General features: G+C 69.1%; 207 protein-coding genes, 1 tRNA gene, 5 pseudogenes and 1 riboswitch. Of the genes and pseudogenes, 104 read left to right on the forward strand and 109 right to left on the reverse strand.

The window, feature by feature from the left end:
* Positions 1 to 183: 183 nt before the first annotated feature.
* Positions 184 to 876, forward strand: a complete 693-nt coding sequence (locus tag P3102_RS24255; RefSeq protein WP_276362012.1) for a helix-turn-helix domain-containing protein — start codon at positions 184 to 186, stop codon at positions 874 to 876.
* Here the strand turns inward: P3102_RS24255 and P3102_RS24260 are convergent.
* A complete protein-coding gene (locus P3102_RS24260; RefSeq protein WP_276362014.1) occupies positions 807 to 2,330 on the reverse strand; it encodes an FGGY-family carbohydrate kinase in 1,524 nt (507 codons plus the stop codon). The genes P3102_RS24255 and P3102_RS24260 overlap by 70 nt on opposite strands.
* Before the next feature lie 114 nt (positions 2,331 to 2,444).
* On the opposite strand from P3102_RS24260, the gene P3102_RS24265 reads away from it, so the two are divergent.
* The 3 genes from P3102_RS24265 to P3102_RS24275 all read left to right on the forward strand — a co-directional run bounded on the left by P3102_RS24265 (position 2,445) and on the right by P3102_RS24275 (position 5,088).
* Entirely contained in the window at positions 2,445 to 3,425 is a 981-nt protein-coding gene (locus tag P3102_RS24265) for a LacI family DNA-binding transcriptional regulator (protein WP_276362015.1), read from the forward strand.
* A gap of 328 nt (positions 3,426 to 3,753) precedes the next feature.
* Positions 3,754 to 4,335, forward strand: coding sequence for a DNA-binding protein (locus P3102_RS24270; RefSeq protein ID WP_276362017.1), 582 nt, complete (start codon positions 3,754 to 3,756; stop codon positions 4,333 to 4,335).
* Between the two features lie 96 nt (positions 4,336 to 4,431).
* Positions 4,432 to 5,088 carry an RES family NAD+ phosphorylase gene (locus P3102_RS24275; RefSeq protein ID WP_276362018.1) on the forward strand — a complete coding sequence of 219 codons (657 nt, stop codon included), beginning with the start codon at positions 4,432 to 4,434 and terminating at the stop codon, positions 5,086 to 5,088.
* A gap of 180 nt (positions 5,089 to 5,268) precedes the next feature.
* Here P3102_RS24275 and P3102_RS24280 read toward each other — a convergent pair whose 3' ends face one another.
* Positions 5,269 to 7,230, reverse strand: coding sequence for a S9 family peptidase (locus tag P3102_RS24280; RefSeq protein WP_276362020.1), 1,962 nt, complete (start codon positions 7,228 to 7,230; stop codon positions 5,269 to 5,271).
* Positions 7,231 to 7,260: 30 nt separating this feature from the next.
* Complete coding sequence (locus P3102_RS24285) at positions 7,261 to 8,235, reverse strand: TerC family protein (RefSeq protein WP_276362021.1); 975 nt, start codon at positions 8,233 to 8,235, stop codon at positions 7,261 to 7,263.
* Between the two features lie 337 nt (positions 8,236 to 8,572).
* Here P3102_RS24285 and P3102_RS24290 point away from each other — a divergent pair, with 337 nt between their 5' ends.
* The 5 genes from P3102_RS24290 (at position 8,573) to P3102_RS24310 (ending at position 15,436) form a co-directional block, all read left to right on the forward strand.
* A complete protein-coding gene (locus P3102_RS24290; RefSeq protein ID WP_276362022.1) occupies positions 8,573 to 11,464 on the forward strand; it encodes an alpha/beta fold hydrolase in 2,892 nt (963 codons plus the stop codon).
* Complete coding sequence (locus P3102_RS24295) at positions 11,457 to 12,416, forward strand: ABC transporter permease (protein WP_276362024.1); 960 nt, start codon at positions 11,457 to 11,459, stop codon at positions 12,414 to 12,416. The genes P3102_RS24290 and P3102_RS24295 overlap by 8 nt, the downstream gene beginning before the upstream one ends.
* Before the next feature lie 256 nt (positions 12,417 to 12,672).
* Positions 12,673 to 13,095, forward strand: coding sequence for a hypothetical protein (locus P3102_RS24300; protein ID WP_276362025.1), 423 nt, complete (start codon positions 12,673 to 12,675; stop codon positions 13,093 to 13,095).
* A gap of 70 nt (positions 13,096 to 13,165) precedes the next feature.
* The gene (locus tag P3102_RS24305; protein ID WP_276362027.1) at positions 13,166 to 13,936 is read left to right on the forward strand and encodes an enoyl-CoA hydratase/isomerase family protein; all 771 of its coding nucleotides are present in this window, start codon (positions 13,166 to 13,168) and stop codon (positions 13,934 to 13,936) included.
* 90 nt (positions 13,937 to 14,026) lie between these two features.
* Positions 14,027 to 15,436 (forward strand): S28 family serine protease, encoded by a 1,410-nt coding sequence (locus tag P3102_RS24310; RefSeq protein ID WP_276362029.1) that lies wholly within the window; start codon positions 14,027 to 14,029, stop codon positions 15,434 to 15,436.
* A 72-nt stretch (positions 15,437 to 15,508) separates the two neighbouring features.
* On the opposite strand, the gene uvrB is transcribed toward P3102_RS24310, so the two are convergent.
* Positions 15,509 to 17,665 (reverse strand): excinuclease ABC subunit UvrB, encoded by a 2,157-nt coding sequence (gene uvrB, locus P3102_RS24315; protein WP_276362030.1) that lies wholly within the window; start codon positions 17,663 to 17,665, stop codon positions 15,509 to 15,511.
* Between the two features lie 52 nt (positions 17,666 to 17,717).
* Positions 17,718 to 19,004: a DUF5685 family protein gene (locus tag P3102_RS24320; protein WP_276362032.1), complete on the reverse strand. Its 1,287-nt coding sequence runs from the start codon at positions 19,002 to 19,004 to the stop codon at positions 17,718 to 17,720.
* A 141-nt stretch (positions 19,005 to 19,145) separates the two neighbouring features.
* Between P3102_RS24320 and P3102_RS24325 the strand changes: the two genes are divergently transcribed.
* Positions 19,146 to 19,661 (forward strand): DUF402 domain-containing protein, encoded by a 516-nt coding sequence (locus P3102_RS24325; RefSeq protein ID WP_276362033.1) that lies wholly within the window; start codon positions 19,146 to 19,148, stop codon positions 19,659 to 19,661.
* A gap of 139 nt (positions 19,662 to 19,800) precedes the next feature.
* Positions 19,801 to 21,333, forward strand: a complete 1,533-nt coding sequence (locus P3102_RS24330) for a glycosyltransferase family 39 protein (protein ID WP_276362035.1) — start codon at positions 19,801 to 19,803, stop codon at positions 21,331 to 21,333.
* 22 nt (positions 21,334 to 21,355) lie between these two features.
* Here P3102_RS24330 and coaE read toward each other — a convergent pair whose 3' ends face one another.
* Positions 21,356 to 22,540, reverse strand: coding sequence for a dephospho-CoA kinase (gene coaE / locus P3102_RS24335; protein ID WP_276362036.1), 1,185 nt, complete (start codon positions 22,538 to 22,540; stop codon positions 21,356 to 21,358).
* Positions 22,541 to 22,737: 197 nt separating this feature from the next.
* Between coaE and P3102_RS24340 the strand changes: the two genes are divergently transcribed.
* A complete protein-coding gene (locus P3102_RS24340; RefSeq protein WP_276362038.1) occupies positions 22,738 to 22,962 on the forward strand; it encodes a hypothetical protein in 225 nt (74 codons plus the stop codon).
* 180 nt (positions 22,963 to 23,142) lie between these two features.
* Here P3102_RS24340 and rpsA read toward each other — a convergent pair whose 3' ends face one another.
* Positions 23,143 to 24,645 carry a 30S ribosomal protein S1 gene (gene rpsA / locus P3102_RS24345; protein WP_276362040.1) on the reverse strand — a complete coding sequence of 501 codons (1,503 nt, stop codon included), beginning with the start codon at positions 24,643 to 24,645 and terminating at the stop codon, positions 23,143 to 23,145.
* Positions 24,646 to 24,949: 304 nt separating this feature from the next.
* Between rpsA and P3102_RS24350 the strand changes: the two genes are divergently transcribed.
* The 6 genes from P3102_RS24350 to P3102_RS24375 all read left to right on the forward strand — a co-directional run bounded on the left by P3102_RS24350 (position 24,950) and on the right by P3102_RS24375 (position 30,971).
* Positions 24,950 to 25,801: a class I SAM-dependent methyltransferase gene (locus P3102_RS24350; RefSeq protein ID WP_276362042.1), complete on the forward strand. Its 852-nt coding sequence runs from the start codon at positions 24,950 to 24,952 to the stop codon at positions 25,799 to 25,801.
* Positions 25,798 to 26,700, forward strand: coding sequence for a GNAT family N-acetyltransferase (locus P3102_RS24355; RefSeq protein ID WP_276362043.1), 903 nt, complete (start codon positions 25,798 to 25,800; stop codon positions 26,698 to 26,700). The genes P3102_RS24350 and P3102_RS24355 overlap by 4 nt, the downstream gene beginning before the upstream one ends.
* Before the next feature lie 32 nt (positions 26,701 to 26,732).
* Complete coding sequence (locus P3102_RS24360; RefSeq protein WP_276362045.1) at positions 26,733 to 27,662, forward strand: GNAT family N-acetyltransferase; 930 nt, start codon at positions 26,733 to 26,735, stop codon at positions 27,660 to 27,662.
* 152 nt (positions 27,663 to 27,814) lie between these two features.
* On the forward strand, positions 27,815 to 28,504 hold the full coding sequence (locus P3102_RS24365) for an ABC transporter ATP-binding protein (protein WP_276362047.1): 690 nt from the start codon (positions 27,815 to 27,817) through the stop codon (positions 28,502 to 28,504).
* Entirely contained in the window at positions 28,501 to 30,396 is a 1,896-nt protein-coding gene (locus tag P3102_RS24370) for a YhgE/Pip domain-containing protein (RefSeq protein WP_276362049.1), read from the forward strand. The genes P3102_RS24365 and P3102_RS24370 overlap by 4 nt, the downstream gene beginning before the upstream one ends.
* Positions 30,393 to 30,971 (forward strand): TetR/AcrR family transcriptional regulator, encoded by a 579-nt coding sequence (locus P3102_RS24375; protein WP_276362051.1) that lies wholly within the window; start codon positions 30,393 to 30,395, stop codon positions 30,969 to 30,971. The genes P3102_RS24370 and P3102_RS24375 overlap by 4 nt, the downstream gene beginning before the upstream one ends.
* On the opposite strand, the gene P3102_RS24380 is transcribed toward P3102_RS24375, so the two are convergent.
* From P3102_RS24380 to polA, 7 genes are all read right to left on the reverse strand, one after another.
* Positions 30,968 to 31,291 (reverse strand): CU044_2847 family protein, encoded by a 324-nt coding sequence (locus P3102_RS24380; protein WP_276362053.1) that lies wholly within the window; start codon positions 31,289 to 31,291, stop codon positions 30,968 to 30,970. The two genes, P3102_RS24375 and P3102_RS24380, sit on opposite strands and share 4 nt — an antisense overlap.
* A 10-nt stretch (positions 31,292 to 31,301) precedes the next feature.
* Positions 31,302 to 32,591 (reverse strand): ABC transporter substrate-binding protein, encoded by a 1,290-nt coding sequence (locus tag P3102_RS24385; protein ID WP_276362055.1) that lies wholly within the window; start codon positions 32,589 to 32,591, stop codon positions 31,302 to 31,304.
* Entirely contained in the window at positions 32,588 to 33,676 is a 1,089-nt protein-coding gene (locus tag P3102_RS24390; protein ID WP_276362057.1) for a hypothetical protein, read from the reverse strand. Before P3102_RS24390 ends, P3102_RS24385 begins: the two co-directional genes overlap by 4 nt.
* Positions 33,673 to 35,088, reverse strand: a complete 1,416-nt coding sequence (locus tag P3102_RS24395; RefSeq protein WP_276362058.1) for a VWA domain-containing protein — start codon at positions 35,086 to 35,088, stop codon at positions 33,673 to 33,675. The genes P3102_RS24390 and P3102_RS24395 overlap by 4 nt, the downstream gene beginning before the upstream one ends.
* Before the next feature lie 12 nt (positions 35,089 to 35,100).
* Positions 35,101 to 37,344 carry a serine/threonine-protein kinase gene (locus P3102_RS24400; protein ID WP_276362060.1) on the reverse strand — a complete coding sequence of 748 codons (2,244 nt, stop codon included), beginning with the start codon at positions 37,342 to 37,344 and terminating at the stop codon, positions 35,101 to 35,103.
* On the reverse strand, positions 37,341 to 38,945 hold the full coding sequence (locus P3102_RS24405) for a serine protease (protein ID WP_276362061.1): 1,605 nt from the start codon (positions 38,943 to 38,945) through the stop codon (positions 37,341 to 37,343). Before P3102_RS24405 ends, P3102_RS24400 begins: the two co-directional genes overlap by 4 nt.
* A 242-nt stretch (positions 38,946 to 39,187) precedes the next feature.
* On the reverse strand, positions 39,188 to 41,929 hold the full coding sequence (polA, locus tag P3102_RS24410; RefSeq protein ID WP_276362063.1) for a DNA polymerase I: 2,742 nt from the start codon (positions 41,927 to 41,929) through the stop codon (positions 39,188 to 39,190).
* A gap of 221 nt (positions 41,930 to 42,150) precedes the next feature.
* On the opposite strand from polA, the gene P3102_RS24415 reads away from it, so the two are divergent.
* Both P3102_RS24415 and P3102_RS24420 read left to right on the forward strand, forming a co-directional pair.
* Positions 42,151 to 42,579, forward strand: a complete 429-nt coding sequence (locus P3102_RS24415) for a hotdog fold thioesterase (protein ID WP_276362065.1) — start codon at positions 42,151 to 42,153, stop codon at positions 42,577 to 42,579.
* A 104-nt stretch (positions 42,580 to 42,683) separates the two neighbouring features.
* Entirely contained in the window at positions 42,684 to 43,652 is a 969-nt protein-coding gene (locus P3102_RS24420) for a LysR family transcriptional regulator (RefSeq protein ID WP_276362066.1), read from the forward strand.
* Here the strand turns inward: P3102_RS24420 and P3102_RS24425 are convergent.
* Positions 43,618 to 44,430, reverse strand: coding sequence for a prolyl oligopeptidase family serine peptidase (locus P3102_RS24425; protein ID WP_276362068.1), 813 nt, complete (start codon positions 44,428 to 44,430; stop codon positions 43,618 to 43,620). The genes P3102_RS24420 and P3102_RS24425 overlap by 35 nt on opposite strands.
* A gap of 465 nt (positions 44,431 to 44,895) precedes the next feature.
* On the opposite strand from P3102_RS24425, the gene P3102_RS24430 reads away from it, so the two are divergent.
* The 5 genes from P3102_RS24430 (at position 44,896) to P3102_RS24450 (ending at position 49,744) form a co-directional block, all read left to right on the forward strand.
* Complete coding sequence (locus P3102_RS24430; RefSeq protein WP_276362070.1) at positions 44,896 to 46,050, forward strand: branched-chain amino acid ABC transporter substrate-binding protein; 1,155 nt, start codon at positions 44,896 to 44,898, stop codon at positions 46,048 to 46,050.
* A 113-nt stretch (positions 46,051 to 46,163) separates the two neighbouring features.
* A complete protein-coding gene (locus P3102_RS24435; RefSeq protein ID WP_276362071.1) occupies positions 46,164 to 47,135 on the forward strand; it encodes a branched-chain amino acid ABC transporter permease in 972 nt (323 codons plus the stop codon).
* Positions 47,132 to 48,271 carry a branched-chain amino acid ABC transporter permease gene (locus P3102_RS24440; protein ID WP_346660144.1) on the forward strand — a complete coding sequence of 380 codons (1,140 nt, stop codon included), beginning with the start codon at positions 47,132 to 47,134 and terminating at the stop codon, positions 48,269 to 48,271. Before P3102_RS24435 ends, P3102_RS24440 begins: the two co-directional genes overlap by 4 nt.
* Complete coding sequence (locus P3102_RS24445; protein ID WP_276362074.1) at positions 48,268 to 49,041, forward strand: ABC transporter ATP-binding protein; 774 nt, start codon at positions 48,268 to 48,270, stop codon at positions 49,039 to 49,041. Before P3102_RS24440 ends, P3102_RS24445 begins: the two co-directional genes overlap by 4 nt.
* Entirely contained in the window at positions 49,031 to 49,744 is a 714-nt protein-coding gene (locus P3102_RS24450; protein ID WP_276362075.1) for an ABC transporter ATP-binding protein, read from the forward strand. The genes P3102_RS24445 and P3102_RS24450 overlap by 11 nt, the downstream gene beginning before the upstream one ends.
* A gap of 93 nt (positions 49,745 to 49,837) precedes the next feature.
* On the opposite strand, the gene P3102_RS24455 is transcribed toward P3102_RS24450, so the two are convergent.
* From P3102_RS24455 to P3102_RS24505, 11 genes are all read right to left on the reverse strand, one after another.
* Complete coding sequence (locus P3102_RS24455) at positions 49,838 to 50,377, reverse strand: hypothetical protein (protein WP_276362077.1); 540 nt, start codon at positions 50,375 to 50,377, stop codon at positions 49,838 to 49,840.
* A 116-nt stretch (positions 50,378 to 50,493) separates the two neighbouring features.
* Complete coding sequence (locus P3102_RS24460; protein WP_276362078.1) at positions 50,494 to 53,628, reverse strand: TIM-barrel domain-containing protein; 3,135 nt, start codon at positions 53,626 to 53,628, stop codon at positions 50,494 to 50,496.
* Positions 53,629 to 53,831: 203 nt separating this feature from the next.
* Positions 53,832 to 54,617 (reverse strand): DeoR/GlpR family DNA-binding transcription regulator, encoded by a 786-nt coding sequence (locus tag P3102_RS24465; protein ID WP_276362080.1) that lies wholly within the window; start codon positions 54,615 to 54,617, stop codon positions 53,832 to 53,834.
* Between the two features lie 126 nt (positions 54,618 to 54,743).
* Positions 54,744 to 56,600: a DUF5107 domain-containing protein gene (locus P3102_RS24470; protein WP_276362082.1), complete on the reverse strand. Its 1,857-nt coding sequence runs from the start codon at positions 56,598 to 56,600 to the stop codon at positions 54,744 to 54,746.
* The gene (gene ugpC, locus P3102_RS24475; protein WP_276362083.1) at positions 56,597 to 57,664 is read right to left on the reverse strand and encodes a sn-glycerol-3-phosphate ABC transporter ATP-binding protein UgpC; all 1,068 of its coding nucleotides are present in this window, start codon (positions 57,662 to 57,664) and stop codon (positions 56,597 to 56,599) included. Before ugpC ends, P3102_RS24470 begins: the two co-directional genes overlap by 4 nt.
* Positions 57,665 to 57,670: 6 nt before the next feature.
* On the reverse strand, positions 57,671 to 58,600 hold the full coding sequence (locus P3102_RS24480; protein WP_276362085.1) for a carbohydrate ABC transporter permease: 930 nt from the start codon (positions 58,598 to 58,600) through the stop codon (positions 57,671 to 57,673).
* Between the two features lie 187 nt (positions 58,601 to 58,787).
* Positions 58,788 to 59,738 (reverse strand): sugar ABC transporter permease, encoded by a 951-nt coding sequence (locus P3102_RS24485; protein ID WP_276362086.1) that lies wholly within the window; start codon positions 59,736 to 59,738, stop codon positions 58,788 to 58,790.
* Entirely contained in the window at positions 59,738 to 61,138 is a 1,401-nt protein-coding gene (locus P3102_RS24490; RefSeq protein ID WP_346660145.1) for an ABC transporter substrate-binding protein, read from the reverse strand. Before P3102_RS24490 ends, P3102_RS24485 begins: the two co-directional genes overlap by 1 nt.
* 107 nt (positions 61,139 to 61,245) lie before the next feature.
* Entirely contained in the window at positions 61,246 to 62,100 is an 855-nt protein-coding gene (locus tag P3102_RS24495; protein ID WP_276362089.1) for a class II fructose-bisphosphate aldolase, read from the reverse strand.
* Positions 62,101 to 62,108: 8 nt separating this feature from the next.
* Entirely contained in the window at positions 62,109 to 62,999 is an 891-nt protein-coding gene (locus P3102_RS24500) for a 1-phosphofructokinase family hexose kinase (protein WP_276362091.1), read from the reverse strand.
* A gap of 7 nt (positions 63,000 to 63,006) precedes the next feature.
* The gene (locus P3102_RS24505; RefSeq protein ID WP_276362092.1) at positions 63,007 to 63,888 is read right to left on the reverse strand and encodes a sugar isomerase; all 882 of its coding nucleotides are present in this window, start codon (positions 63,886 to 63,888) and stop codon (positions 63,007 to 63,009) included.
* Between the two features lie 141 nt (positions 63,889 to 64,029).
* Here P3102_RS24505 and P3102_RS24510 point away from each other — a divergent pair, with 141 nt between their 5' ends.
* From P3102_RS24510 to P3102_RS24520, 3 genes are all read left to right on the forward strand, one after another.
* Positions 64,030 to 64,878, forward strand: a complete 849-nt coding sequence (locus tag P3102_RS24510; protein ID WP_276362094.1) for a cobalamin-binding protein — start codon at positions 64,030 to 64,032, stop codon at positions 64,876 to 64,878.
* 77 nt (positions 64,879 to 64,955) lie between these two features.
* The gene (locus tag P3102_RS24515) at positions 64,956 to 65,429 is read left to right on the forward strand and encodes a carboxymuconolactone decarboxylase family protein (RefSeq protein WP_276362095.1); all 474 of its coding nucleotides are present in this window, start codon (positions 64,956 to 64,958) and stop codon (positions 65,427 to 65,429) included.
* A 158-nt stretch (positions 65,430 to 65,587) separates the two neighbouring features.
* Positions 65,588 to 66,040 carry a MoaF C-terminal domain-containing protein gene (locus P3102_RS24520; RefSeq protein ID WP_276362097.1) on the forward strand — a complete coding sequence of 151 codons (453 nt, stop codon included), beginning with the start codon at positions 65,588 to 65,590 and terminating at the stop codon, positions 66,038 to 66,040.
* Positions 66,041 to 66,300: 260 nt separating this feature from the next.
* On the opposite strand, the gene P3102_RS24525 is transcribed toward P3102_RS24520, so the two are convergent.
* From P3102_RS24525 to P3102_RS24535, 3 genes and pseudogenes are all read right to left on the reverse strand, one after another.
* Positions 66,301 to 66,756: an HNH endonuclease signature motif containing protein gene (locus P3102_RS24525; RefSeq protein ID WP_276371332.1), complete on the reverse strand. Its 456-nt coding sequence runs from the start codon at positions 66,754 to 66,756 to the stop codon at positions 66,301 to 66,303.
* Entirely contained in the window at positions 66,738 to 67,217 is a 480-nt protein-coding gene (locus P3102_RS24530) for a DUF222 domain-containing protein (RefSeq protein WP_276371333.1), read from the reverse strand. The genes P3102_RS24525 and P3102_RS24530 overlap by 19 nt, the downstream gene beginning before the upstream one ends.
* Positions 67,189 to 67,572, reverse strand: a pseudogene (locus P3102_RS24535) (DUF222 domain-containing protein); the annotation flags it as partial. The pseudogene P3102_RS24535 and the gene P3102_RS24530, both read right to left, overlap by 29 nt.
* Before the next feature lie 320 nt (positions 67,573 to 67,892).
* Between P3102_RS24535 and P3102_RS24540 the strand changes: the two are divergent.
* Entirely contained in the window at positions 67,893 to 69,353 is a 1,461-nt protein-coding gene (locus P3102_RS24540) for an APC family permease (RefSeq protein WP_276362099.1), read from the forward strand.
* 160 nt (positions 69,354 to 69,513) lie between these two features.
* Here the strand turns inward: P3102_RS24540 and P3102_RS24545 are convergent, their stop codons facing one another.
* Entirely contained in the window at positions 69,514 to 70,902 is a 1,389-nt protein-coding gene (locus tag P3102_RS24545; RefSeq protein ID WP_276362101.1) for an amino acid permease, read from the reverse strand.
* A 170-nt stretch (positions 70,903 to 71,072) separates the two neighbouring features.
* Here P3102_RS24545 and P3102_RS24550 point away from each other — a divergent pair, with 170 nt between their 5' ends.
* Genes P3102_RS24550 through P3102_RS24565 form a run of 4 tightly spaced genes read left to right on the forward strand, consistent with a single transcriptional unit; the run spans position 71,073 to position 73,026 of the window.
* The gene (locus P3102_RS24550; RefSeq protein ID WP_276362102.1) at positions 71,073 to 71,978 is read left to right on the forward strand and encodes a glutaminase; all 906 of its coding nucleotides are present in this window, start codon (positions 71,073 to 71,075) and stop codon (positions 71,976 to 71,978) included.
* A gap of 36 nt (positions 71,979 to 72,014) precedes the next feature.
* Positions 72,015 to 72,497, forward strand: coding sequence for an MSMEG_6728 family protein (locus P3102_RS24555; RefSeq protein WP_276362104.1), 483 nt, complete (start codon positions 72,015 to 72,017; stop codon positions 72,495 to 72,497).
* Positions 72,494 to 72,703 carry a DUF2945 domain-containing protein gene (locus P3102_RS24560; protein ID WP_276362105.1) on the forward strand — a complete coding sequence of 70 codons (210 nt, stop codon included), beginning with the start codon at positions 72,494 to 72,496 and terminating at the stop codon, positions 72,701 to 72,703. The genes P3102_RS24555 and P3102_RS24560 overlap by 4 nt, the downstream gene beginning before the upstream one ends.
* On the forward strand, positions 72,700 to 73,026 hold the full coding sequence (locus tag P3102_RS24565) for a DUF3140 domain-containing protein (RefSeq protein ID WP_276362107.1): 327 nt from the start codon (positions 72,700 to 72,702) through the stop codon (positions 73,024 to 73,026). The genes P3102_RS24560 and P3102_RS24565 overlap by 4 nt, the downstream gene beginning before the upstream one ends.
* A gap of 1 nt (position 73,027) precedes the next feature.
* On the opposite strand, the gene P3102_RS24570 is transcribed toward P3102_RS24565, so the two are convergent.
* From P3102_RS24570 to P3102_RS24590, 5 genes are all read right to left on the reverse strand, one after another.
* Positions 73,028 to 73,444 (reverse strand): hypothetical protein, encoded by a 417-nt coding sequence (locus P3102_RS24570; protein ID WP_276362109.1) that lies wholly within the window; start codon positions 73,442 to 73,444, stop codon positions 73,028 to 73,030.
* Positions 73,445 to 73,776: 332 nt separating this feature from the next.
* Positions 73,777 to 73,953: a hypothetical protein gene (locus P3102_RS24575; RefSeq protein ID WP_276362110.1), complete on the reverse strand. Its 177-nt coding sequence runs from the start codon at positions 73,951 to 73,953 to the stop codon at positions 73,777 to 73,779.
* A gap of 157 nt (positions 73,954 to 74,110) precedes the next feature.
* Entirely contained in the window at positions 74,111 to 74,884 is a 774-nt protein-coding gene (locus P3102_RS24580; RefSeq protein ID WP_276362112.1) for a hypothetical protein, read from the reverse strand.
* Positions 74,871 to 76,406, reverse strand: coding sequence for a substrate-binding domain-containing protein (locus P3102_RS24585; RefSeq protein WP_276362113.1), 1,536 nt, complete (start codon positions 76,404 to 76,406; stop codon positions 74,871 to 74,873). Before P3102_RS24585 ends, P3102_RS24580 begins: the two co-directional genes overlap by 14 nt.
* The gene (locus P3102_RS24590; RefSeq protein ID WP_276362115.1) at positions 76,403 to 77,641 is read right to left on the reverse strand and encodes a hypothetical protein; all 1,239 of its coding nucleotides are present in this window, start codon (positions 77,639 to 77,641) and stop codon (positions 76,403 to 76,405) included. The genes P3102_RS24585 and P3102_RS24590 overlap by 4 nt, the downstream gene beginning before the upstream one ends.
* Positions 77,642 to 77,812: 171 nt before the next feature.
* Here P3102_RS24590 and P3102_RS24595 point away from each other — a divergent pair, with 171 nt between their 5' ends.
* Positions 77,813 to 79,468 (forward strand): glutamate--tRNA ligase family protein, encoded by a 1,656-nt coding sequence (locus tag P3102_RS24595; RefSeq protein WP_276362117.1) that lies wholly within the window; start codon positions 77,813 to 77,815, stop codon positions 79,466 to 79,468.
* 202 nt (positions 79,469 to 79,670) lie between these two features.
* Here the strand turns inward: P3102_RS24595 and P3102_RS24600 are convergent, their stop codons facing one another.
* Complete coding sequence (locus P3102_RS24600) at positions 79,671 to 80,372, reverse strand: hypothetical protein (RefSeq protein ID WP_276362118.1); 702 nt, start codon at positions 80,370 to 80,372, stop codon at positions 79,671 to 79,673.
* Positions 80,373 to 80,387: 15 nt separating this feature from the next.
* Entirely contained in the window at positions 80,388 to 81,209 is an 822-nt protein-coding gene (locus tag P3102_RS24605) for a hypothetical protein (RefSeq protein ID WP_276362120.1), read from the reverse strand.
* A 243-nt stretch (positions 81,210 to 81,452) separates the two neighbouring features.
* On the opposite strand from P3102_RS24605, the gene P3102_RS24610 reads away from it, so the two are divergent.
* Complete coding sequence (locus tag P3102_RS24610; protein WP_276362122.1) at positions 81,453 to 81,677, forward strand: hypothetical protein; 225 nt, start codon at positions 81,453 to 81,455, stop codon at positions 81,675 to 81,677.
* Positions 81,678 to 81,681: 4 nt separating this feature from the next.
* Here P3102_RS24610 and P3102_RS24615 read toward each other — a convergent pair whose 3' ends face one another.
* The 9 genes from P3102_RS24615 to P3102_RS24655 all read right to left on the reverse strand — a co-directional run bounded on the left by P3102_RS24615 (position 81,682) and on the right by P3102_RS24655 (position 91,087).
* On the reverse strand, positions 81,682 to 81,915 hold the full coding sequence (locus P3102_RS24615; RefSeq protein WP_276362123.1) for a hypothetical protein: 234 nt from the start codon (positions 81,913 to 81,915) through the stop codon (positions 81,682 to 81,684).
* A 142-nt stretch (positions 81,916 to 82,057) separates the two neighbouring features.
* Positions 82,058 to 82,420, reverse strand: coding sequence for a hypothetical protein (locus tag P3102_RS24620; RefSeq protein WP_276362125.1), 363 nt, complete (start codon positions 82,418 to 82,420; stop codon positions 82,058 to 82,060).
* A 114-nt stretch (positions 82,421 to 82,534) separates the two neighbouring features.
* Positions 82,535 to 83,125: a hypothetical protein gene (locus tag P3102_RS24625; protein WP_276371335.1), complete on the reverse strand. Its 591-nt coding sequence runs from the start codon at positions 83,123 to 83,125 to the stop codon at positions 82,535 to 82,537.
* Between the two features lie 197 nt (positions 83,126 to 83,322).
* Complete coding sequence (locus tag P3102_RS24630; protein WP_276362127.1) at positions 83,323 to 84,156, reverse strand: ECF transporter S component; 834 nt, start codon at positions 84,154 to 84,156, stop codon at positions 83,323 to 83,325.
* Positions 84,153 to 85,748, reverse strand: coding sequence for an ABC transporter ATP-binding protein (locus P3102_RS24635; RefSeq protein ID WP_276362128.1), 1,596 nt, complete (start codon positions 85,746 to 85,748; stop codon positions 84,153 to 84,155). Before P3102_RS24635 ends, P3102_RS24630 begins: the two co-directional genes overlap by 4 nt.
* A complete protein-coding gene (locus P3102_RS24640) occupies positions 85,745 to 86,872 on the reverse strand; it encodes a CbiQ family ECF transporter T component (protein ID WP_276362130.1) in 1,128 nt (375 codons plus the stop codon). The genes P3102_RS24635 and P3102_RS24640 overlap by 4 nt, the downstream gene beginning before the upstream one ends.
* The gene (locus tag P3102_RS24645; protein WP_276362132.1) at positions 86,869 to 87,786 is read right to left on the reverse strand and encodes an ABC transporter substrate-binding protein; all 918 of its coding nucleotides are present in this window, start codon (positions 87,784 to 87,786) and stop codon (positions 86,869 to 86,871) included. Before P3102_RS24645 ends, P3102_RS24640 begins: the two co-directional genes overlap by 4 nt.
* A 17-nt stretch (positions 87,787 to 87,803) precedes the next feature.
* Entirely contained in the window at positions 87,804 to 88,373 is a 570-nt protein-coding gene (locus tag P3102_RS24650; RefSeq protein ID WP_276362133.1) for a flagellar hook-length control protein FliK, read from the reverse strand.
* Positions 88,370 to 91,087 (reverse strand): hypothetical protein, encoded by a 2,718-nt coding sequence (locus tag P3102_RS24655; RefSeq protein ID WP_276362135.1) that lies wholly within the window; start codon positions 91,085 to 91,087, stop codon positions 88,370 to 88,372. The genes P3102_RS24650 and P3102_RS24655 overlap by 4 nt, the downstream gene beginning before the upstream one ends.
* Before the next feature lie 98 nt (positions 91,088 to 91,185).
* A riboswitch (cobalamin riboswitch) is annotated at positions 91,186 to 91,253 on the reverse strand.
* Positions 91,254 to 91,438: 185 nt separating this feature from the next.
* Here P3102_RS24655 and P3102_RS24660 point away from each other — a divergent pair.
* On the forward strand, positions 91,439 to 92,446 hold the full coding sequence (locus P3102_RS24660) for a prenyltransferase/squalene oxidase repeat-containing protein (RefSeq protein WP_276362137.1): 1,008 nt from the start codon (positions 91,439 to 91,441) through the stop codon (positions 92,444 to 92,446).
* Positions 92,447 to 92,517: 71 nt separating this feature from the next.
* Here P3102_RS24660 and P3102_RS24665 read toward each other — a convergent pair whose 3' ends face one another.
* Together P3102_RS24665 and P3102_RS24670 are read right to left on the reverse strand one after the other, a co-directional pair.
* On the reverse strand, positions 92,518 to 94,884 hold the full coding sequence (locus P3102_RS24665; RefSeq protein ID WP_276362138.1) for a LuxR family transcriptional regulator: 2,367 nt from the start codon (positions 94,882 to 94,884) through the stop codon (positions 92,518 to 92,520).
* 48 nt (positions 94,885 to 94,932) lie between these two features.
* Complete coding sequence (locus P3102_RS24670; RefSeq protein WP_276362140.1) at positions 94,933 to 95,529, reverse strand: QsdR family transcriptional regulator; 597 nt, start codon at positions 95,527 to 95,529, stop codon at positions 94,933 to 94,935.
* A 140-nt stretch (positions 95,530 to 95,669) separates the two neighbouring features.
* Between P3102_RS24670 and P3102_RS24675 the strand changes: the two genes are divergently transcribed.
* From P3102_RS24675 to P3102_RS24700, 6 genes are all read left to right on the forward strand, one after another.
* Complete coding sequence (locus P3102_RS24675; protein WP_276362142.1) at positions 95,670 to 96,527, forward strand: alpha/beta hydrolase; 858 nt, start codon at positions 95,670 to 95,672, stop codon at positions 96,525 to 96,527.
* Between the two features lie 80 nt (positions 96,528 to 96,607).
* Entirely contained in the window at positions 96,608 to 97,357 is a 750-nt protein-coding gene (locus tag P3102_RS24680) for an ABC transporter ATP-binding protein (protein ID WP_276371337.1), read from the forward strand.
* Positions 97,344 to 98,048 (forward strand): ABC transporter ATP-binding protein, encoded by a 705-nt coding sequence (locus P3102_RS24685; RefSeq protein ID WP_276362143.1) that lies wholly within the window; start codon positions 97,344 to 97,346, stop codon positions 98,046 to 98,048. The genes P3102_RS24680 and P3102_RS24685 overlap by 14 nt, the downstream gene beginning before the upstream one ends.
* An 11-nt stretch (positions 98,049 to 98,059) precedes the next feature.
* The gene (locus P3102_RS24690) at positions 98,060 to 98,938 is read left to right on the forward strand and encodes a branched-chain amino acid ABC transporter permease (protein ID WP_276362145.1); all 879 of its coding nucleotides are present in this window, start codon (positions 98,060 to 98,062) and stop codon (positions 98,936 to 98,938) included.
* A 1-nt stretch (position 98,939) separates the two neighbouring features.
* Complete coding sequence (locus P3102_RS24695; protein WP_276362147.1) at positions 98,940 to 99,941, forward strand: branched-chain amino acid ABC transporter permease; 1,002 nt, start codon at positions 98,940 to 98,942, stop codon at positions 99,939 to 99,941.
* Positions 99,938 to 101,245 (forward strand): ABC transporter substrate-binding protein, encoded by a 1,308-nt coding sequence (locus tag P3102_RS24700; protein ID WP_276362148.1) that lies wholly within the window; start codon positions 99,938 to 99,940, stop codon positions 101,243 to 101,245. Before P3102_RS24695 ends, P3102_RS24700 begins: the two co-directional genes overlap by 4 nt.
* Positions 101,246 to 101,526: 281 nt before the next feature.
* Here P3102_RS24700 and fahA read toward each other — a convergent pair whose 3' ends face one another.
* The 3 genes from fahA to P3102_RS24715 all read right to left on the reverse strand — a co-directional run bounded on the left by fahA (position 101,527) and on the right by P3102_RS24715 (position 104,155).
* Complete coding sequence (fahA, locus tag P3102_RS24705; RefSeq protein WP_276362150.1) at positions 101,527 to 102,702, reverse strand: fumarylacetoacetase; 1,176 nt, start codon at positions 102,700 to 102,702, stop codon at positions 101,527 to 101,529.
* Positions 102,699 to 103,538 (reverse strand): hypothetical protein, encoded by an 840-nt coding sequence (locus tag P3102_RS24710; RefSeq protein WP_276362152.1) that lies wholly within the window; start codon positions 103,536 to 103,538, stop codon positions 102,699 to 102,701. Before P3102_RS24710 ends, fahA begins: the two co-directional genes overlap by 4 nt.
* Before the next feature lie 83 nt (positions 103,539 to 103,621).
* The gene (locus P3102_RS24715; protein WP_276362154.1) at positions 103,622 to 104,155 is read right to left on the reverse strand and encodes a MarR family transcriptional regulator; all 534 of its coding nucleotides are present in this window, start codon (positions 104,153 to 104,155) and stop codon (positions 103,622 to 103,624) included.
* A gap of 215 nt (positions 104,156 to 104,370) precedes the next feature.
* On the opposite strand from P3102_RS24715, the gene P3102_RS24720 reads away from it, so the two are divergent.
* The 3 genes from P3102_RS24720 to P3102_RS24730 are packed head-to-tail and all read left to right on the forward strand — an operon-like array spanning position 104,371 to position 106,975.
* Positions 104,371 to 104,985 carry an urea carboxylase-associated family protein gene (locus tag P3102_RS24720; RefSeq protein WP_276362156.1) on the forward strand — a complete coding sequence of 205 codons (615 nt, stop codon included), beginning with the start codon at positions 104,371 to 104,373 and terminating at the stop codon, positions 104,983 to 104,985.
* The gene (locus P3102_RS24725) at positions 104,982 to 106,109 is read left to right on the forward strand and encodes a tRNA-dihydrouridine synthase (RefSeq protein ID WP_276362157.1); all 1,128 of its coding nucleotides are present in this window, start codon (positions 104,982 to 104,984) and stop codon (positions 106,107 to 106,109) included. Before P3102_RS24720 ends, P3102_RS24725 begins: the two co-directional genes overlap by 4 nt.
* On the forward strand, positions 106,106 to 106,975 hold the full coding sequence (locus tag P3102_RS24730) for a polysaccharide deacetylase (protein ID WP_276362159.1): 870 nt from the start codon (positions 106,106 to 106,108) through the stop codon (positions 106,973 to 106,975). The genes P3102_RS24725 and P3102_RS24730 overlap by 4 nt, the downstream gene beginning before the upstream one ends.
* Here P3102_RS24730 and P3102_RS24735 read toward each other — a convergent pair.
* On the reverse strand, positions 106,963 to 108,519 hold the full coding sequence (locus P3102_RS24735) for a helix-turn-helix domain-containing protein (protein ID WP_276362161.1): 1,557 nt from the start codon (positions 108,517 to 108,519) through the stop codon (positions 106,963 to 106,965). The genes P3102_RS24730 and P3102_RS24735 overlap by 13 nt on opposite strands.
* Positions 108,520 to 108,680: 161 nt before the next feature.
* Between P3102_RS24735 and P3102_RS24740 the strand changes: the two genes are divergently transcribed.
* Positions 108,681 to 109,307 (forward strand): ATP-dependent Clp protease proteolytic subunit, encoded by a 627-nt coding sequence (locus P3102_RS24740; RefSeq protein WP_276362172.1) that lies wholly within the window; start codon positions 108,681 to 108,683, stop codon positions 109,305 to 109,307.
* Positions 109,304 to 109,894 (forward strand): ATP-dependent Clp protease proteolytic subunit, encoded by a 591-nt coding sequence (locus P3102_RS24745; protein ID WP_016335566.1) that lies wholly within the window; start codon positions 109,304 to 109,306, stop codon positions 109,892 to 109,894. Before P3102_RS24740 ends, P3102_RS24745 begins: the two co-directional genes overlap by 4 nt.
* A gap of 161 nt (positions 109,895 to 110,055) precedes the next feature.
* Here the strand turns inward: P3102_RS24745 and P3102_RS24750 are convergent, their stop codons facing one another.
* From P3102_RS24750 to P3102_RS24760, 3 genes are all read right to left on the reverse strand, one after another.
* Positions 110,056 to 110,388 (reverse strand): helix-turn-helix transcriptional regulator, encoded by a 333-nt coding sequence (locus P3102_RS24750; RefSeq protein WP_276362178.1) that lies wholly within the window; start codon positions 110,386 to 110,388, stop codon positions 110,056 to 110,058.
* A 201-nt stretch (positions 110,389 to 110,589) separates the two neighbouring features.
* Positions 110,590 to 110,766: a CsbD family protein gene (locus P3102_RS24755; RefSeq protein WP_276362180.1), complete on the reverse strand. Its 177-nt coding sequence runs from the start codon at positions 110,764 to 110,766 to the stop codon at positions 110,590 to 110,592.
* Positions 110,767 to 110,843: 77 nt separating this feature from the next.
* Positions 110,844 to 111,050 carry a hypothetical protein gene (locus P3102_RS24760; RefSeq protein ID WP_276362181.1) on the reverse strand — a complete coding sequence of 69 codons (207 nt, stop codon included), beginning with the start codon at positions 111,048 to 111,050 and terminating at the stop codon, positions 110,844 to 110,846.
* A 149-nt stretch (positions 111,051 to 111,199) separates the two neighbouring features.
* On the opposite strand from P3102_RS24760, the gene P3102_RS24765 reads away from it, so the two are divergent.
* The 3 genes from P3102_RS24765 (at position 111,200) to P3102_RS24775 (ending at position 113,590) form a co-directional block, all read left to right on the forward strand.
* Positions 111,200 to 111,724 (forward strand): EF-hand domain-containing protein, encoded by a 525-nt coding sequence (locus tag P3102_RS24765; protein WP_276362182.1) that lies wholly within the window; start codon positions 111,200 to 111,202, stop codon positions 111,722 to 111,724.
* 88 nt (positions 111,725 to 111,812) lie between these two features.
* Entirely contained in the window at positions 111,813 to 112,505 is a 693-nt protein-coding gene (locus P3102_RS24770) for a hypothetical protein (RefSeq protein WP_276362184.1), read from the forward strand.
* Positions 112,502 to 113,590: a hypothetical protein gene (locus tag P3102_RS24775; RefSeq protein ID WP_276362185.1), complete on the forward strand. Its 1,089-nt coding sequence runs from the start codon at positions 112,502 to 112,504 to the stop codon at positions 113,588 to 113,590. Before P3102_RS24770 ends, P3102_RS24775 begins: the two co-directional genes overlap by 4 nt.
* A gap of 113 nt (positions 113,591 to 113,703) precedes the next feature.
* Here the strand turns inward: P3102_RS24775 and P3102_RS24780 are convergent, their stop codons facing one another.
* The 7 genes from P3102_RS24780 to P3102_RS24810 all read right to left on the reverse strand — a co-directional run bounded on the left by P3102_RS24780 (position 113,704) and on the right by P3102_RS24810 (position 124,730).
* A complete protein-coding gene (locus P3102_RS24780; protein ID WP_276362187.1) occupies positions 113,704 to 114,957 on the reverse strand; it encodes a CHAT domain-containing protein in 1,254 nt (417 codons plus the stop codon).
* Positions 114,954 to 115,202: a hypothetical protein gene (locus P3102_RS24785; RefSeq protein ID WP_276362188.1), complete on the reverse strand. Its 249-nt coding sequence runs from the start codon at positions 115,200 to 115,202 to the stop codon at positions 114,954 to 114,956. Before P3102_RS24785 ends, P3102_RS24780 begins: the two co-directional genes overlap by 4 nt.
* A 1-nt stretch (position 115,203) precedes the next feature.
* On the reverse strand, positions 115,204 to 117,132 hold the full coding sequence (locus tag P3102_RS24790) for a hypothetical protein (protein ID WP_276362190.1): 1,929 nt from the start codon (positions 117,130 to 117,132) through the stop codon (positions 115,204 to 115,206).
* A 25-nt stretch (positions 117,133 to 117,157) separates the two neighbouring features.
* The gene (locus P3102_RS24795) at positions 117,158 to 118,669 is read right to left on the reverse strand and encodes a hypothetical protein (RefSeq protein ID WP_276362191.1); all 1,512 of its coding nucleotides are present in this window, start codon (positions 118,667 to 118,669) and stop codon (positions 117,158 to 117,160) included.
* Positions 118,670 to 118,808: 139 nt separating this feature from the next.
* Positions 118,809 to 119,507 carry a Crp/Fnr family transcriptional regulator gene (locus P3102_RS24800; protein WP_276362193.1) on the reverse strand — a complete coding sequence of 233 codons (699 nt, stop codon included), beginning with the start codon at positions 119,505 to 119,507 and terminating at the stop codon, positions 118,809 to 118,811.
* 85 nt (positions 119,508 to 119,592) lie between these two features.
* Entirely contained in the window at positions 119,593 to 120,285 is a 693-nt protein-coding gene (locus P3102_RS24805) for a Crp/Fnr family transcriptional regulator (protein ID WP_276362194.1), read from the reverse strand.
* A gap of 92 nt (positions 120,286 to 120,377) precedes the next feature.
* A complete protein-coding gene (locus P3102_RS24810) occupies positions 120,378 to 124,730 on the reverse strand; it encodes a hypothetical protein (RefSeq protein WP_276362196.1) in 4,353 nt (1,450 codons plus the stop codon).
* A 78-nt stretch (positions 124,731 to 124,808) separates the two neighbouring features.
* On the opposite strand from P3102_RS24810, the gene P3102_RS24815 reads away from it, so the two are divergent.
* Positions 124,809 to 125,168 carry a hypothetical protein gene (locus P3102_RS24815; RefSeq protein WP_276362198.1) on the forward strand — a complete coding sequence of 120 codons (360 nt, stop codon included), beginning with the start codon at positions 124,809 to 124,811 and terminating at the stop codon, positions 125,166 to 125,168.
* A 222-nt stretch (positions 125,169 to 125,390) separates the two neighbouring features.
* Here P3102_RS24815 and P3102_RS24820 read toward each other — a convergent pair whose 3' ends face one another.
* On the reverse strand, positions 125,391 to 126,026 hold the full coding sequence (locus P3102_RS24820; RefSeq protein ID WP_276362199.1) for a response regulator transcription factor: 636 nt from the start codon (positions 126,024 to 126,026) through the stop codon (positions 125,391 to 125,393).
* An 82-nt stretch (positions 126,027 to 126,108) separates the two neighbouring features.
* On the reverse strand, positions 126,109 to 126,360 hold the full coding sequence (locus P3102_RS24825; RefSeq protein WP_276362201.1) for a hypothetical protein: 252 nt from the start codon (positions 126,358 to 126,360) through the stop codon (positions 126,109 to 126,111).
* 284 nt (positions 126,361 to 126,644) lie between these two features.
* On the opposite strand from P3102_RS24825, the gene P3102_RS24830 reads away from it, so the two are divergent.
* From P3102_RS24830 to P3102_RS24850, 5 genes and pseudogenes are all read left to right on the forward strand, one after another.
* A complete protein-coding gene (locus P3102_RS24830; protein WP_276362203.1) occupies positions 126,645 to 128,708 on the forward strand; it encodes a BTAD domain-containing putative transcriptional regulator in 2,064 nt (687 codons plus the stop codon).
* A gap of 60 nt (positions 128,709 to 128,768) precedes the next feature.
* Complete coding sequence (locus P3102_RS24835; protein WP_276371338.1) at positions 128,769 to 132,422, forward strand: BTAD domain-containing putative transcriptional regulator; 3,654 nt, start codon at positions 128,769 to 128,771, stop codon at positions 132,420 to 132,422.
* Between the two features lie 113 nt (positions 132,423 to 132,535).
* Positions 132,536 to 133,795, forward strand: coding sequence for an ABC transporter substrate-binding protein (locus P3102_RS24840; protein ID WP_276362204.1), 1,260 nt, complete (start codon positions 132,536 to 132,538; stop codon positions 133,793 to 133,795).
* 11 nt (positions 133,796 to 133,806) lie between these two features.
* The gene (locus P3102_RS24845; protein WP_276362206.1) at positions 133,807 to 135,168 is read left to right on the forward strand and encodes a GH1 family beta-glucosidase; all 1,362 of its coding nucleotides are present in this window, start codon (positions 133,807 to 133,809) and stop codon (positions 135,166 to 135,168) included.
* Between the two features lie 858 nt (positions 135,169 to 136,026).
* A pseudogene (locus P3102_RS24850) lies at positions 136,027 to 137,242 on the forward strand (DUF222 domain-containing protein).
* 159 nt (positions 137,243 to 137,401) lie between these two features.
* Here P3102_RS24850 and P3102_RS24855 read toward each other — a convergent pair.
* From P3102_RS24855 to P3102_RS24890, 8 genes and pseudogenes are all read right to left on the reverse strand, one after another.
* Positions 137,402 to 138,229: a carbohydrate ABC transporter permease gene (locus P3102_RS24855; RefSeq protein ID WP_276362207.1), complete on the reverse strand. Its 828-nt coding sequence runs from the start codon at positions 138,227 to 138,229 to the stop codon at positions 137,402 to 137,404.
* A 2-nt stretch (positions 138,230 to 138,231) separates the two neighbouring features.
* The gene (locus tag P3102_RS24860) at positions 138,232 to 139,125 is read right to left on the reverse strand and encodes a sugar ABC transporter permease (RefSeq protein WP_276362209.1); all 894 of its coding nucleotides are present in this window, start codon (positions 139,123 to 139,125) and stop codon (positions 138,232 to 138,234) included.
* Between the two features lie 26 nt (positions 139,126 to 139,151).
* Positions 139,152 to 139,247 (reverse strand): annotated as a pseudogene (locus tag P3102_RS24865) (D-beta-D-heptose 1-phosphate adenosyltransferase); the annotation flags it as partial.
* Between the two features lie 60 nt (positions 139,248 to 139,307).
* Positions 139,308 to 140,504 carry an RNA polymerase sigma factor gene (locus P3102_RS24870; RefSeq protein WP_276362211.1) on the reverse strand — a complete coding sequence of 399 codons (1,197 nt, stop codon included), beginning with the start codon at positions 140,502 to 140,504 and terminating at the stop codon, positions 139,308 to 139,310.
* Positions 140,501 to 140,854 (reverse strand): YciI family protein, encoded by a 354-nt coding sequence (locus P3102_RS24875; protein ID WP_276362212.1) that lies wholly within the window; start codon positions 140,852 to 140,854, stop codon positions 140,501 to 140,503. Before P3102_RS24875 ends, P3102_RS24870 begins: the two co-directional genes overlap by 4 nt.
* A 27-nt stretch (positions 140,855 to 140,881) precedes the next feature.
* Positions 140,882 to 142,702, reverse strand: coding sequence for a glutamine--fructose-6-phosphate transaminase (isomerizing) (glmS, locus tag P3102_RS24880; protein ID WP_276362213.1), 1,821 nt, complete (start codon positions 142,700 to 142,702; stop codon positions 140,882 to 140,884).
* A gap of 58 nt (positions 142,703 to 142,760) precedes the next feature.
* A complete protein-coding gene (locus tag P3102_RS24885; protein WP_125795218.1) occupies positions 142,761 to 143,033 on the reverse strand; it encodes a hypothetical protein in 273 nt (90 codons plus the stop codon).
* A 335-nt stretch (positions 143,034 to 143,368) separates the two neighbouring features.
* Positions 143,369 to 144,931: an adenylate/guanylate cyclase domain-containing protein gene (locus tag P3102_RS24890; RefSeq protein WP_276362214.1), complete on the reverse strand. Its 1,563-nt coding sequence runs from the start codon at positions 144,929 to 144,931 to the stop codon at positions 143,369 to 143,371.
* 287 nt (positions 144,932 to 145,218) lie between these two features.
* Here P3102_RS24890 and P3102_RS24895 point away from each other — a divergent pair, with 287 nt between their 5' ends.
* Positions 145,219 to 145,473, forward strand: a complete 255-nt coding sequence (locus P3102_RS24895; RefSeq protein ID WP_276362215.1) for a hypothetical protein — start codon at positions 145,219 to 145,221, stop codon at positions 145,471 to 145,473.
* A gap of 34 nt (positions 145,474 to 145,507) precedes the next feature.
* Here P3102_RS24895 and P3102_RS24900 read toward each other — a convergent pair whose 3' ends face one another.
* Positions 145,508 to 146,230 (reverse strand): MerR family transcriptional regulator, encoded by a 723-nt coding sequence (locus P3102_RS24900; RefSeq protein WP_276362216.1) that lies wholly within the window; start codon positions 146,228 to 146,230, stop codon positions 145,508 to 145,510.
* Between the two features lie 62 nt (positions 146,231 to 146,292).
* Here P3102_RS24900 and P3102_RS24905 point away from each other — a divergent pair, with 62 nt between their 5' ends.
* The 3 genes from P3102_RS24905 (at position 146,293) to P3102_RS24915 (ending at position 148,874) form a co-directional block, all read left to right on the forward strand.
* Positions 146,293 to 146,769 (forward strand): DUF6194 family protein, encoded by a 477-nt coding sequence (locus P3102_RS24905; RefSeq protein ID WP_276362217.1) that lies wholly within the window; start codon positions 146,293 to 146,295, stop codon positions 146,767 to 146,769.
* 21 nt (positions 146,770 to 146,790) lie between these two features.
* On the forward strand, positions 146,791 to 147,495 hold the full coding sequence (locus P3102_RS24910) for a TioE family transcriptional regulator (protein WP_276362218.1): 705 nt from the start codon (positions 146,791 to 146,793) through the stop codon (positions 147,493 to 147,495).
* Between the two features lie 218 nt (positions 147,496 to 147,713).
* Positions 147,714 to 148,874 carry a S1 family peptidase gene (locus P3102_RS24915; protein WP_276362219.1) on the forward strand — a complete coding sequence of 387 codons (1,161 nt, stop codon included), beginning with the start codon at positions 147,714 to 147,716 and terminating at the stop codon, positions 148,872 to 148,874.
* A gap of 50 nt (positions 148,875 to 148,924) precedes the next feature.
* On the opposite strand, the gene P3102_RS24920 is transcribed toward P3102_RS24915, so the two are convergent.
* The 4 genes from P3102_RS24920 to P3102_RS24935 form a co-directional block, all read right to left on the reverse strand.
* The gene (locus P3102_RS24920) at positions 148,925 to 149,404 is read right to left on the reverse strand and encodes a DinB family protein (protein WP_276371340.1); all 480 of its coding nucleotides are present in this window, start codon (positions 149,402 to 149,404) and stop codon (positions 148,925 to 148,927) included.
* A 61-nt stretch (positions 149,405 to 149,465) separates the two neighbouring features.
* A complete protein-coding gene (locus tag P3102_RS24925; RefSeq protein ID WP_276362220.1) occupies positions 149,466 to 150,437 on the reverse strand; it encodes an alpha/beta hydrolase in 972 nt (323 codons plus the stop codon).
* 13 nt (positions 150,438 to 150,450) lie between these two features.
* Positions 150,451 to 150,915 carry a DinB family protein gene (locus P3102_RS24930; RefSeq protein ID WP_276362221.1) on the reverse strand — a complete coding sequence of 155 codons (465 nt, stop codon included), beginning with the start codon at positions 150,913 to 150,915 and terminating at the stop codon, positions 150,451 to 150,453.
* Positions 150,912 to 151,505, reverse strand: coding sequence for a class I SAM-dependent methyltransferase (locus P3102_RS24935; RefSeq protein WP_276362222.1), 594 nt, complete (start codon positions 151,503 to 151,505; stop codon positions 150,912 to 150,914). The genes P3102_RS24930 and P3102_RS24935 overlap by 4 nt, the downstream gene beginning before the upstream one ends.
* A gap of 68 nt (positions 151,506 to 151,573) precedes the next feature.
* On the opposite strand from P3102_RS24935, the gene P3102_RS24940 reads away from it, so the two are divergent.
* Positions 151,574 to 152,146: an XRE family transcriptional regulator gene (locus P3102_RS24940; protein WP_276362223.1), complete on the forward strand. Its 573-nt coding sequence runs from the start codon at positions 151,574 to 151,576 to the stop codon at positions 152,144 to 152,146.
* On the opposite strand, the gene P3102_RS24945 is transcribed toward P3102_RS24940, so the two are convergent.
* Together P3102_RS24945 and P3102_RS24950 are read right to left on the reverse strand one after the other, a co-directional pair.
* Entirely contained in the window at positions 152,147 to 152,749 is a 603-nt protein-coding gene (locus tag P3102_RS24945; protein WP_276362224.1) for a response regulator transcription factor, read from the reverse strand.
* The gene (locus P3102_RS24950) at positions 152,746 to 153,849 is read right to left on the reverse strand and encodes a histidine kinase (protein WP_276371341.1); all 1,104 of its coding nucleotides are present in this window, start codon (positions 153,847 to 153,849) and stop codon (positions 152,746 to 152,748) included. Before P3102_RS24950 ends, P3102_RS24945 begins: the two co-directional genes overlap by 4 nt.
* A 120-nt stretch (positions 153,850 to 153,969) precedes the next feature.
* Between P3102_RS24950 and P3102_RS24955 the strand changes: the two genes are divergently transcribed.
* From P3102_RS24955 to P3102_RS24970, 4 genes are all read left to right on the forward strand, one after another.
* Complete coding sequence (locus tag P3102_RS24955; protein WP_276362225.1) at positions 153,970 to 154,854, forward strand: ABC transporter ATP-binding protein; 885 nt, start codon at positions 153,970 to 153,972, stop codon at positions 154,852 to 154,854.
* 23 nt (positions 154,855 to 154,877) lie between these two features.
* Positions 154,878 to 155,597 (forward strand): ABC transporter permease, encoded by a 720-nt coding sequence (locus P3102_RS24960; RefSeq protein ID WP_276362226.1) that lies wholly within the window; start codon positions 154,878 to 154,880, stop codon positions 155,595 to 155,597.
* A gap of 23 nt (positions 155,598 to 155,620) precedes the next feature.
* A complete protein-coding gene (locus tag P3102_RS24965) occupies positions 155,621 to 157,114 on the forward strand; it encodes an alpha/beta hydrolase (protein WP_276362227.1) in 1,494 nt (497 codons plus the stop codon).
* 476 nt (positions 157,115 to 157,590) lie between these two features.
* A complete protein-coding gene (locus tag P3102_RS24970; RefSeq protein WP_276362228.1) occupies positions 157,591 to 158,214 on the forward strand; it encodes a LuxR C-terminal-related transcriptional regulator in 624 nt (207 codons plus the stop codon).
* Between the two features lie 9 nt (positions 158,215 to 158,223).
* On the opposite strand, the gene P3102_RS24975 is transcribed toward P3102_RS24970, so the two are convergent.
* Complete coding sequence (locus tag P3102_RS24975) at positions 158,224 to 158,868, reverse strand: response regulator transcription factor (RefSeq protein WP_276362229.1); 645 nt, start codon at positions 158,866 to 158,868, stop codon at positions 158,224 to 158,226.
* A gap of 93 nt (positions 158,869 to 158,961) precedes the next feature.
* Here P3102_RS24975 and P3102_RS24980 point away from each other — a divergent pair, with 93 nt between their 5' ends.
* The 4 genes and pseudogenes from P3102_RS24980 to P3102_RS24995 all read left to right on the forward strand — a co-directional run.
* On the forward strand, positions 158,962 to 161,202 hold the full coding sequence (locus tag P3102_RS24980) for a helix-turn-helix domain-containing protein (RefSeq protein WP_276362230.1): 2,241 nt from the start codon (positions 158,962 to 158,964) through the stop codon (positions 161,200 to 161,202).
* Positions 161,203 to 161,255: 53 nt separating this feature from the next.
* The gene (locus P3102_RS24985; protein WP_276362231.1) at positions 161,256 to 161,903 is read left to right on the forward strand and encodes a TetR/AcrR family transcriptional regulator; all 648 of its coding nucleotides are present in this window, start codon (positions 161,256 to 161,258) and stop codon (positions 161,901 to 161,903) included.
* A 242-nt stretch (positions 161,904 to 162,145) separates the two neighbouring features.
* Positions 162,146 to 162,811 carry a response regulator transcription factor gene (locus P3102_RS24990; protein ID WP_276362232.1) on the forward strand — a complete coding sequence of 222 codons (666 nt, stop codon included), beginning with the start codon at positions 162,146 to 162,148 and terminating at the stop codon, positions 162,809 to 162,811.
* 131 nt (positions 162,812 to 162,942) lie between these two features.
* Positions 162,943 to 163,124: pseudogene (locus tag P3102_RS24995) on the forward strand (glycosyltransferase); the annotation flags it as partial.
* A gap of 172 nt (positions 163,125 to 163,296) precedes the next feature.
* Here the strand turns inward: P3102_RS24995 and P3102_RS25000 are convergent.
* Positions 163,297 to 163,932: a TetR/AcrR family transcriptional regulator gene (locus P3102_RS25000; RefSeq protein ID WP_276362234.1), complete on the reverse strand. Its 636-nt coding sequence runs from the start codon at positions 163,930 to 163,932 to the stop codon at positions 163,297 to 163,299.
* 76 nt (positions 163,933 to 164,008) lie between these two features.
* Here P3102_RS25000 and P3102_RS25005 point away from each other — a divergent pair, with 76 nt between their 5' ends.
* Together P3102_RS25005 and P3102_RS25010 are read left to right on the forward strand one after the other, a co-directional pair.
* Positions 164,009 to 164,965, forward strand: coding sequence for a zinc-binding dehydrogenase (locus tag P3102_RS25005; RefSeq protein ID WP_276371343.1), 957 nt, complete (start codon positions 164,009 to 164,011; stop codon positions 164,963 to 164,965).
* Positions 164,966 to 165,055: 90 nt separating this feature from the next.
* Entirely contained in the window at positions 165,056 to 166,135 is a 1,080-nt protein-coding gene (locus tag P3102_RS25010) for a hypothetical protein (RefSeq protein WP_276362236.1), read from the forward strand.
* A 182-nt stretch (positions 166,136 to 166,317) separates the two neighbouring features.
* Here the strand turns inward: P3102_RS25010 and P3102_RS25015 are convergent, their stop codons facing one another.
* From P3102_RS25015 to P3102_RS25035, 5 genes are read right to left on the reverse strand one after another with little or no spacing between them, the layout of a single operon-like run.
* The gene (locus P3102_RS25015) at positions 166,318 to 166,719 is read right to left on the reverse strand and encodes a hypothetical protein (RefSeq protein ID WP_276362237.1); all 402 of its coding nucleotides are present in this window, start codon (positions 166,717 to 166,719) and stop codon (positions 166,318 to 166,320) included.
* 20 nt (positions 166,720 to 166,739) lie between these two features.
* Positions 166,740 to 169,904 carry a WXG100 family type VII secretion target gene (locus tag P3102_RS25020; RefSeq protein ID WP_276362239.1) on the reverse strand — a complete coding sequence of 1,055 codons (3,165 nt, stop codon included), beginning with the start codon at positions 169,902 to 169,904 and terminating at the stop codon, positions 166,740 to 166,742.
* Positions 169,904 to 170,215 (reverse strand): hypothetical protein, encoded by a 312-nt coding sequence (locus P3102_RS25025; RefSeq protein WP_276362240.1) that lies wholly within the window; start codon positions 170,213 to 170,215, stop codon positions 169,904 to 169,906. The genes P3102_RS25020 and P3102_RS25025 overlap by 1 nt, the downstream gene beginning before the upstream one ends.
* Positions 170,216 to 170,220: 5 nt before the next feature.
* Entirely contained in the window at positions 170,221 to 170,484 is a 264-nt protein-coding gene (locus P3102_RS25030) for an acyl carrier protein (protein ID WP_276362242.1), read from the reverse strand.
* A complete protein-coding gene (locus P3102_RS25035; RefSeq protein WP_276362243.1) occupies positions 170,477 to 172,135 on the reverse strand; it encodes a fatty acyl-AMP ligase in 1,659 nt (552 codons plus the stop codon). The genes P3102_RS25030 and P3102_RS25035 overlap by 8 nt, the downstream gene beginning before the upstream one ends.
* Before the next feature lie 134 nt (positions 172,136 to 172,269).
* Between P3102_RS25035 and P3102_RS25040 the strand changes: the two are divergent.
* The 5 genes and pseudogenes from P3102_RS25040 to P3102_RS25060 form a co-directional block, all read left to right on the forward strand.
* A pseudogene (locus tag P3102_RS25040) lies at positions 172,270 to 172,464 on the forward strand (S1 family peptidase); the annotation flags it as partial.
* Between the two features lie 336 nt (positions 172,465 to 172,800).
* Positions 172,801 to 174,060 carry an MFS transporter gene (locus tag P3102_RS25045; protein ID WP_276362245.1) on the forward strand — a complete coding sequence of 420 codons (1,260 nt, stop codon included), beginning with the start codon at positions 172,801 to 172,803 and terminating at the stop codon, positions 174,058 to 174,060.
* Positions 174,057 to 175,373, forward strand: a complete 1,317-nt coding sequence (locus P3102_RS25050) for an ATP-grasp domain-containing protein (protein ID WP_276362246.1) — start codon at positions 174,057 to 174,059, stop codon at positions 175,371 to 175,373. The genes P3102_RS25045 and P3102_RS25050 overlap by 4 nt, the downstream gene beginning before the upstream one ends.
* Positions 175,370 to 176,629 (forward strand): acyl-CoA dehydrogenase family protein, encoded by a 1,260-nt coding sequence (locus P3102_RS25055; protein WP_276362248.1) that lies wholly within the window; start codon positions 175,370 to 175,372, stop codon positions 176,627 to 176,629. The genes P3102_RS25050 and P3102_RS25055 overlap by 4 nt, the downstream gene beginning before the upstream one ends.
* A complete protein-coding gene (locus P3102_RS25060) occupies positions 176,622 to 177,878 on the forward strand; it encodes an ATP-grasp domain-containing protein (protein WP_276362249.1) in 1,257 nt (418 codons plus the stop codon). The genes P3102_RS25055 and P3102_RS25060 overlap by 8 nt, the downstream gene beginning before the upstream one ends.
* Positions 177,879 to 178,037: 159 nt before the next feature.
* Here the strand turns inward: P3102_RS25060 and P3102_RS25065 are convergent, their stop codons facing one another.
* Genes P3102_RS25065 through P3102_RS25080 form a run of 4 tightly spaced genes read right to left on the reverse strand, consistent with a single transcriptional unit; the run spans position 178,038 to position 183,202 of the window.
* Entirely contained in the window at positions 178,038 to 179,348 is a 1,311-nt protein-coding gene (locus P3102_RS25065; RefSeq protein ID WP_276362251.1) for an NAD(P)/FAD-dependent oxidoreductase, read from the reverse strand.
* Between the two features lie 16 nt (positions 179,349 to 179,364).
* A complete protein-coding gene (locus tag P3102_RS25070; RefSeq protein ID WP_276362252.1) occupies positions 179,365 to 180,399 on the reverse strand; it encodes an FAD-dependent oxidoreductase in 1,035 nt (344 codons plus the stop codon).
* Entirely contained in the window at positions 180,399 to 181,925 is a 1,527-nt protein-coding gene (locus P3102_RS25075) for a class I tRNA ligase family protein (RefSeq protein WP_276362253.1), read from the reverse strand. The genes P3102_RS25070 and P3102_RS25075 overlap by 1 nt, the downstream gene beginning before the upstream one ends.
* Positions 181,925 to 183,202, reverse strand: a complete 1,278-nt coding sequence (locus tag P3102_RS25080; RefSeq protein ID WP_276362255.1) for a SidA/IucD/PvdA family monooxygenase — start codon at positions 183,200 to 183,202, stop codon at positions 181,925 to 181,927. Before P3102_RS25080 ends, P3102_RS25075 begins: the two co-directional genes overlap by 1 nt.
* Before the next feature lie 477 nt (positions 183,203 to 183,679).
* Here P3102_RS25080 and P3102_RS25085 point away from each other — a divergent pair, with 477 nt between their 5' ends.
* The 8 genes from P3102_RS25085 (at position 183,680) to P3102_RS25120 (ending at position 190,385) form a co-directional block, all read left to right on the forward strand.
* Positions 183,680 to 184,444 carry a response regulator transcription factor gene (locus P3102_RS25085; RefSeq protein WP_276362256.1) on the forward strand — a complete coding sequence of 255 codons (765 nt, stop codon included), beginning with the start codon at positions 183,680 to 183,682 and terminating at the stop codon, positions 184,442 to 184,444.
* 108 nt (positions 184,445 to 184,552) lie between these two features.
* Positions 184,553 to 184,954, forward strand: coding sequence for a cupin domain-containing protein (locus P3102_RS25090; RefSeq protein ID WP_276362258.1), 402 nt, complete (start codon positions 184,553 to 184,555; stop codon positions 184,952 to 184,954).
* Positions 184,947 to 185,270 (forward strand): hypothetical protein, encoded by a 324-nt coding sequence (locus P3102_RS25095; RefSeq protein ID WP_276362259.1) that lies wholly within the window; start codon positions 184,947 to 184,949, stop codon positions 185,268 to 185,270. The genes P3102_RS25090 and P3102_RS25095 overlap by 8 nt, the downstream gene beginning before the upstream one ends.
* On the forward strand, positions 185,270 to 186,649 hold the full coding sequence (locus P3102_RS25100) for an FAD-binding oxidoreductase (protein WP_276362261.1): 1,380 nt from the start codon (positions 185,270 to 185,272) through the stop codon (positions 186,647 to 186,649). The genes P3102_RS25095 and P3102_RS25100 overlap by 1 nt, the downstream gene beginning before the upstream one ends.
* A complete protein-coding gene (locus tag P3102_RS25105; RefSeq protein ID WP_276362262.1) occupies positions 186,646 to 187,308 on the forward strand; it encodes a DUF6875 domain-containing protein in 663 nt (220 codons plus the stop codon). Before P3102_RS25100 ends, P3102_RS25105 begins: the two co-directional genes overlap by 4 nt.
* A 20-nt stretch (positions 187,309 to 187,328) precedes the next feature.
* Positions 187,329 to 188,126: a dimethylargininase gene (gene ddaH, locus P3102_RS25110; RefSeq protein WP_276362264.1), complete on the forward strand. Its 798-nt coding sequence runs from the start codon at positions 187,329 to 187,331 to the stop codon at positions 188,124 to 188,126.
* Positions 188,127 to 188,409: 283 nt separating this feature from the next.
* Positions 188,410 to 189,228, forward strand: a complete 819-nt coding sequence (locus P3102_RS25115) for a hypothetical protein (protein ID WP_276362265.1) — start codon at positions 188,410 to 188,412, stop codon at positions 189,226 to 189,228.
* 299 nt (positions 189,229 to 189,527) lie between these two features.
* On the forward strand, positions 189,528 to 190,385 hold the full coding sequence (locus P3102_RS25120; protein WP_276362267.1) for a dienelactone hydrolase family protein: 858 nt from the start codon (positions 189,528 to 189,530) through the stop codon (positions 190,383 to 190,385).
* Positions 190,386 to 190,420: 35 nt separating this feature from the next.
* Here the strand turns inward: P3102_RS25120 and P3102_RS25125 are convergent, their stop codons facing one another.
* Positions 190,421 to 192,706, reverse strand: coding sequence for a LuxR C-terminal-related transcriptional regulator (locus P3102_RS25125; protein ID WP_276362268.1), 2,286 nt, complete (start codon positions 192,704 to 192,706; stop codon positions 190,421 to 190,423).
* Between the two features lie 53 nt (positions 192,707 to 192,759).
* Positions 192,760 to 193,230: a cupin domain-containing protein gene (locus P3102_RS25130; protein ID WP_276362270.1), complete on the reverse strand. Its 471-nt coding sequence runs from the start codon at positions 193,228 to 193,230 to the stop codon at positions 192,760 to 192,762.
* Between the two features lie 83 nt (positions 193,231 to 193,313).
* On the opposite strand from P3102_RS25130, the gene P3102_RS25135 reads away from it, so the two are divergent.
* The gene (locus tag P3102_RS25135) at positions 193,314 to 193,763 is read left to right on the forward strand and encodes a MarR family transcriptional regulator (protein WP_276362271.1); all 450 of its coding nucleotides are present in this window, start codon (positions 193,314 to 193,316) and stop codon (positions 193,761 to 193,763) included.
* Positions 193,764 to 193,979: 216 nt separating this feature from the next.
* Entirely contained in the window at positions 193,980 to 194,624 is a 645-nt protein-coding gene (locus P3102_RS25140) for a carbonic anhydrase (RefSeq protein ID WP_276362272.1), read from the forward strand.
* Between the two features lie 480 nt (positions 194,625 to 195,104).
* On the opposite strand, the gene P3102_RS25145 is transcribed toward P3102_RS25140, so the two are convergent.
* Complete coding sequence (locus tag P3102_RS25145; protein ID WP_276362274.1) at positions 195,105 to 195,716, reverse strand: response regulator; 612 nt, start codon at positions 195,714 to 195,716, stop codon at positions 195,105 to 195,107.
* 174 nt (positions 195,717 to 195,890) lie between these two features.
* Here P3102_RS25145 and P3102_RS25150 point away from each other — a divergent pair.
* Positions 195,891 to 195,967: transfer RNA gene (locus P3102_RS25150), tRNA-Leu, on the forward strand.
* A 141-nt stretch (positions 195,968 to 196,108) separates the two neighbouring features.
* Here P3102_RS25150 and P3102_RS25155 read toward each other — a convergent pair.
* Positions 196,109 to 197,353 (reverse strand): DUF2399 domain-containing protein, encoded by a 1,245-nt coding sequence (locus tag P3102_RS25155; RefSeq protein ID WP_276362275.1) that lies wholly within the window; start codon positions 197,351 to 197,353, stop codon positions 196,109 to 196,111.
* Positions 197,350 to 197,565 carry a hypothetical protein gene (locus P3102_RS25160; RefSeq protein WP_276371651.1) on the reverse strand — a complete coding sequence of 72 codons (216 nt, stop codon included), beginning with the start codon at positions 197,563 to 197,565 and terminating at the stop codon, positions 197,350 to 197,352. The genes P3102_RS25155 and P3102_RS25160 overlap by 4 nt, the downstream gene beginning before the upstream one ends.
* On the opposite strand from P3102_RS25160, the gene P3102_RS25165 reads away from it, so the two are divergent.
* The 4 genes from P3102_RS25165 to P3102_RS25180 all read left to right on the forward strand — a co-directional run bounded on the left by P3102_RS25165 (position 197,497) and on the right by P3102_RS25180 (position 201,175).
* The gene (locus P3102_RS25165) at positions 197,497 to 197,808 is read left to right on the forward strand and encodes a YciI family protein (protein ID WP_276362277.1); all 312 of its coding nucleotides are present in this window, start codon (positions 197,497 to 197,499) and stop codon (positions 197,806 to 197,808) included. The two genes, P3102_RS25160 and P3102_RS25165, sit on opposite strands and share 69 nt — an antisense overlap.
* Before the next feature lie 20 nt (positions 197,809 to 197,828).
* Positions 197,829 to 199,019 carry a DUF6596 domain-containing protein gene (locus P3102_RS25170; RefSeq protein ID WP_276362278.1) on the forward strand — a complete coding sequence of 397 codons (1,191 nt, stop codon included), beginning with the start codon at positions 197,829 to 197,831 and terminating at the stop codon, positions 199,017 to 199,019.
* A 409-nt stretch (positions 199,020 to 199,428) separates the two neighbouring features.
* Complete coding sequence (locus P3102_RS25175; protein ID WP_276371344.1) at positions 199,429 to 200,568, forward strand: zinc-dependent alcohol dehydrogenase; 1,140 nt, start codon at positions 199,429 to 199,431, stop codon at positions 200,566 to 200,568.
* A gap of 13 nt (positions 200,569 to 200,581) precedes the next feature.
* The gene (locus tag P3102_RS25180) at positions 200,582 to 201,175 is read left to right on the forward strand and encodes a hypothetical protein (RefSeq protein WP_276362280.1); all 594 of its coding nucleotides are present in this window, start codon (positions 200,582 to 200,584) and stop codon (positions 201,173 to 201,175) included.
* A 92-nt stretch (positions 201,176 to 201,267) separates the two neighbouring features.
* Here the strand turns inward: P3102_RS25180 and P3102_RS25185 are convergent, their stop codons facing one another.
* The 5 genes from P3102_RS25185 to P3102_RS25205 all read right to left on the reverse strand — a co-directional run bounded on the left by P3102_RS25185 (position 201,268) and on the right by P3102_RS25205 (position 204,170).
* The gene (locus P3102_RS25185) at positions 201,268 to 201,624 is read right to left on the reverse strand and encodes a methyltransferase (RefSeq protein ID WP_346660200.1); all 357 of its coding nucleotides are present in this window, start codon (positions 201,622 to 201,624) and stop codon (positions 201,268 to 201,270) included.
* A 14-nt stretch (positions 201,625 to 201,638) separates the two neighbouring features.
* A complete protein-coding gene (locus P3102_RS25190; protein WP_276362281.1) occupies positions 201,639 to 202,286 on the reverse strand; it encodes a methyltransferase in 648 nt (215 codons plus the stop codon).
* A 32-nt stretch (positions 202,287 to 202,318) separates the two neighbouring features.
* Positions 202,319 to 203,221 (reverse strand): cytochrome P450, encoded by a 903-nt coding sequence (locus tag P3102_RS25195; protein ID WP_276362283.1) that lies wholly within the window; start codon positions 203,219 to 203,221, stop codon positions 202,319 to 202,321.
* Positions 203,222 to 203,554: 333 nt separating this feature from the next.
* Positions 203,555 to 203,698, reverse strand: a complete 144-nt coding sequence (locus P3102_RS25200; protein WP_276362284.1) for a hypothetical protein — start codon at positions 203,696 to 203,698, stop codon at positions 203,555 to 203,557.
* Between the two features lie 151 nt (positions 203,699 to 203,849).
* Positions 203,850 to 204,170, reverse strand: coding sequence for a hypothetical protein (locus P3102_RS25205; RefSeq protein ID WP_276362286.1), 321 nt, complete (start codon positions 204,168 to 204,170; stop codon positions 203,850 to 203,852).
* Between the two features lie 152 nt (positions 204,171 to 204,322).
* On the opposite strand from P3102_RS25205, the gene P3102_RS25210 reads away from it, so the two are divergent.
* A complete protein-coding gene (locus P3102_RS25210) occupies positions 204,323 to 204,751 on the forward strand; it encodes a DUF6545 domain-containing protein (protein WP_276362287.1) in 429 nt (142 codons plus the stop codon).
* 56 nt (positions 204,752 to 204,807) lie between these two features.
* On the opposite strand, the gene P3102_RS25215 is transcribed toward P3102_RS25210, so the two are convergent.
* Positions 204,808 to 205,332: an ABATE domain-containing protein gene (locus P3102_RS25215; RefSeq protein WP_276362289.1), complete on the reverse strand. Its 525-nt coding sequence runs from the start codon at positions 205,330 to 205,332 to the stop codon at positions 204,808 to 204,810.
* A gap of 72 nt (positions 205,333 to 205,404) precedes the next feature.
* On the opposite strand from P3102_RS25215, the gene P3102_RS25220 reads away from it, so the two are divergent.
* Entirely contained in the window at positions 205,405 to 206,601 is a 1,197-nt protein-coding gene (locus tag P3102_RS25220) for an MFS transporter (RefSeq protein ID WP_276362290.1), read from the forward strand.
* A 27-nt stretch (positions 206,602 to 206,628) separates the two neighbouring features.
* Here the strand turns inward: P3102_RS25220 and P3102_RS25225 are convergent, their stop codons facing one another.
* Entirely contained in the window at positions 206,629 to 207,030 is a 402-nt protein-coding gene (locus P3102_RS25225; RefSeq protein WP_276362292.1) for an HPF/RaiA family ribosome-associated protein, read from the reverse strand.
* A gap of 529 nt (positions 207,031 to 207,559) precedes the next feature.
* Between P3102_RS25225 and P3102_RS25230 the strand changes: the two genes are divergently transcribed.
* The 4 genes from P3102_RS25230 (at position 207,560) to P3102_RS25245 (ending at position 210,672) form a co-directional block, all read left to right on the forward strand.
* Entirely contained in the window at positions 207,560 to 207,715 is a 156-nt protein-coding gene (locus P3102_RS25230) for a hypothetical protein (RefSeq protein WP_103746191.1), read from the forward strand.
* Positions 207,716 to 207,822: 107 nt separating this feature from the next.
* Positions 207,823 to 208,332 carry a hypothetical protein gene (locus tag P3102_RS25235; protein ID WP_276362295.1) on the forward strand — a complete coding sequence of 170 codons (510 nt, stop codon included), beginning with the start codon at positions 207,823 to 207,825 and terminating at the stop codon, positions 208,330 to 208,332.
* Between the two features lie 601 nt (positions 208,333 to 208,933).
* Positions 208,934 to 210,121 carry a hypothetical protein gene (locus tag P3102_RS25240; protein WP_276362296.1) on the forward strand — a complete coding sequence of 396 codons (1,188 nt, stop codon included), beginning with the start codon at positions 208,934 to 208,936 and terminating at the stop codon, positions 210,119 to 210,121.
* A 131-nt stretch (positions 210,122 to 210,252) separates the two neighbouring features.
* A complete protein-coding gene (locus P3102_RS25245; protein WP_276362298.1) occupies positions 210,253 to 210,672 on the forward strand; it encodes an Lsr2 family protein in 420 nt (139 codons plus the stop codon).
* Between the two features lie 98 nt (positions 210,673 to 210,770).
* On the opposite strand, the gene P3102_RS25250 is transcribed toward P3102_RS25245, so the two are convergent.
* Positions 210,771 to 212,396, reverse strand: a complete 1,626-nt coding sequence (locus P3102_RS25250) for a carboxylesterase family protein (protein ID WP_276362299.1) — start codon at positions 212,394 to 212,396, stop codon at positions 210,771 to 210,773.
* A gap of 280 nt (positions 212,397 to 212,676) precedes the next feature.
* A complete protein-coding gene (locus tag P3102_RS25255; protein ID WP_276362301.1) occupies positions 212,677 to 215,673 on the reverse strand; it encodes an RICIN domain-containing protein in 2,997 nt (998 codons plus the stop codon).
* 398 nt (positions 215,674 to 216,071) lie between these two features.
* Between P3102_RS25255 and P3102_RS25260 the strand changes: the two genes are divergently transcribed.
* From P3102_RS25260 to P3102_RS25270, 3 genes are all read left to right on the forward strand, one after another.
* The gene (locus P3102_RS25260; RefSeq protein WP_276362302.1) at positions 216,072 to 216,998 is read left to right on the forward strand and encodes a hypothetical protein; all 927 of its coding nucleotides are present in this window, start codon (positions 216,072 to 216,074) and stop codon (positions 216,996 to 216,998) included.
* A 297-nt stretch (positions 216,999 to 217,295) separates the two neighbouring features.
* Positions 217,296 to 221,600, forward strand: coding sequence for a DNA/RNA non-specific endonuclease (locus P3102_RS25265; protein ID WP_276362304.1), 4,305 nt, complete (start codon positions 217,296 to 217,298; stop codon positions 221,598 to 221,600).
* Between the two features lie 15 nt (positions 221,601 to 221,615).
* The gene (locus tag P3102_RS25270) at positions 221,616 to 222,194 is read left to right on the forward strand and encodes an SMI1/KNR4 family protein (protein WP_276362306.1); all 579 of its coding nucleotides are present in this window, start codon (positions 221,616 to 221,618) and stop codon (positions 222,192 to 222,194) included.
* 130 nt (positions 222,195 to 222,324) lie between these two features.
* On the opposite strand, the gene P3102_RS25275 is transcribed toward P3102_RS25270, so the two are convergent.
* On the reverse strand, positions 222,325 to 223,059 hold the full coding sequence (locus tag P3102_RS25275) for an aminoglycoside phosphotransferase family protein (protein ID WP_276362307.1): 735 nt from the start codon (positions 223,057 to 223,059) through the stop codon (positions 222,325 to 222,327).
* Positions 223,060 to 223,678: 619 nt separating this feature from the next.
* On the opposite strand from P3102_RS25275, the gene P3102_RS25280 reads away from it, so the two are divergent.
* The 3 genes from P3102_RS25280 (at position 223,679) to P3102_RS25290 (ending at position 226,128) form a co-directional block, all read left to right on the forward strand.
* Entirely contained in the window at positions 223,679 to 223,891 is a 213-nt protein-coding gene (locus tag P3102_RS25280) for a DUF3072 domain-containing protein (protein ID WP_044853409.1), read from the forward strand.
* Between the two features lie 168 nt (positions 223,892 to 224,059).
* Complete coding sequence (locus P3102_RS25285) at positions 224,060 to 224,863, forward strand: alpha/beta hydrolase (RefSeq protein ID WP_276362311.1); 804 nt, start codon at positions 224,060 to 224,062, stop codon at positions 224,861 to 224,863.
* Complete coding sequence (locus P3102_RS25290) at positions 224,863 to 226,128, forward strand: SpoIIE family protein phosphatase (protein ID WP_276362312.1); 1,266 nt, start codon at positions 224,863 to 224,865, stop codon at positions 226,126 to 226,128. The genes P3102_RS25285 and P3102_RS25290 overlap by 1 nt, the downstream gene beginning before the upstream one ends.
* Positions 226,129 to 226,269: 141 nt before the next feature.
* Here the strand turns inward: P3102_RS25290 and P3102_RS25295 are convergent, their stop codons facing one another.
* The 3 genes from P3102_RS25295 to P3102_RS25305 are packed head-to-tail and all read right to left on the reverse strand — an operon-like array spanning position 226,270 to position 228,220.
* Positions 226,270 to 226,548 carry a hypothetical protein gene (locus P3102_RS25295; RefSeq protein WP_276362314.1) on the reverse strand — a complete coding sequence of 93 codons (279 nt, stop codon included), beginning with the start codon at positions 226,546 to 226,548 and terminating at the stop codon, positions 226,270 to 226,272.
* Positions 226,549 to 226,556: 8 nt separating this feature from the next.
* Positions 226,557 to 227,297 carry a 5'/3'-nucleotidase SurE gene (locus P3102_RS25300; RefSeq protein ID WP_276362315.1) on the reverse strand — a complete coding sequence of 247 codons (741 nt, stop codon included), beginning with the start codon at positions 227,295 to 227,297 and terminating at the stop codon, positions 226,557 to 226,559.
* Positions 227,297 to 228,220, reverse strand: a complete 924-nt coding sequence (locus P3102_RS25305; protein WP_276362317.1) for a PfkB family carbohydrate kinase — start codon at positions 228,218 to 228,220, stop codon at positions 227,297 to 227,299. Before P3102_RS25305 ends, P3102_RS25300 begins: the two co-directional genes overlap by 1 nt.
* Before the next feature lie 123 nt (positions 228,221 to 228,343).
* Between P3102_RS25305 and P3102_RS25310 the strand changes: the two genes are divergently transcribed.
* A complete protein-coding gene (locus P3102_RS25310) occupies positions 228,344 to 228,583 on the forward strand; it encodes a hypothetical protein (RefSeq protein ID WP_276362319.1) in 240 nt (79 codons plus the stop codon).
* Here P3102_RS25310 and P3102_RS25315 read toward each other — a convergent pair.
* Entirely contained in the window at positions 228,567 to 229,337 is a 771-nt protein-coding gene (locus tag P3102_RS25315; RefSeq protein ID WP_276362320.1) for a class I SAM-dependent methyltransferase, read from the reverse strand. The two genes, P3102_RS25310 and P3102_RS25315, sit on opposite strands and share 17 nt — an antisense overlap.
* Between the last annotated feature and the right edge of the window lie 4 nt (positions 229,338 to 229,341).

Raw genomic sequence — 229,341 nt, forward strand, 5'->3', positions numbered from 1 at the left:
TTCACCCTATTGGGTGTCCCAGTGAGTGGACAGTGCCTGGTCCTGGAGCAATCAGCGTAAGCGCAGTGAGCCGAACAGCTCACTTTGCGTGACACGCGCCGACAACAGGCTGCCGTTCCGGACGTGGATCCAGACCACCTCTCCTTCGGACACGGCCCGATTCTGTCGGGCCCCACGTGCATCATGGCGACCGTGTATCGGGAGACGACGGCGCCCGCCGAGCTGCGCGGCGTGGCGCGCTGTGTATGGGAGGACACGGGCCACGCGCCGAAGCGGATCGTGCCCGACGGCTGCGTCGACCTGGTGGAGAGCGGCGGTGCGGTCTTCGTCGCCGGGCCGGACACCGCGGCTTGGACCTGGGAGACACCACCCGGCGCCCGGGCTCGCGGCGTGCGGTTCGCGCCCGGCAGGGCGGGTGACGTCCTGGGGCTGGGCGCCGACGAACTGCGCGACCAGCGTGTCCCCCTCGGCGAACTGTGGGGCAGCGAGGGTGAACTGCAAGCCGAGCGAGTGCTCTCCGGCGCCGCTTCGCTGACCGACGTCGTCATCGAACGCCGGGCCGGGCGAGCCGACCGGGAGCTCTCGGCGTTGATCGCCAGGCTGGACAGCGGCGTTCACCGCGTCTCGGCCGCGCTGGAGCGCTTCGCCACCGGGGAACGGCAGTTGCGGCGCCGATTCACCCTCGCGGTGGGCTACGGCCCGGCGACGTACCTGCGCGTGAGCCGGTTCCAGCGCGCCGTCGGGCTCGCGGACACGGCGCCGGATCTCGCCTCACTGGCGTTCTCGGCGGGCTACGCCGATCAGGCTCATCTGAGCCGGGATTGCCGGGAGTTCTCCGGGGTGAAGGCGAGCGAGTTCTTCCGCGCCAGGAAGTGAGCGGTGTCCACTGTAGACTGATAGAGGGCTCGGTAGTGCGGGTAGAACTCATCGTAGACATCGGCGTCCGCGCCGGGCCGGACGACCTCGGTGACCGGGTTCCAGGCTTCGATGTCCGGTTCGCGCCCGAGAGCGCAGGACGCGAGGACGGCGTCGCCGAACGCGGCGCCGATGGTCTCCGCGGGGATCTCCTGTTCGATTCGCGCGACGTCGCTGACGATCCGCGTCCACACACCACCCCGCGTTCCACCGCCGACGGCGACGAACCGGCGGGTGCCGCCACCGGCTTCCCGCATGGCTTCGAGGTTGTGCCGCACCCCGTAGGCCGTGCCTTCCAGCGCCGCGCGATACAGCTCGGCACGGCCGTGGGAAGTGGTGAGCCCGGCGATGATGCCTCTCGCGTCCGGATCGGGCACGGGCGTCCGTTCTCCCGCGAAGTACGGCAGCAACAGCAACCCGCGGCTGCCCGCCGGGACCTCGTCCGCCGCCGCGGCCAGTTCACCGAACTCGCCGCCGACGAGGTCCCGCAGCCAGTCGGTGATCGCACCGGACGTGGCCATCCCCGCCGCGAGCGAATAGGTGCCGGGGAAAGCGCCTCGGGTCGCCCACAGTCCCGGTCCGGGCCGGGGGTCGGCGAGCGTCTGGATCAGGAACATCGTGGTGCCGTACATGAGCATCGTGTCCCCGGGCGCGGTGACCCCGACGCTGGTCGCCTCGGCCCAGGCGTCCACCGTGCCCGCCGTCACCGGGATCCCTTGGGGCAGGCCGGTTTCCGCGGCCGCTTCGGCGGTGACCGAGCCGACCACCTCGGTCGGCCACGCGAGCCTGGGCAGCTCGACGCCGGGAGCGATCGCGGCGACCCGGTCCGGCGCCCAGCGGCCCTCGCGCAAGTCGTACATCGGGTCGCATTGGCTCGCGGAATGGTGGTCGAGGACGTACTCACCGGTCAGCCGCAGCACGAGGAACGAACTCGCCATCAGGAAGAGTTCCGCTCGTGCGAACACCTCCGGCTCGTGCTTGGCGAGCCAGCGCCATTTCGGCCCGACGGCCTGTGCGCCGAGTGCGCTCCCACCGCGTTCCACAATGGATTCTTCACCGAATTCCCGAGTCAATTCGCGGATTTCGTCGAATGCGCGGGTGTCGACGCCGTAAAGGATCGCCGGGCGCAACGGTTTTCCGGAAGCGTCGGCGGGCAGCAGCACCGGCCCGATCCCACTGGCCGACACTCCGATGATGGGATGATCCCCGGCACCGGCGGAAAGTTCTCTCGTCAGCGCCAGGAAATCCTGCCACCACACGGTTTCGGCGTCGTGTTCGTACCAGCCGGGACGGGGCCGGGAAGTGTCGTGCGGCCGGGCAGCCCGCGCCACGACGGCACCCCGGGAATCGACGAGGACGCCTTTGGAGCCGGAAGTGCCGATGTCGATGCCGAGCACCAGGCCCGGATCGCCCACGGCACGTCCTCACTCCTCCGCGCGAATAGCGCGATCAGCGGATGGTAACGATTGTCGGTCAAGCTATTCTTCCCGTGCGAAGGTGTCAAGACACCTGCAGAAGGGGAGGTCACGGTGGCCACCATCAACGACGTGGCGGCGAAGGCCGGGGTCTCGACGGCGACCGTGTCGAGGACATTGAACGGGAAGTCCACTGTGGACCCGGTACTCGCGGCACGGGTGCAGGCGGCCGCCGCGGAGTTGGGTTACCACCCGAACGGGCTCGCGAGGAATCTGCGTCGCCAGGAGACGGCGGTGCTCGCCCTCATCATCTCCGACGTGGAGAACCCGTTCTTCACCGCGATCGCCCGCGGCGTGGAGGACATCGCGCAGACCGCGGGCTATTCGGTGGTGCTGTGCAACGCCGACGACAACGAGGAGAAGGAGCGGCGCTACCTCGACGTCGCCCTCCAAGAGCGGGTCGCCGGCGTGGTGCTCTCCCCCACCGGCCGGGCCACCAACGTCGACCGGCTGACCGAGCGCGGCACGCCCGTGGTCGCCGTCGACCGGCCGCTGCTGAAGAACAGCGGCGACCAGGTGCTGGTCGACACCCGGCTCGCCGCCCGCGACGCGACGCGGCACCTGCTCGACGGCGGCTACCGGCGCGTCGCGTGCGTCAGCGGGCCTGCCGGCGTGCGCACGGCCGAAGACCGGCTGGCGGGTTACACCGACGCCGTCGGCGAGGAGAACGCGCTCACCCGGCGGGCCGAGTTCCGCGCCGACGGCGGCAGGCGCGCCGCGCTCGGCCTGCTCGACGAACCCGAGCCGCCGGACGCGCTGCTGGTCGGCAACAGCACGATGGCGATCGGTGTTCTCGAAGCCCTGGCCGCACGCGGCCTGCGCTCGGGGCAGGACGTGGGGATCGTGTCGTTCGACGACGCGCCGTGGACGACGCTGATCGACCCGCCGCTGACGGTGGTCGCCCAGCCCGCGAACGAGGTGGGCAAGGTCGCCGCCGAACTGCTGCTCGCGCGGATCGGCGACAGCACGCGCACGGCCACGACGACCACGTTGCAGGCGAAGCTGATCGTGCGCCGGAGTTCACGGCGCGACTGACCCGGAGATCCCGCACGACGTGCCTGGGCGACCGGTGCGCACCGGCCGCCCAGGAACGCCCCACCCCCTTGATCCCCCAAGCCGGCCCACACCAGCCAGGTTCTCCGAAGCGGTGGGAAGAAATCGTTTACCTTTCGGACGGTAAATTCCTACTTACGACCTGTCAAGCGGGAGCCCTGGACACGGTCGCCCGATCCGGGCAGACTGGAGCGATATTGCCTACTGCGCGTGTTTGATTCCGTGCACTCTGTGTTCATCTCTGGTGAATTCTCCCACGAAATCGAGCTGAGACCGCACGAACCCGCACAGACGCGTTACCCTAGGCGCTATGTCGATAGCGCTCGAGAACGTTCTCGCCAAGGCCGGCCTCAAGGTCGACGCCAACGAGTTCCTGAACCTCGTCGAGGACGCTGCGCGGCGGCTGACCCCACCGAACCCCGATCCATCGCATTACTTCTCGACGGATCAGCGCGCCGCGCTCACCGACGTCGGCCTGGATCTCTCCCCCCACGGCGAGGACGAACCGGACTTCCGTGCCCGCACGGTCGCCGCGCACGCCGTGCTCGCCGATTCCGCGCTGAGCGTGCTGGAGGCGGCGAAGACACTGGGCGTGGACGACAGCCGCATCAGACACCGCCTGAAGGAGGGCAGGCTCACCGGCTGGAAGGATCAGGGCTGGCGGCTGCCCGCCTGGCAGTTCGCCGGCTCCGGGGTGCTGCCCGGCCTGGAGGTCGTGCTGCGCGCGGTCCCCGAGGACCAGCCCGCGCTCGTCGTCGCCGCGTTCATGAGCACTCCACAGGCCGATCTGGTGATCAACGACCATCCCGCCACACCGCGCCAATGGCTTCTCTCCGGCGGCGACCCCGAGCACGTCGCGAGACTGGTGTCCACGCTGGGTTCGCCGTTCTGAGATCCTTGCCCGACGACGAAAATTCCAGTCGGGGGCAGGCCGTAGGCTGACCCCACCGAGCAAGATCACCCGACAAGGACGGACGACTCCCGAGGTATGGCCCGGCTCCCCCTGCCGCCCGCACGCTCTGTCCTGGTCAAGGAGCTGCACCGCACCAACGACGTGGTGACGGTGCACCCCGGCACCAGGCTGGTCAGGATCTTCACCGCGCACGGCAATCACCCCCAGCAGTGGAACTCGTTCCGCTACAGCGGCCCGCTCCCGCACGGCCGTTTCGACCCGCAGACCCCCGGTCGCGGCGGTCGCCCGGTCACCGACCCCGGAAACGGCGTCCTGTACTTCGGCCTCACCGTGCGCACGAGCATCGCGGAGGTCTTCCAGACCACCTCGACGGTCGACCGCAAATCCCGCGGCCCGCGCCTGGTCGTCGTCCGGCCGACCCGCACGCTGCGACTGCTCGACCTCGCCGGCCTGTGGCCGACCCGCGTCGGCGCCTCGCAGGAGATCTCCAGCGGTCCGAAGAAGATCACCCAAGCGTGGGCGCGTGCCATCCGCGCCGCCTTCGGCGACCTCGACGGTGTCTGGTATCGATCGTCCATGGACTCCGGCGGCCCCGCGCTCGCGCTGTGGGATCCGCCGGCCGGGTCCTCACTGCCGGTCGCGCCGGACGTGCTGCTCCCGTTGGACCACCCCGGGCTCGACGTCCCGCTGGGCCGGGTGTGCGAAGAGCTGAACTACACGCTGCTCAGCTGAGCTCTCATACCGACGAGGGACAGGCGAAGGTGGCGTGGTGGAGCCGGCAGCGGGAGCGGACACCCGAGATCTTCGAAACTGTCCACAAGGGACATCATGACCCAGTGCCCGCTGTGCCGCCGCCGTGGTTCTCCCTCCTGAGGTACAGCCGACGAAAACCGGCCTCACCACTCACGAAGCTCAGAGGTGGCGCCCCCACCACTCCAGCACCGCGTCGAACCGTTGCACGCGGTGCCGCGGCAGCCCCGAACGCGTCAGTTCGTGCCCCTCACCGGGGAACAGCAGCAACTCGGCCGGGACGCCGTTCTGCCGCAGCGCCACGTACATCCGCTGCGCCTGCTCCAGTGGGCATCGCCAGTCCTGCTCGGAATGCGCGACCATGAACGGGATGTCGATCTTCCCGGCGTAGGTCAGCGGGCTGCGCTTGCGCTGCTCTTCGGGATCGTCGCCGACGTAACCCCCGGCGAAGAACCAGCCGATGTCGGAACTGCCGACGAACGAGTCCCAGGCGTTGACCGCGCGCTCGCTCCACGCGGCACGGAACCGGCCGCCGTGGTGCGCGGCGAGCCAGCTGGTCATGAAACCGCCGTACGAACCACCCATGACACCGACGCGCTCACTGTCCAAATCGGACATCTTCAGCGCTTCGTCCAGCAGTGCCAGCAGATCGTCCGCGTCCACGGTGCCGAAGCCGTGGACGATGCTCCGGCCGTGGCTTTCGCCGTAGCCCGCGGAACCGCGCGGGTTCCCCAGAACGACGGCGTAGCCCGCTGCCGCGAGCACTTGGGCCTCGTCGAAGACCTTCCATTCGTACGGCGCGAACGGACCACCGTGGATCATCAGGACCACGGGATGCGGCCCCGCCCCCTCAGGCCGGACGACCCAGCCGTGCACCGGGTAGCCGTCGGGAGCGGTCGTGTCCAGTTCCTCCAGCGGCAGGATCCCGATGTCCCGCAACGCCTTCGAGTAGTCGGTGAGCACACGGGGACCTTCGTCCGACAGCAGCACGACGTCACCGGAACTCTCGGGTGTTTCGATCACCGCGACGATCCGCGTGCCGTCGACGGCGAACGACTTCACCGCGGCGCGCTCGCCCGCGAGGTAGCGCAACGACTTCAGCTCGGCGAGCTCGGCGTCGAGGGGAACGGCGTGCAGTTCGGCGGCGCCGCGGGTGCGGACCACGACGAGGACCTCGTCGCCGAGGACGACAGGAGGGCTTGCCGCACTCTCGCAGTCCACCGTTTCGACGTCGGTCAGCCGCCGTGCGGGCGAGGGTTCGGCACCGTACGGCCATGGCGCGTGCCAGAGCCCGGTGTTCCGGGCGACGTCCTCCAGGCCCGGGAATTCGGTGCCGTAGAACAGGATCGAACCGTCCGGGGCGGCGACCGGCCGATCGGCGGTGCCCGGGGTCCGGACCAGGAGCCGGGGTTCGCCACCGCCGGCGGGCACGGCGTAGACGTCCGTCCGAACGGTGTCTTCGGCGGCCCAGCCACGCGGCGCGGTGATCAGGACGTGCTCGCCGTCGACCGTCCACGAGGGATGGTCGACGTCGGCGCGGTCGTCGGTCAGCGGGGTGAGCTCGGCGGGCGCGTCCTCGTCCGACGCGGTGACGGCGTCCATGACGAACAGACGCTGTGGACGGTCGTCGAGGAAACCGGCGCCGTCGACCCGGTAGAAGAGTTTCGTGATGTGCCGAGGGGCTTCTTCAGCGGGCTCCGGCGTTTCGCCATCCGCGTTCTCCGTGCCGTAGCGGCCCGGCTCGGGCACGCGGGCGACGAAGGCCATCCGGCGGGAATCGGGTGCCCAGACCGGGGCCCCCACGCCGAGGGGAAGGTCGGTGATCCGCTTCGCGTCACCCCCGGCCGCGGGGATCAAGTGCACCTGCGGCTTGGCCGCTCGCCCGGCCCCCTCCCCCGCCCGGAGGAAGGCGACCCACCGGCCGTCCGGGGAGATGGCGGGGGCGGAGTCCTTGGTCCCGTGGGTCCACGGCCCTTCCCCGCCGCCGCCCTGGTCGACCCTGCGCAGGCCGACGCGGTAGCTGTTCGTCTTCAGATCAGGCCTGCTCACCGCGGTGAGCAGCAGGTCGCCACGCAACGCGGGGATGCCGGGGACCGTCAGGGCTTCGATGTCAACGGGACGCACGGCCCCGACGGTACCCGATCCTTAGCAATTCTAACTACTGATTGAAGAGTCCTGGTCAGCGGCTTCCAGCTTCTTCGCCTTGGCGAGGCTGGCCACCGTCGTCACCGTCAGGACCACGACGATGACGCTCAGGGAGACCCAGTTGTTGATGTCCAGCCAGTCCGGCACCACGTGGTACTCGTGCAGTGCGTGCAGGAACAGCTTGGCGCCGATGAAGGCGAGGATCACCGCGAGGCCGTAGGACAGGTACACCAGTTTGGTGACCAGGCCACCGAGCAGGAAGTACAGCTGGCGCAGGCCCATCAGCGCGAACGCGTTGGCGGTGAAGACCAGGAAGGCCTCCTGCGTGATGCCGAAGATGGCCGGGATCGAGTCGACGGCGAACAGCAGGTCCGCGCTGCCGATCGCGACGATCACCAGGAACATCGGGGTGATCCAGCGCTTGCCGTCCTTCTTCACGAAGGACTTGTGCCCGTGCCACTCGTTGGTGACCGGGAAGAGCTTGCGCACCCAGCGGGTGAGCGCGTTCTCCTCGTATTCCTCTTCTTCGTCCTTGTTGCGGACCATGCTGATCGCGGTCCAGATGAGGACGGCGCCGAAGAGGAAGAAGACCCAGACGAACTGCGCGATCAGCGCGGCGCCCACGGCGATGAACACGCTGCGCATGGCGAGCGCAAGCAGGATGCCGATCAGCAGTACCCGGTGCTGATGGATCGCGGGCACCTTGAACGAGGTCATGATGATCATGAAGATGAACAGGTTGTCGACGCTCAGCGAGTACTCGGTGATGTACCCGGTGAAGAACTCGACACCCGGGTCGTGTCCCCCGAAGATCCAAACGCCGATGCCGAACGCGACGGCCACGGCGACGTAGAAGATGACCCACCGGGCGGCTTCGCCGGTGGTGACCTCATGCGGCTTGCGATCGACGATGACCAGGTCGAGTGCGATCAGCGCGAGCAGACCGCCGACCGTGGCGATCCATAGCCACAGGGGAACAGACATGTAACCAACCCTCCGGATAGTGCACAGCAGCAACTAACCGGAGGTCTCTTCCGCCGGTGCGAGACCGGCCGACGGTGCCGGGGGGCCCGCGAAGACCACCGTGCTGACGACACCGCCGCGAAGGAATACTCCCCTCACAGCCGGTCCAGTTTGACCTGTCTGTACGCGTGACGCCAGTTAAGGTTGCCCTTGTCACCAAGATGATGGCGTAACTCCCGTCACATCCACCTCTTCTCCTCCGACGGATACCCGTTTTGGTGACGACCTGACGTCACACTTGTGTGATCCGCGTGTGCCGGGGAGGCGACTCTCAGGTTCGGTGAAATACGGTCGTCCCGTGCCCCGAATCCCGCTCCCTCGTACGCGAGGTGCGAAGCTCATCGCGCTCGCCGCGGTCGTGGTGGTCCTGGCCGCCGCGGCCGTCGTGTGGACGAACAGCGAACCGGCCCCGTCCGCGGTCAAGACCCAGGAAGCGACCTTCGACCTGCCCGAGACCCCGGGTTCGCCCGAAGTCGTCAAGATCGACACGACCACGTACCTCCCCGAGCGGACGCCCGCTCCCGCCGTCCTGCTCGCCCACGGTTTCGGCGGTGACAAGAACAGTGTCGCCACCGAGGCGCGCGAACTCGCCGAAAAGGGCTTCGTCGTGCTCGCCTGGTCCGCGCGCGGTTTCGGCCGCAGCACCGGGAAGATCGCGCTGAACGATCCCGACCGTGAGGTGGCCGACGCCAGGAAGCTGGTCGACAGCCTCGCCGCGCGGCCCGAAGTCCTCAGCGAGAACGGCGACCCGAAGTTGGCCGTGTCCGGTGCTTCCTACGGCGGCGCGCTTTCGCTGCTGCTCGCCGGGACCGACAAGCGGGTCGACGCGATCGCGCCGGTGATCACCTACAACGATCTCGCGCAGGGGCTTTTCCCGAACGCCGCTTCCGCCTCGCCGACGGCCGCCACCACTCCCGCCGCCGGCACGTTCACCGCGGACGGCGTCTTCAAGAAGTCGTGGGCGGGCATCTTCTTCTCCGCCGGTTCCGGCGCCGCGCAGGGTGGCTCCCCCGCGAACGACGCTCCGGAAGCCGGTGACGAGACGCGCGAGTCCGGCACGGCGCAGGCTGCGGGCGTGGCGGGTGCCGCGGCGCAGTCCCCGTCGCCCGGCGGCCCGGCCGGACAGCGGCCGCCGTCCGGCCCGGCCGACCCTTGTGGACGGTTCACCGCCGACGTCTGCCAGGCCTACACCGAACTCGCCACCACGGGCGAAGCGAGCCAGAAGACCGTCGACCTGCTCCGCCGTGTCTCCCCCGCGTCCGTGACGGACAAGATCACCGTGCCGACCCTGCTGGTGCAGGGGGAAAGCGACACCCTGTTCGGGTTGGACCAGTCCGACGCGACCGCCCGGCAGATCAGCGCGGCGGGTGGCGAGGTCCGCACGATCTGGTACACCGGCGGCCACGACGGCGGGAAGCCGGGACAGAAGCTGCGGGCACGGATCGCCGACTTCCTCGAGTTCTCGCTCACCGGCCAGGGCACCGATCCCGGGACCGGGTTCAGCTACGACATCCAGGGCACCTTGCGGGCCAACGGTGCTCCCTCGGTCCGGACCGTCACCGCGCCGGCGTACCCGGGAGCCACCGGGGCCGCCACCGAACGGCGGCGATTCACCTTGGCTGGTCCTGCCCAGCCCGTCGTCCGGCCCGCCGGTGGCAATCCCGCCGCGGTGAGCGGCATCCCCGGATTGAACGGGGCGGTGGCGGGTTCGTCCCGGCTGTCCGGACTGTTCAGTCTGGATCCACCGGGGCAGGCCGCGCAGTTCGCGACGCCGCCGCTCGACGCGCAGACGATCGTGGCCGGTTCGTCCACGGTCCGGCTGCGGATCTCCGCGGATCCGTCGGCCACGGCACCGCAGAAGGAAGCCGTCCTGTTCGCGAAGCTCTACGACGTCACCTCGGAAGGCGTCCGCACGCTTCCGGCCAACGCCGTCGCACCCTTCCGCGTTTCCGGGCTGCCCGCCGACGGTAGCCCGGTCGAGGTGACGGTGACCCTGCCGGGCATCGTGCGGCCCCTGGAGGCCGGGCACACCCTCCGATTGGTCGTCGGCACGACCGACCAGGCGTTCTCGACCCCGGTCGAGCCCGCCGTGTTCCGGATCGAGCTGGCGGATGGCGGGCAGCTCGGTGTCCCGGTCGTCCCCGGCAACTCGGTCGGCGCACCGGCTCCCCTCGCACAGCTGCTCGGGATCGGCGGCGCGCTGCTCGCGGGTATCGCGATCACGGTGCTCGCCGCGTTCCGCCGCCGCCGTGCCCACGACGTCGACGAGAGCCTGGCGAAGACGCCGCTGGTGATCGAAGGGTTGCGCAAGGCCTACGCGGGCGGTTTCGTCGCGGTGAAGGATCTGTCGTTCCGGGTCGAACCCGGTCAGGTGCTCGGTCTGCTCGGGCCGAACGGCGCGGGAAAGACGACGACGCTGCGCATGCTGATGGGGCTCATCACACCGACCGCGGGCACCATCCGCGTCTTCGGCCACCTCATCGCGCCCGGCGCGCCGGTGCTGTCCCGCATCGGGTCCTTTGTGGAGGGTTCGGGCTTCCTGCCGCATCTGTCCGGCAAGGAGAACCTGGAGCTGTACTGGGCGAGCACGGGCAGGCCGAGGGAGAAGGCGCACTTCGCCGAGGCCTTGGAGATCGCCGGGCTCGGCGACGCGGTGAACCGGCGGGTCCGCACCTACAGCCAGGGTATGCGGCAACGGCTCGCGATCGCGCAGGCGATGCTCGGCCTGCCGGAGCTCATGGTGCTCGACGAACCGACCAACGGACTGGACCCGCCACAGATCCACCAGATGCGTGAGGTGCTCCAGCGCTACGCGGCGACCGGACGCACCGTGGTGGTCTCGAGCCACCTGCTGGCCGAGGTCGAGCAGACCTGTACGCACGTGGTCGTGATGCATCGCGGCATGCTGGTCGCCTCGGGCGAGGTCGGCGAACTGGCCGCGTCCAGCGGTGAAGCGACGTTCCGCGTCGACAAGCCCGCCGAAGCGGCCGAAGCGCTGCGGAAGGTCGGCGGTGTTTCCGACGTCGACGTCGACGGCGAACTGGTGCACGCGGATCTCGACGGTCTCGCCCGCGCGGAGGCGGTCGCCGCCCTGGTGCGGGCCGGGGTCGCGGTCGAGCAGGCCGGGCCGCGGCGCCGTCTGGAAGACGCGTTCCTGCAGCTGGTCGGAGAGGACTCGAAGGGTGAGTAAGACCAATGGTTCCGGCCCGGCGACCCGGGCGGAGCACGGCGTGCACACCGATCCGGCGGCCCTGTTGGAGCTGACCGAGGTCGCGTCGCACGAACCGACCGAGGTCGGCCCGGACGGGGCGGTGGCGGGTTACCGCGCCGACCGGACGCTGCGGCTCGGCGTCGAACTGAAACGTCAGCTCAAACGCCGTCGGACCCAGCTCATGCTCGGGTTCGTCGCGCTGCTGCCGTTCGTCCTGGTGATCGCGTTCGAGATCGGGCAGGCCAATCCGAATCGCCGCAGCGGCGGGTTCGTCGACCTCGCGACCGCGAGCGCGCCGAACTTCGTGGTGCTCGCGCTGTTCGTCTCCGGGACGTTCCTGCTCCCGATGATCGTGGCGCTGTTCTACGGCGACACGATCGCGAGCGAGGCGTCGTGGTCCAGCCTGAAGTACCTGCTCGCGATACCGATCCCCCGGCATCGGGTGCTGCGGCAGAAGGCGATCGTCTCCGGCATCCTCTCCGCGGTCGCGCTGATCCTGCTGCCGCTGGTGTCGCTGGTGGTCGGCGTCGTCTGGTACGGCGCGGGCGACGCGATCAGCCCCACCGGGGACGCGGTGTCGTTCGGCGACAGCCTGGTGGCGATGGGGCTGGCGACGATCTACATCATCCTGCAGCTGGCGTGGGTGGCCGGGCTGGCGATGCTGCTCTCGGTCGCCACCGACGCCCCGCTGGGCGCCGTCGGCGGGGCGGTGATCGTCGCGATCGTTTCGCAGATCCTCGACCAGATCACCGCACTCGAAGGATTGCGGGACTATCTGCCGACGCATTTCGCGTTCTCGTGGATGGATCTGATCTCGACCGACATCGACTGGACGAACATGGCCAACGGCATGGTGTCGGCGGCGTTGTACGGCACGGTGTTCTTCCTCCTCGCCGGTCGCCGGTTCGCGACGAAGGACATCACCAGCTGAGAGCGTTTCCGCACCCGAAAAGCACCGGGCCCACCGGGAAGACGAAAACCTCTTCCCAGGTGGGCCCCGGTTTTCACGGACCGTGGCTACCTTCACCCGTTAGTGCCGGTAATCGGTGTTTCATGCGCATGAGAACATCGATTTCCCGGTCATCGACTCATTGGGTGAAAACCTCGCTTTCAGCTTCGGCGACCTCCGGGAAATCCTTATCTTCAGTGAAAGGTGCCAACGCGAGAAGAAAGCGGGGACTCACGCCATGACCCAGTCGATCGAGATCCCGGTCCAGGAATTCTCTCTTGATTGGACGATGAGTTCCGGCAAGGGCGGCCGGGTCGGCTTCGCCGTCTCGGGTCAGGTGACACTCCTCGACAACAAGCGGTTCTACAAGATCGACGGCGTCCTCTACATCTCCGAGGGCGGCGCCTACTGCCGCGACATCGGCAACCCGTATCTGTTCGTGCGCCGCAACGGTGTCGAGGAGAGCGGCAGGCAGTGGGGCTGGGAGACCATCTGCGGCCGCAAGTCCAGCAGCAGGCTCTGCGCGATGGACGCGTACTTCGTCCGCACCGGCTACTGGGCCCCCGCCGACCGGGCCATCCAGCTGAGCATCGGCGCCGAGACCGGCTGGAACCGCAAGCGGTCCTACAGCCCGACGATCACCGTGCGCCTCGCGGACTAGGCGGTCGGCTGGGTCGGCTGGGTCGGCTGGGTCCACGGTAGATCTCCGCCGGCTCCGGTACGGTCGGTTCATGGCCACCTCTTCGATCCGAGTGGAGGACGAAGGCGGGATCGCCGTCGTCACCCTGCGGCACGGCAAGGCGAACACCCTCGACACCGAGTTCTGCCGGGAACTGACCCTCCGGCTCGAAGACGTGCAACTCGGCGGCTATCGGGGGGTCGTGCTGACCGGCACCGGCGGCATCTTCTCGGCGGGGGTCGACCTGCGGCGGGTGCACGACGGCGGCGCGGACTATCTCGAAGACTTCCTGCCCGCACTGTCCGACGCGTTCCTCTCGGTGTTCGGCTTCCCCGGCCCGGTGGTCGCGGCCGTCAACGGCCACGCGATCGCCGGTGGGGCGGTGCTCGCCGCCGCCTGCGACCGCCGGATCCTCGCCGACGGCCCGAGTCGGATCGGGATCACCGAACTGCTCGTCGGTGTGCCGTTCCCGTTGGCGGCGCTGGAGGTCCTGCGCTCCGGGTTCGGCGCGGACGTCCTCGCCGAACTCGCGTTCCTCGGCGAGACCCACCTTCCCGAGGACGCGCTCCGGCTCGGCCTGGTGAACGAGGTGACCGCGCCCGAGACCGTACTGTCGCGAGCGGTGGAGGTGGCCAGGAAGCTCGCCGAGATCCCCACGGCCGCGTACGCGCACACGAAGGCGCAGCTGCACCGGCCCTTCCACGAGCGGATCGCCGAACACCGCACCGGCGACGACGCCCACGTCCTCGAACTGTGGAGCTCCCCCGAGGCACTCGCGGCCATCAAGGCCTACGTCGACCGGGTGCTCCGCGGCCGCGCCTGATCTTCGGGCTCGGCCGGATAGGCGATTGCCCACCGGCGGCGACTCTGTGAGTATCCGACCGCTCAACAGGTCCCGATGGGGAGGGCACGGATGCGGAAGCTCACGGCCGCGTGGTCGGTTCTGGCGATCACCGTTCTCGCACTGGCCGGGCTCACCCCGGCCGCGCAGGCGGCACCCGAGGACGTCGAAGACGCGCTGGGCCGGATCCCCGGCCTGACCGTCGTCTCGGAGGATCCGGCCCCGGCCGGGTACCGGTTCTTCAAGCTCACCTACACCCAGCCGATCGACCACCGCAGGCCCGGCCGCGGCACCTTCGAGCAGCGCTTCACGTTGCTGCACAAGGAATTCCGGTCACCGACCGTGGTGTACACGAGCGGATACAACGTCTCGCAGTCGCCCAACCGCTCGGAGCCGACGCAGCTCGTCGACGGCAACCAGCTGTCGATGGAATACCGGTTCTTCACTCCCTCGCGACCGGAGCGGCCGGACTGGGGCAAACAGCTCACGATCTGGCAGGCCGCCGCCGATCAGCACCGCGCCGTCGAGGCGTTCAAGCGGATCTATCCGGGCAAGTGGCTCGCGACCGGCGGCAGCAAGGGCGGCATGACGGCGACCTACTTCCGTAGGTTTTTCCCGGACGACGTCGACGCGACGATCCCGTACGTCGCGCCCAACGACGTCATCGACCCGCACGATCGCTACAACCGGTTCCTGGCGGACGTCGGCGACGATCCGGCCTGCCGTTCGGCGCTGAAGACGATCCAGCGTGACGTGCTGACCCGGCGCCCGGAGTTCGCGGCGCTCGCCGCCGCCGACGCGGCCAAGAACGGCTACACGTTCAAGACCGTCGGCTCGGCCGACGTGTCGCTGGAGATCTCGGTGATCGACTCGTACTTCGCCTTCTGGCAGTACCAGAAGCAGGCGGACTGCGCGACGATCCCGAAGGCCGGTTCCCCGGCGGCCGAGGTCTACGCCTGGTTCGAACGCGTGGAGAGCCTCAACACCTACTCCGACCAGAACCTCGAAATCTACGTCCCCTACTACTTCCAGGCTTCCTACCAGCTCGGCGCCCCGGAGTCCGATGAGGGCCACCTCCGGGACCTGCTGCGCTACCCGGGCGCCAACGTGTCGCGGACATTCGTGCCGAAATCCGTCGACATCCCGCGGTTCGACCACCTGGCGATGCCGGACATCGACTTCTGGGTGAAGTCGCGGGGGAAGCGGCTGATGTTCGTCTACGGCGAGAACGACCCGTGGAGTGCCGAACCCTTCCGGCTCGGCTTCGGCACGAAGGACTCCTACAGCTACACGGTGGAAGGCGGGAACCACGGCGCCCGGATCTCGCAGCTTCCCGCGGCTCAAGCCACCGAAGCGACGAACACCGTACGGCGCTGGGCCGGGCTGCCTCCGGTCACGCCCGGGGTGACCACCCGTTCGGCGCCCGCCGGGTTCCCGGACTTCGACGCCGACTTGACCATGCTGGAACGCCGTCGCCTCTGACACCCCCCGCGTTTCGTCCTCTGATCGCGCTACTTGCCCGCGCGGGGATCGCGATCAGAGGACGAACTGCGGCTACTTGATGCCGGCCGCGTCCATGCCGCGCAGCTCCTTCTTGAGGTCGGAGACCTCGTCGCGCAGCCGAGCGGCCAGTTCGAACTGCAGGTCGCGCGCGGCCTGCATCATCTGGTCGGTCATCTGCTGGATGAGGTCGGCCAACTGGGCGCGCGGCATCCCCGCGACGTCCTTGTCCACGAGCATCCCGGAGCTGCGCACGCGATCGCCCTGCTCGGGCTTCTTGCCGCGGGAGGAGTTCCGGCCCGAGCCGCCGACGGCGACGGACTCCGTGTCTTCGGCCTCGCTGTAGACGCGGTCCAGGATGTCGGCGATCTTCTTCCGCAGCGGCTGCGGATCGACACCGCGCTCCTCGTTGTAGGCGACCTGCTTGGCGCGGCGGCGATCGGTCTCGTCGATGGCGTGCCGCATCGAGTCGGTGATCTTGTCCGCGTACATGTGCACCTCGCCCGACACGTTTCGCGCCGCGCGGCCGATCGTCTGGATCAGCGACGTGCCACTGCGGAGGAAGCCCTCCTTGTCCGCGTCGAGGATCGCGACCAGCGAGACCTCGGGCAGGTCGAGCCCCTCCCGGAGCAGGTTGATGCCGACCAGCACGTCGTAATCGCCCGCACGCAGCTGCCGCAGCAGCTCGACCCGGCGCAGCGTGTCCACCTCGGAGTGCAGGTACCGCACCCGGATGCCCAGCTCCAGCAGGTAGTCGGTGAGGTCCTCGGACATCTTCTTGGTGAGCGTGGTGACCAGGACACGCTCGTCCTTCTCGGCCCGTTCGCGGATTTCGTGCACCAGGTCGTCGATCTGGCCCTCGGTGGGCTTCACGACCACCTTCGGGTCGATCAGGCCGGTGGGCCGGATGACCTGCTCGACGAACTCGCCGCCGGCCTGCCCCATCTCGTACGGCCCCGGCGTCGCCGACAGGTACACCGTCTGCCCGATCCGGTCGCTGAACTCCTCCCAGGTCAGCGGACGGTTGTCGACCGCGCTGGGCAGCCGGAACCCGAACTCGACCAGGTTCCGTTTCCGCGACATGTCGCCTTCGTACATACCGCCGATCTGCGGGACCGTCTGGTGTGACTCGTCGATGACCAGCAGGAAGTCGTCCGGGAAGTAGTCGATCAGGGTCGCGGGCGCGGTGCCGGCTTCACGGCCGTCGATATGCCGCGAGTAGTTTTCGATACCGGAGCAGAACCCGACCTGGCGCATCATCTCGATGTCGTACGCGGTGCGCATCCGCAGCCGCTGCGCTTCGAGCAGTTTGCCCTGCTTCTCCAGCTCCGCGAGCCGCTGCTCCAGCTCCGCCTCGATGCCGTGGATGGCCTTCTCCATCCGCTCCGGGCCGGCGACGTAGTGCGTGGCCGGGAAGATGCGGACCTCGTCGACCTCTTTCACGATGTCGCCGGTGAGCGGATGCAGGTAGTACAGCTTCTCGATCTCGTCGCCGAAGAACTCGACGCGGATCGCCAGCTCTTCGTACGCCGGGATGATCTCGACCGTGTCGCCGCGGGCACGGAAGGTGCCGCGTGCGAAGGCGATGTCGTTGCGGGTGTACTGCACGTCCACCAGGGCGCGGAGGAAGACGTCCCGGTCGAGCTGTTCGCCGACCTTCAGCTTCGAGGACCGGTCCAGGTACGACTGAGGCGTACCGAGGCCGTAGATGCAGGAGACACTCGCGACCACGATGACGTCGCGCCGGGACAGCAGGTTCATCGTCGCCGAGTGCCGCAGCCGCTCGACGTCGTCGTTGATCGACGAGTCCTTCTCGATGTAGGTGTCCGTCTGCGCGATGTACGCCTCGGGCTGGTAGTAGTCGTAGTAACTGACGAAGTACTCGACCGCGTTGTGCGGGAACAATTCCTTCAGCTCGTTCGCCAGCTGCGCGGCGAGCGTCTTGTTCGGCGCCATCACCAGCGTGGGACGCTGCACGCGCTCGATCAGCCAAGCCGTCGTCGCGGACTTGCCGGTACCCGTGGCGCCGAGCAGCACGATGTCCTTCTCGCCCCCGTTGACCCGGCGTTCGAGCTCGTCGATGGCCGCCGGCTGGTCACCGGCGGGCTTGTACTCGCTGACCACCTCGAACCGGCCACCGGTCCGGGGGATGTCGGTGACGGGGCGGAAGTCCGACTGGGCGAGCACGGGGTGTTCGGTTGCGAAAGCCACGTCCTCCAGAGTAGGCGCTGGGTCCGACAGTTTCCGTTTCGCCTGGTCGGGATCAGCAGGAGCAGTCACAACAGTTGCAGCAGTCACAACCGTCACAGTTGTTGCACCAGGCCTCGTGCGGCTTCCCGCTCCAGGCCCCGGGAAACGGGTCCCGGCAGCAGAACTGGCACGAACAGCACATGTAGCTCGCCACCGCGCAACCGAAGAAGAACCCCCTCGGCTGAGCGGGCACCCGGAACTTCGGCGTCCAGCAGCAACCGCCCTGACCGTTGGTCGGCGCGCCGCCGTGTTTCCGCTTCTCCTTCGGCGGCTCCTGCGGCGGACCGCCGCCGGGAGCGCCCGGCGGCGGAGGCGGCGGTTGGTGACCGCCCTGCGGATACCGCTGGGAAGGATAGGGCTGGTGGGGGTGCTGATGGGGATGCCGCTGCGGCTGGGGGCCGGGCCCGATCCAGCCCGGCGGCGGCTGCCGCGGACCGTGACCGGTGAGGTTGTGCCCGAAAGCGCGTCGCACCGCTTGCCGCAGTTCGTGGACCAGGAGGGCGTGCACCAGCTTGGGCTGATCGAAGGCCACCTCGCGGAGGGCGAGTTCGACGCCGAGCACGGCGTCCTCGCACAGCCGACGAGCCTCGGTCAGCCCGGTTCCGGTGGCCGCCAGCGGATTCCACGCGCCGGCGGCCTCGTCCTCGGCGAGATCCTCGACGGCGTCCAGCAGATGCGCGGCCCGGCCGAACAGGCGTCCGGCCTCGGCCAGCGGCGCGGCGTTCTCCGGACGCCCCGCCAGCACGGCGGTGTGGGCGAACGCGGCGGCTGTCGCCAGCTCGGCGGGTTCAGTGGCGAGGACGGCCGAATCACCGAGCCGGACGGCGTTTTCGAGCTCGGCCTGCCGGTCGACGGCCTCGGTCAGGACCGCCGTGTCGAAGCCGACCCGGATGCCCGTGCGGCTCCCCTGATCCGCCCACCGCGTCGCGACCCGCCTCGCGGCGAGAGCGACTGAGCGCCGCGCGAAGGCGCCGTCACGGTCCTCGACGTGGTCACTGATCTTGGCCGAGGCCAGCACCAGGGAGACCGCCGCCGCGAGCTGGGCTCCGCCTCCCTTCGCGACCGACGTCCCCTTCATCGCCCGAAGCGGGCAAGGGCCGGCGTCGCGCCGTCCCTCCGCACGGGGCGACTGGGCTTCGACGAGTGCCGAGATGAGCAAGCCGTCGTAGTTCGTCACCATGCGGGCGAGCTGTCCGTGTTCGTCGCGCAGTGCCAGGCAAAGGCCGCACAGATGGGCGAGCCAGTCCGCGTGCAGGCCCGCGGAGAGCCGGTGACGGCACGGCCTGATGATCCCGAACATACTTGACTCCCACTCACCCTGATGGCGGAACCAGCGCACCTTATCCGCCGATGTGGCACTACTCCCGTGCGACGGCGAAACCGTGATCATCCACCCGGTTGGGTGGTGTTCGCGGACGTCGCCGCCTCCCAAGATGGGCGCATGACCGCGCTGCACCCGCCCAAGGTCGAGTACTTCGACCCCGCCGCGAAGACCAACACCGATCCGAAGGGCTTCGTGAGGGACGTCGACGAGTACCGCGAAGAGCCCTTCGGCCTCTACATGGCACGGCCGGCCCCAGGGCGGCGACAGTTCCACTACATCGAGTCCTGGCTGCTGCCGGGGCTCGGTCTCCGGATCACCGATTTCTGGTTCAACCCCGGCCACGAACGCGATCAGGACTTCTACCTCGACGTCGTCGACATCCGCCGCGAGAACGGCGTCTGGATCGCCACCGACCTTTATCTGGACCTCGTCCTGCGGGACAGGAAATCCGTCCGGGTGATCGACACCGACGAACTGCTCGCCGCGGTCACCGGCGGGCTGATCTCCCCCGCCGACGGCGAACGCGCGCTGGGCGTCAGTCACACGACCGTCGACGGGCTGGCCACCCACGGCCACGATCTGCGCGGCTGGCTGTCCACGAAGGACATCGCACTCGGCTGGCGACGGCACTGACCGGCTGTCATCCGTCCTTCGGTTGATTCCGCCTCAGTCCTTCGGCGAGCGAACGCCGACCGGCCGACGGATTCCAGAACGGGCACTTCCGCGGGACTCTCGATCACAGGTGAAACCGATCGAGAGGAGGCGGATACCCGTGGTCGTCGAGACCGAGGGACTCCGGGAACGATCCGGTGAGCGAGAGCGCGCGGAGGTCGCGCCCTTCGCCAGGACACCGGTGCTGGCGATCGCCGGAGCGATGGGGGCGGTACTCGCGGCGACGGCCGGCCGTTACGGCTACTTCGGCGACGAACTGTACTTCCTGGCGGCCGGTCGGCATCTGGACTGGGGGTATGCCGACCAGCCGCCGTTGTTGCCACTCCTGGCGCGGCTGATGGACACGTTCGGCGCCGATTCGCCGTTCGTCCTGCGGATTCCGGCGATGCTGGCGATGGTCGCCGGTGTCGTGCTCACCGCGTTGATCGCCAGGGAGCTGGGCGGTGGCCGCAAGGCGCAGATGATCGCGGCGGCGGCCTTCGCGGTGTCGCTCCAGATGCTCGGCAGCGGGCACTACCTGGCGACCAGCACGATCGACCCGTTCCTGTGGACGCTGCTGCTCTGGCTGCTCGTCCGGTGGGTACGGATCCGCGCGGACGGGCTCCTGCTCTTCAGCGGCGTGGTGACCGGATTCGCGCTGAACACGAAGTTCCTCATCGGGGCGTTCTGGGTCGTCGCGCTGGTCGCCGCGGTGGCGTCCGGTCCCCGCGATCTCCTCCGTCGTCCGGCGCTCTGGCTCGGCGCGCTGATCGCCGCCGCGATGATCGCGCCCACCCTCGGCTGGCAAGCGGCCAACGGATGGCCACAGTTGACGATGGGCGCGGCGATCTCCCAAGAGGTCTCGGCGGACTGGGGCGGGCGGGCCACCTTCGTCCCGACCCTGGTGACGAGCGCGGGCGTGCCGATCGGGATGGTCCTGGTCTGCTACGGACTGTGGCGGCTGCTGCGCTCGGAACGCCTGCGGCCGTACCGGTTCCTGGGGTGGACCGCGCTCGGGTTACTCGCCGTGTTCCTGCTGGCGAACGGCCGTTACTACTACGCGGCGGGGATGTTCGCCCCGCTGTTCGCCGCCGCGTCGGTGGAGATCGAAGCGGGTCGGGCGTCGAAGTACTGGCGCTGGATCGCCACTTGGCCGGTGTACCTGGTGGCCGCCGTGATCGCGATCCCGCAGGCGCTTCCGATCCTCCCGCGGTCCGCCCTGGCGACCGCCCCGGACTGGGCGCGGCCGGTCTTCGCCGGCGAAGAGATCGGCTGGCGGGAGATCACGGAGTCGGTGGCACAGGCGTACCGGGCCGTTCCCGAACCATCGCATACCGGCATCATCGCGGCGAAGTACTGGCAGGCCAGCGCGATCGACCACTATGGCCCGGAGCTCGGGCTTCCGTCGCCGTCGAGTCCCAACCGCGGCTATGTGACGCTGCCGAGGCCGCCGGAATCGGCACGCGACATCCTGTTCGTCGGGAACGACCCTTCGGGACTCGTGCCGTACTTCACGCGAGTGCGTGAGGTCGGCGCGCTCGACAACCGGGCCGGGGTGCAGAACGTGAGTCAGGGCATGAAGATCTGGCTGGCCACCGGCCGGAACGGGCCCTGGGACACGGTATGGCCGAAACTCGCGGACTGGGGCTTCTGAGCCTCGCCGGGTCGGACCCGGCTCACGGGGTCCAGCCGGTCGACTCCGCCCAGGCTTCGGCGCGCGTGAAGGCAGCGTCGACCCAGACCTGTTTCTCGTCGGTGTATCCCTCGACCGTCCCGTCGCCGGCGTGCTTCGCGGCCATGTCGTTCTTGACCGCGGCGTAGGCGGCACGTTCGTCCGGGTTCTGCCGCAGCCATTCCGGGAACAGCAGCGCGAGCCGCCAGGCCGGCGTCTCCTGGGAGCGGACGTGCAGGTTGACCGGGCGGCGCGGATCGCCACCGAAGTGGAACCGCTTGGGCCAGGTGCCCTCTTCGCCGTGCGCGTCGTCGAACCATTCGCCTTCCGCACGCGGGAACCCGGCGTCGGAAAGCCGTTCGGCCAGCTCGTCGGCCTTGTCCAAAGTGGACACCGTCAGCTGCAGGTCGAGGATGTCCTTGGCCGGCAGCCCCGGTACGGAGGTCGAACCGAGATGATCGACCCGTACGGCGTCGTCACCCGCCACCACGCGGATCCGCGCGAGTGCCCGCTCGGCCTGCACGGGCCAGGTCTCGTCGTACGGCGCGATCTTCGGCGACATCGGCGCCCGCGGTTTGCGGAGCCGCACGTTCGCCTCGAACGGGGTCAGCCGGTCGGCCCACAACGCGTCGACGTCCGCGAGCACGATGTCGGGCGCCCCGCTGTTGTCGAACCAGACGTCGGCCACGGCCCGGCGCTGATCGGTCGTGGCCTGCGCCTTGATCCGGGCCCGCGCGTCGGCCTCGGCCATGCCCCGTGCTTCGACAAGACGGCGGACGCGGACCTCCTCCGGCGCGTCGACCACGAGGACGAGGTGGTACATCGGCGCGAGCCCGCCCTCGACCAGCAACGGGATGTCGTGGACGACGATCGCGTCCGGCGCCGCGGCCGCCATCAACTCCGCGGTCCGGGCGCCGACCCTCGGATGGACGATCGCATTCAGCCGATTGCGCGACTCTTCGTCGGCGAACGCCTTGGCGGCGAGCGCGGCGCGGTCGAGCGAACCGTCGGAGGCGAGGATGCCTTCCCCGAACGCCTCGACGAGCTCGGCGAGCCCCGGTGTCCCCGGCTCGACGACCTCCCTGGCGATCTTGTCGGAATCGACGATGACGGCACCGTGCTCGGAAAGCCGGTTCGCCACCGTCGATTTTCCGGCGCCGATCCCGCCGGTCAGGCCCACACGCAGCATGCCGCTCAGCCTAATGGCGCGACGCGGCTCGACCGCTCAGGGCCACCGAACAGCCACGCCGGACACAACCGGGTGCAAAACGCAAGTTCATCGTGACGCGTTACACGACCTTTAGGGGTGACACGCCGGGCGGTTACGCGGCTTCGAGAGCTTGATTGCGTACCGTGCGCGGCGAAGATAGCCCACACGGAGGAAAGATGGCAGACGGCAAGCACGTCGGACGGCACCGGCTCGGAACGCCGGGGCTGGTGCACTGTGTCCTGCATCGTCCCGTGGCCGAGGCCCTCGCCGAATACCGGCGCACGTGGTTCAGCGCGCTGCTGATCCCCGCCCGGCACAGCTTCGCCGGGCTCCGCCGCCGAGCCCGCGCCGCCGCGCTCGAACACGTCTGGGTGCCGGCCGTCCGGCCCGCCACCTCCTGACCCCCGCGACTAGGCACCTACTTGCGCTGATCTTTCGCGCAATTCGGCACCTGGTTGCGATCCTTGCGCGCGCAAGGATCGCAACCAGGTGCCGAATTGCGGAAGTCAGGGGCAAGACAGCGGCCCCGGTCCGTGTCGGACCGGGGCCGCTGTCTGTCAGCTAACGGCTGAGCGCCTGGATCACGCGCCGCCCGACAGCTTCTCGCGGAGAGCCGCGAGCTGCTCGTCGCTGGCGAGCGTGCCGCCGCTCTTGGCCTCGGCCGGAGCGGAGGTGTAGCTCTGCTCGCCCGAGTCGCTCGAGGAGGTGACACCGGTCGCTGCGTCCGCGGCGGCCTCGGCGTCGGCCTCGGCGGCCTTGACGACCTGCTTCATGTGAGCCTCGTAGCGGGTGTGAGCCTCGGCGTACTGACGCTCCCACTCCTCACGCTGCTTGTCGAAGCCTTCCTGCCACTCCTGGGTGTCCGGGTCGAAGCCTTCGGGGTAGATGTAGTTGCCCTCGGCGTCGTACTCGGCGGCCATGCCGTACTGGGTGGGGTCGAACTCGGTCTCCGGCGTGACGCCCTCGTTCGCCTGCTTCAGCGACAGCGAGATGCGACGACGCTCGAGGTCGATGTCGATGACCTTGACCATCACGTCGCCGTTGACCTGGACGACCTGCTCCGGGATCTCCACGTGGCGCTCGGCCAGCTCGGAGATGTGCACCAGGCCCTCGATGCCCTCTTCGACGCGCACGAACGCACCGAACGGGACGAGCTTGGTGACCTTGCCCGGCACGATCTGGCCGATCGCGTGGGTGCGGGCGAACTGACGCCACGGGTCTTCCTGGGTCGCCTTCAGCGACAGCGAGACGCGCTCGCGGTCCATGTCGACGTCCAGGACCTCGACCGTGACCTCCTGGCCGACCTCGACGACCTCGGAGGGGTGGTCGATGTGCTTCCAGGACAGCTCGGAGACGTGCACCAGGCCGTCGACGCCACCCAGGTCCACGAAGGCACCGAAGTTGACGATGGACGACACGACACCCTTGCGGACCTGGCCCTTGGCGAGCGCGTTGAGGAACTCGCTGCGCACCTCGGACTGGGTCTGCTCCAGGTAGGCGCGGCGGGACAGGACCACGTTGTTGCGGTTCTTGTCCAGCTCGATGATCTTCGCCTCGAGCTCGCGGCCGACGTAGGGCTGCAGGTCGCGCACGCGGCGCATCTCGACCAGCGACGCGGGCAGGAAGCCGCGCAGGCCGATGTCCAGGATGAGGCCGCCCTTGACGACCTCGATGACGGTGCCCTTGACGGGCTCGTCCTTCTCCTTGAGCTCCTCGATCGTGCCCCAGGCGCGCTCGTACTGCGCACGCTTCTTGGACAGGATCAGGCGGCCTTCCTTGTCCTCCTTCTGGAGAACCAGGGCTTCGACCTCATCGCCGACGGTGACAACCTCAGCCGGGTCGACATCGTGCTTGATGGAGAGCTCGCGCGAGGGGATGACACCCTCGGTCTTGTAGCCGATGTCGAGCAGGACCTCGTCACGGTCGACCTTGACGATGGTTCCTTCGACGATGTCGCCATCGTTGAAGTATTTGATCGTCTTGTCGATCGCTGCGAGGAAGTCTTCCTCCGACCCGATGTCGTTGATGGCGACTTGCGGGGCCCCGACGGGGGCGGTCGGGGCGGTGGCGGTGTCGGTCGTCATTAGGCGGGTTGCTCCGGTGGATGGGAAGTAGTGGGTTTGCGGTTAGGGCACCGTGGGCTCGTCCGACATGAGGCGACCACATTTGCAAACGTCCACAGGGAACGACCGCGAGCATCACCGCATACGGTGCGCGACCCCCTGACCCGGACGCTGAGCGAACCGGGGGAAAGAGCAGCGCGAACCCACTGCGCTAACAGATATCCTACGCGGCCCCCTGTACACGGCACAATCAGGGTCTCCCCCACGAACACGGCGGGCGGATAAGCTGTGCCGCGAAGCCCTGACCTGGGGAAAGGATACCGGTTTGAGTCAGCAGTCCGCCACGGAGCCCGAACGGCACGCAGCGGCCGAGGAGCGGCTCGGCACCGCGGGGGTCGCCTACCGGGCGGTTTCCGCTCCCGAGGCGACGGCCGCGAACCTGGCGTGGTGGGACGCCGACGCCGACGACTACCAGGCGACCCACGGCGCCTTCCTCGGCGACAGGGATTTCGTCTGGTGCCCGGAAGGCGTCCGCGAGGCCGACGTGGCACTCCTGGGCGAAGTGGGCGGCAAGCGGATCCTCGAGGTCGGCTGCGGGCAGGCGGCGTGTGCGCGCTGGCTCGCCGCGCAGGGCGCCGAGGCGGTGGCGACCGACCTGTCGGCGGGCATGCTGCGGCACGCGAGGGAGGGCAACGAGCGCACCGGCACCCCCGTCCCGCTCGTACAGGCGACGGCGGAGTCGCTCCCCTTCGCCGACGCGAGCTTCGACGCGGCCTGCTCGGCCTTCGGCGCGGTGCCGTTCGTGGCGTCGGTGGACGTCGTGTTCGCCGAAGTCCACCGGGTGCTCCGGCCGGGTGCCCGCTGGGTGTTCTCGGTGACCCATCCGATGCGCTGGATCTTCCCCGACGACCCCGGTCCGCAGGGCCTCACGGTCACCCAGCCGTATTTCGACCGCACGCCGTACGTCGAGGTCGACGAAGAGGGCGTCGCGACCTACGTCGAGTACCACCGCACGATCGGCGACTACGTCCGCGCGCTCGCCGACGCCGGTTTCGCGCTGACCGACCTCATCGAGCCCGCCTGGCCGGAGGGCCACTCCCGCACCTGGGGTCAGTGGAGCCCGTTGCGCGGCAAGCTCTTTCCCGGCACCGCGATCTTCTGCACCCGGCGGGGATGACGTCGGCGGCGGAGCGGCAACGGGCGCGGTTCGCCGCGCTCGACCCGCTGCTTCCGTCGCCGCCCCCGCTCCCGCCCGGTGAACCTTTGGAAGCGGGCGGCGCCATCGGGACGGTCGCGCACGTACGGTTCGCGGCGGGTTCCTGGCAGCGGCTCTGGAGTCCCGCGCGTCTCCGGATCCTGTCGGCGGTCCTCCCGGCCGACGCCGGCGCGGGAATGAGCGCACTGCTGTCCGCCTGGCGCGAGCGGATCGCGCCAGGCGACGCCGAACCCGACTCGGCGTGCACGGTCACCTGGCCCAGCCGGGACCTGGCGGTCCTGCGGGCCCTGCTCGACCACGGGCTCGCGCCGCAGCTGGCGCTGGCCGTCCGCGCGCCCGCCGGGGGCGACGCGCATACCGTGCCGGGCGTGACCGTCCGGGAGTCCTCGGGCGGCGACCTGGAGGAGATCGTCGATCTCCGCTTCGAGGAGCTTCGCTACACCTCGTTCGTCGGTCACGGCGTCGTCCGGCCAGGGGCCAAGGCCCTGCTCGCGGAGGAGGTCCGGCGTGGCCTGCAGTTCGGCGGCCGCGTCTGGATCGCCGAGGAGGAAGGCGTCACGGTGGGCATGGTGACCAGCGGAAGACGCTCCCCGATCCCCGGCGACGCGCTCGCCGGGCGGCTGCCGCCGGGTGAGTGGGGCCATGTCGGGACGCTCGCGGTCACCGCCGCCGCACGGGGCCGCGGTATCGGGCGCGCGCTGACCGCCGTCGCGCACGACGAGCTGTTCTCGCCTTCGCTGCGCGGTACCTTCGTCTCGTACAATCCGGCCAATCCGCTTTCCCCGGTGTTCTGGCACCGGCAGGGTTATCGTCCACTGTGGACGACGTGGGCGGTCCGCCCCGCGGCGGCCCTGCGCTAGCGGTGCCCGGCGCGGTCGACCCTGGGGGCGGGATGGAAATCGAGAAGACGTTGCTCGACGCGCACCGCACCCGGTTCGCGGAGATCGACGGGCTCCTGCCCGAAGCGCCCCCGCCCCCGGTCGTCGGCGAGCGCGTGGACGCCGCCACGGCGTCGGGCGTCCAGGTCACCGGTGTGGTGCAGCGGCAGTTGCACGGTCCGGACGACATCCCCCTGCTGTGGTCGGCCGCCGACGTGCGGCAGCTGTTCCCGTTCATCGGCGGCACCGGCACCGAGGGCATGGACGTGCTGTTGCGCGCGTGGCGGATGTGGATGGACGCCGAATCCCCCGGCGAGGACTCGTCGTGCGTGGTCAACTGGCCGAGCCGGGACGCCGAGGCGATCCGGGCCTTCCTCGACCACGGCCTCGTGCCGATGTCCGCGCTCGCCGTGCGCACCGGAGGCCGCCGCGACGACCCGGCCGTCGACGGGGTGGCCGTGCGCCGGGCCCGGCAAGAAGACTTCGACGACGTGCTCGCGATGGCCGTGTCGACCCACGACTACATCGGCCAGGTCGCCACCCGGCACCGCTCCAACGCCGCCGAGCTGCTGGCCCCGGCACTGGAACGCGCGCTCGACAAGGACGCCCCGCTGCTGTGGCTGGCCGAACGGGACGGCATGGTCGCCGCGTTCGCGCACGCCGCCTGGGTCCTCTCGGCACCGGGGTCGGCCGAGGCCGAACTGCTCCCCCACGGCCGCTGGGGGTACGTCAACAACGTCGTCACCGTGGCGGGCCTGCGCGGGAGCGGGCTCGGCCGCGCGCTGATGTCCGTGGTCCACCGGGAGTTCACCGGCGACGGAGCGGACGGCACGTACCTCTACTACAACCCGACCAACCCGCTTTCTTCGGTGTTCTGGCACCGGCAGGGTTATCGTCCACTGTGGACCTCCTGGGAGGTCCACCCGGCTTCGGCGCTGCGTTAGCCGTAAGGCTGCGCCAGTCGTCCGGTTTGCGGCGGTTTCGTCACTCATGCGTGTGACATAGGCCCCCTGCGGTTGTATCCCTCCCAGGTCGGGGCTAACTTTTGAACTGACCAGTCAGTTCAGTTCGCGAGTCACCGACCTGGGAGTTCTTCGTGCGGGTTCAAGCCGACAGGGTGTCCGTGACCGGACCCCACGGCACGTTGCTGTCGCCTACCTCGCTCACGGTTTCGGGCGGTGAGCTGGCGATCGTGCACGGCGAGCCAGGGGTCGGCGTCACCGCCTTCGGGCTGGCGCTGGCGGGCAGGCTGAAGCCCGCCACCGGGACGGTGACCGTCGAGGGCGGTGCCCCGCGGAAGGTCGTCGCGGTCGTCGACTCCCCCGGCGTCAGCGAGCCCGACGACGCGCTCACGCTGCAGGTCGTCGTCGGAGAGGAACTCGAACTGGCGAAACGTCCGGCGAACAAGGCCGCGGTCACGAGCTGGCTGGCCGAGCACGACGCGGCCGCCTTCGCCACCACCCGTTTCGAAAACATCGAAGCGACGACGCGCACGAGGCTGCTGACGACTCTCGCGGCGCAGCGCGAGGGCATCGGCGTACTCGTCCTCGACACTCCGGACAGGCACACCAGCGACGTCGGCGGCTGGGCGCGACTCGCCCGCGAGCACGCCGAACGCGGTCTCGCCGTCATCGTGCTGACCGCCACCACCCCGGTTTCGGCCCTGCCGCAGCGGCCCGCCCTTCTCGGCGGCCTCGAGCAGCCCGACCCCGTGCGCCACGCGCCGGTCGAGGCCCTGCCGGCTGACACCGAAGAGACCGAGAAGACACCAGGAGACCAGGAATGAACCCCGTCCGGATCGCCGCCAACGAGCTGCGCCGGCTGTCCGCCGGCACGCTGCCGAAACTCGCCATGGTCGCGCTCGTCCTGGTGCCGCTGTTGTACGCGTCTCTCTACCTCTACGCGAACTACGACCCCTACTCGCGGCTGGACAAGCTCCCCGCGGCGATGTTCACCGTCGACGCCGGCTCGAAGGATTCCGCCGGCGCCGAACGCAACATCGGCCGCGAGGTGACCGACGAACTGGTCAATTCCGGCACCTTCCAGTGGCACGAAACCTCCCCCGGCGAAGCCGCCAAGGGCGTCCGCGACGACACCTACTCGTTCGCGATCGGCATCCCGCGCGACTTCTCCGCGGCGCTGCTGTCCTCGGGCAACCTTCAGCCGCAGCAGGCGACGATCACGTTGACCACCAACGACGCCAACAACTATCTGTCCGGCACCATCGCGAAACAGGTCGCCGAGCAGGTGCGCAAGACGATCGCGGAGAAGGTCGGCAGCGAGGCGGCGGACAAGTTCCTCATCGGCTTCTCCACCATCTACGGCAAGACCCAGGAGGCCGCGACGGGCGCCTCACAACTCGCCGACGGCGCGGGCGAACTCCAATCCGGTCAGCGGCAACTGGCGGACGGCGCCACCCAGCTCGCCTCCGGCAGCGCACAGCTGGCCACCGGGCTCGGCACCCTGAAATCCAGCACCGCCCAGCTTCCCGCCCAAACGAAGAAGCTCGCCGACGGTGCCGGCCAAGTCGCCGACGGAAACCAGAAGGTCGCCGTCGCGGCCTCACTCGCCGCGACAGCGTCCGGCGACATCCAGGCCAAGCTCGACGGCTACCGCACCCAGCTGACGAAGGATCTGCGCGACGCCGGTGTCCCCGAGACCGGTGTCCAGGAGATCCTGGGCCGCCTGGACCAGCTCCGGTCGCCGGTGGACGAGGCGAACACGAAGATCCAGGGTGCGAACACCCAGCTCACCCAGCTCGCCTCCGGCGCACGCCAGGTGTCCGACGGCGCACACGCGCTGGCCTCGGCCACACCCCAGCTCACCAGCGGCATCTCACAGGCCGCCGACGCTTCGGCGCGGATCCGTGACGGCGCCGCGAAGCTGAACGACGGGGAGAAGACCGCGGTGACCGGCACGAACCAGCTCGCCGACGGCGCGGTGAAACTGCGTGACGGACTCGCCGCCGGGCTCAAGGACATCCCGAACCCGGACGACCCCACCCGCGCGGCCACCGCGAACACCATCGCCGATCCGGTGGCGGTCAACTCCTCCGGTGTCGCTTCGGCCGGGACCTACGGCGCGGGCCTCGCCCCGTTCTTCATCTCGCTCGCCACCTGGATCGGCGCGTTCGTGTTGTTCCTGTTGCTGCGCCCGCTGTCGACGCGCGCGCTGACGGCGGGCGCGTCACCGTTCAAGGTCGCGCTCGGCGGCTGGCTTCCCGCCGCCCTGCTGGGGATCGCGCAGGTGCTCGTGCTGTTCGGCGCGGTGACGTGGCTGGTCGGCATCGACGTCGCGCATCCACTCGGCGCGATCGGGTTCGCCGTGCTGGTGTCGCTCACCTTCACCTCCGTGGTGCACGCGCTGAACGCCTGCTTCGGCGCGGTCGGGAAGTTCCTCGGCCTGGTGCTCCTGGTGCTGCAACTGGTCAGCGGGGGCGGGACGTTCCCGTGGCAGACCATCCCGGACGCGCTCTATCCCCTGCACATCGTGCTGCCGATGGGTTACGCGATCGACGGGTTCCGGAATCTGCTCTACAGTGGCGCCTCGATGGAGATCCTCGGTGACATCGGCGTCCTGCTCGCCTATCTCGTCGGCGGCATCCTGCTGTCGACCCTGGCCGCGCGGAAACGGCGCACCTGGACGGTGTCGGCGCTGAAACCCGAGCTGGCGTTGTGAGCCCCCGGGGTGCGGCGACGAAGCAGAAGTTGTTCGAGGCGACGCTGAGGCTGTCGGCCAGCCGCGGCCTCGTGGGGCTGACGGTGGACGACATCGCGGCCGAGGCGAAGGTCGCCAAAGGCACCGTCTACTACAACTTCGGCAGCAAGGACGGTCTCGTCGACGCACTGCTGCGCTACGGCGTCGGCGTGCTCGCGGACCGGCTGCGCGCGGCCACCGGCGACGGCGACCCGATGGACGTGATCGAGTCGCAAGTGGACGGTGCGCTCGAGTTCATCGCCGAATACCCCGGTTTCTCCCAGATCCTGGTGAGCGAGATGTGGCGCACGCCGGGGACCTGGCACGAGACGCTGACCTTGCTGCGCGAGGAGATCATCTCGATCGTGCGCGAACAGCTCCACCGGCTGGACGCCGCCGGGCGGCTGCCCGACGGCGTCCAGATCCCGACGGCCGCGGCCGGCTTGTTCGGCACGATGCTGGTGGTCGCCCTCGACTGGCAGGTGTTCCAGCCGAAGCGGACGCGGGCGGACGTGCGGGAATCGGTGATGGTGCTGGTCCGGGGCCTCGGGCGCTAGGCCTCCGTGTCCCGGGTCCACTTCAGCTTGACCTCGAAGTTGCCTTCCAGCCCGGTTTTCGCGATCACGGCACCCGCTTGCGCGGTCAGCTTGACGCCGAACTTGAGCTCGACCTCGTCCGGCCCCCTGGTCATCGACCGGAAGGTGTCCAGTGCCGCCGTGGCCGCCTCCTTCACGTTCGCCAGCGCCACCTCGAACGACACCTTGGCGTCCTCGACCAGGTCGTCGCGCCGGGAGACGCGGGAGGTGCCGGGGACGGGGTCGATCTCGACGACCACCGAACCGCCGCCTTCGAGCGGGAACCGAGCCAGATCGTTCACCGGTACTCCTTCACTGTCCACAGGGGATTTTCAACCATTCGCCCGGCTGGATGCTCTTCCGGACGTCTTCGAGTTGCTTCAGCAGGGTGCCCAGCCGGTCCCGGTTGCTCAGGTACTCCAGGACGGCGCGGTGGAAGGCGCCGGTCATCGTCGCGGGCATCAGGTCCGAGGCGTCGAAGCACAGGGCGGCCGCCGAGGTGATCGTGTCCGCGACCCGCCTGCTCACCTGATCCGGATAGACGTCGAGACCGAGTTTCCGGTTGGCGGAGAACGCGTTCGCGCGGGGGATCGACGGCCAGATCCGCTGTGCCTTCTCCGAGGCCAGGAACTCGATCAGCTTCCGGGCCTGTGGCGTGTCCTGGAACATCCCGGCGAGGTCGGCGGCGACCTCGGAGACGTCGCGTCCCGGAAAGGACAGGAAGTCGAAGTCGGTGCCGGGCTCGGGGAGCGTCCCGTCCGGTCGCTGGAAGTTCTGGTAGCGGCTCATGACGAACGACGCCTGGTGTTCGAGCGCGCATCCCGGCGGCTCGGTGAACATCGCCTTGCCCGCGTCGCCGAAGTCGGTCAGCAGCGCGGCCGCGGTGCCGCCGCGGATCGCGGCGGGCTCGAGCACGGAACCCCAGTCTTGCCAAGCCTTTTCGACTTCCGGCGAGGTCCACGGCAAACCGCCGGACGCCCATTGCCGGTACTTGTCCGGTCCCGCCGAGTGCAGCAGGATGTCCTCGATCCAGTCGGTTCCCGGCCAGCCCGAGGTGGGCGGGGCGCCCATCCCGACGCACCAGGGGGTGCCGCCGGCCGCGGTCAGTCCGGCGGCATACGCGCGAAGCCCTTCGAACGTCGTCGGGCGGATCCCGGTCAGCCGCGCCGGGTCGTACCAGATCAGGCTCTTGAGATCGGCCTTCACCGCGACCGCGTACAACTTCTGGGTGCCGATCTGCTGCAGGGTGACCCACTGCGCGCTGAACGACCGGGTCACCGCGGCGGAGAGGGCGTCGTCGAGCGGCAGCAGAGCACCCGACTTCTGGTACTTCGCCAGCACCCCGGCGTTGGGCAGGACGGCCACGTCCGGCGGTGTGCCGCGTTGGACGTCCGACGCGAGCACCTGGTCGACGGCACGGGTGCCCTCGTAGAGGTAGCGGATCCCGGTCTCGGCCTCGAACGCGTCCAGTACCTGCCGAAAAGCCGTTTCCTCGTTCCCGGTCCAAGACGCGAGGACGACGACCGGCCCGGCTTCCGCCGACGCCGAACAGCCGCCCGCGACCAGCGAGAGCGCCGTCACCACGGCCAGCAGGCGGTTCACGGGCGATACCGGTATTCGTCGATCCGGGCGTGCAGCCCGAGCAGGACCAGTGCGCCCGCGAGCAGGGTGCCCGCCGGGATCAGGAACTCCCGCCCGCCGGATTCGGCCGCGGCGGAGGCCTCGGCCGCCACCGCCTTCGCCCCCGCCGTGGCCACCCGGGTGTTGTCCGTCTCCACCGAGGTGGTCTGCCGTGCCCGCTCCCGGAACTCGTCGACGGTCACTCCGCATCCCTGCTCCTCGTCGCAGTAGTCGGCCAGCAGGTCGGCGAGCCGTCGCTGGCCGTCGTCGTCGGCCGCCTCGATCTGCGCGGACCGCGCGGCGACGACGCCGTCGAGCCGTTTTCCGACCGAGTCCAGCCGGTCCCGGCTGACCAGGGTGAACACCAGGGCGACCCCGATGGCGGCGATCAGCGCGGTCGCCACCAGCAGCGGGACGTTCACCACGCGGCGGAATCGTTTCCTCAGGTAGAGCTGGGTGAGGACCAGCAGCACCAAGAGGGCCAGCACCGGCAGCAGCCACAGCGGGAGCATCGCGGGGCTCATCCCGGTGGACGACAGTTGCCGGTTCAGCGCGTCGCGTTGCTTGCCCTGCAACGCTTCCAGCTCCTCCAGGACACCGCCCGAAGCGTGCAGAAGCCGTGAGGCGTGCCAGAGGTCGACCGCGCCCAGCACGGCCGCGTCCGGCTGACGGAAGTGCACGTCGGCCTGCCCGATGGAGCCCGAGTAGGCCGCGACCTGGCTTTCCACCACTTGCAGCGCGTTACCGCCCGCCGCACCCGCCTGGTTGAACTCCGCGACCCGCGCGAGGCTCTGGCTCGCCAGCGCCAGCTGATTCGAGTACTCCTGTCCCGGCCCGGCGAGTCTCGCCTCGCCGGAGGCGAAACTCTTGATCGCGGCGGCGTCGGCGGCCACCAGCGCGGCGCGCGCGGCGGTCACTTCGAGCACCGCCTGCGCGGTCCGGTCGCGGACGGTTTCGGCCGTCTTGTGGACGTTCTGGAACGCCCACAGCGAGACCACCAGGACCGCGAGGGTGAGCGCCAGCAGGGCGGTGCGGAGCCGGACCAGCCGGACGCGGGTCGCCGTCACGAAACCCCCTCGCCGAACGGTCTTCCGCAGCCGACGCAGAAGTTCGCCCCGGCGGGGGAAAGAGCGGGGCAGCCGGCACAGGCGACCGGTGACGCGTCGGGCATCGGCCGATCTTCCTGCGGAAGGGCTATTTCCGAAACCTTCGACGGGATGACGACGTGCAGCACGTGGCTGCGGGTCGCGTCCGGCCGCAGGCGCACGCGCCCTTTCCCGGCGTCCAAGATCTCCACGACGCCCGCGAGACGGGTGAGCGTCTCTTCATCGCCCGCGGCGGTGGCCATCGCGACCGCCCGGCCCCACTCCCGCTCGGCTCCGGCCCGGTCCCCCGCCGCGTAGGCGTCGCCGCCCGCGGTCAGCGCCTCGCCGAGATCGGCCTGCGCGGCGTACTTCGAGACCATCGGGTGAATCAGCGTCGGCGGGATCGGATCGTGGGTCCATCGCCCCGCGATGGCCAGCGCGTCTTCCTCGATCGTGGCGCCGGAAACGGGGACGAGTTCCGCCCACGCCAGCTGACGGTCCTGACCGTGGGTGGGTTCGAGATCCGGATCGAGGTCGAGGATCAGCTGGTAGTCCCGCGTCTCGTCGCTCGCGAACGAGCCGAGCGAGAGCTCCAGTTCGCGGACGGCGACCTCGTGGCAGCGGTCGGTGAGGTCGTACTCGTCGGGGAACACCTGCTTGATCGACCGCAGCCTGCTGAACGGCATGGTGCCGACGCGCAGCCGGACCTCGGGCAGCACCTTGGTCATCGCGCTCTCGACGAGCCGCCGGAAGTCCTCCGCGAGCTCGTCGTCCTCGACGATGGAATCGACGTTCCCGCGCAGCACCCGGCCGATCTGGGTGAGTTCGGCGGGTTCCCAGCCGTCGCCGATCCCTCTGGCGTCGCAGACGAACCGGCCCTCGCAGCTGTCCAGCACGCTCATCAGATCGGCCCTGGTCTGCGAATCGTTGCGGCCGTCGGTGAGGAGGATCGCGTGGCGGACGGCGTCGGGTACGCCTTCGAAGAGGTCGCGTGCCTTCGCGAGCCAGGTGCCCATCGCGGTGCCGCCGACGGCCGCCAGGTGCTCGACCGCGGCGCGTGCCTCCGCCCGGGTCGCCGCGGAGGCGGTCACCAGGCCGTCTTCGGCCGGGTAGATCATCTTCGCGCGGTCAGTGCCCTGGACGACGGCGAACCGCACACCGTCCGGGAGGACGTCGATGGCCGCCGCCGCCGCCCGCCGGGCTTCGCCGATCTTGGTGCTGGGAAAGCGCATCGAACTGGAGCAGTCGATCAGCAGGACCTCGGCGGCCGTCCTGGCCACGGCCGCCTCTCCGCCGCGGGAGACCACCCGGACGATCGCCGTCATCGCCCGGTCCCCCACCGCCAGGAACTTGTTCTGGTGCACCTCGATGCCGAGGCTCGGCTCCCCGCTCATCGCTCCCCTTTCTCACACCAGCGTGACCGGTCGTACGGAGTTGGCGAGGTCGATCAGCACGTCGTGCGCCTCCGGCGCGGGCGCGTGGTGCGCGAGCCGCCGATACGACTTGTCCAGCACGGTGCGGGCACCCGTCTCGTCCGCCCGCAGGATCTCACCATCGGTGATCCCGTCCTGTCCGAGCAGCACGGCCGCCAGTCCCGTCTCGCGCACGGCCGTCACCAGCCGGTCGAGGGAGTCGCCATCGAGGTCCAGTGCGGTCAGCCGGACCACGGCGTCGTCGAGTTCGGCCGACGCCGGGAGATCCCCCGTGCCCGGCATCGGCGCGGACAGCACCCGCACCCCGGCGATCCGCGCGGCCTCGTCGTAGCGCGAGAACTCCGGGACCTGGTCGAGGATCTCCACGGCGGCGGTCCGATTTCCCCGCTGCAATCGGACTCGCGCGAGCCCGAACGCGGCGCTGACCTGAGACCGGTCCCGCACCCACAGCGCGTCGTAATACCGCTCGGCGGCGGCCGCGCCGTTGAGGTGCTCCTCGCAGAGACCCAGCGCGAGTTTCGGAGGCTCCTCGCCGGGGATGTCTCGGTACACGGCGGTGAACTTCTCCTTGGCGGCGGCGAAATCACCCGCGCCGAGCGCGAGCAGCCCCCGATGCCACGCCACCCGCCAGTCATGGGCGGCGCGCTCGCCGAGCAGCCGTTCGGCCTCCGCCACCGCCAGCGCGCCCTCGACGGTCGCGCCGAGTTCCAGCTGTGCCCGGCACCGGCGGAAGCCGACCTCGACCGAACCCGGCACCTTGTCGAGCTTCTTCAGCAGCCGCGCCGCGTCGGGAGCCCGGACGGCACGGAGGAAGTTCGCCTGCGGATCGTCCGGATCCTCGCGCGGCACCGGCAGGCCGAGGGCGATCTCCGCGGCGGCCGGGCGGGCGCCGAGCGAGACGGGGGTCCCCCGCGTCCAGTGCTCCAGCGGCGGAGCCTGGCCGAGTCCCGCGTCGAGCAGTACCGCCCCTTCAGCGAACAGCGTCGAACCGGCCGGCCGGGATTGCTTGTCCCGCAAGGAAAGGATTTCACTGAGTACGCCGTCGAGCTGGGCCAGCATCTCGCGCGCGGTCGCGAACCGCTGCTCGAACGGGGCGGTCGCCCGGTCGAGAACGCGGATGAACGATTCGATGCCGAACCGGACCCCGCGCGCGTCGGTGGTGACCGACCAGCCGTCGCTGGCTTGGAACAGCTCCCGCAACGTCACGCCGACGGTGTGGATGTCGGACCGGACGGTGAGGCCGTGTCTCGTTCGTTCCCGCGGGGTCACCTGGTAGTGCTCGGTCCCGACGATCGGGCTCTCGTCGTCGGAGATCTTGCGGATGGCGCCGAAATCGATGAGCTTGATCCGCTTCTCGCCGTGGATCACGTTGTCCGGCTTCATGTCGCAGTACAGCAGGCCCTCGCCGTGCAGGTAGTCGAGCGCGGTCAGGATCTCGCGCCCGTACGCCACGACGTGCTCGACCAGCAGCCGTCCCTCGCTGGAATCCAGCCCGGCCCGGCCGCGGTTCTTGATCTCCCGCAAGGAAAGCCCGTCGACGAACTCCATGACGATGTAGCGGAAGTCCTCGTGCTCGACCACGTCGAGGATCCGGACGATGTTCGGATGATCCAGCGCGGTGAGCACCTGGCTCTCGGTCTCCGCGATCCGCACCGCGGCGGTGTTGTTCGTGTTGATCAGGCCCTTGAGCGCGACGTACCGATCGCCGAGTCCGGAATCCGTCGCCAGGTAAACGAAACCGAGTCCGCCGCGCGCGACACAGCCGAGCACGTGGTAGCGGCCGTCGACCACGTCACCCGCCGCGAGCTTGGGCGAGAAGGAGAACGGCGTCCGGCAGACCGGGCAGAACCCCTCGGCGGGCGCGGGACCGCCGCCGATCGAGCGGCCGACCGGGGTGGCCGTGCACCCGTGCTTGCCGCAGAACCGTTCCTCCTCCGGGACATGCGGCCGGGTCAGCAGGCGGCCCGCCACGTCGGGGAGTTCGACGATCGGGAGGGGGACGCGGTCGTCCGCGGTCGCGTGGCCCGCGATCTGCGGGGAGCGGGTGACCACCGTGCTGGTGATCCTGGTCGGCGCCTCACCGGGGCCGGGGATCGCCAGGGTCGGTTTCTCCCGCAGCGCGGGCTCTTCCGGCGTTCCGGGCGGCAGCCCGCAGAGCCGGCAGAAACCGGTCTTGCCGAGCAGGCCAGGGCAGCCGTCCCGTCCGCAGACCGTCACCGGTCGATCCGTTTCCGTACGGCGTCCGCGTATCGCTCGACGGAGGCCGCCGCGGCCGCGAGATCGCACGGTCCTTCGAAGAGCGTCCGCCACGCGGGGGCGTAGGCGGCATCCAGTTCGACGTCTTCGACGAAGCCGCTGTTACGGGCCATCTCCCCGTAGGCATCGAGCCGGGCGCGTAGTTCCGCCCGCCGGGCGAGGTTCTCGTCGAGCAGGCGACGGAAGTCGCGGGCGCGATCGACGGTCTTGGCGACGGCTCGCTCGCAGACCGGAAGCTGCCGTTTCACCCACTCGGTGTCGCCATCCTGCTCCGCCGACCGCAGTTGCGTCAGCGCGCCTTTCAGCCGTCGTGCCTTGGCATGGACTTGCGGGACGCCGGTGAAGCGGGGCGCGTCGCCCAGATTGTCCTTCTCCAGCCCGGCGAGTTCACCCAACCGGATTTCCAGCCGGGCGAGACGGCCTTCGATGTCGTCCTCGCCGACAGGCAGGACGTCGGTGTTCGACCGGACCACGCTCACCCCCGGCGAGGTCTCCTCGCGGAAGGCCAGCGCGAGCCGCAGCCCGAGTTCGTGCGCACGCTGGGCCAGCGGGACGAGCACGTCACCGACGAGCTCGTCGGGTTCTGCCGCTTCGTCGATCCCGTAGACGACGACGGTGCGGCCGGACCGGTGACGGCCGGCGGGTGAATCCGCGGCGACGTCGAGCCGGTCGGAGATCCGGCGGCGGACCTCGTCGGCGGTCTTGCCGACCGCGTCGACGGCGAGTACGACACTGCCCACGGGCGGCACCGTCGGCCCGGTCGCGCTCCGGCCCGCTCCGTGTTCGCGATCGGCGAGCACGACCGCGCGCCGCAACGAGGCGGCGACGGCGGAATCGTCCTCGCCCATGATGATCACCCGGACGTCCGCCTGGCCGTGCCCGCCGAGCCAGCGGGCGAACTCGCGCGCGAACAGCACGTCCATCGCGGGCGGCTCCGGGTACCGCACGAAGCCGGGGTCGATCGCGGGGCTGCCCTCGGCCCAGCGGCGCAGCTCCGGCAGGTAACCGAGCATGGTCTCGACCGGGATCATCCAGGAGACGCGGGCGGCCTCGGTCGCGTACCGGGTCGCGACCATGCCGACGACGTGCCCGGTCTTGTCGGCGATCACCGCCGAACCACTGAAACCGTGTGTGATCGGCTCGGTGTCGGGAGTGCGGTGCAGCTGGACCCGTTCGAGACCGTGCCCGCCGTCGCCGACGACCGTCGCCAGCGACCACATGCCGTCCGAACCGGAGGGGAAGCCGTACGCGCGGACGCGCTGGCCGTCCTCGAGTGCCGTCCGGTGGAGCGGGGCGCCGGTGATCTGCTCCTCGGGGTCACGCACTCGGAGCAGCGCGACGTCCCCGCCGTCGTCGCCGATGGGCGCCGCCTGCGCGACGATCGTGGCGCTTCCCGGCTCCACCCCGGGAAGCGCCACGAAATCCACCGCCACGCCGTCGTGGCCTTCGATCACATGAGCGCAGGTGAGAAGGTGTTCACCGTCGAGCATGGTCCCGGCGCCCAGGATCCGCCCACGATGATCGCGCAGCCGCACCCGCCAGCGTCTGCGCTCGGAAGTCACGCGGACGACCTTACCGATCGTGAGCGGTGATGACGGTTCTGAACGGTATTACCACTCACGAGGCCTAATTGTCTGGTGGTGAACCCGCGTCCGCGATCGACGTCGGCAAGGCGCTACCTGGTCATCCACGTCCCGGCGGCAGGGGAAGGCGCCCTGTCACCGCGATAGCGGGACCTTCGGCCAGGGCGGGTTCACGCGTTCGGTCCCGTTTCACCGTCCGTCTTCAGCTCCGCCAACAGGCTCTAATGCGCGGCGTCGTTCCAGGACCGCCCGTACCCGACCGAGACCTCCAGCGGCACGGCCAGTTCGTAGGCCGAGCCCATTCCCTGGCGCACCAACGCTTCCAGCTGCTCGCGCTCGCCATCGGCGACTTCGAGGACGAGTTCGTCGTGGACCTGCAGCAGCACGCGGCTCTTCAGCTTCGCCTCGGTCAGCGCCTTGTACACGTTGAGCATGGCGACCTTGATGATGTCCGCCGCGCTGCCCTGGATGGGGGCGTTGAGCGCCATCCGCTCGGCCATCTCGCGGCGCTGCCGGTTGTCGCTGTTGAGATCCGGCAGATAACGACGGCGGCCGAAGATCGTCTCGGTGTAACCGACCTTCGCCGCGTCATCCACGACAGAGTGAAGATAGTCGCGTACGCCGCCGAAGCGGGAGAAGTACGCCTCCATCTGCTCCTTGGCCTCTTCGGTCGAGATCCGCAGCTGCTGCGAGAGCCCGTACGCCGAAAGCCCGTACACCAGGCCGTACGACATCGCCTTGACCCGGAACCGCAGTTCCGGCGTGATCTCCTCCGGCGGCAGCGAGAACGCGCGCGACGCCACGAAAGTGTGCAGATCCTCGCCGCTGTTGAAGGCCTGGATCAGGCCCTCGTCCTGCGAGAGGTGCGCCATGATCCGCATTTCGATCTGGCTGTAGTCCGCCGTCATCAGTTCGGCGTACCCGTCCCCGACGACGAAGGCGTCACGGATGCGGCGGCCTTCCTCGGTGCGGATCGGGATGTTCTGCAGGTTCGGGTCGATCGAGGAGAGCCGCCCGGTGGCGGCGATCGTCTGCAAAAGCGTGGTGTGGATGCGGCCGTCGTCGGCGACCGACTTGATCAGGCCCTCCACCGTGGTGCGCAGCCGGGTCGCGTCCCGGTGCTCCAGCAGATGCTGCAGGAACGGGTGCTCGGTCTTCTCGAACAGGCTCTGCAGCGCCTCCGCGTCGGTGGTGTAACCGGTTTTGGTGCGCTTGGTCTTCGGCATACCGAGCTCGTCGAACAGGATGACCTGGAGCTGCTTCGGCGAACCGAGGTTGACCTGCTTGCCGATGACCGCGTACGCCTCCTCCGCGGCCTGGGTGACCCGGTTGAGGTAGTGCGCCTCCAGCTCGGTGAGATGCTCGATGTCGACCGCGATCCCCGCCGCTTCGAGCCCGGTGATCACCTGCAGGAGCGGCAGTTCGAGCTCGGCGAGCAGCTGCGCGCCGCCGAGTTCTTCGAGCTCCCCGGTCAGCGCGCCCGCGAGCTCGGCGACCGCGCGGGCCTTGACCAGCTCGGCCTGGATCTCCTTCTGCTCCATGTCCTCGGCGCCACCGTCGAGCAGCGAAAGCTGCCCGTCCCCGGTGTCGGCCTCGGACCGCAGCTCGCGGTGCAGGTACCGCAGGACGAGGTCGTCGAGCTCGAAGGTGCGCTGACCGGGGCGGACCAGGTACGCCGCGAGCGCGGTGTCCATGACGAGCCCGGCGAACGCCCAGCCCCGTGCCCGGACGGCGTGCAGCGGGACCTTGAGCTCGTGCCCGATCTTCTGGATCTTCTCGTCGGCGAGCCAGGCCGTGAGCGCCTTGTCGTCCTCGGCGTCCATCGCGGTGACGTCGACATAGGCGCCTTCGCCGTCCGCGGCCGCGAAGGTGATGGCCTTCAGATCGGCGCGGACCGAGGCGCCGGTGGTGCGGAACGCCAGGCCGACCGGCTGGTCCTGGCCGGTGTGCGCGGACAGCCATGCCGTGAGCGCGCCAGGGGCGAGCTTCGATCCGCTGACCTCGAAGCCCTCTTCGGCCTCGGGCTCGGCGCTCTGCAGAGTGGCGAAGAGGCGGTCGCGCAGGACGCGGAACTCGAGCTCGTCGAACAGCGCGTGCACGGCCTCGCGGTCCCACGGACGCAGCTCGAGCATGGTCGGGCCGAGCTCCAGCTCGACGTCGCGGATCAGCTCGGTGAGCTGGCGGTTCAGCATGACGGCGCCGAGGTGCTCGCGCAGCGCGTCGCCGACCTTGCCCTTGACCTCGTCGACCCGGTCGATCAGCTCGTTGAAGGAACCGAACTGCCTGATCCACTTCGCGGCCGTCTTCTCGCCGACGCCCGGGATGCTGGGCAGGTTGTCCGAAGGGTCGCCACGCAACGCGGCGAAGTCCGGGTACTGCGCCGGGGTGAGGCCGTACTTCTCCTCCACCGCTTCCGGGGTGAACCGGGTCATCTCCGACACGCCGCGCTTCGGGTACAGCACGGTGACCCGATCGGTCACCAGCTGGAGCGCGTCACGGTCACCCGTACAGATGAGCACGTCGAAGCCTTCGGCGGTCGCCTGTGTCGTGAGCGTGGCGATGATGTCGTCGGCTTCGTAGTTCTCCTTGGTCAGCGCCGGGATGCCGAGGACCTTGAGCACGTCCTCGACCAGCCCGACCTGGCCCTTGAACTCGTCCGGGGTGCTGCTGCGGTTGGCCTTGTACTCCGCGAACGTCTCCGAGCGGAACGTCTTGCGGGAGAGGTCGAACGCCACGGCGAGGTGGGTCGGCGCCTCGTCGCGCAGCAGGTTGATGAGCATCGAGGTGAACCCGAACACCGCGTTCGTGGTCTGCCCGGTCTTGGTCTTGAAGTTCTCCGCGGGCAGCGCGAAGAACGCGCGATACGCCATCGAATGGCCGTCGATCAGCAGCAGTTTGGGCCGCTCGGCCTGTGCGGTGGCGGGTGTGGCGTCGGCAACGGTCGTGTTCTCACTCGGGCTCACGAGAGCGAGTCTAGGGTGAGGGTCTGACAGTTCTCCCTGTCGTGTCGGTTGCGGACTGTCGGCGAAGGTGCTCGGCCCCCTCGGCGCGGGAACCCGCCAGGCCGGAGGCCCCGCGGCCGGGGCGGCAGGGCGTCCTCTGGGCAGGACGTGAGAAAAACTCGATAACGTGCCCCCTGGCGACGCGGTCGTGGTCGCGGGTTCACGAAGGTAAGGAGCTCCGCGTGACCGAACAAGCCCTCGAATCCTTCGCCGGGATCGACCCGGCCTTCGCCGGACAGCAGCTCAACGACAAGCTCGGGCTCGAAATCAGCGAATTCGGTCCCGAACGCGTGGTGGGCAGCATCCCGGTCGAGGGCAACCTGCAGCCGTACGGCCTCCTCCACGGCGGTGCGAACGCCGTGGTCGCCGAGGCGCTCGGCTCGATGGTCTGCGCGCTCAACGCCGGCGCCGACAAGGCGACGATGGGCCTCGAACTCTCCTGCACCCACCACCGGGCGGTCCGGTCCGGGCGGGTGACCGGGGTCGCGACCCCGGTGCACGTCGGACGCGGGACCGTCACCGCCGAGATCGTGCTGACCGACGACCAGGGACGCCGGTCCTGCACGGCGCGGCTGACGTGCGTGGTGCGGGAACGGCCGCCGGGCGCCTGAGCGGTCGCCGACGTGCGATGAAGGACGCTTTCTGGCAAATTGCGCCAGGAAAGCGTCCTCCATCGCACGTCACGGGCACGACACGGGCAGGAGCAGGAGCAGGCGTGGATCTCGACACGGCTCAGGTGCGGGCGTTCGCCGCGGCCGCCGACCACGGCCATTTCGGTCGGGCGGCAGAATCCCTCTTCCTCACCCAGCAAGCGCTGTCGAAGCGGATACGGAAGCTCGAGGACGCCCTGTCGGTCCAGCTCTTCCGGCGTACCAACCGGTCCGTCGAACTGACCTCCGGCGGTGACCGCTTCCTTCCGCACGCGCGCGAGCTGATCCGGGCCGCGGACGCCGCGGTCGCCGCGATGGGCCGGCAAGACCGCCCGCCACGCCTCGACGTCATCGACCCGCGCCTGTCCCCCTTGTTCATGCTGCGGCGCATCGCCGAACGCGACCCGGCCCTTTCGGTCGAACGCGTCACCGGACGAGGTCTGGCCAACGCCCTCGACCCGCTGGTCCGCGGCGAGATCGACCTCGCGTTCGGCCGGGTCGCGGACCTCGGCCGCGAGGTGCCCCCGGAGCTCGAGCACCGGCTCGTCCGGCTCGAACCGCTGGTCGCCCTTCTCGCCCCGGAGCATCCGCTGGCGAGCAACGAAACGCTGAAACTGTCGGATCTGCGGACCGACGGCATCTGGATTCCGCAATTGGGCGGGCCGATCGAATGGCTTTCTTATTTGCAACGCCTATGCAAAGAATTCGGCGTCCCGATCGACGACTCCGGGGTCAGTTACGACCTCCGGCACACTCTGGAGCAGACCCGTTACGGGAAGCAGCGGGTGACCCTCGCCGGCGCCGACATGGATCTGGCCTCCGACCTCAACCTGCGAGTCCTGCCCTTCGAACCGTCACCCTTGTTCCCGTGGTCGGTGGTGTGGCGGCGCGGCGAAGGACCGACCCTGCGGCGCCTGCTGGCGCTCGCGGGCCGGACCAGCCACGAAGAAGGTTGGTGTGCCTACGATCCCGCGCGGTCCTGGCTGCCGGACGACGACCTCAGACAGCTAGGTGCCGGGCGAACCACCGCGTGAGCTCGGAGTCGACCAGCTTCGCGTGCTTCGTCTGTGGAGCGGGTTCGAAGCCGGGCGCCTCGGCGAACCCATGCGCCATCCCCGGGATGGTGACGAGTTCGGATCGCCGCTCCCCCAACGCCTTGTGCAGGGCTTCGGCCGGTTCGGTGATCGAGACGTCGTCCTCCTCACCGATGACGAGCAGCACCGGCGCGGTCAGTTCCCCGGCCCGTCGCACGTAGTCGTACTCGTCCGCGACCGCGCGGGAGCGGTCCGACCAGTGGTAGGTGATGTCGTAGACCCGCTCGTTCGCCGCGATCACCGGCGTCAGCCGGGTCACCGGGTTCACCAGCGCGGCCGCCGCCACCTCGATCTCGGGATGGGTCAGCAGCTGCAGCGCGACCGCGCCACCCTGCGAACCGCCGGCCAGCCCGACCGGACCGTCCTCAATGGACAAGCGCGAGCGCAACTCCGCCACCGCCGCCGGGAACTCCGCCTCGACCTGCTTGGTGAGCGGTTCGACGACGTTGAGCACGTTGTCCTCGCTCGCGAGGCGGAAGAACCCCTCGAAACCACCCTCGGGGAACCGTTTTCCGGTCAGTGGCAACCCCAGATGCACCCGCCACGCGTGCAGTCCCCGCATCGGCAGCGCCGCCGCCATGGCCGCCTCACTGAACGGCGCGCCCAGCAGATGCCAGGTCAGCACCAACGGCGCCGGGCGTTCCCGGTCCGAAGGTGGCAACGCCACGAACGGGACTCCCGCGGCCGCGCCTTCGATCGCTTCGACACTCATCGTCATGTTCTCCCCGCTCTTCGTTTCCGGCTCTGGAGACAGCCAATCGCAGGGTCAGGGCCGAGATCCAACAGCCGTTCGGACCACGACGACAACCATCGGTTGTCATGACACAAGAGAAGAGAGGGCACGCTTGACGCCCTTTGGGGCAGCCTTGCTACGACGAACGGATGCCCACGAAGGAGGGGAAAAAGCGCCAGATACGCGACCGAAACCTGATCCTTACCCACGAGCATGATCGATGGGGTAACGGTGAATCCCCAGCGTGACCAGCGAAGACCTGCCAACCGGCAACATTCACCTTTTCGTGCAATTCGTTCCGGTTTCGACCGTCACGATGTGGACACAGAGTGATGGGCGTCTGGGCAGATCATGGCGGAGGGGGATATCTTCCTGCCCTAACCTAGCCCCTGTGTCGGGGGCGACGCCTACCGGCGGCTGGTTGGTCATGGGAGGTAGTCGGTGTCAGGAGTGCGTTTTGGACGGGTATTCGCCGTCGCGGCGGCTGCGTCGCTGGCGCTGGCGGGCTGTGCAGGCGGCAGCAGCTCGTCCGGCAGCGGTGACAGCAGCACGCTGAAGATCGGGTTCATGGGTGACCTCACCGGTGAGAACTCCGGGATCGTGATCCCGCCCCGCAACGGCGCCAAGCTCGCTATCGACGAGTACAACAAGACGAACCCGGCGACGAAGCTGGAGCTCAAGGAATACGACAGCCAGGGCAAGCCCGAACAGGCGACGTCGCTGATCGCGACCGCCGTCGGCCAGGACAAGATCACCGCGCTGATCGGCCCGGCGTTCTCCGGTGAGTCGAAGGCCATCGGCGGTCAGCTGGAGCAGAACAAGATCCCGAGCGTCTCGCCGTCGGCGACGAACGCGGGCCTGGCCTCGAACGGCTGGAAGTACTGGCACCGCGTCGTCGCGAGCGACGCCAGCCAGGGCCCGGCCATCGCGAACTTCCTCGTCACCGCGAAGTCGCCCAAGAAGGCCTTCGTCATCTCGGACGACCAGGAATACAGTGTCGGCCTGGCTGACAACTTCGAGAAGACCTTGAAGGAAAAGAACGTCCCGACCGAGCGCGACAAGTTCGCCAAGGACGCGTCGGACTACTCCTCGACCGTGCAGAAGGTCAAGGCCGCGAACCCGGACATCATCCTCTTCGGTGGCTACTACGCCCAGGGTGGCCGTCTGCTCAAGCAGCTGCGGGACAGCCAGGTGACCGCCACCTTCGCCACCGGCGACGGTTCGCTCGACGCCCAGCTGATCAGCGGTGCGGGTGCCGCGGCCGCCGAGAAGGCCGTCGTCGGCTGCCCGTGCAACATCCCGGACGCCGGCTCCACCGACGAGTTCAGCACCAAGTACAAGGCCGCGTTCAGCGTCGACCCGGCGATCTATTCGAGCGAGGGCTACGACGCCGCGACCGCCATCATCAACGCGGTCAAGGCGGGCGCCACCACCTCGGAGAAGATCAACGAGGCCCTCAAGACGATCGACTTCAAGGGTGCCTCGAAGCAGGTCAAGTTCAAGGAGAACGGCGAGCCGTCGACGGATGCGATCAACGTCTACCAGGTCACCGGTGGCGTTCTCAAGAACCTCGGCGTCTCGACCGAAGCCAAGCTCAACGGCTGACGGAGCAGATAGGAACACCTAACGGAAGCGGGGGCGCTGTGCGAACACAGCACCCCCGCTTCCCGCAAATGTGGCGAAAGAAATCTCGCCCCGTCCCGTAAGGCATCCACGTCATGCTTCAAGATCTGCAAGCCCAGTTCCTCGGTAGCACCATCGGCGGACTGGTCGCCGGAAGCATCTACGCCCTCATCGCCCTCGGCTACACAATGGTCTACGGCGTGCTCCGGCTCATCAACTTCGCCCATTCCGAGATCTTCATGATCGGGACGATCACGTCCCTGTTCGTCCTGATCACCATCGCGGGCGGCACCGCCCCGATCACGCTCGGCGTGTTCGGGATGATCGCCGTACTGCTGCTGATCATCATCGCTTCGGCCGCCGTGTCCGGCGGCGCGGCGGTGCTGCTGGAGCAGGTGGCGTACCGGCCACTCCGCAAGAAGGGCGCGACCCGGCTGGCCGCCCTGATCTCCGCCATCGGTGCCTCGCTGTTCCTGCAGGAACTGTTCGGCCTCGAAATCATCGAATGGATCACCGACAAGTCCGGTCGTGTGCAACAGAACGCGCCGCGGTTCATCCCGCACGAGGAGCTTTTCCACATCGGCAACGGTGTCGTGCGCACGGACCACGTGTTCGTGGTCGTCGGTGCCGTGATCATGATGGTCGTCCTCGACCAGCTGGTGAGCCGCACCCGCATCGGCCGTGGTATCCGTGCCACCGCACAGGATCCCGAAGCCGCCGTGCTGATGGGCGTCAGCATCGACAAGATCGTGCGCCTCACGTTCCTGCTCGGTGGCGCGATGGCCGGTGTCGCCGCCGCGCTGTACGTCATGGAGTACGAGAACACCGATTACCGCATCGGGTTCCTCCTCGGCATCAAGGCGTTCACCGCGGCCGTGCTGGGAGGTATCGGCAACCTGCGCGGCGCGCTGCTCGGTGGCATCGTGCTCGGCCTGGTGGAGAACTGGAGTTCCATCTTCTTCGGTTCGGCTTGGAAGGACGTCACCGCCTTCGTGGTATTGGTGCTGGTCCTGATGTTCCGGCCCACCGGCATCCTCGGTGAATCGCTGCAGCGGGCACGCGCATGAAGGGCAACGAAGAAGTGGCTGAAAAGTCCCCAGAGAACGGCACGGCCGGACGCGCCGGCTTTCACCCCGTGGACGGCATGCGGGATTGGTGGGCACGCGCTCCGCATTGGCAACGTTATGGCGTGTACCTCGCCCTGATCATCGGCGCGCTGATCCTGCCCGCGCCCGCGATCGGCTCGATCATGTCCCCGGAATCGGACTGGACCACGGTTCTGATCTTCCCGGTCGGCGTGTACATCCTGCTGGCGATCGGCCTGAACATCGTCGTCGGTCACGCGGGCATGCTCGACCTCGGTTTCGTCGCGTTCTTCGCGATCGGCGCGTACACGCTCGCCGTGATGGGCACCCAGCACGGCTGGGGGTTCTGGGGCACGCTCGTGCTCGGTGTCTTCCTGGCGGCGATGTCGGGCGTGATCCTCGGCGCTCCGACGCTCCGGTTGCGCGGTGACTACCTGGCCATCGTGACCCTCGGCTTCGGTGAGATCGTCCGGATCACCGCGACGAACACCGACTCCATCGGCGGCGCCCGCGGTATCACCAACATCCCGCACCCGGAACCCATGTTCGGGACCGAGTTCCTGCTCGACCCCGCGCCGTACTACTACCTCATCGTGGCCGCGATCGTCGTCGCGATCGTCTTCTCGGTGCGGCTGCACAAGAGCCGCGTCGGCCGGGCGTGGGCGGCCATCCGTGAGGACGAGGACGCCGCCGAGCTGATGGGTGTCCCGACGTTCAAGTTCAAACTGCTGGCGTTCGCCATCGGCGCCATGCTCGGCGGTATGGCCGGTGTGGTCTACGCCAGCAAGGCCGTCTTCATCGAGCCGAACAACTTCCCGTTCATCCTGTCCGCGACCATCCTCGCGGCCGTGGTGCTCGGGGGAGCGGGCAACCTGCCCGGCGTCGTTCTCGGCGCTTTCCTGGTCGCCTGGCTTCCGGAACGGTTCCGGTTCCTGTCCGAGTACCGCATCCTGATCTTCGGTGGCGTGCTGGTGCTGATGATGGCGCTGCGGCCGGAGGGTCTGCTGCCTTCGCGGCAGCGCAAAGCGGAACTACACGAAGGAACGGGCGGGATGGGTGCCCTGGGCGCCGAGGTCGCGGGTCCGGATTCCGAGGCTTCGGCGGAGGTGACGAAATGAGCGCACTGCTCGAGTTCGACAACGTGACGATGCGCTTCGGCGGTGTCACGGCCCTGAAGGAAGTCGACCTCACCATCAACCAGGGTGAGATCTTCGCCTTGATCGGCCCGAACGGCGCGGGGAAGACCACGGTCTTCAACGTGATCACCGGCGTCTACCGGCCGTCCGAAGGCCAGGTGCGCTTCGGCGACACCCGGATCGACGGGATGAAGCGGTTCAAGATCAACCAGAACGGAATCGCCAGGACGTTCCAGAACATCCGGCTGTTCCACAACATGTCGGCGCTGGAGAACGTGATGGTCGGTGCGGACTCGCACCACAGGACCGGCGCGATCTCGGCGACGCTGGGTCTGCCCGTGCACCGCAAGGAAGAGAAGCGGGGTCGTGAGCTGGCAAGGGAACTGCTGGACTTCGTCGGGATCGGCCGGGTCGAGCACAACACCGCGAAGAACCTCTCCTACGGCGACCAGCGCCGTCTGGAGATCGCGCGTGCGCTGGCGACCGACCCGAAACTGCTGCTGCTCGACGAGCCCGCCGCCGGGATGAACCCGGCGGAGAAGAACTCGCTGCAGCAGCTGATCCGGAAAATCCGTGACGACGGCCGGACCGTGCTGCTCATCGAGCACGACATGAGCCTGGTCATGCACATCAGCGACCGGCTGGCCGTGCTCGACTTCGGCCAGAAGATCGCAGAAGGGCTCCCCCACGAGGTGCAGAACAACCAGAAGGTGATCGAGGCTTACCTGGGGGTGGCGGAAGATGCTTCTTGAGGTTCAGGACATCAACGTCCATTACGGGAAGATCGCCGCGCTCAAGGGTATGACCATCGAGGTCGGCGAGGGCGAGATCGTTTCGCTCATCGGGGCCAACGGCGCCGGCAAGACCACGACGCTGAAGACGATCTCGGGTCTGCGCCCGCTGACCAGCGGCCGGATCCTCTTCGACGGCAAGGACATCTCGAAGACGCCCGGACACAAACGGGTCGAACTCGGAATCGGCCAGTCACCGGAAGGCCGGGGCGTGTTCCCCGGCATGACGGTGCAGGAGAACCTCCTGATGGGTGCCTACACCCGCAAGGACGACCTGAAGGCCGACCTCGAGGAGGTCTACGAGCTGTTCCCGCGGCTGAACGAGCGCAAGACCCAGTTCGGCGGCACGATGTCCGGTGGCGAGCAGCAGATGATCGCCATCGGCCGCGCGCTGATGACCAAGCCCAAGGTGTTGCTGCTCGACGAGCCGTCCATGGGCCTGGCGCCGATGCTGATCGCGCAGATCTTCGACATCGTCCGCGAGATCAACAAGCGCGGGACCACGGTCCTGCTGGTGGAGCAGAACGCGCAGCAGGCGCTGAAGCTCTCCGACCGCGCGTACGTGCTGGAGACCGGTCAAGTGGTCAAGAGCGCTCGCGGCGCCGAGCTGCTGGACGATCCGCAGGTGCGGGCCGCCTACCTCGGTGGGGATCTGGGCGTCTGACGCCTTTCGAAAAAGGGCCCCGTCGCCTCCGTGCGGCGGGGCCCTTCTCCTACGTGCCGAATCAGCGGCAGGAGCGCTGACCATCCGCACAGCTCAGGTCAGCTTGACGTCGGTGCCGGTGAGGTTCTTCATGTCGGTGAGCGTCGGGCCACCGAAAGCCCGGAGCGCCACCGGCTTCGCCTCTTCGGGAAGGTCGAAGTAAAGGTCGAACTCGACCCGCACCCCGCGGCCCAGCTCGAACTTGCCGGGCTGGCGCTTGATGGTCATCGCCTGGTCGTCGACCGCGATCACCGCACCGGAATCGGTGACGAGCTGCTGGCGGCGAGTGTCGAAGAGGATGCCGGACAGGCCCTTCCCCGTCACCACCAGCCGGAGCCGGACGAACCGTCCTTTCGCTTCGAACTCGGTGTGGCTGCCGGTGAGGCTGGGCAGCCCGGCGGCCAGTCCGATGACGGCGAACTCGGTCTCCCCGTTGAGCACCGGCGGCAGGTGCAACGCGGTCTCGTCCGGCCGGACCTCCCGTGCGGGCAGATCGTAGACGGGTTTGGGTGGCGTCCGTGGTGATTGTTCTCCGGAGCAGCCGGCGAGCAGGAGTGCGGCCGCCGCGAGAGCCCGAAAGATTCCGATGCGCACTCCCTCGATTCTGCCTGCCGCGGGGGTATCCGGGCGTCCCGTCGTGTCCCGGGCGTGCCGTGAAGGCCTCCTCAAGGACCCTGGGGCCCTCAAGGAGGCCTTCACGGACCGCTACCTCAGCCGATGCCCGCGGCGAAGACGTGCATCGCGGTGTTCGACGGAAGCGTCACCGCGACGACCTCCTTCCCCGCGGTCAACGGGACGGAGTTCGCGAACACCCGGTACGGCGTGGTCGGGTAAGCCGCTCCCGCGCGGGTGTTCTTGCCCATCACGGTCGCCACCGTGGTGGCGCCGTACTGAGCCGGATCGGCACAGCACCAGTTCGGGAAGCCGAGTTCGGCTTGGCTCGTGCTGCCGTCGGCGTACCGGACGACGACAGTGCCTTTCGCCGTACCGGTACCGGTTCCGGTCAGCACGAGTTTCGCCCCGGTGCCCCGCACCGCGACGGTCTGGCCGGCCGCGAGGACGTTGTCCTTCTGCCCCGCCCCGGTCACCGGCCAGGTCGACCGAGCTCCGAGCGCGGAGAAGCCCACACCGGGTTTCAGACCGGCTTCGGCGAGGCCTTCCGCACGGAGGCTGCTGCCACCGCCGTCGATGTCCCCGGCCGCGGCATGGGCCGCGTCGGTGACGCCGACGTTGCCGTAGGCCGCGGCCAGTGAAGCGTGCGGCACGGTGACCGTCACCGAGTCGCCGACCCGGTTCTCCCCGAGCCGCGCCTGGTACGACGCCGACGCGGTGAGCTGGTAGTCGTCCGGTTCGATCCCCGCGTCCGGCGTCACCTTCACCGGCACCCGCACGGTCTCGCCGGGCATCACCAGCCGCGGACCGGCCGGTACCTCGGCGCGGAACCCGTCGGCGGGCAAAGAGAACTTGACGTTCCGAACCGGCAAGGGCGTGCCGTTGGTGAAGCTCAGCGTGCCCGTCGCGGTCTGCCCTGGCCCGGCGACCGCCGGCACGGAGAGGGTGACGGAGCCGTTGCGATCCTCGGGGAAGATGCCCCCGACCGCACTCGTGCCGAACAGCCGGACGTCCTGACGGTCACCGGCACCGACCTTGCCGGTCTTGACCCGCGCGACCCCGCCGACGGCGGGGTCGAACCACCAGCCCGACGGCGCCGCGTCCAGTGCGGCCTTGCTGCCGTACTGCCGCAGGATCGAGGTCCCGGCCAGGACGATCGCGGGCTTGCTTCCCGTGTGGACGGTCAGCTGATAGTTCCGTGCGGAGGGTTTTCCGGCGTAGGAACCGGAACTCGCGCCGATCCCGACCGTCACCGTGCCCAGGCCGGACGTCGGCGCGTCGACGGTGAACGTCTGCTTCGCCTGGTCGCCGTTCTTGTAGGCGCGAGTCACGCCGTCGTCCTCCGTGAGCGTGAACGAACCCTTGCCCCGCGGATACACGTCGAGGTCGAGCACGCCCTTGTCCCTGGTCTGCCACGACTTCGTGCCCTCGGCCCACATCGGCACCACGGCCCCGGCGCGGACGAACAGCGGCAGCGTGTCGAGCGGCGCGTCGTAACCGTCCACAGTGGTCGGCCCGGTGTAGGTCTTGCCGCTCCAGTAGTCGACCCAGGTGCCCTTCGGCAGGTAGATGCCGTTGCGCACGGTGGAGTTCTCGTACACCGGTGCGACCAGGAAGTCCTTGCCCGACAGGAACTCGTACTTCGCCTTCTCGCCCCAGACGTTCGGGTCGTCCGGGTATTCGAGCGCCAGCGGGCGGACCTGGCCGACGCCGGTCTTGTGCGCCTCCACCGAATGGCTGTAGGTGTAGGGCAACAGCCGCTCCTTGAGCAGCAGGTACTTGCGGTTGATCGAGGTGTACGGCTCGCCGTACCGCCACGGCTGCTTGTCCGACGCGGCCCAGCCGTCCATCGTCATCGAGACCGGCAGGAACGCCTTCCACTGCAGGTCGCGGACGTAGGTCTGCGGGCTGCCGCCGAAGATGCCGTCGATGTCGCCGGTGTTGTACGCGATCCCCGACGTCGTGGCACCGGCGTAGGTCGGGATCTGCCACTTGATGTAGTCGTAGGAACCGGCCTGGTCGCCGCTCCACAGCACGCCGCAGCGCTGCGCGCCCGCCCAGCTGACCGGTGTCCAGACGAAACCACGCGCGTCGCTGTTGTCCTCGATGCCCTTGTGCGCGGTGTCGCAGGCGTCCAGCGCGAACTGGTATCCCGGACCGACCCACGCGACATCGAGTTTGCGGACCCGGACCCCGGCCTTGACCTCTTCGACCTGGTTCGGTACGCCGTTTTCCGTCCACAGCCCCAGCTGCATACCGTTCTTGCGCAGGCCTTCGCCCGTTTGCTGGAGATTCTCGTACCCGCAGCCGTAGCCGTCGTTGACGAGCATCCAGCCGTTGGGCATCCCGTGCTCGGTGTACCCCTCCGCGACCTTCACCGCGTCCAGCGTATGGCGCTCGCCGCGGTTGGCGTTGTGCAGGTAGCAGTCGGCGTCGCCGTGCTCGAGACCGTAGAGCGGTGGCAGGAACGGCTTCCCGACGAGATCGGTGTAGCCGGTGATGACGTCCTTGAGCCCGTCGCCGACGACGTACGTCGCGTCGAAGCGGCGCTCGTCGTGTGTGGTGCGCACCGGCTCGGTGAAGGCGTAGGTGCCTTGCGTGAAAGTGTTGCGCAGCACGCCGTATCCCGCCGTGGAGGCGTAGAACGGCTGCGAATTCGGGGCCCCGCCGTCATTCCAGTTGTAATCGGCGAAGATCCGGATCGTCTGGTCGCGGTGGCTGAACCGGCCGTTCTGCTCACCGCCGCCGACGAACTGCTCGGCCGCCGTCCGCGCCAGGGTCTGCGTGGTCTGCTTGCCGGTCCAGGACAGCGGCGCCGATTCCTCCCAGAGCCGCTTGCGGTCCGCGCCGTCGTACAACGCGAGCCGCAACGGGTGTTTGTACGCCCGCAGCGTGACCTTGGCCGTGGAAACCGCCCAGTAGTCCCCCTTGTCGGTCCTCTTCGGCGTCACCGGGTCGCCGGTGCGGGGCAGCACGATCTTGCTCCCGGCCGGATCGGTGAACGTGCCGTCCGGCGCCAGCCAGACCCGGACGGCACCTTCGGCCGGGAAGCTGACGCGCACCGCGGCACTTCCCGAATTCAGGGTGACCGTGGCGCCGTCGCCGGAAATGCCGGTCAGCTCGCCCAGTTCGCCGGACGACGCCGTGGCCGGATCGGCGTGGGCGGCGACCGGGGAAAGCCCGAGTAAGGCCACCGCGGCCAAACAACTCAGGGAGTGCGCAACTCTGCTCATTTAAGACACCTTTCGCGCATGAATACGCAAGATGGTCTCTGTATAGCGCACGGTTCGCGCAAAGTCATCCGCCGAAACGGTGCTGCCGACTTTCGTCGGGTCGCTTGAAGATCCTTGTGCGGCAACAAGTGCCCAGGTACAGGAAGACCCCCTTCCTGTACCTGGGCGCAAGGAAGGGGGCCGTCCTGTACCTGACCGGAAGGTCAGACGGCTTGAACCTCGACTCCGGCGGCTTCGAACGCCCGCAGCACCTTCGGGTCGGCGTTGGCATCGGTGACCAGGGCGTGCACCTGCGGGGTCGCGCAGATCCGCGCGAACGCGCGGCGGCCCAGCTTCGAGCCGTCGGCGACCGCGACGACGCGTTCGGCACGCTCGACCATCAGCCGGTTGATACTCGCCTCGCCCTCGTGGTGTGCGAAGGCGCCGGCGTCCGCGTCGAACGCGTCGACGCCGAGGAACAGCAGGTCGATCGTCAGTTCGCTGAGCACGCGGGTGGCCAGCGGACCGCTGAGCTCGAACGACTGCGGACGCGCCACACCGCCGGTGACCACGATCTTCACATGCGGCCGCACCGCCAGTTCGTGCGCGATGTTCAGCGCGTTGGTGACCACCGTCAGCCCCGGCGAATCACGGAGGCCGGCCAGGTCGGACCGCGTGGCCAGCGATCGCGCGACCCCGGCCGTGGTCGTCCCGCCGTTGAGGCCGACCACCATGCCCTGCGTCACGAGCGCCGCCGCGGCGACACTGATCCGCTGCTTCTCGGGCACGTGGCGGGCGGTCTTGTAGCGCAACGGCAGGTCGTAGGCGAGATCGTTGGCCACCGCCCCGCCCCGGGTGCGGGTGAGCAACTGCTGCTCCGCCAGGTGATCGAGGTCGCGCCGGATCGTGGCCGCGGACACGTGCAACTCCTCGGCCACGTCCTCGACGTCGATCTTCTCCCGCTGCCCCAGCAGGTCCAGCAGGGTGCTCAGCCGTTCGTGCCGGGCCATCGGCGCCACTCCTAGCTCGCTGCGGCCTATCGCGCATGACGTTGCGCTGTTGGCCACTGTTTCGAGCAGTATGCTGCATCGCGGCTGTCCGTCGCGAGCGGCACGCCGGTCGAGTGGCCCGGCCGCTCACTTCATCCGGAAGTCGTGGTGTTCCGGCAGCGGTTCGTCCGAAACCGCCGCCCAAGTGTCCGACAACGACGTTTCCCCTTCCCGGAGGTTCGCGACCTCGAAACCCGTGTCGTAGACGGCTTTGGCCCCGGCGAGGTCACCTTGGGCGAGCAGGGTCCGGGCGGTCAGCAAGGCGATCCGCCCGGCACGGGGAAGCCCGTGCAGGAGCGCGCTCGCTTCGTCCGCGAGCCCCGCCGCGAGTTGCTCCGCGATCGCCTCGACGACCAGAGCACGCGGTGACGGTGCGAGGGCGACCGCACGCCGGTACAGCCAGGCGGCCTCGTGTCCCGCCGTGGCGACCGCGAGATTGCGCAACGCCCAGGGGTTCTCGGCCGCCGCGACGGATTCACGCCAGGCGCGGACCGCGTCCGAATGCCGTCCGGCCGCCCAGTACGCGACCCCGCGGTGATACCAGGTCAGCCAGTTCTTCGGGGCGTACTCCAGAAGTTCCGCCCAGTACCGGTTCACCAGTGTCGGCGGGGGCACGGTGAGCGGATCCCCGTCCGGCGGCGTGCCGTCGAGCAGCGCGAGCCAGGGCTCCTGGTCCGGCCCGAGCGCTTCGTCCGGGAACGGCGTGCCGGGCAGGCACATCGGCGCGCGCCGGTTCTCCAGCGCGCCCCAGCCGGAACCGGTGGCCAGAAAGGATTCCGGGGTGACGTCGGCGATCTTCCGCCAGTCATCGAGATATTCGTCCATGGTTTCGACCGACGGCAGACCGGCGGCGACGGCCTCGCACGCCATCGCCCAGTCTTCGCCGTGCACGGCCGCGGAATCCGCGGTGACCGGACCATAGGCCTCCAGCCAGTCCCAGCTCTCCCCCGGCGGCAAGCGCAGATGCTCCAGCTGGGTGCGGGCCAGCCCGGCTTGGATCTCCAGATAGCCGCCGGCGCCGGGAGCCAGCCATTCCTGCCAGCGGCGCCCCCCGGTGGATTCGCCCCACAGGAACAGTTTCCGGCCGCGCAACCGGCCGGTGGACAGCTGGGCCAGCCCCGTCCCGTCTGCCTCGACCGCCGCGACCCACGGCCTTCCGGTCACTTCGAAGAAGTAGTCCGCCGCGGCCTCGGCGCGAGCCGGATAGGTCAGCTCGCCGGGCACGTCGACCAGGTCGAGTCGCTCCGAATAGCCGTAATGCCAAGCTCGGGTCGCGGGCGCCACTACGCGGGTGCCTTCGTTCCGCGGCACCGCGATGTTCGACCACCAGTACACCGGGACGTCGGAGGGATGGGGGTTCCGCACCCGCACGGCCACGAGCAGCTGATCCGAGTCGTCCGGCAGCCAGAAGTCGAGCTGGAACGGCAGGTCGCGGGTGCGTTCCCACTCCCACAACCGCAGCACCGGTGTCCTGTCCGGGCCCTCGATCTCCGCGGCGAACACCGGCTCGCAGGTCGACGTCGTATGCCCGGTGCTCCCGAGGTTCCATTCGACACCGCCGGCGAACCACGCGTCCCGCAACGCGAGGTTCGCGGGCTGGAACACCGGATTGCGGTAGAGCAGTTCGCGGCCGGAGGGCTTGTGGACCAGCGAGTACAGCCGTCCGCCCAGCGACGGCAGGACCGTGGCCCGCAGCTTCTCGTTCTCCAGCACCAACGCCGGAAGTTCGCGTTCCGTGCGCTCCCGGGTGTAGCCGTCCTGAAGCAGGCACGGCAACGGGGTGTCCAGGCGGCCGTAGCCGATGTTCTCCGCCAGATCCGGCGGCAATTCGTCGACGTTGGACACCTTGGCCACCGCTTCGGGTTTCCGGAGCGGTGGCAACGGGTTCTCCGGCCCCAGCTCGGCGGCCGGGAGCACCAGCCCGGAGCGGTACAGGCGGGTCATGCGTCCGGGAGCCGATCGCCGGTGGCGGCGTCGAACAGGTGCACCGCGCCCGGCTGGGGCGTCAGGGAGATCGGCTCGCCACGCTGCCACGGGGCCATCCCCGGGGTGCGGACGGTCAGCACGCGATCGCCGTCCCGGCAGTAGAGGTACTGGTCGCTGCCCAGTTCCTCGACGACCTCGACGACGGCTTCAAAACCCCCGTCCCCGATCGTCCAGCCCTCCGGCCGGACGCCGACGACGACGCCGGGACCGGTCAGCGCCGAACGCTGCGCCGGGGTCAGCGGTAGCCGCGTGCCGCCCGCGACGGCGCCGTCGCTGTCCACAGTGGTCTCCAACAGGTTCATCGCGGGCGAGCCGATGAACCCGGCGACGAACACGTTGACCGGCTTCGCGAACAGTCCGACGGGCGTGTCGCACTGCTGCAGGATCCCGTCCTTCAGCACGGCGACCCGGTCCCCCATGGTCATCGCCTCGACCTGGTCGTGCGTGACGTAGAGCGTCGTGATGCCCAGCCGCCGTTGCAGGGAAGCGATCTGCGTCCGCGTCTGCACCCGCAGTTTGGCGTCCAGATTGGACAGTGGCTCGTCCATCAGGAACACACTCGGCTCGCGCACGATCGCGCGTCCCATCGCGACGCGCTGCCGCTGGCCACCGGACAGTTTCGCGGGCTTGCGGTCCAGGTACTCGGTCAGGTCGAGCACGGCCGCGGCCTCGCGCACCTTGCGTTCGCGTTCGGCTTTGCCCATCTTGGCCAGCTTCAGGTGGAAGCCGATGTTCTCCCCCACCGTCATGTGCGGGTAGAGCGCGTAGTTCTGGAACACCATCGCGATGTCCCGGTCCTTCGGCGGCAGTTCGGTGACGTCGCGGTCACCGATGTGGATGGAGCCGTCGTCGACGCCTTCCAGCCCGGCGAGCATCCGCAGCGTGGTCGACTTCCCGCAGCCGGACGGGCCGACCAGCACCAGGAACTCGCCGTCGGCGACCTCGAGGTCGAGTCCGTCGACCGCGGGGCGTTCCACCCCGGCGTAGAACCGGGTGGTGTCGGAAAAGGTCACGGTGGCCATCAGGTCCTACTTTCCGGCGCCGAGGGTCAGGCCGGTGATGATCCGGCGGGCGAGTACGAGGTAGAGCACGAGCATCGGGAGCACGACGATCGCCACACCGGCGATCAGTCCGCCGTACTCCGACTGGTAACTCGCGGCCCCGTAGAAGGTGAACAACGCGCGGGACAGCGTGAAATGCGCCTGGTCCTTGAGGAACACGATCGCCAGCAGCGTCTCGTTCCACAGGCCGATGGCGTTCAGCGTCAACGCGGTGATCATGCCGCCGCGGGTCAGCGGCAGCATCACCGAGAAGAACGTGCGCGTCGGCGAGGCGCCGTCGAGCGCGGCCGCCTCCTCCAGTTCGTCCGGCAGCGACCGGAAGAACCCGGTCATCAGGAACACCGTGAACGGGATGGACAAGGCCACGTACAGCACGAACAGGCCGTACTCGTTGTCCATGTGCACCTTGCTGAGCACCACGAACAGCGGGATGATCACGGTCTGGAACGGCACGCCCATGCCGATCGCGACGACGTTCGTCATCGGACCGGCGCCGCGGACGCCGAGCCTGGTCAGGGCGTACGCGCAGGGTGCCGAGACGACGACGGTCACGACCGTCGCCAGCCCGACCAGGACCACGGTGGTCAGCACCGCGTCGCCGAAACCGGCGTTGTTCCAGGCGTAGACGAAGTTCCGGAACGGCTTGCCGACGATGAACCACTGGTTCGGCAGGTCGAACGGCTTGGTGAAGATCTCCACCGGCGTCTTGAACGACGCCGTGAGCAGCCAGTACAGCACCAGGATGTTGCCGGCGGTGAACAGCCACACGATCGTGGTGCCCAGTACCCGCAACGGGCTGAACCGTTTGGTGCCGGGCGCCGGACGCGGTTTACGTGGCGGCTTGCGCACCGGTTTCGCCGGTCGCCGCGCGGGCGCCTCGACGTCGGTGACGGACATTTCGTCTCCCTACGTGCCTGTTGGCGAAGCTGAAGGCGTACTTGGAAAACCGGCCGAACGCGTGAACCCGCCCTGGCCGAGGGCCCCGCTATCGCGGTGGCAGGGCGCCTTGTCCACCACCGTGACGTGCATGACCAGGCAGCGTCCTGCCGACGTCGATCGCGGTCGCGGGTTCACCACAGACACCTCAGAACTGGATCGCGTCACGGCGCATCAGGCGGCGGAGCAGGACGACGAGCACGGACACCAGCGCGATCATCGCCACCGCGCAGGCACAGGCGGCACCGAAGTCCGGGGTGCCGTTCGAGCCGAAGGTCCGGTCGAACACGTAGATCCCGAGCGTCCACGCCTCGTTGGGCGGGGCGTAGGTGCCGGGACCGGCCAGCACGAACACCAGCTCGAAGATCTTGAGCGCGTTGATCGTCCACAGCACCCCGGCGACGCCGACGACGTCCCAGGTCATCGGCAAGGTGATGTTCCTGAACTTCTGCCACGGCGACGCGCCGCCCAATTCGGCGTCCTCGTAGAGATACGGCGGGATGCGGTCGACCGCGGCCATCAGGATGGTGATGTAGAAGCCCGAACTGGCCCAGATCAGCGAAGCCGTCACCACACCGGTCACATTGGCCGGTGCGAGGAACTTCGCCGCGTCGGCGCCGAGGCTTTCCAGCACGTGGTTCGCCAGCCCCTGCTTCCCCGGCTGGTATTTGAAGACGAAGCCGAGGAACATGCCGAGCGCCACCGGCGCCACGATGTTCGGGAAGAACAGGATGGCGCGGACGATCTTGCCACCCTTCATGTCCCGCAGCACCATCGTGAACAGGAAGGCGAGCGCGAACGTGCCGATCCCGCCGAGGAAGACGTAGATGAGCGTGTTGCGGAAGGCGTACTGGAACGAGTCGCTCGCCCACATCTGCGTGTAGTTGGTGACCCCGTTGGGTTCCGGGGTGTCGCCCGCGCCCGCCCAGCTGGTGAAGCTCAGCACCACGGTCGCGATCGTCGGCAGCACCAGGAAGGCCAGGTACAGCACCAGCGCCGGCGCGGCGAACGGCCAGAACAGCCGTTTCTTGCGGCGAAGATGGGCCCCGGTCTTCAAGTCCCGCGCCTGCGGTGCCGCCGGAGTCGTGACCGTCGCCATCAGCCCTGGTTCTTCCAGAACTCGGCGCTCTTGACGGCGAGCTGGTCCACGAACTGCTGCGGAGTCAGCCGGCCTTTCAGCAGCGCGATGTCGGCGGGGTCGAAGACGTCGGTCTGCCATTTTCCGCCCGCGACGCCGTCGATCCCGTCGTACTGCAGGACGTGTTCCTTCTTCGGGTCGTCCAGCGCGGCCTTGACCTGCTTGAGGTCGTCCGGCACGGCGAGGTCGGCGCGCGGCACGAGGTTGTCGGCCACGATCGGGATCCCGGCGAGCAGGTCCTTGTTGAGGAAGTAGGCGATGAACGCCTTGGCCGCCTCGGCGTGCTTGGCCTTCTTGGTCACCGAGAACCCGATCGACATCTGCTCGACGGTGTCGTGCGTGGCGCCTGCGGGCATCGGGAACTGGAAGGAGCCGTAGTTGATCTTCGTTCCGGCGCCCTGCTTGTCCAGGTATTCACGGGTCTCGCTCGGCGCCCAGCTGCCGACGTAGAGGAAGCGGGAGTCCCCGTCGGCCCAGCGCTGCTGCACCTGCGGGAACTTCGCCGCGTCCCAGCCGTCGATGAAGTACTGGGGCAGCTTCGCGGTTTCGGCGGCGGCCTTGAGGAAACCGGGCTCGGTCTTCCACGCCTGGCCGGTCTTGTCGGTCGCCGCCTTGTACAGCCCGCCCGCGCCGACGAACCGCTCGGCGAGCTGGGTGTAGAAGTACATGTTGTAGAACGGGATGTCGCCGTCGAGGCTGATCGCGGCCTTGCCGTCGGCCTTCGCCTTGTCGAACAGGCCGATCAGCTCGTCCATCGTCTTCGGCTGCTGAATGTCGCCCGCGGTGTCCTTGTCGAACCACCAGGCGCTCGACTGGATCGTGTACGGGACCATGAAGTTGTGGCCCTCGCGGTCCTTGTTCTGCGGGAAGTCGTACGAGCTGGGCGAAAGCACGTCCTTGACGGTCTTGTCACCCTCGCCGACCTTCATCGCGAACACGTCGTCGACACTCTGTGTGCCCCCCGGCGTCATCACCGCCGCGCCGACCTTGCTGACGTCCTGGTCGAACAGATCCGGCACGGCGTCGGTGTTCAGGGCGGGCACCAGGTTCTGCGTGTAGGCCTTACGGCCCAGCCACTGCACGTCGACCTTGACGCCGGTCTTCTCCGTGAAGCAGGTGAAGGCCTTCTGGAGGACCTTGCCCTGCGGCTCGTCGGCCGTCCACATGGACCAGTACGTGAACTCCTTGTCCGACGCGGGTTTCGTCCCCGCCTCCGGACAGGGCGCGTTGAGGAACTGGTCGACGCCCGGGAGCGCGTTCTCGCCGGTGCCCCCGGCCGCGTCACCGCCGCCGCATCCCGCGAGCAGGAGCGCCACCCCTGCCGTCGCTGACATCACTGCCGTGAGCCTGCCTACCCGCATCCGCCACCACCTGGATCGAAGATCACACCAATTCTGCTTGTTATTGCGCAGTTTTGTGAGGTTTCGCGCACATGTCAACAGTCAATTGCGCAAAGTCTGCTCAATCGTCACCTTGACGGTTCGACCTGCTCAAGCTTGAGCACCCCCAGCAACCGCCGCACCTCGACGGCGACCGCGGCCCTTCCCGCACCGAGATACTTTCGCGGGTCGACGCGCTCCGGATGCGTGTGCCAGTCTTCCGCCGCGGCCGCGGTGAACACCTTGTTGAGCTGGGTGGCGATATTGATCTTCGTCATCCCCGCCCGCACGGCCTCGGCCAGCCCCTCGTCCGGCACACCCGACGAACCGTGCAGCACCAACGGCACCGGCACGCGCTCCCGCAACCTCGCGATCAGCTCGAAGTCCAAGGCGGCGTCCCGGGTGAGCATGGCGTGCGAACTGCCCACCGCCACCGCGAGGGCGTCGATGCCGGTGGCCGCGACGAACTGTGCCGCCTCGTCCGGATCGGTACGCGCGCCGGGCGCGTGGACGCCGTCCTTGCCCCCGACCTCGCCGAGTTCGGCCTCGACCCAGACCCCGTGGTCATGGCAGTACGCGGCGACTTCCCTGGTCGCGCGCACGTTGTCGGTGTAGTGCAGTCCGGACGCGTCGAACATGACGGAGCCGAAGCCGAGCGAGACCGCTTCGCGGACGAGATCGGCCGATTCCGCGTGGTCGAGATGCACCGCGACCGGCGTGACGGCACCCCGCGCCGCGGCCAGCGCCGCCGCGCCCACCGGCGCCAGTGAACCGTGGTACTTCACGGCGTTCTGGCTCAGTTGCAGGATCACCGGCGCTTCCGCCGCGGCCGCGCCGTCGACGATGGCGGTGATGTGTTCGAGCTGGATCGCGTTGAACGCGCCGCAGCCGTGCCGGGCCGCCGCGGCGGCCCCGACGATCTCCCCGGTTCCCACCAAAGGCATGACGTCTCCTAATCCGGGCGGGCGCGCACGGCGACCAGCCCCTGTTCGGCTTCGTAGTGCGCGAGGTCGACGTCCCCGGCGAGCGGGCCCAGCACGGCCGCCCCGGACAAGGCGACGGCCCGGCGCAGGATGTCCGGCCACGGTTCGGCGCGGCTCAGTCCCAGCGCCAGCGCCGCGACGACGGCGTCCCCCGCGCCGGTGGTGTTGCCACTGAGCGCAGTGGACGGTGCCGCGTGCCAGTCGCCGGAGCCGGTCACCGCGAGCAGGCCCCCCGGCCCCAGCGAGACGACGACGGCGCCCGCCCCCGCCTTGCGCAGTTCATTCGCGGCGGTGACCGGGTCACTCAGGCCGGTGACCTCGCGCAGTTCGTCGGCGTTCGGTTTGACCACGGACGGCCGTCCGGCCAGCCCGGCGAGCAGTGCCTCGCCGGAAGTGTCCAGGATGGAGGGTGCGTCGCCGAGGAGTTCGGCGTATCCGCCGGCCCCCGGCGGCAGGCTGCCCGAGCAGACGAGCACGTCCGGTCTCCGGGCCCGGACGGCCGCCGCAAGCGCTTGCCATTCGTCTTCGGTGAGCCGCGGCCCGGGCTCGTTCAGCAGCGTGACCGAGCCGTCGTCCGCCAGGACCGTGGTGGTGCGCCGGGTTTCCCCGCCGATCGGGACGGCGGCGGCCGGAACGCGTGCCGCCGCGAGGTCGCTCACGACGGCGGTTCCCGTCGCGCCGCCGGCCGTGAGGATCGCGCGGACGTCGGCACCGAGGGTGTGCAGCACGCGGGCGACGTTGACGCCCTTGCCGCCCGCCCGGTGCCGCACGTCCCGCACCCGGTGCACCCCACCCGGTCGCAGACCGTCCACCGTGTACGTGACGTCCAGCGCGGTGTTCGGCGTGACGGTCAGGATCACGGCCGCCTCAGGTCAGCACGACGGAACGGGTGAGACTGCGGGGGTTGTCCGGGTCGAGTCCCTTGCGGGCGGCGATGGCCCCGGCGACCCGCTGCGCGCGGACCAGGTCCGCGAGCGGATCCAAGCCGCTTTCGACGAACAGGCCGCCCGCGCGGGCGACGTCGTCGGCCAGCCCCTCCGGCGCCTGCCCGAACATCCATGTCACGCGGCCGGGTTCGCTGATGCTGATCGGCCCGTGCCGGTAGTCCCAGGCCGGGTACGACTCCGTCCACAGCAGACACGCCTCGCGGAACTTGAGCGCGGCTTCGTTCGCGATGCCCACCGACCAGCCGGTGCCGAGGAAGCTGAACTGCTCCGCGGCGACCAGTTCGCCGGGCAGGGGTTCGGCGAGCACGCGTTCGGCCTGGTCGGCGACCGCCGCCAGATCCTCGCCGAGGTGCGCGCGCAGCATCGCCAGCGCCGTCGTGGCGAAGCGGGTCTGCACGACCGAACGTTCGTCCACGACGGACAGGTCGACGATCGTGTCCGCGGCGGTGTCGATCTCCCGTGGCACGCCGGTGATCGCGATGGTCGGCGTTTTGCCCCGCAGTTTCGCCAGCAGGGCGTGGACCTCCGTCGTCGTACCCGACCGGGTCAGCGCCACCACGTGGTCGTAACGACGGCTCACCGGGAACTCGGACGCGGCGAAGGCGTCGGTCTCGCCGAGCCCGGCGGACTCGCGAAGAACGGCGTACGCCTGGCCGATGAACCACGACGTGCCGCAGCCGACGATCGCGACCCGCGCGCCCGGCGGCGGCAGCAGCTCGCTGTTCGCCGAGGCCAGCGCCGCCGCTTCCCGCCAGCAGCCGGGCTGGCTCGCTATCTCCGCCGTCATGAAGGTCCCGCTCATGAACTCCCCATCCGTGCCGATTGTGCGCAATAGCTGTCACGTTAGGTGCAATTTTATGCAACGTCAATGCTCTATTAGCGCACTTTCACGCATTTGCTCCGCGCAGACGTGCAGGCTGGACCGGTCGCTTACCGTGAACGGATGCGGATCGTCTCGCTGCTCCCCGCCGCGACCGACTTCGTCGCGACCCTCGGGCTCCTGCCGTCGCTGACCGGCCGGACCCACGAATGCGACTGGCCACCCGGCGCGCTCGACGACGTCCCGGTGGTCACGAGCAGCGCGATCGACCACGACGTGCTGTCGAGCCGGGAGATCTCGGTGGCCGTCGGCGGCGGGCATCGCGGTTCGGGCCTGTACTTCCTCGACGCCGACCTGCTCGCGGCGGCCGAACCGGACGTCGTGCTCACGCAGGATCTCTGCGACGTCTGCGCGGTCTCCTACCGTCAGGTCTCGGAGGCGGTGCGCACGCTGGACGGCGACACCCGGGTGGTCAGCCTCGAACCGCGAACGCTCGACGGCGTCTTCACCTGCTTGACCACGCTCGGCGAGGTGCTGGACGTCCCGGAACGCGCGGCCGCCGAGGCCCGTCTTCTCCGGGAGCGAGTGGAGGCGGTCCGCGCCCGGGTCGCGGGGCGGCCTCGCCCGCGGGTCGCCGCCATCGAATGGCTGGACCCGCTCTGGCCCGCCGGACACTGGGTCCCGGAGCAGATCGAAGCCGCCGGCGGCGTCCCGTTGCTCGCGGCCGCGGGCGAACACACCCGGCCGATCACGTGGGACACCGTTGTCGAGGCACGACCCGACGTGCTGCTGCTCATCCCCTGCGGCTTCCCGCCGGACCGGACCGAGGCGGAACTGCCTTCGCTGACGGGTTTGCCGGGCTGGGACGACATCCCGGCCGTGCACGTCCTGGACGGACCGGCCTACTTCAACCGGCCCGGATCTCGCGTCGTCGACGGCGCGGAAATCCTCGCCGGCCTCTTCCATCCGTGACCGGCGTCACGGTCGAGGCTGTCACAACCTCGCGAGCCCACTCGTCAGGTGTACGGAACCGACGGAGAGGAAAGACCATGGAACCGCGAGTCAATCTGTTCGAGAACGACGTCATCCTCAAGTACGTCAAGCGGCTCGGCGCCGCGAACCGGCCGATCGAAGAGTCCTCGCTACCGCACGCCACCCAGGAGCTGGTGAAGCTGCGCGCCAGCCAGATCAACGGCTGCGGCTTCTGCACCGACATGCACGGCAAGGACGCCGCGCACGCCGGCGAAACCCCGGTGCGGCTCAACCTGGTCGCCGCCTGGCGGGAGGCGAAGGTGTTCACCGAGCCCGAGCGCGCCGCGCTGGCGCTCACCGAAGAGGGCACCCGGATCGCCGACGCGCACCACGGCGTCAGCGACGAGACCTGGGCGCAGGTGCGCGAGCACTACGACGACGAGCAGATCGGCGCGTTGATCGCGCTGATCGCCGCGATCAACGCCTACAACCGGCTCAACGTCATCGCCAGAACCCCGGCGGGCGACTACCAGCCCGGCATGTTCGACTGATCGTCGTGTCTTCGACCGATCCTCGCGTCCAGCGAGAGATTCTCGCGTCCGGCGACAGATCCTCGCGTCCAGCGACAAGAGGATCGCTTCGCCGGACAACGATCGGGCTGCCACGGGCTGATAAACCTGCGGAAACACGCGATCCGGAGGTTCAGCCCGTGCAACTCGACGTCCGCTTCTTCCCCGTGACCGGGACCCATCCGCTCAGCACCGACCTCGTCGGCCTGCGCGCGAACTTCCACTACGGCTCCGGGAACGTGCTGGAGCAGCACTACGCGGATCGTACGACGATGATCTGGACGGGCGTGTCCGGCGACTTCACCGGTGTCCGGCAGAAAGAGGCGACACTACGCGTCTTCGAAACCGGCCCGGCGCAGTACTTCGTCACCTGGTACGAAACCGGGACCGTCGCGACGGCGGCACACGGCGAGATCTTCGACGGCGGTTACCCCATCGCGGTGATGGCCGACTTCGATCGCCTGGTCGCGACGGCGGCGTATACCAACCCGCGCGAGGACGGCGGGCAGTATTTTCTGGTCGACCAGGCGACCATCGAGATCCTGGAGCGGCCGCACGGGTGGCCGTCCTTCCCGGCGCCGCGAGGGTCTTGAGGGACTGAGAACACGGCCTGGCGAAGCCGGGGCGTGACGTCCAGGCGAGCAGCGCGATGGCGATCCTGGCGCTCCAGGCCACGTGGCGCGGCAGATCCCACCTCGCGGTCCACAAGGGAGGCGGGCATGGTCTCGTCTGACCACGTCGCCAATCGATGATCGTCGCCGGCCCGGAAAGCAGCCACTCGGAGCCCGAACATTCATCTGTGGCACGAGGTCGCGAACTCGTCACCTGAGGAAAACGACTCATCGGCATCGGCCTAGATCCGTAGGTGCATGGTGTTTCGTCTGGGTGTTGTGGTGGGGTCGAGGTAGGCGGGGGCGGTGAACTCAGGCAAGCCGTCCTGGGTGATCCGGGCTTTCCATTCGCTGTGGTGGATGAGCCGGTGATGTTTGGTGCACAGCAGCACGAGGTTGTCGATTTTCGTTTCGCCGTGGTGTTGCCAGAAGACGATGTGGTGTGCGGTGCAGCGGGGTACGGGCATGTCACAACCCGGGAACGCACAACCACCGTCGCGGAGGGTCAGCGCGTACTTCTGGGCCAGGGACACGGTCCGTTTGGATCGGCCGATGTCGAGGGGTTCCCCGCCAGTTCCGAGCACACCGGGTCGGACACGGGCGTCGCAGGCGAGGATGCGGGCGTCGGTGGCGCTGATCGGCCCCACCAGGTCCAGGCAGGCTTCGCCGATATCCCGGATCAGGTCGTCGTAGGACATGGTGACCAGGATGTGGTGACCAGGATGTGTGTGGCTTCGCCCGCTTGTCCGGGGAGGTCGCGGCTGGTGGTCTTCAACCGCACGTAGTCGGTGAACGCATCCCCGTAGCGCTCGTCCTGGGTGCGGGAGTCCCGCACCCCGTCGGTGGCTTTGTGCGGTTTGGCCATCGGATCCAGGTCCGATTTCAGGCGGGCGTAGGTTTCCAGATCCAGGGTGGCCTTCAAGCCGAGGGTTGCCGTCGCGGTGCTGGGTAAACCGCATCTCCGGCCGGGTGTCCTTCGGATCCTCGCTACGGGGCTCTTCCCATCCGGATCCAGTTTGTCCAGCAGGCGGCGTCCGGCGCGGGCGATCTGCCGCGGCCCCGCGTGGCGAGCCAAGTCGACGAGGATCTTCTCCCCGGCCCGGATGTCTATCTTCCGGGACGGTGGAGGGGATGCGAGCGAGGGTGCGGATGATCGCATCGATCTGCGCACCCCCGATCACACCCTCCGCCGCTGCCTGAGCGGTCAACGGCGCCAGCGGCGGCCCGGGATCTCCCCCGATCGACGGACCCGCATGCAGGGCCAGGACACGATCAGCGCGGACACCGGCCTCCCTGTCCGTCACCCGGAAATCCTCGAAAATCAACGCCGCCAACGTCGAATGACCCGAGCACCCACGCACCCCACGGGCATTGATTTCCGCCAGGATCGCGTTCTGCTCCGCCTCCAACCGACGCTTCCGCATTTCCAATTCCTGCTTACGGGCATGCAGCGTCGCGGTGTCGACACGCCACCACTCGATGGACGTCTCCGGGGATGCGTTGTCGCTGGCCACGACTTCACGCTACTCCATATAGAACAGATGTGCTAGCCCTAATGGCATAGCGGGAAGAATTCGAATGCACGTGCAGAGAAAGCTCTGAAGCCTCTTAAAGGCGCGAAGAAGCACATAAGCAGCGAAGTGCCTTAAAGACATGAAAGAGCGCGAGAGAAGTGTCGCGACAGATCACAAGTAAAGCGTCGCACTGAAATACGAACACCCACCACCATCACCAAGGACCAGGCACTGGCGAACAACCACCGCGCACGCAAAGGCAAAGCCCTCACCCCCGGTCGCTCCCATACTGGCCGTCCGACCGAGACGAGGAGCAGCGAATGAGCCGAGACGACACGTCGCTCGCGAAGAACGTCTTGGGCGTGCCGGGCATCGTCTTCCTCGTGCTCGCCGCGGTCGCGCCGTTGACCGGGATGATCGTGATCGCGGCGATCGGGATCGCGGTCGGGAACGGCGGCGGGATGGTCGCGGCCTTCCTGCTGGCCACGGTCGTCCTGTTGCTGTTCGCGGTCGGCTACGCGCAGATGTCGCGCGTGCTCACCAGCGCGGGCGGCTTTTACGCCTTCGTGGTCAAGGGGTTGGGCAGGACGCCGGGCCTCGTCGCCGGTTTCGTCGCGATGCTGGGCTACAACTGTTTCGTCGCGGGGGCCATCGGCACGAGCGGGTTCTTCACCTCCACCGCGATCGACGACGTCTTCGGCCTGAAACTCGATTGGCTCTTCTGGAGCGCGGTTTCGGTGGTACTGGTCCTCTTGCTCAGCCGCCGGGGCATCGCGGTGAGCGCGAAGGTGCTGGGGGTCTCGCTGATCCTGGAGGTGTCGATCCTGCTGGTCATGGACTTCAGCGTGCTGTTCCGGCACGGCTTCTCGTTCGCCGCCTTCAGTCCCTCCGTGCTGTTTCAAGGTGCCGGCGGTCTGGCCTTGCTGTTCGCCGCCAACGCTTTCATCGGATTCGAGGCGACGGCGCTGTTCGGCGAGGAGGCCAGGGATCCCAAGCGGACGATTCCGCGGGCGACCTACATCGCCATCGGGTTCATCGGGGTGTTCGCCGCGTTCACGACCTGGGCCGTGGTCAGCGCGATCGGCGCGGAACAGGCGCAGGACGTGGCCGTCGCGCACCTTTCGAGCGGGGATCTCGTGCTCTCGGTCGCCCAGGAGTATCTCGGCGGCCCGCTGACCAAGGCGATGTTGCTGCTTCTGGTGGTCAGTCTGTTCGCGGCGTTGCTGGCCCTGCACAATTCGGCGACCCGGTATCTCTACGCGCTGGGCCGGGTCGGCGTGCTGCCGCGGCTGCTGGGCAAGACCAGCCCGCGCAACGGCGCGCCGCGCTACGCCTCGATCGTCCAGGTGGTCTTCGGCTCGGTGGTGGCGCTGGCGTTCCGGCTCGCCGGGCTCGACCCGGTCGCCGATCTCACCGCGAGTATGACCGGCTTCGGCACCTTGGGCATTCTCACCCTGCAACTGTTCGCGGCGGTGGCGATTCTGGTCTATTTCCGCCGGACACGGGACCGCCGCGTGATGAAGACGCTGATCGCCCCCGGGCTGGGCGCGGTGGGGCTCGGGATCATCGTGACGCTGGCGATCCTCAACTTCCCGACGCTCGCCGGGTCGAGCAACGGCGTCGTCCCGCATCTGCCGTGGCTGCTCCTGGTCGTCGCGCTGGCCGGGCTGGCGCTCGCCGGCTGGCTGCGCCGGTTCCGGCCTTCGGTGTACGCGGCGCTGGAGACCGATCTGGAACGCGAACCGTCAGCGGCTGCTGGTCAGCGAGAGGTGAACGAGTAGCGCGAGGCGCGGTAGACGTGCCACCCGTATTCCACGACCTTGCCACGCGGCCGTCGGACTGCTGTGAACACCCGTGCAGGACAACGCGTGCCCCCCTCCGCAATTGGTCACCTACTTGCGAGGAGAGTGAGCGCAAGTAGGCGACCGATTGCGGAGTGGGTCAGCCCACGTCTTGGCGTTGCCGCTTCCCGACGATTCGCCAGCCGACGGCCAGCACCACGACCAGCACCGGGATCGAGTAGAACGCGATCTTCTCGGCACCGTCGGAGAAGCCCATCAGGACGACCACCAGCGCGAGGAATCCGAGCGTCGCCCAGCCGCTGTAGGGCGCCCACGGCATCCGGTAGGACGGCCGCTCCACTTCCCCGCGCAGTGCCGCCTGACGCAACCGCAACTGGCAGAAGATCAGCGTCGCCCAGGTGGTGATCACACCGAGCGAGGCGATCGCGATCGCGATGTCGAAGGCGTCCTTCGGCACCAGGTAGTTGAGCACCACGCCGAGCACGTACGCGCCCGAGGTGAACAGGATCCCGCCGTAGGGCACGTGACGGCCGCTCATCTTGCCGACGAACTTCGGCGCCTCGCCCTTGTCCGCGAGCGCCCGCAGGATGCGGCCGGTCGAATAGAGCCCGGAGTTGCAGCTCGACAGCGCGGCGGTGAGCACGACCGCGTTCATCACGTCGCCGATCCCCGGGATCCCGAGCCGGCTGAACACGGTGACGAACGGGCTCTCGCCGCCGTTGTAGAACGGCCACGGCAGCAGCATCGCCAGCAGCAGCACGGATCCCACGTAGAACACGCCGATCCGCCAGACCACCCCGTTGATGGCCTTCGGCAGTACCTTGCGGGCGTCCTTGGTCTCACCCGCGGCGATGCCGACGACCTCGATCGCCGAGTACGCGAAGATGACCGCCTGCAGCGTCATCAGCGCGATGCCGACGCCTGCCGGGAAGAAGCCGTCGTGGGCGGTCAGGTTGTGCACGCCGGCCGTGGTGCCGCCGATGTCGGCACCGGTGAGCACCAGTCCGGCCGCGGTGACCAGGAAGACCACGATGGCCAGGACCTTGACCACCGAGAACCAGAACTCCAGCTCGCCGAACAGTTTCACCGACAGCAGGTTCACCAGGATCAGCACGCCGAGGGCGACCAGCGCGGTGATCCACTGCGGCACGTCGGGCAGCCACTTGTGCACGTAGATCGCCACCGCGGTGATCTCCGCGATACCGGTCATCGCCCAGTTCACCCAGTACATCCAGCCGGAGACGAAACCCGCCCACGGCCCGATGAACCTGCGGGCGTAGGTGACGAAGCTGCCGGAGGTCGGCTCGTGCAGCACGAGCTCGCCGAGGGCACGCATCACGAAGTAGGCGGCGATACCGCAGAGCGCGTACGACAGGACCAGCGAAGGCCCGACCTGGTGGAGCTTGCCACCGGCACCGAGGAACAGCCCGACGCCGATCGCGCCGCCGATGGCGATCATCTGCACTTGGCGGTTGCCCAGTGCTTTCGAATAGCTTTCACCCTTTTCGGTGAGCAGCGAGGGATCCATGGTTGCCAGACGCTAGAGCGTGTGCGGCACGTCACCAACAGTGCTAAGGAAGACTTAAGGTGTGCGTGACGTCACTCCGGCGGTTCAACCGGATTTTCCCGTTTCGATTTGACAAGTTCGCCCGTCAACCCCGATCTTCGCGCGCGAAGAGGCACTTCTACGCTACGGCCGTGGACCTCGCAGCGCTGCTGGACCGGATCGCCGACGACGTCGCGCCGGAGATCGGCCGCGGCTCCGTGGCGGACTACATCCCCGCACTGGCCAGGGTCGATCCCCGGCAGTTCGGCATGGCGGTGGCCGAAGTGGACGGTCGGGTGCACGGCGTCGGCGACTGGGAGGTGCCGTTCTCCATTCAGAGCATGTCGAAGGTCTTCACCTTGGCGCTCGCGCTCTCCCACGGCGACGGGGTGTGGGAGCGGGTCGGCCGCGAGCCGTCCGGCAACCCGTTCAACTCGCTGGTGCAGTTGGAGAACGAGGACGGCATCCCCCGCAATCCCTTCATCAACGCCGGCGCGCTGGTGGTGACCGACGAATTGGCGCACCACGGCGACGCGGCGGTAACGCTGCTTCGGTTCCTGCGCGAGGAAAGCGGCCGCGTGGACATCGGGATCGACGACGAGGTCGCCGCTTCGGAGGCCGCGCACGCCGACCGCAACCGCGCGCTCGCCTATTTCATGGCGTCGTACCGGAACATGCGTCATCCGGTGCCCGCCGTCCTCGATCAGTACGTGCGCCACTGCTCGATCGCGATGAACTGCGGCGACGTCGCGCGCGCGGCGGTGTTCCTCGCCCGCCACGGCGTGCGCAACGACGGCATCAGGCTGCTCGAGCGGAGTGCGGCCAAGCGGGTCAACGCCGTGATGCTGACCTGCGGCACCTACGACGCGGCAGGCGAGTTCGCCTACCGGGTCGGGCTTCCCGGCAAGAGCGGGGTCGGCGGTGGCATCGTCGCGATCGTCCCCGGCCGGTGCGCGATCTGCGTGTGGAGCCCCGGGCTGGACCCGCGCGGCAACTCCGTGGCGGGCGTCGCGGCGCTCGACCGGTTCACCACCCTGACCGGCTGGTCGATCTTCTGATCGGTTTGAACCCGCGACGACGGGGAAGCCGCCAGTGTGCAGACGTTTCTCCCATGCGCTGATTTCCGGGCCGCCGCTTCCGTCCTCGACCAGCGGAGGCTCGGAAAGCAGCGCGTGGAGACGATCCAGGTCCTGCGCGCGCTGACGGTGCCGGGGTACGGCTGGCGCCATCACCCGGCCGCGGCGATGTGGGCGGGCTACGAGGAGGCCCTGGTCCGGTACGGCTTCGACGTCTGCGAGGTGTGGTGCGAGACCGGCCGCCAGGACACCTGCCACGAAACCCTCCGGCTCGACCTGCTCACCGCCACCGGCCTGGACGAGGTCCGCACCCAAGCCCGGCTCGCGGACGCGAAAGAGCTCCCGCCCTGGCTCGGCGACACGGACTTCCACCGCAGCCACCAGTCCGCGCTCGTCCGCAAACAACCCGAGCACTACCGCCCGAGGTTCCCGGACGTCCCCGACGATTTGCCCTACGTCTGGCCGGGGTCGGACCGTCCACGACGAGAAGGAGTGCGATGACCCAGCGTTTTCACCAAGGCGACAAGGTCCGCTGGAACAGCCACGGCGGGCATGCCGAAGGCGAGGTCCTGAAGGAGATCACTTCCGACACCGAAGCGGGCGGCCGCACCGTGCGCGCGTCCGAAGAGGAGCCGCAGTACCTCGTGCGCAGCGACAAGAGCGGCGGCGAAGCGGTACACAAGCCCGAGGCACTGGAGAAGCTGTGAGCGAAGACAAGGACGTCCGGACCGAGTTCGGCGAGGCGGTCAACATGACCGCGGGAGAACTCGAGAAGTGGCTGAAGACCGACGAGTCCCGCCGAGCGGGCCAGCACAAGAACGGCGGCGAGTCCGTCGGCCACGAGTCAGGCCGCCGGATCGTCGGGATCCTGCGCACGAACAAGGCGGAGCTGACCGAAGAGGACGAAAAGCACATGCGCAAGGTGGTCGGCTACGTGCACCGGCATCTCGCGCAGCGTCCGTCGGGCGACATCGAGGACACGACCTGGCGGCATTCGCTGATGAACTGGGGACACGACCCCGCCAAGTAGCTCAGGCGCTGGGCCGCCCCATTTCGTGTCCCGGCCGTCCCTCGGTCCGCCGTTGCCGCTTGATCCGCTCTTCGTGCAGGTGACGGCGTCCTCCGGTCAGGTCTTCGGCGACGTCCTTCGTCAGGTCGCGGTAGGCCCGGTAGAAGCCGTCGTCGTACTCCTCGATCACCTGGAAGGTCCACCGGTCGGGCAGCACGTTGAGCCCGATCAGCTCGGTTTCGATCCGCTCGGCCCAGTCCGCGTGTCCGGCCTTCCGGAGTCCTTCGGCGGCCTCACTGAGCGCGAAGTCGGCGGTTCCCGTGAGGTGGTGGAAGGCGTACAGGTGGCCACGCGCCTGTTCGACCGTTTCGAGCGCGAAGACCAGCTTGCCCACCGCGTCGACGGTCGTTTCGTCGGGTTCTGGAGAGGATTCCGGCATGGCCGGTGACTTCCCCGGCGCCGGTGTTTCTACACCCCGATGACGGCGATCCGGCCGAACGAGCGGACTCGGCGGCATATCGGCCGCGGCACCCCCCGCCGTACGGCACCGAAGTCTCGGGAGTGCGCTGGATCGAAGTGCCGCGACGGCCGGCCGCCGCCGGCCGGACATCGTCGTCCCGGGCCACGGCGACGTCTCCGGACGCCGGATCCTGCCCGACGTCCGCGAGTACCTCGAACTGCTGCGTGACGAGACCTGGACGCGGAGTGACTCGTCTCTCCCCGAAGAGACGATCGCCGCGAAGGGCATCGGCTGCTTTTGTGCCGACCCATTCAGGCCATGAGGCAACAGGCGCCGGTGAAGCAGCCGAAGGTGCCTCCGCTCGACGTGTTCTTCCAGTTGTCGAAGTGATCGATCACGATCTCGACGTCGGCCTGCCCCGCGGCGGTGACATCGACACCCGAGTCGGCGAAAAAACTGCGGATATCGTCGGAAACGGTGCTCTTCATGAAAGATCTCCCTCAAACCTGCGGTGTTGGACACTGAAATCGTGCAGGTTCACCTCCATCGGCCGACAGTGCGAAGCACCACGGACGACTTGTGGCTTTCGACTGGTCCACTCGCGTCAACGGGGTGGCGCGAGTGGAGCAGCCGAGCGTGGGAGGGTTACTTGAAGATGGCGATGGGATGAACGACGAGTTCCCCCGTTTCGGGCTCCCAATCCTCGACCTTGCCGAGGCACCGCGCCCGGAACGCGCCGGACGGGGCGGAGTCCCGCAGGTCACTGGTCACACAGGTGAAGCGGACACTCCTGCTCTTCGACGGATCGTCCGGGTCGCCGTACGGCGCGACGAACACCGTCTCGGTGTCACTCTGGGAGCGTTCACGGAACAGGCCCTTCATGGAGACGAACGCCTCGACACCACGGAGCCGCGCCTGGAGCTGCCGGGTGCTCTCGGGACCGTCGGACCAGCCGAGTTCCTTCACCAGCGCGCGGTTGTGCACGAGTTCCTGCTTCGCCAGATCGACATGGATGACGTCGTGGTGCTTCTCCAGTACCTTCGTCACGATGCCGATCACCGTGATCGGTTCGGCGCGGCGGATGTACCGCCGGAACTCCTCGTCGGTGTCCGTGCGCTCCGACTCCCCTCTGAGCGGACCGAAGCCACCCGATCCCCAGAACCGCCAGCCCCGGCTCTTCCGTTTCTCCACCTCCTGCTCCAGCGCCTCGTTGTAGCGATGCAGCTGGTACAGGCCCATCACGGATTTCGTGTGCAGGTAGAAGGCGATGCCGCGGATCCTTCCCTGATCGCCGTCGGAGCGCGCGCGGCGCCAGTGCCGCCCGACAACGACGATCGCGACGACGAAGGCGACCACGGTCAGCACCCAGACCGCGAGCCACAGTCCCCAGACTTCCCACCACAGATCATCGGCAGCCACGGATCTCCTTGAAGGCGTCGAGCAGGGAGGTCGTGTTCGCGTCGACCATCCGGCCACCGGTGGCCACGGCCGCGCGCTCCAGTTCGGCGGGATTCGCCTCGCCGAACCGGATGGTGTACGTGTGCACGCCGGGCTCCCTCGGCGCACGCAGGAATTCCTCGATGCCCTGGCCGGAGTTGCTCTCTCCGTCGGTCATCAGCACGATCGAAACGCCGCTGGCGGGTTCGGCACGGCGATGGGCACCGGCCTTCGCGTACGCCGCACCGAGCGCCGACCAGACCGCCGTGGTGCCGTCGAACTCGTCGGCGGCGACGAAGGTCCGCAGCGCGTCGAGATCCTGGGGGCCGTTGACGATGAATTCCTTGTCCCCCAGTATCTTCCCGCCGAAGCGGAGGACCGTGAGCCGCTCGCCGCGGTAGAAGCGGTCGAATCCCCCGTCCGGGCCGCCGCTCAGCCCGGCGAAGGTCGCCCGGAGCGCGGCGATCCGCGGCCCCTTCATCGAACCGGAGAAGTCGAGCACGAAGATCACGCGCCCGGGTGTCCGGCCGGCGGGGGCCGCGTAGTCGTCGAGCAATTTGTCCACGACGGCCTGCTCGTCGGGGAAGTACAGCGAGTTCCCGATCGAGGCGGGCAACCTCGGATCGAGCGCCACCTCCCCGGCGATCGGCCGCCGGAGCGTCCGCTCCATCAGCTTCTTCTGCGTCGCCGGGCTTCTCAACCAGGAGACGATCTTGTCGTACACCGCCCGTTCGGCCGGGTCGAGCAGGAGGAGCGGGTAGTCGGACTGGACGATGCCGTCCCTCGGATACACCAGCTCCAACGGCGTCTTGAGCCTGCCGCTCGCGTTGAGGGTGAGCAGAGTGGACTCGTACCCGATGATCGCGTCCACGTCCTGGCGCTCGGCGAAGCGGTCGGTCACCGCGGCCGACGTGTCCGCCGTGAGCGTGTGGCCGGTGCGGAAGCCCTGCAGCTTGTCGCATTTCACGTCTTGGAGCCGCAATGCCGCTCCGGTGCCCGAGGCCGCCGTCGCCACCCCGACGAGTGAGGTGAGCCCGCTGGTCGACTTGGCCGGATCCGCCATCGCGAACCGGAACCCGCCGCCGGCCGCCGCGTCCGCCAGATCGGCCCACGAAAGCCTGCCGTCCGGTTTGCCTCGGCGCAGCTCCGCGGCCTTCGCCGGGGTGATCCCGACGATGACCGGCGACACCATGGTCTTGGTCACGAGCGGCCGTTCCCCTTTGTCCGCGGACTGCCGGTACCTGAGCTGGAAATACCGGTCGGTGGAAAGCCAGGCGAGGTCGTGTGTGGCCTTCCCCGGCGTGAGGGAAGTGGTCGCGTCGACGGTGCCCCGGAAATCCATTTCCAGTTCGATTCCCGTTTCACCGCGCAAGTCGTCGAGAATCGGCCCGAGGTCCGCGAGTTCGGAACTGGCCAGTACGCGCAGTTTCACCTGCTGCCCGCCGCTCGTACAGGCGGCGGCCACCAGGAGCAGGCAGCACAGGACCGCGAGGAGCCGCTTCACGGGCAGTCCCCGACGGTCTTGATCATCTCTTCCAGCACCGGATTGTCGGGAAGCGGCGTGGTGCTGTCGTCGTCCGCGATTTCCGGCGCCGTCAACCCCTGTTCGCGCAGGAAGTCGTACAGCCGCGCGCTCTTCGTGGTGCCGGCGGGAGTCGCGACGCCGAAGCCGAGCTCCATCGCGCGGCGTTGCAGCTCGGGATCGAAGGTGATCAGTTCGCCCAGGCGTTCCGCTTCCGGCTTCAGGGCCAGGAACTGCGGTTTCGTCAGGATGTTGTCCTTCGGGTACAGCAGGACCCGGTCGAGATCCGGCCGCCCGCTCTGCGCCTTGGCGCGCAACTGCATCGCGAGGTATTGGTGCTCGTAGATGACGACGATCGGCTTGTCCCCCTCGGCGAGATTCGCGTAGGACTCGGACAGATCCGCCGACGGGAAACCTTGCGCCGCCACGAGCGGTTTGACCCGGCCGGCCAGCGCCTTCGCGCTCGACAGGAGCGGCGGACCGGCGGGCTCGCCCGCCGGTCGCGGGTCGACGACCGGGACCTTGCGGCCGTTCTCCAGGAACGCCAACAGGATCAGATACGTCGCACCCGAGTTGGAGTCGCAGATGTTCGACGTCTGCGCCAGCACCCTGTTCCCGTTCTCGGCGCCGAACCTGCCGACGCCGAGGGAGTCCCAGGTGCGCTCCTGCCGCATCGCCTCGATGAATTTCTCGGTGTCCAGCGTGTAGTACAGCGGATCCCGCTGCCCCGGCGGTTTCGTGGCGATCTTGTTGCTCGCCAGCGTTTCCGCGTAGCGGCGATAGGTGGCGAGGACGATCGGGCTGGTGAACGGCTGTCGCGCGCTGCCCGTCCACTCGTTCGCCCTCGACCGCCGGACGAGACCGGCGGCCGGCTCGCCGGACATGAACACGAAGTCGTACCGGCTGAGGTCGTGGGTGGCGACGTCCCGCGATCCCGCCCTGGTCACGTGCACACGGATGTGGTGGCGCATCAGGATTTCCCGGATCTTCGCGTCCTCGAAGAGATCCGATTTGGAGCCCATCTTGCCGCGCAGCACCAGGGTCTGCTGGAACGGCACCACGATCGTCCCGCTCAGGAGGAGGGCGATCAGGCCGCTCACGGCGAGCACGAGCGCGGGCCCGAATGCGCGGAGAAAACGACGGCGGAGAAAGAACGCCGAGGGTTTTGGTCGGATGGTGAGCTGGGGTTCTTCACGAAGCGAGCTATCGGTGGTCACCGATTTCCTCCCCGAATGTCCGGCAAGCCCATTTTACCGCGACGCACCGACGGGAAAGCACGTCTCGATCCGGCTTCGGTACCCACCCTCACCAGGCCGGGAGGCCGGACGGTTAGGCTCTTCGGTGGCGAAAACCGCCATGCACCACGACGCCGGGAGATCTGAACCGCCATGCTGGACCGAGCAGTCATCGACGCCCTCTTCCCCGCCGACCTGCCCGAGCCCGAGCACTGGGAAGAGCGTTACCCCGCCCGCGAGCTCCCCGAGGGCGCCCTGGTCACCCGGTTCGGCCCCTCGCCGACCGGATTCGTCCACATCGGCGGCGTCTACGTCGCCACCATCGACCAGGACCTCGCCCGCCGCACCGGCGGCCGCTACCTCGTCCGGGTCGAGGACACCGACCGCTCCCGCGAGGTCGAAGGCGCCATCGAACAGTTCGAGCGCGGCTTCGCCTACTTCGGCCTCGCCGCCGACGAGGACATCCACCGCGGCGGCGACTACGGCCCGTACCAGCAGTCCGAGCGTGAGCGGATCTACCTGACCTACGTCCGTCAGCTGCTCCGCACCGGCCGCGCGTACCTCGACTTCGCCACCAAGGACGAGCTGGCGGCGATCACCGCCCGGCAGCAGGCGACGAAGCTGCCGACCGGGTACTACGGCTCGTGGGCCATCTGGCGCGACGCCGACCCCGCCGACGTCCAGGCCAGACTCGACGCCGGAGACCCGTACGTCGTCCGGTTCCGCGCGCCGGACGACACCGGCGCCCGCGCCCGGTTCACCGACGCCATCCGCGGCCCGCTGGAGGCCGAGGCCAACCGCAACGACGTCGTCGTCCTCAAGAGCTCCGACCAGAGCCCGCGGCTGCCGACCTACCACTTCGCGCACGCCGTCGACGACCACCTCATGCGGGTCGACCTGGTCATCCGCGGCGACGAGTGGATCTCGTCGGTGCCCGTGCACCAGCAGCTGTTCGACGCGCTCGGCTTCGACCCGATCACCTACGCGCACATCGCCCCGCTGATGAAGCAGGAGGGTGGCAGCAAGCGCAAGCTGTCGAAGCGCAAGGACCCGGAAGCGAGCGTCGACTTCTACATCGAATCCGGCTACCCCACCAAGGCCGTCCTCTACTACCTGCGCGGACTCGCCAACGGCCGCCTCGCCGAACTGCCGCTCGACCAGGCCCTGGCCGAGCCGATCAACCTGGAGGAATGCGGCGTCGCCGGCCCGCTGGTCGACCTGGTCAAACTCGACGACATCTCGGCCGACCACATCGCCACGCTGTCCGGCGCCGAGATCCTCGAAGCGGTCCGTGCCTGGGCGGAGCGGTTCGACCCCGAGCTCAAGACCGTGCTCGACGCCGAGCCGGAGCTCGCGCTCCGTGCCCTCGCCGTCGAGCGTGACGGCGCCGAGAACCCACGCAAGGACCTGAAGAAGTGGAGCGAGTTCCGCGCCGTCTACGGCTTCTTCTTCCCGCAGTTGCACGCCGCCGTCGCCGGCCCCGACGACGAGCGGATCACCGCCCTGGGCGTCGACCGGGAGGTCGTCCAGGCCGTGGCGCGGGACTTCGTCGGGAACTACCAGCAGCTCGACGACGGCCAGGAATGGTTCCAGCAGATCCGCGAGGTCGCGGCGAAGCACGGCTTCGCGAAGAACGCGAAGGAGTTCAAGAAGAACCCCGAAGGCTTCCCCGGCTCCATTCGCGAGGCTTCGCAGATCATCCGCATCGCGATCACGGGCTCGACCCGGAGCCCGGACCTGCACTCGATCACCCAGGCGCTGGGCCGCGAGGAGACGCTGAGCCGGTTCGCCGGCCTCGTGGGCGAGTGACACGTGAGCGAGGCGCGGGACCGAGCCGGTTCAGGTGCGTAGTGCCGGTGCGCGGTGGCCGTTTCGCGTGCGTGGTTGGACGGCACGCGTGATGGGGCGGCCGACACGCGGCGGAATCCTGGCCGTACCTGAAGGACCCCCTCCTTGCGCCTGAGTACAGGAAGGGGTCCTTCAAGTACTTCGCAGCGCTACTTGCGAGGCGTCAGAACTGGTCGTAGAAAGCGGTCTTGATCGCGACGACCGCCTGCTCCGTCTCCCGGAACCGCTCTCGCGCCTCGCTGGAGTCGATCAGCTGCACCAGCCGCAGCCCGAGCTGATCGGAATGCGTGAGCGAGAGCGGGGACGCGGCGGCGAGCGGACGGGACTTCGCGTCGTGCACGTGATGCGGGTAGTAGAAGACGGACCGGTCGCCGAGCACCGGGCCGATCCGGCGCCACAGTTCGCCGTACTCCACGGAGACCAGCACCTCGCCCCAGAAGCGCAGAATGGTCAGCAGTTCGACATCGGCGTACTTCGAGTCACCCGCCGAGGCGATCAGCTCCATCGTGGAGTCGACGCAGGCCGTGGTGGCCAGTGACTTCCGCGAGCGCACCAGCGCCTCTCGCGGGACACCCAGCGCGAGGATGTCCGCCATCATGTCCTCGCGGTGTGAAGGCGTGTTGCCGGGCGAACCGGTGTCCGGGTACTCCTCACGGATGATGACGCGGGCGATCCGCTTGGACTGCTCGTCGGTGAGCAGGTCGATCGCCAGGTCGTAGGCCGTGGTGAAGGCCAGCGACAGGAAACGCCGCTGCAGCAGGACCGTTCGCAGATCTTCCCGGGAAAGCTCGGTGACGCCACGCAGCGTCGGGTGGTTCCGGAACCGTTCGATCAAATCGTCTTCGAACTCGTCGAGTTCGCGCATCACTACCCCTCTTGGTCAGAAACGGATCATGTCGATGCTTCGGTTCCAGTCACGGAGGTCCACGTCGCGGCCGATGTCCCACAACGTGTCGAGCTCGCGCTGGATCTGTTCGCCGAGCACGGTGTCGTGCGTGCCCTCGATCTCGAACTGCGGTGAATCGATCGCCAGTTGGCCGTGCAGGAACATGCTGACCAGGTAGCGCCCGTCGGCCCGGTACACCGAGACCGAGGCCTGCGAGTTGAACACTCGCACCTTCAGGTTGGCCTGGCGCTTCGCCAGCCGCCGGTGCAGGCGGGAGAGGGTCTCCAGGCACTCCCCGATCCCCGTGCTCACGAAGGTCTTGCCCGCGCCGTCGCTCCGGTCCAGTGCCGCTTCCCGCAGCCCCACCAGCATCGAGTTCGGGTGCAGCAGCATGATCCGCACCTGGGCGCGCCGGTCGACGATCGCGGCTTCCAGTTCCTTTTCCAGGCGTTGCAGGTTCGGGATCCAGGTGTTCAGGATCGTCACCTGCTTGGCCTTCGCGATATGCGCGGCGAACTCCTCGTCCGGAAAGCGTTTGTGCACCTCGACCACGCCGCCGTAGTGCGAACGGCGGCGGCTCGCGGCGATGGTGTCGATGTCGAGGCCGTCGAGGCGATCGCGGATGTCCTCCAGCGCGCGCAACGGGGTCAGCTCGATGAGCAGCACCACGACCACACCGCTGACCATGATCAGCGTCAAGGTGCCGACGCCCTTCGGGGCCACTTTGTCCAGGAGACCGAGCTGTTCCGAGATCCCGACCGCGAAGCCGGCCACCGCCAACCCGCCGAGACTGAGCAGTTCGAGCCAGCGACGCATTCTGCGGAGCATTCATCCTCCGGGATCTCGCAGCCTTGGCCCTTATGTTCCCACCCGCTTCGGCAGTGACTGTGATCGGGGCCACGGCGGGGGAGTTCCGGCATTCCTTCCACGGAATCCACGAAAAGAATCGAATCCGTCGCGGAATCCGCGGTGCGCGGGGCGCACGGCACGATCCGCCGTGAAACACCCGGGGCCCGACAGGCGACTTACCAGGTACGCAAGTACGGAAAGTTGTGGTCGATGAGTGCTGATCGCGTTGTCCAGCTGCGCTGGGAGTTCCGCCACGTGGCCGAAGACGGCCGCACGGCGCTGTCCTACCCCGGTATCGCCGTGATCCGGCGCAGGCTGGGTGAGATCGTCGACCGTACCTGGGTGCCTGTCGGGGAAGAACCCACCTTCGCCGACGACGAGGCCCTGATCGCCGCGCTGCACGCCGCGTGGCGTTGGACCGGGCCCGCCGCGTAGCTCCTCACTCGTCGGCCGATTTGTACCGGCGCTGGAGCTCCTCGTCCCGCTCACGCGGCGACTTCTCCACCCACCGCCCGTGGACGAGGTCGTTCTCCGTGTAGTCGGCACGCCGGGACACCCAGTCCGGCAACAGGAACTCGCGGGTCCCGCCGCGACCGCGATCCCGCAGATCGGTGCACACGGCGATGCCGATCACCAGAACGAGTACCCCGAGCGCTATCCAGATTCCGACCATGTCCGCTCCCCCGCAGATGAAGTCGTTTACGTCAGGTTAGCGCCGAACGACTCGTGAGCGGGCACCTTATTCGGGAAGCACCGGAATCGGGCATGACGATCTTCCCCGGTATCCGCGGGATACCGGGGAAGACCGGGGGCGGTCAGCCCCGGGCGTTCGGGTCGATCACGTCGCCGGCGAATCCGGTGGCGGCGTCACCGAGGGGACCGGTGGAGTCGACGACACCCTGACCGGCCGCGGTGGCCGAGTCGACGGCGCCCTGCCCCGCGGTGGTGGCCGAGTCGACGGCGCCTTGGCCGGCGGTGGTGGCCGAGTCGACGGCGCCCTGCCCCGCGGTGGTGGCGTTCTCGGCGAGGCCCTGGCCGGTCTCGCCCAGTCCGCCGGCGGACTGGGTGACCTGGTCGGCGGCGCCGGAAAGGTCGACGCCGGTCAGCTCGCTGACCTTGTCTCCCGCACCGCCCAGGAGTTCGGCGGCCTTTTCCTTCAGCGAGTCGAACAGGCTCATCTCGGGTACTCCTCGGATCGATCGTGCGGAGGCGGCTGAAAGTTCACCGTACAGGACAAATCGGTCACGGTGCGCCGTCCCTGCCGCTCCGGACAGGTGAATACCGAGGGGATTTCAGCGACAGGGCGGCCGGTAGCGGTCGATCGAGAGACCGCGGAAGTCGAGCTTGTTCGGGGTCTTGCCGACGAACACCAGCCCCCGCGCTTCGGTCAGCGCCGAGGCGAAGGAGTAGCCGGGCGTGCCGAGCTCGGGCAGGGTCGTCCACGCGTCGGCCCTGAAACTGAAGAACTTCTTCACGATCTTCCCGCCGGTCGACGGCACCTTCGTGAGCCACTTGTCGCCGCCGCTCCAGTGTGAGGCCGGGCGCAGCTGGACGTAGAGGTCGTCGGTCGCGCTGTAGGTCATCCAGAAACCGGCGGATTTCGAGAGATCCGCTTGCGCTTCGAACTGATTTCCCAGCCAGACCACGACCACGTGCCATTCGGCGTCGAGGAAGGCCACCTTGGCCGCGTACCCGCCGCGTTCGCGGACGAGCAGGCTGCCGGTCGGCGGAACCGTGGTGCCCTCACCGGAAGCGAGCCAGTGCTGCAATCGGTCGATCGAAGGGGTGGCGCATTCGCAGCCGTGCCGCGGCGGATGCCCGCCGGCGGCGTTCGCGACGGCACCAGGGCCGATCAGCGAAGCCAGGAACACCGACGCGATCATGGCGAGCGTACGACCGAAAGGAACCCTGGATCCTTTGCGCATCCCCGGAAGTTAGCACAACGATCACGAGAATCGGGGCACTCCGGCGAGCAGGTCGTCGAACACGGCCCGGCCCGTCCGCCGTCCGGACGAGCGGCGTGGGCCTCGATCAGCGCGGGAGCGCGAAGTCCCGCGCCGGGAATCCCGCAAGCAGGTGACTAAATGCGGGGTGGGACGTCGGTGAACGAAGGAATCACCCCGAAGGACGCCTTCCGCGAAGCCCGGCGCAGCGTCGCGAGTACGGCGGGTCCCAGCACCAGGATCGCCACCGCGTTGGTGATCGCGCGCCCCGTGTCCCACCCCGCCGTCGACGTCAGCAGCGTGAACACGGCGAACCGGTGCAGGTTCTCCAGCACCGGAGCGCCGGGGACGTACGAGATGTGCCCGTCGTGGTACGGCACTTCGGCGTCGGTGATGAACGGCCAGAACCACAGGTTCATCAGGAATCCGAACACGTACGCGACGAAGATCCCGAAGGCGACCAGCATCGCGATCTCGGCCTTGCCGGTGACACGGCGCGGCAGCAGTCCCGCCCCCATCCCGATCCACGCCGAGCACAGCATCTGGAACGGCAGCCACGGTCCCACCCCGGCGGTCAGCAGCGCCGAGGCGAACATCGACGTACAGCCCAGCACGAAACCGAAACCGGGCCCGAACACCCGCCCGGCCAGCACCAGCAGGAAGAACACGGTCTCGATACCCGCGGTCCCCGCGCCGAGGGGCCGCAGGGCCGCGTTCACCGCCGAAAGCACGCCGAGCATCGCGAGGGCCTTGGAATCCATACCCCCTTCGGACAGTTCGGCCAGCACGATGACGATCAGGATCGGGAGGATCCCGAGGAACACGAACGGCGCGTCCGGGCCGTGCTGCATCGACTGCGGTTCGACGCGGACCAGAAGCGGCCAGAGGAACATCATCAGTCCCGCGAGCGACGCGAGCCCGAGCACCGTCGCCGAACGCGGCCCGAGCCGGATCGCGGGCGACGTCTTCACGGGACCTCCTGCGGCAGCGCCGATCGGACCTCTTCGACGGTGAGCCAGGGTTCGCCGAGGATCTTGGCGATCTGCGTGGCGAACGCCGGCGAACCGCCGAGCACCTCGCCGGTCGGGCCGTCGGAGACGACCTCCCCTTCCGCCATCACGAGCACGCGGTGCGCGATCGTCGCGACGAACTCGACGTCGTGGGTGGCCACGACGACCGCCTTGCCCTCGGCGGTCAGCGACGCGATCATCCGCGCCAGCGCCGACTTCGCGGTGTAGTCGAGGCCGCGGGTCGGTTCGTCCAGCAGCATGATCCGCGGCGCGGCGGACAACTGCACCGCGAGCACGAGCGCGAGCCGCTGGCCCTCCGAGAGGTCGCGGGGATGCGACGCGGGATCGATGCCGGGAGCGAGCCTGTCGAGCAGCTCCCGGCAATCCCCCGGTTCGGCACCCGATTCCGCGTCGGCGGCCTCGCATTCGGCGGCGACGGTCTGCAGGTACAGCAGGTCACTGGCGGTCTGCGGCACCATGCCGACGAGCGCGCGGGCCGCGGCACTGCCCAGCGTCTTCGGATCCTTGCCCTCGACGGTCACCTCGCCACCCTGCCGGGGGCCGGAGCCCTGCACCGCCCACAGCAGCGACGACTTGCCGGAACCGTTGCGCCCCATCATCGCCAGCACCTCGCCGGCGCGCAGGGTCAGGTCGACCTCCCGCACCGCGACCTTCGGCCCGTACCGCACGACGACCCCCGACGCGGTCAGCAACTCTTCGCCGTCGGTCGTGCTTCGCGCGGGTGGGGTGCCGAGAGCCAGCGACGACGCGCGCCGCCGGGCGTCACGCACCGACATCGGCAGCGGATCCCAGCCCGCCAACCGTCCCAAGTGGACGATCGGCGGTGCGATGGGCATGTCCCGCAACACCTCCGGCGGCGTCCCGTCGAGCACCTTCCCGGTGCCCGGGACGTGGATCATCCGGTCCGCGAAGGGGATCACGCGTTCCATCCGGTGTTCGGCCATCAGCACCGTGGTGCCGAGGTCCTCCACCAGTCTGGCCAGCGTCGCCAGCACCTCCTCGGCCGCGGTCGGGTCCAGCGCCGACGTCGGCTCGTCCAGCACCAGCACCTTGGGGTGCGTGGTCAGCACCGAACCGATCGCCACCCGTTGCTGCTGCCCACCGGACAACGTCCGCAGCGCGCGTCTGCGCAGTTCGGCGATGCCGAGGAGATCGAGGGTCTCTTCCACCCGGCGACGCATCACCTGCGGGCTCAGGCCGAGTTGTTCCATGCCGTACGCGAGTTCGTCCTCGACGGTGTCGGTGACGAAACCCGCGAGCGGGTCCTGGCCGACGACACCGACCAGGTGCGCGAACTCGCGCGGCGGCCGGGATCGCGTCGTGACACCGTCGACGGAGACCGTCCCTTCGAGGTGGCCGCCGGTGAAATGCGGGACGAGACCGTTGATCGTGCCGAGCAGCGTCGACTTGCCCGCTCCCGTCCGGCCCGCGAACAGCACGAGTTCGCCTTCACCGATGGACAGTGTCACGTCGGCGAGCACCGGTTCGGTACGGCCGTGATAGGTGAAGGAAACGTGGTCGAGTTCGATCATGCGTGCACTTCTTTTTCGAGCACTGTCTCTTCGAGTGCGGCGTAGGGAGGTTCGGGTACCGGGGTCAGGAACGCGGGCAGCACGCCGATCAGGACGCCGAGCAGCGGCCCCCACGACAGCGACGGCCAGGACAGGCCGAGCAACGACGGGTTCAGGTTCATCGGATTCACCTCGGACGTCGCGAACAGGATCGCCGCGACGCCGATCCCGCTGACGGCGACGACGATTTCCGGCGGGCGCCAGCGATCCGGCCGGTAGCGGGTGCGCCGCACCCGCTTGCCCGCCGACCAGAACCCGATCAGCCCGATCACCACTCCCGCCGAAAGCACCGGCGCGGCGAGGTACCGGGGCGTAGAACCGTCCAAAGTGGCATAAACGCCGACGCAGACACCGAGCAGGCCGGTGATCATCAGCGTGCCCGTGAGCAGCCTCGTTCGCGCCGCGACCAGTCCCGCGCGGCCGTAGCCGCGTGAGTCCATCGACGCGGCGAGCTGCAGTGAACGGGAAAGCGCGTCCTCCAGCACCGGGATGAGGACGGTGTGCAGGACCTTCATCTTCTTCTTGCCCGAGCCGCCGCGCAGTCTGCGTGCCCGCCGGACCCGCAGCACGCTTTCGGCGAGCTGCGGGAACACCGACAGCGCGACGATCACCGCCGTGCCCACCTCGTACAACGCCGGCGGCATCGCCTTGAGCAGGCGTTTCGGGTTCGCGAGCGCGTTGGCCGCGCCGAGGCAGATCACCATCGCCGCCAGCCGCATCCCGTCGTAGAGCCCGCCAAGCAACGATTCCGCGGACACGTCGCCGAAGAGCCGGATACCCGCCGCCCATTCCGGCAACGGGATCTCGGGCAGCCGCAGGAGGATCGTGGCCCCCTCGGCGCCGCCGAACACGACACGGAAGAACACGCGGATCGCGACGATGAACACGCCGAGGTACAGGTAGAGCCGGAAGGCCAGGGCCCACGGCGCTTCACTACGCCGGGCCACGACGACGTACCCCGCGACGGCCACGATGGTCAGCAGCAGCCACGGGTTCGTCGTGCGGGTCGCCGCGACGGCGAGCCCCAGCGCCCACACCCACCAGGCGGCCGGATGCAGGTCGCGCGGCAGGAAGTAGGACGTCATCGAACTCCTTGCGCGCGTTTGCGTCTGCGTGCCATCAGGAACCCCGCCACGCACAATGCCAGTACGGCACCGCCGGCGGCCCAGGGCGCCCAGTCGCCGGCCCCGGACTCGCGTTCGATCAGCGCGTGGACATCCTCGGCGTTCTCACCGCCGGTGAACGCGACGTTCGACGACGGGTCCTTCGCCTTCGGCCGGGCCGACGCGCTCGGACGCGGCTTGGGCGGCGGCAGCGCGCCGGAGCTGGGCCCCGCCGCCAGGACCTCTCCCGCACCGGTTTCCGGGCCGGTCGTCGGTTGCGGACCGTCGGCCGGTCGACCGTTCCCGGGCGGCGGTGGCTGCTGTCGTTCGCCGGGGTCTCCGGTGACCGGCTCGGCCTCCTCGCGCGGCACGCACGGCCGGCTTTCGGTGCCCGGCCGCACCGCGGCGATCCGCGGCACCGGGTTGTCGTCGGTCGTGGCGTTCAAGGAGAACGACCAGCCTTCGAAACCACCAGGGATGAAGTCACGGTTCTTGACGCCCCACTGGCTGTAGTCCCACGCGCAGTTGTTCGAGGCGTTCCAGTAGGACCAGTAGGCCTGCGCCGGGGGCGTCTCGACACACCGCTCCCGGTACTTCTCGCGGCCGGTGATCGGGACGTTCTCGGTCACCGAAGGGCGGTTCTCGATCCGGCAGATGAACGACTCACCCCAGCGCTGCACCCCGGCGATCTGGAAACCGGCGCCCTTGAGCGCGTCCAGCCCGGTGCCCCGGGTGGTCTGCGGATTGCAGCGCACGATGGTCGTGCCGCCGAGTCGCTGGAAGTCCACCACCACGGTGACCCCGTTGCCGTCCCTGCAGAACCCGGGATACCCCTTGCCCTGGTCGACGGCGTGCGCGGACGGCGCCGTGGCGGCGATCAGAAAGATCACCGCCACCACGCCGAGAACCCTCCTCACGGGGCGGTCGGCGTGACACCGGGCGGCGGATTGGTCGCCGCCGACTTGTTCAGCGAGAACGACCAGCCCTCGAAGCCACCGGGGGTCACGGTGCGGTTGAGCGCCCCGGTGCTGCTGTAGGTCCAAGCGGAACCGGAACCGTCGGCGTGCCAGTAACCCCAGTACGCGCCCGCGGGCGGGGTGGTGACGCACGCCTCCTTGTAGTTCGGCTTGGTCGACAGCGGGAGGGTCTCCGTCGCGGCCGGGCGGCCTTCCAGGCGGCAGACGAAACCGAGCCCCCAGCGGGCGGTTCCGGCGACCGCGATTCCCGCGTCCTGCAAGGCCTTGATCCCCGTGCGAGCGGTGCCCGGAGCCGCGTTGGGCGAGCAGCGGGTGATCGTCGGCGCGGCGGTCCCGCCATTGCCGTCCAGCTCCTGGAAATCGACCACGACGGTGACCCCGGTGGTCGCGTCGGCGCCGGTGCAGACGCCGTCGTACCCCTTGGTGGTGTCGACCGCGTTCGCGGGTGCGGCGGAAAGCCCGATCAGTCCGATGAGGACGGACGTCACGGCGAACAGTCTCTTCATGGTGTTGCCCCCTTTTTCTCGATGAAGCGGCGTAGGACGAAGACGAGTGCGATGGCGGTGAGCAGCAGCAGTACGGCCAGTCCGGCGAGCCCCCAGAGCAGCCATCGCGGCTGGGCGTCGGACTGGGCCGCGGCCAGCACCTGCGTGCCGGACGTGGCGGCGTCGGCGGACCGCGCCTCGGACAGCGGGAGCCGGATCGCGGGTGACAACGGCGAATCGGCGGCGGCGAGCCACGATCGGCCCGCGACCCCTTGCGCGGCGGCCAGACCGGTCGGGAAATCGGTCTTGCCGTCGCTCGCCGCGACGGATCCCTTGGCGAATCCGCCGTCAGCCTGGATCAGTCTGCCCAGTGACCGCGCGGTTCCGGTCGCGTCGAGGCCGGCGACCTGCCGCGCGGCGGCGACGGCGGCACTCAGCGCGACATCCGGCTCGCCGCCTTCGCCGGTCACCATGCCCTCGCCGGTCGGCCGGACGCCGAGCGCGCCCACCGCGGAGACGAACGCCGACACACGTCGCTCGCTCCAGCCGTCCGGGCGCCGGGTCGAAGGCGCGGCGTCGGTGTGCGGGCGGGCGGCCAGCGCGGTGACCGCGGCGGCGGTCGCCCTCAGGTCGCCGGAACCGCACTCCGCGGTGTCGAGGTGCTTCGGAAAGGTTCCGTCGGCGCACTGGCGCGAAAGGAGCAGTTCGACCGCGGGACCGGGGTCGGCGGCGGTGGCGAGCACCGCCCACGCGTGCCGCTCCACGGTCTCGTCGGCGTCGGCGAACGAGCCGGTGTCGGTGAACTCGCCGTCGGCGCCGCGCAGCTTCACCAGATCGGCGCGCAACTGCCCGGCGACCTCCGCCTTGGCGAATTCGGCGACGAGCACGAGCTTCGCGAGCGGTTCGGCGTAGGACGCACCGCTCTGTTCGTACGGCGCGCCGTGGGCGTAAGCCCGCACGGCTTCCGGTGTCAGCAGGAACCGCGACGCTCGGGCGACCGCGTCCGGGCGCTGGTCCAGTGCCCGCAAGGCCAGTACCAGATCGGCGGTGGCGCCGTAGTCGACGTAGGTCTTGCCGTCCTCGGTGACCTCGACGTGGTCGCCGCCGGCGAGCCGGTTCGCCAGGTAGGTACCGAGACGGGAAGCCGGTGTCCCCGTGACCGGGGTGGCGATCGCGGTCCGTGGCGAGACCCTGGCACCGGTGGAAATCCTTGGCGTGGCGGCCTTCTTGGGCTTCGGTGTCGTGGGTGTCGTGGCTGTCGTGGGTGTCGTAATTTTCGGAGCGGGTCTGTTCTCCCGCGGCGCGGCCCCGGGCAAGGTGCTCGTGACGGTGACCGTGCTCGGCGCGGGGCCGCTGGTCGACGAGGACGTTGCGGGCGTCGGCGTCACCGACGTCGTGGTCGTGGTGGTGGTCGTCGTGGTCGTGGTCATCGTGGTCGTCGTGGTGCCGGTCGGCGCCGGATCACTCGTGGTCGAAGTCGGGGTGCTGGTGGGCGACCCCGTTTCCGACGGCGTTTCCGAGGCGCTGCTGGTCGGCGGCTGTCCGCCGTCCTTGGCGAGCGAGTAGAAGCCGACCTGCGCCAAGCCGAGCGAGGCCTGGGCGCCCGCGCGGATCCAGGTGTCGAGCCCGCTGATCCCCGAGGTGCGCGCGGCCTCGTAGGCGGCGGGGTGGTAGGCGATCGCCCCGAGGTCGCCCGCGAGCCGGTTGCCCGCGTCGGCCGCGGCGTTCGCCTGCGCGGATTTGAGGTACCGCACGCCCTTGTCCACCGCCGCGGTCGCGCCGCCGACGTCGGCGAGCGCCTGGACGATCAATCCGGTGCTGTTGCTGTTCGGGGCTTCGGTGCCGACACCGCCACCCCAGCCGCCACCGGCGGCCTGATTCGCGGTGAGCCACGAGACCGTTTTGGCGATCGGGGCGTCGAGGCCGGTCGCGCCCGCCTTCCGGGCGGCCACCAGCGCCGAGAGCGCGAGACCGGTGGCGTCACCGTCGGTCGGGGACAGGCCGAGCGGCTTGCCTTCGTCGCACGACGAGATCTTGTGGCCGTCCGGGGTGACGTGATCGCCCGTCTCGGTCGTCTCGATGAGTTGGAAGAAAACGCGGAAGTAGCCCTCGGAACACTGCTGGGTCAACAGCTTGTCGACGGCGAGGCGATCGTTCACGCCGGCCGCGGCGAGCCCGATCACGCCGAGCGCCTGGCCGAACATGTTCGCGTTGTTGAGCACATCGCCGGTGACCTCGGGGTTCTTCGAATAATCGCTGACCCGGCCCTTGTCCGGCCCCGTGCGCATGATCGCGGCCTGGGTCTCGGCGACCAGGTCGTGGCCGTCGAAGTCCCGCGGGTTCCGGCCGGAGACCTGGGCGGCGACCAGTGTCTTGGCCAGCGAGCCGCCGACGACGATCTGGTCGTAACCGGCGCCGGGGACGAGCCCGTCCCAGGTGAAGTAGTCGGTGGCGTGGCCCTGCTCGTCGAGGAACTTCATGATCGGCTCGGCGCGCCGGCCTTCGCCCGCGGCGTACATCGCGAAGAGCGCGTCGAGCATCAGGCCGTGGTCGGGCAGTGTGCCGCCGGCGGGGTTCTCGAAGGTGCCGTCCGGCTTCAGCTTCGTCGCGAGCCAGCGGGAGTTCGCCTTCGCCGCGTCGGGGTCGTTCGCGGCGGTGGCCGTTCCGGTGAGCAGTGCGGCGACCACGCCCACGCTGACGGCGAACGCCACTGCGGCCAGGTATCCGCGGCGCATGAGTCCTCCTTGCGGCATGACGGAGGACAGGCGCGGGACGCCGCAGTCACCCCTGTTGATCGCGACAGTGGTTCGGTGATTCGTTCATCCGCCCGTGCGGTACCCCGGCTCGCCCTGGTACAGGGCCCACGGTTGCGCGACAGCGCCGGATTTCGACCGGCTTCCCCGTCACGGGCGGCGGTGTTCAGTTGTCGAGCCAGCCGAGGTTAACACCCGATCACCTCCGGGAGACACCGCTGACCAGGTCGGTCGCCAGGATCACATCGGCCCTTCGCGCCCGGCGGTACCCGGGGAACCGACCGGGATGAGAGTCTTCGGGCGTTCATCGCGCTTTCAGGGGGAAGGGTTTTCATGAGACGTTTGGTTTTCGCTGTCGCCATGCTGTGCGGCATCGGACTGCTCGCCGCTCCGGCGGCGACCGCGGCCACCCGGAACAAGGCGGACGCCGCGGCGGGCTGGCTCGCCAGGCAGATGGTCGACGGGGAAAGGTTCGAGGCCGACTTCGGCGGCCAGAAGTTCCCCGACCAGGGTTTGACGATCGACGCGATCTTCGCGTTCGCCGCGGCCGGGGTGTCGGACACGAACGCGGGCAAGGCGATCGCGTGGCTGGCGAAACCGGAGATCACCGCCGGCTACGTCGGCAGTGGCTCCGAGGCCTACGCGGGCGCACACGCGAAACTGCTGCTCGCCGCGCAGATCCGGGGCAAGGATCCGGCTTCGTTCGGCGGTGTCGACCTGAAAGCGGGCCTGCTCTCGCTGCTCACGCCGTCCGGCCGGTTCTCCGACCGCTCCGAATACGGCGACTACTCCAACACCCTCACGCAGTCGCTCGCCCTGCTGGCGCTGGACCGCGCCCCCGGCGGCGCCCCCGCGCCGGCCGCGGCGTTCCTGGCGGGCAGCCAGTGCCCGGACGGCGGTTTCCCGCAGAATTTCGGCGAAGCGACGTGCACGAGCGACGTCGACGCGACCGCGACGGTCGTGCAGGCTCTGCGCGCCACCGGTGACGCGGTGAACGCCCACGAGGGCACCGCGTGGCTGGTCACCGCACAGCACGCGAACGGCGGCTTCGGTTTCGGCACGAACGCGCCGAACGCCAACAGCACCGGCCTCGCCGCCGAAGCGCTGGCCGGTCACCGTCCCGCCGCCGCGGTCAAGGCGCGGGAATTCCTGCGGTCACTGCACACCGGCTGCGCCGGCGCCGAGGCGGACCGCGGCGCGATCGCCTACGACGCCACCGGCCTGAACCCGGCGACCGCCCCGCGCGCGACCGCGCAGGCGATCCTCGGCCTGACCAGGGTTCCGCTGAGCGACCTGCACGGCGGTGGCCGTCCGCAGGCCCCGGTCCTCGCCTGCCCGTGACGTGACGCCGCGCGCGATTCGCGTGCTCAGAGGCGTAACTCACGTGTTACGGCTCTGAGCACGCGAGTTCGTCATTCGCCGGTGGCGACGCGGCGCGCGAGTTCCACCCGGGACCGGACGCCCAGTGCGGTGAAGATGTTCCGCAGGTGGTGATCCACCGTCCGGTGGCTGATCACCAGCCGCCGCGCGATCTCCTTGTTCGTCTCCCCCACCGCCACCAGCCGGGTGATGGCGTCCTGCTGCGGCGTGAGCCCGGCGAGCGAGCGGTACGGCGCGTCGACGGTCTCGCCGGTGGCGCGCAGGCCGGCGCGGGTCCGTTCGGCGAAGCGCTTGGCGCCGACGTTTTCGAAGCCGCGCAAGGCATCGCGGAACTGGTCGCGCGCGTCCCTGGTCCGCCGGTGACGGCGCAGCAGGGTGGCGTAGGCGAACCGGGTCCTGGCGAGTTCCACCGCACCACCCGCCCGCCGGTGCGCGTCGATGGCCAGCCGGAAACGCCGTTCCGCGGTCTCCGGATCCGGCGCGGTCAGCGCATGACAGCGGTGGCTCAGCGCGAGCCAGCACGGTTCCGCTCCGGCCAGGGTCCAGCGGTCGAACACCTTCAGCGCGGCCAATGCCCGCTCGGAACGCCCCGAACCGACAGCGGCCTCGACGAGTTGCGGAGTGGCCAGCACCCGGATCACCGGCTGGTCGCCGGAGACGCCGGAAGCGAGATCTTCGAGCCTGCTCAGCGCGTCGTCGGGCCGGTCTTCGGCCAGGTCCAGACAGGCGTTCGCCCACGCGGCGACGGCGGCGGGCCTGCCGAGACCGCGTTCGGCGATGCCTTCGGTGGCCTCGCCCAGCTCCGGTACGCGGTCGCCGAGGAGCGCGGCGGCCAGCCCCAGCAACGTCAGATGCTCCATCCGCAGGTTGTGGGGCGCGTGCAGACCGTCGCGGGACGCCGCTCGCGCGCACGGGAGCCGGTCGAGCGCGATGGCCGAAAGCGACAGGTAGATCAACGCCCACGGCAGTTCCGCGTGCCGTTCGCCGAGCCGCGCGCGGCTCACGGCGGCGGCCGCGTATTCGTGCGCTCGTTCGGCATGCCCGCGGGCGAAGGCCGCTTCGGCGGCCCAGACGGCTCCGGCGACGTCCGCCCCGGCCATCCCTCGGCCGACGGCGTCGTTCAGGGGGATGACGGCGTCCTCGTGCCGTCCGGCGTAGACCGACGTCAGTCCGCGGAAATGCGAGAAGGCCAGTCCCCGGCCGGCGGGGACCGTCCGCGCGAGCGCGCGGTAGCCGCTCAGATCACCGCCGAGCCGCCGCGCCTCACCCGCCAGCAGGAGCGCGGCGGCCGGATCGGGCAGCAGTTCCGCCGCCGTGCCGAGTTCGTGCGTGGCGACGGCGGGATCCCCGTCGCGCAGCTCGATCTCCCCGTGCAGCAACGCCACCGCGCCCGGTTCGAAGTCCACTTTGGACAGCAGGAGCCGCGCCCATCCCGGTCTGCCCGCCTGCCAGGCCGCGTCCGCCGCGGCCAGCAACCGGTCCGCCCGCGTGGCCGGATCGGCGGTCAGTGCGGCGGCGCGTTCGAGCTGCCGCGCCGCGGCCGCGTGATCCACCGCCGGTGCGGTGGCGAGCGCGTCGGCGAGTGGCGCGGACGGCGTGACGGCCGCCATCGCGCGATGCCAGAGCGCGTCCGGCCCTTCCTCGGCGGAGACCAGCCGCGCGTGCGCCGCCCTGCGGTCGGCCGGTGCCGCCGCCGCGTACCACGTCGCCTTCCTCGCGGACGAGTCCATGCAGGTGGCGAGAAACCGCAGTCGTTCGTCGAACGCCATCGCGGCGAGCTCGGCCGCGTGACGAGACAACCGCTCCCGCAGGATCGGCGACACCGGCTCCCGCCCCGCCGCCTGCGCGGGAGTCAGCGAAGCCGCCAGCGCGACGAGATCGGCGGGGTTCCCGTTGCCCAGTTCGATCAGCTGCGGGCGCACCCCGGCCGGTACGCCGTGATCGCGCAGCACCAGGTCGGCGGCGGATTCGGGCAACGGCGGCAACTCGACGGTGTCGAACTCGTCGGACCCCGATCGCGAGGCGAGCACCATGCCGACCGGGGCACCGGCCAGCCGCCTGCCCGCGAAACCCAGGGCCGCCAAGGATTCCGGATCGACCCACTGCGCGTCGTCCACCCAGCAGATCGTCGGCGCCGAGACGGCGCCGAGCCGGTCCCTGGCCTCCGCGCCGCTGGAGACGGGCGCGCCGAACATCCGATGCAGGGCGCCATACGGCAGCGTGCTTTCGGCCCGCAGGCCCCGCACCCCGACGAGACGGACGCCGAGGGTGGCGCGCAGCGTGGCGAGCAGGGCCGATTTGCCGAGCCCTTCCGTGCCGTGGACCAGCACGGCACGGCCGGCGGCCGACCGCAGCCCGCCGAAGAGGTCGTCCCTGCCCCGCAGCGGGTACACCGGCATCGGCGCCTCCTCGAACTCCCTCTCGATGAAACACCAGGCGCAAGTGTTTCACAAGGTTCTGCTCGGCACCCGTCCTTCCACGAGGGCTCCGAGCAGTGTCGACGCCGCTTCGAGATCGGGGGTCCGGGAGGCGAGGACGTCGGAGTACAGGAACGCCTCTCCCAGCCGCACGATGGCGTAACAGAGGCTGTCCAGGCCGACCGCGGGCAGAAAGCCGCCATCCTCGACGTCGCGGCGAAGCAGCTCGACGTGGGCCGCGATCACCCTCGGCTGGACGCGTCCGTCCGGGTCGGTGAGCAGCCGGATCGCCAGCACCGGCTCGTCGTCGAGAAAGCGCCGGAAGCCGGCGCTCGCCGCCAGAGCGGACCGGTACTCGCGCATGATCGACAGACAGCGCAGTTCACCGGCCGCGTTGCGCACCACGTCGCCCTCTTCGCGCTCCCAGGTGCGCACGGCGGCCGTCAGGGTGCGCTCGGACAGGTAGTAGAGGGCATCACCGAGCAGGTCTTCCCGGTTGCCGACGCGGCGGAACAGGGTACTGCGCGAGATGCCGAGGTCCTGGGCGAAAGCGGAGGTGTCGACGCGGAGGCCGCGATCGATCCACCGGGCCGCTGTGCGGACTATGTCCTCGGCTGCGGGATTCACGATCGCCGATCGTACGGGCGACCCGCCCGGCGGGGACGGTCGCGGAGCAAGACTGGCGATTTCACCGATGCAGCCCGCTCCGGCCGTTTGCCACAGTCCCTCACCACGGACCGTGTTCACCGGCGAACGGAGAGGGCAACATGCGTAGTACGACCCGGATCCTTTGTGGACTGGCCACCGTCGCGGCACTCACTATCGCTCCCACGGCCTACGCCGCCGAGAATCCCTACGAACGGGGCCCGGACCCGACGGAGAGCAGCATCGAAGCCTCCCGTGGCTCGTTCGCGGTGTCGCAGACCTCCGTTTCGAGCCTGGCCGTCACCGGATTTGGCGGCGGCACCATCCACTACCCCACCAGCACCGCCCAGGGCACGTTCGGCGCGGTCGCCATCTCGCCGGGATTCACCGCGACCCAGTCGAGTATCGCGTGGATCGGCCCGCGGCTGGCGTCGCAGGGCTTCGTGGTGTTCACGATCGACACCACCACGATCTACGACCAGCCCGACAGCCGCGGTGACCAGCTGCTGGCCGCGCTCGACTACCTGACCCAGCGCAGCACGGTCCGCTCCCGCGTCGACACCACCCGGCTCGCGGTGGCGGGCCACTCGATGGGCGGCGGCGGTTCGCTCGAAGCGGCACAGGACCGGCCTTCGCTGCAGGCGGCGGTGCCGCTCGCGGCATGGAACACCCAGAAGTCGTGGTCCTCACTGCGGGTGCCGACGTTCGTCATCGGCGGCGAATCCGATTCGGTCGCGCCGGTCGCGTCGCATTCGATCCCGTTCTACACCAGCATTCCCGCTTCGTCGGAGAAGGCGTACATGGAACTGGACAACGCGAGCCACTTCTTCCCGAACACCGCGAACACGACCATGGCCAAGTACACGATCTCGTGGCTGAAGCGGTTCGTGGACAACGACACCCGCTACGAGCGGTTCCTCTGCCCCGCCCCGGACGACCGCACGATCAGCGACTACCGGGACACGTGTCCGCACGCCTGAGCGTCTTGGTTCCCGGCGCGCCCGCGCCGGGACCTCCTCTCTCCGTTGGGAGTTCTTGCGTGACCCTGTCGACCTTCGAGATGTCCGGCGTGTCGGTGACCTTCGGTGGTCTCGTCGCGCTGTCGGACGTCTCCCTGAGCGTCGCACCCGGCCGGGTGCTCGGCGTGATCGGCCCGAACGGGGCGGGCAAGACCACGCTGTTCAACGTCGCGTGCGGTTTCGTCCGCCCGGACGCCGGCACGCTGGCCTGGCGCGGCACGGAACTGCGGCGGTTGCGTCCGCATCACCTCGCCGGCCTCGGCATCGCCCGCAGCCTGCAGGAGCTCGGCCTGTTCGACCGGATGACCGTGCTGGAGAACGTGCTCGTGGGCGCGGGAAGGCATGCGAAATCCGGCTTCTGGACTTCGTTGCTGGGCATGACGAAGACCGAGAAGGCACTGACCGAGCGGGCGATGGCGCGGTTGACCGAGTTCGGCATCGCCGACCTGGCGCAGCGTTCTCCCGTCGGTCTCCCCTATCCGGTACGGAAAAGGATCGCGCTGGCGCGAGCGCTGGCGGCCGAACCGGATCTGCTGCTGCTGGACGAACCGGCGGGCGGCCTGTCGTCGGCGGAGATCGACGAGGTCGGCGCACTGGTTCGCGGGTCGACCGAACGCATGTCGGTGCTGCTCGTGGAGCACCACATGGATCTGGTGATGGGCGTCTGCGACGAGATCGTGGTGCTGGACTTCGGCAGGGTCATCGCTCACGGGACACCGGACCAGATCCGCGCGGATCCGGCGGTCCAGGCCGCCTACCTCGGCGAGGAGGTGGCCGATGCTGACCGTTGAGCACCTTTCGGCGAGCTACGGCCCGGTGCGCGCGCTCGATTCCGTGAGTCTTTCGGCCGCGGAAGGCGAGATCACCGCGGTGCTCGGCGCGAACGGCGCGGGCAAGACCACCTTGCTGCGGACCATCTCCGGGCTCGTCCGGCCGACAGGTGGCAAGGTGTCGCTCGCGGGACGGGATCTGCGAAGACTGTCCACAGAGGACCTTCCGGCGCTCGGGCTCGCGCATGTGCCCGAAGGCCGCGGTGTACTGGCCCAACTGACCGTCGAAGAGAACCTGCGCCTCGGCGCGCTCGGGGCCCGCGGCCGCGCGAAGGCGGCCGATCTCCGCCGGATCTACGACCTCTTCCCGGCGCTCGCCGACCGCAAGAACGGTCTCGCGCACGTCCTTTCCGGCGGGGAACGGCAGATGCTGGTCATCGGCCGCGCACTGCTTTCCCGGCCGAAGGTGCTGCTGCTCGACGAGCCGTCACTGGGGCTCGCGCCCCGCATCGTGGCGCGGATCTTCGGCCTGCTGCGCGGCCTCGTCCACGACGAAGGACTGGCCGTCGTCCTGGTCGAACAGAACGCGCGCAGCGCGTTGTCCATCGCCGACCACGGCGTCGTGCTCAACCTCGGCGAGGTCGTCGTCCGGCGCGACGCGGCCGCGCTCGTCGCGGACGACGGCCTCCGGCACGCCTACCTCGGATTCTGAAAGGAAGCCCTGTGCAGCAACTGCTCACCACCGCGCTCACCGGCCTGACACTGGGCGCGGTGTACGCCGCGTTCGCGCTGGCGCTGGTGCTGATCTGGCGGGCGACGCGGATCGTGAACTTCGCGCAGGCGCCGATGGCGGTGATCACCACCTACCTGGCGCTGGTCCTGATCGACGCGGGCTGGTCGTACTGGGCCGGTTTCGCCGTGGCCCTGGTCTCGGGCCTCGTGCTCGGCGCGCTGGTGGAACGGTTCGTCGTCCGGTTCGTCGACGGCAAGGCCGAGCTCAACGCCGTGATCCTCACCCTGGGGTTGTTCATCGTGCTGCACGCGCTGGCGGCACTGGTGTTCGGCTCACGGTACCGGTCGTTCCCGGCGCCGTTCGGGCTCACCGGGTTCCGGGTCGGCGACACGACGATCGCGCTGACCGGGTTCGGGGTGTTCACCATCGCCGCCGTCGGCGTGGTGCTGATCGGGCTCGTGGTGCTGTTCCGCGGTACCGATCTGGGCCTGCGGATGCGGGCGGCGGCGTTCGACCGGGAAGTGGCCCGCCTGCTCGGTGTGCGGGTCGGGCGGATGCTCACCCTCGGCTGGGCGCTGGCCGCGCTCACCGGTTCGCTGTCGGGCTTGCTGATCGCCGGCGGCGGGCTCGTCCATCCGTCCTATCTGGACGGCGTGGTGGTGTACGGCTTCGTCGCCGCGGTGCTCGGCGGGCTGGACAGCCCGGCCGGCGCGGTCGTCGGCGGCGTCGTCCTCGGCCTGTCGTTGAGCCTGGTGAGCGGCTACGTCGGCGCGGAACTGGTACCGCTCGCCGCGCTGGTGCTGCTCATGGTGGTGCTGCTGCTCAAACCCGGCGGCCTGTTCGCCGGCGTCCGTGAACGGAGGGTCTGACTTGCTGCGCGGTCATCTGCTGGGCGCGCTCGCCGCGCTGGTCGTCGTCGTCCTCGTCCTGGAGAATTCCGGGCCGTTCCTCACCGCGCAATTCACCACGATGGCGTACCTCGCCATCGCGGCGGGCGGTCTGACCGTCCTCACCGGACTCAACGGGCAGCTCTCGCTCGGGCATGGCGCGTTGATGGCCGTCGGCGCGTACTCGACGGCGCTCCTGCTGAAGTCGGCGGTCTTGCCGCTGCCGGTGATCCTGCTGCTGGCGATGGTGATCACGCTCGCCGTCGGGGCGCTGGTGGGGGTCGCCGCGGCCAGGCTGCACGGACCGTATCTCGCCGGGGCGACACTGGCGCTCGCCGTCGCCGTGCCCGGCATCCCGTTGTTCTTCGGCGAGGCGCTCGGCGGCGAGCAGGGCTTGCCCGTGCGCATGCCGGACATACCCGGCCCGCTGGCCGACGCCGCGTACTTCGTCACCGGCCAGGATCTCACGTCGATTCGTTATCTCGCTTACCTTTCGTGGCTCACGGTGGTCCTCGTGTTCGTCCTGCTGGCGAACCTCTCCCGCGGCCGCGTCGGACGTGATTGGCGAGCGGTGCGCGACCAGGACGTGGCCGCCGAACTGGCCGGGATCGACCTCGGCCGCACGCGGGTGCGGGCGTTCGTCGTCAGCGCGGGATGCGCGGGCCTGGCCGGAGCGTTGATGGCGTTGTCGGCGCGGCTGGCGGCGCCGAGCGGGTTCGCGCTGACGTTGTCGCTGCTGCTCGTGTCCGCGGTGGTGCTCGGCGGTCTCGGGAGCCTCACCGGGGCACTCGCCGGTGCCGCGCTGCTGACCTTCCTGCCGCCGCTGGTGACCGGCGCGGGCACGGATCTCGGCCTCTCCGACGTGCGGGCCGCGCAGCTGGCGCCGTTGAGCTACGGCCTGGTCACCGTCCTGATCGTGCTGCTCGCCCCCGCCGGCCTCGCCGGGGGGCTGCGGAAACTCATCCACCGGAGGAGAACTTCATGAAACGCTGGACCAAGGCCGTGGCCGTCCTCGTGGCCGTCACGGTCACCGCGGCCTGCGGCGCGGGCGGCAGACCCGAGGGCGAGCAGCGGGGTTCGACGGTCGGTGTCACCGACACGACCATCAAGATCGGCGCGCATTTCCCGCTGACCGGGGTCGCCGCGCCGGGCTACAGCGAGATTCCGAGCGGGCATCAGGCCTACTACGACTACGTGAACGCGAACGGCGGCGTCAACGGCCGCGAGATCGAGTTCGTGGTGAAGGACGACGGCTACAACCCCACCAACACCGGCGCCGTCACCAACGAACTGGTGCTCAAGGACGAGATCTTCGCCATGGTCGGTGGCCTCGGCACACCGACGCACAGCGCCGTCGTCGACTTCCTGAACACCTCGAAGGTGCCGGACCTGTTCGTGTCGTCGGGTTCGCTGCGCTGGGGCGACGATCCCCAGAAGGCGCCAGTCACCTTCGGCTGGCAGCCGGACTACGAGATCGAAGGCAAGATCGTCGGCGACTGGGTGCGGAAGAACCTGCCGAACGCCAAGGTCGGCCTGTTCCTCCAGGACGACGACTTCGGCCGCGACGGCGAGAAGGGCGCCCGGCGGTACCTCGGCGACCAGATCGTGGAGGTCGCGAAGTACTCCCCTGGCAACACCGACATCGCTCCGCAGATCGCTAAACTCAAGGCCGCGGGCGTGGATCTGGTGCTGGGCTTCACCGTCCCGTCGTACACCGCGCTGTCACAGCTCGCATCGCTGAAGATCGGGTTCAAGCCGAAGTGGTTCTACAGCAACGTCGGCTCCGATCCGGCACTCGTCGGTTCGCTGCTCGCGCGGTTCTCCGAAGGCAAGGTGGCCAACGGCGCGTCACTCATCGACGGCGTCGTCACCACCGAGTACCTGCCGGGTGTCGACGCGCCGGACAACGCGTGGACGAAGCTGTGGCAGAACGTCTGGAAGGCGCACGGCAAGGACGGCGACCTGACGAACTACCGCATCTACGGGATGGCGCAGGCGTACACGTTCGTCCAAACGTTGCAGGCGGCCGGAAAAGACCTGACGCGGGAACGTGTCGTCGAGGTGATCCAGCAGTCCGGGAAGGGGTTCGAAGGCCCGGGGCTGGCGCCGTTCCGCTACTCCGCCGACAGCCACCTCGGCATCTCCGGTATGTCGGTGGTCGAGCTCAAGGGAGGCGTCGCCAAGGACCTGACGCCGGTACTGGTGACCGACCTCGGCGAGGCACCCATCAAGGCGGACAACTCCGCGGCGAACGACGCGCCGCCGCCCAACGGGATCCCCGGCGGCTGATGCCTCACGTACTTCGGGCAGGGTGAAAGTCGGGTCTCAGCGGCTGCGCCGGTGCGCCTGAGGCGATTGGGGTACATGAAGGCCCCCTTCCTTGCGTCTAGCGCAAGGAAGGGGGCCTTCATGTACCCCTGCGAGAGAGAACCACGGCGGCGGCCTAGCGGGCACTGGGGTTGTGATGTCCCTTGTGGACTGTCAGAGCCACGCCAGGCCCTTCGGCGATTTCGCGCCTGCCTCCGACTTCAGTACGCCAAGTTTGCCTTACCCCGCAAGCTTCCGTCGGCTCACTTCGCCGGCAACACGCGTCCCCGCACCTCGCCGAACCCGATCCGCGAGCCGTTCGCGCCGGGGGCGGTCCCGGTGATCACGACCTCGTCGCCGTCCAGCAGGAAGGTGCGCTCCTCCCCCTTGACCGTGAGCGGTTCCTTGCCGCCCCAGGACAATTCGAGGAACGCGCCACGCTGGCGTTTCTCCGGCCCGGAGATGGTGCCGGAGCCGTAGAGGTCGCCCGTGCGCGAGGAGGCGCCGTTGACCGTCAAGTGGGCGAGCATCTGCGCGGGCGACCAGTACATCTCGCGGAAGGGCGGGCGGCTGACCTCCTCGCCGTTCCATTCGACGACCAGGTCGATGTCGAGGCCCCACGAGTCACTCTCCCTCAGGTAGGGCAGCGGCTCCGGATCCGTCTGGCCGGGCAGCGGGACCCGCGCGGCCTCCAGCGCCAGGATCGGCACCACCCAAGGAGAGATCGACGTCGCGAAGCTCTTGCCGAGGTGCGGGCCCAGCGGGACGTATTCCCACGCCTGGATGTCGCGGGCCGACCAGTCGTTCAGCAGGACGGCGCCGAAAACGTGGCGGGGGAAGGCATCCGGTGTGATCGGAGCGTTCAGCGGGGTTCCGGTGCCGACGATGAACCCCATCTCGGCCTCGATGTCCAGCCGCGTGCTCGGCCCGAACACCGGCGCCCGGTCGGCGGGGGCCTTGCGCTGGCCGCTCGGGCGCACGATGTCCGTACCGGAGGCCAAAACGGTGCCGGACCGTCCGTGGTAGCCGACCGGGAGGTGTTTCCAGTTGGGCAGCAACGGTTCGGCGTCGGGACGGAACAACCGGCCGACGTTGGAGGCGTGGTGCTCGGAGGCGTAGAAGTCGACGTAGTCCGCGACCTCGATCGGCAAGTGGAGGGTCACCCGTTCGATCGCGTGGACCGCGTCGCCGGGGACCTCGCCGTCGACCAGGTCGCGGATCCGCTCCCGGACCGCCACCCAGCGGTCGTGTCCCTGCGCCATGAACGGGTTCAGCGTCGGCGCGGCGAAGACGTCGTCACCGAGCGCCACGGCCAGGTCGAGGACGGAGTCACCGACGCGCACGCCGACGCGCGGGGACGCACCGTCGACGGAAAACATGCCGTACGGCAGGTTGTCGATCCCGAACAGCGAGCCTGCGGGGATGTCGATCGTGGTCATGCCTCTCCTCGGGGCGCCTCGAGCAGGCCGAGTCCGGCCAGTTCGGTCAGGGGGTCGGTGATGCTGCAGGTGCCGAACGACGTGAACGCCGCGCGGACGGCGGCGACGCGATCCGCGTCCAGTGCCCGAAGCCGTCCGGCGATGACAGCGCCGTCTCGTTCGGCGAGAACGGCTTCGGTGTCACCGCCGGTGAGGGCGGCGTCGGTGGCGAGCATCAGGTTGAGGAAACCGTGCTGTTCGAAGCCGGTCTCCTGGTCGGTGTTGCGGAGGGCGTGGTGCAGTCCGGCGGTGGCCTTGAACGGAACGCCCGCTCCGACGGCCGCCCGGACCGCGGCGGCGAGTTCGGCTTCGCCGGGATACAGGTCCGCCCGGACGCCCCCGGTGCGGAACTTCGCGCGGTGGCCGGTGCCGGAAAGGGCGGTCAGCAGCGGGAGACGCCGGTCGTCTCGGGGGATCTCGACGAAAACCGGTGCGGTGACGCCGGAAATCGCGGCGAGCACCTCGTCCGGGCCCATCCCCTCCGGGACGGCGATCTCGAGCGCGTCGAGGCGCACCGGCAGCGAGGCGACGGCTTCGCGCGCACCGTCGAGTTGCGCGGGCCCGCCGGGCAAGGTCACCGAGACCGGCAGTGGCGTCTCCCGGTCACCCAGTACGCCTGCGAGGTCGCCGAGCGCGGGGGCGGCGACGACGAGCGGGCCGACGAGGTCGGCGTACCAGGCGGAGACGTGCTCGTCGTGTGCCGCGACGGCGTCCGGCAGCGGGGCCAGGCCCGGCGGGAACACCGCGGCGTCGTCGCACAGCCCGGCGAAGAGCGCGGGAATTCGTCCGCCGTCCACCGTGGTCTCCTCCTCGCCGATTTAGTTCACACTTTGACTACTCTTCGGGCAGCGTAGTCCGGTCTTCGTCATGTCGGGAAGGCCTACTTGCGGCTCCGGGCGCCGAATTCGGCGCGGCTCGTGATCAGCTTGCCCAGCAGCAGGACGAGGATGCGCTGTTCGGTCTCGGTCAGCGCGTTCGTCCAGCCGAATTCGCGCTCGTTGTGCTCGCGGAAGACCGAGACCATCTCCTCGTGCCCGGCCTCGGTCAGCGACAGTTGCACCGAACGGCCGTCGCGCTCGTCCGGGACCCGGTGGAGCATCCCGTCCGCGACCAGCGTCTTGACCAGATTCGACACCGCCGCCCGGCTCATCCCGGTCAGCCGGGCCGCGCCGGTCGGTTCGAGCGGTCCGGCCAGCCAGACCACGAACAGCAGCCGGAACGCCGACCACGACCGGCCACGTGGCCGGTGCACCGCGGCTTCGAGATCGTAGGTCACCAGGTCGGAGGCGCGATTGAGGGTCAGCAGCACCTCGGTCGCGAGCTGGTGCCGGAAGCCGTACTCCTGCGCGAGCCGCCGGTTCGCCAGCGCCACGAACGACCAGAAGTCGAGCCCGGCCGCATCCACAGCGTCCATCGCCGAACCCTAACCCGGCTCCACGAAAATGGTCAAAATCGAAACTATCGCGGAGCAAGAAGGTGTGACAGTGCGTCTCGGGTGCCGCTCCGGCCCAGCTCGAGTCCGCCGCTTAGGCGACCTTGCCACCTGCCTGGAAGTTCCTCCACTGCAAACCCATGATCTTGGATGTTTCTCCATAGCGAATTGCCTGTCTCTGCCGGTTTGCTGAAGCCATGAACAGAACGCAAGTGCCCTCGGGCACCGCCAGGGCCGTCCGGGTGGCCGCCGGAGATCTCGTCCGGGTGGTCGACGTCGAAGGAGGCCAGGTCGGCGACGTGTTCGCGTTCACCGACACCGGGGCCGAACTGGCCGAACAGCACAGCGCGGCGCACACCCGCGCCGGGATCGACCGGCTGTTCCCCGTGGTCGGCGAGTCCTTCCTGACCGACCTGCGCCGCCCGATCCTGACCTTGGTCGAAGACACCTCACCCGGCGAGCACGACATGCTCGTCCCGGCCTGCGACCCGGCCCGGTACGCCGCGCTGGGCGCGCCGGGCCACCGGTCCTGCGCCGGGAACCTGCGGGAGGCGCTGGGCGAAGCCGGCCTGGGTTTCCCGGGTCCGACGCCGCAGCCGATCAACGTCTTCATGCGCGTCCCGGTCGGCGAAGGGGGACACCTGAGCTGGTTGACCGCGTCTTCGCGGCCGGGCGACGCGGTGACCCTGCGTGCCGAACTCGACTGCGTCGTCGTGGTCTCCGCCTGCCCACAGGATCTCGTGCGCATCAGCGACGCCGGACTCACCCCGCTCGCCATCGAAACCATCCCCTTTGGAGGAACCCCGTCATGACCACGACCGTCGGACACGCCCACCCCGCGCTGGCCCCAATCACGCTCGGCGGCCTCGCGCTGCGCAACCGGTACGCCGTCGCCCCGATGACCCGCGTCTCCGCGAGCCCGGACGGCACCCCGACCGGCGAGATGGCCGACTACTACGCCGAATTCGCCCGCGGTGGCTTCGGGTTGGTGTTCAGCGAGGGCACCTACCCTGACACCGCGGCCAGCCAGGGCTACCTCGACCAGCCGGGACTCGCGCGGGACGAACACGTCGCGGGCTGGCGCGTGGTCACCGCCGGTGTACGCGCGGCGGGTGGGCGGATGATCGCCCAGCTCATGCACGCCGGGGCGATCTCCCAGGGAAATCCACACGGAGTCCCCGCCGTCGCTCCTTCGGCCGTCCAGCCGCGCGGGAAGATGATGCGCGCGTACGGCGGCTCCGGTCCTTGGCCGGTCCCCCGCGAGCTGACCACCGCCGGGATCGACGACGTCGTCGACGGTTTCGCGGCCGCGGCCGTGCGTGCCCGCCAGGCCGGGTTCGACGGCGTCGAGGTGCACGCGGCCAACGGTTATCTGCTCGACCAGTTCCTCACCGACTACACCAACCACCGCACGGACTCCTACGGCGGGCCGGTCGCGAACCGGATCCGGCTGACCGCGCGCGTCGTGACCGCGGTCGCCGAGGCCGTGCCGGAGCTGGTCACCGGCGTGCGGCTGTCGCAGACGAAGGTCAACGACTTCACCTATCGCTGGCCCGGCGGCCGCGACGACGCCGAGGTGATCTTCGCCGCGATCGCCGAGGCCGGCGCGCAGTACCTCCACATCGCCAGCGAGGGCCGGAACTGGCTCGAAACGGCGAAACTGGCCGACGGTGGCACCATCACCGCCCTCGCCCGGCAGGTCACCGGGCTGCCGGTGATCGCCAACGGCGGGATGCACGACCTCACCCAGGCGCACGAGGTCCTCGCCGTCGGGCACGCCGACCTGCTCTCACTCGGGCACGGCGCGCTGGCGAACCCCGATCTGCCCGCCCGCGTCGCCGCGGCGCAACCGCTGGCCGAGTTCGACCGGGCGATGGTCTCCCCGACGGTCACGGTGGCGAACGCGCGCCGCTGGCGGGAAAGTCGGCAAGCGTGACGGAACCAAGCTGGCACGGCGGCGCGGCCGCGGTGGCGACCCTGACCTTCGACGTGGACGCGGAAACCCCGATCCTCGCGCGAGGACGGGGTTACGCCGACCACCTGTCGACCATGTCCCATCAGGCGTACGGGCCCCGGGTCGGGGTGCCGCGCATCCTCGGCCTGCTCGACGAACTGGCCGTGCCCGCGACGTTCTTCGTGCCGGGCTGGGTCGCCGAACAGCGGCCCGGCCTCGCCGCCGCGATCGTGGAACGCGGGCACGAGGTGGCCCACCACTCCTACAGCCACCGGCCGCCGACCGCGATGACCGCGGCCGAACAGCGTGCCGATTTCGAGCGCGGCATGGCGGTCTTCGCCGAACAGGGCATCGAAATCAGCGGGCATCGCGCGGCGGGCTGGGAGTCCACTTGGGACACTCCGGCGCTGGTGGCGGAGCACGGGTTGAGCTACGACTCCTCGCTGATGGCCGACGACCGGCCGTATCTGCTCGAGACCGGGGCGGGCCGGATCGCGGAGCTGCCGGTGCACTGGTCGCTCGACGACTGGGAGCAGTACGCGTTCCTTCCCGCGCCGGAGATCGGCTCGGTGATCACCTCCCCGGTGCGGGTGCTGGAGCTGTGGCGCGCGGAACTCGACGCGATGCGCCGCTATCGCTGCCTGTTCAACCTGTGCCTGCACCCGTTCCTGTCGGGCAGGCCCGGACGGCTCGCCGCGGTGCGCGCGCTCGTCGAGTTCGGGCTCGGCCTCGGCGACGTCCGGTTCGCCCGGTGCCGGGACGTGGCGGCCGCGGCGCTGGCCGATCCCGGTCTGCCCACGGAATCGTTGCGGCGCCTGGAAATCGACCCGGCGGTCTATCCGGATTGAGCCGCCTCCAGCGCCAGGAACAGGTCGACCCGGTCCGCGGTCCGGCCGACGTCACGACCGGTCAGCTCGGTGACCTTGGCCAGCCGGTTGCGCAGGGTGTTGACGTGCACGTACAGCGCCGCGGCGGTGGCCGCCCACTGGCCGTCGTGGTCGAGAAACGCCCGCAGGGTCGTCTCCAGGTCGCCGTCGCGGACGCGATCGTGCTCGCGCAGCGGGCCGAGCAAGGCGTCGGCGAAGGTGTGCTGCCACTGCTCGTCGTGCGATTCCAGCAGCAGCCGATAGCTGCCCAGTTCCGCGAAACTCGCCGCCACCGGGCCGCCACGCCTGCCGCGAAGCACGCGGCAGGCTTCGCGGCTGCGCGACAACGGCACGCGCAGTCCCGCCGCGCCGGACACGGGATCGGCGAGCCCGACGACCACGCGCCCGCCGTCGACCCGGTGTGACACCGCCGCCGCCAGCCGGGGCGCGAACGCCGCGGGCGACTGCCTCCCCGGCCGGAACGGCAGCACCGCGACGACGTCTTGGCTGCCCGCCGCCACGACCGCGGGCAGCCCGTCCGCCAGCAGGAAATCCGTCACGGCCTCCGCCATCCCGTGCGGCGTCGCGGCGTCACCCGCGCACGCCAGCGCGATCACCGCCAGCGGCCCGTCCGGATCGACCCCGAACGCCCGCAACCTGCCGGGCACCTCCGCGACGCGTTGCGCGCCGGAGAGCACCATGTCCAGCAGTTCGACGGCGAACCGCATCTCGATGGCCTGCACCGCCTGATGCCGGGCCACCTCCAGGCTGAGGTAGCGAGCGGTCTGCTCCAGCGCGTCCCGCTCCTCGCGCGTCAGGTCGGCCGCGGGACGCAGGCACAGCAGGGCGGCGTCCGCGTCACCGATCGCGCCCACCGGGAACAACGCCGCCCGGGTCCCCGCGCCGAGATCCGCCTCCAGTGGCGGCGGACGCCCGGCCAAGGCCTCCGCCGCGGCGCGCGACTGCCCGGCGTCCAGTTCGGCACCGGCGGACGCGAGTTCCCGTCCCATCCGGTCCACCACCGCCAACGGCAGTTCGTGCTCACGGCGGAGCACCGCGAGCACCCCGGCCGCGCCCGCACCCCTCGACAGCGCCGAGGTGAGTTCGTCTCCTCGGCGTACCAGCGACATCAACGCGTTCTGCCGATCCGTGGCCTGGATCGCCGCCGCCGCGCGGGTGACCGCCGTGAACGGCACCGCCACCGAGATCTCCAGCAGCGGCAACCCGGCTTCCCGGCACGCCTCGGCGAGCGCCGGCGGGGTGTCGCGTTGCTCCACACGCAGCCCGAAGATGATCCCCGCCGCTCCGGCGCCGACCACCCGCGCGACGAACTCCGCGGGGGCGACGCGGTCCAGCCACAGGCCGTTGGTCAGCACGACCTCGTGCTCGCGCACGTACGGTCCGGGATCGGGCAGTTCGGTGTTGTGCACCCACAACACCTGCCCGGTCAGCGCCCCGTCGCGGCCGGGGACGACCACCCGCAGTCCGAGACCCGCGTCTTCGACCAGCGCCGCCAAGGTCAGCATGATGGTGAATATAGGTGTCCGCTGACCTTCTCCGCCGTCCTGGCGGGCGCCGTCCTGGCGGGCGCCGTCTGGTTCGCCCCGGCCGAACATCCTGCTGTGGGCTGATCCGCTCACAGCAGAGAAACCGGCGGACGCCCGCGCCCCGGCGGCATGGTCGGGACATGACCGACTACGAGAAACAGCCACTCTTCGACCAACGGCTCCGGGAACGGTTCTTCAGCCAGCGTGTGCTGGTCCTCGACGGCGCGCTCGACGACGACAACGGCACGGTCCTCACCACCCAGTTGCTGTCCTTGGCGAGCGAGGATCCCCGCAAGGACATCGCGTTGTGGATCCACTCGCCGGGCGGTTCGGTCCCCTCGATGCTGGCCATCCGCGACGTGATGCGGCTCGTGCCGTGCGACGTCGCCACCCTCGCGCTGGGGCTGGCGTGCAGTGCCGGGCAGTTCCTGCTTTCCGCGGGCACCCCTGGCAAACGGTTCGCCCTGCCGCACGCGCGGATCCTGATGCACCAGGGTTCGGCGGGCATCGGCGGTTCGGCCGTCGAGGTGGAAGTGCAGGCGGACGATCTGCGCTACACGCGGGACACGGTGCTCGGCCTCATCGCCGACGACACCGGGCAGCCCATCGACCGGATCTTCGCCGATTCGCTCCACGATCGCTGGTTCACCACCGGGCAGGCACGCGAATACGGCTTCATCGACCACATCGTCGAGAGCCTCGACCAAGTCGTCCCCGTCCGCACGCACAAACTCGGCCTCGGCACGGAAAGGGGTGCGGGCGTATGAGCACCTACACCATCCCCAACGTCATCTCCCGCAGTCCCGCCGGCGAGCGGATCATGGACGTCTACTCGCATCTGCTGTCGGAGCGGATCATCTATCTCGGCACCGCGATCGACTCCGGCGTGGCGAACGCCCTGATCACGCAACTGCTGTATCTGGAGGCGGACAACCCGGAGCAGGAGATCAACCTCTACATCAACACCGAGGGCGGCGACCCGTCGGCGATGCTCGCGCTGTACGACACGATGCGCTTCATCAAGGCACCGGTGGCGACGACCTGCGTCGGCCAGGCCGTGGCGGCGGGCGCGATCCTGCTGGCGGCGGGCGAGGCGGGGCACCGGTTCGTGCTGCCCCACACCCGGGTGGTGCTGCACCAGCCCGCCGCGCAGGGCCGCGGCACCATCCCGGACCTCATCCTGCAGGCCGACGAGGTCGTGCGGGTGCGGACGCAGTTGGAGGAGATCCTTTCCGCGCACACCGGCCGGGCCGTCTCGGATCTCCGGCACGACACCGACCGGGACCGCGTGTTCGACGCGGCCGGTGCCGTCGCCTACGGACTCGCGGACCGCGTGCTCGACGAACGCGCATAGGCGCTTGTCCGGTGAGTCCCTTCGGCGGGCTTCGTGTTCCAGGGAGTTCCCGGCGGTGCGGGCGGCTCGGCCTCCGACCGGGTCCGTACTCGACAGACCCGTCCGTGCCGTCAGGGAACCCCTGGGCGCGAAGACCGCCGACAAGACTTACCGGAAAGCGCCTACGCGGCCATGAGTACCGGCCCTCGCGGGCGGCGGCCGACCGCGAGGCCCGTGCTGCCGCCCCGGCTGATCGTGCCCGCGATACCGAAGAGGAGGTCCGCCAGGTCGATCCCGAGCGCGCCGGTGACCGCGGCGATCATCTCGCTGGACGGTTCCTTGCGGCCGCGCTCGATCTCGGAGAGGTACTGCGGGGAGATCCCGGCGCGTTCCGCGACGTCGACGAGGCGGCCGCCCTGTTCCTCACGCGCGGCGCGCAGGTTCTTGCCCAGTACGTCACGCCACAACGGCTCCGGTTCGGAACGCTTCGGCTGGAAAGGGAGGATGTCCGCCATACGGTCATCGTGACAGCGCGCCGGCGCCCACGGGCGCCGTTCCGCTCAAGGCGAAACCGGGCCCCGGAACAGGGCGCCGCGCCTCGATGCCGAAGCCCCGGCAGTCCATGAGCCGGACCTCACCCGCGAATTCGCGCGTGAAAGCCCTCTTCCCCGGTTCAATCGGGGAAGAGGGCTTTCACACGCTGGAAGCGCGGGAGATCAGTCGCGGACGCCCTTGATGGCGTCCTTGATCTTCTCGCCGGCCTGCTTGACGTTGGCCTTGCCCTGCTCGGCCTTGCCTTCGGTCTGCCACTGCTCGTTGTCCGTGGCGTTCCCCACGGCCTCCTTGGCCTTGCCCTTGAGCTCTTCCGCCTTGTTCTCGGCCTTGTCGTTCATCAGGGCCTCCCTTCGTTGTCCGCTATTTGCGGGGTACCCAGCCTCCGCGTCCGAAAACGGGGTATCCGCTGTGGCCCTCATCTCTCGCTCCCCGTATGGCCGCACGGGTACACCGTCTTCGCGGTGAGCGCTTCGCACGCCGGGCAGTTGTTCACCGGCCGTTCGCGGCGGCCCCAGTACGGATGGACGGCCCCGCAGAGCGCGGTGACCCGCGCACCGAGGCCGGGATCCGGGTTGCAGACGGGGCAGTAGGCGTGCGCCGCCCGCTCGATTTCGGCTGTCATGCTTCTCCTCCGGGTGAGTCCGAGGTCCGGCCGTACCGGTCGTTATGGACGTACCGATGACGAGTGAACCGCCGTCCCCCGATCGTGGCTCGCCGGGCCCCTGAATGGCCGATGTGCCGTTACTGCGTCCGGTTCTATCGTTCGGACGCATGGCTAGCGACTTGCAACGGCGCAAGATCTCGGGCGTCTTCGCCGCGATGGACGCCGACGGCGACGGATTCCTTCGGGAGCAGGACTTCCAGGCGCTGGCCGAGCGCTGGGCGCGCCGACGCGGGCCGGGTGACGAGCGCAGGCTGACCGGAATCATGCTGAGCTGGTGGACGACGTTGCTGGCAGCCTCGGATGCCGGCCACGACAAGGTGACCCTCGACGAGGTCCTGCTGGTGGTGGACAAGCTGCCGGACACGCCCGAAGCCGTGACCGCGACCGCCGACGCGATGTTCGAAGCGATCGACGAGAACCGCGACGACCTCATCTCCGCGGCGGAGTACCACCAATTGATCGAGGTGTGGAACGGCCGCCCGACCGACACCGACACCACCTTCCCGCTGCTGGATTCCGACGGCGACGGGATGCTGTCCCGTGACGAGTTCGCCGCGCTGTGGCTGGAGTTCTGGGCGGGTGACGACGCCGAGGCGCCGGGCACCCTGGTCTTCGGACCACTCGCGGCCTGACGCTTCTCCTCGGCTTCTCTTGTTCCGGCCGCTGTGTGTTCCCGCGCTCTGTGACATCGTGGAGACGACAGCGTGGGAGGAGCTGATCGTGGCGTTTCGAGCGGTCTTCGGAGCCAGGAAGCGACATCATCCGATCCGGGTTTCCTTCAGTGCCTTGCTGCGGGTGACCGACGACGACCGGTACGTGCTGTTCGATTCACCGGCCCGGCCCAGTTCCTACGGGCCACCCGGCGGTGTGGTCAAGATCCATCCTCCCGCCGGGCGGATCCTCGAATCCTGGGGATTCCGGCCCGATCGTACGGCCGAAGGCGCCGATCGGATGAAAGGCGACCTCCGGGGACTGCTCCCGGCCGATTCCCTGCGCCCGTTCCGGGAATGGTTCGACACCGGCGCGTACCGGGAAACCGCCGCCGAATGCCTGCGCCGGGAGTTGCGGGAAGAAATGTCGGAAGTGGGCCTCGGCGCACCGGGATCGGCACTCGGGTCGCTGACCTTCGATCCGATCCGCACGGTGCGGGAAGGGCCCGGCGCGGTACCCGGGAAGCCGTACCTGCAGTTGCGTAATTTCGAGGTGTACGAACTGGCGACACGGTCGCCCGAAGCCGTCCGGTTACGCCGGGAACTGGTCGAGGCGGGACACGACGACGGGTGCCCGGGAGTGATCTGCGCGGGCTTCGCCGACATCACCCACGGCCGCCTCGGCCGTGCGCTCATCGCGCCGCAGAGCGCGTTCCTGGCCGGATCGACGCGCATCGCCGCCGACCTTCCCTCGCTGCGATGATCGGCATCGTCAGTGGCGACGCGCGGCTCGGCGGGGTCCGCTTCGAACTGCCGCACACGCGTCCGGCGTCCGCACCCGCCGGTCCGGGGTACTTCGAGGTGCATGGGCGGTTCACGCTCGAGCAGGCACGGAGTGAGATGCCGTTCGTGGCGGCACACCTCGTCATGGGATTCGACGACCCGCGGATCGAAGTGCCGGAAGCGGCGGGGCAGGCCGTCGAGCCGGGCAGTCCGATGGCGGTCGGCGAACCACCCGGAGGGTGTGGCTGGCTGCTCGGCGATCCTTTGGGAGACACCCCGATACCGGCCGCCGGAGCGGTGCGAGCCCTGCTCCGCGCGCCGGCGGAGCTGAGGATGTTGTCGGGTTTCGTCCGGCTGGACGCCACCGTCCTGACCGGTCGCGGCCGTCCGCGCCGCGCGCACGGCGGTTGCCCACCGGTCCGGTTCGAGACACCGCCACCGGAAGGCTGGGCACCGGCCGTGGTCCCCTCCACGCCCGCTACCGATCTCGCGACGCCGGCCGTGCGGTTGTGCGTCGCCGTGGACACCGAGTCCTACAGCCGGTTCACCACGAGCGAAGCCGCCCGTTCCCAGCAACGGCTTCTCGACGTGCTCGTCCACGCCCGGGAGCAGGCCGGGCTCCGCGAGGCGAACGTCGACCTCCAGCATTCCGGCGACGGGCAGTTCGCGATCTTCCCCGCCGGGATCGACGAATCGGTGGTCATTCCCCGGTTCGTGGCCGGGCTGCGGACCGCGCTCGCCGTGACCAACGCGGACCTCAGCCCGCATGCCCGGCTTCGGCTGCGTGTCGCGCTTCATCGCGGGCACGTGGCGGCGGGGGTCAACGGCTGGATCGGCCACGCGCCCATAGCCGTGCACCGGTTGCTGGACAGCGCTCAGGTCCGCGCCGCGCTCCTGCGTGCGAGCGACGCGGACTTCGCGTTGATCGTTCCGGAAGTGCTGTTCACCGACGTCATCGCGGACGGATCGGCCTCGCTGGACCCGGCGAGCTTCGAGCCGGTCGAGGTACGGATACCGGAGAAGAACTTCGCCGAACGGGCGAGGGTGCACGTGCCGGGACGCTGAGCCGGCGTCACCCGCGCCATCGCTGCCACCGAGCCTGCCGGTGGGCTTCCGGCATCCGTGAAGGTCTCCTTGAGGGACCCAGAGTCCCTCAAGGAGACCTTCACGGAACTCCCTCAGTGTTCCTTGCGGAACAGCACCGGGACCTCCCCGCCCCGCCCGTGACCGTCGCCGGTCATCATCGACGCCCTCGCCAGCCGGTACGCCGGTTCGATCGCCAAGCCGGCCGCCAGCGCCTGATAGAAGCCCACACTGAAGTCCATCGCGGATCGATCCCCGATCCAGCTGCGCATCCCGATCACGTAGTCGATGTGTTCGGACAGCGCCTTCGCCATCGTCTCGCTGTAGCAAGCGTTGACGAGGACGCACTCGACCGTGCCCGCCATCTCCGCGAACAACGCGGCGACCCCGGTCACCGGAAGCGGTTGTTGCCCGCCACCGGCGTTCTCGGCGATGAACCGGCCGTCTTCGTCGCCGTGCCCGGAGAAGTGCACGATCCGCGGCTTGTGATCGAGCAACGCCTGAGTGAGGTCCCGTGGTCGCAAAGCTCCGTGATCGTCCAGTTCGAAGCGCTCGCGATGGGCGCTCTTGCGCAAGGTCTCCTTGATGTCGCGGACTTCTCTCGCCAGCCTGAGCCGCTGTTCGCTGTCCGGGTTCGCGGAGAGGTAGAGAATCCGGATCTGCCCGGAGTCCGCTTTCCCCGCCTGGCTGACCTGCACCGTGAATCTCCTGGAGATCTGGACCCGCTGCGCGGTCCTGTCGGCACAGACCGCCATCACGTGCACCGGCACCTCCCGGCCGGCTTCGCTTGCCCGCAAGGGAAACTCGAACGACGCTTGCCCACCGGGCGGCAAACTCCCGAACTCGGCGAAAGTCCCGCCGGGGTCCACTGTGAACGGTCCCCGCAGGCTCACCTTCCCCCACTCGATCGGCGTCGGGCCGATGTTGGTCAGCGACCCGCGCAGGATGTCCCACTCGCCGTGGGTCAGGACCGGCGTGGCCAGCGCGACCTCGAACCGCGGCGGCGGCGCCTTGATCTCCTCGACCGGCGGGGCGACCACCAGCGGTGCGCTGAAGTCCGGGACCCGGCAGGCGGCTCCGCGGGGGTCACGGAACGAGAAGTTCGCACCCGCCGTCCAGGACCCGGCCCGCAACGGGCGGACCCGGACGACGGCGCTGCGGCTTTCCCCGGGTGCCAACCTGCCCACTTCGAGCTCTTTGCTGCCGCGCACGGCCGAAACCTGCGGCGGCAACCGCAGTGTGAACACGACGTTGGTGCAGACCCCGGCCCCGTGGTTGGTCAGCCGGACGGTGAGGTCGGTGGCCCGGCCGACGTTCAACCCGTCGGTGAGCACCTCTGCCGTGATCATCCGTGGATCCCTTCGAGCAAGGTCGCCCGTACGTGATGCGTCCGGTTGCAGGTGTCGCAGTGCACGGCGGAGCGGTTACCCGGGACCGGCAGGACCTCCGGAGGCGCGGCGAAGGCTTCGTCGATTCCCACGATCACCTGGTGTTCACGGCACAACGGTTTGCCGCAGTGGTGGCAGACCGCGTCGACGGCCACGCCTTTCTCTTCGTCCTCGCGGGCGTTGCAGTCGCCGCATTCCCAAACCATCTCAGTCCTCCTCTTCCCACGAGCCGCCTCGCCGGTCGGCCACGGCCTGCTCGTTCTCGAGTTCGGCGTCCAGTTGCCGGAAGAGCTGTTCCGAGATGCGTCCCTCCAGCACGGCGTCCCTCAAGTCCCTCCGGCGCCGGTGTACTTCGTGCGATCGGGTGGACGCCTCACCACTGTCCCGTCCGGCGTGCCGAGGCCGGTACGAATCGTCCGCGGCCCGGCCGTTCGCTTCGGGGCGCTTGCGTTCCTGGAGGGTTTCGCTGACTATGTCGCTCAGGCCGTACCAGACGGACTTGATCCGTTCTTCCATCTCTTCGCTCGCGTAAGCGCCTTTGACCGAGAGCCGGACCTTGCTGTTCCCCGCGATCGCGTGGATGTCTCCGCCGTAGATCTCGTCACCCGCGAGCCCGACGTAGAAATCGACCGGGTACACCCCTTCGTAAAGCCGGCCACCGATGTCCCAGGCACGGGTGAGGGCGTTCGCCCGATCCCCGCTGCGCGGGGAGTGGCCGATGACCCACTTGACGTAGTAGCCGCTTTCGCTCATCGCGTCCGTCAGCGCGATCAGCGTTTCGTGGTCGGGGATCACGCCGGGGAATTCCCGGCTTTCCGGGCACTGCACGAGGTCGTCGCGTTTCTGGTCCGGTACGACTCGCACGTCCTGATAACGCACCCCGCTCAGACTCAGCGAAATGCCGGCGGTGACCTCGGTCTTGACCTCCATGTCCCGGTGGTCACCGTTCCGGGGGCCGCCCATCGGATGATGGAAGTCGACGCCCTCGAGGCCGGAGAGCGCCCCTTTGAACGAGACGACCATGGAACCGGTGATGACGTCGCTGAGCTGGATCCGGTCCTCGAACCGCACCGACAGGGTGAGCCGGTGATCGGCCTTGGCCCCGAGTGGCAGCTGCTTCCACTCGATCAGCCGTCCGCCGGTCTCCGGGTCCGCCTGGCTGCTCACCGTCGGCCCTTCGGAAGCGAACTCGATGTTCCCCCAGGAAACGGGCACGTACAAGGTCAGCCGCTCCACGCGGTCCGCCTCGAGGGTCGCCTCGTCCGAGGGCCAGTTGCCCAGCCACTGCAGATCAAGCTGGAGCGCGCGCTGATCCGATTCGGGGACCAGTGCGGGGGTCAGCCACAACGGGATCTTGTCGACGTCCAGCCCGCCGGACAGCCGGTGAGCGAGCCTGAACCGCCATTTCGCGCCCGCTCGGCTGTCCCGCCCGGCCAGGAAAGGATGTTCGCTCGTGAACCCGGACAGCGGCAGCACCGGGGGCCGGAACCCGGGGTCGACGAACTCGAGCCCGGCCCTGCCGGTCAGGACCGCGTACCCGGCCGAGAACTCGATGTCCTCCCCCTCGTCGAGCCGGAACTTGTGGCGATAGGCGCCGAGACGGTCCTGGTCAGGACGGCCGAAAGTCATGTCCAGGGCGATTTCGCCTTCGACCGGGGTCATCGAACTGTGGTAGGTACCGTGCTCGTCGAGGGTCAGACTGCCCTGCACGACCTCGCGGACCCGGATGGAATCGATACTCGGCACCACCGGCAACGGCGGCCGGTTCGCCAGCGCCGTGGCGATCCGGCGGTGGTTTTCGTACCAGGCCAGCCCGCCGCCCGCCAGCCCGGCGAGAAGCAGCGCCAGCCCGAGCGGCATCCAGACGAACATGAGCAGGAGACCGAGTCCCGCCACCGCCCCACCGAGCCAGACGTACTTGTCGATCGGTGGTTTGACCACGTGTTCGTGGTCCGCGCAGTGCTGGGGTTCGGCCTTCTGGAAGCCCAGGTCGCCGAACTCGCTGGTGAGGACGGAGCCCGAACGGTGCTCAGGGCAGAGCGGGCGTCCACAGTGGTGGCACAGCGCCGCGATCTTCGGTGAACCGCAACGATGACACCGGGGCCGGGGCGCGCGAGCCCGGATCGTGATCGACATTTCTCGGCATTCCTCTCGTGACGGGTCAGTGCGTGGCGCGAATGCTGGCGAAACGGTCCCGGAGGATGGCGTGCAGTGCGTTCATCTCCCGGGTGATCACCCGGCTCGTCCTCGGCAGCGCACCGGACATGAACAACCGGAGTTCGCCACTCGGGAAGGTCGTCTTGTAGGTCTTCCCACCGCGTTGGACCCGTCGTTCGGTTTCGTGCCGGGTGCCGTCGACGTACAAGGTCAACTTCATCTTCTCCGGCCCTTCGGACCGCTCCGCCTCCCCCGTCCACTGACGATTCGTCCCGTTGTCCGAAACACTGTCGAACCGGACGGTGAAACCACGGGTCCGAAGGGCGTTTTCGATATCGGCGATCCGCGCGTCCTCCGGGATCACCTCGTCGAAATACAGATGCTGATGTGGTTTCAGCTGGCGACGAGCGAACGCGTCATCGAGGATCAAATGAACCCGTGAACCGATCCAGCTGACCTCTTCGTGGCCGTCGCAGTCGGCCTTGCGCCCGGCACCGTCGAACACCCTGCTTCTCATCCCCGAGAGCAGGCAGTCCGGGATCTTCACCTCGACCCGGCCGTCCAGGCTCGGTTGCTGATACAACTCGCCGGGCTGCTCGATCGACAGGAACATCTTCTCGGTGACGAACTCGAGTTCCCCTTCACGCCCCTCCGGTCGCCGCCGCCGCCTCATCGGGATGTTCCGCCATTCGATGCTGCGGCCGACCGGGTTGTAGGTGATCGGCACCGATTCCCGTCCGCTTTCCGGGAGACTGAGCGTGAGCGCGTGCAGCGAGGTGATCGACGGCCAATCGAGAGCGATCCGATCGATGACCGGCCTTGGCGGCTCCCGATCGTTCTTCCACGGCAGGACCACCCTGACCTGGAGCACGAGCAGGAGAAACGACTCGAAGTTCGGCTGCTGGCTCAGTTTCGCGAAATCCACGCCGCCCTCACCGCTCATCGGCAGGCCCCGGAAGTCGCTGATCGTGTCCGGATCGATCAGTTCGATCTGGACGTCGATCGGGATCAGATCGAGCCGGCCCGGCGCGTAGTCGTGCCTGATCGTGCAGGCATGCCGGTCACTGCTCAGCTCGTCCACCTCACCCGGGCCGTCTTTCCCGGCCACCGGCACGCGGATCGGGAGCGAACCGTAGGTGTCGTCGAGACCCAGTCGCTCCCCCAGGTCGGTCTGCTGATGCCGGGCGAAGACCACGTGCCCGATCAACGCGCTGACCGCCTCGCCGGAGGGCTGCCGGAGAAGAGCGGCCGCGACGTCCTCGCAGGCCTCACGCGTGAAGTGATCGGCACCGTCGTAGGGCACGACGATTTCGATCTCCCCGTCGGGAGCCTGGCTGTACCCCGTCGACGAATTCCGGGAGATCTCCTGTTTGCAGTAGTACCTCTCGGTCACCCTGACGGTCTCGGGATGGGCGCGGGCGAAGACCTCCGTCCCGGGCCCCGGCCCCGCCCGCCGCGGATCGAACTTGCTGACCACCTTGCGCACGATCTGGAAGCTGTCGCGGGGAGCCGGCATCGAGAACCCTTTCGGCGCGGTCTGCGCGTAACGCCTTCGCCCGGACGGACGCGCCCGGACGCGGGCGAAGTCCATCGTTTGGCGGTGGCGGAACGATGACGGCCCCACTGTGTGACAGAACGCGCCGGGTGACCCCGTACTAGTACGGGATCTCGTCAGAAAGTTCGCCGAATCGCCGCAGCCGGTCCACGTCGGTGATCAGGACACGGCGATAGTGCCGGTCGAGGGCACCACCTTCCTCCAGTTGACGGAAGGCCTTCTCCACCGAGCTCAGCCCGGTTCCCGCCAAGGAGGCGATGTCCCGCTGGGACAACGGAATCGCGAGCCCTTGACCGGCGGCCGGGGTTTCACCCCATCTCCCCGTGACCTCGAGCAGCGTCCTGGCGATCCGGATCGGGGCCGGGTAGGCGATCAGGTCGACACCCCGGCGGTCGGAACCGCGCAAACGTCCGCTCAGCACCTTCGCCAGGGCAAGGGAAGTCTCCGGGCTGCGTTCGAGGAACTCCACCAGATCCCTGCTGTGGATCACTTTCGCCTGGACCGGGACGCACGCGATCACATGCGCCGACCGCGGTCGGCGTTCGAGCGCCGCCATTTCCCCGATCAGGTCGCCCGGGCCACGGACGGCTATCACCACGTCCTTGCCGCGCTCGGTGCCGACGACGATCTTGACCAGACCGGCGAGGACGAGAACGGTGTACCGCGCCGATTCGCCCTGGCGGACGATGCGCTGATGGGCCGGGTAGGTGATCGGTGTACCGAGACCGAGCAGTGTTTCCTTGCTCCGGCGACCGAGCACGCCCAGCAGGGAGCGCGGTGGCCATTCCTCGACGTTCACCGGCTGCACTTTGCCGGGTGCCTTCCCACCGAACCCCGTGCTGGCACGGGATTCGCCCGGTTCACCGCCGCCGGGCGTACTCGCCTCAAGCCGGCAGGACGGCGGCCGCCCGCAGCGCGGGAAGATCCACGATCGTCATGCGCCGGTAGCCGGTGTCGAGGATTTCCCGCCGCCGCAGCTCGGTGAGCGACTTGTGCACCGTCGGTTCGGCGGCGCCGATCAACGCGGCGAGTTCGGGCTGGGTGAGCGGGAACCCGATCTCCCACCCCCGCGCGGTGTGGGTGCCGTGGGTCGCGACGAGGGCGACGAGGACCCGTGCCAGGCGTACCGCGACGTCGTAACCGCTGAAGTCGACCCGCCGTTCCGTCGACCATCTCAGCTTGGCGGCCATCAGCCTGCTGACCGCGACCGCCGCGTCCGGATGCTCCGCGAGGAACCGGTGGAACTCGGCGCGCGGCGCCACCCGGGCGCGCAGCCGCCCGACCGCCGTCACGGTGGCCGAACGCGGTTCACCGTCGAATCCGGCCAGTTCGCCGATCAGGTCACCGGCCCCCCGGATCGCCAGCAGCGCCCGGCCACCGTCGGCGGTGGTCGCGGTCACCTTGGCACACCCCTCCAGCAGGAGCACGACGAACGTCGTCGATTCCCCTTCGCGCACCAGCACGTCCCCGGACCGGAATAAGCGTCCCGTGCCGATCCGCAGAAGGCCCGCGGCGGTCCCGGGATTCACCGCGGCGCACAGCCCTCGGTCCGGCGGGAGCGGAGCGCGGACGGTCATCGCTGATCCCGGCCCTTCCCGAACATCCGATTTCACGCCAGTAAGCTCGCAGGAAATGACGTAGGCGTTACGGTCCACCCCGTTCGGCCCAATCAGCAAGGGCGGGACAGCAGTTTTCCGTGTTTTCGTTCTGCTTCGTGAGCCAGTTCTTCGAGCAGGGACCGTCGCTCCGGTGACGTTCCCGGTTCGGCCGCCCACCGCAGCAGTCTCGCCGCGATTTCTCCGGGATCACGCGCATCGGCCGGCGTGCACGGTCCCGGCACCCAGTGCGGGATCGTCTGGCGCGCGGCGGTGTCCAGTGGTCCGCCGTCCCCCTTCGCCGCGCGGAGCAACGGTTCCCAGTCGCCCAGGAACGCCAGTCCCGTCGATCGTCCCGCTTCGACGGTGGGATGCAGTCCGGTGGTGTCGAACCCGGCGAGAACACGGTGCGCGTCGGCGTATTCTCCCGTTTCCCTGGCGAAACCTCCCAGCGCCGCCAAAACCCGCGCGTGCGGCGCGATCTCGACGATTCCGTGACGCCCTGTCGAAAACGTCTCCGCCGTGGTCGCGAGCTTACGATTTCCGGCGATTTCGATGACCTCGGGAAGCGCTTTCGTCAGCTTCGCCGCCGCGACCGCCAATGCCCACTCCACGGCGTCTTCGCGCTGCTTGAACACTGCCTCGCGAGCGGCCACGCTCAACGGCGGGCCAGGATGGCGAGTGCCGTCCCACGATGGCGCGTACGACGCCAGTTCCTCGATGGCACCCTCGACACCGTCGGCGAGAAGCCGGTCCAACTCGTCCGGCGCCGGACTGGTGTGCGCCATCATCGTGCTCCACGGCCAATACAGCCGAGCCGCCAGCCCGCGGTCGCGGAGAATTCGCGCCGAACCCCTGGTCAGGGCGAAGCCTCGTCGCGGGTCGGCCCGCACCACGGCGTGGCACAGGGCGGCCAGCCCTTCGATCCGGTCCGCCTCGACGACCGGCGCGAGTGCGATGACCAGCCGCTCCACCCGAGCGACGGCGGCGGGCGAAGTCGCCGCGCCGGCGGCGATCAGCAGGAGATGAAGCGGCGAAGTGGCCAGGACGGGAAGGACCAGTGCGTCGCGAGCCGGCCGATTGCCGGAAAGCAGTTGGTGAGCCAGCAAAACGGCCTCGGACTCGGGCAGTTCCGTCAACCGGGAAAGCGCGCCGGGAGGCATCGGCTCGAAGGAGAAGCCGGACAGCAGATCACCGACGTCGTAGGCGATCCCGTAGGAGAATCGTCTGGTGATCAGTTCCGCCGGCGAGCTCGTCCGCTCCAGGAGGCGCACCCGCGTTTCGTTCGCCTCCCGGATCTCTCGGCTGCGGGACAGGGTCGGAAGCCGGGCTTCGACATCACGAAGACCGTTCGCCGTCAGCTCTTCCCGCACTTCGTGCAGACGCGATGGCACCACCACGTCGAACCGGCGCAAGAGGCCGTCGGCCGCGAGAGCGACACGCGGATCACCTGCCTGGAGCAACTCCCCCTGCAGCAGCTCGAGGCCCCTGATCCGCGCCGCGCCGATCACCGCGAGGGCAGCGAGCACCGTTTCGGCCGGATGTTCGCCACGGGCCAGGACTTCGCCGAGGACATGGCGGGCCCAGACGGCGTACGGCCAGTCGGGGCCGGCCCGTGTCGCGGAGAGTGCGAGTACCGCCAGGATCTCGAGCTGAGCCGTGGCGGGGGTTCCGGGGTCGAGGAGCACGTCGGAGATGGCTTGCCGTGCGGGCGGAATTCCGGTCAGCAGCAGGGATTCCGCCACCGAGCGACGAGTATGGGCACCCGCGCCGGCATCGGCCAGCAAGGTCTTCCATCCCCGCACCGGGCCGAGTGCCAGTACCGGCCTGAACGCCAGCATCCGTGCCGCGAACCGCGGATCGGCGGAGAGCACGCTTCGCACCATGAGTTCGACGACGGAGTCCGGTGTACTCGGCAGCCTCGCCGCGAGAACGCAGATGTCGCGCCACGCGAAGGCTCGCGCCCGGTCCTCGGCGAAATCACCGGACAACGCCCGCGCGGCGAAGTAGTCGCGCTCGGCGAGCCTGAGGAAGCGCACACCTCGCGGCCCCGCTTCCAGGATTCCGCGCCCGAGAAGGCCGCCCAGCTCGAAACCCGGCCGGACGGGCTCGGCGGTGTCGACGGCCATGGCCGCCACGGACGCCAGCGTCTTGATCTCCTCTTCGGTCAGGTCACCCGCGAAGTACCGCTCGTACCGGGCACCGATCGACGCGGACGACTGTTCTTCCACCGCGGCCTCGGCGAGCATCGCGACCAGGCCCTGGGGCACTCCTCCATCGGCGCGGTGCGTCTCGACGAGCGTGGAGACCAGCTCCCGCCGCACGGTCAGCGGGATCGGCCGCCTGCTCAGGAACCAGGTGATGTCCTCTTCGTCCCAGAGGGCCAGCCTGTGCACCGGAAGCCCGAACGCCTCCGCCGCCCGGCCACCGTCGCGAACGGCGACCGTCAGGCGGATCCGGGGAAAGTGGGCGCGCAGCGAACGAGCCCACTCCGCGATTCGCGCGAAACCCGTGCCGGGCACCTCGTCGAGGCCGTCGAGGAGCAGGTGCACGGCGCCGAGCACGAGCGCTTCACGGGGGACGTCCAGGCGCGGCCCCTCCGGACCCGCCAGCAGTTCGGCCGCCGTGAGGAGCAGGGGGAACCGCAGCGAACCGGAGCCGGGCCCGGGATCGGCGATGTCGAGGGCACGCCGGTAGGCCAGCTCCAGCAGCAGCCGCGACTTCCCCGCCCCCGGCCCGCCGGTCACCACCGCCGACTCCTCGTGCTCGGCCACGAGAGGGAATTCGTCGTGCTCGCGGGAAAGGCGGACGATCAGTTCCCGTGCCCGGTCGAGGTAGCACGTCCGAGTGAACCGATCACGCAGTTCGTCGATCTCCGGAGCAGCCAACCCCGGATGCCGCGCCTCCACGGCGGCGAGCAGACCCGCCAGCAACGACGCGGCTCCCGGCCGGGTCAGGTCGATCACCGGGGCGACCCGGCTGAAGAGTTCGGAAAGCCGCTCGCCGTGGGCGAAGGGGTTTTCGTCGGCCAACCACTCCGCGGCGACCGCGGCGATCGCGTGCGTGGCGCGCAACGCGTGCTCGGGGTGCGCGGACCACTTCACCGTGCGGTAGGCCGACAAATGCAGCACCGCCGCGTAGTCGAGCCAGACGGTGTCACCCGGGTGAAGACGCTGGGACGCCACCCTCACCTCGTGGAGGATCCGAAAGGCCACGAGTGCCTGGTCTTCGAAGAACCCCTCGACGATCCGGTCGAATTCGGCGGCGTCCATCGCCACTGTCCTCGCCCTGGTGGCGAACGCGAGCAGGCGCTGGATCCGGACGAGGTCCGCGTACGGGAGCCCGGCGAAGACGTCGCGCATCAGGCTGACCTCCAGCCAGGCCGCGTCCGACAGCACCGGCCGGTCCTCGGCCGTCCGCGCGAAATCGATCAGCACCGGACGGCCGTCGACGCACATCACGTTGCGGGCGTTGAGATCGCCGTGCACCACACCGCGCACCCGCCCGAATCGCGGATCGGTCAGCGCGGGCCGGAGCCCGGCCGCGGGATCGGCCGTCCGGACACCGTCCGCGACGACCACGCCCTCTTCCCGCTCAAGGGAACCGAAAGCACCATCGAGGGTACGACGCTGTTCGGAGAACCTGCTCCGGATCACCCGTCCGGAGAGCACCGTGTCCGTGTCCTGCCCCGATGTTTCGATCCGGACTTCGGAATCTCCGGAATCCGCTATCCGGAGCTCTTGCCCGGAATGGAATTCACCCTGCCCGAGAGAAACTTCGAGAACGTCTTCCGCATAGATCGGTTCTCCGGTGACCGTCCCGGCACTGAGCACGAGATCAGGCCCCAAAGTGGGGTTGAGATCCCGCAAACTCCGCGAAGAAAAAATTTTCCTGCGGTTGTGGAACGGAGTGGCCATCTGCGCGAAGAGATCGCCGATCAACCGCCGGGCGGCCGTGGCCGAGGCGGGATCCGCGAGGGCGGTCCGGACGAGATCCTCCAACGTCGACACCGCCGCCTGCGGCCTGCCCGCGTAATCGGCGACGTGGGTGTACACCACGGCCTCGATCTCACCGTCATGTCCGCTTCCGCTGTCCAGGGCACCTCGCGTCGCCTCCTGAATGGGCGCGCACACCGCGGCCGGATACGGAACGAGCAACCGCCGGTAATTCCCGTACTCGGCGGCCATTTCCTCGGCAGCGCCGATCTTCACCACACGCTGCCGGTGTTCCGCGCCCGCGCGCAGCGCGACTTCGAGGACGAATGCCCCACTCCGGCCGCCGTCGATCACCCGGGTGATCTCGATGCTCTCGACCGATCCTTGCCAGCCCGGCCCGGATCGGCCGATCCGGTGCAGCGCGTGCCGGAACATGCCCTTCCGGTCCGGCGGTAGTTCGACGTTTTCCGAGAGGATCTCGACGTTGGCCACCTGAACCTCCCCGGCGAGGCGCCATGCGTAGGGTGACACCCTAGCGAGATCCTGGTGCCCGGCAACACCGGAGGTGGCATGTCGCGAGACCCTCGTCGGGAGGAGTGGGCGGCCCTGTGCGCGCGCCTGCGGCGGCTCGCCGGTGACGCGAACTGGTTCGCGCTCCGTCCGGATTTCGACGACTTGGCGGCGGCGACACGGGCCGGAGAAGACACCCTCGACGGCTGGCGGGCACTCGAGGCGAAACTCGCTCGCCTCGCCGAAGCGGAGGTGAACCAAGTCTTCCGCCACAGCGAAGGCGGCGACGCGCGTCAGGACACCGGCTCGGAGGCGAGGCACGGCTGCCCGCGCGAGGTCTGTGATCGCGTCGCGGTGGCGCCCGCCGGCGCACCGCCGAAGTGCGCTCTGTTCGGTGTTTCGATGCACGAGCTGCCCTGACGGCCGCATCGCCGGCTGATCCGGGCCTGCCTCGCCCAGGATTCGCCGGCGAACGCCTGGCCCGGCACAACGCGCGACACGCGTGATCGAAGCCGTGACTCGCGTGTTTGAAGCCGTAACACGCAATGCGGCCTCCAAGCACGCGAGTTACGGCTCTGATCACGCGAGTTACGGCTCTGATCACGCGAGTTCGGGCTCTGATCACGCGAGTTCGGACTTCGGTCAGATGACCCCGGCCCGCACGGCGTACGCGACGGCGTGGGGCCGGTTGCGCAGCTTCAGCCGTCCGGTGATGCCCTGGATGATGTGCTTCACGCTGCGTTCCGAGTAGCTGAGCTCGCCGGCGATCTCGACGGTGTCCTTGCCCTCGGCCATCAGCCGCAGGACGTCGATCTCCCGCGTGGTGAGCCCGGCGGTGTTGACGCCCATCGGGTCGAGCACCTCGCGCTGGAGTCGTTCGACGTGCTTGAGCAGTTCGCCGAGCAGGCTCGGCGGGAGTACGCCGCCGCCGGTGGCCGCGGCGCGGACGGCGTGCGCCAGGCGTTCGCCGGTCGTCGCCGAACGCGGCAGCACCGCCACCACCCGGCATTCGATGGCGGGTACGAGTTCCGCCTCGCTGATCTGACTCACCACGAGCACCACCGGCTTGCCGTCCTCGGCGGCGAGCCGCCGCAGCCAGAGCACCGTCTCGGGCGTCAGCCGTTCCGTGGCGAACACCAGTACGTCGGTCTCGGCGCGCCGCTCCCAGACCCGGATGCCGATCCCCTGCTGCGTGCTCAGCTGGCTGGCCAGGCCCGCCGTGGTGATCGGGTCGGGCGCGTGCACCGCCACGGTGATCTGTCGGGTTTCCGTGTCCACTTCGTCCCCTCCGCTTGTCCGCGGCCCCAGTCGGATGGGACACAGTCTGCGAAGGAGCTCTTCACGAAGTCTCCACGAGTCCTCAACGAGGCGTGAAGGACTTCGTGGCCAGCTGAAACGCCTCCACGTACTTCGGCAGCTCGCCGAGGATTTCGCGGAGCCTGGCCTCGGGGCCGCTGTAGTGCGGGTCGGCGAGCAGGGCGTGCCCGAAGGCCAGCGTGCGCCGAAGCTCGGTGATGCGTGCTTCGGCCTCGTCGGCGTCGAGCACCAGCCCGCCGTTCTGGGCGAGACCGAGCAGGACGTCTCCGGCGAACAGCTCCTGATCCTCACTCACCGGCACAGCATGCACAGCCGCGCATGCCCACCACCAGCGCCGGACGACACTTTGCCCCTGCGAACGTCCGGGTTGCCCACTCGCCCGTGGCCTGTCCCGGCCGTGAAACCACAGGAACGGACCTCCGATGGTCCACCGATCGGCGAACTCCGGGAACGGCCCCTTCCGCCCGGCCGAAACCCACACGGCGGCTGCCCGCTTGATTGCGAAGCCCACAGCGGCGCCATTAGGCTTTCCGCCGAGCAGGGCTCTTTCTCGGCGGTCGAAAGCACAGGCGGCAGGTCATGGACGAGGTTTCCTCGCTGACGGTGCGGCTGCTGGGCGGTCCTTCCGCCCGGTCCGACGCAGGCGAGATCGCCCTCGGGCCGGCGCAGCGGCAGGCGGTGTTCGCCGCGCTCGCGCTGCACGCCGGCCAGTTCGTCTCCCGTAAGGAGCTCATCGACGCCGTCTGGGGCGAGCGGCCTCCGGACAGCGCCACCGGCATCGTGTATACCTACGTCTCCGCCTTGCGCCGCGCGCTGGAGCCGGTGGGCGGACCGCTCGTCGCCACCCGTGCCGGTTACCGCCTCGACCTGCCGAGGGAGCGGGTCGACGTCCACGTCTTCGAGGCCGAACTGGAACACGCCCGCGCGCATCGGCGCACCGGCGCGCACCGGCGGGAGCTGGAGTCGCTGCGGTCCGCGCTCGGGCAGTGGCGAGGGTCCGCGCTGGACGGGATCCCCGGCCCGTTCGCCGAGACCCAGCGCGCCCGGCTGGACGAACTGCGGATGAGCGCGCTCGAGCGCCAGGCCGAGGTCGCGCTGCGCCTGGGCGGCCACCGCGAACTCGTGGGCGAGCTCACGGTGCTGGTCGGGCGCCATCCGCTGCGTGAAGGCCTGCACCGCCTGCTGATCACCGCGTTGTTCCGGGCGGGCGGGCGGGCCGAGGCGCTGGCCGCGTTCGACCGCGCCCGCGAGACGATCATCGAGCAGTCCGGTCTCGAACCCGGCCCGGAACTGCTGTCCCTGCGGCAGCGCGTCCTGGACGACGATCCCTCACTGCACCACCGCGACCAGCCGGAACGGCACCGGCCGACGACGGCCGTGCCCGATCGGCCCTCCCTCTTCGTCGGCCGCGAGTTCGAACTCGCCCGGCTGCGCCGCCACCTGTCCGCGCTGCTGACCGAAGGCCGCGGCGGGACGGTCTGGGTGGACGGCGAGGCGGGCAGCGGCAAGAGCACGCTCCTGGCGGAGGTACTCGCCTCGGCGACCAGCCGCACGCGCTGGGTCACCGCCGACGAGCTGACCAGCGCGGTCCCGCTGAACCTCATCGCCGACAGCCTCGGCGGCGAAGCACTCGACGATCTCGGCGGAACGGTCACCGAACTGTGCGCCGACGGACCGCGGGTGCTCGTCTTCGAGGATCTGCACTGGGCCGACGAAGGAAGCCTGCTCGCCTGGCAGCGGCTTCACCGGCTCACCGCGCGGCTGCCGCTGCTGCTGATCGGCTCGGCGCGCCCGCTCCCCCGGCGGCGCCTGCTCGACGTCCTCCGCTCGGAGCTCGACGGGGAGATCGTCTCGCTGCCGCCGTTCGACGCCCCGGCCGTCGCCGCGCTCGCCGAGGAGACGCTGGCCAGGGATCCCGGCCGGGACTTCCTCGGTTTCGCCGCCGAGTACACCGCCGGGAACGCCGGCTACCTGCGCGAGCTGTTCGCCGAGTTCGCCGAAGGCCGGGAGACGACCACCGCGCCGCACAGCCGGCTCGCCTCCATGGTGGACGCCCAGCTCGCCACGCTTTCGCCGGCGTGCAAGCGAACGTTGACCTCGGCCGCGCTGCTCGGCTCGTCGTTCGCGGTCGCCGAACTGGCGGACGTCACCGGCCGCGAACCGGCGGCGCTCGTCGAAGCGGTCGACGAGGCACTCGCCGCACGCGTGCTGGAATCCGAGGAAGACCGCCTGCGGTTCCGCGTCCCGCTGGTGGCCTCGGTCTTCGCCGCGAACACGCCACCCGCCATCCGCGCCGTGCTGCACCAGGAGATCGCCGCGACGATGGCGGAGTCCGGCGCGCCCGCCGACCGGGTCGCCGAGCACCTGCTCCAGGCAGGCGACGAACTGACGGGGCCCTGGATTCCGCGATGGGTGCTCGACAATGTCCGCGCGCTGCCCGCCGGACCCGCCGTCGAACTGCTCCATCTGCTTTCGCGCCAACGAAATCTCACCGAGGAACAGCATCGGGACCTGGCGGGTGAACTCGCCGCGCTGCTGTTGCCCGAACCGGACACCGCCTCCTCCGGACCCGCCCAGCCCTGGTGCACCCCGCTGCACGCGCTCGGCCGGGTGCCCGACCGAACCGCGCCGAGGACGTCTTAAACTGCGGAGACACAGTAGTGAACCGGCCACTTTCGGTGCATGACGAGAAGGGGAGCCGGCGTGACGAACGGGTTGCGCGTCGAGCTGCTCGGGCCGCCTCGTGCCTGGCTCGGAGACGTCGAGCTGAAGCTCGGGCCCGCCCGTCAGCGTGCGGTCTTCGCCACCCTGGCGGCGCGCCGCGGCCAGGGGATCTCGCTCGGTGAGCTGATTTCGCGCGTCTGGGGCGAGTCGGCGCCCGCCAGCGCCACCGGAAGTGTCCACACCTACGTCTCCGGTCTGCGCGGGGCGATCCGCAAGGCGGGCGGGGACGCGCACGAGGTGCTGCGTTCGTCGGGATCGCGTTACGTGCTGCGGCTGGACAGCGAGTCGCTCGACGTCCACCGGTTCGAACAGGACGCCGCGGCGGCCAGAAGGCTGCTCGCCCACGCCGACCAGCGCGGCGCGGCCGCGCGGCTCACCGCCGCGCTCGGGCGCTGGCGGGGCGAGGCCTATTCCGGTGTACCGGGCCCGTTCGCGGAAACGGAACGCGTCCGGCTGACCGAACTCCAGCTGACCGCCACCGAGCTGCGCGCCACCGCGCTGCTCGGCCTCGGTGACCACCGTGAGCTGGTGGCCGAGCTGACCGCGCTGGTGCGGCGGTATCCGTTGCGCGAGTCGCTGCACGAGACGCTGATGCGTGCCCTGCACGCCGGCGGCCGCCCCATCGAGGCACTCACCGCCTACCGCGAGGCGAGGCGGACACTCCGGGTCGAACTCGGGGTCGAACCCGGCGCCCTGCTGCGTGACCTGCACCAGCGCATCCTCAGCGGCACCGAGAAGCCGGTCGCCGACGCGAAACCGGCTCCGCTCCGGATCGTGCCGCCGCCGGTGGCCAAGGCGATCGAACGCGGCGGCCAGAGCCCTCTGCCCGGCCGGGCCCGGCAGGTCGACCGGCTGGCCGGGTTCGTCACCGACGTGCTCGCCGGCCGCGGCCGCCCCGTCTGGCTCGAAGGCGAACCGGGTATCGGCAAATCGGAGCTGCTGATCGCCGGGCTGGCGGGCGCCGCGGCGCGCGGTTGCCAGCTCGCCTGGACCGCGGCCGACGAACTCCAGCGACGGTTCCCGCTGCAGGTGATCATGGAATGCCTCGGCGTGCACCACGGCGCGGCGGACCCGGTCAAGGCCAAGCTGGCCGGTGAGCTGCACGCCGAGCCCGCGCACGGGAACTGGGGCCCCGCCGACCCGATCTCGTCCACCGTGGACAAACTGCTGGCGTTGGTCGACGAGACCTGCGCGGCGGGCCCGCTGGTGCTGGTGATCGACGACCTCCATTGGGCCGACGAGGCCAGTGTGCTGCTGTGGCAGCGACTGGCCGCCGCCACCCGCCAGCTGCCGTTGCTGCTGGTCGCCGCCACCCGCACCGGGCACGGCCGCCGGGACCTCGCCCGGTTGCGTCGCGGGGTCGAGGCGAGGGACGGCGAGATCATGCCGGTCGAGGTGCTGTCCGACGAGGAGACCGCCGCCGTGTTCGAGGTGGTGCTCGGGGCCGAGCTGGGGCCGAGCCTGCGGCCACTGGTCCGGCGTGCGGCCGGGAACCCGCTCTACGCCAGGGAAATAGCGCAGGACCTGGTGCGCACCGGTGCTCTGCTGAACAAGGCGGGCGTGGCCGAGGTGACGCTGGACGGCACCGAGAACGCGCCCAGGTCCCTGCTCGCGGCGGTGGCCCGCACCCTGGGATGCCTCGAGCCTGCCACGACCGAGATCCTGCGCACCGCCTCGCTGCTGGGCGCGGAATTCGCCGTCGAAGACCTCTCCACGCTGGCGGGCAAGAGCCCGCTGGAGGTTGTGCGGGAGCTGGAACCGGCCACCACCGCGGGCGTGATCGAGTACGCCGGCGACAAACTCGCCTTCCATCATCCGTTCCAGCGCCAGGCACTCTACGGCGGCATCGCCGAACCGGTCCGCGCCGCGCTGCACCGGCGCGCCGCCGAGTCGCTCGCGCGGGCGGGCGCGCCGGTCAAACGGGTCGCCGAGCAGCTGGCGGCCGGGCCGGTGCCGTTCGACCCGTGGCTGGTGGGCTGGCTCACCGCCAACCACGTCGCGGTGTCCAACCGCGCCCCGCACATCGCGGCCGATCTCCTCCGTGGCGCGCTCGACAGCACGGTGCCCACCCACGAGCAGCGCGGGACGCTGATCGCCGCGCTGGTGCGGGTGCTGTTCCGCCTCGAACAGGCGCCGGAGGCCGAAGCCGAACAAGCGGTGAAGACGGTCGAAGACAAGGCGGATCTGGCGCAGATGCGGCATTTCCTGGCCGCGCTGCGGTACCGCCGGGGTGACACGCCCGGCGCGATCGAGGCGCTCGGCGACACCGCGGACGATCCGTCGATACCGGAATTGTGGCGCATCAGCACCCGGACCCTGCTCGCCAACTTCCGGCGCGGCACCCTCGACGATCTCGACGAGACCGAACGGCTCGCGCGGCGTTTGCACGCCGAAGCCGTCGAGGCGGGCGAACGCTATCCCGCCGCGCACGCGCAGCAGACGTTGTGGCTCGTGCACTCGATCCGCCGCGAGCACGACCGGGCGCTGACCGCGATCGACGCCGCGCTCGGCACCACCGGCGACCACGCCGGACTGGCGACCCTGCGCTTCGACCTGCTCGACAACCGCCTCTTCACCCTGCAGAACCTCGACCGGCTCGACGAGGCCGACGCCACGCTGCACGCCGGATACGAGACGGCGGCCCGGCACGGCTTGCCGACCGGTCCGCAGGTCTCGGCGGCCGTGCACCACTACTGGACCGGCCGCTGGGACGAGGCGCTGGCCGAGCTGGACTCGGTCACCGAGGACGGCCCGGCGATCACCTTCTACGGAGTGCGCGAACCGGGTGCCGCCGCGTTGTTGCTGCACGGGGTCGCCGCCCTCATCGCGGGACACCGGGGCGAACGCGTCTCCGTCCGCGCCCATCTGGAAGCCGCCGAGGCGCATTCGCCGTCGAACTCGTCCGAGCGCGAAAGCTGCGACTTCTACCTCGCGGCCCTGGCGATGGCCGCCGAACAGCGCGGCGGGCTCGACGACGCGCTACGGCTGATCGCGCCGGTGCTGCGCCCCGACTACGCCCGGATGATGCTGCGCCACCAATGGCTTCCCGACGTCGTCCGCGTCGCGCTCGCGGCCGGGAACGAGGCCGTCGCGCGGGAAGCGCTCGCCGTCTGCGCCGAGGAGGCGAGCCAGGAGACCGTGCCCGCCAGGGCGACCGCGGCCGCCGCCCGATGCCGGGCGCTGATCGACGGGGATCCCGAAGGCATGCTGTCCGCGGCCGATCACTACCGCGAGGTCGGCCGCCCGATCGAACTCGCGGCGGCACTGGAGGACGCCGCCGAGCTGCTCGGCCGTGCCGGTTACCTCGAAGCGGCCACCCGCTCGCTCACCGAGGCGTGCGAGGTGCTCGGGCCGGTCGGCGCCACCTGGAGCATCCGCCGGGCGGAGAACCGGCTGCGCCGCTACGGAGTGCTGAGCCGCGCCGAACGCGGACCCCGCCACAGCGGCGCGCTGTCACCGCTGGAACTGCGGGTCGCCCGGCTGGTGGCGGCGAAACTGTCCAACCCCGAGATCGCCGCGGAGCTGAGCCTGCCCAGGAGGACGGTGCAGTCGCTGGTGTCGAGGGTGCTGACCAAACTGCACGCGGATTCCCGGCTGACCGTCGGCGATCAGTTGCCCAGACGGCTCGCGTGAAGGCGATGACACAGACGGCTCGCGTGAAAGCGATGACACAGACGGCTCGCGTGAAGGCGATAACACAGACGGCTCGCGTGAAAGCGATCATCACCGTACGACCGAGGAGAACCATGACCCGCGTGCTGGCCGGATTGACGGCCCTCGTGCTGCTGCTCACCGGTTGCTCGGGCAAGCCGGAAGCCGGTGGCCCGATCAAGCTCACCGTCGCCACCTTCGGCGAGTTCGGGTACGAGAAACTCTTCGACGACTACGAGAAGGCTCATCCGGGCATCACCGTCGAGGGCCGGGTCGCCGACTTCGAGACACATCACCGGCAGCTCGCCACCGGCCTCGGTGCCGGACGCGGCAGCGCGGACGTCGTCGCGATCGAGGAACAGTACCTTCCCAAGTTCCGCCAGTCGACGGACAAGTTCACCGATCTGTCCGAATTCGGGGCGCAGGGCCTCCGGGCGCAGTGGCCCGCCTGGAAATGGGACCAGGGCACCGCGGACGGCGGGAAGTTCGTGCTGGGCCTCGGTACCGACATGGGCAGCCTCGCCCTCTGCTACCGCCGCGACCTGTTCGCGAACGCCGGTCTGCCGACCGACCGCGATCAGGTGGCCGCGCTGTGGCCGACCTGGGAGAAGTTCGCCGAGACCGGGGAGCGGTTCAGCGCCAAGGCGCCGGACGACGTCAGATTCGCCGACTCGGCGGGCACGATCTACACGGCGATGCTCAACCAGGCGGAGGAGAACTACTTCGCCAAGGACGACACGTTCGTCGCGGACAAGAACCCCAACGTGCGCAAGGCCTTCGAGCTGGCGGGCGGGATGGCGCTGAAGAAGGAGACGGCGGCGGTCACCACGTTCACGCAGCCGTGGACGGTGGCGATCAAGCAGAGCCGGTTCGCCGCCATCACCTGCCCCGCTTGGATGCTCACCCAGATCGAAGAGGCGGGCGGCCCGGAACTGGCGGGCAAATGGGACGTCACCGCGGTTCCGGGCAAGGCGGGCAACTGGGGCGGCTCGTTCCTGACCGTGCCGAAGCAGGGCGCGCACCGCAAGGAGGCCTACGACCTCGCCGTCTGGCTCACCGCGCCCGAACAGCAGAAGCGGATCTTCCTGGAAAGCGGTCTGCTGCCGAGCGCGCTCGGCGCCTACCAGGACAGCGCCGTGCTTTCCCACACCAGCAAGTACTTCGGGGACGCGCCGGTCGGCAAGATCTTCGCCGCCTCCGCCGAAGCGCAGCGGCCGAACTACCGAGGGCTGCGCGACGGCGAGGTACGGCCCGTGTACGGGCACGCGCTCGGCCGCGTCGAAGAGGGCAAGCAATCGCTCGACGAGGCCTGGAACCAGGCTTCGGCGGAGGGCCGCGCCGCGGCCGCCAAATGAACGAGGACGGTGTGGCACGCGGGTTTCCGGCCGGGTTCCGCTGGGGAACGGCGACGGCGGCGTACCAGATCGAGGGTTCGACGACGGCCGACGGCCGCGGACCGTCCATTTGGGACACCTTCACCGCGCGGCCCGGCCGGGTGCTCGGCGGTGCCACCGGTGAGCCGGCCTGCGACCACTACCGGCGCTATCGTGAGGACATCGGCCTGCTGAGCGAACTCGGCGTGCCGTATTACCGCTTCTCCGTCGCGTGGCCGCGGGTCATGCCGGACGGCCGCACGAGCGAACCCCGCGGCCTGGCCTTCTACGATCGCCTTGTCGACACGGTCCTGGAGCACGGGATCACCCCGATGGTGACGCTCTACCACTGGGATCTGCCGGAGGCGCTGCAAGCGGAGGGAGGCTGGCCCAACCGCGACCTCGCGGAGCTTTTCGCCGACTACGCGTTGACCGTCCACAAAGTACTCGGTGACCGTGTCCGGCAATGGACCACGATCAACGAGCCGTTCTGTGCCGCTTTCATCGGCTACGGCAACGGCGACCACGCGCCGGGCCTCCGAGACGAGGGCGCAGCTTTGGTCGCCGGGCACAACCTCCTGCTCGCGCACGGCCGGGCCGCGCAGGCGTTGCGGGCCGGTGGCGGTGAGCAGGAAGTGTCCATCGTGCTGAACTTCGCCCCGGTGCTGACCGACGTGGACGACGCCGCGCACCGCGAGGGCGCGCGACGATTCGACTTCCTGCACAACAGGTTCTTCCTCGATCCCCTGCTCGGTCGCGGCTATCCGCCCGGACTGCTGGCGGATCTGGCGCATCTCGGCACGCTCGAACCGGCGATCGCCGACGGCGACCTGGAGGTCATCGCGCAGCCGCTGGACGTCCTGGGGGTCAACTACTACGCGCCCGCCCGCGCCGTGCCGCTCGACGACCCCGAAACCGACAGCAACTGCCCACTGCCGGGCCTGCGCGGGATGGACGTCCAGCGACCCCGCGGCGAGCTGACCTCGCTCGGCTGGGAGCAGCGGCCGTCGTCGTTCACCGATCTGTTGTCGTGGTTGCACGAACACTGTCCCGGCTTGCCGCTCGTGATCGCCGAGAACGGTGCCGCGTTCGAGGACGAGGTCGTCGACGGGCGCGTGCACGACGGGAAACGCGTGCGGTACTTCGCCGAGCACCTCGCCGCCGTGCACGACGCGATCGAACGCGGCGCCGACGTCCGCGGCTACATGGCCTGGTCGCTGCTGGACAATTTCGAGTGGGCCATGGGGTACACGCAGCGGTTCGGGCTCGTGCACGTCGACTTCGAGACGCAGGAACGGGTGCTCAAGGACAGCGCCCGGTTCTACGCGGACGTGGTGGCACGTAACGGGCTCTAGTTCGCTTTTGAAGGCTGACCTGTTGCTTGGGGCACGGAAGGCTCTGGCCGCGATCAGGCTGATCACGTTACCGTTACGTTCTTCGCCACCGAGGTGGCGTGATTAGGCGTTACCGAAAATTGGCGACGCTCTGGCATCCGGAAACCACCGGTGGCCGGTAGCACATCTTCGGAACACAGGAACGAGCACTCAAAGACAGCACCCGATGCTACACGACCATGACGGCACGCAACGGACTCTAACCCGAATCTGAGGCACTGACCTCGACGCGAGTCATTCTCGTCCTGAGCGATGGACCAGGCCGATCACGTTGCCATGACGAAACTCCTCACCACCGAGACGACGCGATCGACCGTTACCGGAATACGGCGACGCTCTGGCATGCGGACGTGATGGCACGCAACGCGCTCTAGCTGATCTGAAGGGCTGACCCGTTCCTCCTGGGCACGGAAGTTCCTGAACGGTGGATCAAGTCGATTACGTTGCCGTGACGGAACTCCTCACCACCGAGACGACGAGATCGATCATTGCCGAAAACTGGCGACGCTCTGACATCCGAAAACCACCGGTGGCCGGTAGCACATCCGCGAAACGCAGGAACGAGCACTCAAAGACAGCACCCGATGCTACACGACCATGACGGCACGCAACGGACTCTAACCCGAATCTGAAGCACTGACCTCGCCGTGAGTCATTCTCGTCCTGAGCGGTGGACCAGGCCGATCACGTTGCCATGACGGAACTCCTCACCACCGAGACGACGCGATCGGCCGTTACCGGAAAACGGTGACGCTCTGGCGTTCGGAAACTGTCGGTGGCCGGTTGTACCTTCTGAGCGTGGACACTCTCAACGCCACTGTGGCGCTATTGAAGGAAATCACCAAGTCGGAGGTTCTGAAGGAGGTCAACGCTTCACTGGATTCGCTGGGAGACAACGATGCTGTCGCCGCCGCGGTCGCGGCGTCGGAGGGGATCGCGCGGTTGGAGGCGGTCCGGTTCCGCGCGTTGGGGCAGCTGAACCGTCATCGTGACGGCGCGTCGAGCGTGGTTCAGGAGGTCGCGCTCGCTCTGTCCGTTGTGGACGGTCACGCGGCAGGGCTGGTGTCGACGGCGACGGCGTTGACGAGCCGCTTGCCACGCACACTGGGACTCCTCGATCGCGGGCAAGTAGGCGGCTACGGGGCGATGAAAGTCGCCACGGCCACCGCGTGGCTGTCGGACGACGACGCGCGTGCGGTGGACGAAATACTGGAGGACCGGTTATCGGGCAAGAATGCCGAACAGATCCGGAAAGCGGCGAATCACGCGGCGATGACGGCCGACCGCGACGGCGCCTCCCGGCGCGTGGAGCGACACCGCGCCGGGCGCCGGTTGTCGATCCGGCAGGGCGAGACCGGGGTGGCGTCGATCGAGGTCGAAGACGGCCCCGTCGAGAAAGTCGCCGCCGCCTACACCCGGATCGACCGCGAAGCACGCGCGCTCAAAACCGGCGAGGAGACCCGCACCCTCGATCAGCTCCGCGCCGACGTCGCCCTCGATCTCCTGCTCGGTGGTCAAGGCGGCAAGAGCGAACGGTCCGAGGTGTTCCTCTACCTGGACCTGCACACCTACCTCGGGATGAACGACAATCCCGCCGAGTTGGCCGGACACGGCCACATCCCGGCCTCGCTGGCCCGACACATCGCCTCCGGCCCCAACACCGTGCTGCGGCGGCTCGTCACCGACCCACTCTCCGGGCAGGTCCTCGACCTCGGCCGCGACCGCTACCGGCCGACCGCGGGTCTCGACGAGTTCGTGCGGGTACGCGACCGGGAATGCCGAAGACCCGGCTGCCACCGCGTCGCCCAGGCCTGCGACCTCGACCACTCGCTGCCGTGGCAACACGGCGGCCACACCACCGACACCGAACTGGTCGATGTGCCGCCGCGACCACCGGTTGAAAGACGAACCCGGCTGGGTCTACCGGCTGACGTCCGATGGAACCCTCACCATCACCACGCCAACGGGACGGAGCTACGACAGCACGCCATCGCCCCTGCACGAACCCCGCGCCGAGGAACCGCCACCGTGCTGAGCCGTCGCCGGAAAACGACCACGGCGCCGCGTCCTCGATCGTGCGATCGGCGCCGGCCTGGTTGCCTGGCGCAATGACCGCGGAACCGCTTGCCGCCTCTCCGCATCACCGAAATACGGCAACGTCCTGCCCGCCGAACCGAAAACGCGACCGCGATCGTCAGGCCCGCGGCGCGCCCCGCATCACGCCGTCGACGACCTTCCTGGCCAGCAGGATGAACAGCACGATCACGGGCAACACACCGATCGTGGCCGCGGTGAGCATCAGCGAGTAGTCGGTGAAGTAGCCGCTGGCCAGCCGCGACAACGCCACCTGGACGGTCGGATGCGCGTTGGGGTCGAGCACGATCAACGGCCAGAAGAAGTCGTTCCACGCCGTCATGAACGTCAGCATCCCGAGCACGGCGGCCTGGGGGCGGACGGCGGGCAGGGCGACGCTCCAGAACAGCCGCGCCGTCGAACAGCCGTCCACGCGTCCGGCGTCGAGCAGTTCACCCGGGATCACCTCCTCGCACGCCTGCCGCATCCAGAACACGCTGAAGGCGCCGACCAGTCCCGGCACGATCACCGCCTCCAGCCGCCCGTACCAGCCGAGTTCGCCGACCACCAGGTAGAGCGGGACGACCCCGAGCTGGGCGGGCACCAGGGCGGTGCCGATGACGACCAGGAAGAGCGAGTCCCGGCCGGGAAAACGCAGGCGTGCGAAGGCGAATCCGGCCATGCTGGAGAGGAGCACGTTCGACGCGGTCACCGTGCCGGCGACGATCAGCGAGTTCTGCATCGCGAGCCAGAAATCGACGGTGTCGAAGACCTTGCCCACGTTCTCGGGCAGGTTGCCGCCGGGCAGCAGCGGCGGAGTCGTCTCACCGAGCGCGGAATCGTCCTTGGACGACACCACGAACGACCAGTACAGCGGGAAGATCGACGCGACGGCGACGGCGAGCAACAGCCCGTAGGCGACGAATCCGGTCCGTTCCCTCGCCGCCATCGTCACTCACCGCCCCGCATGCGGCGCACGAGCGAGAAGTTGACCAGCGCGAAACCCGCCGAGAACAGGAAGAGCAGCCACGCGATGGCCGCCGCGTATCCGGCGTCGAACTCGCCGAACCCCTTCTCGTACAGGTACATCGCGAGCGTCTGGAACTGGCGGTCGGCGCCGCCGGTGCCGTTGGTCCCGGTGTCGTCGAACAACTGCGGCTCGGCGAACAACTGGACCCCGCCGATGGTCGAGACGACGACGGTGAAGGCGATGGTCGGGCGGATCGCGGGCACGGTGATCGACCAGAAGGTCCGCCAGCGCGAGGCGCCGTCGAGCATGGCGGCGTCGTAGCGTTCCTGCGGCACGGACTGCATGGCCGCGAGGTAGAGCAGCGCGTTGTAGCCGGTCCAGCGCCACATCACCAGCACGCTGATCGCGACGTGCGAGGCGAACCGGTCCGTCCGCCAGTCCACCGGGTCGAGCCCCACCAGGCCCAGCACCCAGTTGACGACGCCGTAGTCCTCGGCGAAGAGCTGGCCGAACACCAGCGCGACCGCGACCACCGAGACGACGTTGGGCAACAGCACACTGGCCCGCCACAGGGTCCGCGCACGCAGCGGGCGATCGAGGAGCGCGGCGAGCCCGAGCGCGGCCAGCAGTTGCGGGACGGTCGAAAGGACGAAGATGCTGACCGTGTTGAAGAGCGCGTTGTAGAAGTTCGGGTCCTGGAACAGGACGGCGAAGTTGCCGAGACCGGCGAACCCGGTGTCACCGTTGACCAGATGCCAGTGGTGCAGCGCCACCCAGGCCGTGTAGAGCAACGGAAAGAGACCGAACACGCCGAACAGGACGTAGAACGGCGCGGTCAGCAGATATCCGGCGAGTCGCTCGCCCGTGTGCTTCAAACGGTGATCACCCTGACGCCTGCCCGGGTGATCTCGAAGGCCGCCGCGAGCGTCGCCACGTCCACGCGGCCGTTTTGCCGTGCCTGCTCGAGGATGGCGCGCTGCCGCTCTCCGGCGTACAACGCCTCACCTCCTGTCCTGGCGGATGCGCGGTCCCCGCGACAATAGTTCGGCCGAGATCGTCACAGGGACCCGAGGCGTGTCCGGCAGGTCTCCAGGAAGGCCCGTTCCGTGTCGTTGGTGGCCGAGGCGATCGCCTCGTCGTAGGCGGCGATGGCTTCCGAAGTCCGGCCGAGACGGGCGAGCAGGTTCGCGCGGGTGGCGGGCAGATGGTGGTAGCCCGGCAGCTCCAGCTCCGCGATCCCGTCCAGTGCCGCCGCCGGGCCGTGCACCTCGGCGACGGCGACCGCGCGGTTGAGCGCGACGACCGGCGTCGGGGTGAGCCGCCACAGCCGGTCGTAGAGCGCCAGCACCTGCGTCCAGTCCGTCGACGATCCGTCCGTGTGCACGGCGTTGATGGCGGCCTGCACCTGGTACGGGCCGGGGCGGTCGACCCGCAGGCATCGCCGCACCAGTTCGTGCCCCTCGGCGACCAGGTCCCGGTTCCACAGGGACCGGTCCTGGTCCGCGAGCACCACCAGCTCACCCGAAGGCCCCACCCGCGCCGGCCGCCGGGCTTCGGTGAGCAGGAGCAGCGCCAGCAGCCCGAGCACCTCCGGCTCGTCGGGCATCAGCTCGGTGAGCGCCCTCGCCAGGCGAATCGCCTCCAGGCAGAGATCCGTCCGCAGCAGTTCTCCCGACGTGGACGTGTACCCCTCGTTGAAGACCAGGTACAGCACGGTGAGCACGGAGGCCAGCCGATCCGGGAGTTCGTCCTCCCGCGGCACCCGGTACGGGATGCCCGCGTCGCGGATCTTCTTTTTCGCGCGGACGATCCGCTGGGAGACGGTCGCTTCCGGGACGAGGTACGCCCGCGCGATCTCCCCCACTTCCAGCCCGCCGGGCAACCGCAGGGTGAGCGCGGTCCGCGCGAGCGGCGAAAGCGCCGGATGACAACAGGTGAAGATCATGCGGAGCTGGTCGTCACGTACCGGTCCTGCTTCCGCCGGCTCGTCCGGCCGGTGCAGCAGCAGTGCCTGCGCGTGCCGGGCCTCGCGGGTGGATTCCCGGCGCAGGCGGTCGATCGCCCGGTTGCGGGCGGTCGTGACGATCCACCCGCCCGGGTTGGGCGGTGGCTCGGCCCATTTCTCGACCGCGGTCGCGAAGGCGTCCTGAACCGCCTCCTCGGCGAGCGAGATGTCGCCGAGGAGACGGGTCAGGGTGGCCACGCACCGGCCGTACTCCGCCCGGTAGATCCCGTCGAAATCCGTCGGCGTCACCGTGCGGGGTCACCGAACGGCCGCACTTCGATCGGCTGCCCGCAGGCGAGCGCGCACTTCTCGGCCCAGGCCAGCGCTTGGTCGAGATCGTCGACCTGGATCACCCAGAATCCGCCGAGCTGTTCCTTCGTCTCGGCGAACGGACCGTCGGTGATCGTGGTCGTGCCGCCTTCGGGACGGACGACGGTGGAGACGTCCGAGTGCTCCAGGCCGCCCACGAAGACCCAGGACCCGGTGGCCTTCATCTCGTCGGTGACCTTGCCCGTCCTGGTCAGCATCGCCCGGACCTCGTCTTCGGGCGCGTCCCGTGCGCTCTCGTCGAGCTGGACGGCGAGCAGGTACTGTCTCATGACTGACCCCTTCGACGGCTCAGGAGATCATTCCACGGTGACGGACTTCGCGAGGTTCCGCGGCTTGTCGATGTCGTGGCCGAGGATCAGCGCGGCGTGATAAGCCAGCAGCTGCAACGGGATCGTGAGCAGGATCGGGTCGAGTTCCGGCTCCGAACGCGGGACCACGAACCGCGGCACGTCGAGCTCGCCGAAATCCACGTCGCCGTGGGTGATCGCCAGCACCTGCCCCTTGCGTGCCCTGATCTGCTGCATCGCGGCCAGGTTGCGGTCGGCGAGGTCGTCGGACGGCACGATCGCCACCGTCGGCAGCTCCTCGTCGATCAGCGCCAGCGGACCGTGCTTGAGTTCCGAGGTCTGGTAGGCCTCCGCGTGCCGGTACGAGATCTCCTTGAACTTCTGCGCACCCTCGCGCGCCACCGGGAAACCGCGGACCCGGCCGATGAAGAACAGGCTCCGCGCGTCCGCGCAGATCTTGGCGTGCTCGGCGATCCGAGCCTCCGCCTCGACGATTTTCGCGACCTGCTCCGGCAACGCGCGCAGTGCCGCGACGATCCGCTGTCCGTCCGCGTTGGACAGATCGCGGACGCGGCCCAGCGCCAGCGCGATCATCGCGAAACCGACGGCCATGTTGGTGAGCGCCTTGGTCGAAGCGACGGCGATCTCCGGGCCCGCGTGCAGGTACAGGCCGCCGTCGCAGGCCCGCGCGATCGTCGAGCCGACGACGTTCACGAGGCCGACCACCCGGCCGCCCTTGCGTTTGACCTCTTCGACGGCGAACGCGGTGTCCGCCGTCTCGCCGGACTGGCTGACCGCGATGTAGAGCGTGTCCGCTTCGATGATGGGGTTGCGGTAGCGGAACTCCGACGCGGCCTCCGCGTCGGCCGGGACCCGCGCCAGATCCTCGATCATGGTCGCGCCGATCTGGCCCGCGTAGTACGCCGAGCCACAGCCGAGGATCTTCACCCTCGCGAAGCCGCGCAGATCACGGGGAGTCAGGTTCAGACCGTCCAAACGGGACACTCCGAACCGGTCGTCGAGACGGCCCCGGATCATGCGCTCCAGGCATTCCGGCTGTTCCTGGATCTCCTTGTACATGTAATGCCGGTGCCCGCCGAGGTCGAGGTCGTCGGCCTGGATGTCGATCGCCGTGGCGGCCTTGCCGGTGTCGCTCTCGTCGACGGTGAAGGTCCGGTAGCCGGTGGCCGAGACACTGGCGAACTCGCCGTCGTCGAGGTGCACCACCTGCGAGGTGTGCCGGACCAGTGCGGACAGGTCGCTGGCCACGAACATCTCGCGGTCGCCGACGCCGATGATCAGCGGCGAGCCGTTCCGCGCGACCACGACCCGGTCGGGGTGTCCGGTGTCGGTCACGGCGATCGCGTAGGTGCCGGTGACACGCGAAACGGCCTCGACGACCGCTTCTTCGAGGGTCTTCGCGGCCGACCTCGCGATGAGGTGGGCGAGCACCTCGGTGTCGGTCTCCGACGTCAGCGTCACCCCGGCCTGTGTGAGCTGTTCCCGCAGCGCGTCGGCGTTGTCGATGATCCCGTTGTGCACCACCGAGATCCGGCCGTCCTCGGAAACGTGCGGATGGGCGTTCGCCTCGGTCGCCGGACCGTGCGTCGCCCACCTCGTGTGCCCGATGCCGACCTTGCCCGCGAGCCGTTTGGGCAGGGCCGCCGTCAGATTCCGCACCCGCCCCACGATCCGGTGCACCTGGGCGCCTTTTCCGCCCAGGACGGAGATCCCGGCCGAGTCGTAGCCGCGGTATTCCAGCCGCGTCAGTCCCTCGATCAGGATCGGGGCGGCGTTCTGCCCGCCGATGTAGCCGACGATTCCGCACATGACGAGTCAACCTCACAAAGAACAACGGACAGGACACGCGACGACGGGGCGTGCTCCGTCAGCCGTAGACGATGCGGCGCAATTGCCGCTCGGACAGGTCGGGAGGCGCGACGAGACGACGGCTCAGTTCGACGGCGATCCGGGGGAAGATCTCGGGGTTCTTCCTGCCCTCTGCCTGCAACCTGGCATGCCGCTCTCGGACGTACTGCTCGACCGGCTGCCGGTAGAACGCCAGGACGTCCTCGACGACGCGGGCGGCGATGGCCGTCGACAGACCTGTCGACAAGGCCACCTGCTCGACGATGTCCGCGTCCTCCACGGAGCCCATCATGCACATCGAGGCGACGAAGCGCCAGTTCTTGCCCGAAATCGGGCAAGACTCACTGACTCAGTCGTTCTCCCGCCGTTAGTCGCCCAACTGCGGGCTTGCGTGCTCGGGCTCGGGTTCTTCACAGATGTCTCCTTCGACACGGGGATGGGGAGATCACCGTGCGCCGCCCCGGCTTCCGGAACAACGCCCTCACCAGGCGCGAAGAAACCGCTGTGATCGTTCACAGGACTCGGGCGCGCTCGCGTGCCAGGAACCGCCGGGTCCGCGGGCGGCGGAGCTAGGTCCACCGCGCAAGATTCACGACCCCTTCACAACGACTGTGAATCCACCACAGGTCAGGACTTGGGGATCGCGAGCGTGGTGGCCCGGGTGCGGCCCCGCAGGATGACGTCCTCCGTCGCCTTCCACTGCGCGGCCTCGTCCTCGGCCGCCGACTCGATCGCCGTCCAGGAAGCGAGCAACCGGGCTTCGACGTTCTTCGCCAGTTCGGTCAGCCGGGCGGCTTCGTTGACCGGGTCGCCGATCACCGTGTACTCGAAGCGCCGCGGATCGCCGACGTTCCCGGCGACCACCTCACCCGTCGCCACGCCGATCCCGGCCGGGCAGTCGGGCACCTCGGCCGCCAGCCTGCGCGAAATCGCCCGGCCCGCGGACAGCGCGAGGGTCGCGTGGTCCTCCAGCCGCACCGGCGCGCCGAAGATCGCCAGCGCGGCGTCCCCGACGAACTTGTTGACCAGCCCGTGGTTGCGGTCGACCTCGTCGACCACCACCGCGAAGAACCGGTTGAGCAGGCCGACGACCTCCTCGGGCGGACGGCTCGCGGCCAGCGTGGTCGAGCCGATCAGGTCGACGAACAACACCGACACCGTCCGCACCGTGCCGCCGAGTTCGGCGGAGGTGCGCATCGCCTCGATCGCGACGTCCTCGCCGACGTGCCTGCCGAACAGGTCGCGCAAACGTTCGCGTTCGGCGAGACCGGCGGCCATGCCGTTGAAGCCCGCCTGCAGCAGACCGAGTTCGGTGCCGTCGTAGACCGGGATCTCCACGGCGAAGTCGCCGGCCCGCACCCGGCCCAGCGCGTGCTGCACCGACCGGATCGGGTTCACCACGGCGCGGGCGGTGAACACGGTCACCAGCAGACCGAAGACCAGTACCACCAGGCCGAGCACGATGACCGAGACGGCGAGCTTCGTGGTCGACACGTCGCCGCGCGCCCACGCCAGCACCCCCGTGACCACCAGTCCCGCCACCGGTACGCCGGTGCCGAGGCACCAGAACAGCAGCATCCGCAGGTTGACCCCGCCGCTGAGCCGCCGGGCAGGCGAGGTGCCCGTCAGCGCCAAGGCCGCGTACGGCCGCAGGATGAACTCGCCCGCCAGGTAGGCGATCGCGCAGACGACCACCCCCGCGAACGCGACGACGAGCAGTTCGGTGAGCACGACCCGCGGCTGCACCAGCGCGGCCAGCACGCCGAAGACCACGGTCGCGACACCCCACAGCACCGCCTGGACCAACGTCAGGCGCAACGGGACACGAAGACTCGCCGCGCGCTCCGCTTCGGTCGGCGTCCGGCCGTCGGCCGCCCAGCGCAACGTCCGCAACGCGCCGCGGGTGCCCCACAGCGCACCCACCACCACGGCGGACACGACGTAGACGGGGACCGCGATCGCGGTGACCCGCACGAGTTCACCCGACATGCCGGGAGCGGGCATGAGCAGGGCCGCCAGCCCGACCACGACCAGCGCGCCGATGACGTTGGTCGCGATCAGCGTCCCGGTGAGCAGCCCTTGGACGCGACGCCGCAGCACGGCCGGGTCCTGATCGAGCGGACCGAGCAGCCAGGAGCCGAACGGTCCTTGCCCGCGGCCCCGAACAGTGGAGTCGTTGTCTGATCGCACCCGTGTCCCACCCGTTCACCCCGGTTCGAGTGAACGACTGTACACCGAAGCGGCGCCGTCGTCAGCGGACGGTGCCGGAGCCGATCAGTGTCGTCGCGTCGGGTTCGGTCACGCCGTAGGCAGCGCGGTGAAATCAGCGGCCACGGTGCCGAAAGCGCGCTTCGGGAGACAGGTCGCGGCGACATCCGGTTCGCGCCCCGTGGGAACACGCCTGCGACGGACGGAGGCAGCGGGAACCTCCATCCAGTGGGCGAATCGCGCACCGTTCCGGCCCTAACGTGGTCGACATGAGGAAAACCTTGCTCGGCCTGCTCGGCGCGGCCGCCGTCATGGGCGCGATCGCCACCCCGGCTTCCGCGACTTCACTCGAAACCAGGGAATTCGTCGGCCACGGATCGAGCGATTTCGGCCTCGCGTTGTTCCACGCCCGCCACGACGCCAGGACCCAGGCGGAACAGGCCGGCTTCACCGACTGCGAGGAGTACTTCAAGCTGGTCATCTCACCCTACGACGCGACGGTCTTCTGGCGCTGCACCCGCTGACCCGCGGCTCCGAGCACGCGAGTTACGCCTTCGATCACGCGAGTTCCGTGCCTGGACACGCGGCCACCACGCGGGACAACTCGGCGGTGCCGTCGAAGAGCGCCCGCGAGCGGGCCGTGATCCCGGCGTCCCGCACGGAGAGCGCCGCCGCGACGTCCTCCAGCCGCCGGGATCGCCGCAGCTCCGGCATCAACGCCCGCAGGGGCGCGACGCGATACCCGGCCAGCCGCAGCTGCTGCACGATCCGCGCGTCCCGCACCTGGGCCGGCGTGTACCGCCGGGTCCCCCGCTCATCGCGGCCGGGGACGACGAGCCGTTCCGCGTCCCAATGGCGCAACGTCGAAGGGCGCACGCCGAGCGCCGACGCGAGTTCGGAGACGCTCATCGAGTCCGAACCGCGGACGTCTTCGATCGGTTCGCGGGAGATCACCCGGACGGCTTCCCTGGCCTCTTCGAGGTCCGCCCGTTCGGCGGCGAGCCCGGCGTGGGCGGCGTCGAGGAGCGCGAGGACGCCGGGGAGCGGATCCCGATGCAGAGCGCGGACGATCCTCTTCGCCTCGACCGGCCCCACTCCGGCGGCGAGCGCGCGATAAGCCAGCGCGGACCGGAGGTGGATCTCCTCGTAGCTGCGGTAGCCCGAGGCGGTCCGTGTCGCCGCCGGGAGCACGCCGTCACGTTCGAGATCACGCACCTGCTGCACCGAGCAACCCGCCCGGCGAGCGATCTCCGCGGTGCGCAGCGATTTGAGACTTGACACCTTCAGCCCCTCGAAACCGTACCCGGACCCTCCACAAGCACTTTAATGTGACGCTTGAGCACGTGAACATCGACGACATCATCGGCCTCGTGGCCGACCTCGACGGCGTCCTGACCCTCACGCCGGGACCAGGCGACGAGTGGCCGGAGCTCAGCTGGGGCGACGCGTTCTTCTACTACTCCCCCGACGGCGTCGTCCCGGCGAACGTCCAGCCCTTCGCGACGGTCGTGACCAAGAACTATCCCGGCGACGAGACCTCGCGGCTGGACCGGCCGGGCACCTTCCGGGTGAACATCCACGCGGGCAAGGAGGAGTTCACCCGCCTGCTCGGCCGCGCTCCCCGGGACGCGGCGGACACCGACGTCGACCCCGCCGCCGCGGACACCGTGCTCGCCCATCCCCTCTACGGGGCCGCGGGCTGGCTGGCGGTGGTGAACCCGGCGTCGAAGACCGAAGCCACCGTCCGCGCACTGCTCGGCACGGCTTACCGGCTCGCCCGCACGCGGTACGAACGCCGCGCGGATTCCTCACGCGGTTAACGGAACGAATATCGTGAGGCGGTGGGCCGAACCCTTCACCCCCGCGAACGGCTCAGGCCAATCGACCTGGCCCGTGAGCACGGCCTGTCCACGCAGGCCGTCCGCAACTACGAGGCGGACGGCATTCTGCCCGCCGCCGAACGCGGTCCGCAGGGCTATCGCACCTACACGCCCCGGCACGCCCAGGCCCTGCGGACGTTCTTGGCCCTCGTGCCAGGGCACGGCCACGCGACGGCGGCGTCGATCATGGAGGCGGTCAATCGAGACGCGGCCGAGGAGGCCCTCCGGCTCGTCGACGAGAGCCACGCGCAGCTGCTCGAGGACCGCCGCACCCTCCAGACCGTCGCGGACGCGCTCCGCGAGCTCGAACCCGTGCCGCAGGAGCGGGGCGAGCTGTTCGTCGGTCCGCTGGCCCGGAAACTCGGCGTCCGGCCCGCCACGCTGCGCGAGTGGGAGCGGGCGGGCCTTCTGCGGCCCGGACGCGATCCGCGGACCGGTTACCGCGTCTACGGCCCGGCCGACGTGCGCGACGCCAAGCTGACCCGTCAGCTCCGGCGGGGCGGCTACCGGCTGGAGCGGATAGCGCCGCTGATCGACCAGGTTCGCTCGGCCGGAGGTGTCGTTCCACTCGAGTCGACGCTGAGCGACTGGCACGCGCGGCTCTCGGCGCGAGGCCGCGCCCTGCTCTCCGGCGCAGCGGCACTGAACACCTACCTCGATTGCTGACACTTTCAAGACAATGACACTTCCACGCAATTGAATTCGCGACGATTCACGCCTTTACGCCTACGAAAGTAGGACCGTGATCACGGAACCTACTTTCGGCGCTACGGCGGCGAAGACGGGCGCTCGTACTGTGCGTCACGTCGAGATGAACCGCCCGGTCCCTGCCTTTCCACCTATTCCGGCGGTTCGTCGTTCCCTCTTTGTCGAAGGAAATTCGCATGCGAATTCGCGGACCCGTCATGTTCACCCTGCTGAGCGTCTGCGCCGGAATCGGCGCGTTCGCCGTCCCGGCGACCGCCGCGCCGGTGACCGCCTACGACCAGACGATGTTGGAGACCCTCGCCGCCCAGCTGCGCGTCAGCCCGCTTCAGGCCGCGCAGAAACTGGACCACGAGAAGAACCTGATCGCCTCGCTCGAGAGCGTCAGAACACGCGGTCTCCACACCGACGGCGCGTACTTCGACGACGCCGGCGCCCTCGTGGTGAACGCCGCCGACGCCGGCTCCGCCGAAGCACTCCGGTCGGCCGGGCTGACCCCGCGCACCGGCGCCCGCGGCGAGAACGCGCTGAACGCCCTGTCCGCCACCGTCGGCAAGGTGATCGGCGAGGACGTCGGCCAGGTGCAGGCGTGGGGTCCGGAACTCGCGGCCGACAAGGTCGTCGTCACCGTGCAGCCGGGTGCCGACAGCACCCTCGTGCGCCGCCTCACCGCACTGCCCGGCGTGGCGGTCCAGACCGGTGTCGCCAACGGCAACACCACGCAGGCCGACGTCATCCCCGGCCAGATCATGGACCTCGACCCCGGCACCAACTGCTCGCTCGGCTTCCCCGGCACCACGAGCAACGGCAACAACGTGCTGCTCACCGCCGGGCACTGCGTCGAAGGCAACCCGGACATCCTGAACCGCAACGGCGTCCACATCGGACGGGGCGTCGCCACCCAGTTCCCGTCGGCCGACATGGGTCTGATGGACATCGACGCCGAGGACACCGGCCGCGGCTACGTGGACACCCGCAAGGGCACCACGGTGCGGATCACCGGCAGCTCGAAGGCGCCGGTCGGCACCACGCTGTGCAAGGCGGGCAACACCACCGGCTGGACCTGCGGCAAGATCACCGCCTACAACCAGACCGTCCGCTACAGCGGCGAAAGCGTCGCCACCTCCGGGCTGGCGAAGTCGACCGTCTGCACCGAGGGCGGTGACAGCGGCGGCGCCTACATCGCGGGCAACACCGCGCAGGGCATGACCTCCGGCGGCCCCGCCGACGGGCACGACTGCGGCTACAACCAGGGCGCCAACGCCACCGGTTCGTACTCGTACTACCAGCCCGTCGTGGACGCGGCGAACAAGTACGGGGTCACGCTGACCCGTTCCTGACGAAGAACGCCCGATGGCGGGGAGCGCCTGCTCCCCGCCATCGGGCTTTGTCACGCGTTCAGGATCTGCTCCCGCAGGATGTCGGCGTGGCCGCCGTGCTGGGCGAGTTCACGCAGCATGTGCAGGTACACCCAGCGCAGCGGAAGCGGACCCCGCCGGTTGCCGTGGAGCAGGTCGTCCAGGTCGAGGGCCGACGCCGCCTTGCGCGACGCCTCGCAGGCTTCGCGATACGCCTGCCGCACGGTGGCGATCGTGTCCTCCTCGTCGAGGACGAACGATTCGTCAGGGGTGGCGGGGAGACCGATCTCGGTACGCGGGCGGCAGGTGACGGCTTCGTCGAACCACACCTTCTCCACGAAGGTCGCGTGCTTCACGAGACCGAGCAGGGTCGTGCGGGAGGGGACGAGCGAGCGGCGCGCCTGCTCCTCGGTCAGTCCCTCCAGGCAGTCGTCGAGCACCTGGCGATGCTCGTCGAGGAACACCTCGAACTGTTCGCGGAAGCGATGGTTGAGGACGTCCAACGAAGGCATCGGGGAAGAGGACACGGCCGAAGCATGGCAAAAGTCTTCGAGCACGGGCAACCGAGATGTCCTACTTCAGGAACTCGACCAGTTCGGCGCGCACGAACTCCGGATTCTCCTCGGCGAGCCAGTGTCCCGCCCGCGGCACGTCGACCGCGCGGACCAGGTTCGCGACACGGGGTGCCAGAGTGGCCTTCTGTGGTTCGAGCAGACCTTCGGCGGTCATCAGCAGGGTGGGCGTGGTGATGGGTTTCGCGCCGGCGTTCGCGGTCGCGTCCCGGCCGAGCGTGCGGTAGAGCTCGAAGCCGCCGTGCAGGACCTCCGGCCGGGTGTAGGTGCGGGCGTACTCGTCGACCTCGGCGTCGTCGAAGGGTGCCGGTGCTCCAGGACCGCCGAACGCGGTCCCCGAGTAGGCGACCTGGGGATAGAACAGGGACAGGTACTCGCGGACGTCGTCGCCGACGACCGCCTCGGGCACCGTCTTCTGCGAGTGGAAGGCGATGTGCCAGCTCAGGTTCCGGTAAGCCGTCGCGTCGAGCGCGGGACCCGGCAACGGCAGGTCGAGATAGGCGAGTTTGGTGAGGTCACCGGGGAACTGCGCGGCGTACTGGAACGCCACCGCGGCGCCGAGGTCGTGGCCGGCGATCCGGGCGTCCCGCAGGCCGAGCCGTCCGGCGACCAGGCCGTGGACGTAGCGGGCCAAGGTGGCTTTGTCGTAGCCGGGTGGTGAGCCGGTGCTGTCGCCGAGACCGGGCAGGTCGAGGGCGTACACCGTGAAGTGCTCGGCCAGCGCGGGCATGACGCGGTGCCAGCCGTACCAGGTCTGTGGCCAGCCGTGCAGCAGGACGAGCGGAGCCCCCTTCCCGCCGGTGACGTAGTGCATCTTCACCCCGTCGACGTCGGCGAACTCGTGGCGGAACTGCCGAGAGAAAGCCGCGTCGCCGCGGGTGATGCGCTCGTAGGGCGGAGCGGTGGCCGAGGGCGAACCGCAGGCGGTCGACAGGACGAGGGCCGCGACGAACGCGGCGGCTCGGTGAAGCATGGAAGTCTCCGTTTCAGCGCCCGGTGGCGCCGTCGATCAGTTCACGCAGGATGTCGGCGTGCCCCGCGTGCCGTGCGGTTTCCTCGATCAGATGAGTCAGCGTCCAGCGCCGTGATCCCCGGCGGGGCCCCGCCGCGTCGAGGCCGTTCCAGGACGCGATTTCGGCGTTCGCCTCGGCGATGGTTCCCCGGTAGGCGGCGAGAATCGACACCGTCGTGTCGTCAGGGCCCGGCTGGAACGTCGCTTTCCAGTCGGTGACCCGGTGGCCGAGCAGCCAGTACCGTTCCACCTGGGTCAAATGCCCGACCAGGCCCAGCAGGTTCGTCCCCGACGGCACGCCGGGTGCCCGGGCCTGCTCTTCCGGTATTCCTTCGGCCTTCGCCGCGATGGCGGAACGCAGGTGGTCGAGGAACCCGGTGAGCACGTCTTTCTCACCAGGGCCCGTCGAAGGCGGCCCGGCGTCGCGTGCACGGCTCATCGCCCCGCCCTCCGCAGGATCAGGACGTGGTCGATGACGGTCGCTGTCCGGCCCGCCGGGCCGGTGGCCAGGCGTTCTGCCGCCTCCGCACGGTCGATCGACCATTCCGCCGGGTCGAGATCCAGTTCGGCCGCCACGTCGTCGGGAGTGGGGTACTCGGCGTCCTGGTCCCACGACCAGGGCGCGGCGGAGCCGTGATCGACGACGACCAGCCGCCCGCCGGGGTTCACCGCACCCGCGGCGGTGCGCAGCACGCGGGCTCGATCCAGCTCGAACGGAGTATGGAAGTACTGTGCTGACACCAGGTCGAAGGTGCCGTCGGGGAAGCCTTCGGCGAGATCGACCCGGAGCGCCGTGATCGGTCCACCGCGTGCCCGGAGCGCGCGCACGGCCGCTCCGGAGAGGTCGACCGCGGTCACCCGCCAGCCTCGGGCGGCCAGCCACAACGCGTCGCCCCCGCTCCCGCAGCCCAGGTCGAGCGCGGTGCCCGGGGACATTCTCCCGACGATCTCGACCAGCCTCGCGTTCACCTTCGGCGTTCCGGCGCCACGCCGTTCGTGGAGTTCGTCCCAGAAATCCGTCGCGTTCATGACCCCCACCTTCACCTCGGAGCAGCCGGATTGGCACGAAAACTTGCCGACCTGGCAAGATCGACGGCATGGCGGACGAGACGGACGAGGTACTGGACTCGGTGGGCCCCCGGTTGCGCGCCCTGCGCAAACACCGTGGCCTGACCCTGGCCGCGTTGTCGGCGGCGACCGGGATCTCGGAGAGCACCTTGTCGCGCCTGGAAAGCGGCGGACGGCGGCCCACCCTGGAGCTGCTGCTCCCGCTGGCCCGCGTGCACGGCGTGCCGCTCGACGACCTCGTCGGCGCTCCCCGTACCGGCGACCCGCGGATCCATGTGCGGCCGATTCATCGGCACGGCATGACGTTCCTGCCGCTCACCCGGCGCGCCGGCGGGGTGCAGGCGTTCAAGATGCTCATCCCCGGCCGTGACGGACCGGCGGAACCCAGCCCGAAGACCCACGGCGGCTACGAATGGGTGTATGTCCTCAATGGACGACTGCGGCTGGTGGTCGGCGACCGCGACCTGGTGCTGCCGCCCGGGGAGGCCGCCGAGTTCGACACCGCGCTGCCGCATTGGCTCGGCTCGGCCGACGGTCACGCCGTCGAAACGCTCGTCCTGTTCGGACCGCAGGGCGAACGCGCCCACGTCCGGCCACGCTGACTACAGCCAATCGTGCTCGCGGGCGTACCTGGCCGCTTCGTGCCGGGTCTGCGTCTGGGTCTTCTGCATGGCGTTCGAAAGGTAGTTCCGCACCGTGCCCTGCGCGAGGTAGAGACGGGCGGCGATCTCGGCGACGGAATAGCCTTCGCCGGTCACCCGCAGGACTTCGAGTTCCCGCTCGGTCAGTGGGCAGTCGTCGACCACGGCCAGCGCGGAGACGTCCGGGTCGATCCAGCGTTTGCCCTCGTGGAGGGCGGCGATGACGAAGGTGATGTGCGACGGTTCGGCCGCCTTGCCGACGAAGCCCTGCACCCCGAGTTTGAGCGCTTTGCGGAGCACGCCGGGTTTCGCGTGCCGGGTCAGCATGAGGATGACCTGGTTCGGCCGGGTGCGGCGGATCTCCGCGACCGCGCCGAGGCCGTCCACGCCGGGCATTTCGAGGTCGATGACGAGGACGTCGGGCTCGTGCCGCAGAGTGGCCTCGACGGCCTCCTCGCCGTTCTCCGCTTCGGCCAGGACGGTGATCTCGCCTTCGAGCGGGAGCAACGCGGCCATCGCCTTGCGGAGCAGGGCTTCGTCGTCGGCGAGCACCACCGTGGTCATGCTTCCTCCCCGGCCGGGAAGGACGCGGCCGTCACGAACTGCCCGTCTTCCTGTTCCACCGTCAGTTCGCCGCCGTCCGCGGCGACGCGTTGCCGGAGCGCGGCCAGCCCCCGGAGTTCGGGCAGCGGCCCCCGCTGGGCGCCGTCGTTGACGATAGCGATGCTCCATTCCGACAGGGTGATCCGCACGCGGGTCGCCTGGGCGTGGCGGAGGATGTTGGTCGTGGTCTCCCGCAGCACCTGGCCGAGCAGCCTTCCCGCCTCCGGGTCGACGTCCGCCTCCCGGTCGACGCGCACGCGGATCCCCGCGGCCTCGAACAGGTTCCTCGCGTTCTCCAGTTCGGCGGACAGGTTGAGCCGGCGCTGGGCATAGGCGAGTTCCTTCGTCTGGGTGATCGTGTCGGCCACGAGCGCGTGGATCTCCCCCAGCTCCTGTTTGGCCCGTTCGGCGTCGATGTCCACCAGCCTCCTGGCGAGCGCGGTCTTCAGCTTCACCACGTGCAGCGTATGGCCCTGGATGTCGTGCAGATCGCCGGCGAACCGGACACGTTCGCGGATCACGGCCAACTCCGCCTCTCGTTCGCGCGACTCCTCGAGTTCCTGCACGACGTCGTAGAACCGCTTGTTGGGGAACATGAGGCCGAGCACCACGGCGGTGATCGCCGCCGGGACGAGGACGAAACCGGTCAGCTCGCCGGTCACGTCCTCGTGGGAGACCAGGAGCCTCGTGGCGCCCACCCCCGCGATGTAGGCGATGAGCGCGACAGCCGCCGCGACCCGGTGGCGGGGAAGCTGGGGGACGACGAGCGAGCCCACGAGGAAGACGCCGAAGAACGCCGAACCGCCGCCCGCCACCAGCACCGAGAACGGCCACACGGCCGCCGTGACCACCAGGCACGGGATCGCGACCCGCAGGACCTCCCCCGCCGCCCACCGCACGAACGCGACCATGGCCGCCAGCACGCCCGCGCCCAGGACGACCGCCTGCCACCAGGTCCGCGCGTCCGACGCCACCACGATCACCCCGCTGACGAAGAGCAGCGGGAAGAACATGGTGAGGTTGAGCCTGCGCAGCTTTCCCTGCGCCGGTTCGGTGTCCACGGCAGACATGGGACCAGTATCGGCCCTGCTCGACGGTGGGCACCAGTGACACCACGTCATGGGTCGGTGGTGACGTGACGGCACTGCCCTGGCGGGGCCCCGGCGGGTGAAATCCGGGGTATGACTTCGACACCAGTGATCGACGTTGAGCGGCTGAACCTGAAGTACGGCGACTTCCACGCCGTGAGGGATCTGTCCTTCCAGGTCCGGCGAGGCGAGTTCTATGCCCTGCTGGGCACGAACGGGGCTGGGAAGACCTCGACGCTGGAAACCCTGGAAGGGCACCGGACACCGACCTCCGGCACGGTCCGGGTGCTGGGCAAGAGCCCGCGTGACCGCGCCGCGGTGCGTCCCGAGATGGGGATCATGTTGCAGGAGAGCGGATTCTCCCCGGACCTGACGGTCAAGGAATCGGTCCGCCTGATCGGCACGCTGACCCGGCGCACGGACCGGCTCGAACGGGTACTCGGCGTCGTGGACCTCACCCGCAAGGCCGACACGAAGGTGGCACAGCTTTCCGGTGGCGAGAAGCGGCGGCTCGATTTCGCGACCGCGGTGTACGGCTCGCCGCGGCTGGTGTTCCTGGACGAGCCGACGACCGGTCTGGACATCCAGTCGCGGGACGCGCTGTGGGACGCCGTCGACAAATTGCGCGAGGACGGTTCGACGATCGTGCTCACCACGCATTACCTGGAGGAGGCGCAGCAGCGCGCCGACCGCGTCGGGCTGATGCACCGCGGGACCTTCCGCGAGGAGGGCACGGTCTCCGAACTGACGCGGACGCTGCCCGCCGTGATCCGGTTCTCACTGCCACCCTCGGCGCCACCGCTGCCGCTGCGAGGCAGGCGTACGGCCGACGGGAAGTTCGTCATCGAGACCCACGGTCTGCAAAAGGACCTGCACGTGCTTTTGCGGTGGGCGCAGGACCACGCGATCGACCTGCAGGACCTCGAAGCGGGCCCCACCCGGCTCGACGACGTGTTCCGCGCCATCGACAACGACTAGCCGACTCTCCACAAAGGACCAACATGCTTTCGATAGCCCTTGGCGAGCTGATCCAGATCTTCCGGAATCGCTCCGTCCTGATCACCAGCTTCGTGATGCCCCTCGCCGTCTCCGCGTTCTTCATCCACCAGCACGAAACCTTCGCCGAGATCGGCAGTCTCGGGTACATCGCGGCGATCGTGATGTTCACCGTCTGCGCGTTCGGCCTCTACGCCAGCTCGGTGACCACGCTGGCCTCGCGACGGCAGAACCTGTTCCTCAAGCGGTTGCGCTCCACCGCGGCCGGTGACGGCTCGATCCTGGCCGGGCTGGTCCTGCCGGTCACCGTCATCGCGCTCGTGCAGGTGGCCGTGATCATGACCGTGCTGGGCGTGGTCGCCGGAAAACCCGCGAACATCGCCCTGCTGGCGGTGGCGGTGCTCGCCACCGTCGCCATGATGATCGGGCTCGGCCTCGCCACCGCGGGCCTGACCAACTCTCCCGAGCACGCCCAGGTCACCACCCTGCCGGTCAGTCTCGGCGTCCTCGCCGTGGCGACCTGGGTGGGCATCTCCGGCACCGACGAGCTGCCCCTGCTCAAGCGGCTGCTACCGGGCGGCTCGGCCACCGAACTCGCCGTCGACGCCTGGAACGGCGGCGTCGCGGTCACCGATTCGCTGCTCCTGCTCGCCCCGACGCTGGCCTGGGTCGTCGTCGCCGTCGTCCTGGCTTCCCGGCTCTTCCGCTGGGAACCGCGCCGATGACCGTCCGAAGTGGAGGAACACTCATGCGCAAGGCCCTCATCCCCGTTCTCGCGGCCGCCTTGGTGACCGCGGCGACCCCCGCTACCGCGTCCGCGGCTCCCCCGCCGAAATGGGGACCGTGCCCGCGAGAGGCGGCGGGGCTCGGGCTGGACTGCGGCACCATCGAGGTGCCGCTGGACTACCGCGACCCTGGCGGGAGGACCATCGAAATCGCGATCTCGCGCCTGGCGAGCACCAAGCCGGAGAAGCGCCGCGGTGTGCTGCTGACCAACACCGGCGGCCCCGGCGGTGAAGGCCTGGCCTATCCGGCCACTCTCAAGAAGCTCGCCATCCCGCAGGAAGTGCTCGACAGCTACGACGTGATCGGGATGGACCCGCGAGGCGTCCACAACAGCACGCCGGTGACCTGCGGACTGTCGCCCGCGGAGCATCCGACCAACATCCCGAGGTACGCCCGCGACTCCGCCGACGTCACGACCGAGGCACAGCGGGTCGCCGCCGTCGCCGCGAAGTGCGGTTCCTCGGCCACCGCGCCACTGCTGCCGTACATGACCACCGCCAACACCGCCCGTGACCTGGACCGGGTCCGCGAGGCGCTCGGTGAGCGGAAGGTGAGCTATTTCGGCATCTCGTACGGCACCTACCTCGGATCGGTGTACACCTCGTTGTTCCCGGAGCGCAGCGATCGGTTCCTGATCGACAGCGCGACCGGCCCCGGCGGCTGGGACGCCTCCTTTTCGCGACTGCTCGGGCGCGGTGTCGAAGACCGGTTCCCCGACTTCGCGAAGTTCGCCGCCTCGAAGCCCGAATACGGCCTGGGCCGGACGCCGGCACAGGTGACGGCGAAGTATTTCGAGCTCGCCGCACGGCTGGACAGGACACCGAGCCCGGACGGCTACAACGGCCAGGTGTTCCGCCACGTCACGTTCGCCGAGCTCTACTACGACAAGAGCCTGCCGCGTCTGGCCGAGACCTGGCGCGCGCTCGACACCGGGAAACCCGTGCCGCCACCCGCGTCCACGTCCATGTCCGCCGGTGCGGGATACCCGCCGGACAACTACATCGCGAGCCAGCTGCACGTGATCTGCAACGACTCCGACTGGCCGGAGGACGTCGGGACCTACCGGCGCAACGTCGCGATCGACCGGTTCCGCCACCCGATGTTCGGCGCGGCGGCCGCCGACGTCACGCCGTGCGCGTTCTGGCCGTCCGAGCCGATCGAACCGCCGGTGAAGATCACCGGCCGCGGTCCGTCGAACGTGCTGATCGTGCAGAACCTCCGCGACCCGGCGACGCCGCTGGCGGGAGCACGGAAACTGCGTGCGGCCTTCGGCGACCGTGCCAGGATGGTCACCGTCGACCAGGGCGGACATCTGGCGTACCTGTTCAAGGACAACGAGTGCGCCAACGACCTCGCGACCGCTTTCCTGGTCACCGGCGCGCGGCCGCGGCACGATCTCGCCTGCGGGAGTCAGCGGCAGGTCCGGGCCGAAGGCAGCACCCCGTCCGGCAAATAGTCCCGCGTCGCCGGCGAGGGGTACATGAAGGCCCCCTTCCTGTACCCAGGCGCAAGGAAGGGGGCCTTCATGTACCGCACAGTCGCGGCGCAGCGTGGTCGCCGAGTCGCGTCGAAAGGGACAGGGCGGTCATCGGGCCATCTCCTTGCTCGCTTCGGTCAGCGGCAAGATTTCCGATCGGCGGCCATGATCACGGCACGCGGTGCCCCTTCGGCCATTCTCGGCTGGCGCGGGAAGCACGACGCGGCCGATCGCGTTGCCGGAGGCCGTCTCGGCGGACGAGAATGGCCGCGAGCCACGCGGAAAAGGGAGCGACCCACCATCAGGTGTGGGGGTCACCGAGGCGGGCCGCCACCCGATTTCCACCGTACAAGAGGTGTGCTCGCTCGTGCGGGCAACGCTTTCTGTACCGGTGGCCCTTGACAAATCGAGGATCCACAGTGGACTGCGGACCGTCCACGACGGAAGAGGAACACATGCGAGCAGTTCGGGTGAGCGTCTGCGCCCTGGACCCCATCACGAAGGCCGGAACGGCCGACCTCCTCGGCACCCGCGCGTCGGTGGCGGTGGTCGACGGCCGGACACGGGACGAAACCGAGGTCGTCGTCGCGGCCTTCGACCGGCTCGCGGCCGACGCGGTCGCCGCGTTGCGCGAGGTCGCCGTCGCACTCGGCAAGCCGATCGTGCTGGTGACCGACCGGATCGAGGAGGGCGGGCTCGCGGCCGCGGTGGCGTGCCGGGTGGTCGCCATCCTGCCCAGGTCGGCGATGACCGATTCCCGGGTGGCGGACAGCGTCCGTGTCGCCGCGTCGGGCACCGTGTGCCCGCCGTCGGCGCTGCTCGGCAGGCTGACCGAACACGCCGAGCGGCTCCACCGGGAGATGCTCGCGCCGAGCGGCCCCGCCGGATCCGCTCTCTCGTCGCGGGAGATCGACGTCCTCCGGCTGATGGCCGACGGATTCGACACCCAGGAGATCGCCACCGAACTGTCCTATTCGGAACGGACGGTGAAGAACGTCATCTACGCCGTCACCGACCGGCTGCGCCTGCGGAACCGATCGCACGCGGTGGCGTACGCGATCCGCGAAGGGGTCATCTGAAACCGGTCGTCAGATGAGGCCTTCTCGGAGCGCGTACGCCACGACGTGGGTGCGGTTGCGCAAGCCGAACCGGCTGAGCAGGCCGTGCAGGATGTTCTTGACGGTGCGGTCGGAATAGGCCACCCGCCGGGCGATCTCACCGGTGTCGAACCCGTCCGCGAGCAGCCGGAGCACTTCGGTCTCGCGGGGCGAAAGGCCACTGAGGGTGAGCTCACGCGGCTCCAAGACTTCCTTGTGCAGCCGCGAAATCCCCCGCAGCAGGCTGCCGAGCTGGTCTGCGGGCAGATCACCCCGGCCGGCGTGGGCGTCGGCGACCGCGCGCAGCAACCGCGCGGGCGTCGCCTCGGCGCGCGCGACGACGACGGCGAGCCCGCGTTCCACCGCGGCCCACAGTTCGGCCTGGTTGGGCTGATCGGCCACCAGCACCAGCCGGGCGGACCCGGTGGGGATCCGGCGCGGCTCGTCCCCCGCGACCGCGACGAGGACGTCCGCGTCCGCCGGGTCGTCCCGCACCGTGATGCCGGGACCGTCACCGAGCGCGCTGCGCAGTCCCGCCCGCACGAGCGGGTCGTCGGCGTGCACGGCGACCAGGATCTCCCGGCGCCCTTCGGTCCGGGCGACCCGGCGGACGGGCGTCGTCATGATCGTCGACATGGGTTCCAGGTAACCGGCCACGCCGAAGCCGGGACAAGCGGAAGCGGGGGGCAGCTTTTCGACGGCGGAAGCCTGCCGGTTGAATGGACCGCGGTGGAACCGGTGGAGGCGAGCGAGACGCGGTCGGTGTTCGGCAAGCTGCTGCTCGAACACCGGCGGGCCGCGGGCTGGACACAGGGGCGGCTGGCCGCGGCCTCCGGCATCAGCGTCCGTGCCCTGCGCGAGCTGGAACGCGGCCGCGCGCGAGCAGCCCAGCAGCGCTCCGCCGAGGTGCTGGCCGACGCGCTCGGCCTGACCAGGGGTGACCGGGAGTTCTTCCTGACCGTCGCCAAACAGGGACGCCGCCGGAAACCGGCGCTGGCCGCCCAGGCCGCGGCGACCTGCGCGCTCCCCACGCCGCCGCCGGATCTGTCCGGCCGCGAAAAGGAACTGGAGCAGTTGTCCGCGAAGGCCGCCGAGGGTGGTGGCGTGGTCGCGATCGTCGGACAGGCCGGGGTCGGGAAGACCGCGCTCGCGGTGACCGCGGCGGATCTGTGGCGTGCGGAGTTCCCGGACGGGGTCTTCGCGATGGATCTGCGCGGGATGGACGAAGAACCACTGAGCGCCCGCGCCGCGCTCGACCGGCTGCTGCGCGCGCTGGACGTCGCGCCGGGACAGGTACCCGCCGCCGAGAACGACCGGTCGGCGTTGCTGCGGATGCTGCTCGAAGGCCGCAAAGTCCTGCTGCTGCTCGACAACGCCGCCGACGAGGTCCAGATCCGGCCGCTGCTGGTCGCCGAGCCGGGCTCCCTCACCCTGATCACCTGCCGCCGCACGCTCGCCGGCCTCGAAGGCGCCCGGTGGCTGGGGCTCGAACCACTTTCGGATGGTGGCGCGACCGGCCTGCTCGCCAGGATCATCGGCGCCGACCGGGTCGACGCGGAGCCGGCGGCGGCGCGGGAACTCGTCGCACTGTGCGGATTCCTTCCGCTCGCCGTCCGGATCGCGGGCAACCGGCTCGCGACCCGGCCGCAGTGGTCACTGGCTCACCTGGCCGACCGGTTGCGTGACGAAGGCACCCGGCTGCGCGCGCTCGCGGCGGGCGACCTGCAACTGCGCTCGGCGTTCGACCTGTCCTATCGCGCGGTCTCGGCCGGGGCGCGGCGCCTGTTCCGGCGGCTGGCGACCGTGCCGGGCGCCGACTTCGGCCTCGAACTCGCGGGCGTCGTGTCCGGTGCGGCCCCCGCCGACGTCCGCGATCAGCTCGACGAGCTCGTCGACGCCAGCCTCCTGCAGGCCACGGCGGATCCGGAACGGCACCAGTTCCACGACCTGATCCGCCTGTTCGCCGAGGAGCGGTTCGAGACGGAGGAGGACCCGGCCGCGCGGGACGTCGTGCTCACCCACCTGCTCGGCAAGGCGGCCGAGGCGGCCAGGCTTTTCTACCCCGAAGCTCGGGAGACCGGCCGGTTCGCTTCGCGGGAAGAAAGCGCGCGCTGGCTGGAGATCGAGGCCGGGAACTGGATCGCCGCGCATCGGGTGGCGGCGCGGCAGGGCCGGCGCCGGGAGGTCTGCGATCTCGCCATCGCGCTGCACTGGTACTCCGACGGGAGGAGCTCCCAGCGGCCGTGGTGGGAGATCTTCTCCCTCGGCGCGACCGCGGCGAGGGAGCTCGGCAACGCCGGAGACGAGGCGAAACTGCTCAACTTCGTCGGCTGGGCGTGCAGTGTCTGCCTCGACGACGCCGAAGGGGCCGTCGAGGCACACCGCCGCGCGCTGGACATCGCCGTCCGGATCGGCGACCGCACCGAACAGACCTGGGCGTCGATCTACCTCGGCCAGGTGCTGCGATCCGTCGGGGAGGACGCCGAGGCGTTCGAATTCGCGAAGCGCGGCTATGAGCTGGCGGACGAATTACCGTTCTGGGACGGGCAAAGCTCGGCACGGAACGTCTACGGGTACGCGTTGCTCGCGGCGGGCGAGCACGCCGAAGCACTCGCCGTCCACCGTGGCGTGCTCGCCGACGCCGAACGGCTGGCGGCCGACACCTACCCCGGCCTCCGCCGGATGTTGAAGGCCCTGTCCCTGCGCGCCATCGGTGACGTGCTCGGCGACCTCGCCGAATGGCGGGAGGCGGCGGGCTATTACCGCACCAGCCGGTGGCTCTCGTGGGAAGGCGGTTTCGACGCGATGGAGGCGATCTGCGCGTTCCGCGAAGGGCGGGCCTGGCGGAAAGCGGGTGCTTTCGAGGAGGCCAGGGAATGTCTCACCCTGGCCGTCGAGCTCTCCCCCGCGCCGTCCTTCACCGCCCGGCGGGAACAGGCTTTGGCCGAACTGACGCTGTTGCCCGAGTGACCGCTCACGGAGAAGCGCCGACTAGGCTGCGGGCCGACGGAGCGGGAGGGCCGATGACGGACGCGGACGGGCAGAGCCCGCGGGAGCGCTACCGCGACCAGGTGCGCGCGGAGATCAAACAGCACGCGTGGGAGCAGATCGCCGCCGCCGGGGTGCCCGCGCTGTCGCTCAACGCGATCGCCAAGCGGGTGGGAATGAGCGGCCCTGCCCTGTATCGGTACTTCGCGAGCCGCGACGACCTCGTCACCGCGCTCATCCGCGACGCCTATCGAAGCCTGGCCGACACGATCCGGGCGGCGTTCGACGCCGGTGCCGACCTGACCGGGCTCGCCGTCACCATCCGGGACTGGGCCCGGAGTGATCCGCAGCGCTACTTCCTCATCTACGGCACCCCCGTCCCCGGCTACCACGCGCCCGACGACACCACCGCCATTTCGGACGAAGTCATGGCCGTGCTGCTCGAAGCGTCCCGCGCGATCGCCGTCGACAAGCCGGAAACCCCCTTCGACAAGCATCTGGACGGCCACCGCGCCTGGGCGGGCGACGATCCGGCCCCGTCCGCGACCCTGCATCGCGCGCTGGCCTTCTGGACCCGCCTGCACGGCGTGCTCTCGCTCGAGCTCGCCGGCCATTTCACCGGCATGGAATTCGATCCCGGCCTGCTGATCGCGGACGAATTGGACGACCTCACGACCCGGTGACCGGCGTTCGTCCCAGTTCGCACTGAACCTTCCCCCCTTCCGGGCGTCTTGCCCGGTGACGTTGCCGCCATCCGTGGGAGCCGAGGCCGCGGCGGTTGACATGCGACATTGCAAGGTTATAACTTCTAAGTAAAGCAAGAACCACTCACATTGCGGATCGACCGCCCGCACACCCGACGGGCGGCGGCCGGTCCGCCCGGCCGCTTCAGGGTTTCCGAGCGCTTCGGAGGGGGACTTCGATCATGATTCACCGGGAGAGGCTCAGCAGGAGAACCGATCGCGTCAAAGTCGCCGTGCACGCGCCGGATCTACTGGCCGGGCTGGGCGCGACGAGCATCCTCGGCGCCGACGAACGGCTGGACGTGCTCGCCGAAACCGACCTCGGGCCTGCCGAAGTGATCGTGACGGTGGGGAATTCGATCGGCGACGGGGTCTTCACCTTCCTTCGCCAGGTTCGTGCCGCGTCGTCACTCCCGTCGCCGCCGAGATGCGTGATCGTCACCGACGATTTCCCGGTCCAGGTCCTGATGACGGCGATCGAATGCGGCATGGCCGCCTTGCTGCCGCGGCGCGATCTCGACGGTGAGCATCTGGTGCGGACGATCCTCGCGGTCAGCCAGGGCGCCGGTGCGCTGCCGCCGCGCCTGCAGGGCACCCTGCTCTCCCAGCTCGATCGGATCCAGGAGGACCTGCTGGTCCCCCACGGTCTCGCGTTGTCCGGATTGTCCGACCGCGAACGGGAAGTGCTCCGCCTGCTGGCCGATGGCCATGGCACGGAGGAGATCGCGACCAAACTCGCCTATTCGGAGAGCACGGTGAAGAACGTGCTCCATCGGGTGATGTCGCGCTACGGCCTGCACAACCGCACGCACGCCGTCGCTTTCGCGTTGCGCACCGGCTCGATCTGAAGTCCGTCCAGAGTGGACATGTTCTCCTCGCCCCTTTCAATTTATAGCGGACAGGCGGTTTGCGGCAAGGCCACGGTCATCCCGCAGTATTGCGCGCCGAGGCCGGAAAACGCAGATATGGGAGTCGCGAAGTGCGTGTTTTGCTGACGACGTGGGGATCACGCGGGGATGTCGAACCCGTGGTGGGAATCGCGATGGCGTTGCGGGGACTCGTCCGGAGGCGCGAGTGTGCGCGCCGCCGGACGAGGAATTCGTGACCTTGCTGAAGCGGGCAGGTGTGCCGTTGGTGCCGCTCGGCCCGACGGTGCGCTCAGCGTCCGTGATGCGGCGTGGGAACAGCCGACCGTGGACCGGCCGGATCAGCCGCGGCCGCACAGGGCGTGGTCGATCACCGCGTTCAGGGGACTGCCCTCCGGCTTTTCGGCGCGCCCCGACGAGCCGAACAGGTCACCGCCGGGCTACGGCCACACGAGCGGATTCGCGTATCAACGGGTCTTTCCCGGCACCACGAGGGCCAGCCGCGCCACCGGTGGCAGCGGCGGCTGCTCCGGTGCGGCGCGGAAGGACTGGATCACCAGCGCGGCGAACCGCCGGGACGCCGCGACCTGCGCGGCGGGCGAAGCGGCCTGGATCCCGTTGTTGGCCATGAGCATGAGGATCAGGTCGTCGAACACGAAGTCGGCGCGGAGTTCCCCGGTGTCCTTGGCCCGGCCCGCGAGTTCGGCGATCGCCCTGAGTGTGTAGTCGCGGTCGGCGGTGAAATCCACCGCCTTGGGAAAAGCCGACACGAAAGCCGCGGTGAAGCCCCTGTCGCGCGAGTGCAGCTCGCAAAGCTTCTCGAGCACGGAACACAAGCCGCGCCACGGATCCGGATCGGCGAGCCCCTCCTCGACGACGACGTGACACGTCCTCATCTGGTCGGTGAAGGCCTCCGTCGCCAGGATTTCCTTGGTCGGGAAGTGGCGGTACAAGGTGGCGGGACCGACTTCGGCGCGGCGCGCGACCTCCCGCATCGGCACGGTCAACCCTTCGGCGGCGAACAACTCGCGAGCCGCTTCGAGGATGCGTCCACGGTTGTCCAAGGCATCCGAGCGCGGGATCCGAGACAAACGATCGGTCACCACTCTCACTTTAGCCGAAACGGACGGGGGCGTCCGTTAGCGTCGGCCACCGGTGATCAACGACCAGGAGACGAAGATGCGAGCAGTGGAGATCCGGAAGTTCGGCGCCCCCGAGGGCCTTGCCGTGATCGACCTACCCTCCCCCGTTCCCGCCGCGGGCGAGGTGCTGATCAACGTGGAAGCGATCGGCGTCGGCGGCGTCGACACCGTGATCCGGAGCGGGGCCCTCGCCGGTTTCGGCATCGAGGAAGGACATGTTCCCGGCAACGAGGTGGCGGGCACCGTCAGCGCGGTCGGCGCCGGGGTCGATCCGGCCTGGGCCGGGCGGCGTGTCTGGGCGGTCACCGGCGAGAGCGGCGGCTACGTCGAGCGAACCGCCCTTTCGGTGGAGAAGATCTTGCCCCTTCCCGACGACCTGTCCGCCACGGACGCGGTGACGCTCGGGACCTCCGGCATGGTCGCCCATTTCGCGCTCGCCCACGCCCACTTCGCCGCCGGCGAGTCGGTGCTGGTGCGCGGGGCGGCGGGCGGCATCGGGATCATGACGGTGCAACTCGCGGCGGCCGGTGGTGCGAGCGCGGTCGCGGTCACGACGTCCTCGGCCGCACGCGGCGACCGCCTGCGCGAACTGGGCGCGACCCACGTGCTCGACCGTTCCGGTGACGGGGACGGCCCGGCGGGTTACGACGTGATCATCGACATCGTGTCCGGTGTGGACATGCCCTCCTTCTTCGACCGGCTGAATCCGAACGGCCGGCTGGTGCTCGTCGGTGTGGTGGCGGGCATGCCACCGGCGGACTTCGGCACGAAGCTGATGGCGACGTTCCGGAAGTCGCTCTCCTTCACGGCCTTCAGCGCGAATTCGATTCCGGAGGCGGATCAGCGGGTGGTCGAGGCGGCGCAGTTCGCCGCGGCGGTGCGCGGCGAACTGCGCCCGGTGGTGCACGAGGTGCTTCCGCTGGAGGAAGCCGTGCTGGCGCACCGGAAGATGGACGACGGTGAGGTGTTCGGCAGGATCGTGCTGACGCCGTAGGCCGGTCCTTTGTGGAGGACCGGGCGACAGTGTCACCCGGTCAGTGCACTTTTCCCCATTACGGGCGCGCTCGCACTAGGCTGCCCACTCGTGCCCGATCCGATGAGCGAGGGAAGCGGCTTCACGGCTGTCGGCCTGCGGCCGCTCTCCGACGGCGAGGGCACCGGCGCGTACTGCGTGAACGACACCGGGACGATCGTGGGCGAGTCGGGGTCGCGGCCGGTGCGCTGGGATCGCGACGGAAACCCGGCCCTTTTGCCGATCCTCGACGGCTGTTCCGGTGGCCGGGCGGTCGGTGTCAACGCCGCGGGCGTCATCGCGGGCTCGCTGTCCCTCGGCGAGCACCTCCGGCCGGTGTGCTGGCGGCCCGACGGCCGGGTGCACGCACTCGAACTCGCCGCCGGAATGGTCTCCGGTACGGCGTGCCGGGTGAACGAACGCGGGTCGATACTGGGCAACGCGATGTGGCCGGGCCATCGCTGGCGGGCACTGCGGTGGGAACCCGGCGGCGAAGCGGTCGAGCTCGGCACCTTGCCGGGTGGAGGCGACACCCAGGGCCACGACCTGAACGGGCTGGACGAGGTCGTCGGATCGGCCAAGACCGGCACGGGTGTCCGGACGGCGGTGCGCTGGACGCCCTCGGGGAAGATCGGCAAACTGCCTCCACCCCGCCGGGCGACGGCCTGCGGTATCACCGATTCCGGCGCCATCCTCGGCGACGGGGTGGTGTGGAACCGCGACGGCGGCACCGTCTTGTTGGCCGGGGAACCGGGGTTCCGCGCGAGCCAGGTCGTCCGGATCACCGGACACGGTGTCGCGATCGGCTGGGGCGTCACCCCGGACCGGCACGGCACCTGCGCGCGCTGGGCTCCCGACGGACTGCCCACCGTGCTCCGGCCCCTGCCCTCGGACCTCACCAGCGCGTGTTTCGACATCGACGACGCCGGGACGGTCGTCGGTGAATCCGGGTGCGAGGGAGCGGTGCGTCCGGTCGCCTGGGACGCCGACGCGACGCCGTTCCCGCTCCCGTCGCCTCGCGGCATCACGGCGATCGTGGCCCAGCACATCAACGCGAACGGCACCGTGATCATCGGCTACGGCTTCGCCGCGGACACCTCCACTTATCGCGGGATCGCCTGGCACCGCACCGCTGGAGGACTTCGGCGCTGAAGGGATCTGGCCGGCCATCCAGGCGGACGCCGCACACGCCTGAGGTGTGGCGCGGAGGTCGTGAGGCCGGCCCGTGCCCGAGTATCCACAGCCGGTGCGCAGGTGGCGGGTTCGCGTGCCCGAACGGACGACACGCGTGCCCTCGCCTGACCTGGCGCCACGGGCACAGCGAGACGGCGGGGTCAGTCGCGCCAACGGTTGTTGAGGAAGGCATCGTCCTCGTCGTCCGCCGGTGCCGGGCGGGCGCGGGGAGCGCGCCGGGGGGTGTCGCGTCCCGCGCGGGCGGGTGGCTGCTCCGAAGCGAACGGAGCCGCCATGTCCACCGGATCCTCTTCGAACGCCGACCCGGCCCCCGGCTGCGCGTGCGACCGGTCGGTGCTCCAGCCGGACTTCGTCTTGCGCTGCCCCAGTTCCCGGCGGTGCTCGACATAGCGCTGGGCGGTTTGGACCTGTTTGGTCATGAACTCCTGCGCGCTGGCCTTGATCTCGCCGGCGCGCTGATCCCGCAGTGCCCGGCGCTCCGACTGCTCGCGAACGAGACCGTCCAGGGTCGCCTTCATACCGGCGGTGTCATCGGCGCTCATCTGTTCTCCCCTGCCCCGGTTCACCGCTTACGGGTGACCGACTGATCCTCGTCGTCCAGCAGCGAGCCGGTGATCCGGCCGGTGGGTTCGTTGATCTGGTCGAAGACCTCGCCCTCGATCCGGTACGCGCGGTTGCTCCGTTCCTGGTCCCCGCCACCTTGCCCACCGGCTCCGCCCGCGCCCATGCCACCCATCGGCGGCATCGCGCCGCCACCGAACGACTGGCCCGCCGGTCCGCCCATCGGAGCCGACGGCACACCCGAGGCCACGGGCTGCGGCTGAGGGGTCGCGCCACCGCCGGTGTGCAGGCCCTCGGACAACGACTGGCCTGTCGCGGGGCTCGCGGTTTCGAAAGGCAGGGAAGGCGTCCCAGGCGACGAGGCGCCGCCACCGAAACCACCGCCGGCACCGCCGCCGCCGGCACCGCCGCCGCTGACTTCACCGACGTCACCGGCGGCGATGCCGTCGGGAATCGTTCCGCCGCCACCGTGGTGCGGGGTGAACGACGCCGTACGGGGCTCGGGCTGCACCGTGCCGCTGGCGGGAGTGAGCGGTTGCGCGGCCTTGTCCGCGAGGGATTTCTCCTCGCCGAGCGTGTACGTGGTGGGCTCGCCGGTGCCGTCGTCGACCGTGACGACCGTCGGCCCGGACGGTCCGTCGGGACGTTCGGCGGTGATCTTCACCTCGCCGTCCTGGAGGTGGATCTTGCCGTCCGGGCCCGGACGGTGGACGTCGTCCTTGTCCGAGCCGGGAGTGGAGCCCAGCTTGGACTCGTCGCCGCCGCCGGTCCAGTCGAGCTTGAAGTCCTTGGCGGGCCCGGAACCGTCGCCGACCTTGATCTCCATCTCGCCGTCTTCGTCCGGCTCGGTCATCTCGAAGGTCGTATCGCCCTGCTTGACCTTGAGAGTTTCGCGTTCGCCGTCCTCGGCCTTGTCGCCGTCCTCGCCGGGCTTGCCGTCGGTCAGCTTGTCGCCGTCTCCACCGGACAGTTCGTCGTCGAGCTTGTCCAAGGCGTCGGAGGCCTTCTTCTTCGCCTCGTCGGCGGCCTTCTCGTCAGCCGATTTGGCATCAGCGTCCTTGGTGTCCTTGGTGTCCTTGGCGTCCGGGGAATCGGTGTCACCCAGGCCGCCGGGGGCGTCGCCCATCTTGTTCAGGGCGTCGGACGCCTGCTTCTTCGCTTCTTCAGTGGCCCTCTCGGCAGCGGCCTTGGCCTCGGCCGCGGCGTCCGTGTTGCCCCCACCGCCACCGGGGCCACCACCGGTACCGCCACCAGGACCGGAGCCGCCGGAGCCGCCGAGGTCGGCACCGGCAGGGCCGTCACCCAGCTTGCCCAGCGCTTCGGAAGCCTGCTTCTTCGCGTTTTCGGCCGCCGCGGCGGCCTGCTTCTTCGCCTCTTCGGCCGCGGCCTTCTGCTCGTCGCCGTTCGACGCCGACGGAGTCGAGCCCGAGGGCGACGTCTGGTCCTTGTTCGCCTCCGGACCACCGCCGGGGCCGCCTCCGGGGCCTCCGCCGGTTCCGCCCGCGCCGCCCTCCGGAATGTTCACCTCGGGGACCGGCGGCGGCTTGGCCTGACCACCCGGCCCGGAACCGCCCGGCCCCGAGCCGCCACCCGGACCGCTGCCCGAGCCGCCTTCCGGACCACCACCAGGGCCACCAGGGCTGCCACCCGGTCCACCGCCGGGCCCGCCACCGGTACCAGGCCCGCCCCCGGTACCCGGCCCACTGCCAGGACCACCCCCGGTGAAGTCCGGGCCGTTACCCGGCCCGCCGCCGGGTCCACCACCCGTGCCGGGCCCACCACCGGTACCCGGCCCACTGCCAGGACCACCCCCGGTGAAGTCCGGGCCGTTACCCGGCCCGCCGCCGGGCCCACCACCCGTGCCGGGCCCACCACCGGTACCCGGGCCACCACCGGTACCGTCGCCAGGACCTCCTCCCGGACCACCCGGCCCACCGGTGAAGTCCGGGCCATTGCCACCGGGACCGCCACCCGTGCCACCGGAACCGCCCGCGCCGCCCTTGTCCCCCGCGCCTTCGAACTCGTTCTTGACCTTGCCCATCACCTTGTCGAGTTCGTCGTAGGCCTGGTTGACGAAATCCTTGGTTTCCTTGCAGGACTTGGCGAAGCCCTCGTAGATGACGGTCCACATCTCGGGGATGAACTGCCGCTGGATCCACTGCTTGGCGAGGTTCTGGCCCGCCTTCTTGAACTCGTCGTCGTCGCAGCAGCCGTCGTTGTTCAGCTGCTGGACCAGATTGGAGCCGAAGTTGACGTCCATCCAGCCCGCGATCTCGCCGAGATCCTCCGCACCGCTCTTCTCACCGGCGGCGATGGCGACGACCTTCTGCGCCATCGGGAAGTCCGCTTTGCCGACGATCTCCTTGTAGAGATCGATCACCGTGTCGGCCTTGCCCTTGCACAGTTTGAACACCGTCGCGCTGGTGTGCAGTGTCGCTTCGCTCGCGTCGTTCAGCGTCTGCGAAAGTTTCTTGGCCTTGGGGAGGATCTTCTCGTTGTAGTTCTCCGACGAGGCGTCCGCGGCCTCGCCGGTCCACGTCCGGTAAAGGGTGTTCAGCTGGGAACCGGTGTCATCGATGGTCTTCTGGACGGTCTTCGAACCGGTTTTGAAGTGGGCGGCGTCGTCGACGAAGTTCTTGAAGCTGATACCGCGCTGCTCGTCGAACGGCTTCTTGATGTCCTTCTCGAAATCGAGCGCGCGGGTGTTGCCCCGGCAGTCTTCCGGGAGCTTCCCCAGCAGGGTGCCGAAGGTTTCGAAGACCTTGAGCGCGGGCGCGGCGGCGTCGAAGATCTCGTCCGACGTCTTGGTCCCCGCGCCCTCGGCGGTGGGTTCCTTGGTGGCGTCGAGTTTCTTGTTGCCCTCGTCGACGGCCTTCGTCTCCGCCTTCCGGTTGAAACTGGCCTGATCGCCCGCGCCCTTCGCGCCGTTGTAGACTTTGTCGAGGTCGTCGTCGTAGGGCAGGAACGGAAGCGCGTTGTAGGACGCCGCGTATTTCTCGGCCTCCTTGCGCTTCTGTTTGATCTCCTCCGGCTCCTGGTCCGCCCACGGCGGGGGCGCCGGATGCGTCCGCATCCACGAGCCGATGAGCTGGGTCTTCTTCTCGGCGGGGACCGCCGGGTCGTCGAGGACGGCCTTGACGTCGGTCCAGGTGGTTTCGGTGGCCACTAGCGCATCCCCGTCTTGGTGATCTTGTTCTTCTGCTCGTCCTCATTGGTGCCGTACGCGGTGCCCGCGGTGCCGAGGTTCGTGCCGAACGAGCCGAGCGTGGTGCTGTACCCCTGGACCGACGCCCACAACGCCGCCACCCCGTCGGTGTACTTCTTCGCGTGGTCGCCGTGGGCCTGGCCGAAGCCGGCCGCGTTCACCGGTGTGCTCGACAGATCCGGATTGTCCTCGAGCAGCTGCTCGGTCAGCTTTCCGACGTTCTTCGACGCCGTTGAAAGCGCATCGGTCGCCGCGGTGAAGCCCCCGCTCATTCTGTTCAGCGCCTTTCGTCGGATCCGCCGGCCTTACCGCCGAGTGCCTCTGCGAGGACTTCGGCCACCGACCCGATGTCGGTGAACCGGTCCAGCTGGTCCAGATCAATGCTCACGTCGTGGTAGATCTCCAGCGCGGACAGGAGTTTTATCCGTCCCTTGGAGTCGATGCCCAGCTCTTCGAGTGGTGCGTCGGCCTCGATTTCGGCGGGATCGAGCCGAAAAGTCTCGCTGACGACCTTCACGACCTCCGCCCGGTGATCACCCACGGCGCCGACTATAACGCGCCCTCGCCGCCGCACGCGCGACCTTGCCACTGGAAGTGCGCGGAAGGTCACCGGAGGGAACCAGACGTACCGATCGCAACGTCAGATCATGTTCCCGTGACACCGCGCGTAATACCACTCTGGTGACTTCTTTGACATCGGCTTCGGCGTTCTTTGCCCATTCGGCTACCAACATCGCCCCTTCGCCCCTTTCGTCGGAGATTCCGAAGGCGGCCACGCGGTCACGGCGGATCGCCGGATGCGCTTCCCCCGCCACCGCTTCGATGTCCTGCGGATGGAAATTGCGGCCGTCGACGACGATGAGGTCTTTGAGCCTGCCGGTGATGTAGAGGTCACCGCGGTGGAACACGCCGAGGTCGCCGGTGCGCAGCCAGCCGCCGACGCCGTCGAGTTCGCCCGCGAACGCCGCCGCGTCACCGCGGCCCCAATATCCCGCGGCGACGTTCGGCCCGTGGATCCAGACCTCCCCGGCCAGGCCGTCGGGTAGTGCCACGCCGTCGCGGACGATCCGGACCCGCTGCCCGAGCGGACGGCCGACCGAGACGAGTTCCTGCCCGTCGGGCACCTCGATCGCCCTGCCTTGCGCGAGAGCCTCCCTGTCGAACACCGCGCTCCGTGGGCCTTCCGCGCCCGCGCTCGCGACGTACACGGTGGCCTCGGCCAGGCCATAGGACGGACGGTGGACTTCCGGCCGGAATCCACGCGGGCCGAAGACCTCCAGGAAACGCGCGACCGTACGCGGCCGGACCGGCTCGGCGCCGTTGAGCGCGACCCGGACATCGGAGAGGTCCAGGTCGTCCCCTGCCTCTTCGGCGGCTTCAGCGGCTTCAGCGGCCAGGTCGAACGCGAAGTTCGGCGCGGCGGTGAACACGGCCGGGTGATCGGCGAGCTGACGGAGCCATCGCAGGGGCCGGTGCACGAACTCGGCAGGCGACATGAAGACCGAGCGCGCTCCGGCGTGGACCGGCAGGCACAGCAGCTGGATCAGGCCCATGTCGTGGAAGAACGGGATCCAGCCGGCGCAGGTCGTGTGCTCGTTGACGGCGTAGGCGCGGCTCGCCTGCCAGCAGGCCGCCGCGACCGCCCGATGCGGGATCACCGCGCCGGCGGGCTCCCGTGTCGACCCGGAGGTGTACTGCAGGTAAGCGGGGCTTTCGGGGGTGACGGGAAGCGGCTCGGCCCCCGGTCCGGAGAGTTCGTCGACCACGATCAGGTGCTCGGGTGTGCCTGCCTCGCGTACTTTCGCGGCGGCGGAAGCGGAGGTCAGCCAGACCCGGGCGTCGCAGTCCGCCAGCACACCGGTGAGCCTGCCTCGCTGGGCGGGGGTGCCCGGAGCCATCAGCGGTACGGCCACCAGTCCGGTGGCGAGTGCCCCGAAGAAAGCCAAGGGGTAGTTCAGGTCCTGGCCGGTGAGCACGGCGGCACGATCACCCGGCCGTGTGACCCGGCGCAGTGCTCCGGCGACCACTCGCACCCGGGAGACGAACTCGGTCCAGGTGACCGTGTGGTCCAGACCGGCGCCGTGATCCTGATGCGTGAACAGCGGGCGCGGATCGGCTTCGCGAGCGAACAGCCGCTCGACGATCGAGGTGCGCAGCACCTGTTCCGGCACATCCTCCGGCGACGCGGTCATAACCGGCAAGGTACTGGAACCGCCAAGAGAACGCTCACAGAGCGCGGGTGACCGACCGTCCAAAGTGGACGATTTGGCTGGATCCGCCCACGTTCGCTCTTGTGAATTCCGGACAGAAGGGCGGACATCTCTCTGGCACCGTGAGCGACGCGCTCGGCCGCGGCTCGTGGGTCGCGCCGGTCGGCACCTCGGTGCGCCGGTCCGGTTCGACGACGCACTGCCACCACGGCACCGTGCCGGGGCACAACGAGACGGTCGGCTACCCCCAGTGCTCGGTCCACCGGATGACCCGCACCGACTTCTGCGCGGCACCCGGCGACTCCGGCGGCGAGACCTGCCTGCGGCGTGAAGTACATGAAGGCCCCCTTCCTGTACCTAGGCGCAAGGAAGGGGGCCTTCATGTACTGAGGGAAGGTGCGCCGGCCTACCCCTCACGTCCCCGCCAGATTCCCGAACCGTCGGGAACAGTTCCCCTACCTGCCGGGAAAGATCCGAAATTAGCCTTCGGTCACCGGTCGGCCACGTCGGCACCACCTCCCCACGGACTGGACCCGCGCCGGTATGTCTCGTGAACCACCGCGGGTATCCGAATCTGGAGGATGTGTGACTGAGCGAGAAGTCGGCGTATCGGTGATCGGCGGCCGGGCGAAGCCTGGCGGATCCGCATGACCGGCGCCACGAGGACCGGCGTCTTCGCGGTACTGCGGTCGACCCCCGCCCCCGTCAGGTATCTGCTCGGCGGCGTGCTGGTCAACCAGCTGGGCGCGTTCGTCCAGACGTTCCTGATCCTGTACCTGACGTTCCGGGGCACCTCGGTCGGTTTCGCCGGGGTCTGCCTCGCCGCGTACAGCGTGGGCGCGATCTTCGGCGCCATGCTCGGCGGCGAGCTGACCCACCGGTTCGGCGGCCGCGCGACGATCGTGACGGTGATGACGTGCGCGGCGCCGCTCGTCGCGTCGATCCCGTTGGTGCGGGGCACGCCCTGGGCACTGGTCACGGCGGTCGCGCTGTCCGGGCTGGCGATCCAGGCGTACCGGCCGGCGGCCGCGGTGCTGCTCGCGGAGTACATGCCGGAAGAGCACAAGGTCATGGGCTTTTCGATGATGCGCATCGCGCTGAACATCGGCGCGGCCGTGGCACCGCTGATCGCCGCCGTGGTCATCCAGGTGAACTGGGACCTGCTGTTCTGGCTGGACGGCACGACGGCGGCGCTGTGGGCGCTGCTGGCCTTCCTGTTGCTGCCGAGGGGAAGCAAGACCCCGCACGAGCCCACGGCCGACGCTCCTCCCACGCTGAGCGCTCGCGCGGTGTACGGGACGATGATCCGGGACACCCGGTTCCTGTGCTATCTGGTGGCGGGCCTGTTCGGCATGATGATCTACGCCGGCTGGGTCGCGGTGCTGCCGTTGAACATCGTCGACGCCGGTTATCCGGTGGGGCTGTACAGCACGGTGCTGGTGATCTCCTCGGTCGTGCTGATCACCTGTGAACTGAAGATCACCACCTACATCGTCCGGATCCCGAAGAATCTCGCCGGTCTGTTCGGCAACCTGGTGAGCGCGGCGGGATTCGCCCTCTACGGGCTGATCGCGCAGCATCAGTTCTTCGTGATCGCCGGCGCCCTGCTGGCGGTGTCCGGGCTGATGATCCACGGACCGAGCACCGCCTCCCATCCGGCGACTTTCCCGGTGGAGCTGAGAAGCCGCTACATCGCGACGAAGGAGACGTTGTCCGGGGTGGCCGCGACGATCGGGCCGGTACTGGGACTGTTCCTCTGGAGCGAGTTCGGCGGCCCCGGGTTCTGGGGGTTCTGCGCGGTGCTGTCCGTCATCGCGGGATCGATGCACATCTACGGCCTCAAACAGCCGCCCGTGGCGGAGAAGGTGGCCGAACCCGAGCCGGAAGTCGTGGGAGAGCGACCATGAACGAAGCCAACGGTGTCCTGCTGATCATCGGCAGCGGCCTGAAGCTGTACCGCGAATACCTGGTCTCGTCCATCCACCGGTGCGCCCGCGAGGCCGGACTCGGCCTGGTGCTGCTGAACAATCTCAAGCCCACCTGGCAGCACGCGTATTTCGACGAGATCGTCCACACGGACGTGTTCGACGCCGACGAGATGCTCGCCGCCGCCCGTGAGGTCGCCGGTCGGCACCGGATCGCCGGCCTGATGTGCTGGGACGAACCGGTCGTGCTGGCCGCGGGCGAACTCGCCGCCGAACTCGGGGTCCCCGGATTGAGCGTCGACGGCGTCCGCGGTTGCCGCGACAAGAACCGCACCCGGACCGTGCTGACCGCGGAAGGCTTGCCGCAGCCGGGATACGCCTTGACCACCGGCCTCGACGAGGCCCGCGCCGCGGCCGCCGGGATCGGGTATCCGGTGGTGCTCAAGCCGAGGGCGATGGGCGCGAGCATCGGCGTGGTGTACGCCGCCGACGAGTCCGAAGTGGACGCCGCGTTCGGGGTCGCCATGGGCGCCGCCACCGTCGACCAGAGCCGCTACGGCGGCGGCGCGATCGTGGAGGGCTACGTCTCCGGGCCCGAGATCAGCATCGACGCGGCCGTGCACGAGGGCGAGTACCTGCCGATGTTCGTGGCCCGCAAGGAAACCGGCGATCAGCCGTATTTCGAGGAGATCGGGCACGTCGTCGACGCCGGCGATCCGCTGCTGCACGACGCCGAACTGATGGACGTCCTGGCGCGGGCGCATCGCGCGCTCGGCGTGCGGGACGGCATCACCCATTCCGAGGTCCGGCTGACCGACCGCGGCCCGCTGATCATCGAGATCAACGGGCGTCTCGGCGGCGACCTGATCCCGTTCCTCGGCCGGACCGCCACCGGTCTCGATCCCGGCGAGATCCTGTTCGCCGTCGCGACCGGACGGCGGCCGGTCATCGCCCCGACCCGGCACGCGGTCGCCGGGATCCGGTTCGGCTACCCGGATCACGACTGCCTGGTCCGCGAAGTCACGGTTCCCGCCGAAGCGCCGGGCCTGGTCGTCGCTTCGCCGATGGTCGACCCGGGGACCACCCTGCGGCTGCCGCCCGGCGGCTACATCGCCCGGCATTCGTTCGTGGTGTGCGAAGCCGATGACCAGGAGACCTGCGCCCGGCGGCTGGCGGCGGCCGCCGCCCTGGTGCGGGTCGACGCCGATCCGGTGGACCCACCGGCACCCGGTACCGCCTTCGAGATGCCCGCCGGGCTGCTCGACGTCGACGAACACGAGGGAGTTTCCGCATGACCATGACCGAACCCGTCCGCACCGACAGGCCGCTGACCGGCGCGCAGATCCTCGCGAACGCGAAGGCGCTCGCACCGATCCTGCGTGAGCGGGCGGCGGAGATCGAGAAGAACCGGAGCCTGCCCGCGGACGTGGTCGAGTTGCTGCGCGAGGCCGGTGTCTTCCGGATCGGCTTCAGCCGGGACTGGGGTGGCCCGGAGATGACCTCGATGGAGCAGACCGAGGTGATCGAAGCGCTTTCCTACGGTGACGCGTCCGTCGGCTGGTGTGCCAAACTCGGCTCGGACATCGGGTTGCACGCCAACTTCCTGGACCAGGACGAAGCCCGCCGGATGTTCACCAGCATCGACATGCACTCCGCCGGTGTGCTGCCCGTGACCGGGCACGCGGAACGTGTTCCCGGCGGTTACCGGCTCACCGGCCGCTGGAGCTTCGGCAGCGGCTCGACCCACGCCGATTGGGTGGCCTCCGGGGCCATGGTGTTCGAGAACGGTGAGCCCTACGCGAGCCCGGACGGCAGCAACCCGCACGAGTCGCGGCTGTTCATGGTTCCCGGCGACCAGACCGAATCCCTCGACAACTGGTACACCCTCGGCCTGTGCGGCTCCGGCAGCAGCGACTACACGATCACGGACGTCTTCGTCCCGGAGAACCACACCCTGACGTTCGACAACCCGAAGGTGCCCAACGGACCCCTGGTGCAGCCGGACGTGATCCAGCGCAGCATGTGCGGTGTGCCGCTCGGCACGGCGCGGGCCGCACTGGACTACGTCCGCGGCCTCACCATGGAACGGGTCGACATGCTGAAGGGCTCGCCGTGGCGGATGAGCGGCGTCGCCTGGAAGGACAACGAGCGCATCCAGATCACCCTGGCCGAATGCGAGGCCGACTACAGCACGACGCGCGCCGGCGTTTACCAGGCACTGGAACGCCAGTGGGAGGTCACCGCCGACGGCACCGGCACGCTGGACGATCTCACGCCCGACGAACGCGTCGCCCCGGCGCTGACCGGTTGGCAGGCTTTCCAGATGTCGAAGCGGGTCGTGCAGCGGCTCTGCGACCTGCTCGGCACCGCGGCCATCCGCTCGGGTGACCCGATGAACCGCTGGCTGCGGGACTCGATGACCATGGCCATGCACCCCACCGCGCGGGACCGCGTCACCCAGACGGTCGGCGCGCACCTGGTCGGCGCCAAACCGTCCATGCGGTTCATGCTCGGCATCGTCGACAAGCCCAAGACCGAGTCCGATGCGTGAGCAGCGGCCCATCCTGATCGTCGGGTTCGTGACGCCGGTGCTGATGGCACTGACCGGTACCGAACCCGACGGTTCGGTCGTCCTCGTCGAGGAGCCGGACGTCATCCGCAAACGGGACCTGGGCACGAGGCTCGCCGGGTCTCCACTGGTCAGTGCGCTGATCGGCTGGGAGCACGCCCGGCCCGGTTCGGCCGACGAGTTCTACGTCGCCCACCCGGACCTGGACCCGGTGGCGGTGATCCCGCTGATCGAGTACGCCACCCCGTTCGCCGCCCGGCTCGCCGAACGCTACGGCCTGCCGGGCGCGACCCTGGGTGCCGCGCAGATCCTGCGGGACAAGGCGATGCTGCGGAAGGTCAGCGCGGCCGCCGGGGTGGCCAATCCGGAAAGCGCCACCGTGACTTCCCCGGAGGACGTACTGGCGTTCCTGCGGGCCCATCCCGGCCCGGTGGTGCTCAAACCGGCGAACCGGCAGGCCGCCGTCGGCACGCAGATCGTCCGTGACCCCGGCGAGGTCGAACAGGCGTGGGCGAGCTGCGTCGAACAGGACGAGGGCATTTTCGTTCCCGACCGGCCGATGGAACTGTCCATGCTGGTCGAACGGTACGTGCCAGGACCCGAGTACAGCGTCGAGATGCTGGTCCGCGACGGGCGGCGACTGTTCGCCAATGTCACCGGCAAACAGCTCTACCCCGGCCCGCGGCCGGTGGAGCTGGCCCATATCGTGCCTGCCGACATCCCCGCCGACCTCACCGAGGAGCTCGCGGAACTGACCTGTCAGGTCGTCGAGGCGGTCGGGTTCGCCGACGGCATCCTGCACTGCGAGTGGATCGTCTCCGACGGGCGGGCCTACCTGGTGGAATGCGCCGGCCGGATCGCCGGTGACGGGATCATGGAGGTCATCGACCGCGCCTATTCGATGGATCTGCTGCGGTCCTACGTGGCGATGATGCGCGGGGAGATGCTGCCCGAGCTGCCTCGCCGCGCCACGGGCGGCGCCGCCGTCCGGTTCGTCCCGATGGAGCCGGGCGTGATCGACGCCGTCGTCGGACTCGAGCAGGCCCGGCAGGTGGAGGGTGTGTTCCTGGTGGACATCCAGGTCCAGCCGGGCCACCGGTTCACCGGCCTGCGCAGCTCGTGGGACCGGACGGGTTTGGTGATGGCCGTCGCGGACGACTCCGCCGAAGCGTTGCAGCGTGCGGAAAAGGCCGCGGGCCTGATCCGGATCGAGGTCCGCCCGGAGCCTTGACCCACCTAGTGCCGAGTACATGAAGGCCCCCTTCCTTGCGCCTGACGCAAGGAAGGGGGCCTTCATGTACTCGCAGTCCGGTGTCGGTGAAAGAAGGTCGCGAAAGCCACGTTCGAGACATCGGGCATCCCGAACGTGGCTTTCGCGACAACCCCGGAGTCAGCCCCGGCGCCGAAGCAGGCGGACCACCCCGGCGGCCCCGGCCGCGACGACCGCGGCACCCGAGTACTTCAGGATCCGATGCTGGCGGGTCGCCCGCTGCAGAGCCTTGGCGTACGGAACGGTGGTGTTGGTGATCATCGCGTGCAGTGGCATCCAGCGGTGCCGGAGGACTTTCTCCAGCACGGTGTCGCAGGCGTGTTCGAGGCGGACCGCCGGCGAGCGCACGGTGTCGCGGAGTTCGGCGAAGTTGCGGTGGGACATGTCCGCCAGCGCGTCGGTGTTCGGCTTGCGGCGGGTGTAGTACCTCGTCAGCGCCGCCGTCGTGTCGCCCGGATGGCGGGCGAGGCTGTCCGTCAGTTCCAGCGCGTCCTCGAAGGCCGAGTTCATGCCCTGGGCCAGGAACGGATAGACGGCGTGGCAGGCGTCCCCGATCAGCACGACCTTCCCCTCGTGGATCCACGGGGCGGTGCTGACGGTGACGAGATTGAAGGTGGGCCGCCGCAGGAACTCCTCGCCGAGGCCGGGAACCAGCGACAGGACGTCGGGGAAATGGCGGCGGAACAGGGATTCCACGTCCTCCGCGGTCCGCAGCGAGTCGAAACCGTGCGGGCCGTGGAACGGCAGGACACAGGAACAGGTGAAGGATCCGTCGCGGTTGGGGTGGGCGAACATCATGACGTCGCCGCGGGGCCACAGATGGAAGACGTCGTCGGCCATGCGATGGGAACCGTCCGCGGCCGCCGGGATGTGGAGTTCTCGCCAGCCCCATTCGAGGTAGCGTTGCGAGAACTCGGCGCGCTGCTCGTGGTGCAGGGAGCGGCGGACGGCCGAGAACGCGCCGTCCGCGCCCACCACGACATCCGGCTTCACCACGAGTGCCCGCCCGTCGGGGTCCACAAAGGACACCGAGGGCAGGTCGCGGTCCACGCCGGTGCACCGCGTGTCGAACACGAACCGCACGCCGGGTACCCGGCTGGCCGCGTCCACCAGGACCGCGCTCAGGTCCTGGCGCTGGATGGCCAGGATGCCGCCTTCGCCGTAGGCCGAGAACCGCAGTCCGCCGTCGGGGTTGTGCAGCATCCGCCCGCGCATCGGCACGACGAGCCGTCTCACCTCGTCCGACAACCCCAGGCGATCCAGTGCCGCCAGGCCACGCCGGGAAAGCCCGAGATTCATCGACGTCGTGGCGCCGGCGGTCTCGCGGGGATCCGGCCTGCGGTCGTACACCGTCACCGTATGCCCTTGCCTGCCCAGCGAAAGCGCCAGGAACGCGCCCGCCATCCCGGCGCCCACAATCGTGAACTCCACTATGCACTCCCCTTGTTCAAGCCTTGACCTCCATGACAGCGCCGAGGATCTCCTCGGCGACGAGCGGTGCGGTGGCGAATCCGGTGCCGCCGCAGGCGGGACGGGACCACACCGACGGACGGAGTCGCACGAGCATCGAGCCGCCGTCGACGGGATCGGCCGCGTAGTGGCAGTCCCGCACGGCGACGACGGCGTAGTCCGCGGCGCCGGTGAGGATCGGCTCGGTGAGCAACCGGTCCGCCCACGGTCCTCGGTCCCGCTCGGTGATGGCCGCGACCTCCCGGCAGACCGCGTCCGAGCTGATCTTGAGCAGGGTGCCCCCGCCGGACGGCAGCAGCCACGCCGTGCGGGCCGCACCGATCCGGCCGACGCCGGGGGCCGACGTCCACCAGCCCGCCAGCCTCCGCGGCGGCCGCAGGTAGACCATGGTCTGGCGATACAGCGTGACCGGCCGCTCGACCAGTTCGGTGTTCCCCGGTCCCGCCGCGACCAGCACGAGGTCGGCGTCCACGACGGTCCCGTCGGCCGCGGACACCCGATGGTCGTCGACCTCCACGACGGCGCAGCGCGGCCGTAACGTCACCGCGGGATGCGCGGCGAGCCATTCGGCCGCCGCGCGCAGGAACCGTTCCGCCAGCAGCACACCGGCGCTCGCGTCCAGCACCCCGGCGGTCCCGGCGGGGAACACCACGGGCGCCAAGGCGTCCGGTGACACGGCGACCGCGGGAAGCCCGACGTGGCCCGCGGTGTCGAACGCCGACGCGAGCTCGTCCCGGGTGCCCGCGGTGACCACGCCGACCGGCCGGAAGATCTCCGTGCGCAGCAACGATTCCAGCTCCAGCCACCGACGGCGGGCCTCGGCCATCCGCCGGGTGCCGTCGACGTCGCCCGGACGCAGCACCCGCAGGGCGCGGTGCTGGTCGGACGACGCCGACGCGGGGTTCGGCACCGGACCGCGGTCGAACACGGTGACGCGGTGACCCGCCCGCGCGCAGCCGATCGCGGTCACCAATCCGGTCACACCCGCACCGACGACGGCGACCGAGCCCATCAGCAGGCCAGCCGCGGCAGCTTCTCGGCGACCACCGTGTCCGCGTCCACCTGCCAGGGCGACGTCGGGTCGGGTAGCGCGGCCGCGGCGAGGTCGATCAGGATCGGCGCGGCACAGCGCAGGAACACGTTCACCTGGTGGCAGAGATCACCCGCGGTCTCGGCCGTCGTCACGGCGGCCAGCCGGTCCAGCCGCCCCAGTTGCTCGGCGAGCGTCGACGCGACGGCGGTCACGCTGAACCGCTGGAGTTCGTAGCCGTCGGTGAACCGCTCGGTCATCCGCCGCGCCATCCGCCGGGCGTCGCCGGAGACCGGCAGCGGACCGCGGTCCACCCACTCGTCGACCGCCGCCGCGATCCGGTTCCACGGTCCGGTCAGCCGGGTTTCGCTGACCCTCAGCAGCGCCTCACGGGTGAAGTCGGTGCGCTGGTATTCGGGGCTGGTGGCGCAGAGGTGGAAGCGGATGAGGTCGCGCGGCACCTCGGCGGCCAGTTCGCGGCCGGACACCACGTGCCCGCGGCTGGTGGAGAACTTCTCGTTGGCCAGCTCGTAGAACTCGTTGGTGACGTACTGCGCCGGAAGCACATGGCCGCCGAGGGCGGTGAGCATCGCCGTGCCCACGACCGCGAACGGGTACGTCGCGTCCAGGCCGAGGAAGTACACCACGGTCGACCCGGAGTCCGCCTGCCAAAGCTCGTCGTCCGCGGTCAGCACCGCGCCGCGTTTCTCGGCGGCCAGCGCGGTGGTGAACATGCTCCACGGCATGCCCTCCATATGCGGGTAGATCACCTGGCCCGGTACCTCGGGGAACGGCGCCGGGATACCCCACGACGTCGGCTGGGTGATCGGGAAGTCCGGCAGCGGGCCCGCCATCGCGGCCTCGATGAGCCGGGCCATCCCGGGCCGCATCGGGATCCGGGCGAAGTACGCCTCCAGTTCCGCGCGGTACCGCTCCACCGGGAAGACGAGGATGTCCGCTTCCCGGTATTCCAGCTTCTCGTCCGGGCGCAGTGTCGAACGCGGCCCGATGAGATCGCCCGGGGCGACCGGCAGACCGCAGCTCTCGCAGATCCCGGCGTACCCGTCGGCGAGGCAGAACGGGCAGCCGCCGGTGACGTAGGCGTCCATCAGGTACTCGCCGGTGCTCGGCAGGAACGGGAAACGCACGGTCCGCAGCTCGAGCCTGCCCATTCCGTGCAGGCGATCGTAGAAGTCGATGACGAGTTCGGTGAACCTGTCACCGATGCAGCCGAACCCGTCGACCTCGATGCCCATCGCGGCCAACGTCTGCCGGACCTGGTCCGCGGAGCGTTCCCGCAGGTCTTCCGGGGCGACGCCGAGCCGCGCGGCCGCGGTGACGATGTAGTTCTGGGTGAAGTGCATGCCGGTGCCGTAGAGGGCCTCCGTGCCGGTCGCGCGGGCGTACCGGGCGCAGACGTCGGCGGCGAGGAACGGACCGGCGAGATGACCGAGGTGCAGATCACCGTTCGCCGTCGGTGCCGGCGAGATCACCACCAGCCGGTTCATCAGGCGGTCCTCGACTCGGTGCCGCGGCGGGCGAGCAGATCGCCGACGATGTCACGGGAACGGTGGGCGAGCACGCTGATCAACGAGTCGGCGATGCCGTGCGTCGCCTCGTTGACCCCCTGCAGATACACCGCGCCCCAAGCGGATTCGCCGAGATCGACCCGGTAGCAACGGCTGACCGTGACCTCCGAGAGACCGACACTGTCGGCCAGGTCGCGTACCATCGCGGGCATCCGCTGGTCGTAGCCGGTGCCGAGCAGCACCAGATCGCACTGCAACGCCTCGACCTTGCCGCTGGTCCGGTCACGCAGATCGAGGACGACCTCGTCGTCTTCGATCCTGGCGCCGACCACTTCGGTCAGGGTGCGCACGTGCGAACGCTGCACGCCGAGACCGCGCTGCTGGTACAGCGTGGTGTACATGTGGTCGAGGAACGGCGGGGCCGCCGCGGCGTAGTTGGTCAGGCGCATCTCGTCCAGCACCTGTTCCCGGACTTCGGCCGGGCTGTCGTAGAAGCGGTCGACGAACGACGGGAAGAACAGCTCGTTGACGAATTTGCTGGTCTGGTAGTTCTGCGGGCCGATCGAACGCACGATCATGGTGCGGGTGCTGTTGGGCAGATTGTCGTGCAGCGCCATGAACATCTCGGCCGCGCTCTGTGCCCCGCCCACCACGACGGCGCGCAGCGGGGTGTCCGGCGGCAGCTCCGCGATCCGGCGCCGGTACTGGGCACTGTGGATGATCCGGTCGGCCGGGAGATCGGCGAAGACGTCCGGCACGTTCGCGTCCCGGCCGCCGCCCACGACGAGGTCGCGGCAATGGATCTTGTCCCCACCGGCGAGCGTCGCGGTCCAGCCGGTGATCGATCCGTCGGTGCCGCGCACGGGTTCGATGCGCTGGACCTTGGCGTCGTAGCGGATGCGGACCTGGTCCAGCGACTTCGCGACCCACTGCAGGTAGTCGGAGAACTCCCAGCGGAACGGGTGGAAGGTGCCCAGGTTGACGAACTCGTCGAGCCGGTTCTCCTGGTACAGGAAGTTGAGGAACGAGAACTTGCTGCGCGGGTTGCGCAGCGTCACCAGATCCTTGAGGAAGGAGACCTGGCTGCGCGCCCACGGCATCAGCAGATCACGTTGCCATTTGATGTCCGGGCTCTGCTCCAGCAGCAGTGTCTGCCCGGCCAGCTCCGGATTCCCGGACTCCTCGATGGCCACCGCGAGCGCCAGGTTCGCCGGTCCCGCGCCGATCGCCAGCAAACCCACCTGTATTTCAGTCACAGATACACCCCGTTCGTCCAGAATAGGTTGCCGACAGTAAGGATCGGCATTTCCCGGGCGACAGGGTCGCTTTTCCCGCCGAGCCGGGAATCTCGGCGAGGTCATCCGCTTCTGCACAAAAGACCGTCCGGCGAAAGGGAGAACCTGCCCTTTTTTCGGAGGCGCCCCCGGCCGCCCTCCGCTGCCCCAACAGGCTCCGCCGTCTACCCCGAAAGGTAGCGCCACATTGCCGCATTCGGCCGAGTGCGGAAGGTTTGCCGCTTCTCCCCGTTTGATCGACCAGGTCCGTTGCCGCGCACAATTGATTGCGATCAATTGTGCATAACGGTCGCATGGATCCGTTCGATACCTAGTGCATAGACTCTTCTCGCGGCCGGCGAGCCTCGTCCCCGTCACGGTCGAGCAGACACCTTCAGCGCACTTCACCGAACGGAGCCGATCAGGCAGGCTCAGTAGCGGCAGGCATAGGGGAAAATGATGAACAATCACGTCAGTGTCGGTAACACCGCCCGTTTGTGGCCGGCGGAACTCCATGACCAGCGGCGCACCGCGCGCCTGCTGCCCGAACAGAGCAGGGGTGAGGAAACTACCGCCACCGAATGGGTGACGGTTTTCCTCGCCGACAGTCAGCCGGCCGTTCGCTACCGGGTCCGCGCCGCGCTCGAACTCGTCGACGGCATCGTCGTCATCGGTGAAGCGGCCACGGCGAACGCCGCGATCGCGGAAACCTTTCGCCACCGGCCGGACGTCCTGGTCGTCGACCCGCAACTCGGCGAGGCCGCGGCCATCGACGTGGTGAGCCGGGTGTCGCGCGTCGCACCGGACACCCGGGTACTGGTGCTGAGCACGGCCGACGACGACACCGCCATCAGATCGGCACTCCAGGCGGGTGCGCGCGGATATCTGATCAAGGGCACCGATCTGGACCAGGTCGTCCGCGGTGTCCAGGTCGTGGCCGCGGGCGAGGCGATCGTCGGCAAGGCGATCGCCGGCCGGTTCAGCGCCTTGATGCGGTCGGCGGGCGACCCGGAGCCGTATCCCTTTCCCCAGTTGACGACCAGAGAACGGGAAGTGCTCGACCGCGTCGCCGCGGGGAAGTCGAACGGCGCCATCGCCCGCGAGCTGGCGCTCGCGCAGAAGACCATCAGCAACCGTGTTTCCGCGGTCTTCGGCAAACTCGGCGTGGCCGACCGGGCACAGGCGATCGTGCTCGCGCGGGACGCGGGTCTCGGGCGCGGATGATTCACCGGCAATCGGGAATAGTTCCCCTATCTCCGGGAAGACGGCCGAACATAGCCTCGATCAGCACCGAACGCCGGAGCAGGGAAAGCATGCTGATCGGAGTGGGATGTGACTGACCAAGACCTTGCCGTCGTGGACATCCGCAGGCTGGAACACGAGAACCTGACGCGGGCCTACGGCTTGGACATGAAGCTGCTTTATCCGTGGAACGGTTTGACAGCACCGTTTCGAGGGGCTTGGTGTGTCCTGCGCCCCGGTGACGTATCGGTGTCCCACGCTCACCACGAGCACGAGATCTTCATCGGAATGACCGGAAGGGCCGCGGTGATCGCCGGTGACAAGCGGCACGAGTTCGCGGCGGGCGACCTCGTCTTCCTCAAGCCGGGGATCGAACACAACCTGGTCAACGAACACGACGAGGACTTCGCCTACTACGCGATCTGGTGGGACCGGGCCATGTCGGACGAGTTCGTCTCCCACGAGATCTCCCGGGCCGAGTCCCATGATTGATTACGACGGGCGGAAATTCCGCAAAGCGGGTGGCGACGCCGAAGCGATCGCCGTGTACCGGCAGGAAGGCGACGTCGTCTGGTCCGAGTTCGCCGGGGGCGAGGTGCGGCGAGGGTCGATCACCGGCGCCCAGCGGGAGAACGGGTCCCTGCACCTGGGGTACACCCTGGTGCTCGCCACCGGTGAGGTGATCTGCGGGCACACGGTGAACACGCCGGAGGTGACCGAAGACGGCCACCTCCGCCTTCGGGAGGCGTGGGAGCGCTACGGCCCGCACGCCGCCACCGGCGTTTCCTACCTCGACGAGGTGAGCTAGTGTCCCGCAGCCCATCCGACGCGGACTGGCGACGCCTCGACCACGCCGTGGCCGGCCGCGTGCGGCGCCCCGGAGAGGTCGGTTTCCACGACGTCAGTGCGCCGTTCAACAAACGGTTCGCCGGAACCACCCCCCGCGGGGTCGTCTCCGTGGCGAACACCGCGGACGTACGAATTGCCCTCGAGTGGGCGCGTGACACCGGCGTCGACGTCGTCGCCCGTTGTGGCGGGCACAGTTACGCGGGCCACTCGGTCAACACCGGCCTGGTCATCGACCTCGGCCCGATGAACACCGTGTCCGCCGACGGATCGACAGGGCTGGTGACGGTCGCCGGCGGCGCACGGATGGCGGACGTCTACGCCGCCATCCAGCCGTACGAAATGGCCTTCGCGCTGGGCAACGGAGCCTCGGTCGGTATCGCGGGCCTCACCCTGGGCGGCGGCTGCGGGGCCACCTCCCGTGCGCTCGGGCTGACCGCGGACGCGCTCGTGGCGACCACAGTGGTGACCGCGGACGGTCGGGTTCTGCGCTGCGACGCGGACGACAACGCCGACCTGTTCTGGGCCTGCCGCGGTGGCGGCGGCGGGAACTTCGGCGTCAACGTGTCCTTCACCTTCCAGGCGAAGCCGGTGGCCGGCTGCGCCAGCTACCTGCTGTTGTGGGACCGCGCCGACGCGCCGAAGGTCTTTTCGGTGCTGCAAGAGGTCGCGCGGCGGGCACCGGACGAATTCGCGGTCAGGATCGGCGTCAGCAAGTCGGGTGACTCGGACGGCGTCGTGTCCGCCATCGGACAGCATCTCGGCACGGCGGGGGAGTTGCGGGAGATCCTCGACCCCGTACTGTCCGTCGCCCGGCCGATCCGCATGGACCTCGCGGACCGGACCTTCTGGCAGGCCAAGGACGATCTGCTGCACGAGACCGCGGAAGGGGCGTTCTCGGTGCGGACCAACATCGTCACCGAGCCACTGCCCGAGGAGGCGATCGACACGATGCTGTCGTTCGTCGACCGCGTTCCCCCCAGCAGCAATCCGGACGGTGGTGGCGCGGCCCTGTTCTCCTGGGGTGGCGCGATCAACCGAGTGGGCGCGACGGAGACCGCGTTCGCCCATCGGAACGCGCTTTTCCTGCTGTCCATGGACACTTCGTGGGCCGAGAACGACGAGCCCGCCGTGGTCGACGCCAACCTTCGCTGGCTGGCGGAGCTGGGTGAGGCGATGTCGCCGTATGTGTCCGACGGCGCCTTCCAGAACTTCATCGACCCCGATCTCGAAGACTGGCGCACCGCCTATTACGGCGTCAACTACCCACGACTGAAGGCGATCAAGGATCGGGTCGACCCCGACGGCGTCTTCACCTTCTCGCAAAGCATCGGTTCATGATCGGCGACGACAAGGTCCTCATCTGGACGGCGGCCGAGGTCGAGAGTGGCGCCCTGCCGGCGGAGCATCGGTCATCCGCGCAGGAGATCCTGGCCTGGGCCGGCCGCTACCTGGTGTCACCGCACCCGGAACTGGGCCGGAACGGACCGGTGTGCCCGTACACGCAACCGTCGATCCACAAAGGACTCTTCCATCTGGCGGCACTCACCGCCACGAACGGCGAGACCGATGTCCGCGACGCGATCGAGAGCCTGCGTTCCTGGTATGAAAGGCTTTGCGCCACGGCCTCGCCCGCGGACCGGGAACTGCTGACGATTCTCCTCGTGCTGCCGCAACTGGACTATCAGGACGCGACAGGGCTGGACGACCTGCAGCGTGAGGCGAAGAACAAGTTCGTCGACGACGGCTTGATGATCGGGCAGTTCCATCCGGTCTGCGAACAGCCCGGCCTGTGGAACGAGAAGTTCAAGGCACTGCGCGCGCCGGTGCCGCTGCTGGCCATCCGCAAACTGGTCGTCTTCGACCTGCCGTTCCTGATGGACGACGCGGTGCACGCCGAGAGCTACCTCCGGCGGTTCGCGCCGGACATCCCGCCCCGCATCCGCGACCAGCTGGTCAACCGGCTGGTGGGCACCAAGAAGTCCTTGCAGACAGCCTGATCACCTCCGGGGGAGAACACATGCGGCACTACCTCATGGTCCGGCCGGCCTACTTCGACGTCGAGTACTCGATCAACCCGTGGATGGATCCCGGCAAACCCACCGACACCCGGCTCGCGATCACCCAATGGGAATGGTTGCGCGACCTCTACGTCGAACTGGGCCACCGAGTCGACCTGCTCGACCCGGTGCCGGGCCTGCCGGACATGGTGTACGCGGCCAACGGTGCCACCGTGCTGAACGGCAAGGTGCTGGTCGCGCACTTCCACCACCGGCACCGCCGCCGGGAATCCGCGGCGTACCTGAACTGGTTCACCGAAAACGGTTACCGCGACGTGCGGCAGGCCAGGTGGCACAACGAGGGCGAAGGAGATTTCCTGGTCGCGGGTTCCCGGATCTTGGCGGGTTCGGGTTTCCGCAGCGATCGCCGCGCACACGACGAGGGCGCCGAGTTCTTCGGGGTGCCGGTGGTGGGACTGACCTTGACCGACCCGCGGTACTACCATCTCGACACCGCGCTGACCGTTTTGGACGACGGCCTGGTCATGTACTTCCCGCAGGCCTTCACCGAAGAAAGCCGGCAGCGGCTCGAAGAGCTGTACCCGGACGCCATCCTCGCCTCGGCCGCCGACGCCGCGGCGTTCGGCCTGAACGCCGTCTCCGACGGACGGCACGTCGTCCTGCCGCAGGCCGCGACGGGCCTGATCGCGCAGTTGCGCGAGCGCGGCTTCGAACCGATCGGCGCCGATCTTTCGGAGCTGCTCAAGGGCGGCGGAAGCGTCAAATGCTGCACGCTGGAACTCCGCCCCGCCCCCTGAGCGACTCCGGCCGGTCGAGTGCGGCGCGATCGAACGGCGAGATCGTCCGGAAACGGAACACCAGCCCCTTTCAGGTCTCGCCGGGATCGGTGGCGTCGAGCCGCGGCGACCCCATGCCTTCGGGGAACCGGTGTGCCTCGCCGAGGGGGGAACAGGAACACCCAACGTCCTCGTTCGCACTTCCTTCACCCAGCGTCACCACGCAAGAAGCTTCGGTGCGCCGCACTGCTATTTTTGTTATGCCAATTGACACAAACGCTCGCGATTGGCTACGGTTCGGCCCGTGGAACAGGTGCGAGGGCGGGGCAGGCCGCGCAAGGATCCGGCGACGCTTGCCCGATGGACGCCTCCCGAGGGATGGTCACGGCTGGTCGCCTGGATCTCCCCGGAAGAGAAGAAGGCGTTGAAGCATGTGGCGGTCGAAGCCGACGTTTCCGTGGCGGAGCTGATACGGGCGCTCGCCGGCGGCCTGGCCGCCGGCGCCATCACTCCGGAGGAACTCGTCGGGCAAGTCGTGAAAGGGAAGACCGCCATGGAGAAGATCCCCACGCTTTTCGAGCGCGATGAGCGCTTCCACGTCGTCGACAGACCCCGGGCCGAGTGCGCGTGGGTGTTCGAAGGCGCCGGGGTCGGCACCGAGAAACTTGACGGCACCAACGTCCGGCTGACCGTGCGCGCGGGTCAGGTGGTCCGGGTCGAGAAACGCCGCAATCCGAGCAAGGCGCAGAAACAGCAGGGCATCGTGGACGGCTGGTACGTGGACACCGACAGCGAATCCGCCGACGACAAGTGGATCCTCGCGGCGGCCGGGAACACCGACGTCTCCGGTTGGCCGGACGGGGAACATCCGAGCGAGGCACTCGGACCCCGTATCCAGGACAATCCCCTTGGGCTGGAAGAGCATCGGTGCGTGCCCTTCAACTTCCAGGCACCTGCCTTGCCCGAGGTACCGCGCAGCTACCACGGACTCCGGGACTTCCTCGCCACACTGGACAGCCGGTTCTCCCCGGGGCATCCGGCCGAAGGCATCGTCTTCCACCATCCGGACGGGCGGCGGGCCAAGATCAAGCGCAAGGACTTCCCTCGCGCGATGGCCGCGTAGCTGACGATCGCGAGTGAGCGGCGTCAGCCGATCGGCCTCGCGGCCGCCTGGTCGGTTCCCTGTTCGAGGCCGAGGCTTCCCGAACCGAAACCGCAGTGTCGCCGGTTCACCCCTTGAACCCGAGCACCGGCATGACATTCGAACGCCGCCGAATTCCCTTTCCCATGACAATTTCGGGAAACCGTCCCGAGGAGGTCTCCGCCTCTCAGTATTTTCCACGACGCGCACCCGGCCGCGGCCCCGCTATATCTGGGAGCCCGTTCCAGTCTCGGAGCGGTTCTCCCGAGAGGACAAGCGCAATGAAGCGTGGACCACAGTGGGCCGTCGCGGTCGTCGGCGCGGTGACCGCACTCCTGGTGGCGGTACCGGCCGCCGCCGAGGAAAGTCCTTATGCCCGCGGCCCCGCGCCGACGACCGCCACGATCGAAGCGGACCGCGGATCGTTCGAGATCGCCACCGAGAAGGTCCCGGCCGGACAGGGGTTCGGCGCCGGGACGATCCACTATCCGACCGACACCGGCCAGGGCACGTTCGGGGCGATCGCGATCGCCCCCGGTTTCCTGGAATCGGAGGCGGCGATCGCGTGGTACGGCCCGCGTCTGGCCTCCCAGGGTTTCGTCGTCATCACGTTCTCGACGAAGAGCACCTGGGACACCCCGGACAACCGGTCCGAGCAACTGCTCGCGGCACTGCGCTACGTCACCGAGACGAGTCAGGCCAAGAGCCGCGTCGACCGGAACAGGCTCGCCGTGATGGGGCATTCGATGGGCGGCGGTGGTGCCTTGATCGCGTCGCAGAAGGCACCGGCGTTGAAGGCGGCGATCCCTTTGACGGGCTGGAATCCGAACACGACGTTCTCCGACGTGAAGGTCCCCACCTTCGTCGTCAGCGCACAGAACGACTTCATCGCGCCGGACGGCACTTATTCCCGCCCGTTCTACCAAAGCCTTCCCGAGCCGTTGGACAAGGCGTACCTGCTATTGGCCGGGGCAGGCCACATGGTGCCGACGAAGCCGAACGTGACCATCGCGAAGTACAGCATCTCGTGGATGAAACGTTTCGTGGACGAAGACACCAGGTACGAACGGTTCCTGTGCCCGCTTCCGGCGAACGATCCGAAGATCGCCGTGTACCGGGGAACTTGCCCGATCGGCTGATCACCGGCGGCCGTGACCGCGAACCCCTTTCGGGGTCACGGCCGCCCGCGGGCGGCGTCTCGCTGCTCGACCCAGACGGCCAGCTGGGTCCGGTTGGCGAAGTCGAGCTTGTGCGCGATGTGCTGGAGATGTGTTTCCACCGTGCGCCGCGCGATGACCAGTCTCGCCGCGATCTCCCGGTTGCTCAGCCCCGCCGCGATGAGCCGCGCGATCTCCGACTCACGCGGTGTCAGTGGCGGGAGAACGCCGGACGGGGTTTCCGGGCGTACCTGCGGGCCGGTCAGGGTGTCATGCGGGTTCCGGCGGCGTCCCTCGGCGAACGCGGCGTCGAACTTCCCGGCTCCCAAAGCTTTCCGGGTGGCGTCGGAGAACGTCGTATGGGTGGCGGTGACGGCGACGTCGGGTACGGCGTTGCAGCGCTCCCAGAGCGTGGCGGCGATTCCGAACAACTCCGCCGCCCGGGTCCATTCCCCCCGCCGCGCGGAAACCCAGGCCAGACCGTCCACCCGGTACGCCGCGGACAGCACGTCGGACGCGCGGAGATCGATCTCCAGCGCGGCACGGATGAAGCGTTCGCCGTCGTCGAGGTCGCCGCCGTAGCAGACCTCGGCGACCCCCAGCCCGAACAGGGCCATGGAGCGATACCGGTACTCCCCCGCCTCCTCGCACAGCAGGCGCATCGAACCCAACAGCGCCCGCGCTCCCGGAAGGTCACCTCGGTGAGCCAGAACGACCCCTTGAAGGAACATGGGGTGCATCTGCCGTCGTAGGTCGCCTCGCTCACCGAAGATCCGCACGGCCTCCGCCGCGTGGGACAGCGAATCGGGCTCCATGGACAGCATCAGCACGAATGCCCGCGCATGGGCGATGTACGGAACGGCTTCGTCGTCTTCGATCGCCTCGGCGGCGGTCAACCGCTGCCGGGCGAGCGGCAGATCCGCGTGCAGCGCGGCGCACAGGGCCGCGATCGCCAGCCCCCGTGCCCGCCCGCGGGTCTCCGGTGTCAGCGCGTCGAGCGCGCGATCGATCCAGTCACGCAGTTCCCAGGCCGCGCCGCGGGCCACCCAGTACTCGATCATGCCGGTGGCCATCTCCAACGCCACCGGGCTTTCCCCAGGGGTGCGGAGCGACCATGACAGCGCCTCGCGGATGTCGGCGTGTGCCGCGTTCAGGCGTTCGTAAGCCTCGTCCTGCCCAGGCCCGAACCAGGTGTCGGCGGCCTGTCCGATCAGCCTGGCGTAGTGATCACGATGCTTCCTCGCCACGGCGAACTCGTCACCGGAATCGGCGAGCCGCCCGCCGCCGTACTCGCGCACGATCCGGAGCATCCGGTAGTGCACCCTGTCCGTGCCGTCGACGCGGGACAGTACCGATTTGTCGACCAAGCCGTCCACCGCGTGCAGCACGGCCGTGGTGTCGAGCCCGCCGACCCCGGTGCAGACGTCCTCGACCGCGGACAGGTCGAACTGCCCGGCGAATACCGAACAGCACGCCCACACGGTCCGTTCGGTCGCGGTGCACAGGGAGTGGCTCCAGTCGAGGGTGGCGCGCAGCGTTCGATGCCGCTCGACAGGCGCCCGGAGACCGGTGGCCAGTACACCGGGGTCGGTCTCGACCCGGTCCGCGATCTGCGACGGCGACAGGACCCGGATCCGGGCGGCCGCGAATTCGATCGCCAGCGGCAGACCGTCGAGCCGCCGGCACAGGCGGACGACGTCCGCGACGTTGCTTTCGGTGACCTCGAACGAGGGCAGGACGGCGGCGGCGCGCTCCGCGAACAGCCGCACCGCGCCGAAGGTGAGCGCCTCTTGGGAGGTCGTGTTCTCTTCGTGGGGTACGGCCAGGGGCGGGATCGTCAGGACATGCTCGCCGGCCACCCCCAGCGAGCAGCGGCTGGTGGCCAGGACCACGAGGTCGCGGCAGTCGCGCAGTAACGCCGTCACCAGGTCCGCGCTTCCGGCGAGAAGATGTTCGCAGTTGTCCAGCACCAGCAACGACCGCCGGGGCCGCAGGTACGACACGACCGCTTCCCGGTCGGTCCGCCCCGCCGTGTCGTGCAGGCCCAAGCCGTCGGCGACCGCGCGTGCGACGAGACGTTCGTCCCGCAACTCCCCCAATCCGGCGACCGCCACGCCACCGGGGAAGGTCCGGGTGAGCGAACTGGCCACCTGAGCGGCCAACCGGGTCTTGCCCACGCCACCGGCCCCGGTCAAGGTGACCGCGCGTCCCGCGCCGAGCAGCCGTCGTACCTCGTTCTCGTCGTCCGCGCGGCCGACGTAACTCGTCAGTGGCCGCCGGTGGACCTCGCTTTCGCTCGCCATGGGCCTCCTCACCGGTGGTCCCATATCGAAGCATGTTCCGCGGAACCGAACGGCTACCGGCCGCACTCGTCCCATTCCGGCGCGTCGACGAAGTGGACGTCATACCGTTCGTGAAGGCGCTCGACCTCCTCCGGCGCGACGTTCCCGCGCAGGATCTCGGGCAGGACACGGAAATAGCCGAACCGGTCGACGCCGGGCGCCAAGGTGATGAGGACGTCCGCGGCGACGTCCGGTGGCGCGGCGAAGGCGTGCCGGACACCCGGCGGGACGACGACGTAGCCACCCCGCTCGACCGTGATCGTCTCGGTGTCCACCAGCATCCGCAACGCTCCCTCCAGCACGTAGAACGCTTCGGCGGATTTCTGGTGATAGTGCGGTCTTGTGCCGGGTTCGCCGGCGCGCAGGGACAGCCGGTTCGCGCCGAGGAACCCACCCGTGTGCGCACCGTCGGCCAGTAGCCACAACGCGGGCTTCTCGATGACTTCCGCGTCTTTCTCCCGCACCACCCAGGCTTCGTTCGCCATCGCGCTCACTCCTCATCTAGTTGAATTCTTCAACCAAAGCTAGGCCGAAGTGATTGAAGGCGTCAACTGTTATCGTGAGCGCCGTGACCAACTGGCTCGACCCGGACCAGCAGCGTGACTGGCGGGCGTTCATCGAGGGATCGGTGCGCTTCATCGACCTGCTCGACCGGCGATTGCGCGAGGAGCACGGGCTTTCCCTGGCGGAGTTCGAACTCCTGGTGCGACTGTCCGAAGCCACCGGCCGGTCGATGCGCATGGCGGACCTGGCGAAATCGGCGTACTACTCGCGCAGCCGGCTTTCGCATCGGATCAACGGGCTGGAGACCCGCGGCCTCGTCCAGCGGGAATCGACCGCCGACGACGGCCGCGGCGTACGCGCCCGGCTCACCGACAAAGGGCACGAGACCCTGCGCCGCGCGGCACCGGACAACCTTCGTACCGTCCGCGAACACTTCGTGGACGTGATCGCGCCGGACGACCTCCAGGCCGTCGGCCGCGCCATGCGCGCCGTCGCCGCGACACTCGATCAATGACGCGAGGCGGCCCCGTGGTCCGGACAGGCCGAGCGGAGGCGGAACCGGGCGAGCGGCCCGTGCAGGCCGAGTTCGTCGAACGTCGTGGTCCTTCGTGGACCGACGCCGCGCTTTCCTGGTGAAGCCTCAAGGCGTGCCGCCGTCGGATGGCGTCCGCCGGTATGACCCGGACCACACGCTCTGCCGTCCTCGACGACAGACGGTAATGTCCGTTTCATGAGCGACGCGCCGCCGAGCCCTTCCGAGGCCTTCGACCTTTTGCTCGCCGGTAACCGGCGTTTCATCGCCGGCACCCCGGAGCACCCGAACCAGGACGCCGTCCGCCGCGCCGAAACAGCTCCGGGGCAGCGGCCTTTCGCTGTCCTCTTCGGTTGTTCCGACTCGCGGCTGGCCGCCGAGATCATCTTCGACCGGGGGCTGGGCGATCTGTTCGTCGTCCGCACCGCCGGGCACGTCGCCGGGTCGGAGGTGCTGGGCAGCATCGAGTACGCCGTCAGCATCCTCGGCTGTCCCCTGGTCGTCGTGCTCGGCCACGACTCCTGTGGCGCCGTCGCCGCGACTCGCGCGGCACTGACCGAAGGACTCGGCACCAACGGCTTCGTCCGCGATGTCATCGAACGGGTCACCCCGAGCGTCCTCGCCGCCCGCGCCGCCGGGCTCACCGGCGACGACGAGATCATCGACGAGCACATCCGGCACACCGTCGACCTCCTGGTCGACCGCTCGCGGCTGCTCGGCGACAAGATCGCCGCCGGGGAAACCGCTGTCGCCGGACTGTCCTACCACCTGGCCGACGGCAGTGCGCGCGTCGTCACCACACGCGGCTTGAGCGAGCGACCGGTGGACGCCCAGCCGGCTTGACGGTGAAGCCGTTCCCGCACAGCGGATTTGGCGCTGCTCGTGGTGCTCGCCTACGGATGCGGCCTGGTCGTACCAGGCCCATCCGGTCGCGACGCCGGCCGAGCCTCGCCCCTGCGGATCGGCCCGACGGCGCCTGCCGTGGAGTCAGTTCGGCGCGCGGAACTGCTCGCCGGTCGCTGTGGCACGAGTACGCCGGGTTGCTTCGTGAGTTCGCGGAAGCCGTGCGCGACAGCGGTCTCGACGCACTGTCCATAGTAGACGCTCGCACATCACCGTGACGATCGGAACCGAGTCCCGAACCGTTCGCCGGCCGGTGCGTCCGCGCCGTCGAGGTACCCGAGCCCGTCACGACCGGCCACCACGAGACGAAGCCGAGGACACGCGTCGACCACGTCGGTTTCCTCGGCTTCCCCGACCACTACGACATTCTCACCCACCGGCGGAATCTGCGCGTCCGCACGTCACGACCGAAAGCCGACGTCAGCCGATACTCTCGACGACGGCCTCGGCCACCGCCTTCATCGTGGTCCGGCGGTCCATCGCGGTGCGCTGTATCCACCGGAACGCGTCCGGCTCGGTGAGCCCCTGGCGGCTCATCAGCAGTCCCTTGGCACGGTCGATGACCTTGCGCGTCTCGAGCCGGTCCGTGAGACCCGCGACCTCGGACTCGAGGGCCTGGAGTTCGGCGAACCGGCTCACGGCCAACTCGATCGCGGGCACCAGGTCGCGCTTGGCGAACGGCTTGACCAGGTACGCCATCGTGCCCGCGTCCCTCGCCCGCTCGACCAGGTCACGCTGACTGAACGCGGTCAAAATGACCACGGGCGCGATCCGGTCACCGGTGATCCTGGAGGCGGCCTCGATCCCGTCGAGCTTGGGCATCTTGACGTCGAGAATCACCAGATCGGGTTTCAACTCGGTGGCAAGGTTGATGGCCTGCTCGCCATCACCGGCCTCGCCGACCACCTCGTAGCCCTCTTCGCGCAGCATCTCGACGAGGTCCAGACGAATGAGGGCCTCGTCTTCGGCCACGAGCACCCGCCGCTGGGGTGCGGCGACGGCACCATTGGCCTCGGCAGCCTGCTCGGTCACCGGGGTCCTCCTGAAGGTCGTCGGGCAGTTCAGCTCGCGGGCTTGCCGCGAACCTGAAGCCTACCGGGAACGATCCAGACGGCTAGATGGCGTTCACCACGTCAGACGGTCGTCACACTCCCCGGGCCCGGCGAACGGCGCACTCCCGTGATCCCGTAAAGTTCACCGGGCACCGCCCCCGTAGCCCAACTGGCAGAGGCAACGGATTCAAAACCCGTCCAGTGTGAGTTCGAATCTCACCGGGGGCACCACAATGATGAAGCATTTCCGTAGGTCAGCCCCGTCCCCTTAATGGGGCTGATCTTGCGAGGAAACGCAACTTGCAGGTCAGCCCTGTTCCCCTTGGTCTCCTACGGGGGCTCTACTGGCTGAAACAAGAGTGTCTACTGGGGCTACTGATCAACAGAGCGCGCTACAGCCGCGAGGTCAGCCATCAACAACGCGAGCACGCGCTCTTCATGCACCGCAATGCGCGTGAGGTCGTGAACGTCCCGTAGTCCTCCGACAGCGGTCGCAAGATCGACGGGCGCGTCGCGATGACCGCTCGAACCGCACTCCTCGGCATACGTTCTCGCATCGAAACGCCAAGATCTTGACCGGGGAGCCACGGAAAGCACCTGGTCGGCAATGGTGAACCCGGCCGGGTCGAAGTCTGCCCGCGCGTGGATCGCGCAGCCGGCGGTAGCGAGTCCGGCGAGGAGATCAAGGGCAGCACCGGAGGCGATCCCATCGGTACACACCAGTGGTGGGCAATCCACGCCAAGAGCATCGGCGGCAGCTTCAGCGATCGTGGGGTTCTCGCACACGAAGACATCGCTCGCGGATGTGGTCCAGGTGCCCGTGAGCGAACGGAGCGTCAGCCAGACGGGCTCGCCGGGAGCGGCGGCGCAGAGCCGTGCAGCCGGAGATTCACCGGTCAGCGGGAGGTTCAGCACCAGCACGCGAGAGGACACTCCATCGCACATCACCCCCGCGGCGGCCCATGCCGCGCGCCAGGCTCGGCCCGCGCGTTGCGGTCGGGGCAAGTCGTGCAGGAGCGCGAGGAGACGGGCCACTCCACGACCCAGTTGTCGATCGGCATCGAGCGCGTGGGCATCGTGCAGAGTGCCTGCGGCAAGTTGAGCGAGCCGTGTCCCGCTGCCGGTGCCCCGCAGTTCAACCAAGACGGTCGCCGTTTGTTCGGCGAGGGTCTGGAGCTCACCCGAGCCTGGCCGAGGTAGTCCTGCGTCGAGCAACCACCTTCCCGCCACGTCTGCGGCTAAGCCCACCTTGGTCAGGTGCGCAGCCGCGCGGTCGCGCTCAGCGGTTGCGTCGGCTTGGGCTCGGCTGCGACGTGCCTTGTCTGGTTCGATCTGTTCTCCGTGCAGTGCCTCGACGAGTCCGAGCACGGTCAGGTGGTGTTCGGCCAGCTTCGCAGCGAGGTCTTGAAGACGAACGGGTTTACCGGACAGTTCCCACCGCGTACCGAGCATCAGCGCAACCTCCCGCCGCTGCTCCACGCTCAGCGCAACACCGGTGAGAGTTCCCGTTTCGGTGCGGTGTCCGCGCCTGGCCCGGTTGTGGACGGTGGCGAGCACGTCCGCAGGACCTGACAGACGTGCCCAGTTCTTGATGCCAGACGGGATCGTGGTCGTCACTCGGCATCCACCTCGGCGAACAGGCCATCGGCCGTCATCAGCGCCTCGTCCGCCGCGCGTACGTCCGAGAGCGGCAGTGCGACCGCGGTCCACTCTCCGCCGCACCACAGGTACGGAACGGCATCGACTCCGGGCAGCCCCTTGTGCCTGGCGAGGTCTCCGTCTTCGCCAAGCACGAGGAATTCGCACGCCTGCTCGCCTCGCGTGGCCACGAACTCGCCGGCGGTCAGGAGTTGATGCCGTCACACACGACACGGACGGTCACCAAAGGTGACGACGGCAAGGTGGTGACCGACGGCCCGTATGCGGAGACCGTCGAGCAGCTCGGGGCCTTCTACCTTGTCGAGAGCGACGATCTCGAGGATCTGCTCGAGATCTGCGGAGTACTCGCGGAGCCCGACGGTGCGATCGAGGTGCGGACAGCCGTCGACCACAGCGACAACGCCGGGGATTGACCCTGCTCAGACTCGAGCGGTTGCTGCGTGACGAGTGGGGTCGCTTGCTGGCCCTGCTCGTTGCGCGGTACCGCCGGCTCGACTTGGCCGAGGACGGGCTCGCCGATGCTTTCGAGGCCGCCGCTCGCACCTGGCCGGATGACGGCGTCCCCGACAACCCTGCGGCCTGGGTGCTCACGGCAGCACGCCGAAGAATCTCCGATCGTCTCCGCTCCGAGGAGGCGCTGGTTCGCCGAATGCCGCTCTTGGCGGTCGACGCGGAACTCGCCGCGGCGTCACAACGAGTGATGGCGAACCCCGGTGACGAACTGCTCGACGAGCGGTTGCGACTGGTGCTGCTCTGCGCTCATCCCCGGCTGACACGCGAGGCGGCGGCCGCGCTGACCCTGCGGCTGGTGCTGGGTGTGTCCACCGCGGATGTGGCCCGTTTGTTTCTCCTGTCCACGCCGACGATGGCCGCGCGCTTGACCAGGGCCCGGCGCAAGTTGGCCGGCGCGAGCTTCACCATCCCCGCGCCTGCGGAGCCGCCGAGCCGGGTGGCGGTCGTTGCCGAGGTCTCGTACCTGGCGTTCACGGCCGGTTATGCGCCGGTTTCGGGCTCCGACGTGGTACGCACCGACCTCGCGGGCGAGGCGATCCGGCTGGTCCGTGTACTTCGCTCCCTTATTCCCGTGGTGGACACAGAGCTCGACGCTCTGCTCGCGCTCATGCTGATCCAGCACTCGCGTCGAACTGCTCGCATCCGCGCTGGGGAGCTCGTGCTGCTGCCCGCGCAGGACCGCGGGTTGTGGCGACAGGACGAGATAGTCGAGGCGCTCGGACTCCTGGAGCCTTTGGCCGAGGCTCCGCCGGCGCCCTATCTGCTGCAGGCGATGATCGCGGCGGAGCACGCCATCGCGCCGTTCGCAGCGGACACGGCGTCGGGTCGAATCGTGCAGCGATATGACGAGCTGCTCAGCCTCTCCGACTCGCCAGTCGTCCGGCTCAACCGCGCTGTCGCGGTCGCCGAGACGGCCGGCGCGGATGCCGGGCTGGCGGCCCTCGCCGGGATCGCGCTCCCTGGCCACCGATTGCCGGCTGTCCGCGCCGAGTTGTTCGCCCGCGCCGGCAGAATCGATGAAGCGGTGCGCTCCTTCGACACCGCGATCGCCCTGTGCGGCAACGAGGTCGAGCGCGCGCACCTGGCAGCACGACGCGCCGGGTTCGCCTGACTTCCCGGCGCGATGACCTACCTGACCAGGTATGGCCGGCGAACTGGCGCGGCTGAATCCCTGCGCTGAAGGCACGGAAGGATACCCGCACGCACTTCGGCAGGGTGAGGGTCGGATTTCGTCGGCTGCGCCGGTGCGCCTGGGGCGACCGTGGGGGTACATGAAGGCCCCATCGCTGTGGGTGGCGATGTTCAACCTGTCCATCGGTTGTGGCGCCCTGGCCGGCGGCGTCATCGTCGACACGCAGCGCGACCTACCGCACGGCCTACCCGCGCCTGACAGTTCAACCACGTCACCTCGTGTGCTCGGCCGCCGGAGGAAGCACAGCCCGATTGCGACGGCGGTTATCCGGGAGCGGGCTGGGTATCCGGTGACGGAGGCTCTACCGAAGGAGGAACAGGTGCGCGCGATGGTGTATCGAGGGCCGTACAAGGTGCGGGTCGAAGAGAAGGACATGCCCGTCATCGAGCATCCCGGCGACGCGATCGTCCGGGTCGAACTGGCCTCGATCTGCGGTTCGGATCTGCACCTGTACCACGGGATGATGCCGGACACGCGGGTCGGCATGACCTTCGGGCACGAGTTCATCGGCGTGGTGGAAGAGGTCGGTCCCGGTGTGCGGAACCTCCAGCGGGGAGACCGCGTGATGGTGCCGTTCAACATCTTCTGCGGCACCTGCTGGTTCTGTGCGCGCGGGCTGTACGCCAACTGCCATAACGTGAACCCGAACGCCACGGCTGTCGGTGGGATCTACGGCTATTCCCACACTTGTGGCGGGTACGACGGCGGGCAGGCCGAGTTCGTGCGGGTTCCCTTCGCCGACGTGGGGCCTGTCGTCATCCCGAACTGGATGGACGAGGAGGACGCGGTGATGCTCACCGACGCGCTCGCCACGGGATACTTCGGCGCGCAGCTCGGTGACATAGTCGAAAACGACGTGGTGGTCGTCTTCGGCGCCGGGCCGGTGGGCCTCTACGCCGCCAAATCCGCCTGGCTGATGGGTGCGGGCCGGGTGATCGTCATCGACCACCTCGAGTACCGGCTGGAAAAGGCCCGCGCCTTCGCACACGCCGAGACCTACAATTTCGCCGAGTACGACGACATCGTCGTGCATATGAAAAAGGTGACCGATCACCTCGGCGCGGACGTCGCGATCGACGCGGTCGGCGCCGAAGCCGACGGCAACTTCATCCAGCACGTGACCGCGGCCAAATTGAAATTGCAGGGCGGCTCGCCGGTAGCGCTCAACTGGGCCATCGACTCGGTACGCAAGGGAGGCACCGTCTCCGTCATGGGCGCGTACGGCCCGATGTTCAGCGCGGTTAAGTTCGGTGACGCCATGAACAAAGGACTCACCCTGCGGATGAACCAGTGTCACGTCAAACGGCAGTGGCCGCGGCTTTTCGAGCACATCCGCGCCGGTTACCTCAAGCCCAGCGAGATCATCACCCATCGGATTCCGCTCGAACACATCGCCGAGGGCTACCACATGTTCTCCGCGAAACTCGACGGCTGCATCAAGCCGCTCGTCGTCCCGAACGCCGGTTGAAAGGGAACTCGCCATGCCTTACACGCCCGAGCGTCCCGCGCTCACCGAATCGAGTGAACAACTACGTGCGCGCATTCCCGGCTGGGGTGCCGACCTGAACCGCGAAGACCGTCCGTCCGTACCGAAACTCGACCGCGGGGAAGGTACTGGCGTACCCGGTGAATTCCCCGAACGGCAGCCGGAGAAATGGCCGCGGGAACGGTCGATCGAGCACAAATTCCTCACCCCGGTGTTCGGCACCTCGTGCCCTCCGCACGGCCTGTCCGGCGCGCTGCGAAAGTATTCGTACCGTAAGTACAGCGAAGGACGCGCCGCGCACTGGTTGTTGCTGCTGGGCGCCGATCGCGTGGACGCTTGGGAGCAGCACCTGCGCTCGTTCCTCACCCTGCGCCCGGACAACCCGATCACCGAGACCGGTGTGCTCAGCGAGTTCACCCGGCACGGGATTTCGTCGAGATTCGGCAAGAAGCGCGCCGACGTGAAACACCAATGGCTTGACCCGTTCATCGTCGCGGGCCCTTGGCTGCTGATGGCCGCGCTCGTCTGGTCCGTTGTCCGCAAGGCATCGCGCTCACGGCCTGCCCGACGAACGGAGCTTGCCAACTGAGGTATCGACAGCGTTGGTCGACCCGGCACTGATCGGGCTCGCCGCCGATATCCGCGCGGGGGACGTCCTGGTGAACAGCGCCGAACCGAGACTCAGGCCTTGACGGCACGCAGGATGTTCGTATGGGTTCCGGTCTGCTTTCCACTGATCTCCACCGGTCGCAGGCCGGCCTCGGCGAACAAGGCGGCGAACTCCCCCTCGGTGCGGATGGCGCCACCGCAGGCAAGCGTGCACAAGTCACTCATCAGGGCCACCGGATCGGGCCGGGTGTCCCCGTCCGGGAGGACCATGTCGATGACGAACAACGTGCTGTCGGCACCCATCGCCTGGCGACAGGAGCGCAGGATGCGAACGACGTCGTCGTCGCCCCAGTCGCACAGCGCGCTCTTGACCACGTAGGCACCGCGCCCGGCGGGCAGCGGATCGGTGAGGAAGTCTCCGGCGATCAGCGTGCATCGATCGGCTACCCCGGCGTCTTCGAGCGTGGCCTGAGTGTTTCCAGGCCGGCGGGCTGGTCGAAGATGGTGCCGCTGAGGCCGGGATTGCCGGCCAGCAGGCCTGCCATGAGAACACCGTTACCGCCGCCCACGTCCACGAGGTCATGGGCACCCGCGAGGTCCAGCGACCGGACGAGTCCCGGCACGTCCTGCCGCGCCGCTTCCGTGCAGCACTGGTAGAACAGGGCCTGACTGGCCGGATCGTCCGCCAGCCACGCGTAACTCGACTGGCCGAAGACGTGCTGCACCGCCGATTGACCGGTGCGCACGGTGTGCTCGATCTTCCCGCATGCGCTCCACGTCGGCTCACCGGCCATTTGCAGGGCCGGATACTTCACCGAGCCCGCTACGTCCGCCCGCAGCAGCTGTCCGGCCGAGGTGAGCTCGTAGGCGCCCTCCTCGTTCCTGATCAGTAGCCCCAGGAAAACGGCGCCACGGAGCAGGCGCCGCAGCGACGGTTCGTGGCAATCGGTCAGTTTCGCCAGTTCTTCCAGTGGGACCGGTCCCCCGGCGAGCCGTTCGGCCAGGTCGAGGGTCGCCAGGGTGCGCACGATCTGTGCCGGGACGAAATCGAACACCATGTCCATCACTCGGGCAGTATCCTGTCGCGTCATCTTCCGTACCTCTCGAACAGGCCGGGACATGGTCACCACGCCACCGGCAGCTCACACAGACCGCCGACAATCGGATTGTCGTTCGACCGCAACTCGTTCACGGGTATCGCGAGGCGCAACGTCGGGAACCTCTCGAAGAGCTTGCCGAACACCACCCGGAGCTCGCTGCGAGCCAGGCTCCGGCCGACGCACAGGTGCCTGCCGTGTCCGAAAGCCAGATGAGGGTTGGGTGTCCGGGTGATGTCGAAGCGATCCGGTCGGGAGAACACGCGTGGGTCGTGGTTGGCCCCGACGAAATTGATCACTACGGCGTCCCCGGACCGGATGGTCACGTCACCGATCTCGATATCCGCACCGGCGTAGTGCGCGAGTGTGTCCCCGCCGGTCATCCGGCGGCGGAGTATCTCCTCGACAGCGGAGTCGAGCAGCGAAGGATCTCGTTGCAAGGCTTCACGTTGCCGCGGGTTGGTCAGAAGATGCAGGGCACCCCACTGGATGACGTCGGCCGTGGTCCCGTTCCCGGCGAACAGCAGGCCGCTCGCCATCGTGCTCGCCTCCGGCATCGTCAGCGCGCCTGCCGTACACGCGGCGGCGAGATCCGACAGAACGGCTTGCGCCGGTTCGGTTCGCTTGCGTTCCAGCAACTTCCTCATCCCGGCGAAGAGATTCTCCATCGCCACACGGGAGCTCCGCGCGTCAGCCGGGTCGGCGCCCTGCACCGACCACGCCTTGAATTGCTCGCGCTCGGTTCGCGGCACACCGAGCAATTCGAAGATGACCAGTGTCGGCAGCGGACCCGCCAGTGATGCGATCAGATCCACCGGCGAATCTTGTTCGGCCATCGCCGACAGCAGATCGTCCGCCAGTCCTTCGATCCAGGGCTTCAGCGCGGCCATGCGCTTGGCCGAAAAGGACTTCGACAACAGCACCCGCATCGCAGCCTCGTTGTCCAGTTCGGACTGATATCCTCGTACTCCCACTCCGAACCATCGACCAGGGCGGAGTTGGTGACCTTCGGCGCCTTTCCCGGGTCAGGGTGGGACCGAGTCAGTCTCGAGTCGGTGAAGAGACGCTTCGCCTCGTCGAAGCGCGTGACCATCCACGCTTCGTCACCGACCATGGTCCGAAACCGGGACACGGGGCACCTGTTCTGCAGCTCCCGCACGGCAGGAGGGAGGTCGGGGACGTTCGGCTGGAAAAAGGGACCTGTCGGCAGGTCGGCTTCCTGGCTTTCGGGTTCTCCCCACGGGGCGTGCGTGGCCACGAGTTCACCGGTCTCTGTCGATGGCCGCCTGCGCGAAGCCGCACAACCGGCCGCGGCTGGCGGTGACCGGCAGCCCGTTCACCTCGCCGTCTCCGCTGACCAGGTCCATCGGGAACGCGCCGGCCAGCGCGTCGGGGATCTCCGACATCTCGATCTTCTTGAGGACGTCGAGTTCGTAACCGGTCTCTTCGGCCAGGTCACCGACCAGGGTCGGGTTGCCCAGCGCCTCACCGAACCACAGGTAGGCCCGGCCCCGCTCGGTCAGCAGCCCACGGGGCCGATTCGGTTCGTCGGCGCAGTCAGCAGTCGATCACGTCGTGGACCGGAGTCCAGTCGTAGACGTGGTTGCCGGACGGGGCTCGGCTGGCATCGATGGGCAGTCCGGAGTTGCCGAGGAAGAGCGCGACCGTGCCGTTCGTCTGGTTGTTCCCCCAGGACCCCGGTGAACTCCACGGGATCCGGTAGATGTCGCAGCGATACAGGTCGATCCGGCTTCCACTGCCGAAGGTGCCCGAGTACGCGCAGAAGTGACCGTAGGCGGTTCCTCCGTCACAAGGCCCCGGGATTTTCGCGATTCCGGGCGAAGGGCCGAATTCGCGAGGACTCGTCTCGTCCGGCAAGGCGATCCGAACCTCCGCTCCCCCTTGACGTCGATCTTGGTGGGCGCGATCCGCCGTCCGCCTGTGATGGCCAGATAGCGCTCGACTTCGAGCTGTAGCCACTCTGCTTCGGTCGCGTCGAGTCCTGCGGTCTCGGCTTGGGCCATGAAGCGGTGACGATCCGGGAGAGCGTCGGTCGCAGCCGTTTCGGTGGCGGCCCCACGCGGCCGTCACTCCCGGCTACGCCACACCGGGTCATCGGTATCCGCGACGCGCCGGTCGGTCCGCTGCGCGACCACCTCGACGAGAACACGATCCGCGTCACCAAAGAAGAAGCGATGCGATCCGGGTTGACGGAGGACGACGCGCAAGCGGTCGCCGAGGCGGCACTCATCGCCGCCGCGGTCGCCGCGCATTCCAGCGGCAGGTCTGTCGCGTCATCCGCGCCCCAGGCGCCGCGACTGCGCCGGAAGAAGGACTTCGACGCCGAAACGGCCTGGCTGGCCGAAGTCAGCCAGGCCTCTAGCCGCTCCTCGATCGTTCCCGTGGTCTTGAGGCGACACTCGTCGTCTCAGATGAACCCGATCGGTCGTGGGGAGTAGCACGACCCGTGGTTTCGATCGGGTCGGCGCGACGGCGGGGACGATCAGCCGGTTCGTCAGAGTTTTCCGGCTTTGCGGCGACGGTAGTCGGCGGACTTCACTTTGGTACCGCAGGCGCTCATCCCGCACCAGCGGCGGCGGCCGGAGCGGGAGGCGTCGAGGAACAGCCGGCTGCAGTCGGAGTGGTCGCATTCGCGGATGCGGGCGGCCTGCGGACCCGCCAGGAGCAGGAGCGCGTCCCGGGCGAGGGTCGAGAGCGCGTGGGTGAGGTCGCCGTGGAACCGGAGCACGGAGCCGGTCCACTGCGGCACCAGCGGAGGAGCCGCCGCGGTGGCGTTGAGTGCGACGCGATCCTCGTCGCTGCCGGCACCTCGGCAGAGACGGTCGACGAGTTCGCGCAGGGCGATCGTGCGATGAAGTCCGTCCGCGTCCACGGTGATCCCGCCGCTCAGCCCGGCCTGATCGAGCCACTGGGTGACGTCGGCCGGACTGACGAGCAGTTCCCTTGGTTCGTCGCGGTGCCGCACTTGCAGGGTGGTGGTGAGGTCCAGGCTCAGGCTCCCGCTGAGAAAGGTGAACACGTCACCACATTGACTGGTGACGTACTCACCTGTCAAGGTGGCGTCACCAGTCAATGTGGTGACGGGATGCGGATGAGCGGATTGTTCAGATATCTCACGGCGGCAGTCCTGGTCCGTGGAGCCGACAGCGGCGCCACGGTCGGCCTGGTGGTGCTCGCGATGGACCGGCACCAGTCCGCGGCCATGGGCGGCCTGCTCGTCGCGGCGCTCAACGCGCCGCACCTGCTGGGTCCGTGGCTGGCGGTGAGGCTGGACCGTACGGTGCACCGGCGCCGCCTGCTGGCCGCGTCGTACGTCGTCTATGGCCTGGGACTGGCCGGTGCCGCATTGGGGCTGGGCCACCTGCCCGCGGTCGTGTCCCTGGTGGCGGTGGGGCTGGCGGGGGCGTGCGGGCCGCTGCTGACCGGTGGGCTGAGCAGCGTGCTGGACGAGGTGAGCGCGAGCAAGCGCAAACACAGCTGGGATGCGCTGTCCTACGGCATCGGCGGCACGGCGGGACCCGCGGCGGTCGCCGGGCTGTCCGCGAGCATCGGTCCTCTCCCCGCCGTGCTCGGACTGGCGACGACGACACTGTTCTCGGCCGCTGTGATCATGACCCTGCCTCTCGATCACGGCCGGGCCACCGGGACGGTCGTGCGGCTGAAGGACGGGCTCGCCGCGCTGGCGCAGCGGCCACCCTTGCGTCGGGTGACGGTGCTGACCCTGCTGTCGGCGGTGGAGCTGGGAGCGCTGCCGGTCATAGCCGTGACCCTGGGCGAGGACCTGCGCGGCACGGTCGCGGCGGGTGCCGCGTTGACCGTCGCGTATGGGGCGGGTGGTCTCCTGGGCTCGGTGCTGGTGACGGTGTGGCCACTGCGCGGTGAGCCGGAGATCTTGGCGCTCCGGCTTTTCGCGACCATGGCCGCGGTGACCGCGTTGTGCGCCCTCACGACCGACCACACCACCGCGATCGTGGGCTTCGGCTTCCTCGGCCTGGTGAACGCGACCTCGTTCGCCGCCACCCTCGCGGCCCGCGCCCGCTACGCTCCGCCCGGCGCCCACGCCCAGGTGTTCGTCACCAGCGCCGGCCTGAAAGTCGCCATGGCCGCGCTGGGCGCCGCGCTGGCGGGCACCGCGGCCGGCCTCGGCGGACGCGGTCAGCTCGCGTGCGCGGCGAGTCTCACGACACTCGCCGTCCTGACCGCGTGGGCGGATCTCCGCTTCACCCGGCAGCGCCCTACCAGCCCCACCGCCGACGACCGCCGTGACGAGACCGTGCGCCCATGCTGAACGGAACGCGGAGGGCGACCAGCAGCGTCAACCGGAGGTCGTGCCTTGTGCCTCGTCCTCGAGCACGCCGACCTGATCAGGAGTTCCTGGCGCAGGCATGTGGCGGATGCTCTCCGCGCCCTTGTGGTCGTGGGTGCGGGAATGCAGTGAATCCAGCACGCTTTTCACCTTGTGCGCCGCGCCGGCATACGCGGCGTCCACCGTCTCCGCGTGATGCGTCACCGCGACGGGCTGTTTGTTCCCGGGACGTGCCTCGATCACGCATTTCTTGTCTTCCGGTTTGGTGCCCCCGTTGTCGCTGAGGTGCACCTCCACGCGGGTCAACCAGCCACTGAATCGGGACAGGCTGTCCTCCAAGTCCGTTTTCACGTAGGTGGCCAATCCCTCGCCGCCATGGACGTTGTGGTCGGTGTTGACTTCGATCTGCACGAGCACCCTCCGCACGAAGACATATGGATGATGTTCTCACTACCACCGGTGCGGCTCACTCAAACTCGGTCCGAGCCCGGCCCCGGCAGTTTTCTCATCTTGGGGACGAGGTCACGTCGAACGCGGTACGCGGCCGGTCGACGCCACCAAGGCCGCGCAACGGGACAGCGAGATGTGCCGACGGCGCGCCATCTTCCTCAGTTCGGTACCAGCCCGCTCACGGCTGACACCTCGAGCGACCAGAACGGACATCGCCCGCTCGACGTCACCAACGGGTACGACTGCTTTCCTGCGAAACAACACTGTTTTTCCTCCGGCGGCACCTCACGACGACTCAGGGCACTTACCCACGAACGGCCGACCCGAACCCCTGGGGCGCGCACAGCGGTTCCGAAGGAGCATCCGCACTTTCCCGTTCGAAGGAGAGCCGCGGTGAAGGTGTTTGACGTGACCCAGGGGTGGGCACTACGGACCCAGTCCCCATCGCGGCGGCGGAAAACCTCCGGCCGCACCAGGAAAGTGAGTCACCATGATCGTGCTCGGAGTCATCATTCTCGTGATCGGCCTGATCGTCGACATCCCCGTGCTGACCACCATCGGCGCCGTTCTCGCCGTCGTGGGCGTGGTTCTCGCGATCCTCGGTGGCACGGGACGCAAGGTGGGCGGCCGCGCCCACTGGTTCTGAGCCGCTCGTCGTTCGAACCGACGGCCCCGGTCCGCGTTTCGCCCGGACCGGGGCCAAGTTTCTTACCCCGCAACACTTTCCACTCCACCGCACCAACGAGGACAACGATGCCTGAGCCGACGACGCCGGAACCCGTCCCAGCCGAACTACGGGCCTTGGCCGCCGACGCCGACGCTCTCGCCGAGCGGACCGCGGAATTGGCCGCCCGCCTGGAGGCCGCGGACGACGGCCACCTGCAACGCCTCGCCCAGCCGATGATCAAAGCCACCGACGATCTGGCCGACTACACCGGTGAGATCGCCCGGACCACCGAATATCTGACCCGGGTCCGGGTGGCCCGCGATCCCCACCTGTGCGACGTCCCCTGGGGTATCTGCCCCGTTCACGGCGTCACCTTGCACTCGCTCGGAGACCGGGCCTGGTGCACCGCCACCGGATGCGGCAACACCTGGGATTACGACCGGCTGCACACCCCCTGCGCGGAACCGGCCACGGCGATGATCACCGACAGCGACGGCGTGACCGGCTCGCTCTGCTCGGCCCACGTGACGGACGCCGCGCAGCGACTCGCCGGATGCAGCATCGAGTACCTCGATCACCGAGCGACGAACAGCTGACCGATCTTCAAGGCCGAACAGGCCGAAAGCCCGGATCTGTGTGACACCTCACGAGTCGAACCCGCATGGCCCGGCCTGACCGGTGAAAGCGCCGACGTCGCCCTCATCTGACTGTGTCCCCGGACCATCCGCGCGACCCGCGCGGCCGCGGTGGCGAACCGGCCGATGCCCCGCGTGGTCTCGGTCGCGCATCGACCCGGCGAGTCCGGGATCCGCGCGTGTTCCCCACCGGCACGAGGCCGGACTGCTCGGCGGGCTCGCGCCGTCGGCGCCCATCGCGGCAGTGGAAGCGTTGACGCCCTGCTCTTGTCAGGCAGCTTCTCGGGGTGATGAAACAGCGCCCCCTCACCTTCCACGCTGCCCTGGCCTGCCCGGAAGCGATGACAGGTGCCGTCGTCGGGGGACGAAGGACGTAAGATGGTGACCAAGCAGCAGGCATGACACCGGTGACGGCGCCCATCGTGGCAAAGCTCCCTGCCGCTGCTCACGGCAGCCGATCGCCCGGCGCTGTCGTCCCTCCTCGGTTCTCCTCGCCAGCCACCGCCGGTTCTGACCGGTCCGCCCCACACTCCACAGGAGACACTCCATCACTGTTCCAGTCGTGTCGCCGCATGCCGTCAGCGCTCCTCGCTCTCTCACCGACGTATACGGTCCCGGCATCGCCGTCTGCGCGCGCCCGGAACTGGCCGCCACCGAACCGGTGAACAGGCACCGCCACAACCGCGACGTGGTCTCCGCGCGACCGATCGCGGTCGCGGCCGACACGCCGGTGATCTGCAGCGCCGATGGCACGGATCCGGACTTGCTGGCACACCTGCGTGACAGCGGTCTGCCCGTCGGCACAGATCTGCGCGAGTTCCGCAGCGAACGGGAATTCGCCGCCCGGGTGACCGAAGCGATGGCCGACGGCCTGCTGATGTCGATGGAGTACCCGCAGCCGACCACGCTGTGCCCGGACGAACGCGCGCTCAAAAGCGCGCACCTCGTCGGCTACTTGAACAACAAGGCCAGCATCACCACGTTGGTCGATCCCCGATTCCAGGCGCACCGCAGCGTCGTGACCCGCGGGCAACTCGCGGAAGCGGCACCGGCGGAGAAGTCGTGGGTGCTCAAGGCCGCGACCGACGACGCCCACGGCGGCAGTCTTGATGTCCATCTGCACCGGGCCGGCGAGCAGATCACGCTGCCGGCGTTCACCGACGTGCTCGACGAGTTCGTCGTCGAGGAGTACCTGCGGATCGTTCGCAACTGGGGCCTGCAGTTCTACGTGGGACCGGACGCGCGGGCCCGTCTGCTGGCCGTGACCGAACAACGCGTCGACGCGACCGGGGTCTATTCCGGTGGCAGATTCGGTGTGGTCACCACGCCTCCTGCCGAATTGCTCGCCGAATGCCTGGCGATCACCCAGCGCGCGGCCGATGTCGGCTACCGCGGCCTGTGCAGCCTCGACTGCGCCCAGACCCAGGACGGCCGGCAGGTCGTGCTCGATCTGAATTTCCGGATCACCAGTGGGTCGATCCCTCTCCTGGCGATGCAGTCCGTCCGCCCCGATGCCCTCGACCGCCCAGCCGAGTCCGTGAAGCTGACCGTCGCCGGCGCACTCACCGACCTGCTCGCCGAGCTACGCCCGGCATCGGCCGACGGCGGCCTGCTCATCGTGGCCGGTCATGACACCGGCCACACGGACGCTCCCCGCAGGCAAAGCACCTTGCAACTGCTGGTCCTCGGGGACGACCCCGACGAGGTGACCGCCCGACGCCGTACGCTGGAAGAGAAGACCGGCCAGTAACGCGCGGTCGTGCCACCGGGGGAGGTGCCGTCCGGACGTCCCACCGATCGCGCGACGACTCCTGCGCCTAGAATTATTGACACCGCGCCAATCCGAGGTGGCGTGGGAGGACCCAACGGAAGGCATTATCGATGGCACAAAAGGTATCCGTCCAGATCGTCGACGACATCGACGGTGGTGAAGCCACCCAGACCGTGCCCTTCGCGCTCGACGGCGTCACGTACGAGATCGACCTCTCCGACGACAACGCCGGCGCCCTCCGTGACCACCTCGAGCGCTTCATCGACGCCAGCAGGCGAGTCGGTGGACGCAAGGTGAAGGTCGCAACCGGACAGTCCACCGTGGCCGGTGGCACGGCGAAGCCCACCGACCGCGAGCGCAACCAGCAGGTCCGCGCCTGGGCCTCGGCGAACGGCTACGCGATCGCCGAACGCGGCCGCATCCCCAACGAAATCTACGAAGCGTTCGACAGCGCCGAGTCGGCCCCTGCCGAACCGGTCGCCGAAGAAGCTCCTGCCAAACGTAAGCGTGCCCCTCGCAAGAAGTCCTGAACCACCCCTGGTCGCGCCCTTGAGGTCCCTTCCCCGATCGACTCGGAAAGGGGACCTCAAGGGCGCACAGCCGTTGCGAGAAACCTCTTCGGGGCCGGCTATCGGTGATCGGCGAACGGGGTCAGTTCGGTCCAGAACGCGCAATGATGCCGGCGCGGGATCTCGGTGGTGAGCCCGCTGTCCCCCGCCGAGTTGAGCGACATGACGACGGGGTCGGCTTCGGTGTAGCGATCCCAACGGGGGGTTCCGTCCACGGTCGGGTCACCGGTGCGGGCGAATCCGGTCCACTGCGCGACCAGCTGATCGGACAGCGCCTGCTGATTCGGGCCGAGCTCGACGCCGCCCGGGAACAGCAGGAGCCATTCGGCGATGTGATAGGCGCCGTTCGGTTTGGTGGGATCGACGAAGAACTGCGGCGGGACGTCCGTGGCGTCCATCTGGTAGGCGTAGACCGGGATGTGCCGGGCCAGCCGTGCGTTGTTGAGGGCTGAGGGGCACACGGAGTTGGAGTCGGCCACGATGGTCCGGAAGGCGAGGAACGGCGCGGGCGCGGGGAACCGGGCCGGCGGATACTTACCGCGAACCGCGGGCGCGTGCCTGCCGTATTGCTGGCGCACCAGTTTCTCGTAGTCGTCCGAGGTCGACGCGGAAGGCAGCTGGGTTTCGTCGCGGGCCACGCCGTGCATCAGTGCGACGTCGTTGACGCGCCCGGTGGCGAAGGCCTCCCCCGGCGACATCGGCAAGGTCTTTCCGTCCACGATCGGTGCGATCGTGCCGTTGTCGGGGTTCCTCCCGTGATCCGCCTGCTTGAGCAACGCCGAGGCAGGGGTCTTGCGCAGGCAGACGGCGGCCTCGGCGCCGTCGCCACAGCCGACGGCGGCGGCGAACCGCGCCCCGGTGCGCTGGGCCTGTTTCTCGGTGGGCAGCTTCGCCTTGCAGTCCTGCGGCTGCCACACCGTGTCCACGCCGAGCAGCGAGTTGTATTCGCCGCTTTCGCTGATCCCACGCTGGAACAACCCCGCCGAGGCCGGTGAGACCGTGTGGGCGCAGACGCTCGATCCACCGGCGGAAGCACCGTAGATCGTGACATTGCGCGGGTCTCCGCCGAACCGTGAGATGTTGCGCTGCACCCAGCGCAACGCGGCCTGCTGATCCTGCAGCCCGTAGTTGCCCGCGTGCGCGCCGAACGACTCGTGGGCCAGGAAGCCGAAGATCCCGAGGCGGTAGTTGACCTCCACGCTGATGACGTTGCCCGCCGTCACCAGCCGGCTCGCGTCCTGCGGTTTCCACAGCAGGAATCCGCCGCCGTGAAGCTGCACCATGACCGCGAGCGGACCGGGCCCACGCTTGGCGGGCGCTCGAACGGTCAGCTTGAGGCAGTCCTCGTCCTCCGAACCCTGGCCCGCCCCGGACGGTTGCGCGCACTGGTTGCTCTCAGCGGTCGCGGTGAAGGGCTCGGTCCACGGGGCGGGCCGCCGAGGCGGTTTCCAGCGCAGTTCCCCCGTCGGCGGCGCGGCATAACGGATCCCTTGCCACGACGTGACCTCGGTGCCCGAGACACCGCACACCGGGCCATCGTCGGTCTTCACCGTGGTGCCCGGCGAGCAGATCGGTGCGGCCGGTTTCGCTTCGCGCAGTGCGCCGGCCAGGGACGCTGCGCCTGCCGGCGGCGTCACGAGCACCACGGCCGCCACGACGGCGGCCACCTTTCGGTCGAGTCCCATCCGTCCTCCTACCGAACGACACCTACCGGTGCGGGCACGACCACGACGGTGCCCGTCTCCCGTTCCTTCCAGTCTGGCCACACCGGTGAACGGCACAACCACCGTTCGGCCGCGCCGGAATGGTCGAAACCAGGGCGAGAATGGTCTTTGCCCGGACTCGCCTCGCCTCGAGGCGACCGGAAGGCACGGAGTCCACAATGGACTACGCACGACGGCCGCGACCCGGAACCGGGTCGCGGCCGTCGTTCACACCTCGATGCTCACGAAGTGCGGGTTCCGATCAGCGGGGATAGACGGTCCACCGCTGATGGGACTGCCCGCTGTCCACCTGCTGGACCACCCCGGTGGCGTTGGGGTCCTGAGCATCGGCGGCTTCGACGATCTTCGCCGAATGCACGCTGCGCAAGGCGACCGAACCATCCGCGGTGGTGGTGAACTCCCACTGCTGTGTCGTGCCGTAGTGGCACTGGTACTGGACGATCGGGTTTCCGTTGCGCAGCTCGCCGTAGCGAAGGTCCAGGCACTTGCCCGAGTGGCGGTTCTTCAGCCCGTAGACGTTGTTGCCGAGATGGGTCACGTCCCACAGCTGCTTGACGCCGGCGACACAGTCCCACAGTTCCATGCCGGCGAGGTCGTTCAACGCACCTTCCCCGATGAGCCCCGCCGTCTGGATGCAGCGCCCCGACTTGGCGCCCCTGAGTTCGACGGTGTTGTGGGGAACGGCGGCGACGCGGTAGGCGATGGTTCCGCCGTTCTCGTTGCTCCAGTCGATCCGGCCGTTCTGGAACACACTGCGCTTGCCCAGCGGCAGCCCGGCCTCGTCCGCCTTCGGATAGCCGAGGTACGACCGCTCCGCGCCCATCGCCTTGTACTTCAGGCTGATGTTGCCGTAGATCATCCGGGCACCGGTGCTCGGATGCCAGTAGATCGAGCCGGAACCGGTGGAGAAGTCGGCGACCCGGCCCGCACCGTCCGAAGTGGACCGGATGTCGCCCGTCGGGTACCCGAGGGAACCGGTTTCGTAGCCGTACTCGGCGAACTTCCGGTGGATGTCCCCGTTGATCGCGACGGTGCCGTTGCGCGTGAGGTAGATCGAACCCGCGGTGAAGCGCTGCATGGGGCTGCCGTCCGGCCCGAAGGTGCCGGCGTCCGCGGCGGGATAACCCATTCCCGCCTCGAAGCCCATGGCGGCGAACTTCCGGTGGATTTCGCCCTTGACCTGCCGGATCGCGCTACCGGGCACGTAGTAGATGGTGCCGGTGGCGAACCGGCTGTGGCGGACGTTCGTGCCACTGACCGTGGCCTCGTCGGCGAGCGGGTAGCCGTATGGACCCGTTTCGCCGCCCGACGCCGCCCAGATCTCGCCGATCAGGCCGAAGACCATGTGGGCCCCCGTCGACGCGCTCCAGACGATGTGGAGGTTCTGACCGCCCATCGTGGGTTTGACGATGCGGAGCACCTGACCGTTGCCGTCCTTGGTGGGCACCTGGTCGGTCATCGCGCCGCCGACCCCGGCCGGACCACCCAGCGCGAGGAGCTTGTCGAGAACCGGCCCCTTGTAGACCGCCTGCACCGCGATGCGCTGGTTGGTGCCGTCGTTGCCCGCCGTGAGGTAGAGCCTGCCGTTGTCGTACACCCGGTGGCCCAGGCTGACGCCGTTGGCGGTCCCTTCGGGGACGAAGTCGCCGACGGGCTTGCCGAGTTTGTCGCGCAGCGGCTTCTCCGCGGCGTAACGCCGGTCGATCGGATGCGCTGCCTGAGGTGCTTCGGCGTGCCACTTCGTCGCGACGGCGTAGTAGTCGTCGTCGATCGCGCCGGTGACGAACAGGTACCTGCCGGAATTGCGCGACGGACGGATGGAGACGCCGGACGCGTCACCGCGCACGCACCAGGTGGCGTCGCCCTTGAACACGTCCGAGCCGTCGGTCGGGTCGACGTGGGCCGTCACGCGCTTGGACTGCGGCGGAATGACAGCCGCGTTGACCGCCGAGGACGCTCCCGACCGCCAGCGCAGGTAGTGGTTGGGCCTGCTGACCGACTGGAACGAGAAGCACTCGGGATTGCTCAGGCCCGGCTCGATCCTCCACTGCACTTCCGGCCGGTTGCCCGGCTGCCACTGCTCGAGGACGACGTCGCCGTTGCGGTGGGTGAGGTAGACGTCGATGCCGCTGAGCGCGTCGACGCGCAGGGTCTGGACCAGGTTCTCGTACTGGCCGGACCGGAGGAACTTCTCGCGGTCGCTGCGCTTGGCGGCGAGGGCCGCGTCGGCGGCCGCCACCAGCGCGGGCCGGATCAGCTGGCTCGCCGCGCGGGTGCGCAGCTCGGTGATCTGGCGGATGTACTCCTGATCGCGCTTGTTCAGCTCGTTCACGATGTCGCGCAGGTGCGCCTCCTCGGCGCCCTGGTTGATGAAGAAGGTCCAGTCGGCGGGATCGAGGCTGCCGACGGCGTCTTCGGCGGCGCCGTGCACCTCGGTGTCACGGGGCACGGACTTCCAGATTTCGACGACGAAGTCCCGGTCCTTCAGGTTGATCAGGTACTCCAGGCGCGTCTGGGGCACGGATCCCAGCGTGTGCGACACGGCGTTCGCCTTGGCCGCCTTCGCCCGCTCGGCGGCCTTGGCCGCTTCGTCCTTGGTGGCGTCGTCCTGGATCACCCGATCCGCGTCTTTCCTGTGCTCCACGAAGAGCCCGACGGTCAAGAAGCGCCACTGGTCGTCCGCGGTACCCCGCAGGGCGGCCCGTGCGGCCTCTTTGACCGCCATGTCCTTGTAGCCGTCGGCGTTGAGGTCCAAGTGGACGATGAAGTCGAAGATCGACTTCGCCAGGACGGTGTTGTCGGCCGGGATGCTCAAGGTCGAGGCCGCCAGTGCCTTGGCGGCGCGTTCCTGTGCCTGCTGCTGCCGACGCTCGGTGACGAGCTTCTGGTCCTCCCGGTGCGCGTCGTGGATCCCGACTTTGATCCACTGGGTGGACGTCGCCTCACCGTCGGCGGCGAGCGCGGCGATGGCCGTCTCCTTGAGCTTCTGGTGCTCCGGTTCGAGGGGGTGCTGCTTGTCGATGTCGTCGGCCGCGTAGTACATCGCGGCGACGAAACCCCGGTCGCTGAGGATCAGCAGTTCGGGCCCGGCGACGATGTTCAACACGGCGGCGGCGTTGCCCTTGTCGATATCCGTGGACTGCGCCGCGGCCGACGGCCCCGATTGCGGCGCGGCGACGGCCGTGCCGGGCATCGCGACAGAGGCCGCCGTCGCGACGATCGCGGTGGCGACGATCAATCTTTTGAAAACCCCTCTTCGCCGTGCCGATGGCACGCCGGAGGGACCCCAGTATCCGTTCAAGACATCCTCTCCCTGAATAAAGCGCGCGAGGCCGGAATTCGGTCTCCAACGCGCGTGCGAACAGGAGATCAGGTCACGACGAAAAAGGACCGCGACTGTGACGTGGATCACGTCCTTTACGGGCGTTGTGTCCTTGTGCCATAGTCGTCTTCGGCGTGCATAGGCACGCAATTCTGGGGTCTGGGGTTCTGGGGATGAGACTTCGTGCAATGATCGGCGCCCTCATGGCGTCGATCATCGGGATCGGCGCCAATGTCGCTACGGCGAATGGAGTAACAGAAACGGCCATCGGCTCTAGTGTGCCGGGTATCGAGAATTCGATTTACTATCCAATCGTGCGGCAGAACGCCCTGTACCACTCGGAAGACCTGGTCAGGGTGGCCGCGTGGCAGGCACTGCGTTCGGACCAGGGTGAGCCGGCGCTGCGGGAGTTCGTCCGGACCGGCTTCCCGGCGGCCCGGAAGCGCGCCGAGGACTACCACGCGCGCAACAAGGAGTTCGCGCGCCGGGTCATGAACAACTACAGCGCGCGGTATTCGCCGAACGTGCACGCCGAGGCCACGGCCGCGTACAAGGGCACCTCGGCGCAGCAGGAGCAGTTCTTCCGAACCGGTTTCGCCGCGGCGAAGGCGCTCGACGATGCCGCCCGCGAGGCCGATGAGCAGCACAAACAGCAAATTCTCGACGAGGATCGCGCCTTCGTGCGCTTGCTGGCGGAGTTCGATCCGGGCGAGCAGGTACGGCTGGCCGCGCAGTACGCGTTGCGCGCCGGGGGCACGGACAGTCACCTTCGATCCTTCTTCGCCTCCGAGTGGATGGCGGCGTCCGCGACGGACATCGAGATCTTCCGTATCCGCACCCAGGAGGCCGGGGTCCGCTTCTACGCCCTGATCCCCCAGCTCATCGCCGATGCCGAGGAAGCCGAGCGAGAGGCGCTCGCCGCCGAAGGCGCCGCGGCGGAGCAGGCTCGCGCCGTCGCCGCCCGGGCATGGGCCACCACCAGGGAAAAGGCCGACGAGGCCCGTGCGGTCTGGGAGCGCGAAGCACTGGCCTGCGCCGAGCAGGCCAGGTACTGGCGGACGGTGATCGAGCGGGCCAACGCGAGCGTCGACCCGGTGTGGGCGATGATCGCCGCGAAGGCGGACAAGAACCGGGGCAACTGGACCGCCGACGGTACCTTCGCGGATGGCCAGACCCAGTACTGGGCGAGTGTCGAAAGGCATGCGAAAGAACACCGGGATCAAATGTCTCCCGCAGGCTGAAAACGAGCAACTCTTCACTGATCTCCGAAACTCGACTTTCGTTCACGAAAAGACGTTTCGGCATGCATTGTCAACCGTGAATCAAGTTCTTTCCGACAAGCGGGACGAGGAAGCGCGCGCTGATCCTCGTTCCGCTTGTCGAGATGCCCGGAAAACATTTCCGGTATGCGGTTTCGTTGATTTCACGATCTTTTCGACTACTGGGTTTCGACTACTGGGGAGTGGTGTGCCATGAAAAGGAAGACGCGACGCGTCAGACCAGGATCGCCTGTTTCGAGATGGTGCCGGGGCGCGGTCGTGCTGACCGTGTCCACGGCCTTGGTCATCTCGGGTGCGGGGTCGGAGATCGCCTCGGCCGCGCCCGCGGTACCGGCGGTCGCGGCCACTGGACAGGTACCGGCTCAGCCACCGGCTTCGACCCCGCCGGCCGCTCCGGCGGCGGCGTCGAGCGATCCGGAAGAGGAAGCGCTGCTGCGGCAGCTGCGCCTGGATCTGCTCGCCGACATCGCGGCACTGGACGAGGACGAGGAAGTCCGGGTGGCTGCCCGGGAGGCCCGGCGGAAGGCCGAAACCGGTGACGACGCGGCCATCACGGTGTTCTTCGAACGGGGGCATCAGGAAGCCAAAGCGCGGGCGAAGCAACGCAAGGAAGAGGCGGACAACCGCAACCGCAAGGTGATCGAGTCGCTGGCGGGTACCGGCGGCCCGGCCTTCAACGCCGCCGTCGACCGCGCGCTGCGGGGCAACGCCTACGATCGCGTGAACTTCCTGGCCTTCGGGCGGGACATCGCCGCGGAGCAGGACCGCCGGACCGGAGCGTACGAGAAGGAACTCCGGGACCGGCGGCGAGCGCATGTGCAGGTCGCCGCGGACCGGGGGACGCCGGAGGTCTCCGCCGCCGCCAAGGCGGCGCTGGCCCAAGGTGACGCCGCGATCGAGGAATACCTCAAGACCGGGTATCTCGCCGCGGCCAAACGCGACGCGGAGGCCAGGGAACGGCAGCTGGCCGAACTGGAGAAGCAGCGCAAGGAAGCCGAGGCGAACTCGGAACTGGCCCAACGGATCGCGCGGGTCATGCGGGCGCGTCAGCAGCTGCTCGCCGCGCACGCCGACGCGGTCCGGTCGCTGGAGCGGACCGCCAACGACATGACGCTGGCGGCGAACGCGTCACGGGAAGCGGCGCGAACGCTGGCCGCCGACCAGGCCGGGCACACCTATCATCCCGAGCTGTATCAGCGGGCGAAGGACGAGGGCGCGCGCTTCGTCCGTGACGCGCGGACCGACGCGCAGCAGGCCCAGTCCGCGGCCGCGCTGGCGAGTGCTCAGGTGGACATCCTGGTGCAGAACCAGATGCCGCACGGCACCCAGTGGGCGAAAGTCGTCCAGGGAATGGCCGCGGCGGCGAACGCCGCGAAACAGGCGGCCGAAACCGCGGCCCACGCGATCGACGCGATCTCCGCCGACGCCGCGGCGACCGACGCAGCGGAGAAGGCCGAGGCCCGGGCAGAGAACGCCCGGCGCTGGCGGGAAAACGCCCAGTCCCACGCCGCCGCGGCGGACCGCCTGGCTCAGGCGGCTCGTGAGCAGGCCGCGGCGGCCGCTCAGGCGGCGGCGCAGGCACAGCAGGCGAAGATCGACGCGGAAACCGCGCTGCAGAACGCCAAAGCACATGCCGCGAAGGTCAAGCAGGCGCGCACGGACGCCGAACGCGAACGTGACGTGGCCGACGCCAAGCGGCAGGAAGCCGAGCAGTGGCGTGACCAGGCCGCGCGCAAGAGGCAGGAGGCCGAGGCGAAGCAGCAGGAAGCGGCTAGCGAGCGCGACAAGGCCAAACGCGAGGCGGGCATCGCTCAGCAGAAGCGGCAGGAGGCGGAAGCACAGCAGCGGATCGCTTCCGAGAAGCGCGTCGCCGCCCAGGGACAGGAACAGGTCGCCGCCGACGCCGCCAAGGAGGCGCGGCGTCTGGAGCAGGTCGCCGCCGACATCGATCAGCACGCCGGCCTCGAGGAGGGCAAGGCCCACCAGGCACGGGAAGAGGCGGCGCGAGTACGGCAGTCGGCCGAAACGACGGCGAAGAAGGCCCAGGCGCTCGAACAGCTGGCCGCCCGGGCCGAAAGCTCGTCGGAGGTCCTTCAAGAGGACAAGCAGAAGGTGCGTGCCGCGGCGACTCAGGCACGGACCGAGGCGAACACGGCCAGGGACGCCGCACAGGCGGCCGACGGCCTCGCCACTCAGGCCGGGCAGGCCGCGACAACGGCGCGTGCGGCGGCGACGGACTCACAGGCCGCCGCGGGCAGGTCACGCGCTCACGCGGATCGAGCGCAGGCAGCGGCGTCCCAGGCACGTGCGGCGGCGCGGGAAGCCGAGGTCGCGGCGGAGAAGTCGCGGGCGGCCGCGGACGAGGCGCGGGCCGCGGCGGCACGGGCCGACGAGGCGGCGGCGCGCGCCGAGCGGGAAGCGGCCGCGGTGCACGCGGAGGCGCTGAAGGCGCGAGCGTCGGCGGAAGAGGCGACGGCGGCGGAATCGCGTGCCGCCGAGAACGCCCGTAACGCGGCGAACCTGGCTCAGCAGGCGGCGGTGGAATCGGAGCGAGCCCTCGGCTCCGCGCACCGGACCCAGGAAGAGGCCAACGCGGCCGCGGCGGAGGCCGCGACCGCCGCGACCCAGGCCGGGATCGCCACCCGCGCGGCCGTCGCCGCAGGACTGTCGGGTTCCGGGATCGCCGCGCCCGCCGACCAGGCGATCACCCTGGTCAGCCCGTTCACCGGAGACGACATCGACGCCGACTTCGTGCTGATGGTGGCCAACCGGGCGAAGGACGTCGGTGACACCCAGGTGCGGGCCGCGCAGGCCGCCGCCACCGACGCGACCGCTCAGGCGAACCGCGCGGCCGAGGCGGCCAGGAACGCCGGGCTCGAGGTCAAGCCGGCGTTCGAAGCCGCGGCCGCGGCCGCCGGTTCGGCGGCCGACGCGGCACGCTCCGCCGCGACGGCCCAGCAGTCCGCGGCGGCGGCGGCCGTGTCCGCCGCCGCCGCCAGGAAGGCGTCGGCCGAGGCCGACGCCGTCGACGCCGACGCGCAGGCCGACGCCAAGGCCGCCCGTGCGGCGGCCGACCAGGCCGCCGCCGACGCCGCTTTGGCGGGCCGGGCGGCGGACAAGGCCGCGGCGGACGCGGCGGCGGCGCGAAAGGCCGCTGACGACGCCACGCGCGCGGCGAACGAAGCCGTCGCCGCGGCCGACCGGGCCCAGCAGCACGCGACCGCGGCCCAGCAGGCGGCGGCACAGGCCCAGCGGGACGCGGACGCGGCTCGCGAGTCCGCGAACCGGGCCGCGGAGCACGCCAGGGACGCCGACTCGGCGGCGACCAACGCCGAGAAGTACGCGAAGAACGTCGAGGACAGAGCGGCGAACGCCGAAGCGGACGCCAAGGCGATCCAGGACCAGCTGGCCGAGATGCAGGAGCAACTCCGGCAGGAAGAAGAGGCGCGGGAACGCGCGGAGGCCGAACAGGCCATCACCGACGACAGCGAGGTCCCCGCGCTGACACCGGAGGAAGAAGAGCTGCTGCGCGCGGAAAAAGGCCAAGCCGGTGTCGACGAGTACAACCGTGCCCGCGCGGACGCGAACAAGGACCTGATGGGCCTGATCGTCGAGGAGGGCGGCCAGGTCATCCTCGACCTGATCGGCTACACCGACGCGAAACGGTGCTTCATGGAAGGCGACTTCATCTCCTGCGTCATGACCGTCATCAACGCGTTGCCGATCCTCAAGATCGCTTCGGTGCTGCGGAAGATCCCGGACGCGGTCAGTGCCACCGTGCGCATCGTGAAGGGCATCCGCACCTTCAAGGACGTCAAGATGGCCGGCCGCCGCATCGCCGACAACCTGCGTGACCTGATCAGGCAGCTCAAGGGATGCAAGAAGCCGGGCGTCGCGGCTTCGGCCGCCGCTCCGCCGGCGTGCGAGGTCGTCGACAGGGAGGCGCTGCACAAGAAACTGGAGGAGGAGCACAAGAAACAGCCCACGGTCAGTCCGCAACCGGGACAGAAGCTCGGCACCATCGCCCGGCAGCGGGAAGTCGAAGGCTGTTTCAAGAGCGTGATCCCGGCGAACATCTCCTTCAACTACCCCATGCAGGACTTCACCTGGCTCGGCAAACCGGCCAAGCGGGCGACCGGCGGCATCGTGTGCGTGAACAAGACGTCGACGCGACACGGGGATCCGGACGCTCCGGTGGGACACCCCGACATCTCCCCGCCCAAACTGAACGGGACGCCGGTCCACAAGGGACACCTGGTCGCGGCCAGGCTGCACGGTTCCATGTCGGTGGAGAACATCGTCACCCAGTGGTCGACGGTCAACCTCTCCGACGTCAAGCGGGTCGAGAACGCGGTCGGGAACATGCTGGACCGGTATCCCAACCAGGACGTGTCGGTCATCTACGAGGTCCATGTGCAGTATCCGACCGCCACGGCCGCGATGCCGAGGTGGATCTTCATCGAGGCGATCGCGTCGAACGGTGCGAAGTGTTTCGCGAAGATCGAGAACGTCCCCACCGGTAACCTCGTGAAGGAAACCTGTCCGTCGTTCCGAGCGGCCTGAGCACCAGGAGAACAGATGACAGACGTGCCGAAACGCTCGTACGTCGACGAGATCTGCGAGCTCGTCGACTGGCGAGCCGGGGACTTCCGGCCGGAGCTGGACTGGGCCACCGTCGAACGCGAACTGGGGACACCGCTTCCCGGCGACTACAAGGAGCTGCTCACCCGGTTTCCCTCCGGAGGATTCCGCGACGTCATCGCCTTCTCGAACCCGAGCGAGGGCCTCGAGGAGTGCGCGAACGTCAAGCGGGAGAACGCCGAGCTGCTGGAGATCTTCGGCGACGAGGATCTCGGCTATCTGGAGGGCGTCCCGTACCGGCTGTTCCCGGAACCGGGCGGGCTCTATCCGTGGGGGATCAACGGCGCGGGGGGCACCTTCTGGTGGATCCGCGAGTCGCCCGACCCGGACGAATGGGGGGTCGCCTACAACAACCGGGACGCCTGGCACGAGGCTCATCCCGGGCCGATGACGAAGGTCGTCCGGGATCTGCTGGTGAGTACCGGAGAGGACAACCTCCTCGGCTGGGACATGTCCGGTAAGCCGGTGAACTTCAGCGGTCATTGGGGAGACCGCTACCTCTCCTATCCTCGCTGAGCTCGGTACCGGCGGTGTCTCGCGTGCTCGAACGCGGGACACCGCCGGCGGCGAGTCCGGGATTCCGCGAGTCACGCCCCCACTGTCGTACGCGTCAAACGATCGCGGTGGGGTCGGAGACGAACATGGTTCACATAGTGGCTTTCAGCACGTCGATCTCGCAGCCTGGCGCGGCCGGGTCGAAGCCGTGCTCGACCAGCCAGCGGATCCCCAGCAGGCTCCGCAACGACCACCACGCGCGGATCACGTCGAGGTCGACGTCAGCGCCGTAGCCGGCGACGACGTCGTCGAGATGTTCCCTGTGGCCGAGCGTCAAGGTGGCGAGATCGAACAGGGCGTCGCCGCGGGCCGCCTCGGTCCAGTCGATCACGCCGGTGATCTCGTCGCCGTCGACGAATACGTGGCCGACCTGCAGGTCGCCGTGCGTGAACACCGGTGTCCACGGCCGGAGCGCGGCTTCGGCGACCTGCCGGTTCCGCGTGATGAGATCGGCGGGGAGGACGCCGTTGGTGAGGAGCCACTCGCATTCGGCGTCGAGTCGTGATGCGAACTCGCCGGGGCTTCGGCCGCGTCGGGGTGGCAGCGGCGCGTCGTGCAGCATCCGCACGGCGGCACCCGCCGCGCTCCAGGCCGATGGCGACGCCGCCGATGGCTCGCCGAGGCGGCCGAGCGCCTCACCCGGAAGTGCGGCGAGCGCGAGCACCGGCGGCTCGCGCCACAAGATCTCCGGAGTGGGGATCGGGGCCAGCGTCATCGCCTCGACCTCGATGTCGGTGCGCGCCTGGTCGGCGTCGATCTTGAGGAACACCTCACCGACGCGCAGAGTCGCGCATTCGTGATGGGCGACGACGACTTCGACCTTCATGCCTGCCATTGTCGAAGAAGAAGCCACCCGCGTCGCCGGGTTTTTTCACACGAGTCCACCCCGGAGTTCCAGGGCGGCCCGCTACGCCGCCTTCGCGCTACCCCGCACTCCGAAGGAAGGTGCCTGGTCGACCACCCGAAACCGGACCGCCGCGGGTGGCCCCTGGCGCCCTGGTGCCGGGCGGGGGCCGACCGGCACCGGATTCGACGGGCGCGGTCTGACGACGGGAACGGTCACTTCGACGCGTTCCATGATCAGGGCGAACACCATGATCACCATCGGGGTCACCAGCACCATCCACATGAAACCTGAGGTACCCGGCGGCTCCGGGTCTCAACCCCTTGATCGATTCTCCGGCCGGAGTCGCGTTCCGACCGGCATGGGCGGGCCTATTGAGCCGAAGGGCCGATGTGTCGTGCGCGGGGTCTCTCCCTTGGGGCGTGCGAAGGGTCACATGCCCTCCACACGGGGTGTCGTCGCCGTCGCCGAACACGACGGCATCGTGCCGGACGGCGAAACGCGGCGGCCGGAATTCGCGAGCACCTTCCCTTGAGAGGTGTGTGTTCCCGCCCGACCGGGTAATCGCCGCACGACCATGTGCCCAGCAGAAGGACGTCAGATGAGCGACAACACACAGCCGAGCGACACCCCGAGCCCGGAGAAGCCCCGCGAAGACTGGGCGACCGGTGACGAGCCGATGACCGGACCCCAGCGCTCCTACCTGGGCACTCTCGCCCAGGAGGCGGGTGAGACGATTCCGGAGACCTTGACCAAAGCGGAAGCGTCGGAGCTGATCGACCGGCTCCAGAACCAGACCGGACGTGGGCGGTAACGCGCCTCCCGTATCGGACGGCCGGACGGACAGGCCACGCGGAAGGTGTGGGCTTCGCGTCGCCGCCGCCGTCGACGACCGGGCCGAAACCCTCGCTCGACCGGACGGCGGCACGGCTCGCCGGTTGCTAAGTTCCATCGCGGCGGAGCGGGATGCGAGGATGCGGGGATGGATGTCAGCCGAAGGAACAACGTCGTCGTCACGGGGCCCGCGGCCGGGCCGGTGGTGATGCTGGCGCACGGGTTCGGCTGTGACCAGAACATGTGGCGCCTGGTGGCGCCGATGCTGGCCGAGCGCCATCGCGTGGTTTCCTTCGACTACGTCGGTTCGGGGCGATCGGAATGGTCCGCCTGGGACGAACGACGGTATTCGTCCTTGGCCGGTTACGCACGCGATGTGCTGGACGTCTGCGAGGAACTCGACCTGCGCGAGGTCACGTTCGTCGGGCATTCGGTGAGCGCCATGGCGGGCGTGCTCGCGGTGCAGGCCGCGCGCGACCGGTTCGCGTCGCTGGTCCTGCTCGTACCGTCGCCCCGCTACATCGACGACGGGGACTATCGCGGTGGGTTCAGCGCCGAGGACATCGAGGAACTCTTGGAGTCGCTGGAATCCAATTACCTCGGCTGGGCTTCGGCCATGGCCCCGGTGATCATGGGCAACCCCGATCGGCCGGAACTGGGCGAGGAGCTCACCGCCAGTTTCTGCGCCACGGACCCGGCGATCGCCAGGGTGTTCGCCCGCACGACGTTTCTCTCCGACTCACGCGCCGAGCTGGCCGGAGTGGACGTCCCGACGCTGATCCTGGACTGCACGCAGGACGTGATTTCCCCGCCGGAGGTCGGTGCCTTCGTGCAGGCGTCGATCCCGGGCAGCCGGTTGCGCACCCTCGACGCGGTCGGGCACTGCCCCCAGCTGAGCGCACCGGAAGCGACCGCCGGCGCCATCCTGGAATTCCTGGAACACCGGCATTGATGTCCCCCAGCGGACAGTGCCCGCCACAGCAGCCCGACGACGCGGGAACGGATGTGTCCTTTTCGGCCTTGCTGGAGGACAGCGCCGAGGAGCTCTACGAGAACGCTCCCTGCGGCTATCTGTCCACCCTCATGGACGGCACGATCGCGAAGATCAACGGCACGCTGCTGGAGTGGCTGGGCTACCGGCGCGACGAGGTCGTCGGCCGGAAGCGGTTCTCCGATCTGCTCAGCGTCGGCGGGAAGCTCTACCACGAAACGCATTTCGCACCGCTGCTGCACCTGCACGGCGAAGCGAAGGGCATCGCGCTGGAACTGCGCACCGCCGGTCGCGATCAGTTGCCGGTGCTGGTGACCTCGGTGGTGAAACGCGGCAGCGGAGGCGAGCCACTGCTGATCCGCACCACGATCTTCGACGCACGCGAACGCCGCTCCTACGAAGGGGAACTCCTGCGCGGACGCCGGATCGCCGAAGAAGCACGCAAGCACGCGGACGCCGACCGGGCACGCTTGCGGCAGGCGCTGGCGGTCCTGCAGAAGAGCTTGCTGCCCGCGGCCCTGCCGCAGATCCCGAACCTCCGGTCCGCCGCCCACTACCACACGGCCTCACCCGACCAGCTGGGCGGCGATTTCTACGACCTGTTCCCGCTCGCGGGCGGCCGGTGGGCGTTCTTTCTCGGCGACGTCTGCGGCAAAGGCCCCGAGGCGGCGGCGGTGACCTCGCTGATCCGCTACACCCTGCGCACCACCGCGATGCACGATCCCGACCCGGTCGCCACGCTGATCACGCTGAACTCCGTGCTGTACCAGCGATACACCGGCGGTGACACCCGTTTCTGCACGACGATCTCCGGCACTCTGGAAGCCGAGGGCGACGCCGTGCGGGTGCGGCTCGCCGCGGGTGGGCACCCGCCGGCGCTCGTCATCCGCGCCGACGGTGACGCCGACTATCTCCCCACCCCGGGCGGGATGCTGATCGGCTTCCTGCCCGACCCGGTCTTCACCACGGCCGAAACGGTGCTACGCCCCGGAGACACGATGCTGCTCTACACCGACGGGCTCACCGAAGCCCGCACCGGCCACGACCGCGCCCTCTACGGCGAAGAGGCCCTCCGCTCCCGCGCCGGTGAACTCGCACCCGTATCACCGGAAGCGCTCATCGCCGACCTCACCGACCTGCTCGACAGTTTCGGCGACGGCCTCAGCGACGACGCGGCCCTGCTCGCCCTCGGCGTCCCTCCGGGAAACCGAGAGCGAGCACACTGACCGTCTTACTCGCTCCGCCGACGGCACGAGGGCCCCGTCAGCGGCTGCGACCTCTCCTCGGCTTTCACCGGCGACGCGGTGCTGCTCCGGCTTCGCCTGGGCGGAGCGCGGAGCCCAGGGGCCCTGGGCTCCCTCGACGTGTCACTCCACCTGACCGAGGTCCTCGCGTCGAACGTCCTGGCGTGCGAGTTCGGTCGTCACTTCGTCGATCTTCCGTTCGAGGCGCGCATCGTCCGCGAGCAAGGCGCGCACCTCGTCGTCGTCCAGTTTCAGGAGTGCTTTCGTGACGTGCCCGGCGAGGATGGGCTGGTGTTCCTGCACCAGCGGCAGCAGCGCCAGGCCCAGCCGCGCCTTTCGCTGCTCCGGGGTCAGCTCGGCGAGCGCTGCGGCGGACACGTCTTCCCGGTCGTCGGAAGGCATGCGGATGCTCACCAAGCCAGGCCGGGGTCTTCGGCGACCGAGTTCAGCGCGGTCACCGTCGCGTGGCCTTCACTCAGCAGCCGGGCGTCGCTGCCCGGTGACAACTCACCCTCGCCCGTGACGGCGGTGAGGGTGAACGTGTCGTCCTCGTCGTTCTGGACGTGACTGCGCACCGCACCGAATTCGGCCAGCCCGGTGCGCTTCGGCGGCCCCACCTCGGCGAGATCGGGCACATTGAGGTTCAGGACCGTGCCGGCGGGCAGTTCCGTGAGCCTGTCGAACAGCGTCGCGGCGACACCGACGGCGGTGTCCCAGTGGGGTCGCGGCCCGGGCGCCAATCCCACGTCGAGGGACACCGCGAGCGCCCTGGCACCGTTGATCGAGGCGGTCAGCGCCGCACCGACCGTGCCGGAGTGCAGGATCGCGCGCCCGACGTTCGCCCCGTGGTTCACCCCGGACAGCACGATCTCCGGTGGCTCGCCGAACCTTCCCTGCGCGGCGGCCAAGGCGATCAGCCCGGGGTGCGCGGCGACGGCGAACGCCGGGACCTCGGGGAGGCCGGGCAGTTCCCGTCGTTCGACCGCGACCCGCCCCCCTTCCCCTGCTCCGGTCAGGCCCGCGCTGGTGCCGCTGGCCTCCGCCGCGGGTGCGGCGACCACCACGGTCCAGCCGTGGTCCGCGGCGCCGCGGGCCAGCGCCGCCAAACCCGGCGAGTCGATACCGTCGTCATTGGTGATCAGGGCACGCATCAGGAGGCCTCCCACGGTTTCAGGCGTACTCGTCCCATGAGTTCCCGCACGGCGCCGTCGCTACCCGAACCGAGACCGTGTCGTGTCACATTGATCGCGCCCGCCGCGGCCCCGAGCTTCACCGCGTCCTCCAGTGACCGGCCTTGCGCGAGACCGACCGCCAGCCCCGCGGTCATCGAATCCCCGCCGCCGCGGGTGTCGACCGGGCTCAGGTCCGGCGATTCCACCAGCACCAGCTTTCCTTCCAGGTAAGCGAGCGTCTCCTCGGCCGCGCGGGACACGACGACCGCTCGGGCACCACCCGACGCCAGCTCACGGCAACCGTCCGCCAGATCGGCCAGCGAATCCGACTTGGCCAGCCCGTCCTCGACCATCTCTTCGTGACTGACCTTGATCACCGCCGGATCGCCCGCCAGCGCACAGGCGAGTCGTTCCCCGGACAGGTCCACCACGACCGGCGTACCCTGCGTGCCCAGATCCCGGGCAAGCCGCTCGTACATCGAATGCGGCACCGGCACGTCGTCCTCGTCCGGCCCGCTCAGGGTGGCGACGTCCGCGCGCAACCCCTGGACCAGGGTCAACTCGTACAGATCGTCGAGTTCGTGCCGGGTCAACGCGTCCGCGGGCATCCGCACCATCTCGTCACGACGGCCGTCCCGCCGATCGTGTACGTAGGCGCCGTTGCGTGCGGCGACTTCGCGGACCTCGGCATCGACACCGATCAGATGCCGCAGCACCTGTCCGGTTTCCCCGCCGAGCGCACAGCACAACACCGCCCGCGCGCCGAGCGCCTCGATCATCCGCGACTGCCACACCCCCTGTCCGCCCGCGTGCACGTGGACGTCGGGCGCCCCGTCCAGCTCTTCCACCGTCACCGTCAGCTGTGGAGACGGCGCGAACACCGCCACTCGACCCTCAGTCATACCGGGGTTTACCCGTTTTGCCGGATTTCACTCGTCGGTGTCCGGCGGAGCAAGCCCGGAACCACGGGAACTGTGCGGAAATTACCCGCAGACCGGCACCGGACGATCTGCTTGGCTGACCCGGTGCTGAAGAAACTTTTCGCCGCCACGGCGATCACCGTCCTGTCGATCACCGTCACCACGCCCGCGCAAGCCGCGCCCGCGTACTACCAGCAGACCGTCACCGGGTCCACCCTCGCCGAGTGCAACGCGGCGGGCTCCCAGCTCGCCCAGCAGAAACGCGCCCAGGGCTATCTCGTCACCTGGACCGGCTGCGGCCACCAGCGCTTCGGCTACGTCGGCTTGGTCAGCTGGTCGGACTGAGCCCGGAGGGCAGGCGCAGCGCCGCCAGCACGTAGTCGTCGCCGAACTGCCACACCGGGGCCGCTTCCGCGAAGCCCGCCTCCCCGAGCAGTCTGGTGTGCTCCTGCGGGCTGAGCCGGTTGCCGTAGCCGGTCGAGATGCCCCGCAACTCGTCGGCCGTGAACCGCTCACGCAGCGCGGGATCGGCCGCGACCGCGGCCCACCAGCTTTTCCAGTCCTCGTGGGTCCCGACTCCGGCCCGCGCGGCACGGCGGTTCTTGACCATTTCGGTGAGGTCGCGGATGCCGGGTCGCGGGTCGTGGAAATGGTCGCCGTTGACGAGCGCTCCGCCCGGCCTCAGCGCGACGGCGAGGTCGCGATAGACCTCGGCGAGCCGTTCGGGACGCAGCCAATGCAGCGCGGTGGTCGAGACCGCGGCGTCGATCGGCCGCCACCCCAGCCGGCCGGGCTCGGCGAGATCGGCTCGGACGTACTCGATGTCCGCGTGCTCGGGCCGGGTGGCCTCGGCGAGGGCGAGCAGGAACGGATCGTTGTCGATGCCGACGACTCGCGCTCGCGGAAGCCGCCGGGCGAGCCTGGTGGCCAGCGATCCGGGGCCACAGCCGAGGTCGAGCACCAGCGGCTCGGCGACGTCACGGCAGATGTGCTCGACGACGTCGATCAGGACGGCGAAGCGTTCTTCGCGGTCGGCGACGTAGCGTTCCTGCTGGACGTCCCATCGTCGCACCCAGCCTGCCGCGAGTTCCCGGTCCACCGCG

This window comes from Amycolatopsis sp. QT-25 (genome assembly GCF_029369745.1).
GTDB lineage: Bacteria > Actinomycetota > Actinomycetes > Mycobacteriales > Pseudonocardiaceae > Amycolatopsis.

What these genes read in the sequence shown, in the direction of transcription:
- P3102_RS25015 (WP_276362237.1), bottom strand. Translation starts at nt 166,719, where the DNA reads ATGAGCGCCGATGACACCGCCGGTATGAAGGCGACCCTGGACGGTCTC.
- P3102_RS24965 (WP_276362227.1), top strand. Translation starts at nt 155,621, where the DNA reads ATGCGCAAGGCCCTCATCCCCGTTCTCGCGGCCGCCTTGGTGACCGCG.
- P3102_RS24625 (WP_276371335.1), bottom strand. Translation starts at nt 83,125, where the DNA reads ATGATCGCGTCGGTGTTCCTGGCTTCGCTGATCGGCCCTGGTGCCGTC.
- P3102_RS25245 (WP_276362298.1), top strand. Translation starts at nt 210,253, where the DNA reads ATGGCACAAAAGGTATCCGTCCAGATCGTCGACGACATCGACGGTGGT.
- P3102_RS25275 (WP_276362307.1), bottom strand. Translation starts at nt 223,059, where the DNA reads ATGAAGGTCGAAGTCGTCGTCGCCCATCACGAATGCGCGACTCTGCGC.
- P3102_RS24715 (WP_276362154.1), bottom strand. Translation starts at nt 104,155, where the DNA reads ATGGACGCTGTGGATGCGGCCGGGCTCGACTTCTGGTCGTTCGTGGCG.
- P3102_RS25250 (WP_276362299.1), bottom strand. Translation starts at nt 212,396, where the DNA reads ATGGGACTCGACCGAAAGGTGGCCGCCGTCGTGGCGGCCGTGGTGCTC.
- P3102_RS24765 (WP_276362182.1), top strand. Translation starts at nt 111,200, where the DNA reads ATGGCTAGCGACTTGCAACGGCGCAAGATCTCGGGCGTCTTCGCCGCG.
- P3102_RS25285 (WP_276362311.1), top strand. Translation starts at nt 224,060, where the DNA reads ATGGATGTCAGCCGAAGGAACAACGTCGTCGTCACGGGGCCCGCGGCC.
- P3102_RS24370 (WP_276362049.1), top strand. Translation starts at nt 28,501, where the DNA reads ATGAACCCCGTCCGGATCGCCGCCAACGAGCTGCGCCGGCTGTCCGCC.
- P3102_RS24530 (WP_276371333.1), bottom strand. Translation starts at nt 67,217, where the DNA reads ATGCGATCATCCGCACCCTCGCTCGCATCCCCTCCACCGTCCCGGAAG.
- P3102_RS25300 (WP_276362315.1), bottom strand. Translation starts at nt 227,297, where the DNA reads ATGCGTGCCCTGATCACCAATGACGACGGTATCGACTCGCCGGGTTTG.
- P3102_RS24305 (WP_276362027.1), top strand. Translation starts at nt 13,166, where the DNA reads ATGGCCACCTCTTCGATCCGAGTGGAGGACGAAGGCGGGATCGCCGTC.
- P3102_RS25220 (WP_276362290.1), top strand. Translation starts at nt 205,405, where the DNA reads ATGAGCGGATTGTTCAGATATCTCACGGCGGCAGTCCTGGTCCGTGGA.
- P3102_RS24665 (WP_276362138.1), bottom strand. Translation starts at nt 94,884, where the DNA reads ATGCCGGTGTACCCGCTGCGGGGCAGGGACGACCTCTTCGGCGGGCTG.
- P3102_RS24855 (WP_276362207.1), bottom strand. Translation starts at nt 138,229, where the DNA reads ATGGCGGCGAGGGAACGGACCGGATTCGTCGCCTACGGGCTGTTGCTC.
- P3102_RS24925 (WP_276362220.1), bottom strand. Translation starts at nt 150,437, where the DNA reads ATGCTTCACCGAGCCGCCGCGTTCGTCGCGGCCCTCGTCCTGTCGACC.
- P3102_RS24795 (WP_276362191.1), bottom strand. Translation starts at nt 118,669, where the DNA reads ATGCCGGCTCCCCGCGACAGCTTCCAGATCGTGCGCAAGGTGGTCAGC.
- P3102_RS24610 (WP_276362122.1), top strand. Translation starts at nt 81,453, where the DNA reads ATGAGTGCTGATCGCGTTGTCCAGCTGCGCTGGGAGTTCCGCCACGTG.
- P3102_RS24840 (WP_276362204.1), top strand. Translation starts at nt 132,536, where the DNA reads ATGACCCGCGTGCTGGCCGGATTGACGGCCCTCGTGCTGCTGCTCACC.
- P3102_RS25025 (WP_276362240.1), bottom strand. Translation starts at nt 170,215, where the DNA reads ATGAGCGGGGGCTTCACCGCGGCGACCGATGCGCTTTCAACGGCGTCG.
- P3102_RS24990 (WP_276362232.1), top strand. Translation starts at nt 162,146, where the DNA reads ATGATTCACCGGGAGAGGCTCAGCAGGAGAACCGATCGCGTCAAAGTC.
- P3102_RS24575 (WP_276362110.1), bottom strand. Translation starts at nt 73,953, where the DNA reads ATGAAGAGCACCGTTTCCGACGATATCCGCAGTTTTTTCGCCGACTCG.
- P3102_RS24760 (WP_276362181.1), bottom strand. Translation starts at nt 111,050, where the DNA reads ATGACAGCCGAAATCGAGCGGGCGGCGCACGCCTACTGCCCCGTCTGC.
- P3102_RS25190 (WP_276362281.1), bottom strand. Translation starts at nt 202,286, where the DNA reads ATGACGCGACAGGATACTGCCCGAGTGATGGACATGGTGTTCGATTTC.
- P3102_RS24605 (WP_276362120.1), bottom strand. Translation starts at nt 81,209, where the DNA reads ATGCGTCGCTGGCTCGAACTGCTCAGTCTCGGCGGGTTGGCGGTGGCC.
- P3102_RS24300 (WP_276362025.1), top strand. Translation starts at nt 12,673, where the DNA reads ATGACCCAGTCGATCGAGATCCCGGTCCAGGAATTCTCTCTTGATTGG.
- P3102_RS24815 (WP_276362198.1), top strand. Translation starts at nt 124,809, where the DNA reads ATGTCGCGAGACCCTCGTCGGGAGGAGTGGGCGGCCCTGTGCGCGCGC.
- P3102_RS25175 (WP_276371344.1), top strand. Translation starts at nt 199,429, where the DNA reads ATGGTGTATCGAGGGCCGTACAAGGTGCGGGTCGAAGAGAAGGACATG.
- P3102_RS24960 (WP_276362226.1), top strand. Translation starts at nt 154,878, where the DNA reads ATGCTTTCGATAGCCCTTGGCGAGCTGATCCAGATCTTCCGGAATCGC.
- P3102_RS24450 (WP_276362075.1), top strand. Translation starts at nt 49,031, where the DNA reads ATGCTTCTTGAGGTTCAGGACATCAACGTCCATTACGGGAAGATCGCC.
- P3102_RS24805 (WP_276362194.1), bottom strand. Translation starts at nt 120,285, where the DNA reads ATGACCGTCCGCGCTCCGCTCCCGCCGGACCGAGGGCTGTGCGCCGCG.
- P3102_RS25125 (WP_276362268.1), bottom strand. Translation starts at nt 192,706, where the DNA reads ATGGCGAGCGAAAGCGAGGTCCACCGGCGGCCACTGACGAGTTACGTC.
- P3102_RS24935 (WP_276362222.1), bottom strand. Translation starts at nt 151,505, where the DNA reads ATGAACGCGACGGATTTCTGGGACGAACTCCACGAACGGCGTGGCGCC.
- P3102_RS24600 (WP_276362118.1), bottom strand. Translation starts at nt 80,372, where the DNA reads ATGCGCGAACTCGACGAGTTCGAAGACGATTTGATCGAACGGTTCCGG.
- P3102_RS25290 (WP_276362312.1), top strand. Translation starts at nt 224,863, where the DNA reads ATGTCCCCCAGCGGACAGTGCCCGCCACAGCAGCCCGACGACGCGGGA.
- P3102_RS24895 (WP_276362215.1), top strand. Translation starts at nt 145,219, where the DNA reads ATGAGGAAAACCTTGCTCGGCCTGCTCGGCGCGGCCGCCGTCATGGGC.
- P3102_RS24975 (WP_276362229.1), bottom strand. Translation starts at nt 158,868, where the DNA reads ATGTCGACGATCATGACGACGCCCGTCCGCCGGGTCGCCCGGACCGAA.
- P3102_RS24540 (WP_276362099.1), top strand. Translation starts at nt 67,893, where the DNA reads ATGAGCCGAGACGACACGTCGCTCGCGAAGAACGTCTTGGGCGTGCCG.
- P3102_RS25180 (WP_276362280.1), top strand. Translation starts at nt 200,582, where the DNA reads ATGCCTTACACGCCCGAGCGTCCCGCGCTCACCGAATCGAGTGAACAA.
- P3102_RS24780 (WP_276362187.1), bottom strand. Translation starts at nt 114,957, where the DNA reads ATGATCACGGCAGAGGTGCTCACCGACGGGTTGAACGTCGGCCGGGCC.
- P3102_RS24270 (WP_276362017.1), top strand. Translation starts at nt 3,754, where the DNA reads ATGTCGATAGCGCTCGAGAACGTTCTCGCCAAGGCCGGCCTCAAGGTC.
- P3102_RS24655 (WP_276362135.1), bottom strand. Translation starts at nt 91,087, where the DNA reads ATGCGCCGCGGATACCTGGCCGCAGTGGCGTTCGCCGTCAGCGTGGGC.
- P3102_RS24460 (WP_276362078.1), bottom strand. Translation starts at nt 53,628, where the DNA reads ATGAGCAGAGTTGCGCACTCCCTGAGTTGTTTGGCCGCGGTGGCCTTA.
- P3102_RS24945 (WP_276362224.1), bottom strand. Translation starts at nt 152,749, where the DNA reads ATGACCACGGTGGTGCTCGCCGACGACGAAGCCCTGCTCCGCAAGGCG.
- P3102_RS25035 (WP_276362243.1), bottom strand. Translation starts at nt 172,135, where the DNA reads ATGACCGCGTCGCCGGAGGATGTGCCGGAACAGGTGCTGCGCACCTCG.
- P3102_RS25095 (WP_276362259.1), top strand. Translation starts at nt 184,947, where the DNA reads ATGATTGATTACGACGGGCGGAAATTCCGCAAAGCGGGTGGCGACGCC.
- P3102_RS24515 (WP_276362095.1), top strand. Translation starts at nt 64,956, where the DNA reads ATGGAACCGCGAGTCAATCTGTTCGAGAACGACGTCATCCTCAAGTAC.
- coaE (WP_276362036.1), bottom strand. Translation starts at nt 22,540, where the DNA reads ATGCTGCGTGTGGGCCTGACCGGCGGGATCGGCGCCGGAAAATCGACG.
- P3102_RS24660 (WP_276362137.1), top strand. Translation starts at nt 91,439, where the DNA reads ATGAGACGTTTGGTTTTCGCTGTCGCCATGCTGTGCGGCATCGGACTG.
- P3102_RS24325 (WP_276362033.1), top strand. Translation starts at nt 19,146, where the DNA reads ATGACCGCGCTGCACCCGCCCAAGGTCGAGTACTTCGACCCCGCCGCG.
- P3102_RS24920 (WP_276371340.1), bottom strand. Translation starts at nt 149,404, where the DNA reads ATGCCTTCGTTGGACGTCCTCAACCATCGCTTCCGCGAACAGTTCGAG.
- P3102_RS24675 (WP_276362142.1), top strand. Translation starts at nt 95,670, where the DNA reads ATGCGTAGTACGACCCGGATCCTTTGTGGACTGGCCACCGTCGCGGCA.
- P3102_RS24360 (WP_276362045.1), top strand. Translation starts at nt 26,733, where the DNA reads ATGGAAATCGAGAAGACGTTGCTCGACGCGCACCGCACCCGGTTCGCG.
- P3102_RS24355 (WP_276362043.1), top strand. Translation starts at nt 25,798, where the DNA reads ATGACGTCGGCGGCGGAGCGGCAACGGGCGCGGTTCGCCGCGCTCGAC.
- P3102_RS24620 (WP_276362125.1), bottom strand. Translation starts at nt 82,420, where the DNA reads ATGAGCCTGTTCGACTCGCTGAAGGAAAAGGCCGCCGAACTCCTGGGC.
- P3102_RS25070 (WP_276362252.1), bottom strand. Translation starts at nt 180,399, where the DNA reads ATGGGCTCGGTCGCCGTCGTCGGTGCGGGTGTGACCGGATTGGTGACC.
- P3102_RS24700 (WP_276362148.1), top strand. Translation starts at nt 99,938, where the DNA reads ATGAAACGCTGGACCAAGGCCGTGGCCGTCCTCGTGGCCGTCACGGTC.
- ddaH (WP_276362264.1), top strand. Translation starts at nt 187,329, where the DNA reads ATGCGGCACTACCTCATGGTCCGGCCGGCCTACTTCGACGTCGAGTAC.
- P3102_RS25060 (WP_276362249.1), top strand. Translation starts at nt 176,622, where the DNA reads ATGCGTGAGCAGCGGCCCATCCTGATCGTCGGGTTCGTGACGCCGGTG.
- P3102_RS24275 (WP_276362018.1), top strand. Translation starts at nt 4,432, where the DNA reads ATGGCCCGGCTCCCCCTGCCGCCCGCACGCTCTGTCCTGGTCAAGGAG.
- P3102_RS24640 (WP_276362130.1), bottom strand. Translation starts at nt 86,872, where the DNA reads ATGACGTCCTACTTCCTGCCGCGCGACCTGCATCCGGCCGCCTGGTGG.
- glmS (WP_276362213.1), bottom strand. Translation starts at nt 142,702, where the DNA reads ATGTGCGGAATCGTCGGCTACATCGGCGGGCAGAACGCCGCCCCGATC.
- P3102_RS25055 (WP_276362248.1), top strand. Translation starts at nt 175,370, where the DNA reads ATGACCATGACCGAACCCGTCCGCACCGACAGGCCGCTGACCGGCGCG.
- P3102_RS25120 (WP_276362267.1), top strand. Translation starts at nt 189,528, where the DNA reads ATGAAGCGTGGACCACAGTGGGCCGTCGCGGTCGTCGGCGCGGTGACC.
- P3102_RS25130 (WP_276362270.1), bottom strand. Translation starts at nt 193,230, where the DNA reads ATGGCGAACGAAGCCTGGGTGGTGCGGGAGAAAGACGCGGAAGTCATC.
- P3102_RS24830 (WP_276362203.1), top strand. Translation starts at nt 126,645, where the DNA reads ATGGACGAGGTTTCCTCGCTGACGGTGCGGCTGCTGGGCGGTCCTTCC.
- rpsA (WP_276362040.1), bottom strand. Translation starts at nt 24,645, where the DNA reads ATGACGACCGACACCGCCACCGCCCCGACCGCCCCCGTCGGGGCCCCG.
- P3102_RS24465 (WP_276362080.1), bottom strand. Translation starts at nt 54,617, where the DNA reads ATGGCCCGGCACGAACGGCTGAGCACCCTGCTGGACCTGCTGGGGCAG.
- P3102_RS25230 (WP_103746191.1), top strand. Translation starts at nt 207,560, where the DNA reads ATGATCGTGCTCGGAGTCATCATTCTCGTGATCGGCCTGATCGTCGAC.
- P3102_RS25195 (WP_276362283.1), bottom strand. Translation starts at nt 203,221, where the DNA reads ATGCGGGTGCTGTTGTCGAAGTCCTTTTCGGCCAAGCGCATGGCCGCG.
- P3102_RS24485 (WP_276362086.1), bottom strand. Translation starts at nt 59,738, where the DNA reads ATGGCGACGGTCACGACTCCGGCGGCACCGCAGGCGCGGGACTTGAAG.
- P3102_RS24885 (WP_125795218.1), bottom strand. Translation starts at nt 143,033, where the DNA reads ATGATGGGCTCCGTGGAGGACGCGGACATCGTCGAGCAGGTGGCCTTG.
- P3102_RS24615 (WP_276362123.1), bottom strand. Translation starts at nt 81,915, where the DNA reads ATGGTCGGAATCTGGATAGCGCTCGGGGTACTCGTTCTGGTGATCGGC.
- P3102_RS24470 (WP_276362082.1), bottom strand. Translation starts at nt 56,600, where the DNA reads ATGACCCGCCTGTACCGCTCCGGGCTGGTGCTCCCGGCCGCCGAGCTG.
- P3102_RS24435 (WP_276362071.1), top strand. Translation starts at nt 46,164, where the DNA reads ATGCTTCAAGATCTGCAAGCCCAGTTCCTCGGTAGCACCATCGGCGGA.
- P3102_RS24425 (WP_276362068.1), bottom strand. Translation starts at nt 44,430, where the DNA reads ATGACGATGAGTGTCGAAGCGATCGAAGGCGCGGCCGCGGGAGTCCCG.
- P3102_RS25140 (WP_276362272.1), top strand. Translation starts at nt 193,980, where the DNA reads ATGAGCGACGCGCCGCCGAGCCCTTCCGAGGCCTTCGACCTTTTGCTC.
- P3102_RS25075 (WP_276362253.1), bottom strand. Translation starts at nt 181,925, where the DNA reads ATGAACCGGCTGGTGGTGATCTCGCCGGCACCGACGGCGAACGGTGAT.
- P3102_RS24680 (WP_276371337.1), top strand. Translation starts at nt 96,608, where the DNA reads ATGTCCGGCGTGTCGGTGACCTTCGGTGGTCTCGTCGCGCTGTCGGAC.
- P3102_RS24650 (WP_276362133.1), bottom strand. Translation starts at nt 88,373, where the DNA reads ATGAAGAGACTGTTCGCCGTGACGTCCGTCCTCATCGGACTGATCGGG.
- P3102_RS24720 (WP_276362156.1), top strand. Translation starts at nt 104,371, where the DNA reads ATGAACAGAACGCAAGTGCCCTCGGGCACCGCCAGGGCCGTCCGGGTG.
- P3102_RS24505 (WP_276362092.1), bottom strand. Translation starts at nt 63,888, where the DNA reads ATGAGCGGGACCTTCATGACGGCGGAGATAGCGAGCCAGCCCGGCTGC.
- P3102_RS25200 (WP_276362284.1), bottom strand. Translation starts at nt 203,698, where the DNA reads ATGTCGGAGATCCCCGACGCGCTGGCCGGCGCGTTCCCGATGGACCTG.
- P3102_RS24635 (WP_276362128.1), bottom strand. Translation starts at nt 85,748, where the DNA reads ATGATCGAACTCGACCACGTTTCCTTCACCTATCACGGCCGTACCGAA.
- P3102_RS24735 (WP_276362161.1), bottom strand. Translation starts at nt 108,519, where the DNA reads ATGCTGACCTTGGCGGCGCTGGTCGAAGACGCGGGTCTCGGACTGCGG.
- P3102_RS24745 (WP_016335566.1), top strand. Translation starts at nt 109,304, where the DNA reads ATGAGCACCTACACCATCCCCAACGTCATCTCCCGCAGTCCCGCCGGC.
- P3102_RS24775 (WP_276362185.1), top strand. Translation starts at nt 112,502, where the DNA reads ATGATCGGCATCGTCAGTGGCGACGCGCGGCTCGGCGGGGTCCGCTTC.
- P3102_RS24725 (WP_276362157.1), top strand. Translation starts at nt 104,982, where the DNA reads ATGACCACGACCGTCGGACACGCCCACCCCGCGCTGGCCCCAATCACG.
- P3102_RS24495 (WP_276362089.1), bottom strand. Translation starts at nt 62,100, where the DNA reads ATGCCTTTGGTGGGAACCGGGGAGATCGTCGGGGCCGCCGCGGCGGCC.
- P3102_RS25085 (WP_276362256.1), top strand. Translation starts at nt 183,680, where the DNA reads ATGAACAATCACGTCAGTGTCGGTAACACCGCCCGTTTGTGGCCGGCG.
- P3102_RS24740 (WP_276362172.1), top strand. Translation starts at nt 108,681, where the DNA reads ATGACCGACTACGAGAAACAGCCACTCTTCGACCAACGGCTCCGGGAA.
- P3102_RS24970 (WP_276362228.1), top strand. Translation starts at nt 157,591, where the DNA reads ATGCGAGCAGTTCGGGTGAGCGTCTGCGCCCTGGACCCCATCACGAAG.
- P3102_RS25050 (WP_276362246.1), top strand. Translation starts at nt 174,057, where the DNA reads ATGAACGAAGCCAACGGTGTCCTGCTGATCATCGGCAGCGGCCTGAAG.
- P3102_RS25305 (WP_276362317.1), bottom strand. Translation starts at nt 228,220, where the DNA reads ATGACTGAGGGTCGAGTGGCGGTGTTCGCGCCGTCTCCACAGCTGACG.
- P3102_RS24750 (WP_276362178.1), bottom strand. Translation starts at nt 110,388, where the DNA reads ATGGCGGACATCCTCCCTTTCCAGCCGAAGCGTTCCGAACCGGAGCCG.
- P3102_RS25270 (WP_276362306.1), top strand. Translation starts at nt 221,616, where the DNA reads ATGACAGACGTGCCGAAACGCTCGTACGTCGACGAGATCTGCGAGCTC.
- P3102_RS24525 (WP_276371332.1), bottom strand. Translation starts at nt 66,756, where the DNA reads ATGTCCTACGACGACCTGATCCGGGATATCGGCGAAGCCTGCCTGGAC.
- P3102_RS24310 (WP_276362029.1), top strand. Translation starts at nt 14,027, where the DNA reads ATGCGGAAGCTCACGGCCGCGTGGTCGGTTCTGGCGATCACCGTTCTC.
- P3102_RS24875 (WP_276362212.1), bottom strand. Translation starts at nt 140,854, where the DNA reads ATGAGACAGTACCTGCTCGCCGTCCAGCTCGACGAGAGCGCACGGGAC.
- P3102_RS25005 (WP_276371343.1), top strand. Translation starts at nt 164,009, where the DNA reads ATGCGAGCAGTGGAGATCCGGAAGTTCGGCGCCCCCGAGGGCCTTGCC.
- P3102_RS25295 (WP_276362314.1), bottom strand. Translation starts at nt 226,548, where the DNA reads ATGCCTTCCGACGACCGGGAAGACGTGTCCGCCGCAGCGCTCGCCGAG.
- P3102_RS24790 (WP_276362190.1), bottom strand. Translation starts at nt 117,132, where the DNA reads ATGTCGATCACGATCCGGGCTCGCGCGCCCCGGCCCCGGTGTCATCGT.
- P3102_RS25280 (WP_044853409.1), top strand. Translation starts at nt 223,679, where the DNA reads ATGAGCGACAACACACAGCCGAGCGACACCCCGAGCCCGGAGAAGCCC.
- P3102_RS24395 (WP_276362058.1), bottom strand. Translation starts at nt 35,088, where the DNA reads ATGAGCGGGGAGCCGAGCCTCGGCATCGAGGTGCACCAGAACAAGTTC.
- P3102_RS24320 (WP_276362032.1), bottom strand. Translation starts at nt 19,004, where the DNA reads ATGTTCGGGATCATCAGGCCGTGCCGTCACCGGCTCTCCGCGGGCCTG.
- P3102_RS24985 (WP_276362231.1), top strand. Translation starts at nt 161,256, where the DNA reads ATGACGGACGCGGACGGGCAGAGCCCGCGGGAGCGCTACCGCGACCAG.
- P3102_RS24545 (WP_276362101.1), bottom strand. Translation starts at nt 70,902, where the DNA reads ATGGATCCCTCGCTGCTCACCGAAAAGGGTGAAAGCTATTCGAAAGCA.
- P3102_RS24480 (WP_276362085.1), bottom strand. Translation starts at nt 58,600, where the DNA reads ATGTCCGTCACCGACGTCGAGGCGCCCGCGCGGCGACCGGCGAAACCG.
- P3102_RS24570 (WP_276362109.1), bottom strand. Translation starts at nt 73,444, where the DNA reads ATGCCGGAATCCTCTCCAGAACCCGACGAAACGACCGTCGACGCGGTG.
- fahA (WP_276362150.1), bottom strand. Translation starts at nt 102,702, where the DNA reads ATGACCACGATCGACATCCCCGCAGGCTCGCTGTTCGGGATCGACAAC.
- P3102_RS25045 (WP_276362245.1), top strand. Translation starts at nt 172,801, where the DNA reads ATGACCGGCGCCACGAGGACCGGCGTCTTCGCGGTACTGCGGTCGACC.
- P3102_RS24755 (WP_276362180.1), bottom strand. Translation starts at nt 110,766, where the DNA reads ATGAACGACAAGGCCGAGAACAAGGCGGAAGAGCTCAAGGGCAAGGCC.
- P3102_RS24685 (WP_276362143.1), top strand. Translation starts at nt 97,344, where the DNA reads ATGCTGACCGTTGAGCACCTTTCGGCGAGCTACGGCCCGGTGCGCGCG.
- P3102_RS24595 (WP_276362117.1), top strand. Translation starts at nt 77,813, where the DNA reads ATGCTGGACCGAGCAGTCATCGACGCCCTCTTCCCCGCCGACCTGCCC.
- P3102_RS24785 (WP_276362188.1), bottom strand. Translation starts at nt 115,202, where the DNA reads ATGGTTTGGGAATGCGGCGACTGCAACGCCCGCGAGGACGAAGAGAAA.
- P3102_RS24340 (WP_276362038.1), top strand. Translation starts at nt 22,738, where the DNA reads ATGGCAGACGGCAAGCACGTCGGACGGCACCGGCTCGGAACGCCGGGG.
- P3102_RS25235 (WP_276362295.1), top strand. Translation starts at nt 207,823, where the DNA reads ATGCCTGAGCCGACGACGCCGGAACCCGTCCCAGCCGAACTACGGGCC.
- ugpC (WP_276362083.1), bottom strand. Translation starts at nt 57,664, where the DNA reads ATGGCCACCGTGACCTTTTCCGACACCACCCGGTTCTACGCCGGGGTG.
- P3102_RS24445 (WP_276362074.1), top strand. Translation starts at nt 48,268, where the DNA reads ATGAGCGCACTGCTCGAGTTCGACAACGTGACGATGCGCTTCGGCGGT.
- P3102_RS24915 (WP_276362219.1), top strand. Translation starts at nt 147,714, where the DNA reads ATGCGAATTCGCGGACCCGTCATGTTCACCCTGCTGAGCGTCTGCGCC.
- P3102_RS25105 (WP_276362262.1), top strand. Translation starts at nt 186,646, where the DNA reads ATGATCGGCGACGACAAGGTCCTCATCTGGACGGCGGCCGAGGTCGAG.
- P3102_RS24285 (WP_276362021.1), bottom strand. Translation starts at nt 8,235, where the DNA reads ATGTCTGTTCCCCTGTGGCTATGGATCGCCACGGTCGGCGGTCTGCTC.
- P3102_RS24255 (WP_276362012.1), top strand. Translation starts at nt 184, where the DNA reads ATGGCGACCGTGTATCGGGAGACGACGGCGCCCGCCGAGCTGCGCGGC.
- P3102_RS24440 (WP_346660144.1), top strand. Translation starts at nt 47,132, where the DNA reads ATGAAGGGCAACGAAGAAGTGGCTGAAAAGTCCCCAGAGAACGGCACG.
- P3102_RS24930 (WP_276362221.1), bottom strand. Translation starts at nt 150,915, where the DNA reads ATGAGCCGTGCACGCGACGCCGGGCCGCCTTCGACGGGCCCTGGTGAG.
- P3102_RS24560 (WP_276362105.1), top strand. Translation starts at nt 72,494, where the DNA reads ATGACCCAGCGTTTTCACCAAGGCGACAAGGTCCGCTGGAACAGCCAC.
- P3102_RS24940 (WP_276362223.1), top strand. Translation starts at nt 151,574, where the DNA reads ATGGCGGACGAGACGGACGAGGTACTGGACTCGGTGGGCCCCCGGTTG.
- P3102_RS24510 (WP_276362094.1), top strand. Translation starts at nt 64,030, where the DNA reads ATGCGGATCGTCTCGCTGCTCCCCGCCGCGACCGACTTCGTCGCGACC.
- P3102_RS24490 (WP_346660145.1), bottom strand. Translation starts at nt 61,138, where the DNA reads ATGCGGGTAGGCAGGCTCACGGCAGTGATGTCAGCGACGGCAGGGGTG.
- P3102_RS24955 (WP_276362225.1), top strand. Translation starts at nt 153,970, where the DNA reads ATGACTTCGACACCAGTGATCGACGTTGAGCGGCTGAACCTGAAGTAC.